The following is a 225,440-nucleotide window of genomic DNA, read 5'->3' on the forward strand; positions in this document are numbered from 1 at the left end:
AGTGTGACAGCAGTAATGCCTGTTTGCTTAGCCAACTCTACGACCGTACGGTTGATAGGTGCCGACATTTGCTGCAACGCCCAGGCTTTCTCCTCAGCGGTATAACGTCGTTGTTTCATGAGACAGTCCTACGCCCTCCATCTATTGAGACGGGCGACAACTATCCTGACATGGAGGGTCTTGGGCAAAAGTAGGCAAAAACCGCTGGCTCCTGCATCCGGCCCCTGCGCTGCGCTCCGGGGTTCCCTCGCTCCGGCATTACTCCCGGTGGGGCGCGGCGAAGGGCCATCCATGGCCCTACGCCGCTTGCCGGGCATCCATGCCCGGCACCCACCTCCGTAATGCCTATGCTCGGCCTCCTGACGTCGCGTTTGGCGGCGCCTGGGCTATCGTGTAGAAAAGAGCGGAAGCGGTGGCGGCGACAGCGGCGAAAAATCATGCTGATTGGTTGGCTGTTCTGGCCGAATCGCGGGGCAAGCCCGCTCTCATAGAACAACGCATAACTCATTGATTTGACAAGGCCTGTAGGAGCGGCGGTGCGGCGGTCCGCTTGGCCCGCGATTGGCCCGTGAGCCCGCGGCCAATCCCATTGAAAAAACAACGCCAGCCCAGGCGCCACCCGTAACTTGCGCCCCGTCAGGAGGCCGAGTGGAGGTATTGCGCAGGTGGGTGCCGGGCATGGATGCCCGGCAAGCGGCGCAGGGCCATGGATGGCCCTTCGCCGCGCCCCACCGGAGCGATGCCGGAACGAGGGAACCCCGGCGCACAGCGCCGGGGCCGGATGCAGGGGCGCGCGGCTTTGGTTACTTTGGCCAAGACCAAAGTAACCCGCCGTAAGGGCGGAAAGGTGACTCAGCGTCGATAAAGCAAATGGCTTTATCGCCAAACCGAAAACCAACCAATCAGCAATCAACCAGCAACCAGCAACCAGCAACCAGCAACCAGCAACCAGCAACCAGCAACCTACTGATGATTGCGCTCAAACGTCTCCCGCCCCATGGCCCTGATCTGCCCCTCGATCAATGCATCGAACGGCTTCAACACTTCATCGAAGCACAATGGCGACTCCAGAACATTCAACGCCTCCACCACAGCTTCGACCGTCGATAAAGCCCCCTCCCCCGGCGCCTTGCGCAACCGATAGCGCGATACCCGCACTTCCCCGAGCGTCACCCGCGGCAACGCCGCCAACGACGGATTCAGGTACAGCAGCTTGCGCGCCTTGCGCCAGGTACCATCAGGCACGATCAGCATCAAAGGCAGTTCGTCATCACCCGCGTAGGCCCGCAACACCCCAGCCTCGTCCCCCGGAAACAACACCACCGGCCGATATCCAGGCGTCGCCAGCAACCGCTCGAGGTCATCGAACACCTCACCCACCCGCAACTCCGCATTGACCAGCCCAAGGGCCGCCAAGCGCGCGGTGTTCAAGGCATGCGAAGTCTCGCTCGGATGCTGCAGCACGATCACCTGGGTACGGCTGTCGAGGCTGGGAATCAATGAGCAAAGGCAATGGTCAAGCGGACGCAGGCAGCGCTCGCAACGGGGTCTGGACATAGGCTTCTCCTTACCCTGCGCAGTGTGCCACAGCACACGGGCAAAGCCCCCACATCCTTGTGGGGTAGGCACAATGTCAGCGGTTGAAGCGCTCCGCCAGGCTGTGCAGGTACTCGGCCATGCGCTCCAGGTCCTGGCTGATCTCTGCGCCCTGCTTGGCCTGCCCCGCGCTCTCGTCGCACAGGTGCGCGATACGCACGATCTGCTGGTTGATGTCTTCGGCGACATGGCTCTGTTGCTCGGAAGCCGTCGCCATCTGCTGGCTCATCCCGGTGATGCGGCTGACCGCCTGGACGATGCCCGACAATGCCTGCTGCACCGCCTCGACACTCTGCACGCTGTCGCGGGAAATCTGCTCGCCACGGTTGGCCGTGCTCACCGCGCGCTCGGCTCCCGAGCGCAGCGAAGCGATGATTTGGTGAATCTCCTCGGTGGACGCGCGGGTACGCTGGGCCAGCGAACGCACCTCATCGGCCACCACCGCGAAGCCTCGCCCCTGCTCACCCGCCCGCGCCGCCTCGATCGCGGCGTTGAGCGCCAGCAGGTTGGTCTGCTCAGCGATGGAGGTGATCACATCCACCACGCTGCCGATTGACTGGGTCTGCTCGGCCAAGGCATTGACCGCCTGGCCGATATCGTTGACCGCATCGCTCATGCTGCCCATGGCCTTGAGGCTCTGCTGCGCCAGATCGCTGCCCTGCTGGGCCAGTTGGTCGGCGTCGCTGGCGGCATGGGCGGTGCTCTGCACATTGTGGGTGACTTGCTGGATGGTCGCGGCCATCTGCGCGATTGCCGTGGCCGACTGGTCGGTCTCGCTGCGCTGACGATCGAGCATCTGCGCCTGGGCGTCAGACAGGCCTGCCGATTGCGCCGCCCGGGACTTGACCCCCACCCCTGCATCCACCAATCGGGTCAAGGCGGTCTGCAAGCGCGCCTCCTCGCTGATGATGGCCAGGTCCAGTTGCCCCTGCAGGCCCGGGTTGTCGCTGTAGGTCAGTGCCACCAGCGGGCTGGTGAACGCCTTGGGGTGCTCGGCCAAAGTACGGCGGATGGCCTGGTTCTGCCGATGCTCGATCCAGTACCAGGCACCGAGCATGCTCGCCATCAGCACACCCAGCGCCGCATATTGCGGCAGCCAGAGATAGCCGGCGGCCGATACCAGGCCGGCACCGACCAAGGGCAGACCATGCTGCAGCCCATGCCCCAGGCGTGCGGCCAAGGGCACGGCAGAGCGATTACCGCGCAAGCGCGCATAGAGCGCCTCGGCGCGGCGGATCTGGTCGCGGCTGGGCACCGAACGCACCGACTCGTAGCCGCTGATACGGCCATTCTCGTAGATGGCCGTGACGTAGGCACTGACCCAATAGAAATCCCCATTCTTGGCGCGGTTCTTGACCACCCCCATCCAGGGCTTGCCCTGCTTGATGGTTTCCCACATATGACCGAACACCGAAGGCGGCATGTCTGGGTGACGAACCAGGTTGTGCGGCTGGCCCACCAGCTCCTCATAGGTGAAACCGCTGATCGCCACGAACGCATCATTGCAATAGGTGATGCGGCTGTTCAGGTCGGTGGTGGAGATCAGCCGCTGGTCGTCGGGGAAGGTTCTTTCGTGCTCGGTGACAGGCAAGTTCATGCGCATCGGGGCGATCCTTGCATCATGTAGATGATGAGAAATTTCATCAAAGCAAATAGATATTTAGCAGAGTGCCATCACTCCAGTCGCGTGCCTTGGACGAAAATTTACACAGCCTGACGCAATGTTCTGAAAGCGACCCTTCTCAGCTGACGTTGAGCTGCGACTTGAGCAGGTCGCGGAAGGTTTGGATCAACGGTTCCCGGCTCCTGCCACGGCGAATGATCATGGAGAACGGTGCCTGGTAGCCAAAGGTGGCAGGCGACAGCACCCGCAGGTCGCCCTTGTCGACCCAGGCCTGGGCATAGTGCTCGGGGAGATAGCCGATGTAGGCGCCGGAAAGAATCAGGATCAATTGCGCCTCCATGCTTTCCACCGTTGCGGCACTGTGCTTGAACCCATGCCGGGCCAGCTCTGCCTGGCTCCAGTAGCCCCGCCCGACCATGCGCTGTTGGGTGATCACCTCTTCAGGGACCCGACGCTCGCCAAACAGCGGATGCCGATTGCTGCAGTATAGCCAGTGCTGCTCACGGTAGAGCGGCTGGTACACCAGGCCGCTCATGCGCGAGGAGAAGGCGCCGATGGCCAGGTCCAGGCGATTGTCCTGCACGCCCAGTTGCAGCTCGTAGGGGCTGGACACCGACAGGTGCAGGTGCACCGCCGGATGCTCCTGGCTGTAGGCTCCGATGGCCTCGGCCAGCGGCAGGGCCCGGTCACCGACCGTGGAGTCGATCACCCCCAGGTTGAGGGTCCCGCGCAATTCGCCCTTGAGGGCCGCGGCATACTGTTCGAAACCATCGAGCTCGGCCAGCAGGCGCAGGGTCTCCTGGTGGAACAGCTCGCCCTTGCTGGTCAGGCTGAAGCCCCCCCGGCCACGGTGGCACAGGACGATACCCAGGGCACTTTCCAGCTGGCTCATGTAGGTGCTGATGGCCGACGTGGAGAGGTTCAGCTCACGCTGGGCATTGGCGAAGCCCTGGTGGCGGACCACGCTGACGAAGATACGCAACAGTTTCAGGTCGGGCAGTGAAGAGGCCATGGTGCAGCGGTTCCGCAGGGTGGAGATCGGCAGAGTCTAACCCGCTGCCGAGCATTAGTTTAGAAATTCCTGAAGTAAGTATTTGCGTGTAGCGATTCCTCCGGCCCACTACCTTGCGCAGACTTGGTCGCAATGTCCCTGCCCGCCGGCGCCACCCTGCCAGCCAGGCACGCGGCGGCACAGGTTCGAACAAACAGAACAATCGACCGACTGATGAGGCCCACCGTGGAAAAGATTCTCCACCAACCACTGGGCGGCAACGAAATGCCGCGTTTCGGCGGCATCGCCACCATGCTCCGTCTTCCCCACCTGCAAAGCGCCGAAGGCCTGGACGCCGCGTTCATCGGCGTACCGCTGGACATCGGTACCTCGCTGCGCTCGGGTACCCGCTTCGGTCCGCGGCAGATCCGTGCCGAGTCGGTGATGATCCGCCCGTACAACATGGCCACCGGTGCCGCGCCATTCGACTCGCTGTCAGTAGCCGACATCGGTGACGTGGCCATCAACACCTTCAACCTGCTCGACGCCGTGCGCATCATCGAAGAGGCCTACGATGAAATCCTCGAGCACAACATCATCCCCCTGACCCTCGGGGGCGACCACACCATCACCCTGCCGATCCTGCGCGCACTGCACAAGAAGCACGGCAAGATCGGCCTGGTGCATATCGACGCCCACGCCGACGTCAACGATCATATGTTCGGCGAGAAGATCGCCCACGGCACCACCTTCCGCCGTGCCGTGGAAGAAGGCCTGCTCGACTGCGACCGCGTAGTGCAGATCGGCCTGCGCGCCCAGGGCTATACCGCCGACGATTTCAACTGGAGCCGTCGCCAGGGCTTCCGTGTGGTACAGGCCGAGGAGTGCTGGCACAAGTCGCTGGAACCGCTGATGGCCGAAGTACGCGAGAAGGTCGGTGGCGGCCCGGTGTACCTGTCGTTCGATATCGACGGCATCGACCCGGCCTGGGCACCGGGCACCGGTACCCCCGAGATCGGCGGCCTGACCACTATCCAGGCGATGGAGATCATCCGTGGCTGCCACGGCCTGGACCTGATCGGCTGCGACCTGGTCGAGGTCTCGCCGCCCTACGACACCACCGGCAACACCTCGCTGCTGGGCGCCAACCTGCTGTTCGAGATGCTCTGCGTGCTGCCAGGCGTCGTGCGCCGCTGACCTGCAGGCGCGGCCTTGCGCCGCGCCTACGGCTAGCACGACACGAGCAACTGCTTGACCCCGGCAGGAGCCATGAGGGAGGGCCATAGAGGCCCGCCAACACAAGACAGGACCGCCGGGCGCCGTGAGTCGCCTGACTGGTCGATCTCGCCATAATAAAGATAATCGGGAGACCCCCAATGGCCTTGGACATCATCGTTGTACTGATCTATGCCGCCGGCATGCTCGGCCTCGGCTGGTATGGCATGCGGCGTGCGAAGACCCACGAAGACTACCTGGTAGCCGGGCGCAACCTCGGCCCGACCCTGTACATGGGCACCATGGCCACCACCGTACTGGGCGGTGCCTCCACCGTCGGTACCGTGCGCCTGGGCTATGTCCACGGGATTTCCGGCTTCTGGCTGTGCGCCGCACTGGGCCTGGGCATCATTGCGCTGAACCTGTTCCTCGCCAAGCCGCTGCTGCGCCTGAAGATCTTCACCGTCACCCAGGTACTGGAACGCCGCTACAACCCGATGGCACGCCAGGCCAGTGCGGCGATCATGCTCGCCTATGCGCTGATGATCGCGGTCACCTCGACCCTGGCCATGGGGACGGTGCTGCAGGTGTTGCTCGATGTGCCGTTCTGGATGGCCCTGCTGTTCGGCGGTGGCGTGGTGGTGGTGTACTCGACCATCGGCGGTATGTGGTCGCTGACCCTGACCGACATCGTCCAGTTCATCATCAAGACCGTGGGCCTGATGTTCATCCTGCTGCCGGTGTGCCTGTACAAGGCCGGTGGCTGGGACGCACTGGTGGCCAAGCTGCCGGCGGCCAGCTTCAGCTGGACCACCATCGGCTGGGATACCATCATCACCTACTTCCTGATCTACTTCTTCGGCATCCTGATCGGTCAGGACATCTGGCAGCGGGTGTTCACCGCCCGTGACGAGAAGGTCTGCCAGCGCGCCGGTACCACCGCAGGCATCTACTGCGTACTGTACGGCCTGGCCTGCGCCCTGATCGGCATGGCCGCCCATGTGCTGATGCCGGACCTGGCCAACCCGAACAACGCGTTCGCCGAGATGATCAAGGGCCAACTGCCCGAGGGCATCCGTGGCCTGCTGATGGCCGCAGCCCTGGCTGCGATGATGTCCACCGCCAGCGCCGGCCTGCTGGCTGCATCGACCACCCTGACCGAGGACCTGCTGCCCAAGCTGCGTGGCGGCAAGCAATCGAGCCTGGGCGTCAACCGCCTGTTCACCCTGCTGACTGGCTTGGTGGTGTTGGGCATCGCCCTGGCGGTGAACGATGTGATCAGCGCCCTGACCCTGGCCTACAACCTGCTGGTGGGCGGCATGCTGATCCCGCTGATCGGGGCGATCTTCTGGAAGCGCGCCACCACCGCCGGGGCGATCTCCAGCATGTCGCTGGGCTTTGCCACTGCACTGTTCTTCATGTTCAAGGACGGTCTGGATGCCAACACCCCGATCTACTACAGCCTGGCGGTCGGCCTGGTGAGCTTCGTGGTGGTCAGCCTGCTGTCGCGCCGCCCGGTGGGGGCCGTCAACCTGGCCTGAACCTTGGGCAGGCGTGAAAAGCCGCCATGACTGAAAAGGCCGCTGCATCGTCGGATGCGGCGGCCTTTTCGTTTCAGCGGCGGCGCGGTTGGCGCTTGCGCTGCTCTTCGTCGGTAGGGATCGGCACCGGCTGCAGCGGAGGTGGGAGCAAGCCCAGGGCGACGGCGAGGTCGTGGAGCCAGTTGTACATTCGATTATTCATAAATGCCCCCTTCACGGGTCAGCCTCACGGCGATTCATTCCTGCGATGCTTCATACAGATCATAGTCCCATGTCCTGTATTACGCATGCTTCTGTTCCTACAGATAAGGGCGAGTTTGACGCGGATCAAGCGCAAACGCCGCCTGCCGACGGTCGGTCAATTGTTTCCCCTTGTTGCACGTCGATCCAGGCCTGCAGATTGGCGCCGCACATGCCCTGGCGCCACATCAGCCAGGTGACCGCATGGTCGAAGGGTGCCTGCAGGCGGTGGGCACGAACCTGATCGCGCCCAGGCAGGCTGTCGAGCATGGACTGCGCCATCAGTGCCACCCCGGCCCCGGCGATCACACAGGCCAGCATGCTCTGGTACGACTCGACCTCCATGACCCGGCCCATGGGCGTATGGTCATGGGCATACCAGGCCTCCAGGCGCATGCGATAGGAGCAGCCCTGGCGGAAGGTGAACACCGCCTTGCCGGCAACATCCCGGGCGCTATGCACCGGGGTATGCTCGGGCCGCGTGATCAGCACCAGAACCTCCTCGCACAACGGCACGCCATCCAGCCCGGCCAGGCTCGGCGGGCCATCGACCAGGGCAGCGTCCAGGCGATGCGCCAGCAGCCCTTCGAGCAATTCACCGCTGGGCGCCGCCCGCACCTGCAGGTTCACCGCCGGGTAGGCCTGGTGATAGCGGGCGAGCAAGGTCGGCAAATGAATCGCCGCGGTGCTGTACATGGTGCCGAGGGTGAAATCGCCGGCCGGCTGGCCGCCCTGCACTGCGGCCATGGCCTCGTCACGCAGGGCGGACAGGCGATTGGCGTAGTCAAGCAGCACCTTGCCCGCCGGCGACAGCTGCAGGCGCTGGCGCTCACGCAGGAACAACTCCACACCCAACTGCTCCTCCAGCTGGCGCAAGCGGGTCGACAGGTTCGACGGCACCCGATGCAAGCGTTCGGCGGCCCGGGTCACCGACCCCTCTTGCGCGACGGCCTGGAAGATGCGCAGTTGGCTGAACTCCATTACCTTCTCCAAAACAGAACAACTTGCTCATAATTATTCAATTTTTTTGAAAGTTGATCCACCCTACCCTGCCCTCCATCGTTTCCACTGGTGCAGGAGTCGCCGCATGTCCCCCTTCATACAACTGTTAGCCAGCGCCGTGGCCTTGATGATGGCCATGGGTATCGGCCGCTTCGCCCTGACCCCACAGTTGCCGCGCCTGATCGCCGAGGGGCAGTTCGACCTGACTGCCGGCGGCCTGGTGGCGGCCGCCAACTACCTGGGCTACTTTCTCGGCGCAGTGGACGGCATGTTCGCCCGCCGCCCGGCCCAGGTCCGCCAGCGCCTGCACGCCGGCCTATGGCTGTGCGTGCTGCTGACCCTCGCCTCGTGGGCGGCGCAGGGCTTCTGGAGTCACCTGCTGCTGCGCTTCGGGACCGGCGTGGCCAGTGCCTGGGTACTGGTGATGATCACCAGCCTCAGCCAGCAATTGGCTGCCAGCCACGGTCGCCCTCGCCTGGGAGCGCTGGTGTTCGCCGGGCCCGGCATCGGCATCGCCATCACCGGCTTGCTCGCCCTGGTGGCCCATCTGATGGGCCTAGGGTCAGCGACGCTGTGGCTGATCTATGCGCTGGCCGCCTTGGTGATGCTGTTGGCTGTGCTGCCCTGGTTGCCGCGGATGCAACCGACCTCGGCGGTACCGGACGTACCCAACGACGGCGCCACCCAGCCGGGCATCGGGCGATTGGGGTTGGTCTATGGGCTATATGGCATCGGCTATATCCTGCCGGCGACCTTCCTGTCGCAGATGGCCAGTCAGCAGTTCCATGGCCAGTGGCAGGCCGACCTGTTCTGGCCAGCGTTCGGCCTGGCGGCTGCGTTGGGGGTCGTGCTGGTCAGCGTGCGACGCCCAGCCCGCACGTCCCATTGGCTGAGCGCGACGCTCTGGTTGCAGGGCCTGGGAGTCCTGGCCTGCCTGTTGGGCAACGGGTTCGGCCTGGCCCTGGGCGTGCTGTTGTGCGGCGCGCCGTTCCTGGCCTGCATGCAGTTGGTGATGCAGCGTTCACGGGAACTGGCACCCCATGCCACCCAGCGCAACGCCGGGCTGCTCACCGCCTGCTTCGCCCTCGGCCAGCTCAGCGGGCCGCTGCTGGCGGCCGTGAGCAACCATTACGGTGGGAGCCTGCAGCCCGCCTTGCTGCTTGCTGCGGGTGGGCTAGGGGTCGCAGGAGTGCTGGTGTTGGTTGGCCAGCGTCGGGAGCGGCTTCAGCCCGCCGGGCGTTGTGCTTCGGCTTGATGGCGCCGGGGCTGCGCTGCAGCCCTTTCGCGGCGCAAGGCCGCTCCTACAGGGCGGCGCGGCTGCGCCTGTTCAGCCGACCAGTTTGCGCAATTGCTGACGCACCCAGGGCTCGGCGCTGACGAGGATGACCCCGCACAACACCATCACCGCGCCCAGCACGAAGTTCAGGCTGAGCGGTTCACCCAGCAACACCACACCAAAGGTCACGCCGAACAGCGGCGTGATGAAGGAGAACACCGCAAGGTTCGATGCCAGGTACTTGCGCAGCAGCCAGAACCAGGTCAGGTAGCTGATGAACGACACCACGATGGCCTGGAACAGCACACTGCCCGCTGCCAAGGGTGTGAAGGCGACCATGCCCACCTGCCCACTGATCACGGCGATCAACAGCAACCCGACGAAGCCCACCAGCAACTGGTAGAACAAGGTCAGGTCGGCAGGCGCCTCCGACAACCGCGACCCGCGCACCACCACGGTGGTCGCGCCCCAGGCCAGGCCCGCCAGTACACCGAAGGCATCGCCGAGCAGTACCCGGCCATCGAGCTGGTCCCACGACAAGCCACCGGCAAAAGCCATGGCGATGCCGCCGAACGACAGCAAGATACCCAGCCACTGCAACAGCCGCAGCCGCTCGCTCGGCAACATGAAATGCAGCCCCAGGGCGGTGAACACCGGTGCGGTGTAGAGGAACACCGACATGTGCGCGGCGGACGTCAGCTTCAGGCCTTCGGCGATGAACAAGAATTCCAGGCCGAACAATACGCCCGACAGCAAGCCCGCCCGCCAGGTGCTGCCCACCATGCTCCAGCCGCCCCGCCAGCACACCAGGATCCCCACCAGTACCGCGGCGATCCCTGAACGCAGGGCCGCCTGCATCACCGGGGCGATATCGCTGGCCGCCCATTTGATCATCACCTGTTGGCTGCCCCAGATCAGGCACAGCACCAGCATCACCTGCAGGGCGAAGGCATCGGTGTTCTTGCGGGCCGCGCTCATGGGCGGCCCCCTTGGCGTATCGATGGCATGGGCACGGTCTCGACAATGGCAGACAAGCGCCGATTATCGGGTTTGCAGCCGTCCCCACGCCAGCCTCAAAACGACCTCAGGCGATCTGAGCTTTTGCCGCCACCTGTTCGAACGTCGTCTCGTCCAGGGCATCGTCCTGCTCGTCCAGCACTTGGCGAGGGTGCTCGAAGCCAGGGATGCTGCTGTCGATCAGGCTGAGCAGGCGCGAGCCTCGCTCGGTGAGGACGAAGTTCTCGCCGTTGCCGCCGTCCTCTTCCGGCCGGCTTTCGATGAAGCCACGCTCGAAGAGGATCTTCTCGTATTCGCAGGCGCGGGTCTTGAGATGGTCCAGGTCGCCCACCGGTTGACCGGTAGCGGCAAGCGCTGCCGCGTGCTGCTCGGCATAGGGCCGTGGCGTGAAGCTGTGGCCGGCGCTGTTCTGCACTTCATGCAACAGACGCTCGACCAGGTCCCAGTCGTAGGTGCTCATGGAGGTGGCCTCCTGCTGTGAACGGTTGGGGTACACAGCATGGGACCGGGAGGCAGTGCGGGGTGTTCCAAGTGAAAACCGACAACAGGCTGCCGGATGGTTATCGGTCTGAACTTCCAGACGACACACTTTTCAACCGCATATACCCCTGCTGGAGATCGAACGGATGAAACGGTTATTGCCCCTCGCCTGTGCCAGCGCACTGTTGTACGCCCTGCCCAGCTGGGCCTGCACACCAGAGGAAGCCACCCAGAAACGCGAGGAACTGGCCGGGCTGGTCACCCAGTTGACCGAACAGGATCCGCAGAAGGCCAAGCAGATCAACGAGGAACTGCAGGGCATGGACCTGGGCACAGCCAGCAAGGACCTGCCCGACAAATGCCAGTTGATCGACAAGCGGATCAAGGAATTGAAGGAGGCGGAAACCAAGGCGGACTAGGGAACTGCCTTCAGGGCTGCTTTGCAGCCCTGAAACCAGGCCGCCAGAACATCACTCGGCCTTCGGTGCCCGCTTCTTCAAAGGCGCCATGCCATCGGCGCTGGCCAGAGGCGCCTTGGCCTTGGGCTTGGCAGCCGGCTTGCGCTTGGCGGTAGCGCCCTTCTTCTCGGCGGCCTTCTTCTCGACCTTTTTCTTCTTGGTGCCAGCCGCCTTGCCCGAGGCCTTGACCTTCTTCGGCCCGTTGTAGGTGCCCTTGACCTCCTTGATGACCCGGCGCTCGAACTGCTGCTTGAGGTAGCGCTCGATGCTCGACATCAGGTTCCAGTCGTTGTGGCAGATCAGCGAGATCGCCAGGCCTTCGGCACCGGCACGACCGGTACGGCCGATACGGTGCACGTACTCGTCGCCACTGCGCGGCATGTCGAAGTTGATCACCAGGTCCAGACCGTCGATGTCCAGGCCACGGGCGGCCACGTCGGTGGCTACCAGCACCTTGGAGCCGCCCTGCTTGAAGCGATCGATGGCCAGCTTGCGGTCCTTCTGGTCCTTTTCGCCGTGCAGCACGAACGCCTTCACATCCTTGGCCACCAGGTGACCGTAGATGCGGTCGGCCAGGGCCCGGGTATTGGTGAAGATGATCGCCTTCTGGTAGGTCTCGTTGGCCAGCAGCCACTGGACGATCTGCTCTTTGTGCTGGTCATGGTCGGCAGTGATGATCTGCTGGCGGGTGCCTTCGGACAGCTGCGAGACGCTGTTGAGCATCAGGTGCTCAGGGTCCTTGAGCACCTTGCCGATGATGTCGCGCAGCGCCGCGCCACCGGTGGTGGCCGAGAACAGCAGGGTCTGTTCGCGGTTCTCGCACTCCTTGCACAGGCGCTCCATGTCTTCGGCGAAGCCCATGTCGAGCATGCGGTCGGCTTCGTCCAGCACCAGTACCTGGACGTGGGAGAGGTCCAGGTTACCGGCGTTCAGGTGTTCCAGCAGGCGGCCCGGGGTGCCGATCAGGATGTCCGGGACCTTGCGCAGCAGTGCGGCCTGCTCCTTGAAGTCCTCGCCGCCGGTGACCAACCCGGACTTCACGTAGGTGAACTGGGAAAAGCGCTGCACTTCCTTGAGGGTCTGCTGGGCCAGCTCGCGGGTCGGCAGCAGGATCAGCGCCCGGATCTCCACACGACGCTGGCGCAGGTCGACCAGGCGGTTGAGCAGTGGCAGCACGAAGGCGGCGGTCTTGCCGCTGCCGGTCTGCGCGGTCACCCGCAGGTCACGCCCTTGCAGGGCCAGGGGAATGGCCGCCGCCTGCACCGGGGTCGGCTCGACAAAGTTCAGCTCGGCCACGGCTTTGAGCAGGCGTTCGTGCAGGGCGAATTGGGAAAACACGGGTGTACCTCGGGCAGTCGCTGGAAATTCAAGTTGCATAGGGTAACGTTTTCCGTGACGGACGCCGAATTTCTTTTGGCACCTTGGCGCCAATCCGCGTTCTAATGGGCCTTCGTTTTCGCAATACAGACCCGTCTAACCCTCATGGATATCCAACGACTCTGGAAAGACGCCCTCGACCTCTGGGGCACCCTCGACCAACACCCCATGCTGCACGCCGCCCTGGCCCTGGTGGTCCTGCTGGTCATTTCCCTGCTCATCGGCCGCCTGGCCCGCTTCATGGTGCTGCATGCCAGCCGCCTGCTGGCCCGTCAGCAACCGCTCAAGTGGCTCGACGACCTGCGCCACAACAAGGTCTTCCACCGCCTGGCCCAGACCACGCCCTCACTGGTGATCCAGTTCGGCCTGAAGCTGGTGCCGGAGCTGGGCGAAACCGCCCAGCACTTCCTCGGCAACGTGGCCCTGGCCTTCACCCTGCTGTTCATGACCATGGCCCTGTCGTGCCTGCTCGATGCCCTGCTGGACATCTACGCCCGCACCGAACACGCCCGCACACGCTCGATCAAGGGCTACGTGCAGCTGGCCAAGATGATGCTATGGATCTTCGCCGCCATCGTCATCGTCGCCACCCTCATCGACCGCTCGCCGCTGCTGCTGCTTTCGGGTCTGGGTGCCATGTCGGCCGTGCTGCTGTTGGTCTACAAGGACACCTTGCTGTCGTTCGTCGCCAGCGTGCAGTTGACCAGCAACGACATGCTGCACGTCGGCGACTGGATCGAGATGCCCCAGGTCGGTGCCGACGGCGACGTGGTGGACATCACCCTGCACACGGTCAAGGTACAGAACTTCGACAAGACCATCGTTTCCATCCCCACCTGGCGCCTGATGAGCGAGTCGTTCCGTAACTGGCGCGGCATGCAGCAGTCCGGCGGGCGGCGCATCAAGCGCAGCCTGTTCATCGACGCCGCCGGCGTGCGCTTTCTCACCGCCGAAGAAGAACAGCGCTTGGGCCAGGTCCGCCTGCTGGGCGACTACCTGAAACAAAAGCGCCAGGAACTGAGCACCTGGAACGAATCCCTGGGGCCGGTGGCCGAACTTGCCGCCAACCGCCGCAAGCTGACCAACATCGGCACCTTCCGCGCCTTCGCCCTGGCCTACCTGAAGAACCACCCCGACGTGCAGCAAGGCATGACCTGCATGGTCCGCCAGATGCAGACCACCGCCGAGGGCGTGCCGCTGGAGATCTACTGCTTCACCACCACCACGGCATGGGCCGAGTACGAACGCATCCAGGGCGATATCTTCGATTACCTGCTGGCGGTGTTGCCCGAGTTCGGCTTGAGCCTGTACCAGCAACCCAGCGGCAATGACATGCGTATCGGGCTTGCCGCCAGGCCTCTGGCCACTCACGAGCCGCAACGGTTGAGCGAACTGAGCGAGGCTTGAAGACCAGCCATAGGGCCGCGCCACCCTATCGGCTGGCGTGCCTGCTGTGTAGGAGCGGGCTTGCCCCGCGATCAAGGGCGAAGCCCTTGCCATGTCTACACGACACCAAGCCCGCCCCTATCGAGGCGGGCCGGCATCGCGGAAAAGCCCGCTCATTCCCGACTCAGCGAGACATCGCCTGCGGCGTTGCCGGACGCTGCACACCCAACCGGCTCATCCACACCGAAGCCACGATGATCGCCCCGCCTACGAAGAGCCGCCCCAGCGGCTCGTCCTGGTTCCAGATCAGCAGGTTCAGCAGCAACCCCACCGGCACGTGCAGGTTGTTCATCACCGCCAACGTGGCCCCCGGGACCAGGCACGCGCCCTTGTTCCACCAGTACAGCCCCAACGCCGTCGGGACCAGCCCCAGGAACAACAGCACCAGCCATTGCGTGTCGGTCGCAGGCAGGTGCTGGGAGTTGCCGAACAACAGGAATGCCGGCAGCACCACGATCAGGGCGCCCAGGTAGAAGTAGCCAAAACGCCGGTAATGCGGCAGGTCGCTGGGGTGCCGGGCCACCAGGTGGCGATACATGACCTGGCCTGCCGCATAGGTGAAGTTGGCCAGTTGCAGCAACAGGAAGCCCATGAAGAAATCGCCGCTGATGCTGTCGAAGCGGATCACCGCAGCGCCCGCCACGGCCACCAGGGCGGCCAGCAGCGCCCAGAAGTTGAAGCGGCGGTTCAGGGCGTCTTCAATCAGGGTCACGTGCAAGGGCGTGAGAATGGTGAACAGCAGCACCTCCGGCACCGTCAGCACGCGGAAGCTCAGGTACAGGCACACGTAGGTGATGCCGTACTGCAATGCCCCGATCAGCAACATCGAGCGCATGAAGCGCGGCTCCACCTGGCGCCAGCGGGTCAGTGGCAGGAATACCAGCAAGGCCAGCACCACGCGCGCCAGCACTGCGAAGTAGCTATCGACGTTGCCAGCCAGGTAGATGCCGATCAGGTTGAAGGAGAACGCCTGGATCAGCGCGACGATTATCAGGTAGCCCATGGTTGCCTCTTGAATATCAAGGCGGCGACCTTAGCGGGTTGAGCCGAAGCAGTTCAACCATGCGCAGTGTAGGGGCAGTGCCAGCCCATTCGCGGTAAACCCGCTCCCACAGGTTGCGGGAGCGGCTTGCCCGTGAACAGGCCTGTCCTGCACGGCGAAAAAACGAACATAAAAAAGCCCGGCCATCAGGCCGGGCAGGTACACCCAAAGGAGCGACAGGTGTCAGGGGTTGGGAATGCGTTGCGCGTCAGGCCACCGCGGCCAGCCTGGCCTTGGCCTGGTTCAGGCCTTTCTCGTGGAATTCGCTGCTGATGTTCAGGCCTTCGGCGTGGATGAAGTCCACCTCATGGATGCCGATGAAGGCCATCACCTGACGCAGATAGGGTTCCTGGTGGTCGCTGGTGGCACCGGCGTGAATGCCGCCACGGGCAGTCAGGACGATGGCGCGCTTGCCGGTCAGCAGGCCTTGCGGGCCGGTCGGGGTGTACTTGAAGGTGATGCCGGCGCGCAGCACGTGGTCCAGCCAGGCCTTGAGAGTGCTGGGGATGGTGAAGTTGTACATCGGCGCCGCCATTACCAGCACATCGGCCGCGAGCAACTCCTCGGTCAGTTCGTTGGAGCGGGCCAGGGCATCCACTTCCGCCGCGCTGCGCTGCTCTTCAGGCTTGATCCAGCCGCCGAGCAGGTCGGCATCCAGGTGCGGCACAGGGTTGACGGCCAGGTCACGTACCTTGATCTCGTCGCCCGGGTGGGCCGCTTGCCACTGCTGGATGAAATCCTGGGTCAGCTGGCGGGAAACGGAATCCTGCTGGCGGGCGCTGCTTTCGATGATCAGTACGCGGGACATGGGAGCCTCCATCGGCGAACAAAGGGTTGCGATTCGATGGAGGTGAGATTAAAACTTGACCTATCGATAAAAAAGCGTAAATAGTGGGTGAAATCTATCGACTATTCCGTTCATTCGACTTTGCAGTTCACCGCGATGCGCAGCTTGATGATCTGCCGGTTGAACTTGGCGGTGACGTCCACGCTTTGGCCCGCCGGTACATTCACCCGGCGTACCCGCGGCGCCTCGGGGCCGTTGCGGAACGTCACCTTGCACGCCGCCGGGACCTGCCCGTAGTTATTCAAGGTGATGCTGCCGATGTCGTAGGCAGTGTCGTAGGTGGTGTAGTCCAGCTTGACCCCGGCCAGTTCCTTCTCCACCTCGATGGGGTAGGCCATGGCCCCCAGGGGCAGGCACAGCAGCAATGCCGCACAACATTTCTTCATTGGGCGCTCTCCTTGGAAGAGCGCAGCTTAGGACAACAGGAGCCGAAGATGAAAGCGCCACGTGTAACCCTGGATCAGTGGCGAACCCTCCAGGCGGTGGTCGACCACGGCGGGTTCGCCCAGGCCGCCGAAGCCCTGCACCGCTCGCAATCGTCGGTCAGCTACACCGTGGCGCGCATGCAGGAGCAGCTGGGCGTGCCGCTGCTGCGCATCGACGGGCGCAAGGCGGTGCTGACCGAAGCCGGCAATGTGCTGCTGCGCCGTTCACGCCACCTGGTCAAGCAGGCCAGCCAGCTCGAGGACCTGGCCCACCACATGGAGCAAGGTTGGGAGGCCGAGGTACGCGTGGTGGTCGATGCCGCCTACCCCAGCGCCCGCCTGGTCCGGGCGTTGAGCGCCTTCATGCCGCAAAGCCGCGGGTGCCGGGTACGCCTGCGCGAGGAGGTGTTGTCCGGCGTCGAGGAAGTGCTGCACGAAGGCATCGCCGACCTTGCCATCAGCAGCTACAACATCGGCGGCTACCTGGGCGCCGAACTGAGCTCAGTGGAATTCATCGCCGTCGCCCACCCCGAGCACAGCCTGCACCGCCTGGGCCGGGAAATCACCTTCCAGGACCTGGAAAGCCAGTTGCAGGTGGTGATCCGCGACTCCGGCCGTGCCCAGCCGCGGGATGTCGGCTGGCTCGGCGCCGAGCAGCGCTGGACAGTCGGCAGCCTGGGTACCGCCGCCACCTTCGTCAGCAGCGGCCTGGGCTTTGCCTGGCTGCCCCGGCACATGATCGAGCGCGAGCTGCGCGACGGCGTGCTCAAGCCGCTGCCGTTGGATCAAGGTGGCAGCCGTCACCCACTGTTCTACCTTTATTCGAACAAGGACAAGACCTTGGGTCCGGCCACGCAGATCCTCATCGAGCTGCTGCGCAATTTCGACACAGCGCCATTGGACGTGCCCTTCGCAGCCCCCCCACAAGCCTGAGAGGACCGCGCCCATGGCCTATTTCGAGCACGAAGGATGCACGCTGCACTACGAGGAATACGGCCAGGGCGAACCCCTGGTGCTGCTGCATGGCCTGGGCTCGAGCTGCCAGGACTGGGAACTGCAAGTCCCGGTGCTTAGCCGCCATTACCGGGTGATTCTGATGGATATTCGCGGTCATGGTCGCTCCGACAAACCTCGCGACGGCTACCAGATCGCGACCTTCAGTGCCGACCTGCTGGCCCTGCTGGAGCACCTGCAGACCGGCCCGGTGCACGTCGTCGGCCTGTCCATGGGTGGCATGGTGGGTTTTCAGTTCGCCGTCGACCACCCCGCCTGGCTACGCAGCCTGTGCATCGTCAACAGCGCCCCTGAGGTGCGACGCAACTCGATCGCTCACTGGATCTGGTGGATCAAACGCTGGAGCCTGGCGCGCATCCTCAGTGTCGAGACGATCGGCAAGGGCTTGGCCGAGCGGCTGTTCCCCAAGCCAGAACAAACCGAACTGCGTCACAAGATGGCCCAGCGCTGGGCGCGCAACGACAAGCGCGCCTACCTGCGCAGCTTCGATGCCATCGTCGATTGGGGTGTGCAGGCGCGCATCGGGCAGATCCGCTGCCCGACCCTGGTGATCGCCGCCGACCACGATTACACCCCGATACAACTCAAGGAGCGCTATGTCGCCCTGATGCCCCAGGCGACACTGGCGGTGATCGCCGATTCCCGGCACGCTACTCCCCTCGACCAACCCGAGGTCTTCAACCAGACCCTGCTGCACTTCCTCGCAGCAGCTTCCACTTCTCAAGGATCTTTGAGCCCATGCTGAAAAAACTCCTGCTCACCGCCTGCTCGGTCGCCTTCGCCACCAGCGTCATGGCTTCGGACAAGACCCCTCACGTCCTGCTGGACACCAGCTTCGGCCAGGTCGAGATCGAGCTGAACGCCGAAAAGGCGCCGATCAGCACGAAGAACTTCCTCGAATACGTCGACAGCGGCTTCTACAACAACACCATCTTCCACCGCGTGATCCCAGGCTTCATGGCCCAGGGCGGCGGCTTCACCGACCAGATGGTGCAAAAGCCGACCCGCGACCCGATCCGCAACGAGGCCAGCAACGGTCTGGCCAACACGCGCGGCACCCTGGCCATGGCGCGTACCTCCGACCCGAACTCGGCCACCAGCCAGTTCTTCATCAACGTGGCCGATAACGATTTCCTCAACCCGGGCCGCGACCGTGGCTACGCGGTGTTCGGCAAGGTGACCAAAGGCATGGAGGTGGTCGACCAGATCGTCAACTCGCCTACCACCACCAAGCAAGGCATGCGTGACGTACCAGCAGACCCGGTGTACATCAAGTCCGCCAAACGCATCGACTGATCGCCGGTCTCACAAGGATGTGAACCCGCCTTGAGGTCGGATGGAACAGGAGTGTGTCCACCATGTTGTACCGCCGCTTCGAACAGCTGATCGACATTTTCCGCGAGGCGCCCAGCGAGGCGCCGCCAAGCCAGGTATGGCCGTTCTACCTGTATTACCTGCGCCAGGTCTGGCCCAGCTTCATTGCGCTGCTGGTGGTCGGCCTGGTGGCCGCGCTGATCGAGGTGGCCATGTTCAGCTACCTGAGCCGGATCATCGACCTGGCCCAGGCCACGCCGGGCACCGAGTTCTTCAGCCGGCACAGCGGCGAGCTGGCCTGGATGCTGGTGGTCATCCTGGTGCTGCGGCCGGTGTTCTTCGGCCTGCACGACCTGCTGGTGCACCAGACCATCAGCCCGGGCATGACCAGCCTGATCCGTTGGCAGAACCACACCTACGTGCTCAAGCAGAGCCTGAACTTCTTCCAGAGCGACTTCGCCGGGCGCATCGCCCAGCGCATCATGCAGACCGGCAACTCCCTGCGCGACTCGGCGGTGCAAGCCGTGGACGCGCTCTGGCACGTACTCATCTACGCCATCAGCTCCCTGGTACTGTTCGCCGAAGCCGACTGGCGGCTGATGCTGCCATTGCTGGCCTGGATCGCCTGCTACATCGCCGCGCTCTACTACTTCGTACCCCGGGTCAAGGAACGCTCGGTGATTTCCTCCGACGCCCGCTCCAAGCTGATGGGGCGCATCGTCGATGGCTACACCAACATCGCCACCCTCAAGCTGTTCGCCCATACCGACTACGAACAGCAGTACGCCCGCGAAGCGATCAGCGAGCAGACCGAGAAGACCCAGCTGGCCTCGCGGGTGGTCACCAGCATGGACGTGGTCATCACCGGCCTCAACGGCCTGTTGGTAGTGGGCACCACGGGCCTGGCCCTGTGGCTGTGGAGCCAGTCGCTGATCACCGTTGGCGCCATCGCACTGGCCACGGGCCTGGTGATCCGCATCATCAACATGTCCGGCTGGATCATGTGGGTGGTCAATGGCATCTTCGAGAACATCGGCATGGTCCAGGACGGCCTGCAGACCATCGCCCAGCCGGTCAGCGTCATCGACAAGCCTGGCGCCCCGGCACTGCAGGTCAGCCGTGGCGCGGTGCGCTTCGACCATGTGGACTTTCATTACGGCAAGGGCAACAAGGTCATCGACGGGCTGGACCTGGACATCCGCCCCGGCGAGAAGATCGGCCTGATCGGCCCTTCCGGCGCCGGCAAGTCGACCCTGGTCAACCTGTTGCTGCGTCTGTACGACGTGGACAGCGGGCGCATCCTCATCGACGGCCAGGACATCGCCGAGGTCAACCAGGCCAGCCTGCGCGCGCAGATCGGCATGATCACCCAGGACACCTCGCTGCTGCATCGCTCGATCCGTGACAACCTGCTGTATGGCCGGCCGGATGCCAGCGAGGCGCAAGTCTGGGAGGCCGTGCGCCAGGCCCGGGCCGACGAATTCATCCCCCAGCTCTCCGACGCCCAGGGGCGCACCGGGTTCGATGCCCATGTGGGCGAGCGCGGTGTCAAGCTCTCCGGTGGCCAGCGCCAGCGCATCGCCATTGCCCGGGTGCTGCTCAAGAATGCGCCGATCCTGATCATGGACGAAGCCACCTCGGCGCTGGATTCGGAAGTCGAGGCGGCGATCCAGGAGAGCCTGGAGACCTTGATGCAAGGCAAGACGGTGATCGCCATCGCCCACCGCCTGTCCACCATCGCCCGTATGGACCGGCTGGTGGTGCTGGACAAAGGGCGCATCGTCGAAAGCGGTACCCATGCCGAGCTGCTGGCCGAGCGCGGGTTGTATGCGCGGTTGTGGCATCACCAGACCGGCGGGTTCGTCGGGGTGGATTGAATAGGGTCCGGGGCCGCCTTGCGGCCCTTCGCGGCACAAGGCCGCTCCTACACCTGCGATTGGGCCCGCTCAGGCCCTCCGGTAAGGCAACATCTCCCGCGCCTGCTCGGCATAGGCCCTCACCCCTGCCCGCTCCTGTTCGAGGAAATCCCCCACCGCCCGACGCAACCCCGGGTGCAGCAGGTAATGCCACGACCGGGTCAGCACCGGCTCGAAGCCCCGGATCAACTTGTGCTCGCCCTGGGCCCCGGCATCGAACCGCCGCAGCCCTTCTTCGATGGCGAACGTCATGCCCTGGTAGAAGCAGGTTTCGAAATGCAGCCGATCGAATTCGTCCAGGCACCCCCAATAACGCCCATACAGGCTGTCACCACCGACCAGGCTCAGGGCCATGGCCACCTCGCGCCCGTGCTGGCGGGCCACCACCACCCGCACTGCCTCGGGCATGCGCTCGGCCAGCAGGCTGAAGAATTCGCGGGTCAGATAGGGCGTACGGCGCCGCACCGCATAGGTGTTGGCGTAGCACAGGTAGACGAAGTCCCACTGCGCCTCGCTCAGTTCCTCGCCGCGCAACCAGCGGAAGTCGATCCCCTGCCCGGCCACCTGCTCGCGCTCCTTGCGCATCTGCTTGCGCTTGCGAGAGCTCAGGGTGTCGAGGAAGTCCTGGAAGTCGCGGTAGCCGCGGTTGTGCCAGTGAAATTGGCAACCCAGGCGCTCCATCCATCCCGGCAAGCCGGCGATGCGTTCGTCGAGGGCGCTGTCGGTGAAATTGATGTGCGCGCCAGAGAGCTCACCCTTGCCCAGGTACTCGGGAATGGCCTGCAGCATGAGCAACCCATCGGCCGGCTCGGCCGCCAGCAGGCGCGGACCGCTCACCGGGCTGAACGGTACCGCGCCGAGCAGCTTGGGGTAGTAGCGGATGCCCGCGCGTTCACAGGCATCGGCCCAGCCGTGATCGAACACGTACTCACCGAAGGAGTGCCACTTGCGATAGGCCGGCAGCACTGCACGCACCTGCCCATCGCGCTCCAGCACCAGATGCTCGGCCGCCCAGCCGGTCGCGGGCGCGACGCTGCCGCTGTCCTCCAGGGCGCCGAGGAAGGCATGGCGCAGGAAAGGTTGACCGGCGGGCACCAGGGCATCCCAGGTCGCCGCCGACAGGTCACGTAGATGGGCAAGGCTGTACAGGCTGGTCACGATGTCGACTCACAGGCCAGGAAGTGGCCAGTATCCCGAAGTGGGTCGCGACACTCAAATGGCGCGTTCACGGCCTGCTCACTTAACCGCAGTGCCATCAAATAGACATTATTCTGTCACGCCTCCCCGCAATACTGGCGCCTGTTTTTCGGAACCCCGGCAACCCCTCTAGCCAGGGCCTTTCCGAAGGCATGCCAACTAAGGGGCAGGCGCAAGAGCCTCCCCAACTTTTTCCAACAGGGAGAACCTTATGCGTCTTGTTTCTACACTTACCGGAGTAAGCCTCACCGGCATGATGCTGGCACTGAGCGCTCCGGCCAGTGCTGCAGTCGACGCCAAGCTGCTCGAGATGCTCCGCGCCAACGGCTCGATCAACCAGGCGCAGTACAACGAACTGCAGGCCGATCTGGCCAAGGAAACCAAGGAAAAGGCAGAGCAGAAAGCCCAGGCCGATCGCCTGAGCTCCTTCGAGCAGAAAGTGGCATGGGCCGCCAAGACCCAGATCAAGGGCGACGTGCGCCTGCGCTACGAAGACGTCAACGTCGACAACCCCAACAGCCGCAGCGGCAACCAGGACCGCGAGCGCGTCCGTGCCCGCGTCGGCTTCTACAGCCAGATCAACCCGCAGGTCGATGCCGGTATCCGCGTGGCCACCGGCAGCAGTTCCGATGCCCGCTCCACCAACCAGAGCCTGGACAACTACTTCGACAAGAAGTCGCTGTGGGTAGACCTGGCCTACCTCGACTGGCACCCGACCGCCGTGCCGAACCTGCACCTGATCGGCGGCAAGATGCCTCAGCCTTGGGTGAGCATGGGCGACATCATCTGGGACAGCGACATCAACCCCGAAGGCGTGGCCGTCACCTACAAGACCGACCTGGGCGGCGCCGAGCTGTTCGGCAGCGCCGGCCACTACAACCTCAAGGACAACGTGGACGGCGACGGCGTGCAGTTCAAGCACGATGCCCAGCTGTACCACGGCCAGTTGGGCGCACGCTTCGATGCGGCCGACACCGTCAAGGTCACCGTGGGTACCAGCATCTACGGCTATGACAATGACAAGGAATCGGCTGCCCTGCGCGCCTTCGGCAACACCACCAACGAGTTCAACCTGGTGGAAGGCTTCGGCCAAGTGGACTTCACCGGCTTCGCCATCCCGCTGTCGGCCTACGGCCAGTACGTGAAGAACACCGAAAGCACCGACGGCGAAGACAAGGCCTGGCTGGCCGGCCTGAAGACCAAGCTCGGCGCCTGGAGCCTGGATTACAACTACCGCGACGTGCAGCGCAACGCGGTGGTCAGCGCCTTCACCGACTCCGACTTCGGTGCCGGCTTCACCGGTTCGCGCGGTCACAAGTTCAAGGTTGGCTATGAGATCGACAAGAACTTCTCGCTGGGCGCAGCCTACCTGATGGCCAAGACCGACCTGTCTCAGCTGCCGAACAGCAATGCCGACGTCGACACCCTGCAGGTCGATCTGGAAGCCAAGTTCTAAGCGCAAGCTCCCCTGCGTCACTCAGGCGGGAAGTGCCGACCCCATCCGGCACTTCCCGCTTTTTTTTGCCTGTTGCACATGCGTCGGCCCCATCGCGGGACAAGCCCGCTCCTACAGGTACGACGTCAATGCTGCCATTGTGCGAGCTTGCCCCGCGACGGGGCCGGTACGGGGGATCAGCGCTTGCGCAGGATCACGCTACCGATCGAATACCCCGCACCGAACGAACTGAGCACGCCCAAGGCGCCCTTGGGCAGGTCATCCTGGTACAGGTGGAAAGCAATCACCGAGCCCGCCGAACTGGTGTTGGCATAACGGTCCAGAATCACCGGTGCATCGTCCTCGGCGACCTCGCGCCCCACCAGCTTCTTGACGATCAGGTGGTTCATGCTGAGGTTGGCCTGGTGCAGCCAGAAGCGATTGACGTCGCTCGGTTGCAGGTCGTTTTCCTCCAGGTGCTGGCCGATCAGCTCGGCGACCTTCGGGCAGACCTCCTTGAATACCTTGCGGCCTTCCTGCACGAACAGCTTGTCTGGCGCGTCGATCCCCTCCTCCGCTGCCCGGTTGAGGAAACCGAAGTTATTGCGGATGTTGTTGGAGAAGCCGGTCCACAGCTTGGTGCTGACGACCTCGAACTGGTGCGCCGAGGTGGCCTGGTCGGCGCGTTCGACCAGTACGGCGGTGGCGGCATCGCCGAAGATGAAGTGGCTGTCGCGGTCACGGAAGTTCAAGTGCCCGGTGCAAATCTCCGGGTTGACCATCAGTACCGCGCGGGCCTGGCCCAGTTGCACGCTGTTGGCGGCGGTCTGGATGCCGAAAGTGGCCGAGGAGCAGGCCACGTTCATGTCGAAGGCAAAGCCTTCTATGCCCAGCGCCTGTTGCACTTCGATGGAGATAGCCGGGTACGGGCGCTGCAGGTTGGAGCAGGCGACGATCACCCCGTCCACGTCGGCGGCAGTGCGGCCTGCACGCTCGAGGGCCTGGCGAGCGGCGGCCACGGCCATTTCACAGAGGATCGACGGCTCGTCATTGGAGCGCTCCGGCAGGCGCGGCTTCATGCGTTGCGGGTCGAGAATGCCGGCCTTGTCCATGACGAAGCGGCTCTTGATGCCGGAAGCCTTCTCGATGAAGGCCGCGTCGGACAGCGGTGCGGCCTCCAGCTCGCCGCGCTCGATGGCGGCGGCGTTGTCCTGGTTGTACTGCTGCGCCCAGGTGTTGAAGGACGCCACCAGTTCTTCGTTGGAAATGCTCTGGGCCGGGGTATACAGGCCGGTGCCGCTGATCACGACGTTATGCACGGTCGTTCCTCTGGTCAGAGGCCATCGCCACGCGGCGCTGGCCGGAAAGGGCAACATAATGGCACTTTAGTACCAATTTATACGCGAGGGCTGTGCCCTCGATCACAAGGCAAGCCCGCACTCTCAGGATAGGCGCTGTCCCTGTAGAAGCGGGCTTGCCCCGCGATGGGCCGCACAGCGGCCCAGATTCCCGCAAGTTTGCCACATTTCCCCAGCTTTAGGCTTCCACCTGACTCCACTGTTTGCCCAGACGTTTGTCGGAAACCGGCACCTTGGTACCCAACTGCTGGGCGAACAACGACACCCGATATTCCTCCAGCCACCAGCGGTACAGGGTAAGCTGTTCGTCCCGCTTGCCCTCCTGGGCATGCTTGTCGGCGCGAGCCTTGTACTGGGCCCATAGGTTGGCCAGCTCGCCGCTCCACACCCGGTCCTTCTGCACCTGAGAACCGAGCTTCTCCAGGCGCAGCTCCACCGCCTTGAGATAGCGCGGCAGTTCCTTGAACCAGGCCGCAGGCGTCTCGCGTACGAAGCCTGGATACACCAGGTTGGCGAGCTGCTGCTTGATGTCGTTCAGGGCGACCGCCTGGCTCAGGTCGATCTTGCCTTTGAAGCGCTTCTGCAAGCCATGCCACAGTTTGAGCACCTCCAGGGTCTGGCGCGCCAGACGCTCGGCATGCTCGGCCCAGCTGCCGCGCTTACGATCGGCCAGCCCAGCGAGCGCTGCACCGTCACGCGGCAACGGCGCCTCGCCTTCGAGGATGCAGCTGTCCAGGCTCGCCAGGAGGATATCCTCCACCAACGCCTCGACCCGGCCCAGCTCGCGATACAACAGGCCCAGCTCGGTCAGCCCCGGCAGCTTGCCGCGCAGGAACTTGGCGGGCTCGGCCAGCTGTTGCAACAACAACCGCTGCAGCGCACGGCGGTGCTGGAATTCGGCTTCGGCCTGGGTCGAGAAACGCCCTTCACGCACGGCCCCAGCCTCTTCCACCAGCGCCGGGTACACCGTCAGCGACAGGCCGGCGATCTTCTGCTGGGCGGTTTGCGCCACCTCGGCGAACGCCTTGGCCTGCACTGGCTGCTCGGCTTTTTCGTTGCGCGGCATGGCCAGCGCGGCCTGGCTCGCAGCGGCGAAACGCGCGGTCAGCTCGGCCAGGTCACGGCCTTCGCCAAGGAACTTGCCCTGGCCGTCGACCACCTCGATGTTCATGCGCAAGTGCCCTTCCACCAGCCCGGCCGCTTCGGCCCAGGCGTCGTCCGGCACCCGGGCGCCGGTCATGCGCAGCAGTTCCTGGCCCAGGGCCTGGGGCAAGGCACCCTGGCCGAAGGTCATGCGGGCCAGGGCCGCCTTGACGAAGTCGGGCACCGGCACGAAGTTCTTGCGCAGGGCCTTGGGCAGGTTGCGCACCAGAGCCACGCATTTGGCCTCCAGCAGGCCTGGGACCAGCCACTCCAGGCGCTCGCCCGGCAGGCTCGGCAGCAGCGGTGCCGGCACACGCACGGTAACGCCGTCACGGGGGTGGCCCGGCTCGAAGTGGTAGGTCAAGGGCAGGCGCAAATCGCCCACCTGCAGGCTGTCTGGGTATTGCGCGGCGGTCACCTCGCTGGCTTCGCGGGCCAGCACGTCCTCTTCGCGCATGATCAGCAGGTTCGGATCCTTCTGGCTGTTGACCCGGTACCAGCTGTCGAAGGTCGCACTCTGGTGGATCTCTGCCGGCAGGCGCGCCTCGTAGAAGGCGTACAGGGTTTCCTCGTCGGCCAGGATGTCCCGTCGCCGGGCCTTGGCTTCCAGTTCGTCGAGCTGTTCGAGCAAGCGCTTGTTGGCCGCCAGGCACTTGGCTCGCGATTGGATCTGGCCACCCACCAAGCCATCACGGATGAACAGCTCGCGGGACACCACCGGGTCGATCGGGCCGAAGTGCACCGGCCGGCGACCGACCAGGATCAGGCCATACAAGGTGATCTGTTCGTAGGCCACCGCCTGGCCGCGCTTCTTCTCCCAATGCGGCTCGAAATGGTTCTTCTTGACCAGGTGGCTGGCCAGCGGCTCGATCCAGTCCGGTTCGATCTTGGCCACCATACGTGCATAGAGCTTGGTGGTTTCCACAAGCTCCGCGGCCATCACCCATTGCGGACGCTTGCGGCCGATGCCCGAGGACGGGTGGATCCAGAAGCGCCGCTGGCGCGCGCCCTGGTAGTCGCCGTCTTCGGTCTTGTGGCCGATCTGGCTCAACAGGCCACTGAGGATGGCCTTGTGCACACGTGGGAAGTCCGCCGGCTCCTTGTTGACCGCCAATTGCAGGTCGCGACAGATCAGCGAGAGCTGGCGGTGGGCGTCGCGCCACTCACGCAGGCGCAAGTAGCTGAGAAAGTTTTTGCGGCACCAGTTGCGCAGCGGGTTGGCGGTCAGGGCCTGGCGCTGCTCCTCGAAACCCCGCCAGAGGTTGACCAGGGCGGCGAAATCGGAGTCGGTGTCCTTCCATTGGGCATGGGCCTGGTCAGCCGCCTGCTGGCGCTCCGGTGGGCGCTCGCGAGGGTCCTGCACCGACAGGGCACTGGCGACGATCAGCACTTCCTGCAGGCTGCCCTGGCGGGCGCCTTCGAGCAGCATGCGGCCCAGGCGTGGGTCGATCGGCAGGCGTGCCAGCTGACGGCCCAGCGGGGTCAGCTGGTTTTCGCGATTGACCGCCGAGAGCTCCTGCAACAGGTTGAAGCCGTCGCTGATGGCCTTGCCATCCGGTGGCTCGATGAACGGGAAGGCATCGATCGCGCCCAGGCGCAGGTGCAGCATCTGCAGGATCACCGCGGCCAGGTTGGTGCGCAGGATCTCAGGGTCGGTGAACGCCGGTCGGGCGTTGAAATCCTCTTCGCTGTACAGACGCACACAGATGCCCGGCTCGACCCGCCCGCAACGGCCCTTGCGCTGGTTGGCGCTGGCCTGCGACACCGCCTCGATGGGCAGGCGCTGGACCTTGGCCCGGTAGCTGTAGCGGCTGATGCGCGCGGTACCGGTGTCGATCACGTAGCGGATGCCCGGCACGGTCAGCGAAGTTTCGGCAACGTTGGTGGCCAGTACGACCCGGCGCCCGGTATGGGGCTGGAAGATCTTCTGCTGCTCGGCCGGCGTCAGGCGCGCATACAGCGGCAGGATCTCGGTGTGGCGCAACTGGGCCTTGCGCAGGATCTCAGCGGCATCACGAATCTCCCGCTCGCCCGGCAGGAACACCAGCACGTCACCGGGGCCCTTGCCCTCGCTGCGTTCGTGATGGGCCAGTTCGTCCAGGGTGGCGAGAATCGCCTGGTCGACAGTGAGGTCATCCTCGACGCGGTTGCCCTCCTCGTCCTGCTCGCTGGTCAACGGGCGGTACCAGGTCTCCACCGGGAAGGTGCGGCCCGACACCTCGATGATCGGCGCGCCGTCGAAATGCTTGGAGAAGCGCTCCAGGTCAATGGTCGCCGAGGTGATGATCAGCTTCAGGTCCGGGCGGCGGTGCAGCAGGGTCTTCAGGTAGCCGAGCAGGAAGTCGATGTTCAGGCTGCGTTCGTGGGCTTCGTCGACGATGATCGTGTCGTAGCGCTCGAGGAAGCGGTCGTGCTGGGTCTCGGCCAGCAGGATACCGTCGGTCATCAGCTTGACCAGGGTACCGGCATCGCTCTGATCCTCGAAGCGCACCTGGTAGCCGATCAGCCCGCCCAAGGGCGTGCCCAGTTCTTCGGCCACCCGCGCCGCCACGCTGCGCGCGGCGATCCGGCGCGGCTGGGTGTGGGCGATCAGGCCATGCCGACCGCGGCCCATCTCCAGGCAGATCTTCGGCAACTGGGTGGTCTTGCCCGAACCGGTCTCGCCAGCGATCACCAGCACCTGGTGCTCGGCCAGGGCCTTCTTGATTTCGTCGCGCTTGGCCGCGATGGGCAGGCTGTCGTCGTAGCGGATGCTCGGCACGCTCTGCTCGCGGGCCACGACCTGGGCGCAGGAAGCCTGGACCTTTTCCACCCACGACGCCTGTTTCGCCTCGTCGGGGCGCTTGCGCAGCTCGTGCAGTTGGCGCCGCAGCCGATGGCGGTCGGCGATCATGGCGTGGTCGAGGTTCTTCAGGAGTTGGTCGATGGAGTGGTCTGTCATGGGGCTTTTTGATGATGCAGGTGGGTCTGCTTTTTCATGATCGCATTCGAAAGATGGGCGATTGTCGCAGATTTCATCGCCGGCTGTACCGGCGCAATCGGGGGACAAGCCCGCTCCCACAACTACGGCGCAGATATTGGGAACGGCGCAGTATGTGTGTGGGCTTGTCCCGCGATTGCGCCGCGAAGGGCCTCAGGATGAAAGCCCATACAACGAGAATGTTTAACCATCCCAGGAGTGAACATCGCCAATCACTGCTTTAATCAACCTTACGCCCCATGTGAGTATCCAGGCATGACCTGCCCCCCAAGCAATGCGCACCCGGCCCTTCCCAAGGCCAAGGCGCGCGCCGGCGAAAACCCGCTGGTACACGTCATCCTCGCCTTCTGGGCCCTGTGGCACTGCCGCCACGCACGCCCGCCGGATACTTCGTTCGCGTCCCACTGACCCGTCCCGGCCACCTTCGGCCGGTTTCTTGGTACGACCCGCCGCCTGTACGCGGTGGTCCTGTGCGCCTGCGGGCGCGAGCGAACATCATGCATTTTGCCAACCCCGACCAGGCCAGGCGTTTCCTGGCCGACAACCCTGATATCGAGCTGTTCGAACTGTTCATCCTCGACGCCAACGGCGTGCCTCGTGGCAAGCTGCTGCACCGCGATGAGCTGCTGGCGGTGTACGAAAGCGGCCGTCCTCTGCCCAGTACCATCCTTGGCCTGACCCTCAATGGCGAGGACGTGGAAGACTCCGGCCTGGTCTGGGACGTAGGCGATATCGACTGCCGCGCCTACCCGCTCGAAGGCAGCCTGGTACGCCTGCCCTGGCGACGCGTGCCGACCGCCGCCGTGCAGGTGAGCATGCACCCCAGCGAGGGCCTGCCGGCCAGCGTGGCCGACCCGCGTCATGTATTGCTGCGCACCCTCGAAGCGCTCGAGGCCGACGGCTACCACCCGGTGATGGCCTGCGAGCTGGAGTTCTATCTGCTCGATCAGCAACGCGACGCGCAGGGGCGCCCGCAACCGGCACTGGACAGCGACGGTGGTCGCCCACACGCCACCCAGGTGTACGGGCTGCGTGAGCTCGAACAGATCGAACCCTTCCTCGCCGACCTCTATGCCGCCTGCAAGGCCCAGGGCATCCCCGCACGCACGGCGATCTCCGAATACGCGCCCGGCCAGGTGGAAATCACCCTGGAACACGGCCCTGCCCTGCAGGCCATGGACCAGGCCGTGCGCTACAAGCGCCTGGTCAAGGGCATCGCCAACGCGCATGGCATGCAGGCCTGCTTCATGGCCAAGCCCTTCGCCCACCTGGCCGGCACTGGCATGCACATGCACCTGAGCCTGGCCGATGCCGCGGGCAACAACCTGTTCGCCAGCGACGATCCAGCGGGTACCCCGCTGCTGCGCCAGGCGGTCGGCGGCATGCTGCGCCACCTGCGCGAATCGCTGCTGCTGTTCTGCCCCAACGCCAACTCCTACCGGCGCTTCCAGGCCAACAGCTACGCGCCCCTGGCGCCGACCTGGGGCGTCGACAACCGGACCGTGAGCCTGCGCGTGCCGGGTGGACCAGCCAACAGCCGGCACGTGGAGCATCGTATCTGCGGTGCCGACGCCAACCCGTACCTGGCCGCCGCGGCCATCCTCGCCGCCGCCCACCGGGGTGTACGCGAGCAGCTCGACCCTGGTGCGCCGGTGCAAGGCAACGGCTACGCCCAAGCCAAGGAGCACCTGCCCACCGAGTGGCTGACCGCCCTCGAGGCCCTGGAGCATTCGACGTGGGCCCGGGAGGCCCTGGGCGAGGCCTTCCTCGGGGTCTACCTGAAGGTCAAGCGCGCCGAGTACCGCCAGTTCATGGCCGAAGTCGGCGAGCAGGACTGGCGTTGGTACCTGCACCAGGCATGAGCCTCATCCGTTTGAAGGAATCGACATGAACGCAGCATCGAACGACCCGACGGCGCAACGAGCGCCGTCCTACTACAGCGCCACGCTCAACGACCCGACCGCCTACCCGACGCTCACCGGCACCGAGCAGGTCGACGTGGCCATTATCGGCGGCGGCTTCACCGGTGTGGCCACGGCGGTGGAGCTGGCCGAACGTGGCCTGAAGGTGGCCATCGTCGAAACCAACCGGATCGGCTGGGGCGCCAGCGGGCGCAACGGCGGCCAGGTCACCGGCAGCCTTTCGGGCGACGAGGCCATGCGCACGCAGATGCGCAAGCGCCTGGGCAGCGAGGTGGACGACTTCATCTGGCACCTGCGCTGGCGCGGGCACCAGATCATCGAACGACGCGTGGAACGTTACGGTATCGCCTGCGACCTCAAGCGCGGCCACCTGCATGCGGCCATGAAACCGTCGCACATGGACGAGCTGCAAGCCAGCTACGACGAAGCCCTGCGCCGCGGAATGGGCGGCCAGGTGCAATTGCTCGACCGCACCGAAGTCGGCCAGCATCTGCAAAGCCCGCTGTACCTGGGGGCCTTGAAGAACACCCGTAACCTGCACCTGCACCCACTCAACCTATGCATGGGCGAAGCCCGTGCCGCCCACTCCCTGGGCGCGCTGGTATTCGAGAACTCCGAAGTGCTGGACATCATCCATGGCCCACGCCCTGCAGTGGTCACAGCCCGGGGCCGCATCGAGGCACGTCAGGTGCTGCTGGCAGGCGATGTCTACCACAAGTTGGAAAAGCGCCAGCTCAAGGGCAAGATCTTCCCGGCCATGGGCGGCATCGTCACCACCGCGCCCTTGGGTGAACTGGCCGAGCAGATCAACCCCCAGGATCTTGCGGTATACGACTGCCGCTTCGTCCTCGACTACTACCGCCTGACAGCCGACAAACGCTTGTTGTTCGGCGGCGGCGCCAACTATTCAGGCAAGGATTCGCGGGACATCGAAGGCGAGCTGCGCCCCTGCATCGAGCGCACCTTCCCGGCGCTCAAGGGCGTGCCGATCGAGTTCAAGTGGAGCTGCGCCATGGGCATCGTGGTCAACCGTATCCCGCAGCTGGGCAAGCTTTCGGACAACGTCTGGTATTGCCAGGGCTATTCAGGGCATGGCATCGCCACCAGCCACATCATGGGCGAGATCATGGCCGAAGCCTTGACCGGGACGCTGGAGAAATTCGACACCTTCGCAGCGTGCAAGCACATCAAGGTGCCGATGGGGGATCTGCTGGGCAACCCGCTGCTGGCGGCGGGGATGTGGTACTACCAGATGCTCGAGAAACTGCGCTGACTCCGTGCCCTCTGTAGGAGCGGCCTTGTGCCGCGAAAGGGCCGCAAAGCGGCCCCGGGGCTCATCAGGGAGGCAGAAAAAGCGGGGGCTGCCTGGCAGCCCTTTCGCGGCACAAGGCCGCTCCTACAGGGATGCGCGTCGACAGTGGGTCAGGCGATTTTCTTCAGGCCCTGTTTCTTAAGTTCTTCATCGCGCAGCTCGCGACGCAGGATCTTGCCGACGTTGGTGGTCGGCAGCGCATCGCGGAATTCGATGTAGCGCGGCACCTTGTAGCCAGTGACGTTGGCGCGCATATGCTCCATCACCTGCTCTTTGGTCAGGGTCATGCCCGGCTTGACCACGATGAACATCTTGATCACCTCGCCCGACTTCTCGTCCGGTACACCGATCGCCGCGCACTGCAGCACGCCCGGCAAGCCAGCCAGCACATCTTCGAGCTCGTTGGGGTACACGTTGAAGCCGGACACCAGGATCATGTCCTTCTTGCGATCGACAATGCGCATGTAGCCGTCCGGCTGGATCACCGCGATGTCGCCGGTCTTCAGCCAACCGTCCTGGTCGAGGATCTCGGCGGTGGCGTCCTCGCGCTGCCAGTAGCCCTTCATGACTTGCGGGCCCTTGACGCACAGTTCGCCGACCTCACCCAGGCCCAGTTCGCGACCGCTGTCATCGATGACCTTGCACAGGGTGGAAGGCACCGGAATGCCGATGGTGCCGACCTGGTTGGCCTCGGCCGGGTTGACCGCCGCCACCGGGCTGGTCTCGGTCATGCCGTAGCCTTCGCAGATGGCGCAACCGGTCACCGCCTTCCAGCGCTCGGCCACGCTCAACTGCAAGGCCATGCCGCCGGAGAGGGTGATCTTCAACGCCGAGAAGTCCAGGGCACGGAAGGCGTCGTTGTTGCACAGGGCGACGAACAAGGTGTTGAGCCCGACGAAGCCGCTGAACTTCCACTTGCCCAGCTCCTTGACCATCGCCGACAAGTCACGCGGGTTGCTGATCAGCACGTTGTGGTTGCCGATCAGCATCATGGCCATGCAATGGAAGGTGAACGCATAGATGTGATACAGCGGCAGCGGGGTGATGAGGATCTCGCACCCCTCATGCAGGTTGGAGCCCATCAGCGCCCGGCATTGCAGCATATTGGCCACCAGGTTGCGGTGGGTCAGCATGGCGCCCTTGGCAACCCCCGTGGTACCGCCGGTATACTGCAGCACCGCGACGTCGTTGGGCTGAGGGTTGGCCTCGGTGACCGCGCCGCCCTTGCCCAGGGCCAGGGCATCGTTGAAGCGCACGGCGCCCGGCAGGTTGTAGGCCGGCACCATCTTCTTCACGTACTTGATCACACTGTTGATCAACAGGCGCTTGAGCGGCGGCAGCAGGTCGGCCACTTCGGTGACGATGACGTGCTTGACCTGGGTCTTGGGCACCACCTTCTCGGCGAGGTGGGCCATGTTGGCCAGGCATACCAGGGCTTTGGCGCCGGAGTCGTTGAACTGGTGCTCCATTTCCCGCGCGGTGTACAGCGGGTTGGTGTTGACCACGATCAGGCCGGCGCGCATGGCGCCGAACACGGCTACGGGGTATTGCAGGACATTGGGCAATTGCACGGCGATGCGGTCGCCGGGCTTGAGGTCGGTATGCTGTTGCAGCCAGGCGGCGAAAGCGCCCGAGAGCGTGTAGAGCTCACCGTAGGTCAGGGTCTTGCCCAGGTTGCTAAAGGCCGGTTTGTCGGCAAAGCGTTGGCAGGATTGCTTGAGTACCGCCTGGATATTGGGGAATTCGTCAGGATTGATTTGAGCCGTAATTCCGGCTGGGTACTTATCCTTCCAAAAATTTTCGATCATGGAAGCCCGCTCCTTCAGCAACAGCCAATTCGTCACGCATTGTGCGTTTATTATTGATATGAGATGACGGCTCATTGCAAACCGGATCATCCGAAAGCGCGCCGAGAGTAACAGCTTTGCCAAGGGTCGACTAGAGCCCGAATCGGCCCGATCGGTCACAAAAATGACTCAAAGAACTATATAGGTCATTTTTAGAGTATTTAACCAAAACGTCGCAATTCAGGCCGAAAAAGGCAGGCTAGAGCGGTTCATCCTAGTCTGCCTGTTCGGCAGCCCGCCAGAGATCAGGCGATATCGCGCAGCTCGCGGCGCAGGATCTTGCCCACCGGCGTCATGGGCAATGAATCGCGCAACACGATGTGCTTGGGCACCTTGTAGCCGGTGAAATTGGCTTTGCAGAATGCCTTGAGCTCTTCGACATCCAACCCACCCTCACGGGGCACCACGAACAGCTTGACCGCCTCCCCGGAGCGTTCGTCCGGCACGCCGATGGCAGCACAGTTGGCGACCTTCGGGTGTCCCATGACCACCTCCTCGATCTCGTTGGGGTACACGTTGAAGCCCGAGACGATGATCATGTCCTTCTTGCGATCGACGATACGGGTAAAACCGTCGGGGTCGATCACGGCGATATCCCCCGTCTTCAGCCACCCCTCGGCATCCAGGGTGGTGGCGGTGGCCTCGGGCTGCTGCCAGTAGCCCTTCATGACCTGTGGTCCTTTGATGCAGAGCTCGCCCCGCTCGCCCAGGGGGAGTTCGTTGCCTTGGTCGTCGATGACCTTGAACGCCGTGCCCGGCACCGGGATGCCCACGGTGCCCAGGCGTGCCAGCTCGCCATAGGGGTTGGTGCTGGCCACCGGAGAGGTTTCGGTCAGGCCATAGCCCTCGACGATGCGACAGCCCGTCAGTTGCTCCCAGCGTTCGGCGGTGGCCTTCACCAGCGCCGTGCCGCCTGAGTTGGTGACCTTGAGGGCGGAGAAATCCAGGGCCTTGAAACCGGGGTGGTCCATCAGAGCGACGAACAGCGTGTTCAAGCCCAGCAGCGCGGTGAACCGCCACTTGCCCAGCTCCTTGATGAAGCCCGGGATGTCGCGGGGGTTGGTGATCAGCACGTTATGGTTGCCGGTGACCATCATGCACATGCAGTTCGCCGTGAAGGCATAGATGTGGTACAGCGGCAGCGGCGCGATCATCACCTCCTCGCCGTCCTTGATCAGCCGCTGGCCGTCGGGGCCGTGCTGGGCGAAGCACGCCAGCACCTGCAACATATTCGCGACCAGGTTGCCGTGGGTGAGCATGGCACCCTTGGCAAGGCCGGTGGTACCGCCGGTGTACTGCAGCACGGCGATGTCGTCGAGCGCCAGCGCCACCGGCCTGGGCGACAGGCCGCGGCCCTGGCGCATCACCTGCTTGAACGACACGGCCTGGGGCAGGTTGTAGGCCGGGACCATCTTCTTCACTTTGTCGACCACCGTATTGACCAGCCAGCCCTTGGCGGTGGGCAGCAGGTCGCCCATCTTCGCCTCGATCAGGTACTGGATGTCGGTATCGCCGAGCACCTCCTGCACGCGCTGGCCGAACATGTTCAGGTACACCAGGGCGCGGGCGCCGGAGTCCTTGAACTGATGGCGCATCTCGCGCGCGGTATAGAGCGGGTTGGTGTTGACCACGATCAGGCCGGCACGCATCGCACCGAACACGGCGATAGGGTATTGCAGGACGTTGGGCATCTGCACGGCGATGCGGTCGCCTGGAACGAGATCGGTGTGCTGCTGCAACCAGGCCGCGAATGCCGCGCAATGGCGGTCGAGGTCGGCATAGCTGAGGGTCACGCCCAGGTTGCTGAAAGCCGGGCGGTCGGCGAAGCGCTTGCAGGAGCGTTCGAAGACATCGACCACGGATTGGTAGGCATTGATATCGAGGGTGGAAGGCACGCCCGCCGGGCGCTTGTCGTTCCAGAAGTCGGCTTGCATTTATAGTTGTTCCTCTGCCCGAAGCTGTCCCTACCTCTTTGCCCACACAGGCAAAAGGGTGTTGAACCGACGTTAGCAGGTAAGACGCAGGTGGCATACAAGCCAAGTGCCGCCATTAACATTGTGAATCTTATTTGTTGTCTTCCTGCAATCGACGCCATTGCGCATACACTGTCTCGAAGCCGTGCGCAAAGGACCTTCCATGCCCCATGACGCCTTCTGGCTGCCTGCCAGCGAGCATTGCAGCCTCTATGTCCACCAGTGGCTGCCGACCACCCCGGTCAAGGCCGTGGTGCTGCTGGCCCATGGCATGGCCGAGCATGCCGGTCGCTACCAACGCCTGGGCCACGCCCTGGCGGATGCCGGTTTCGCGCTGCTCGCCCCGGACCTGCGGGGTCATGGCCGTACTGCCGAGCTGGGCTGCTTGGGCCTGTTCGCCCGCCATCATGGCTGGACCACCGTGGTCAACGACCTGGGCCTGCTTGCCCAGCACATCGGCCAACAATTTCCAGGTACGCCGCTGTTCCTGTTCGGCCATAGCATGGGCAGCTACATCGCCCAGGCGTACCTGATGCACCACAGCGCCAGCCTGCATGGCGCCGTGCTCAGTGGCTCGAACTTCCACCCCCCGCTGCTGTACCGCGCCGCCTCCCTGGTGGCCCGTGCCGAAACCTGGCGCCAGGGCCCGCAGGGCAAGAGCGCGCTGCTCGACTGGCTGTCGTTCGGCTCGTTCAACAAGGCCTTCAAGCCCAACCGCACTGCCTTCGACTGGCTCAGCCGCGATGCTGACGAAGTCGACCAGTACATCGCCGACCCGCTGTGCGGTTTTCGCTGCTGCAACCAGCTGTGGGTCGACCTGCTCCAGGGCCTGGCGCAGATCAGCCAGCCGAAGAACCTGGCGCAGATCGACCCGAACCTGCCGATCCTGGTGATCGGCGGCGAATGTGATCCGGTCAGTGCCGGCAAGCGTCTGAAAGGTCTGGCCGCGGCCCTGCGCGCGACCGGCAACCGGCACGTGCAACTGCGCCTGTACCCCGAGGCCCGGCACGAACTGCTCAACGAAACCAACCGCGACGAGGTCACCGCCGATATCCTCGGCTGGCTGGAGCAGGCCCTGGCCCTTGGCCGCCCTGCGCGCAGTGAATGATGTACACTTCCCCGTCCGCCCTCCTAAGGAAGCCCCGATGACCCAGGTCACCAACACGCCCTACGAAGCCCTCGAAGTCGGGCAGAAAGCCAGCTATGAAAAGTCCGTGCAGGAGCGCGACATCCAGCTGTTCGCCGCGATGTCCGGTGACCACAACCCGGTGCACCTGGACGCCGAGTTCGCGGCCAAGAGCATGTTCCGCGAGCGCATCGCCCATGGCATGTTCAGTGGCGCCTTGATAAGCGCCGCGGTGGCCTGCACCCTGCCGGGCCCCGGGACTATCTACCTGGGCCAGCAGATGAGTTTCCAGAAGCCGGTGAAGATCGGCGACACCCTGACCGTGCGCCTTGAGATTCTCGAGAAACTGCCCAAGTTCAAGGTGCGTATCGCCACCAACGTGTACAACCAGAACGACGAACTGGTCGTCGAAGGCGTGGCCGAGATCCTCGCACCGCGCAAACAGCAGACCGTCGAACTGGTCACCCCGCCGAATTTCGTCGCCAGCTGATACGCCGCCCCTGTGGGAGCGGGTTTACCCGCAAAGCATGCCACACGGTATTCGCGGGTAAACCCGCTCCCACGGGCCTTGCGCTTGCTCAGCGCTTTCTCACCCCAACTCCCGCAGACACCGCTCGATATGCCGCCGCTCCGGCCCTTGCCGGGTGAGCGCCAGTGCCTGGCGCCAGGCGACCCGGGCCTGCTCATCCTGCCCCAACTGCCGATGCAGTTCGGCCCGCGCGGCATGGGCCAGGTGATAGTCGAGCAACTCGCCCCGCCCCAGGATCGCCTCGATCGCCTGCAACCCCGCCCTCGCCCCATCCCGCTTGGCCAGCGCCACCGCCCGGTTCAGCTCGACCACCGGTGACGGCCAGTGGCGCTGTAGCACATCATAAAGCCCGACGATTTCCTCCCAGTCGGTCTGCTCGGCGCTGGGCGCCTCGGCATGCACTGCTGCGATAGCTGCCTGTACGCTGTAGGCGCCGAACTGACGGCTGCGCAACGCCTGCTGCACCAATTGGCAGCCTTCGTCGATCTGCGCACGGTCCCACAAGCTGCGGTCCTGGCGGTCGAGCAGCACCAACTCTCCCGTCGCATCGGTGCGGGCGCGCAAGCGCGACGCCTGCAGCAGCATCAATGCCAACAGCCCGAGCACCTCGGCATCGGGCAGCAGTTGGGCGATCAAGCGCCCCAGGCGGATCGCCTCGTCGCACAGTTCGCGCTGCACCAAGTCTTCGCCAGAGGACGCGGAGTACCCTTCGTTGAACACCAGGTACACCACCCGCAGCACGTTTTCCAGGCGTTCGGGCAGCTCACCCAGGGCTGGGACCTGGTAGGGAATGCGCGCATCGCGGATCTTGGCCTTGGCGCGGACGATGCGCTGGGCGATGGTCGCCGGGCTTTGCAGGAACGCCCGGGCGATCTGCTCGGTGGTCAGGTCGCATACTTCACGCAGGGTCAACGGTACCTGGGCATCGGCTGCAAGGGCCGGGTGGCAACAGGTGAAGATCAGGCGCAGGCGGTCGTCCACCAGCAGTTCCTCCTCGCTGGGGTCCTGTCCCTCCCCTTCCAGAAGCATGATCAGGTCAGCCTGGGAGCGGTCGAAGCGAGCCCGCCTGCGCAAGGCATCGATGGCCTTGAAACGGCCTGCGGAGACCAGCCAGGCCCGGGGGTTGTCCGGGATGCCGTCCCGCTGCCAACGTTCGACGGCGATGAAGAAGGCGTCATGCATCGCCTCCTCGGCCAGGTCGAAATCGCCGAGCAGGCGGATCAAGGTGGCCAGGATACGCCGGGAGTCGCGGCGGTAGACCGCCTCGACCTCCCCGCGCACCTGTTCGGCATCAACCATCAGTCCGGCATCCGCTGGGTCACGACCTCCACCAGGCGGTCCAGGCTTTCGCCCCATCCCTGGTAGAACCCCATTTCTTCGTGGGCGCGGCAGTCGGCAGCACTCCAGTGCAAGGCCCGGGCGGTGTAGCGGGTCTTGCCCTGCTCTTCGTCGAAGGTCATCACCGCGGTCATGAAAGCCTTGCCCGACGGCACCCAGCCCGGGGCGAACGCATCGGTGAATACCAGCCGCCGCGGTGCGATGATTTCCAGGAAGACACCCTGGTTGGGGTACTCGGCGCCATCGGGCGCCCGCATCAACGTGCGGAACAGGCCACCGACCCACAGTTGCATCTCGCATTCAGGGGTGGTCATGCCATGGGGCCCCCACCATTGGCTCAGCCACTGGGGTTCGGTCCAGGCGCGGAACACCTTGGCCGGCGGTGCATCGATCAGGCGGCTGATGGCCAGCTCATGCTGTGCCTGGGCCAGGCCTGGTTGTGCAAGGCTCATGATGCTCGTTCTCCATTGTCAAGGTTGCAGCTCGCGCACCGGCCGCACTTCGACGCTGCCGACCCGCGCCGCCGGGATCCCCTTGGCGATGTTCAGCGCCTCGTTGAGGTCGCGGGCATCGACCAGGTAGAAGCCGGCCAACTGTTCCTTGGTCTCGGCGAACGGGCCATCGGTCAGGCTCATGCGCCCGCCCCGCACGCGTACCGTGGTGGCGGTCTGCACAGGCTTGAGCGCCTCGGCCGCGAGCATTCGCCCGGACCCCTGCAGCGATTCGGCGTAGGCCATGCATTCGGCGTCTTCGGGGCTGTCGGGCAAGCTGTGCAGCAGCCCTTCGTCACAATAGACCAGGCACAGGTATTTCATGGTCGTCTCCAATGCGGGGGTCGCGGGCAATTGCCGATGAGCGGTATCAGGGCTTGAGGTTGAACAGCGCCTTCTGGGTCTGCATGTCGAAAGGCGCCGACCAGTGTTCATGGATGACCTGCCACTGCCCGCCCCTACGACGATAGCCCACGGTGGCGCGCATGAAGCCGCATTGGCTTTCGTCGTCGGCCGGGCCGCAGCGGTTGAGCCAATGGGCCAGGGCCAGGTCACCGTCGGCATGCACGGTCAACTGGGCGAGTTCGAAGACCATCGGCCCGGTGCACATGCCCATGCACATCTCCCAATGCGCCCGGTAGGCCGCTTTGCCCTTGAATTGCAGCTCCTGGATGGCATCGAACGCCAGGATATCGTCGGCATAGGGCGCGGTGATCGCATCGAGGTCGCGGTCACGCACGGCTTGCATCCAACCTTCGATCAATTGGCGGATTTCGGTTTCGGCTGCGGTGTTCATCGGTGTTTCCTCCGATCGCTCATGAGTGGGTGGCACCGGGTGAAGCCGGTGCCTTCATGACTGGTCGAACTGGAATCGGGGAAATCGACACCGCGCTGAAAATCTTTTTTGTGGCATCCGCGACGGCCCGTACGGCAGTCCGACTGGTCCACGCTATGAACCAGGCTTATGGCGCCGGGCTGGCCAGAATGAACTCACGGTAACCGGAGAGAATCACGTACCCCGCGAAGTAGCAGAAAATCGCCGCCGACAATAGGTACGACCAAGTCAGCAAACGATCCCCCAGCAGACGCCCGCCGTGGCTGGCGATGCCACACAGGGCCAGGCACCAGACCACCCCAGCGGCGAAGAAGCCTCCGAGGAACAACCCGGCCTCCAGCAGCCCACCGGCACCGGAACGGGAGATCAGCACCCCACCCACCGCAGCGAACCAGAGGATGGCACTGGGCGAGGACATGGCCAGGAACATCCCTCGCAGGAATTCGCGCCAGGCCGGCTCGATCACCACCTGCCCACGGGCCTCCAGGTGCCCGCCACGCCAGGCCGCCAAGGCCATCTTCAGCGCAAACCACACCAACAGTGCCGAGCCGCCCAGCCACAAGGTCCAGCGCACCGCCTCGAACTGCAACAGCACGGTCATGCCCGCCAACGCCGCGACGGCATAGATCAGGTCACCGACGCACGTTCCCAAGCCCAGCCAGAGGCCTTGCATGAAACCGCGGCGCATCGCCAGGGTGATCATGGCGATGTTGGCCACGCCGATGTCCAGGCACAAAGACAGGCTCAGAAGGAATCCATTCGAAAAAGGCATGGGGCACTCTGTATTCGCTACGGCTCGAGAAGAGGCGCATTGTGCCTGGCTTGCAGCGTGGATGTCAGGCCCGCGCAGCTTGCTCGAAGATCTCGTCGGCCCATTGGTTGAGGCTCTTGCCCGCTGCTCGGGCCGCAATACTGGCCGCCGCATGTACCTCCGGCCGGATACGTAGCATGACCTTGCCGGAGGCGGGTTTTTCCGGTGACACGCCCCGCTCGACACAATCGGCCAGGTAATCTTCCAACGCCGCCCGGAAAGCCGCGTGCAACTCGGCTACGGAACAGGCGTGCAAGCTGATGATGTCGCGCATACCGAGCACATGGCCGACGAAAATGTCATCGCGCTCATCGTATTCAATGCGGGCAGCGAGGCCATGGTCGGCGTACTGAAAATCGTATGAAGGATATTGCGGTATCGAGTGTTCATCGAAAAATGCTATCAAAATGAGATTGCACTTTTTCCTCGATACCTATTCAGGATTTTTCAGCAGACACAGCCGCACCGCCCCCACAGGGATTTCGCAAGTCTTGAAAGCGGCGCAATCTCGGTGGGAGATCACCCAGCCCTTTGGGCTGCGCTGTCGCGCAGAGAACAAGTGGCGTATGGCAAGGGCTTCGCCCTTGATCGCGGGACAAGCCCGCTCCTACAGGCCTTGTCAAATCAATGAGTTATGCGTTGTTCTATGAGAGCTGGCGATAGCCTGCGATGGGCTGCAAAGCAGCCCCAAGCCCTCAAACGCGGGAACCCAGACTCAAGGGCCGCTTTGCGGCCCATCGCAGGCTCCGCCAGCTCCCACGAAGCAAGCGGAGCCTGGACCGTATTTGCATGGATTAAACCAACCGAAGGCAATTCGAGCGCGACAGCGCAGCCCGAAGGGTTGGGCTATCTCCCTCAAGGTCGAAGGCGGCGCCGGCGTTTCAGCCCTGGCTGCAACCTTCGCCCATGGCGCGGTACTGGATGGTGTGCACTTGGCCCTGGTGGTCTTCATAGGTCATGGTGGCGGGCACCACTTCGCAGACGTTGGGGATGGTCGAAAGGCTGATCACCCGCTTGATGTCCAGGTTCGTGGAATAGTCGTACTGCTCGACAACAGGCTGGGTGGAGGCGGTCTTGACCTCGTCTGCCAGGGCGAACGAGGACATACCGACCAATGCAAGAATCAGTAAGGGTTTCATGGTGTATGGCCTTAAAAGCAATCAAGCTGATCGATTGACTTCATATGCCGGAAATGGCGCGGAGAAGTTGTCATCGACTTCGAGATGACACGAAGTACCGATCCCGCTGCGTACGGGGGATGTAGAAAATTCTACTCCCCGCCGGTAATAGTTGAACCCCAAACCCGGACAATCACCCTTGCGTGGCCTGCAACAATTCATGACAGGCCTGCACCAGGGAGGCTGCAGGTCAGCCATTGTGATGTCACAATCGGCACATGACGACGATGCCTGTGCTTGACTGCCGCCCCCTCATCCGCCTCGAACGCAAGTTGCTCGACCACTTCTACCGCCAGCACGGCTCGCGCATGCGCGCGGCTGGCGATGGCGAATCATGGGTGGCGCGGGCCGATGGCATCGTCGGCGGCCTGAACCTGAGCCCCGTGGCCGATGGCCGTTGGCTCACCGGTCTGTTCGTGGCGCCGCAATGGCGTGGTCGGCAGGTCGCCACGCACTTGATCGAGGCAGCATTGGCCGCCAACGCGGCCCCTACCTGGCTGTTCTGCCATCCGGACTTGGAAGCGTTCTACCAGCGCGTTGGCTTTACCCTCACCGATGACCTGCCTGACGCCCTGAACGCACGCCTGACGCGCTACCAGCGCAGCAAGCGCCTGGTGGCGATGGTACGAGGTCAGTCGTCGCGGGCATTCAGCCCGGGGAACAGCACCTCGGTGTAGCCGAACCGGCTGAAATCCTGGATGCGCGAAGGGTACAGGCGACCGATCAGGTGGTCGCACTCGTGCTGCACCACCCGGGCATGGAAACCGTCGGCGAAGCGGTTGATCGGGTTGCCCTGTGGGTCGATGCCTTCGTAGCGGATATGCCGAAAGCGTGGCACCACGCCGCGTAGGCCGGGCACCGACAAGCAGCCTTCCCAGCCGTCCTCGACCTCCATCCCCACGGGCGTGATCACCGGGTTGAGCAGAATCGTCTGCGGTACCGGCTCGGCATCGGGGTAGCGCGCGCTGCGCTCGAAGCCGAAGATCACCAACTGCAGGTCGATGCCGACCTGTGGCGCGGCCAGGCCCACGCCCCCTACATGGCGCATGGTCTCGAACATGTCGTCGATCAACTGTTGCAGTTCGGCGCTGCCGAGCAGCGCCTGCGGTACTGGCGGGGCGATGCGCAGCAGGCGCTCGTCGCCCATCTTCAGGATGTCACGGATCATCGCGGGTTCGGCTCGCTGGGCTGGGGCTCGACCGGGTGCTCATGGCCGAGCACGGTCAGGGTCTGCTGGGTGGCATGACCAGCGGCTTCCTTCTCGCCTGGGTTCTTGCCTTCGCTCGACATGTGCTCGATGACCGCATTCATTTCCGCGCCCAACAGCAGTACCGCGGCGGAGATGTAGAAATACAGCAGCAGCACGATGATCGCACCGATGCTGCCATACATCGCGTTGTAATCGGCGAAGGTCTTCACATAGTACCCGAACGCCAGCGAGGCGATGATCCATACGACGACCGCCAGCACCGAGCCTGGGGTGATGAAGCGAAACTCCTGCTTCACATCCGGCATCACGTAATAGATCAATGCCACCGCCACCATCATCAGGATGATGATCGACGGCCAGCGCAGGATGGTCCACACCGTGACGATCACTTCCTGCATGCCGACCTGGGCGGCGATCCATTCCATCACCTGCGGCCCGAGCACCATCAGTGCCGCAGCCGCCAAGAGCATGCCGGCGATGCCGACGGTATAGATGATCGACAGCGGCAGGCGCTTCCACACCGGGCGCCCTTCGGGCACGTCGTAGGCGGCGTTCATCGCGCTCATCATCAGGCGTACGCCGGCTGAGGCGGTCCATAGGGCAATGACGATACCCACCGACAGCAGCCCGCCCTTGGACTGCTGCAACTGGTCGATCACCGGGTTGACCTGCTCCAAGGCCTGGGGCGGCAGCACCAGCTCCGACTGCAAGCGCAGCCAGGAGAAGAAGTCCGGCAGGTGCAGGAAGCCGATCAGGGCGATGAGGAACAGCAGGAAGGGGAACAGCGAAAACAGCATCTGGTAGGCCAGCGCGGAAGCATAGGTGGACATCTCGTCATCGAGAAATTCGCGAACGGTGCGCACCAGCACGCGGTGCAGGGGCAAACCGCGCAGGTCGGGGAAAATCATAGCGTCTCCTTTCGCCGCAAGATCGTGTCAGGCAAGGCCAACTGGCAGGCGGTAGGCCCTTTCAATGATGCAAGTCTAATAGACCACGCCAGGTGCGGTGCTGCTCAATCCCGGACACACCGAAGAAATGGCTACGCAATGGGCTATGCCGGGCACGCACTATGGGAGCAAGCCGGGCTTGTTCGCCAGCAGCGCCCAACGCACAATACCAGGCCTTTCTAGCGTCAACCCGCAGGAACCTGCATGAAACTCGACAAACCCACCGCCATCGCCCGCCGCAACGAAGTGCTGGAACGGCCGGTGCTCAACCGCGACAACACCTTGTTCGCGATCCTCGACCGCAAGCGCAACCTGTGGTGGTTCGATGTGCCGACGGCGCTGCTGCGCAAGGGCCAGCCCGACTGGGTCAACCTGCTGCTGCACACCCCCGAGACCGACACCCTGCAGCACCTGAAGGTGCCGACCAACTTCCTGCGTGCCCATCAGGAACAGATGGAAGTCCGCCACCCCGGCAAGCGTCGCTCGACCATCAGCCTGGCCCTGAGCGCCGACCGCGATTCGCTGCTACGCGACACCCGCCCCGGTGGCGAGCAGCTGGACTTCACGCCCTTCCTGCAGGCCTGATCAGGCTCGCTCGATACGATCGTCAAGGATGACGATACGGCCCTGCTTGTACAGCGCGCCAATCGCTTTCTTGAAATTGCCCTTGCTGACGTTGAACAGCCGGCTGATCACCTCCGGGTCGCTCTTGTCGCAGACCTCGAGCATACCGCCGGCGGCCTCCAGGCGCGCCATGATCTGCTCGGGCAGGCTGTCGGCCAGCACCTTGCCCACTGGCTGCAGGCTCAGGGCGATCTTGCCGTCGTGGCGCACTTCCTTGATGTAGCCCTTCTCGTGCATGCCCGAACGCAGGAACTTGAACACCTCGTTCTTGTGGATCAGGCCCCAGTGGCGGTTGTTGATGATCGCCTTGAAGCCCATCGGCGTCTGCCCGGCCACCAACAGCTCGACCGGCTGGCCGGCCTGGTAGTCGGCCGGGGTGCGATCCAGGTAGCGGTCCAGGCGAGCGGTGGCGGTGATGCGGCGGGTGCGTTTGTCCAGGTAGGCGTGCACCACACAATAATCGCCGATCTTCAGCGGCCGCGACTCTTCCGAGTACGGCATCAGCAGGTCCTTGGACAGGCCCCAGTCGAGGAAGATGCCGGCGCCGTTGATGTCCTTCACCTTGAGGCTGGCGAACTCGCCGACCTGCAGCTTGGGTTTCTCGGTGGTGGCGATCAGCTGGTCCTCGCTGTCGAGGTAGATGAACACGTTCAGCCAGTCGTCCACCTCGGTGGCGGTGTCCTTGGGGATGTAGCGCCTGGGCAGCAGGATCTCGCCGTCAGCCCCACCGTCGAGGTACAGGCCGAAGTCGGTGTGTTTCACGATTTGCAAACTGTTGTAGCGCCCAAGCAAAGCCATTTACGAAGATCCTCAAGACAAGGCGGCTATTCTACACCTGAACAGCCCCGGCCGCCTGTCCGTCCATGCCCAGGAACTGCAGTGGCCAGGTTGCGTCTACTGCCAAGCAAGCCCCAGCAAGGATCGGCCCATGCTCCTGACCCTGCGCCACGCGTTCCTCGCCCTCTGCTTCGCCCTGGCCGTGGTGGCCTGCAGCCGCATCGACCTGGCCTATCGCAACCTCGACGTGCTGGTGCCCTGGTCGCTGGGCGACTACCTGAACATGAACCGCCAGCAGAAGGTCTGGCTCGACCAGCGGCTCAAGCAACACCTGGCCTGGCATTGCCAGACCCAGCTGCCCAGTTACCTGGAATGGCTCGACCAGATCCGCCGAATGGTGGCCAACGATCAGGTCACCGACCAGGCCCTGCGCCAGCGCACCGACGAAGCGCGTCAGGCCATTGCCCGGGTCGCCGAGGCGATCACGCCGTCGGCCACCGAATTGTTGCGTGGCATGAGCGACGACCAGGTCAAGGAGATGAGCCGGGCCTTCCGCGACGATATCCACAAGCGCCAGACGCAATACGACAAGACGCCATTGCCTAAGCAGGTCAGCGAACGCGCCCAACGCATGGAAGAGCGCCTGGAGCCCTGGTTCGGCGAGCTCAACGCGCCCCAGCGCCTGCGCGTGCTGACCTGGTCCCAGGCGCTGGGGGACCAGGACGGCCAGCGCATTGCCAATCGAGCGCACTGGCAGCAGCAACTGGTGCAGGTCCTGGCCCAGCGCGATGCGCCGACCTTCGAGCCGCGCCTGGCGCAACTGCTGCAGCGCAAGGAAAGCCTATGGTCCCCGGAATACCGCATCGCCTTCCAGCGCTCCGAACAGCAAGCCCGCAGCCTATTGGTAGACCTGATCAGGCAGAGCAACCCAGGTCAGCGCCAGCACTTGCTGGAGCGACTGACCAAGGTGCGCAGCGACTTCACCGAGCTCAAGTGCATGAAGGGCTGACGGCCATTTGGGAGCGGGATTGGGCCGGTATGGGCTAGCGCCCTTTGCGCCGATACGGGAACACATCGATTACCCGGCCATCGTTGATCGCCGCCTGCAGTCCCTTCCAATAATCGGCGTCATACAACTCCCCGTGCAGCCGGCTGAACAATCGCCGCTGGCCGATATCGGCGAACAGGAACGGCGGAAACTCCTCGGGGAATACGTCGTGAGGCCCGATCGAATACCAGGGCTCGCCGGACATTTCATCTTCCGGGTAGCGCGGCGGCGGGATGTGCCGGAAATTCACCTCGGTAAGGAAGCTGATCTCGTCATAGTCATAGAACACCACTCGCCCATGCCGAGTGACCCCGAAGTTCTTCAGCAGCATGTCGCCCGGGAAGATATTCGCCGCCGCCAGCTGCTTGATCGCCAGGCCGTAATCCTCCAAGGCCTCCAGCACCTGGGCCTCGCTGGCCTGTTCGAGGTAGAGGTTGAGCGGGGTCATGCGCCGTTCCGTCCAGCAGTGGCGAATACGCACGGTATCGCCTTCGAGCACCACGGTCGAAGGCGCCACCTCCAACAGTTCGGCCAGGCACTGGGGGTCGAACTTGGCCTTGGGGAAGCGAAAGTCGGCGAACTCCTGGGTATCGGCCATGCGTCCGACCCGGTCGACGCTTTTCACCAGGCGGTACTTGTCGATCACCGTGGCCCGGTCGACGGTCTTGGACGGCGAAAAACGGTCCTTGATGATCTTGAACACCGTATTGAACCCGGTCAGGGTGAACACGCTCATCACCATGCCCCGTACCCCCGGCGCCATGATGAAGCAGTCCTCGGTGGTCGCCAGGTGATTGATCAAGGCACGGTAGAACTCCGACTTGCCATGCTTGTAGAAGCCGATGGAGGTGTACAGCTCGGCGATATGCTTGCCGGGCAGGATGCGCTTGAGGAAACCGACGAATTCGGCGGGCACCGGCACGTCGACCATGAAATACGAACGGGTGAAGGAAAAGATGATCGAGACTTCGGCTTCGTCGGTGATCAGCGCATCCGCCTCGATGCCATGGCCCTCGCGGTGCAGCAACGGGATCACCAGCGGCCATTGCTCGTCGGGGGTATACAGCCGCCCGACCAGGTAGGCGCCCTTGTTGCGGTACAGCACCGGCGAAAACAGCTCCACGGCCAATGCCGGGTCCTTGCACACCCAGTCCGGCAGGCAGTCGCGCAGTTGCCCCTCCAAGCGCGCCACGTCACCCTCCAGGTCAGCGTAGGGCACGTCGAACGGATAGTCGGCAAACACGGCCCACAGCAGGGTGCGCAAGCTGCCGTCCGGCCTGTAGGTACGAGTCTGCGCCGCGCGTTCGTGGCCACGCATCGAGGGCCGGGTGGTGTGGATGAACATGCAGCCATCGCTGATCAGGTCATGACTGAACAGGCTGCAGAAGATCGAGTTGTACCAGGTCTCCGACAGTTCGTCGTCAAGCCGCGCGTCGATCAGCCGGATGTAGGCACTCTTGACCAGCGGCCATTGCTCCACGTCCAGCAGCACCGCCTCGGCGAAGCCTTGGCGCAGCCAACCGTTGACTTCATTGACCTTGGCCTCGTAGAGGTGGATCCGCCTCGCGGCCGCCCGCTGGGTCTCCTGCCACTGAGCCTGTTCGAAACGCTCACGGGCACCGAGTGTGATGTGCCGGAAATGCTCCCGGTAGTCGTCGAAGCCATCGAGGATCATCCGGGCGATCTCGGCCGCCGGCCAGGGCTGGGACATGCGAAGGACCTCTGTGCTGGGGTTCAACACGTCAGCTTAGTTTCATCTCCCGCTCTTGGTATCGCCCTTCGCGGGTAACAGGGGCAGCACACCGTCCCACCGGTGGGGCTTGTCCCGCGATAGGGCCAGCGCGGATTCACACCGCAAGAAAGGACAAGAACCGCTCTCCCCCGCTAGCGTACACTCGCGCCCTTGCCGATCGCTGGAGACCACCGTGAGCCCCACCGCCCTTGCCCGCCTGCTGACCCTTGCCGCCGTCTGGGGAGCGAGCTTCCTGTTCATGCGTATCATCGCCCCGGAGCTTGGCACGGTGCCGACCGCGTTCTTCCGGGTATCGATCGCCTGCCTGGGGCTGATGGCCATCCTGGCGGCGGCACGGGTGCGCTGGGACTTCCAAGGCAAGCTGGGTGCCTGCCTGGTGCTGGGGATGATCAACTCAGGGATCCCGGCCACCTTCTATTCGGTGGCGGCGCAGGTGCTGCCCGCGGGCTATTCGGCGATCTTCAATGCCACCACACCGTTGATGGGCGTGCTCATCGGCGTGCTGTTCTTCCGTGAGCCGATGACCCTGGCCAAGCTGTGCGGGATCTTCCTCGGCCTGTTCGGTGTCGGCATCCTCAGCGGCGCAGGCCCCGTGGCCCTGGACCTGGCCCTGCTGCAAGGTGCCCTGGCCTGCCTGGCGGCGACCACCTGCTATGGCTTCGCCGGTTTTCTCGCCCGGCGTTGGCTGAGCGACCTGGACAGCCGGCTTTCCGCCCTGGGCAGCATGCTGGGCGCCACCTTGCTGCTGACCCCGCTGTTCGCCTGGAGCGCCCTGACCCAGCCTCCGGCCAGCTGGGGCGGCTGGCAGGTCTGGTCGTCGCTGCTGGGCCTGGGCCTGTTGTGCACGGCCTTCGCCTACATCCTGTACTTCCGCCTGCTGGCCGAGATCGGGCCGGTCAAGGCCAGCACCGTGACCTTCCTGATCCCGGTGTTCGGCGTGCTCTGGGGCGCCTGGCTGCTGGACGAGCCGCTGTCGATGGCGCACCTGTATGGCGGAGTGCTGATTGGCATGGCGCTGTGGCTGGTGCTGCGACCGGCCAGATAGCGATCGAGAGGCAAGGCCGCCCCTGCAGGAGCGGCCCCCGGGCCTCAAGCCTCAGCCGCCCGCAACCCAGGCTTGCGGAACACGAACAACAAGCCGACGACGATCAACCCCATTCCCAGCAGGCTGAGCGGTGCCAGCCGGTTGCCGAAGATCAGGAAGTCCATCACCGCCGTCACCGCCGGTACCAGGTAGAACAGGCTGGTGACATTGACCAGGTTGCCCCGGGCGATCAGCCGGTACAGCAGGAGGGTCGCCAGCAACGACACCACCAGGCCCATCCACAACAGCGCGCCGAAGAAGCTCGCATTCCATTGCACATGCAACGGTTGCAGCGGCGCGAATACCGCGCACAGGGCGAAACCGGCCAGATACTGCAGCGGCAAGGTGCCCATGGGGTTGTCGGTGATGCGCTTCTGCAGGATCGAGCCAAAGGTCATGCTGCCCAGCGCCAGCAGGGCGAACAGCATCCCGGCCAGGGATACCCCGCCCAGGTTGATGCCCTGGTACACCACCATCACCAGCCCGCCGAGCCCCAAGCCCAGGCCGAACAAGCGGCTCCAGGAACGCTGGCGCTCCATCAGCACCACGGTGAGGATAGGTTGCACGCCCATCACCGTAGCCATCACGCCGGGCGTGACGTGAGTATCGAGCGCCAGCAGGTAAAAGACCTGGTAGGCGCCCAGCAGTACGCAGCCAGTCCCCAGGGCACGCAGGATCGCACCCGGAGTACGCGGCCAACGCAGCCCCAGTAACGGGCCGATCAGCAGCAGGCCGGCCAGGGCCAGCGCCGAGCGCAGCAGGAGGAAGGCGAACGGGCTGGCCTGGGCCAGGCCGAGCTTGGAGACGATCGCCCCGCTGCTCCACAGCAGGACGAACAGGCTGGTCGTGGCCGCCGAGGCCACGGATGCTTTGGAAAAGACAGACATGTATTGCCACCTGTATTGGGCAAGAAAGCCAAACGGCAGGCTGTCGCGTTAGCGAGGTAGATAGCCGACCGTGTTCAGTAGGTTGCGCGTGCGGTGGGGTGCGGCCAGGGGCCGGTCAGCCCAGCACCACGACTGCGCAAGGAGGCGGAGCTACGCCGCCTACGACGCCACTGACAGGTGGTGGGTAGTGACTGATCATGACCGGCTGCTGGCTGCCACGCACGACCATGCCCGCGACAGGCGCGAGAGCGTAGGCAGTGGTGGAAGGGATGGCTGGCATGAACAGGTCTTCTGGAAGGACGTGAATGGATCCGACTATAGCGGCGTATTCGCGACCGGGCAAGACGCGTGATGATCAGGGCCCAATCGCCGGCTCGCGGCGATTGGGCCAAGGAGTCAGAACAACCAGCGGTACAGCAGGTAGGCCACCACCACCGCCAGCACCGGCCGCAGGATGCGGTAGGCCTTGGGGTTGGCGCGCTTGAACTGCTTCACCCGGGTGCTGATCCGGTTGCTGAAGCGCTTGCTCCAGGCATAGGCCTGGTTGATGCCGCCCACGCGCTCGTCATCGGTGTTCTGTGGCGCGGTGGCGCGCCCGAGGAAGGCACTGACCTTGCGGTTGATGCGGGTCATCAGCGGGCTGCTGAGCGGCCGTTCGATGTCACAGAACAGGATGACGCGGGTGACGTCGGTCTCGTTCTTGACCCAGTGCACGTAGGTTTCGTCGAACATCACGTCCTCGCCGTCGCGCCAGGCGTACGGCTGGCCATCGACATAGATGCGGCAGTTGTCCGAATTGGGCGTCGACAGGCCCAGGTGATAGCGCAGCGAGCCGGCGAAGGGGTCGCGGTGCGGGTTCAGGTGGCTGCCGCCCGGCAGCAGGGCGAACATGGCGCCCTTGACATTGGGGATGCGGCTGACCAGTTCGACGGTCCTGGGGCAGAGCATTTCAGCCGAAGGCAGCGGCTTGTCGTACCACTTCAGGTAGAAGCGCTTCCAGCCCTTCTTGAAGAACGAGCCGAAGCCGGCATCGTTGTCCTTCTCCGCCGCGCGGATGTAGCCCTCGTCGAACAGGCGCATGGCCTCTTCGCGGATCACCTCCCAGTTGTCCTTGAGCACGTCCAGTTCCGGGAAGCGCTGGCGGTCCAGGTAGGGCCTGGAAGGTACGCCGGAAAAGAGATACATCAGGCTGTTGTAAGGGGCGAACAACGCTGAATGGTTGACGAACTGGCGCAACACCGGCAAGCGCGCCTTGCCGCGCAAGTGCACGAACAGCACACTACCGAAGAACACCAGCAGGACACCTGCCTTGGCTGCAAAGGAAAAGGTCATGCAACAACTCCTTGGAGAGGAAACCAGGTCGTAGCCTGCTCCCACGCAAAATCATCCGGCCATCATAAACCCATCCGGCCCCGGTAAAAACAACCGGGGCCGGACTGCAGTGTTGAGAATTTTGCAACAAAGCGCGCCATCGACCATTGCGCCGGATCAGCGGTAATGCTGGACAAGCTCCCAGGCTCCGCTTGCTTCGTGGGAGCTGGCGGAGCCTGCGATGGGCCGCACAGCGGCCCCTTGAGTCTGGAGGGGCTCCACCGTTTGAGGGCTTGGGGCTGCTTTGCAGCCCATCGCAGGCTGTCGCCGGCTCTCATAGAACAACGCATAACTCATTGATTTGACAAGGCCTGTAGGAGCGGGCTTGTCCCGCGATCAAGGGCGAAGCCCTTGCCATACAGCCGCGGCGGCTGGGCCGGCCCAATCGCGGGACAAGCCCGCTCCTACAGAACAAGCGGCCAATGCAGCCCCTGTGGGAGCCGGCTTGCCGGCGATTGGGCTGCCCAGCCCCCAGCGCCTACTGCTGGTTTTCCTGCTCGGTGAACAGGTCGCTGAACAGCATGCTCGACAGGTAGCGCTCGCCGGAGTCCGGCAGGATCACCACGATGGTCTTGCCCTGCATCTCGGGCTTCTCGGCCAGGCGCACCGCCGCCGCCATCGCCGCCCCGCAGGAAATACCACAGAGGATGCCCTCTTCCTGCATCAGGCGCAGGGCCATGGCCTTGGCCTCCTCGTCGGTGACCGTCTCGACCTGGTCGACGATGGACAGGTCCAGGTTCTTCGGCACGAAGCCCGCGCCGATACCCTGGATCTTGTGCGGGCTGGGCTTGAGCTCCTCACCGGCCAGGGTCTGGCTGATCAGCGGCGAAGCCACAGGCTCAACCGCCACCGAAAGGATCGACTTGCCCTGGGTGTGCTTGATATAGCGCGAAACACCGGTAATGGTGCCGCCGGTACCGACGCCCGCCACCAGCACATCCACCGCACCGTCGGTGTCGTTCCAGATCTCGGGGCCGGTGGTCTTCTCGTGGATCGCCGGGTTGGCCGGGTTGTCGAACTGCCCCGGCAGGTAGTACTTGCCAGGCTCGGACGCAACGATCTCGTTGGCCTTCTCGATCGCGCCCTTCATGCCCTTGGCCGGGTCGGTGAGCACCAGTTCGGCGCCCAGGGCCTTGAGCACCTTGCGCCGCTCCAGGCTCATGGAAGCGGGCATGGTCAGGAGCAGCTTGTAGCCACGGGCGGCGGCAACGAACGCCAGACCGATGCCGGTGTTACCCGAGGTCGGCTCGACGATGGTCATGCCCGGCTTGAGCTTGCCACTGCTCTCGGCATCCCAGACCATGCTCGCGCCGATCCGGCACTTGACCGAATAACCTGGGTTACGCCCTTCGATCTTGGCCAGGACGGTCACCCCGCGCGGGGCGATGCGGTTGATCTGCACCAGCGGCGTGTTGCCGATGGAATGGGCGTTGTCTGCGTAGATGCGGCTCATGGCAGGGTCCTTAACCGTGCAGGGAAAGCCTCAAGGGTAAGCCCGCCCCACAGGCCAGTAAAGCCCGTTCGAACTCGGCCAAGCCCGGCACGGTCAACCGGACAACCCGCCCTCGGAGAGCCTTCGATGAAAGCGCGTTACCGCTGGCCGTTGCTCGGCGTCACCGGCCTGGTTGCCCTGTTGCTGGCCCTGCACCTGGCCCTGCCCTACCTGGTGCGCGACTACCTCAACGACAGGCTGGCCGACATGGGCGACTACCGCGGCCACATTACCGACGTCGACCTGGCCTGGTGGCGCGGCGCCTACCAGCTCAACGGCCTGGAGATCGTCAAGACCACCGGCAAGGTCCCGGTGCCGCTGCTCGATGCGCCGCTGGTCGACCTGTCGGTGAGCTGGCGCTCGCTGTGGTACGACCATGCAGTGGTGGCCGAAGTGGTGTTCGTGCACCCAGAGCTGAACTTCGTCGACGGTGGCAACAAGCGCAATTCCCAGACCGGCCAGGGCACCGACTGGCGCCAGCAGCTGGAGAAGCTGCTGCCCATCACCCTCAACGAAGTGCGCATCGACGACGGCACCCTGACCTTTCGCAACTTCACCTCCAAGCCGCCCGTGGACCTGAAGGCCACCCAACTGCAGGCCAGCATCCGCAACCTGACCAACGTGCGCGACGAGAAAGGCCGGCGCGACGCCAGCTTCGACGGCACGGCGCGCCTGCTGGGCGACGCCCGGGTGGAAAGCCGCGCCACCTTCGACCCGTTCAGCGATTTCGACGACTTCGAATTCCGCCTGCGCGCCACCGACATCCAGCTGCGCCGGCTCAACGATTTCGCCAGTGCCTATGGCAAGTTCGACTTCAACGCCGGGCACGGTGACCTGGTGATCGAAGCCCAGGCCGAAAAGGGCCGGCTCAATGGCTACATCAAGCCGCTGTTGCGCGATGTGGACGTGTTCAACTGGCAGCAGGACGTCGAAGACAAGGACAAGGGTTTCTTCCGCTCGATCTGGGAAGCGTTGGTCGGCGCCAGTGAAACGGTGCTGAAGAACCAGCCCAAGAACCAGTTCGCCACCCGCGTGGAGCTCAGCGGCAGCGTGCACCAGCGCGACATCAGTGGGTTCGAGGCGTTCTTGCAGATCCTGCGCAATGGTTTCATCCAGGCGTTCAATGCACGTTACGAGCAGCCGCCGCCCGATTCCGACTGAACCGGGGCGCGACGCACCATTCAGAGACTGAATACCCGGTCTGCGTTTGCAGGCGCCGGGCGCGGCGTTATAGTCGCTGACAAATCACAAACAGAGGTTGCCCGCACGGGCCCTGTCGCCGGCAAGCCGGCGACAGGGCCGATGCAGGCTCGCGCAGAGGATCGGTTCATGAAGTTCGAAGGCACCCGCGACTACGTCGCCACAGACGACCTGAAGCTGGCGGTCAACGCGGCCATCACCCTGGAGCGCCCGCTGCTGGTCAAGGGTGAGCCGGGTACCGGCAAGACCATGCTCGCCGAACAGCTCGCGGCCTCCTTCGGCGCCCGGTTGATCACCTGGCACATCAAGTCCACCACCAAGGCCCACCAGGGCCTGTACGAGTACGATGCGGTCAGCCGCCTGCGCGACTCGCAACTGGGCGTGGACAAAGTCCATGACGTGCGCAACTACCTGAAGAAGGGCAAGCTGTGGGAGGCCTTCGAAGCCGACGAGCGGGTGATCCTGCTGATCGACGAGATTGACAAGGCCGACATCGAGTTCCCCAACGACCTGTTGCAGGAACTCGACAAGATGGAGTTCTACGTCTACGAGATCGACGAGACCATCAAGGCCAAGCAGCGTCCGATCATCATCATCACCTCCAACAACGAAAAGGAGCTGCCGGACGCCTTCCTGCGCCGCTGCTTCTTCCATTACATCGCCTTCCCCGACCGCGACACCCTGCAGCGCATCGTCGACGTGCACTTCCCCGACATCAAGCAATCGCTGGTCAGCGAGGCGCTGGACGTGTTCTTCGACGTGCGCAAGGTACCAGGCCTGAAGAAGAAGCCCTCCACCTCCGAACTGGTCGACTGGCTCAAGCTGCTGATGGCCGACAACATCGGCGAAGCGGTGCTGCGCGAACGCGACCCGACCAAGGCCATCCCGCCGCTGGCCGGCGCCCTGGTCAAGAACGAGCAGGACGTGCAGCTGCTCGAACGCCTGGCCTTCATGAGCCGGCGCGGCAATCGCTGACAGGAGCCGGCCATGCTGCTCAACCTGTTCAATGAAATGCGCGCGGCCAAGGTGCCGGTGTCGGTGCGCGAACTGCTCGACCTGCTCAATGCCCTGCAACAGCGGGTGGTGTTCGCCGACATGGACGAATTCTACTACCTGGCCCGGGCCATCCTGGTGAAGGACGAGCGGCATTTCGACAAGTTCGACCGCGCCTTCTCGGCCTATTTCAAGGGCCTGGAAAACCTCGACCGGCACCTGGAGGCACTGATTCCCGAGGATTGGCTGCGCAAGGAATTCGAGCGCTCGTTGAGCGACGAGGAGCGTGCGCAGATCCAGTCCCTGGGCGGGCTGGACAAACTCATCGAGGCATTCAAGAAGCGCCTGGAGGAGCAGAAGGAACGCCATGCCGGCGGCAACAAGTGGATCGGCACTGGCGGCACCAGCCCGTTCGGCTCGGGCGGCTACAACCCCGAGGGCATCCGCGTGGGCGAGGCCGGCAAGCGCCAGGGCAAGGCGGTCAAGGTCTGGGACCAACGTGAGTACAAGAACCTCGACGACCAGGTCGAACTGGGCACACGCAACATCAAGCTGGCCTTGCGCCGGCTGCGCAAGTTCGCCCGCGAAGGCGCCGCCGAGGAACTGGACATCGATGGCACCATCGACCATACCGCCCGGGATGCCGGGCTTCTGAACATCCAGATGCGCCCCGAGCGACGCAACACGGTCAAGCTGCTGTTGCTGTTCGACATCGGCGGCTCGATGGACGCCCACGTCAAGGTCTGCGAAGAACTGTTCTCAGCCTGCAAGACCGAGTTCAAGCACCTGGAGTACTACTACTTCCACAATTTCGTCTACGAGTCGGTGTGGAAGAACAACCTGCGCCGCACCTCGGAGCGCTTCTCCACGTTCGACCTGCTGCACAAGTACGGCGACGACTACAAGGTGGTATTCGTCGGCGATGCGGCCATGGCGCCCTACGAAATCACCCAGCCCGGTGGCAGCGTGGAGCATTGGAACGAGGAAGCCGGGTATGTATGGATGCAGCGCTTCATGGAGAAATTCAGGAAGATCATCTGGATCAACCCCTATCCGAAGCAGGCCTGGGACTACACCGCCTCGACCCACCTGGTGCGCGACCTGATCGAAGACAAGATGTATCCGCTGACCTTGCAGGGGTTGGAGGAAGGGATGCGCTACCTGTCCAAGTGAACATGCCGCTCCTGCAGGCCGTGCACGATCCCCTGTAGGAGCGGCCTCGTGCCGCGAAAGGGCTGCAAAGCAGCCCCAATGGCCTCACCCCCACCGCACAAGGTAGGCCTGCTGCTCCTGCCACGCCAAATCCTGCACCACCGCCCGGAACCGCACTACCGCCCCCGGCAGGCATTGCGCCAGGCGCGCCAACGCCAGCGGCGTCAATGCACCCAGCCGCGGGTACCCGCCAATCGTCTGTCGGTCATTGAGCAGCACGATCGGCTGCCCATCCGGCGGCACCTGCACCGCCCCAAGCGGTATCCCTTCGGAAATCATCGGCGCCCCCTGGTAGAGCAGTTGCGGTCCTAGCAGGCGAATGCCCATGCGGTCGGCACGGCTGTCCAAGGTCCAGTCGCGGTTGAACGCCTCGAACAGGCTGGTGCCGCTGAACTGGCCAATCTGCGCGCCCATCACCAGGTCCAGCTCTGGCGTGCCCTGGTAGTCTGGCCGCAACGACTCCGGCACCTCCCGCAGCGCTGGCGAGCTGCCGGCAAACGCCAGCACCTGCCCCTTGGTAAGCGCCGCGCCGTGCCCGTTGAGGCCGCCCAGGCCCTCGCGCACCACTGTCGCGCAGCTGCCCAGCACCGCCTCGGCCTGGAACCCGCCGGGTGCCGCAAGGTAGGCGCGTGCGCCCTGCCGAGGCTGGTGCAGGCTCAGACGCTGGCCCTTGGCGAGCCGCACGCTGCGCCAGGGCCGGACCGGCTGGCCATCGACCTGTGCATCCAGGTCGGCGCCTGCCAGGGCAAGCGTACAATCCTGCTCGGCCACCACACCGAAGCCTCCCAGCGTCACCTCCACCACCGGCGCATCCAAGGTGTTGCCCAGCAGCCAATTGGCCCAGCGCAGGGCCACCCAATCCAATGCACCGCCCTGGGTGACGCCCAGGTGGCGCACGCCGAAACGTCCGGCATCCTGCACCTGGCACAGCGGCGTGCTGGTGTCGATCGTCAACTGGTTCATGCCAGGGTCTCCAACGGGGTGTCATCGCCGCCCAACGCCATGAACTCGGCATGGGACACCGCTACGAAGCGTACCCGGTCCCCCGGTTGCAGGAGGCTGTAGCCGTCGCGCTCGCGGTCGAACAGCTTCACCGGGGTACGCCCGATTAGGTTCCAGCCCCCTGGAGAGACAGCTGGGTAGGCGGCGGTCTGGCGCTCGGCGATCCCCACGCTACCGGCAGCCACGCGCTTGCGCGGGGTACTCAGGCGCGGGCTGGCCAGGCGTTCGTCCACCAGGCCCATGAAACCGAACCCCGGCGCGAAGCCCAGGGCAAACACGGGGTACTCGCGCTCACTGTGCAGCCGGATCACTTCGGCCTCGCTCAGGCCGCTGCGGGCGGCCAGCACCGGCAACTCCGGCCCGACGCTGGCGTGGTACCACACGGGCATCTCGTGCCGGCGCCCGGCATTGCCGGTGTCCGGCTGCAAGCCGTCCAAGGCCTTGTCGATCAGCGCCCTCGCCTCGCCCGGGGCCGACGCGAACTGCACCATCAGCGTGGTGTAGGACGGCACCAGGTCGATCAGATGCGCCCCGAAAGCCGCGCGCAGACGCTCGCTGGCGGCCAGTATCCAGGGCATGTTGGCCTCCTCGATGGTGTCGAACAGGCGCACCATCACGCTGTCGATGGCCACCACCTCGATACGTGGGCTGATCATGGTTGCACCAACGCATCCAGGGCCTGGCGGATCTGCCGCACCGCCGCCACGGAGCTGTCGTTGTCGCCATGTACGCACAGGGTGCTGGCATCCAGCTGCACGGCGCTGCCGTCATTGGCCACCAGTGCCTGGCCACGCGCCAGGCGCAAGGCTTGCTCGAGCACCTGCGCCGGGTCGTGGTGCACCGCGCCAGGCAAGCGCCGGGACACCAGGTGGCCACTGGCGGTATAGGCGCGGTCGGCGAAGGCTTCGAACCACAGCGGCACGCCCACCGCCGCGCCCAGGGCCCGGGCGGCGCTGTCGTCGGCAGTGGCCATGAGCATCAGCGGCAAGCTGGCGTCATAGGCGGCCACGGCCTCGAGTACGGCACGCAGCTTGAGCGGGTCGGCCATCATGTCGTTGTACAGCGCGCCATGGGGTTTTACATAGGCCACACGGCCGCCAAGTACCCTGCAGATGCCATCCAGGGCGCCGATCTGGTAGTGCAGCAGGTCGCGGATCTCCTCACTGCTGCAGGCCATGGAGCGGCGGCCGAAGCCGACCAGGTCCGGGTAAGCCGGGTGCGCGCCGATGGTCACGCCGTGCTCCAGCGCCAGGGCCACGGTGCGGCGCATGGTGCCCGGGTCGCCGGCATGGTAGCCGCAGGCGATGTTGGCGCAATCGATGTAGGGCATGACCTCGGCGTCCAAGCCCATGCGCCAGCTGCCGAAACTCTCGCCCATGTCGCAATTGAGTAGCAGGCGTTTCACCGGTGGGGTTCCCTTGTGACTGTTCATGTTGCCTACCTTACCGTGCCTTGAGTTGTTTGCCGCGTGTTTCCGGCAGGCTCAGGGCGGCAAGAATCACCACACCGTAGGACACCGCGGCGAAGCCACCAATACCCAGCCCCAGCGGCACCTTCTGGCTGAGCACGCCGATCAGCAGCGGGAAGAAAGCGGCGATGGCCCGCCCCACGTTGTAGCAGAAGCCCTGCCCCGAACCACGGATACGCGTGGGGAACAGTTCGGTGAGGAAGGCGCCCATTCCGCTGAAGATGCCCGAGGCGAAAAAGCCCAGGGGGAAGCCCAGCCACAGCATGACGCCATCGCTCACCGGCATCTGGGTATAGAGCAGCACGATGACGAACGAGCCGACGGCGAACAGGATGAAATTCTTCTTGCGACCGAGCAGGTCGGTCAGGTACGCGCTGACCACGTAGCCGACATAGGAGCCGATGATGACCATGGCCAGGTAGCCACCGGTGCCCAGCACGCTCAGGCCACGTTCGTTCTTGAGGAAGGTCGGCAGCCAGGAGGTAATGGCGTAGTAGCCTCCCAGGGCACCGGTGGTCAGCAGCGAGGCGCGCAAGGTGGTCCACAGCATGCCTGGGGCAAAGATCTCGTAGAAGCGCGACGGTGCCTCGGTCTTCTCCACCGCCTTGGCCTCGCGATAGACCTCCGGGTCCTTGACCAGGCGGCGAACGAAGATTACGAACACCGCCGGCACGATGCCCAGCAGGAACAGCGCGCGCCAGGCCTGCTCCGGAGGCAGGAAGGAGAACAGCAACGCATACAGGATGGCCGTCAGGCCCCAGCCAATGGCCCAGCCGGACTGCACCATGCCCACCGCCTTGCCACGGTCCTGGGCGCGGATCACCTCGCCGATCAGCACCGCGCCAGCGGTCCATTCACCACCGAAGCCGAAGCCCATCAGGGTACGTGCCACCAGCAACTGCTCGTAGCTCTGGGCGAAGCCGCAGAGGAAGGTGAAGAAGGCGAACCACAGCACCGTCAGCTGCAAGGTGCGCACACGGCCGATGCGGTCGGACAGGATGCCGGCGATCCAGCCGCCCAGGGCCGAGGCGATCAACGTGCTGGTGTGGATCAACCCGGCCTCGGCGGTGGTGATGCCCCACATGAGGATCAGGGTGGGGATGACGAAGCTCAGCATCTGGGTGTCCATGCCATCGAGACCGTAGCCGATCTTGCAGCTCCAGAAGGTGCGTCGCTGCTGGCGGTCGATATCGCGGTACCAGGCGAAGGGGCCGGTGGACGGGCGGGTGGGCGCCTGCTGCTGCACGCCGGTTGGGTTCATGGTTGCCTCGGCTTGTTGGTATTGTTTTATGGACGACGCCTGGCGTCGCGGCCTGGGTATCATTGTTCAAAGGCTGCGGGGGCAGCGTCCAACGATAAAAACCGCCGGTCTGGAACAAGAAAAACTGATCATGAATCTGCGCTTTCTCGAAACCTTCGTCTGGGTCGCCCGGCTCAAGAGCTTCAGGCTCACCGCCGAGAAGCTGTTCACCACCCAGGCGTCGGTGTCCAGCCGCATCGCCGCGCTGGAGGCGGACCTTGGGGTGAAACTGCTGCTGCGCGACTCCCGCGGCGTCAGCCTGACCCCGGAAGGCAGCAAGGTGCTGGAGTACGCCGAACGCATGCTCGATACCGCCAAGGCCATGAAGCAGTCACTGGACAGCGACAGGACCAAGGTCGGGCGGATCCGCATCGGCGTGATGGACACGGTGATCCATACCTGGATGAGCGCGCTGGTGGCCGAGCTCACCGAGCGCTACCCCCAGGTGGAGATCGAGCTGGTGGCCGATACCGCACTGAACCTGCGCGAACAGCTGCAAAAAGGCTTTCTCGATGTGATCCTGCAGACCGACCTGTTGCGCCAGGAGTCGATCCGCAGCACCGACCTGGCACGCTACCCCATGGGCTGGGTCGTTGCAGCGGGCTCCCTGCAACACCGCGACTACGCCTCGCTGGCGGAGCTGGCCCGGGAGCGTATCGTCACCTTCTCCAAGAATTCCCGCCCGCATCAGGAAGTGCTCAGCCTGCTGCAGGCCGCAGGTGCCCAGGCGCCACGGCTGAACTGCGTGAACTCGGTCGCCGCCATCACGCGTCTGCTGCGCGATGGCTTCGGCATCGGCGCCCTGCCGCCGGCACTGGTGGATGCCGAGCTGGCCCGCGGCGAGCTGGTGCTGCTGGGCGGGCTGCAGCCACCGCCGAGCCTGGAGCTGGTGGTGGCCTGGCAGACCGGCGTGGCGTTGGTGGATGAGGTGGTAGGGGTGTGCAAGCAGGTGCTGGAGCGTTATGCGCGGGATGTGGGGGGACAGCGGATCGTGCTGGTCTGACAGGCCCCTGGGGCCGCTACGCGCCCCTTTCGCGGCGCAAGGCCGCTCCTACAAATGGCGCAGGCCACGTACCTGGAGCGGCCGCGTGCCGCGAAAGGGCCGCAAAGCGGCCCCAGGCCTAGCGCCAACTCTCTTTGACAGCCTTGCGCCGACCGCCAAGCGCCACCCAGCCAAGCCCCACCAGCAGGCTCTCGACCACCAACGCCAGCACGAACCCCGCGCCAAGCCCCCAGCCAATCGCCTCGGGCACCAACAGCACCTGGTAGCTGTAGCCCGCGAGCGTCTCGTCCCGCAGCTGCGGATCGGCCTGCACCAGCACATGCCAGGTGCGGCTCGGCCAGGGCGCTTGCAATGCCTGCCATTCCCTTTCCAGCAGTTGGTTGCGAACCAGCAGGCTTTCGATGCTGTTGGCGTCACTGTTGAACACCGGATCCTCACTGGTGCGGTAATGGCGCACCAGTGCCTGGAGGTCACCGTTGAAGAAACGTTCGGCGGTCTGCCGGAAGCCATCGAGCGCCTCGCGCGACTCGAACAGGTGCGCTTCGACCCGTTGGCTGTAATCCTTGATCAGCCCCGGTACCTGGAGCCCGGCCAGCAGGCCGAAGGTGAACAGCAGCAACCGCAGGTAACCTCTGAACATGCAACTGGCTTCCTAGCTCTGCCCCTGGGCGATGCATTCGCCATGGCGCCACAGGGCCCATTGACCCGGCTCGTAGCGCTGCCAGGTCTCGTTGTCGGTCAGGGCCTCGGTGGCGATCACCGTGACCACGTCGTTGGGGGTTGTTTCGGACTGGAAGTCGACGTTGAGGTCGACATCCTTCAAACGCGCCGGGCCGAACGGCGCGCGCCGGGTGATGTGCACCAGCTTGGTCGAACAGAAGCAGAACAGCCAGTCTCCATCGCTGAGCAGGCAATTGAACACGCCCTTGCCGCGGTACCCAGCACAGGCTTCGACCAGCACCGGCAGCAGCTGTTCAATCTCGACAGGCTCAGGGAAGGCGGCGCGCACGCGGTTGAGCAGGTCGCAGAAGGCCGCCTCGCTGTCGGTGTCGCCTACCGGCCGGTAGAAGGTGACCTGGCCCTGGAACTCGCCAAGCTGGCCGTTGTGCGCGAAGCACCAGTTGCGCCCCCACAGCTCGCGCACGAACGGGTGGGTGTTGGAGAGGCAGACCTTGCCGACGTTGGCCTGGCGGATATGCCCGATGACCACTTCGCTCTTGATCGGGTAGCGCTGCACCAGGTTGGCCACCTCCGACTCGCTGCTCGCTGCCGGGTCCTGGAACACGCGCAGGCCACGCCCTTCGTAGAAGCCGATGCCCCAGCCGTCGCGGTGCGGGCCGGTACGGCCGCCACGCTGCATCAGGCCGGTGAAGCTGAAGACGATGTCGGTGGGAACGTTGGCGCTCATGCCCAGCAGTTCGCACATGCTCCAGGCCCTCCGCCTACAACCGTGGCTCGACCCGGCCGCGGCCGGTGGCCACCGGCTGCGGGTCGTCGCGGTAGCGGTCGTGGCGCCCGGCAGCCACCGAAGCGCGGGCCGTCACCTGCTCGTCCTCGACGGCCTGGCGCTGGGCGGCGGCATCAGCCTTGGCCCGACGTTCACGGGCGCGCTTTTCCAACGGCCAGCGCACCAGGACGAAAACGCCATACAGGATGAAGGCGATCAAGCCGTACATGGCCAGGTCCGAAGCGGCACGCCAGGCGTTGTTGCCGACCTTGAAGGCCAAATCCAGGGCGGTGATGGCGATGGCCGGGGCGAAGCTCTCCTTGACCGGGTCGACGATGGTCGGGGTCAGCAGCAGCACTGCCAGGACCACCCGCAGCGGTTCGCGCAGCCAGCGCCACATCCAACCGGTGAGCTTGAAGCCTACCCACAGGCAGCCAAGGGCGGCCAGGGCATACAGGCCCCAGGCGAGCGTATAGTCGTTCTCGGTCATGGTGTTCGTGCAAGCCAGGTAAAGAGATGCCTATGATAAACACTTTTCAGAGCGCACACAGCGTCTCCCTGTCCCGGCCCCAATCGCCGGCAAGCCGGCTCCCACAGATTCAGCGCTGCCCTCGAGGCTTATGCAGTACCTATGGGAGCTGGCTTGCCGGCGATAGCGCCAGGGCATGCCGCCCCCAGCCAAGAGATCCCCAATGCCCAACAAGCCCCAGCCGCCCGTCGCCCGTAGAGACAACGCCGCCGACCCCTACGCTTGGCTGCAGCAGCGAGACACGCCCGAGGTACTCGCCTACCTGCAGGCCGAGAACGCCTACCAGCAAGCCTGCCTGGCCGACCAGGCGCCCCTGCGCGAACAGCTGTTCGAGGAAATCAAGGCGCGCATCCTCGAAACCGACCTATCGTTGCCCTCCCCCTGGGGGCCATACCTGTACTACACCCGCACTACGGCCGGCGACGAATACCCGCGTCACTACCGCTGCCCACGCCCAGCCGATGACTCCAATACCGTCGACCAAAGCCAGGAACAACTGCTGCTCGACCCCAACGCCCTGGCCAATGGCGGCTTCCTGTCCCTGGGCGCCTTCAACGTCAGCCCCGACCACCGCCTGCTGGCCTACAGCCTCGACACCAGCGGCGACGAGGTCTACACCTTGTACGTGAAGGACCTGGCCAGCGGCACGGTCACCGCCCTGCCCTTCGACGACTGCGACGGCAGCCTGACCTGGGCCAACGACAGCCAGACGCTGTTCTTCGCCGAACTGGACGACACCCACCGCCCTTGGCGCCTGCGCCGCCATACCCTGGGCAGCCGCGAGGCCCAGACCGTGTTCGAAGAACCCGACGGGCGCTTCTTCCTGCATTGCTACCGGGCCAGCTCCGAGCGCCAACTGGTGCTGCTGCTCAACAGCAAGACCACCAGCGAAGCCTGGGTACTCGATGCCGCGACCCCGAATGCGGCTTTCACCTGCCTGGCACCACGGGTCGAGGGCCACGAGTACTTCCCTGACCACGGCCAGCTCGACGGCCAGTGGCGATGGTTCATCCGCAGCAACCAGGACGGCATCAACTTCGCCCTGTTCCAAGCCCCGGCCGAGCAAGTGCCCAGCCGCGAGCAATGGCAGGTGCTGGTACCGCACAGCGACCAGGTCATGCTCGAAGGCCTGAGCCTGAATGCCAGCGCCCTGACCCTGAGCCTGCGCGAAGGCGGCCTGCCGATCATCGAAGTGCGGCCCCAGGGCCTGGCGCCCTACCGTGTCGAACTGCCGGATGCCGCCTACAGCCTGTATGTGCAGGACAGCCTGGAGTTCGCCAGCACCCGTGTGCGGCTGCGCTATGAAGCGCTCAACCGACCGGCCCAGGTGCGCCAGTTGGACTTGGCCACCGGCGAGCAGGTTGTGCTCAAGCAGACCCCGGTACTGGGCGAGTTCGATGCCGACGACTACGTCAGCGAACGCCTATGGGCCGTGGCCAAGGACGGCACCCGCGTCCCCATCAGCCTGGTGCGTCGGCGCGACGACCTGGGCCAGTGCGTACCGCTGTACCTCTACGGTTATGGTGCCTACGGCGAGAGCCTCGACCCGTGGTTCTCCCACGCCCGCCTGAGCCTGTTGCAACGCGGCGTGGCCTTCGCCATCGCCCATGTGCGCGGTGGCGGCGAGCTGGGCGAAGCCTGGTACCGGGCGGGCAAGCAGGCGCACAAGCAGAACAGTTTCGACGACTTCATCGCCTGCGCCGAACACCTGATCGCCGAGGGCGTGACCACCCGCGAACGCCTGGCCATCAGCGGCGGCAGCGCTGGTGGCCTGCTGATGGGCGCGGTACTCAACCAGCGCCCGGAGCTGTTCCGCTGCGCCATCGCCGAGGTGCCGTTCGTCGATGTGCTCAATACCATGCTCGACCCGGACCTGCCGCTGACCATCACCGAGTACGACGAATGGGGCAACCCCGAGGAGCCGGAGGTCTACCAGCGGATCAAGGCCTACGCCCCCTACGAGAACGTCAAGGCCCAGGCCTACCCGGCCATGCTGGTGGTCGCCGGCTACAACGACAGCCGCGTGCAGTATTGGGAAGCGGCCAAATGGGTGGCGCGACTGCGTACCTGCAAGACCGATGACAACCTGCTGCTGCTCAAGACCGAGATGGGCGCCGGGCACGGCGGCATGAGCGGGCGATACCAGGGGCTACGCGATGTGGCGTTGGAATATGCGTTCGTGCTTGGGGAGCTGGGGGTGTGATGGCTATTGGGGTTCGCCGAGAGGTTTTCACCGGCGGTGAGATCGCGCGGCGCGATCTCACAAACGCCGACGAATCATCGGCGAACCCTACCGGCCCGATTCGCTCTTCTCGACCTTCGGCGGCTCCTGCAACCCCGGCAACGGCTGGTCCTTGGGCGGCCCAGGCACCGGCATCGGCGGCAGCAGCGGCGCGCCGGGCTGGTTGTCACCGGCCTTGGGCGGCGTGCTCGGGGTGATCTGTGGATAAGGGGTCGGTGTCGGCGTACCCGGTGCGCCGGGCACCGGCGTGAGGAGCCGTGGCTGCTGGCCAGCCGCGTCGGCCAGCGGCGCGACGGCGAGAATCAGCACGGCGAGGATCGCATGGACCATCGGCAACCTCCTGTCAGGGTATCCCTACAGGCTATGCCCAATCAGGCGTTTTCGCCTGTCCGACCAGGGTACAGGCGCGCTAGACTCAGTGACATAACCGTCATCTACCCGATTACAACAAAGGTAACACCATGAGTTCGGCCTCCACCTCCGCCGCCACCGCCCGTCTCGAGCGCATCCTTGCCGACGCCAAGCGCGACAAGGAAATGGGCTACCGCGACAAGGCCCTGAAGATGTACCCGCATGTCTGCGGTCGCTGTGCCCGCGAGTTCTCCGGCAAGCGCCTGTCGGAGCTGACCGTGCACCACCGCGACCACAACCACGACAACAACCCCCAGGACGGCTCGAACTGGGAACTGCTGTGCCTGTACTGCCACGACAACGAGCATTCGCGCTACACCGACCAGCAGTACTTCAGTGAAGGGTCCACCAGCACGCCGAGCATCGCCAAGGCCACCCACAACCCGTTTGCCGGGTTGGCGAGCCTGCTCAAGAAGGACTGACCCTCGAATCGCCCCCACTGCTGCCGGTGAGCCCGTATAATCGCGCTTTTTGCGAAGGGCCCCGGTACGTGGCAAACAAACGGTACAGCTGCATCGGCCTGTTCAACCCCAAGTCCGCCGAGAACGTAGGTTCGGTGATGCGTGCGGCGGGTTGCTATGGCGTCAACTCGGTGTTCTACACCGGCAAGCGCTATGAGCGCGCCCGCGACTTCGTCACCGACACCAAGCGCGTGCACTACGACATCCCGCTGATCGGCATCGACGACCTGCAGCGCATCATCCCCTTGGGGTGCACCCCGGTGGCCGTGGAGCTGGTCGAAGGTGCCCGCCCGCTTCCCGAATACACCCACCCTGACCGCGCCCTCTATATCTTCGGCCCCGAAGACGGCAGCCTCGACGCGAGCGTGCGCGCCTGGTGCGAAGAGACCATCTACATCCCCACCGAGGGCTGCATGAACCTGGCGGCGACCGTCAATGTGGTGCTGTACGACCGCATGGCCAAGGGGCTCAATACCCGTTCGGGGCCCAAATTCAAATAAAACCGCCCTGCATAGCCAGTACCGCCCTTCTCGCACCACCCGGCAATCGGACTGAACGGGCAGGTGGCGCAGCAGGTCAGCTGCATACACCTCAACTGGAGCGTTCGTCATGCGAGATACCCCTTTGCTTGTGCACACACGCAACGTCCACGGCTGGGAGCGCGCCAGCTCCCTGGCCGGTGGCGCCTTGATGATCAGCAAGGGCCTGCGCCACGGCGGCCTGGTCGGCCTGCTGCAGATCGTGGTGGGTGGCATGGCCCTGGCCCGGGGCGTCAGTGGGCACTGCTCGACCAAGGCCTGGTGGCAGCGACACCGGGCCGATTACCTGCGACTTCGCGGGGACATCGAACGCGGCGCTGCAGAGCTCAAGGCGCTCAAGGCCAGCGCCGAGGCGGCGACACAGGGCGTGACGGTGACCGGGGTCGAGACTAAGGCCAAGGGCTGAGGCGGCAGGGCCGTCCTGTCAATGCAGGACCTTGCTCTCCAGCACCTCGGACCGCCGCCCCAGCACGCTCTCGCTGAGCTGGATGAATTCCTCGGTGCTGACGCTGGGCAGGCGCATCAATGCCCGGGTGACATCGTCCAGCGAGCGCTTGTCGTGGGTGTGCAGGCGGATCTCGCGATCCAGCGCCTGTAGCAGCAGCACGCCTCGGGCAACCTGGCCGACATCGGCGTGTTCACCACGCAGCCGGGAAACCTTGGCGCCACGCTTGTGCAGGCGTGCCTGCCAGGCCTCATAGCGGTTGTCGCTGATGCCGCCGGCGCGGCGCAGCAATTCGGTGGCGTAGTAGTCGGCCAGGCTTTCGCCCAGCCAGTCGCTGCCGTCACGGTCGTTGACCTGGGCGAACAGCTGCACCAGCTCACGCAGCAGCGGGCTGGCGCCGCTCTCGCCGATCAGCGGGCGGGTGCTGTGCAGGTAGATGGAGTTATGCCCGGCCAGTGCGCCCCGCCACATCTCGTCGCGAGCGCCTACCAGCAATAGCTTGGGCGGGTTGCGCGGGAACACCGCCTGCAATTGTGGCCAGACGAAGGTCAGCAGGGTCAGGGTGTCCATCCGACGCATGCCCTGCCCCTGCGGCGCGGCCACGGTCACTTCGGTGTCGCCCAAGCGCGCGCGGCGGCTGCCCAGGTTGCCAGCCAGCATCCAGCCGGTGGGCCGGTCGAACAGCCGCGAGACATCGTCGATGCGAAACTTCTGCTTGCCGATGCGCGGCCAGGCGGTTTCGACGCTTTTCCAGCCGCCCGGCAGCTCGAACGTCAGGCGCGCCACCAGCTCGGTGCCATCCTGCTGGTCCAGGCGCGCCGGCGGTACCAACTGGTCACCGCGCAGCAGCGCCCAATCCGGGGTTATACGGCTCTCGTAGGCACCGCCGCGTGGTTTCTGGTCCAGCTGCACACGATAGCTGAGCCGGGGTTTGCCCGCGGCCGGGTGCCAGACGCCCCGCTCGCCCTGTACCTGCCATTGGCCATCGGCCTGGAAGTCGCTGTAGGCGCCCTGCTTGCCCAGGTCGAAATCCAGGCTGCGCACGGCGCTGCCATCGGCCAGGGTCAACCGCACCTCGGCCTGGCCGCTGGCCGGCAACAGGCGCACCTGGTAGTCCAGGTCGACCTTCTTGGCCCACGCCGGCGCACAGGCCACCAGGCCCAGGACCCACAACAGATGGCAACGCATGCAGAACTCCTTGTTCCAGAGGCGAAAGTAAAGGCAGGCGCGAGTCGCTCAGCTCGCGCGGAAGATCAGGTGATCCTCCCAGTCGTCTTCGTCGACATCATGCTCGCTGAGCATGCGCCCGGACTGGGAGATACGTTGTTCGTGCACCTGCGTGCGGTCGCCGCATACCAGGTGGTGCCAGGCTGGCAGGTCCTTGCCTTCGCTGACCAGGCGATAGCCGCAGGTGCTCGGCAGCCATTTGAACTGGTCGGCCTTGCCGGGGGTGAGCTGGATGCAGTCGGGCACCTGGGCGAAGCGGTTGGGGTAGTCGCTGCACTGGCAGGTGGTCAGGTCCAGCAGCTTGCAGGCGATACGCGTGTAGTAGACGCTGTTGTCGTCCTCGTCCTCGAGCTTCTGCAGACAGCACAGCCCGCAGCCATCGCAGAGCGACTCCCACTCCTGCAGGTCGAGCTGTTCAAGGGTCTTGCGCCGCCAGAAGGGCGCGTTGTCGGCGATCATCACACGTGTTCCTGCATTGAACTTCAATCCGCGGCGCGCGGCGGCGCCAGTCTAGAGCCTGTCCGGGGCCAATGCCAGACCGCTTGTCAGTGCCGGCTGGACGCAGTAGCGTGCGCGCTTTCCCCGTCCCTTTGCAGGAGCAGCCATGAGCGCCAACCCACGCATCGCCGACTATGCGATCAACGAGCAATTCATCAACCGCTGGTCGCCACGGGCCTTCACCGCCGAGGGCATCTGCGAGGAAACGCTGTTGAGCTTCCTCGAAGCCGCCCGCTGGGCGCCGTCGGCCTTCAACTCGCAACCCTGGCGGTTCCTCTACGCGCGCCGCGACACGGCGAACTGGGAGCGCTACCTGGGCATCCTCAACGAAGCCAACCGCAGCTGGGCGCAGCATGCCTCGGCCCTGGTACTGGTGATGTCCAAGACCACCTTCGCCGCCCCCGGTGCCAGCGAGGAAAGACCAGCGCTGTGGCACACCTTCGACACCGGCTCAGCCTGGGGGCACATGGCGTTGCAGGCCAGCATCAGCGGCTGGCACACCCATGGCATGGCCGGCTTCGACCAGGACCTGGCACGCCAGGAGTTGAAGATTCCCGAAGGCTACGTGCTGCATGCCATGGTCGCGATCGGCAAGCTGGGCGACAAGGCCAGCCTGGCCGAGGCCCTGCAGGCCCGCGAAATGCCAAGCCCACGCCGGCCGTTGAGCGAGTTGGCGGCCGAGGGTGATTTCAGCCTGTAAACCAGGGCTGGCCCTATCGCGGGACAAGCCCGCTCCCACAACTGCTGCGCCGCCTCTGCAGCGACTGTAAACCTGTGGGGCTTGTCCCGCGATAGAGCCGACTCAATATCCGCGCTGAAAGTCCACTTCCCCGCGCAACCCCTGCCCCGCCTGGTACGCCTGCACATTCTCGACGAACAACCGCACCATTGCCGCCGGCGAAGTGGGCGCCGAGCTATGCCCAGTCAGCAGCAAGCCCCAGGCGGTCCAGAACGGGTGCTGCCGGGGCAACGGCTCCTGGCGACAGACATCGATCACTGCCCCGGCCAGGTGGCCTTCCTTCAAGGCGTGCACCAGGTCGGCGTCGACCACCGCCACGCCGCGCCCGGCATTGATGAACAGTGCGCTGGGCTTGAAGCGCTTGAACAGCGCCGCATCGTACAGGTCGTGGGTGGCCGGGGTGTCCGGCAGCAGGTTGAGCACGTAGTCGGCCTGCTCCACCATGCGAGGCAGCTCTTCGAGCCCAGCCACCTCGACGAACGGCGCCTGTTCCCGCGCCTGGCTGGCGACACCGTGAAGGATCGCCCCGAACGGCACCAGGAACTCGGCGACCCGCTGGCCGATATCCCCCGTGCCGACCACCAGCACCCGACGCCCCTCCAGGCTACGCCCCGGACGGTCATCCCAGCGCCGCTCCACCTGGCTGACCAGGCGCGCCAGCACATCGCGCTCGTGAATCAGCATGTAGGTGAGCATGTATTCGGCCATTACCTGGCCGAAGATGCCCACGGCACGGGTCAGGCGATAGTCACGTGGCAGCCCTTCGGCCAGCAGCGGGGTGATGCCGGCCCAGGTGGACTGTATCCACTCGGGGCGATGGCCCTGGCGCAGGAGGCTGGCCAGCAGGTCCGGCTGGCCCAGCCACACCGGGCAACCGGCGGCCTGGCGCGCAAGCTCGGCGGAATCATTGCTGGTGACGATTTCCAGCGTCGGCGCCGCCTCGCCGAGCAGGCGGGCATAGTTGGCATGATCCTGTTCAGCGATCAGAACGCGCATGTACGAAACAACCTTGGCAAACAACGAAGACGGCCCGACAGGCGGGCCGCTTGACGAACGATGGGGACCAGGCCGGAATCAGGCCGGGTCGTTGCGGCGCAGCAGCTCTTCGGGCAAGTGCTCGATGTAGTCGTCCTCGGGCGGCGGCATCTGCAGGTGGTAGCCCTGGTTGTCGAGGTTCTCCAGCACCTTGGCGATATCCTCCCGGGCCAGCTTGCGCTCGGGGGTCAGCACCAGGTCGAAGGCATGCACGGGAGTGCCGAAGAACGGCAGCAGAGCTTCGGGAACGCGCGCCAGGCCCTCGGCCTTGAGCACGTAGAGGTACATTTCGTTCTTGCGGGGGCTCTTGTAGATCGAGCAGATACGTTTCATCAGGGTTCTCCGGCGCCTGCCAGGTTGTCCAGCAGGGCCTGGCCCATCCGCTCACGGCGCCAGCCGCGCAGCGAATCGGGCAGTTGGTAGGGGCCATTGGGGAAGCCGCTCTTGAGCAGGGCTTCGAGGGTTTTCTTGCGCAGCATCAGCTCCGGTGCGATGCCCAGGCGCTCGCCTTCGGCCTGGCCGACCGCGCGCAGGCGCTTGAGCATGCCCGAGGCTTCGATCGGCAACGGCTCGGGCAAGGCCTGCGGCCACTGCTCGGCCGGCAGGCTCGCGGCGCGCTTGATCAGGTCGAGGAGGAACTGGCCGTCCTGGCGGATAGTGCGCGGGTGCATGTCGTCGATCTTGGCCAGGGCCGAGAGGTTGTCCGGCTGGCTCTTGGCCATGGGCCACAACGAATGCTCGCGCAATACCCGATTGCGCGGCAGGTCGCGGCTGCGCGCCTCGCGCTCGCGCCAGGCGCACAGCTCGCGCAGCACCGCCAGTTGCTGTGGGTTCAGCTTCCAGGCGAGCTTGACTTCGCGGTACAGGGTCTCGGGTTCTACCTCGCGGCGCAGCTGGGCGACCAGCTCGGCGCCATCTTCCAGCACCCAGGCGTACTTGTCGTCGGACAGGCGCGGGCGCAGGGCACTGAACAACTCGGCCAGGTGTACGGCGTCTTCGGCGGCATAGCTGACCTGGGTATCCGACAGCGGGCGCTGCAGCCAGTCCGAACGGGTCTCGCCCTTGGGCAGCTCCAGGCCCAGCACGTCCTGCACCAGGCGCGAATAGCCCATGGAGAAACCGATGTTCAGGTAGCCGGCGGCCAGCTGGGTGTCGAACAGCGGTTGCGGCAGCTTGCCGGTCAGGCGCAGAAGCACTTCCAGGTCTTCGCTGCAGGCATGCAGCACCTTGACCACGCCCTGGTCGTCGAGCAGCTCGGCCAGCGGCTGCCAATCGCGGATCAGCAACGGGTCGATCAGGTACGCCCGGTTGCCTTCACCGACCTGGATCAGGCCGGCCTTGGGGTAGAAGGTGTCGACCCGCATGAATTCGGTGTCGAGCGCTACGAAGGGCAGTTCGCGCCAGCCCCGGCAGTGTTCGGCCAGGGTCTGGTCGTCACGTATCCAGTGTATTTCGATGGCCACGAGGCTCTCCCACAAATATTGGCGCGCAGTATATACGGCGCGGGCATTAGGGGTGAAACCTGCGCCATCCTTGGTTTGATCAACGGTCAGCGGTCATCCAGGGGCGACAGCTGGCGAACATGTCCATCGATTGCTGGTAGACCTCGGTGCGCACCTGCAACAGGCCGAGCATCGAATGGAACAGGTTGTCCTGGCTCAACGGTGCGTCGCGCAGGCGGCCCAGGCAGTCGCTGTCGAGCGAGAAGTCCTGCCGGTAGCTGTCGGAGAACCACATCAACAAGGGCACGTGACGCTGCTGTTCCGGGGCCAGCATATAGGGCGTGCCGTGCAGGTAGAGGTTGTATTCGCCCAGGGATTCGCCGTGGTCGGAAAGGTAGATCATCGCCGTGTCGACCTTGTCCTGGCGGCTGCGCAGCAGGTCGATCAGCGAAGCCAGCACCTGGTCGGTGTAAACCAAGGTATTGTCGTAACTGTTGACGATCGATTGCTCGTCGCACTGGTTCAGGGCATTGCTCTGGCATACCGGAGTGAAGCGCTGGGCGCTGGCCGGGTAGCGCTTGTAGTAGTCGGGGCCGTGGCTGCCCATCTGGTGCAGCACCAGCACGGTGTCGTGGTCGAGGTTGTCGAGCAACTCGCCCAGGCCCTGCAGGAGGATCTCGTCGCGACACTCGCCGTCAGCGCACAGTTTCGGGTCCTTGAGGTTGCTGACGTCGACGAACTGCACCCGGTCGCAGGTGCCTTTGCAGCCGGACTGGTTGTCGCGCCACTGCACGCTGAGGCCGGTACGCTGGAGGATGTCCAGAAGCCCCTCGCGGTTCTTGGCGATGCGGGCGTCGTAGTCCTTGCGCGGCATGCCGGAGAACATGCACGGCACCGACACGGCCGTCTCGGTGCCGCAGGAATACACATCGGAGAACGCCAGCAGGCCCTGCTCCTTGCCCAGGTTCGGGGTGGTGTCACGGCCGTAGCCCAGTACGCCGAAGTTCTGCGCCCGGGCGCTCTCGCCCACCACCAGCACGGTCAGCGACTTGCGCGCATGGCGTTGCCAGGCGGCGCTGTCGCGCTTGGCGTCCTCTCCGTAGTGCTGGAAGGGACGGGCGGCGCTGCCCAGGCGTTCACCGACATAGCCGAACGAGGCCCCGACGATGTTGCTCGGGGTGAGCATCAGGCGGATCTCGTGGTGGTTGCGAAACAGTGAAGCCAAGCCTTGGTAATTGACCAGTGCCACCGAGCCCAGGGCTGCGACGCACGCGCCGCTGACCACCAGCTTGCCGAACAGCTCGCGGTGCCAGGGGCGATAGGCGATGGGGGCCTTCCACACCAACAACGAAGGCAGTATGCCGAGCAGGATCACATACAGGGCGAACTTCAGGGAAAGCAGGTCACGTACTTCCGTGACATTGGTTTCGGCGATATTACGAAACATGCCGGTGTCGACCAGTACACCATATTGGTTCATGAAGTAGGCGACGCCTGCACCACTCATGAACAACAGGATCAGCACCGGCTTGAGTACGTACTTGAACGCCACCAAGGTGAGGATGAGATTGAACGCGAAAAATATCAGCACGGCGAATGCCAACAGCAGCCACAGCCCCACCATGCCGGGCGGAACCACGGCCTGAAGATGCTCCCAAAGCGCGGTGTTGAAACCGATCAACAGGTAAAGACTGGCCAGCAACGTGACCCATTCGGCCCGCAGGGTTTTGAAGTTCGGCATGATGTTCGCAGATGAGAGTTGTTATCGGCCGTCGCACCAGGCGGGGCACCGGGGAAGTTGGCCGAACTCTAGAAAGCGTGCCATCAATTTTTCGTGAAAAAGACGCCAACGAATAATGGACGGTGCGTTTTTTCCAGATGAAATGAATTTCATGTTTGCCGGTACCGCGTGCGGCCCCTTGGCGCACCCTCCCTCCGCAACCGGGCAAAGGCGACTATCCTCAAGGTTCAGGACTTTTTGCCAACCCCTGACCCGAGGTGAAGAAATGCCAGTCCCGCATGATCTGCTCGCTGACCTGCACATTTCCGCTGACGATTTCCAGGCGCTGATCGACAAGGACCAGACGCTCCATCAACTGCACAAGGAGTACAACGCCAAGGACAAGGAGGTGGTGGCCGCCGAAGGTAACGGCACTGCCGACGATGCGGTGAACCGCCTGCGCAAGGAGCGCTTGTTGCTCAAGGACAAGATCGAACGGATCGTTCATCCGGCAAGGTGATTGCACAGACCGATCCCCTTCGCGGGTGAACCCGCTCCCACAGATTCGTGCATGCTCTGTGGGAGATCACCCAGCCCTTTGGGCTGCGCTGTCGCGCAGAGAACAAGTGGCTAGCGCCGCCTTCTTCGTGTAGGAGCGGGCTTGTCCCGCGATTGGGCCGGCCCAGCCGCCGCGGCTGTATGGCAAGGGCTTCGCCCTTGATCGCGGGACAAGTCGGACCGCCGCACCGCCGCTCCTACAGGCTTTGTCAAATCAATGAGTTATGCGTTGTTCTATGAGAGCGGGTTCACCCGCGAATGCATCAGCTCTCGGCCGACGCCTTGAGCGCCGTGTCCAGATCCTCGATCAGGTCGCGGTAGTCCTCGATCCCGACCGACAGGCGCAGCAGGTTCTCGCTGATGCCCATCTGCCCCTTCTGCTCTGGGCTCAGGGAATTGTGCGACATGCTCCAGGAATGGTTGATCATGCTCTCCACCCCGCCCAGCGAGTCGGCCAGCACGAAGATCGACAACGCTTCCACCAGGCGGTTGACCGCGGCCCGGTCACCCTTGATCTTCATCGCCACCACCGCCCCGCCGGTGCGCATCTGGCGCTTGCACAGCGCATGCTGCGGGTGGCTTTCAAGTTCCGGGTAGTACACCTGCTCGACCTGCGGATGCCCCTCGAGGAAGCGCGCCACGTGCAGGGCATTGGCGCATTGGCGTTCCATACGCACGTCCAGGGTCTTGAGCCCGCGCAGGGCCAGGTAACAGTCGAACGGCCCCTGGATCGCACCAACGGCCATGCTGATCCGTCGCAGGCGCTTGAGCAGCTCGTCGTTGGCGGCGACCACCACGCCGCCGATCAGGTCGGAGTGGCCACCGATGTACTTGCTCGCCGAATGCATCACCAGGTCCACACCGAGGGTGATCGGCCGCTGGTTCCAGGGCGAGCAGAAGGTGTTGTCGATGCAGGTGAGGATGCCGCGCTCGCGGGCCAGCTTGCAGACCGCCTCGATGTCCACCAAGTGCAGCAATGGGTTGGTCGGCGACTCGATCCAGATCAGCTGGGTCTCGGGGCGGATGGCCGCAGCCACGGCATCCAGGTCATTGAGGTCGACATAGGTGGTACTCAAGCCCGAGGTACGGCTGCGGTAGTCTTCCATCAGGCGGAAGGTGCCGCCGTAGACCCCGTTCATCACCACCACATGGGCATCCTTGGACAACAGCTCGAGCACAGTGGCTGTGGCCCCCACGCCCGAGGCGGTGGCCACTGCACCTGCGCCTTCCTCGAGGGCGGCGACACAGGTTTCGTAGGCATGCCGGGTCGGGTTGCTGACCCGGCTGTAGGCGTATTCGGGGTTGTCGTCCAGGCCGCGCTTGATGAACGAGCTGGTGGTGACGATGGCCGGGAAGATGGCATTGTCGGCGACGCTGGACTGCTCGCCGGCGTGGATGGTGCGGGTGGCGAAATTGCGCGGCTTTTCGGACATGGTCGGGTCCATTGACTCTGCTGAGGTTGGAAAGCGCCACTATCGCATATCCGGTGGGGCGCCGCTGAACGGGAATGAACCTGCGCCACGCCCGTGCCGGCTATTCTTTTCGTACCCCGATCGCGCTAGTCTCGAGAAACTTTTTCTCCCACCGGCCGACCATCGCATATGGACAGTTTCGACCAACACATCCTCACCCTCCTCCAGCGTGACGCCTCGATGTCCCTCAAGGACCTGGCCGAGGCCGTCAATCTTTCCACCACGCCTTGCTGGAAGCGGGTCAAGCGTCTGGAGGACGAGGGTTACATCCGAGGCCGGGTCGCCCTGCTCGACCCCGAGCGCCTGGGCCTGGGGCTGACCGTGTTCGTCCAGCTCAAGACCCAGCGCCACGACAGCGCCTGGCTGGAGCAGTTCGCCCGGGTGGTGACGGGGTTCGAAGAGGTGATGGAGGTGTACCGCATGTCCGGCGACTGGGACTACATGCTGCGGGTGGTGGTGGGCGATATCGCGGCGTACGACCGGTTCTACAAGAAACTCATCACCAGCACCGACGGCCTGTCGAACATCACCTCGAGCTTTGCCATGGAGCAGATGAAGTACACCACGGCGTACCCAGTGCATCGATGAAGGCGGGGCCGTTGCGGCCCAATCGCCGGCAAGCCGGCTCCCACAGACGCTGTCCGGATGGGAGCCGGCGATTGGGCTGCGCAGCAGCCCCACTGGATCAGGCCACACTCGCCTCGATCCGGTTCCCGGCCCGCGCCTTCTCCAGCTTGATGGCCACGAACTTCGAGGTCGGCGTATAGGTGCCCTCGCCATAGCTTTCCAGCGGCACCAACGGGTTGGTCTCCGGATAGTAGGCCGCCGCCTGGCCTTCGGGCAGGTCATAGGGCACCAGGCGGAAGCCCGACACCCGACGCTCGCGGCCGTCCTCCCACAGCGACACCATGTCCACGTGCTCGCCCGGCTCGAAGCCCAGGCGGCGGATGTCCGCCTCGTTGACGAACACCACTTCGCGCAGGCCGAACACACCCCGGTAGCGGTCATCCAGGCCATACAACGTGGTGTTGTACTGGTCATGGGAGCGCAGGGTCTGCAGGATCAGGTCCGGGTTGTCGCCACGGGCCAGCACCTGGGCATTGACCAACTGCCGAGGCAACTCGCTGGCGGTGAAGCGCGCCTTGCCAGTCGCCGTGCGCCATTCGCGCTCGGATGCCGTGTTGCCCAGGTGGAAGCCGCCGGGGTGCTGCAGACGCTCGTTGAAACCGCTGAAGCCCGGAATCACCTCGGCGATCATGTTGCGGATGCGGCTGTAGTCGGCGACGGCGTATTCCCAGTCGATCGGCCGATCGCCCAGGGTGGCCTTGGCGATGCCCGCGATGATCGCCGGTTCCGAACGCAGGTGCGGCGAACGGGGTTTGAGCTGGCCGTGGGAGATATGCACCATGCTGAAGGTGTCCTCCACGGTCACGCCCTGGGGCCCTTCGGCTTGCAGGTCGATCTCGGTACGGCCCAGGCATGGCAGGATCAACGCATCGCCACCGGTGACCAGGTGCGAGCGGTTGAGCTTGGTAGAGATCTGCACGGTCAGCGCGCACTTGCGCATCGCCGCGTGGGTGCGCGGGGTGTCCGGCGTGGCTTGGGCGAAGTTGCCACCCAAGCCGATGAACACCTTGGCCCGACCTTCTTCCATGGCCTTGATCGCCAGCACCGCGTTATGCCCGTGCTCGCGCGGCACCTTGAACTGGAAGCGTTTTTCCAGGGCATCGAGCAGCTTGGCCGGGGGCTTCTCGTCGATGCCCATGGTGCGGTCGCCCTGCACGTTGCTGTGGCCGCGTACCGGCGACAGACCCGCACCAGGCTTGCCGACGTTGCCGCGCAACAGTTGCAGGTTGACGATCTCCTGCACCGTCGCCACCGAATGACGGTGCTGGGTCACGCCCATGGCCCAGCACATGATCACCCGTTCGGCCTTGCGGTACATGCGCGCGGCCAGTTCGATCTCGACCAGGGTCAGGCCCGACTGCTCGACGATATGCTCCCAGGAGGTGTCATCCACCGCAGCCAGGTAGGCCTCGAGGCCATCGGTGTGCTCGGCGATGAAGGCATGGTCGAACACTGCCGGCTCGCCCTTGGCCTGGGCTTCGCGCTCCCACAGCAACAGGAACTTGGCAATGCCGCGCATCGCCGCCATGTCGCCGCCCAGGGCCGGGCGGAAGTAGGCGGTATTGGTGGGTTCGGAGCCGTTGCTGAGCATCTCGAAGGGGTGCTGCGGGTGCTGGAAACGCTCCAGCCCACGCTCCTTGAGCGGGTTGAAGCACACCACCTGGGCACCCCGTTTGACCGCCTCGCGCAGCGGTTCGAGCATGCGCGGGTGGTTGGTGCCCGGGTTCTGGCCAATGACGAAGATCGCGTCGGCCAGTTCCAGATCATGGTAGACGACGGTGCCCTTCCCTACGCCCAAGGTATCGGCCATGCCCACGCCACTGGCTTCGTGGCACATGTTCGAGCAATCGGGGAAATTGTTGGTACCGTAGGCGCGCACGAACAGCTGGTAGAGGAACGCTGCTTCGTTGCTGGCCCGGCCGGAGGTGTAGAACTCGGCCTGGTCCGGGCTCTCCAGTGCGTTGAGGTGCCGGGCGATCAGAGCGAAGGCCTCGTCCCAGGTGGTTTCCACATAGTGGTCGGTGGCGGCGTCGTAGCGCATCGGGTGGGTCAGCCGGCCTTGGTATTCGAGCCAGTAGTCGGTCTGGGCGGCCAGGGCGCTGACGCTGTATTTGGAGAAGAACGCCGGGTCCACCGAGCGGCCGGTGGCCTCCCAGTTGACGGCCTTGGCGCCGTTCTCGCAGAACTTGACCATGTCGCTCTCGGGCGACTCGCCCCAGGCGCAGCCAGGGCAGTCGAAACCGCCGTTCTGGTTGGTCTTGAGCATGGCCCGCAGGTTCTTGAAGGCATTGTCGCTGCCCAGCCAGCTCTTGGTCACGCTCTTGAGTGCGCCCCAGCCGGCGGCCGGTCCCTTGTAGTCCCTGATATGTTCGTCTTGGCTCATGCGATGGATCCTCACGCTCTTGAAAAGGCACCGGCTGGTCAGGTCCGGTGTTTATCCAGCCTATGGACCCCGGCCTAGAGCCGTCCAATCGAAATACCTTAAAGCGTGATAAGCCCTCTCGATCATGACGTGCAGCCCTTGCAGGCCGCGGCCTGCAGCCGTGATAGACAGGGCTGATCGAACAGTCAGGGAAAGCAATTTGACGAGGGTGGCCGCAGGTTATAGCTTGGAGGTTGCCTGCGGCGACACGCCGCCTCACCCAATACCCAGAGCATGAACGTGGAAGAGAACACCCAGGCACTGATCGACGGCTTCAATCGGCGTATCGACTACCTGCGGATGTCGGTCACCGACCGCTGCGACTTCCGTTGTGTGTACTGCATGGCCGAAGACATGCAATTCCTGCCGCGCCAGCAAATCCTCAGCCTCGAGGAGCTGTACCAGGTGGCCGAGCGCTTCGTCGCCCTGGGTACCCGCAAGATCCGCCTGACCGGCGGCGAGCCGCTGGTACGCCAGGGCATCGTCGAGCTGTGCGGGCGTATCGCCGCCCTGCCCGGCCTACGCGAGCTATGCCTGACCAGCAACGGCTCGCAACTGGGTCGCCTGGCCCAGCCGCTGTTCGAGGCCGGCGTGTCGCGCCTGAACATCAGCCTCGACAGCCTCGATGCCGAACGTTTCCGCAGCCTGACCCGCACCGGCGACCTGCATCAGGTCATCGCCGGCATCGACGCCGCGCGCCGCGCAGGCTTCCGGCGCACCAAGCTCAATTGCGTGGTGCTCAAGGGCCGCAACGACCACGAGATCGTCGACCTGGTGCGCTTCGCCGTCGAGCGCGAGCTGGATATCTCCTTCATCGAAGAGATGCCGTTGGGGGTGATCAGCGAACATGAGCGCGGCGAGTCGTACTGCTCCAGCGACGAAGTGCGCGCGCGCATTGCCGAACACTTCACCCTGGTGGAGTCGGCCGAATCGTCCCAGGGGCCGGCGCGCTACTGGCGGGTCGCCGAGGCACCGCAAACCCGGGTCGGTTTCATCTCGCCGCACAGCCACAACTTCTGCGCCACCTGCAACCGCGTGCGCCTGACCGTCGAAGGCCGCCTGCTGCTGTGCCTTGGCAACGAGCATTCGATGGACCTGAAACAGGTCATGCGCGCCCACCCCGGCGACACCGAACGCCTGGAAAAAGCCATCCGCGACGCCATGCACCTCAAACCCTACCGCCACCACTTCGAGGTGGGCGGCGAGGTACAGATCCTGCGCTTCATGAACATGACCGGCGGCTGATCGCCCGCCTCTGGAACACCATGATCGTCCATCCCCGTCCCGATGTACTGCGTGTGCTCTTCACCCTGAAGGGCTCGATCGTCAAGCGCATCGCCCTGCGCTGCCTGATGGTCACCCTGTTGGCCGCCCTGATCGTGCTGATCGAGCACCACTACCCGGCCTTCTTCTACCCGGTCAGCGCTACGCCCTTCACCCTGCTGGGCCTGTCGCTGTCGATCTTCATGAGCTTTCGCAACAACGTCTGCTACGACCGCTGGTGGGAGGGTCGCAAGGCCTGGGGGCGGATGATCATCGAGATACGTTCGTTCATCCGCGAAAGCCAGGCGATCGCCGACGAGCGCCTGCGCGCCGAACTGCTGCGCGGCCTGTGCGGCTTCGCCCATGCGCTCAACGCTCGCCTGCGCAACGAGGATGAGCTGGCCGCCGCTCGGCCGTGGCTGGACCAGGGCGCCAGGATCAGCCCGCACAATACCTGCGACGGCATCCTGCGCCAGGTCGGCGAGCACTGCTCGCACCTGGCAGAGCGCCAGTCGATCAGCGAATGGCGCTACACCCTGCTCGAACAACGCCTGGTGGGGTTGTCGGAAGTCCAAGCCACTTGCGAACGGATCAAGGGCACGCCATTGCCCTTTCCCTACACGTTGCTGCTGCACCGCACCAGCTACATCTTCTGCGTGCTCCTGCCGTTCGCCCTGGCCGAGCCGCTGGGCTGGCTGGCGCCGATCTTCACCACCATCATCAGCTACACCTTCTTCGGCCTGGATGCCATCGGCAACGAGCTGGAAGACCCGTTCGGCCGTGACGAAAACGACCTGCCCACCGATGCCATGGTGCGAACCCTGGAGCGCGACGTGCTGTCGGCGCTGGGGCACGAACCGCTACCGCCGGCGCTGGTGCCGGTGGATCATGTGTTGAGCTGAGCCCTTTCGCGGCACAAGGCCGCTCCAGGATTGTGTAGGAGCGGCCTTGTGCCGCGAAAGGGGCGCAAAGCGCCCCCGTTTACCCGCGGCTCTCACACACCCCCACCGCCTTCAGGTGCGGCACGAAATTGCATGGCCGATGCCGCGCATCGAGCTGCTCCACCAGAATCCCCTCCCAGGCCGTACGACAGGCCCCGGTCGAGCCCGGCAGGCAGCAGACCAAGGTACCGTTGGCCAACCCGGCCAGGGCCCGGCTCTGCACCGTCGAGGTACCGATATCGAGGATCGACAACGCGCGGAACAGCTCGCCAAAGCCATCGATGCGCTTGTCCAGCAGGCAGCCCACCGCCTCGGGCGTGCTGTCACGCCCGGTGAACCCGGTGCCACCGGTGATCAGCACCACCTGCACCTGCTCATCGGCGATCCACTGGGCGACCTGGGCGCGGATCTTGTAGAGGTCATCCTTGAGCAGCGCCCGTGCCACCAGACGGTGGCCGACTTCCACCGAGCGCGTAGCCAGCAGCTCGCCCGAGGTGTCGTTGTCGAAGGTACGGGTATCGCTGACGGTCAGCACGGCGATGTTGAGCGGTACGAACACCGCGTCCGGTTTCACACTCACCTGGGGTTCCTCACGAAAGGGCATTGTCATGCCACGCTAGGGCCTAGGCCGGGCGACGTCCAATCGATATGGCGAACCGGGTTATCGAGGCTCTCTATCAATCCCAGCGCCCTGTCTGCTGCGATGCAGGTGGCCTGAGGGAATTAGCGGGTCCTGTGGGAGTTTCCATGGTGCTGGACAGGCTCAAATTGCCTTTTGGTTTAACACTTCTCAGCCGTGCCAATACGGCCCAGGCTCCGCTTGCTTCATGGGAGATCACCCAGCCCTTCGGGCTGCGCTGTCGCGCAGAGAACAAGCGGCCAATGTAGCCCGCTCCCACAGGGGTGCCGCAACTCAAATGGTCATGCGTTGTTCTATGAGAGCTGGCGGAGCCTGCAATTGGGCCGCCCCTGCCATCGCAGTGCCAAGGCAGCGTCTGCTCCACCTCGAGCATCACAGGGTCAAGACACCCGTAAATCCGCAGCATGGCTTGCAACACCCTGGCAGCCACACGCTAAACGATGCCCTTGCAGCACCACGGGAATCCCGTTCATCCGCCGCGTCGGGTGGCCTTCGATGAACGCGAACTCCCCCTTGTGCCTCGGGCAGGTGGCCTTGTCGCCCAGCACAGCCGGCGTCTTGCCCTTGATCGTATGGGACCCTGCCAGCTGGCACGCCACCACCCGGCCACCGCTGCTGGTAGGGTCACCCAGGCAAATAGGATGGCTCATTAGGGCAAACCGTAGCTGAAAGGATCAACACCGCGATTCTTGCGATTCTTCTCTTTGCGCGCCTCATCCGGCGGACGGACCATCTGCACCGTCAGGCTGCCGTCCGCACCGGCGTACACCACTGCACTTGTGCCGCCGTCCAGGTAACTGGCGATGGACGCCAGGTTGATCTGCACCAGGGCACTGCTGACACCGGTATTGCCCAGGCGGCGGCCGATGTCGTAGCCCTCTTCCACATTGCCGATGTCCAGCCCGTGGCCGTCGGTATTGAGCTCATGCAGGGCGTTGGTCAGGGCGATTTCAGCTTCGAGGTTGTCCGTGGTGTCGTAGAACACCCGCACCGGCTTGTGCCCCTTGGGCAAGGTGTCCAATGCCTCTAGCCAACCGGCTTGCAGGGCTTTGGCCTGGAGCGCGGGTTTCAGGCGCTTGCCGTTTTCATCCTGCATCGGGACTTTGATCGGGCGGTGCAGATAGCCCAGTACAGGCGAGGCGTCGAACTCATCGACCTGATGCTGGGCCCAGCGGATTGGTAGCCAGGGGGAGGGCTCGAAATGGCCGGGGCCCCGGTTGCTGATGGTTTTCCAGAGCTCGGGGAGTTTGGAGTGCCAGTAGGCGGTGGACATCGTGCCAGGGCCATAAGGATTCTCGATACCTTCAGCTCGCCTAGCATCCTCGTATACCTTCCTGAATTGAGGTGAGTACTTCCAATAGAAAGCCCAGAGTTTGCCGAGATCTGTTTTTTTATTTTGATTATTCTCAACTTGCTGACGTGCAAACGGACGTATATATCGACTCACACGATCCGAGCGGGCAACCAACAGCCCTGCCATATTCTGATATACGGTCGGCACAACCTGATCATTCTGCAAGCCCGGTGTGCCTGCCACACGCAAGCTATTCCGAGTGATATCGCCGTCTTCACTTACCATCAAAGCTTGAGGCACCATCGGATTATCATCAAAGAAACGAAATAACCTTTCAATCATACATTGAGCATGGGTTGTATTTTCAGCATCCTGCCAAAGAAACAGCGTCACCCCCAGTGTCGCAGCATTGCGCCCCATGAGAATACTAGAGGCAGCACCGGTATCAGCAGGTTGTTTCGGAGGGCCTATAGTGAATACTGGGATCGGCCAATAAGCGACCGATTCACCTGCTGATTTTTTAAATGCCAGGCGAGCATTTATCGAACGAGAGATCATCCTAGAGGATAAGGAAGCCTCGTAATCTTTGGGATCACTGGAATAGATAGATGAAAATCTATCATTCTTATCTCTAATAAACTTCCAGATTCGGCTCTGAGCATCTCGGTGAATCGCTACACCTGCACCACGAATTTCCAATGCAAACGTGTGTGGAGGCGCGGACTCCTGCTCCGCAAGCGCAGCCAGTATCTCGCGCTTATACGCAGCCTGGTTTTCCTTCTCGTCCGCCAACACCTTGAACCACAAATGAAAGCCAAAAATTAGAGCGATAACTCCGAGAACGGATGAAATACCCAAAGCCAATAAGGGCGCGAAACTACGATAAGCCACACCTAACTCCTACCCTTTCATGTACATCACCACCAAATTCGATCCAGCCGTACACCTCACCGCCCCGCATATAGCAGATGTTGTCAAGCACCAAGCCAATGGAATGAGTCATGAGGGCGAACCATAGCGGAAGGGATCAACACCGCGATTCTTGCGGTTCTTCTCTTTGCGCGCCTCATCCGGCGGGCGGACCATCTGCACCGTCAGGCTGCCGTCCGCACCGGCGTACACCACTGCACTCGTGCCGCCGTCCAGGTAGCTGGCAATGCATGCCAGGTTGATCTGCACCAGGGCGCTGCTGACACCGGTATTGCCCAGGCGGCGGCCGATGTCGTAGCCCTCTTCCACATTGCTAATGTCCAACCCGTGGCCGTCGGTATTGAGCTCATGCAGGGCGTTAGTCAGCGCGATTTCAGCTTCGAGGTTGTCCGTGCTGTCGTAGAACACCCGCACCGGCTTGTGCCCCTCGGGCAAGGTGTCCAATGCCTCTAGCCAACCGGCTTGCAGGGCCTTGGCCTGGAGCGCAGGTTTCAGGCGCTTGCCGTTTTCATCCTGCATCGGGACTTTGATCGGGCGGTGCAGGTAGCCCAGTACCGGTGAGGCGTCGAACTCATCGACCTGATGCTGGGCCCAGCGGACCGGTAGCCAGGGAGAAGGCTCGAAATGACCGGGGCCCCGGTTGCTGATGGTTTTCCAGAATTCGGGCAGCTTGGATTGCCAGTAGGCGGTGGACATAGTGCCGGGGCCATAAGGATTCTCGATACCTTCAGCTCGCCTAGCATCCTCGTACACCTTCCTGAATTGGGGTGAGTACTTCCAATAGAAGGCCCAGAGCTTGCCGAGATCTGTTTTTTTATTTTGATTATCCTCGGCGTCCTGAGGTGCAAATGGGCGGATATATCGACTTACACGGTCTGAGCGAGCAACCAATAGCCCTGTCATGTTCTCATATACGGTCGGCACGACTTTATCATTCTGTAATCCCGGTGTACCCGCCACCCGTAAACTATTTCTTGTAACGTCCCCATCCTCACCAACAATCAACGCTTGTGGCACCGTGGGATTCTCATCAAAGAATTGAAAGAGTCGCTCAATCATGGGCTGCGCAGGCGTGCCATTCTTGGCGTCTTGCCATAGAAAAAGTGTTACACCCAAGGTCGCGGCATTTCGCCCCCTCACGATATTAGCCGCAGCCCCAGTGTCAGATGGCTGTTTGGTAGGGCCTAGACTAAATACAGGAATAGGCCAATAAGCTACTGATTCACCTGCTGCGTGCTGAAAAGCAACCCGGGCATTTATAGATCTTGTAATTTGCCGACCACTGTAGGATGTGTCCAGGTCGTTGGGGTCCTGAGAATAAATAGAGATAAAATTATTGTTTTTCTTTTTTATCTCACGCCAGAGCGATGATTGATGCCAATCTTCAACTGCAAGCCCAACCCCTCGAATCTCTAGTGCATACATCTTTACGAAACTAGACGCATGCTCCGACAGCGCAGCTACAAGCTCAGTTTTATCCGCACCCTGTTTTCCCTTCTCGCTCGATAACTCATTAAACCACAAACGAAAGCCAAAAATCAGAGCGACAACTCCGAGAACGGATGAAATACCCAAAGCCAATAAGGGCGCGGAACTCCGATAAGTCACGTCTAACTTCCTACCCTTTCATTCGAATTTAGCAACCTTTGTCAACCACCCTGCAAATAAAATGGCTCATTAGGGCAAACCGTAGCTAAAAGGATCAACACCGCGATTCTTCCGGTTCTTCTCTTTGCGCGCCTCATCTGGCGGGCGGACCATCTGCACCGTCAGGCTGCCGTCCGCACCGGCGTACACCACTGCACTCGTGCCGCCGTCCAGGTAGCTGGCAATGCATGCCAGGTTGATCTGCACCAGGGCGCTGCTGACACCGGTATTGCCCAGGCGGCGGCCGATGTCGTAGCCCTCTTCCACATTGCCGATGTCCAGCCCGTGGCCGTCGGTATTGAGCTCATGCAGGGCGTTGGTCAGAGCGATTTCAGCTTCGAGGTTGTCCGTGCTGTCGTAGAACACCCGCACCGGCTTGTGCCCCTTGGGCAAGGTGTCCAATGCCTCTAGCCAACCGGCTTGCAGAGCCTTGGCCTGGAGCGCGGGTTTCAGGCGCTTGCCGTTTTCATCGTGCATCGGGACTTTGATCGGACGGTGCAGATAGCCCAGTACCGGTGAGGCGTCGAACTCATCGACCTGATGCTGGGCCCAGCGGACCGGTAGCCAGGGAGAAGGCTCGAAATGGCCGGGGCCTCGGTTGCTGATGGTTTTCCAGAGCTCAGGGAGTTTGGATTGCCAATAGGCGGTGGACATAGAGGGAGACATAGGATAGTCAACACCCTTAGCTCGTTCTTTCTCCCGATACCAATAAAAATGCGCTCTATTCTGCTCCCAATAGAAAGCCCAAAGCTTTCCCAAGTCCGTTCTCTTGTTTTGATTATTTTCAATTTCATTGACGGCATAGGGACGAATATAGCGACTGACTCGATCCGACCGAGCAACCAATAAACCCGTCATGCTCTCATATATCGTGGGAACGACCTGATCATTCTGCAAACCAGCAGTCCCTGGCTTGCGATATAAATCACGCACTACGTCACCATCCTCACTCACGATCAACGCTTGCGGAACAGTCGGATTCTCCTCAAAGAATGTAAAAAGCCGCTCAATCATAGTTTGAGCATGACTGGTATTCTCGTCGTCCTGCCAGAGAAAAAGGGTCACTCCCAACGTCGCAGCATTACGGCCAGCGCCAATCAGATTAGCGGCCTTATATCCATCTGGATATGGATTAGGCGGCCCTAGCGCAAAAACAGGAATGGGCCAATAGGCCACGGACTCGCCCGCGGAATGCTTGAATGCGAAGCGAACTTTTATTTCGCTAGAAATGCGCCTAGATGCCAAAGAATCCGTATACTCTTTAGGATCAACTGAATAAACCGAAGAGAAATTATCATTTTTATCTTTGATAAATCCCCATATCCTAGACTGAGCATCCCGATGGATTGCCACACCTACCCCACGCATTTCCAGTGCATATGTTTTTACGGAAACAGACTCCTGCTCCGATAGTGCTGCTATAAGCTCAGCTCTATTCGCAGCCTGTTTTTCCCTCTCCTTCGCTAGTGCATTGAGCCACCAATGAATGCTGAAAATCACCGCAACGACACCGACGATTGAGGAGATGCCCAAAGCTAACAAGGGTTTAACATCACGATGGGCCATACCTAACTCCTGCGCCTTCCCATACACCACTATCAAAAAACCAACCCACAACACACTCAACACACCAAACAAACAGAAATAAATCTTGAACCCTGGGCGCACGCGCTCCTTCACTTGACTCATCATCACGTCTCTACCGCTTGTCAAAATCAGAAACTAAAGAGGGCAGAACTAATGGCACAACCTCAGAAGGAAAAAATCCTTCCTCATAATAGCCATAGCTAGCCTCCACAAACTTCCGAGCCTCATCGCTAATACGGGACCAACCAGGCAACTGACGAATTCGGAAGTACGCTTTATCATTCATTTTCCAATCCGCAATCGCCACCAACACCTCCCGCAACTCCGGATCATCCAGGCAATGCGCCTGTCCAATCGCAATATCCATCGCCGTCACCCACCGATGATTTTCCGGACTACGCAACACGGCTGAGTGGTAACTATTTTTTTCCAGCACATCGAGCTCGACCCTCATCCGTGCTCGGATTTCGTTGGGTGTTTCCTCTCGCAGAATGTCGAAATAATCCGGTGTGCCCAGCTTCCAGTTACCGTATTTGCGCTCTTGCTTGAGGGCGCCGGTCTGGTCGCCAGCTTCCTTGCCTTTGTTCCAGGCAGCGCGGGCTTTTTCCAGGTCGATCCGTGCCGGCACCGAAGCGATCTTCCGCCACTGGAAACGGGCCACCGGATTACCCAGGGCATTGCTGATGCTCACGTCGTCCGGCCTGTCGAGTCCGGATTGTTCAGGTGAGCCGGGTTGCGCCTCACCTCCGAACATGTGCGGTGCATGGGGTGGATTCAGCGGCTCGCCATTGATCAGGCGCTCTTCGCCCACGGCCATGCCCCCCTGGGAGGCAAAGCCCACGAACAGGTTGTTTCCTGGATAGCGGTGCTCACCCTTGGCGCGCAGCTTGTCCGGCCCGGCGGCTTCCCCCACCCGTACCGGCTTGCCGTTGCGATGGCGCTTGGTCCACAGCCGCTGGTAGAAGCGCAACGGGTGCAATGCCTGCATCGCGGGCGTCCCGTCCGGCAGGGTGTCCGGCACGCCGTAGGTGCCGATGCCCTTTACGTCATCCAGGGCCACGGTGGTGTCTTCCGGGCAGAAATACAGGTACACCTTGCCGCGGTTGTCCCGCTCGGGGAAAACGGTGAGGTTGCCGACCTTGTCCTTGCGTGAACCTTGGGTCGGCGACCAACGGGGGCCGGTGCGGCCGCCGTAGGTCTGGGGATCGCGCAATGCAGGTAAGGGCGGTTCGGGGTGAGGCGTGGCGGTGACCGCCTTGACGATACGCAGCAAGGTGGACAGCGTGTCGTGGTGCTTGGGCGTCACGTTCGGCAGCACGCTGTACGGCGTATCCACCATGATCAACGTGTCCGCGCAGCGCTGGCCTTTGTCCACCAGCATGGCCTGGGCCAGCAGGGTGATCAGGGTCCCTTGGCTGTGCCCGATGATGGTGATGGTCTCGTCGGGCGATACACGCCGGATCTCGCTGACGAGCATGGCCAGACGGGTGGCAGCCAGCACGAAATAACGACGATGAGGGCCCCTGCCCATGAACAAGGTATTGGGCAAGGCAAGTTGCGCCCCTTGACGCTTGAAGGCATCGAACCCCTTGCCATACATTTCCAGCAGATTGTTGGTGGCGTTCGCGAAGAAACCGCCGCCCTTGGCGAAATGCCTGTCCAGCCGGTTTTCGAACACGTCCTGGTACTGATCACGCAGCTTGACGGGATTGTTCTCCTCGTCCCGTTTTATCTCCTCCGGTGCAGCGCGATATCCCCAGTAGAACGGGATCATCAGGCTACGGGTCTTGGGGTCGTCCGTGTCGCGCTTGTAGAGATACGTATCGGGATCGTCGAGCGCGGTCTTGTCATCGGTATCGCGCTCCTCGGGAGCGCGCTTCATGGCCTTTTGGTAAACGGTCCCATACCGCCCCGCCTTCAGATCCGGCCGATCCAGGCGCTCGTTGACCCCTTGGCACAATCCCTCCTCCACCGACTCGTACGAAGCCCCCGGGTCGTTCACCCCGTGCAAGAAGATCACCACCCCCGGCAGGTCGGCGGGCACCTCCAGGCTGCGATCGGTATTCGCGTTGGGGATCAGGCGTGTCTTGCACCCCGCTACGACACAGTGCTCGGCCCCCTTCATTGCGCGCCTCCTTTCGAGCCGTTGTCACGTAGCGCAGCCACCTGGGCCTGGTGCATCTGGTCGCGCTCGACGCGCTCGGTCCGGCCGCTGGCGTCGGTACGGCCCTGCACGGTGCTGCCGTCCTCCAGCGTGATCCGGTAGGCGTGGCTGGCTGCCAGGCGGACACTGTCCTCGGCATGCCCCGCGTAGTGGAACAGCAGGCGCTGGGCCGCCGGGTCGCGGCTGAAGACCGGGGCTTGGGCAGCATCGGTGCCGGGGCCGGTCCAGTCATGCTCGCTGGCCTTCACCGTGACCTTGCCCTGGGTACCGATCTCGATGCCGCCCCCGATCTTGATGTAGCTGCCGTCGTCCGCCACCAGGCGGATGGTGGGCGCGGTGACCACGACCTCGCCTTCAACGGCCGAGAAGCGCAGGTTCTTTTGTGCATCGAGGGCGATGTCGTCGTCCTGGGCCTGGACCTGCACCTTGCCGCGGTTGGCAATGGCGCTGATGCCGCCGTCCTGAGCGAAGGCGCTGATTCCCTGGCCGGCTTGCAGGCGCATGGCGCCGCCACTGGTGAGCTGCAGGTTGTCCTGGGCAGTGGTGTCATGGTTCCCGCCGGCGTAGTGCAGCTGCGAACGCGGGGTCGCGCTGGCGATCCCGGCCTCGCCAGCCAGCGCCAACAACGGATCGCCCGTCGCGTCGCTGTCCGCAGCCGGCCATTGCGCCAGGGCCTGGCGCACGGCATCGCTCCCTTGGCTGTCCACCGCCTCGCCACCGCGCGCCGCAGCAGTCTGGCCCAAGGCCCTGAACAGCTCGCCACATTCAGCCAGCAGTTGCAGCAGCTCCTGGCGGTCCAGTTGCGCCCCCGTGGCGTCGCGGCGCGCATAGGTGGTCAGCAGCATGCCTTGGGCGGCACGCAGGGCGATGGCGGCATCGGTGCGCAACTCGGCACCGCTGCCACGGGGCTGGGCACGCCCGTCGGTGCGCGGCGTGGTGAGCTTACCCAGGTTCAACGCGGTGGCCTGGTGGGTACTGGCCAGGCGGGTGCGCACTGCGCCCGACGTGTCATCGAAGAGCAACTCGTTGAAGCCGCGCCCCTTGTGCTCCTGAGTGCGGATACCCGACAACGCCCGGTTGCCCGGCAGGCCAACGGTCTTGCTGAAGCGCGGCGGAACCTGGTCGACGTTGTACAACGCCGCCGTGACCACTGGCCGATCGATGTCACCGGCCATGAACGAAACCAGCACCTCCTGGCCGATGCGTGGCACGAACTGGTGACCGAAACCACTGCCGGCGCTGGGCATCGCCACCCTCAGCCAGGTGGTACCCTCCGGCAGGCTGTCACCTCGCTGCCAGGGAAAGCGGACCTGGACCCGCGCCAGCTCATCGGTGAACACCTCTTCGCCCTCCGGGCCCACCACGATGGCGCTGAGCGGCCCGTTGATGGTGGGGCGCGGCACGCTGAGGGGGGGCCGGTAAGGGATTTTCTTGCGGATACAGACGAAATCGTTGTGGTAGTCGGCAGGCTGGTCCGTCAGGTAGTTGTTACAGCCGCGATGCACCACCGACAGCAGCAGGAACTCGCGCTCGGCCTGCGCCTCGCGGTCGTGGTCGAAATGCCCGGTCAACTCGAAGGTGTAGCCTGGGCGCATGGCCCGGCAGGTGCTGCTGCCGCGAAAGGTCTTGGCCTGGGCTTCGATGGCCTCCAGGCGGTTGCGCACCAGCAGGTTGCCTTCGTCCACGGTGCGGTGACTGCGGGCGCCCAGGAACTCATAGACCTCGTAACGCCCGCAGTTACCCTGCTCGTTCAAGGTGTCCATCTGGATAGGCAGCCGATTGCGAGGTTGCTTGTAGTCGAAGGTCTGCAGGGCCATCCTGCCCGGCTGCAGTTCCCGTTGGCTGTGCCATTGGGTGATCGAATCGGTGGGCTCGGTGACGCAGGCACTGTGGTAACGGACCTGCGGTTGCTCGGCCAGCGGCCCCAGCATCTGGGAGCAGTCGGTGATGATCAGGGTATGGCCGTCGGCGGTATGCTCGAAATAGAAGACCAACCCCTCCTGCTCCATCAAGCGCATCACGAAGGCAAGGTCCGTTTCACGGTATTGGGTGAGGTAGCTGTGGGGCTCGAGGGCGTGATACAGGCGGAACTCGAAGCGTGCCAAAGCCCCGTAGTGGGCCAGGACTGTGCCGATCACCGTTTCCACGGTTTGGCCCTGGAAGATGCGCGAGTCGATGCGCCGCGTCAGCATCCACAGCCAAGGCTGCAACTTCGCCTGGTAGTAGGCCAGCCCACCATCGCTGCCTTGCAGACTGAACGCAGTGATATGGCCATGGATATAACGGGTGCCGCCGCCGACCAGTTCTATTTCCAACTTCGCCGGCTGGCCGATCAGCGACTTGAGTTCGATGCAGGCGTCCTGACTGAGTAACCACAACTCGAAACCGGACAGCGTGCACAGCCCTTCGTTGCCGCTGAAACGCTCGAGCAGCAAGGCCTGCTCGCCATCGAGGGGCGTGGTCAGTTTGATCAGTCGGCGGTGTTGAGGCGAAAACACCCGTTCTAAGTCCATTTGCACTTTACTCTACTCGACCGTGAAAGAGGCAATGAAAACGCCCTCTATTTTTATCACGCGAATATCCAAGCGCAACCAACTTATATTTCATTTCAAAGTTTTAATAAAAGCAGGAAAGTTCCTACACAAGGAAACAATCAACAAACAAAAACAACCGGAAATTAAACAGCGAGAAAACTTTTGACAACAAATCAACGAAAAACAAACAATTGAATAGTTGACCTGTTCTACCAGGAAGTGCTGAGGCACGCTTGCCCCGAACGCATTAAGCATTGGCCAGCGCCGGAAGACTTGGTTAAGGTCAGCCCATCCCGCTTCCACCAGGCCGTACCATGGACATCAAGCAGCTCAAGTTCCTCATCGCCCTCGACCAGACCCGTCACTTCGGCCAGGCCGCAGCGCTGTGCCATATCACCCAGCCGACCCTGTCCATGCGCCTGCGCAACCTGGAGGACGAACTGGACCTGGTGCTGGTCAAGCGTGGCCAGCGCTTCGAAGGCTTCACCGAGGCCGGCGAGCGCATCCTGGCCTGGGCCCGCACCTTGCTCGCCGCCCACGATGGGTTGCAGGCCGAGGCCGCCAGCTGCCGCGGCCAGGTGGTCGGCAGCCTACGCCTGGGCACCGTGCCGCTGGCCAGCTTCAACCCTATGCAGCTTTTGCTGCCGCTGCGCGAGACGTTTCCGGAGCTGCACTTTCAACTCAGTTCGCTGAGCTCCGAGCAGATCATCGATGGGCTCAGCCGCAACCAGCTGGACCTTGGTATCTGCTACCTGGACCAAGTCAATGCCAGCTTCTTCGAAGTGATCGAGCTGGGCACCACCACCATGGGCCTGCTGCACGACACCCGCTATTTCAGCTTCGACACGCCCGAGCTGCGCTGGGAAGCCTTGGCCGACCTGCCCCTGGGCCTGCTGAGCAAAGGTATGCACTATCGCCAGTCGCTGGACCTGAGCCTGCGTAGCCGCGGCCTGGAGCCGGCTGCAGTGCTGGAGAGCGATTCCACCTTCCAGCTGATCCAGGCCGTCAATACCGGCATGTGCTGTACGGTCATGCCACTGGACTGCGGGCTGGAGGATTTGTCCGACCACATGCGCATCGTGCCGATCGTCGATGCCAGCATCCACAGCCCGGTCGGCCTGCTGCTGCGCCGCAGCGAGCCACGCTCGGCGATTGCCGAGCAATGTTTCGCCGAGGCCAAGGCGTTGCTCACCGCCACGGCCTGAGACTGGGTTCGGGGAGCGCTTCGCACTCCTTTCGCGGCACAAGGCCGCTCCTACCGAGCCAGCGCGAGACCTGTAGGAGCGGCCTTGTGCCGCGAAAGGGCTGCGCAGCAGCCCCATGGCCATCAATGCCGAGCCAGCACCGCGTCCTCGGCACATCCGATAGGCTCCTCGTCGATCTGCGCCATGCTCAGCCGCGACGTCTCGCGCAGCATCAACGAACACACCGCCACCAGCGCCAGCGCCCCTGCCCCATACAACGCCACGCCCAGCGGGTCATGGTCGGTGAGGATCAGAATCGCCGTGGCGATACTCGAGGCCGTACCACCGCCCAGCGCCGCACCGATCTGGTAGCTGGCAGAGATCCCTGAGTAACGCATGCTGCGCGGGAACTGCTCGCCGAGGAACGCCGGGATCGGTCCCTGGGTCGCCCCCATCAGCAGGCCGGTCAGGCTGTAGGCGAACAGGGCGATGGCAAAGCTCTGCATGCCGACCAGGGCGAAGAAGGCGAACAGCCCCAGGGCCATGACCAATGCACCGAACACCATCACCGTGCGCCGGCCCAAGCGATCGGACAGATAGCCGAACAAAGGCGCCGACAGCACGATGGCGATCGACAGGGTCAGGTCGAACATCAGTGCCTGGGTGCTGCCGTAGCCCACCTGGGTGGCGTAGGTCAGGAAGAATGTGCTGCCGATATAGGCGATGGTGCAGTAACCGAAGGCAATGCCGGTGCACAGCAGCAATTGCCGTGGCCGCTGGCGCAGCGCCTCGGCCAGAGGAGCACGTACCAGCTTGGCGGCAGGTGCCGCCAGTGGCGCTGGGGCCCTGAGGCGGGCATACAGGCCGATCAGCACCAGCGTGCCGCCGAGCCAGAACGGGATGCGCCAGGCAAAGGCCACCAGGTTGTCGTCGAAGGCCGCGCTGACGATCGCGAACACCGCAGCGCCGAGGATGCCGCCGACGCCGATGCCCATGCTCGTGAAGCTGCCCCATAACCCTCGCCTGCCTGGTGGTGCCGACTCGATGCCGAACAGCGCGGCACCACCCCACTCGCCGCCCGCGGCAAAACCCTGGACCAGGCGCAGCAGCACCAGCAGGACCGGCGCCATCACGCCGATGCTGGCGTGGCTGGGCAGGCAGCCGATGAGGAAGGTGCTCAGGCCCATGAGCAGCAAGGTTGCCACCAGCACCTTCTGGCGGCCGATGCGGTCACCGAAGTGGCCGAAGACCAGCCCACCCAGGGGGCGTGCGAAAAAGCCGGCACCGAAGGCGCTGAAGGCCACCAGGGTCGCGGTCAGGTGGTCCATCTGCGGGAAGAACACCTGGGGAAACACCAGCGCCGCCGCCGTGCCATAGATGATGAAGTCATAGAACTCCAGCGCAGTGCCCAGGCCGGAGACGCAGAAGGTCCGCAACGCAGACCGGGATGACGCAGGGTGGGAATGTTCCGCATGCATTGTTGTTGTTCTCGTTTTGCGGGTGCCGCCCCACGGCAGGCAGCGGCACCGGGTTGGCTCAGAAACGTTCGAAGCCGGCCTTGGCCAGTTGCAGCGGCGTACCCGCCACGTAGTCCAGGAAGCAGTGCTCGGTGTCGATACCGACGCTGAGCAGCGTTTCCCAGCGTTCGGTATCCGGCATGGCCATGTCCGGGTGGAAGCAGATCGGTGCGCTGTCGCCTTCGGCGCCGCACATGGCCTCGGCGCGGGCGCGCAGGTCGCTGCTGCCCATCTGGCCGATCACCTGTTCCAGGTGGCCCAGGCGGCATTGGGTGTCGGCGCGGTCGGCGACCTGCTCGCCCAGGCTCAGCTGCGGGTCGAGGAAATGGTTGGTGTGCAGCAGCCAGCCGTCCTCGCGTGGCAACACCAGCGCGGTGCGCTCAGGGCTCAGCTCGATGCTCACCGCACGTGGGCTGCAGTCCTCGCGGGAGAACACGGTCAGCACGGTCGAAGCGCTGACCCGCGCCGAACGCGCCAGCTCCACGGCTTCCTCGACGCTGCTCGCATCTTCCAGCAGGCGACGGGCGATGGCATGCACCGGCACCCCGCCGCTGTCGTTGTCGCTGGTGTGGTGCAGGATGTTGAAGTGCAGGCCCAGACCTGCGCTGTTCACGCCCAGCTTGGCCAACATGCCGAACTCGCAGAACAGCTTGACCTGCATGCCGCGCTCGGTGTGCAGGCCCAGCATCAGGCCATGGGGGCAGAGGCTGTCGTGCCAGTCCCAGGTCTGCAGGGTCTGCGGTGCACGCGGACCGCGAGGTGCGTGCACGGTGGTGGAACATTCGCTGTGGCGGGTGCGAGCGGCCAGTACCTCGGTGCGTGCGTTCAGGCTCGCCAGTTGCCACAGCGGCAGGTCCGTACCACTGGCCATGCCGATCACTTCCGCCGCCAGGTTCGGGCTCCAGGCTTCCAGGGCTGCCAGGCTGTTCTCGCCGATGCGCTGCGCCTCGCGCAGCGACACGCCGACCCGAGGGAAGAAGTCCAGGTACAGCTGGGTGGTCTGGCGGATCTGCTCGGCGAAACGTTCGCCGATCTGGCGACCGCGCTCGGCGGGGTTGCGGATGTCGGTGACGAGGGTGTGGATCTTCACTGCGGGGGAACTCCTGGTACAGCGGCCTCAAGGCATCGTTGCTGTTTGGGAAAGAGTGGAATGCCTGATCAGGCGACCTCCCTTAGCCTAGCGAGCCGCCTCCCGCCGATCATCGTCACACCCCGCACAACTTTTGTGCCCAGACGGAAAAACTCAGCCCCGCTCAGCCGCCTCCAGGCCCTGCCCCCGCAGGTGTTCGTGCAGCAAGGCGATGAAGGCCTGCACCTTGCGCGTATTGCGCCGGTGCGGCAGGTACAGCACATGCACCCAGGGCCCGAACGCGCTCAAGGCCCGCCAGTAGTCGGGCAGCACTTCCACCAGTTGGCCCTTGGCCAGGTAGGGGGCGGCGCACCAGGTGGGCACGAACTGCAGGCCCTGGCCATCGAGCAGGCAGGCCAGCAGGAAGTCGAAGTTGTCGCTGACCAGCTTGGGCGTGGGCTGGCGCACGCGCAGGGTCTGGCCGCCCTGCTCGATCCACCAGTAGCTGCGGTTGAGCAACGGGTGACGCAGCAGCAGCCAGTCATGCTGGGCGTAGTTCTCCAGGGTGATCGAGTCGCCGCGCCGGGCCAGGTAGTCGGGGCTGGCACAGAGGATCACGCGGTTCTCGATCAGCGGCTGGGCGATCAGTTCAGGCTGGTCGGTGGGGCCGTCGCGCAGCGACAGGTCGTAGCCGCCGTCGATCAGGTCTTCATTGGCATCGTTGAGGTTCACCTCCAGGCGCACCTGCGGGTGTTCGCGCATGAACCGGCAGCACACCTGGTTGAGAAACGCCGGGCCGAACGACGGCGGCGCGGTGATGCGCAAGGTGCCCCGCAGCTCGTGCTGCAGCTGTTCCACTTCCTCGGTCACCAGTTGCAGGTGCATCAATGCCTGGCGCGCGCCTTCCAGGTACAGGGTGCCGGCTTCGGTGAGCGCCATGCGCCGGGTGGTGCGCTCGAACAGGCGCACGCCCAGTTCGGTTTCCAGGTGGGCGACGGCCTTGGTGATGGCCGAGGGGGTCTTGCCCAACTGCTCGGCGGCACGGCTGAAGCTGCCGTGCTCGGCGGCGGCGACGAAAATGGTCAGGGCCGTCATTTTGTCCATGGTTTCTTCCTGTTCGGCACAAGCGAGGCAATGCGAAGGCGCGGCGAGTATCTGCGCCTTTTCATCAAACCGGCAAATGCCGCGCGATTTGAATAGGCACCGGCATGCCTGGGCTTTGCACCACGGCAATCATAGGCGACGGATTATTTCCCCAGCGCGAAAAAAGTTGTGCCTGCCGTCGCATTTAATCGCCCTTGCGCCTTGGCTAGGCTGCGGCCCCATCACAACAAGAACGAGGCATCGAATGAAGCAGCTCCTGAAGATGGCGATCAGCGCGGGCCTGGCCTGCACCGCCCTGCCGGGCTTCGCGGCGGTCGACGTGATCCTGCACAACGCCAAGGTCTATACCGCCGAACCCGGCCAGCCATTGCAGCAGGCCGTGGCGGTCGAGGGCGAGAAGATCGTCGCGGTGGGCTCCGATCAGGCCGTGCTGCGCCTGAAGGCCAACGGTACGCAGGTGATCGACCTGGGCGGCAAGGTGCTGATGCCGGGCATGCTCGACTCCCACTCCCACGCCATCAAGGGCGGCCTGCAGTTGGAACTGGCCAACCTGGCCGGCGAGCAGCTGCCCCTCGACGAGCTGGAGCAGCGCCTGCGCCAGTGGCGCCAGGATGGCAAGGCGGTACGTGGCGAATTCCTCTCCGTCGGTGGCGTGCCGGGCACCTACTGGGACGACATCCCGGCCCTGGAGCAACGCTTCAACCATGGCGAATGGGCCGGGCAGCCGATCCTCCTGGCGGCCAACGACATGCACACCGGCTGGGCCAACCAGGCCATGCTCGAGCGCGCCGGGATCGATGCCGAGACCCTCGCGGCGCTGCCCGCCGAGGCACGCAACACCATCGGCCAGCACCCGGACGGTACCCCGAACGGCTTTCTCGCCGACGCCAGCTACTACCCGGTGACCGACCTGCTGCCGCCGCTGAGCCATGACACCCTGATGACCGCCGGGCGCATGGCCCTGGACTACAACAAGCAGCTGGGCATCACCGGCTGGATGGACCCATTGGCCAACGAACTGCCAGGGGCCGACGTCAACAACGATTCGCTGGGCGTGCTGCCAGTCTACAAGGCCCTTTCCGAGCGCGGCAAGCTGACCGCCCACGTCGCCGCCCTGCTGATGGCCGACTCCAAGGCGCGCCCTGCCGACCTGGACGAGCTGGACAAGGTGCGCCAGCAGTTTCTTGGCGTAGAAAACCTCACCCTGCCGGGCATCAAGGTGTTCGCCGACGGCGTTGCCGAGGCCCCGGCACAGACCGCAGCCATGCTCGAACCTTACAAGAACTCCGGGCAGAACGGCGAACTGCTGCTGGACCCGAAACACTTCGGCGAGCTGGTCAGCGCCGCCGATGCCCGCGGCTGGCTGGTGCACGTGCACGCCATCGGCGACCGCGCCGTGCGCGAGGCGCTCAACGGTGTGGAGCAGGCTCGGCGCGAGCGCCACAGCGGCATCCCCCACTCCATCACCCATTTGCAGATGGTCAACCCGAAGGAATACGCCCGCTTCAAGGGCCTGGACGTGATCGCTTCGATGCAGCTGTACTGGGCCAGCGCCGACGAGAACAACCTCGACCTGGTCAAGCCGTATGTCGACGCCATGGCCTTCATGCATACCTTCCCGGCCCGGTCGCTGTTGAAGAACGGTGCGACCATCGCCGGGGCCAGCGATTGGCCGATCACCACGCCGGAGCCGTGGAAGGCGATCTACCAGGCGATCAGCCGCAAGGGCCCCAAGGGTGTGCTCAACGCCGAAGAGGCCATCGACCGCGAAACCATGTTCCAGGCCTACACCCTCAATGCCGCGCGGGCCATGCGCCTGGAACAGCAGGTCGGCTCGCTCAAGGTCGGCAAGCAGGCGGACATGATCGTCCTCGACCGCGACGTGCTCACCGTCGAGCCTGAAGCACTGCGTGACACCCAGGTGCTGCAGACCTGGTTCGCCGGCAAGCAGATCTACGCGCGCTGATCGCTTCGCGGCCCCTGTGGGAGCGGGCTTGTCCCGCGATCAAGGGCGAAGCCCTTGCCAGGCGGGATACCGGGCCCGGCCTAATCGCGGGACAAGCCCGCTCCCACAAAGGGCCTGCAAACCCAAATAGTTATGCGTTGCTCTATGAGAGCGGGCTTGTCCCACGATAGCGCCCGCCCTGCCATATCCCACACAAAAACAATAACGGAAACCCTCGAATGCGCCCACGCACCCTCATCGCAGGCGGCCTGCTGGCCTGTGCCCCGCTCGCCCACGCCATCGACCTCGACGACGACTTCAGCCTCGAAGCCAAGGTCGGGATCTTCAGCGACTACCGTACCCGCGGCATCTCCCAGACCCAGAACGACCCGGCCCTGCAAGGCTCGCTGACCCTGGCCCACAGCAGCGGCCTGTACGCCGGGATCTGGAGCTCCAACGTCGACTTCGGCTTCGGCAGCCGCACCCGCCAGGAACTGGACTACTACGCCGGCTACTTCTGGCAGATCAGCGACGATGTCACCCTCGACACCTCGTACATCAAGTACGTCTACCCGCGCCAGGGCAACTTCAACTACGGCGAATACCATGCCGAACTGCGTGCCTGGGGTGTGCTGCTGGGCGGCAACTACTCGGACGACTTCAATGGCGACCAGTCGATGCTCTACAGCTATGTCGGCTATGGCACCCTGCTGCCCCATGACATCGGCCTTCAGGTGCGCTATGGGCGCAACGACTACAAGGACCCGAGCTGGTTCGCCAACGACGGCAGCAGCCGCAACGCCTACCACGAATGGGAAGTGGAACTGAGCCGCACGATGCTGTCGCTGGACTGGTCACTCAGCTACATCGACACCGACCTGTCCCAGGCAGAATGTGCCAGCTACCTCGGCTTCAAGGACGTCTGCTCGGCCACGGTGGTGGCCGCGGTCAGCAAAGCGTTCTGATTGGCCGCTGCGCGGCACAAGGCCGCTCCTATCGGCTTTGTAGGAGATTCTATGGTTGTGGGCAAGCATTTTTAGCTGTTCTGGTGACGTATTCGCCCTGACTCTTCAATAGGGCGAATGCGACTCTGGCGAGCTTCCTGGCCAAGATCACCAGGGCCTCGGTAGTAGCCTTACCTTTGCTCCTGTGGTGTGCATACACCTCTTTCCAGGCCACTGATCGACTAGCCGACATTGCCGCATTGTGCAGAAGGCGTCGTATCTCAGAGCAGCCCCGCTTGGTGAGCCGCCGACGGCCGGTTTTTTGCCCGGAGTCAGAGATTTGCAAGTCCATGCCCAAGAAAGCGATGAATGAATCACCATTCTTGAAGTCCCCCCGGATAAACGCTGTCACCAACCCCACAGCGGTCAAAAATCCGATGCCTTCTATCTTTTGGCAGCGGGCGACCTGCTCGCTTAATCCGGCTTCGCGCACCAACTCCTTGAGCTTTTTCTGAAGCAGTACATCGAGTTTCTCCATGTTCTTGGCAAAGGATTTGAACACGGTCTCAAGGCTTCTTTCATTGGACCAGCTTTGCATCAAGGCGGTGCGTGCCGAGACCAGCGAGGCGCGGCGACGCAGAAGGCTCTGGAGCTTGCCGTAGACGGCTGGAGGTGGGCTCCAGGGACGTAGTCCACTGCCTTCGCGGGAAAGATAGCGAGAGAGTAGATAAGCGTCAGAGGCGTCCGTCTTCACCCGACCACCGACGCTCTTTCGATAGTTACTGAGCTGGAAGCCATCGACCACGTAGACTGCAAAGCCTTTTTCATAAGCCATCTCCACCAGGTCGAGATGGTAGGTATTCGTTGCTTCGACGCAGATAGCGGTATTGGCGGGTTGTTGTCCCAGCCATTTTTTGATTTCGGGTTTGGTATTTTTCAGCGAGGACTGTTCATCACGGTCTTCGAAATGGACAACCAATTCGACTTTGGCCACATCCACACCAATGATGAATTGGCTTACCTGCATTGCCATTGGCCACACTCCCACGTATGGTTTTTCTGCTTGGAGGGGTTTTCACCAAGAGGCGCTGGCTTGCTTCTATCGTCGCTTGCAAACGATGCATTCTTTATCGGCGCTTTGGTGAAGGGGTGGGGCGATGTCTCCCACGGTCTGTACTGCGGCTAACAGTCAGAATCGGCTTTTTCGTCCCACCACCCCTTCAAGTATCACCATACAAGCGGCCTTGTGCCGCGAAAGGGCTGCACAGCAGCCCCTCATATGAGTTGCGGCTCACCTGGCGCCTTGAGCGAAAACCGGCATACCGCCCCACCACGCAACATGCACTCCTGGTGCACCGCCTCCCCCCCGCCCAACGCTCCGATCAACGCCAGGTCCAGCTCGCAGACCACCGGGTGGGCCTTGGCCAGGTGATGGAACACGCAGTTGTGGGCCACGATCTCAGGCTCGCCGGACGACCGAAAGAATACCTGCGCCTCGTAGCCGGCATTGTTCATGTGCTCGACGATGCGCGCCTCGTCGACCACCTTCTGCTCCATGTCCTCGGCCAACTTGCGCCCAAGGTTGCGCATCAGCGCCAACAGCGCGTCCTGGCCGATCAGCCCGGCGACTTGGTCGATCAGCAGGTTCGCCAATAGCGGATACTGCCGTGGAAACAGCTCCCGGGCGCGGTCGGTGAGCTGGTGCAGCTGCTCCGGGCGCCGCCCGGTAGGCCGGGTGGCGCCGCGTTGGACCAGGCCGTCACGCTCCAGCGCCGCCAGGTGCTGGCGCACCGCGGTGCGGGTGACCGCCAGGGCCTGCGACAGCTCGTCGATGCTCATGCCTCCAGGCTGGTAGAGCAACGCGTTGAGCAGGTCCTGCTGAGTACGGCCCAAGCCTTCGAGCATCGGGTTGCCTCCTTGTTCAGAACTTGTCCGGGAACTGCTTGACCAGCGCGCCGGCCAAGGCATCGGCCAAGGCCTGCATATGCTGGCGCATCATCTGCCAGGTCTGCGCCTCGCCGGCATAGTCACCGGCGGCGAACTGGTCGATCTGCGACAGGTGATGCCCGCCGTGGGCGGTGAGCATCGACAGCAGGGTCTGCTCCGGCAGGTAGGGGTTGGCCTTGGCCAGGAAGGCAGACAACGCCTTGGCATTGCTCGACAGCTCGTTGACGGCCGTTTGCTTGCCGGCCTTGTCCTTGGCCACGGTCGCGTCGCTGTAGTGTTTCACGGCGCCCCAGTGCCCGGCCAGCAGCTTGAGCAACTGGTCGGCGGCGGGCTGGCCGTACAGCGGGGCGATGCTGTTGGCGATGGTGGTGGCATTGCCCACCACCTGCTTGGCGGCGACCTCGGCTTGCTTGTGGTTACCCGCCTGGTTGGCCATGGCGTAGTTCCTGACCCAGAACACATGCTCGACCCAGAGGTCGCGCAGGGCCAGGCGCGTGGTCAGCGCCGCGGAGTCGGTGGTGGGAGAAGCAGCGGGGGCAGAAGTTTGGCTCCAGGCTGGCTGGGCGCACAGGGCCAGTAGCAGCAAGGCGGCGATCTTGAGATTCATGGCAGCACCCTCGGGTGGGATTGGACTGACAAGAATAATTTAAGCATCAAAATATGTTTTTATTAGTGGCTGCCTGAGATTCCGATCAATGGTCTTACCGACCTGCGCGCTTTCCCCTGTAGGAGCGGGCTTGCCCCGCGATCGGCTGCGCAGCAGCCGCGAACCAGGCAGCGTTGTGTCTGCCTGGTCTATCGACGTGGCAGGTTTTACGGCTGCTGCGCAGCCGATCGCGGGACAAGCCCGCTCCTACAGAAACAGTCGTGTGCTCTTTTAGATCCTGAAGCTGCCCACCAGCTGCTTCAAGCGCCCCGCCTGCTGGCTCAGGGCATCGCAATGGCGCAGGGTTTCGTTGAGGTTCTCCACCCCTTGCTGGTTGAGGCTGTTGATCTGGGTGATGTCCAGGTTCAGGCTCTCGACCACCGCGCTCTGCTCCTCGGTGGCGGTGGCCACCGACTGGTTCATGCCGTCGATCTCGCCGATGCGTTGGGTCACGCTGGCCAGCCGCTCGCCGGCCTGATTGGCCACCTGCACGGTCTGCTCGCTGGACACCTGGCTTTCGTTCATGGTGTACACCGCCTCGCGCGAACCCACCTGCAGGCTGGTGATCATACGGTGGATCTCCTCGGCCGACTCCTGGGTACGGTGGGCCAGGTTGCGCACCTCGTCGGCCACCACCGCGAACCCACGCCCGGCCTCGCCGGCACGGGCCGCCTCGATGGCGGCGTTGAGCGCCAGCAGGTTGGTCTGCTGGGAGATGCCCTTGATCACGTCGAGGATCTTGCCGATCTCGTCGGTGCTGGCGTTGAGCGCCTCGATCTGCTCGCACGACTCGCTGATCTTCTGCGACAGCGCGGTCATGGCGTTGATCGCATCGTCCACCACCTGGCGACCGTCGTTGGCCTGGTCGCTGGCGCCGCTGGCATGCTGCGAGGCGTCGGCGGCGTTGCGGGCGATTTCCTGGGTGGCGGCGCCCAGCTGGTTGATCGCCGCGGCGACGCTGTTGGTGCGCATGCTCTGTTCCTCGGAGCCGATGATCGAGGCGTTGGAGGCGTGGACCACCTTCTCCGACAGGTCATGCACCAGGCGGGTGGCCGAGGACACCTCGCTGATCGAGGCGTGAATACGCTCGACGAAGCGGTTGAACGAGGTGGCCAGTTCGCCGAACTCGTCCTTGTGCTGCACCGCCAGGCGGCGGGTCAGGTCGCCTTCGCCTTCGGCGATGTCCTGCATGGCGCGGCCCATGGTGGTCAGCGGGCGCATCAGCACCGGGATCAGCAGGCCCAGCAGGCCGGCGATGGCGGCCACGGCGATGAGCATGGCGATGATCGCCGAGGTGCGGAACTGGCTCAGGCCCGCGTAGGCTTTGTCCTTGTCGATGGACAGGCCGATGTACCACTGGGCCGAGGGCAGGCCCTGCACGGGGGCGAAGGAAATGATGCGCTCCTGCCCGTTCAAGGTGACGTCCTGCATGCCGGGCTCGACCTTCAAGGCGGCATCGGGGTAGATGTCCTTGAGGTTCTTCATCACCTGGTCCTGGTCAGGGCTGACGATCACCTGGCCGTTGCGGTCGGCGAGGAAGGCGTGGCCGATGCCGCCGAAGTCCACCGAGTTGATCAACCGCACCAGGGTATCCAGGCTCAGGTCAGCGCCTGCCACGCCCAGCAGCTCACCGCTGGCCTTGGCCTTGACCGGCGTGACGATGCTCATCATCAAGCCACCGACGGTGCCCTGGTAAGGCGGGGTCAATACCGTGCCGCCGGCATTGGCGGCTTCGCCGTACCAGGGCCGCTTGCGTGGGTCGAAACCTTCGGGCAACTCCACGAACGGCCGCTGGGTGAATACCCCGTCAGCCTGGCCGAGGTAGGTGAAGAGGAAGTTCTGCGTATAGGACGGTTGCTCGACCAGCCCGGCGACATGTTCGCCGACGCCCTGCTGGGCGATGTCCTGGGCGAGGTTCTCGAGCATCAGGATGCGCCCGCTCATCCAGTTCTGCACGCTGCTGGCGGTCAAGGCGCCAGCCTGCTGCACGGAAGACTCGATGTTCTGGCGGATGGTGTTGCGCTGCAGGTAGTCGTTGTAGAGGGTGAACAAGGCAAACGCCAATACCACGACGCCGCAGGCACTGAGCAGTACCTTGTGGCGGAATTTCAGGTTCATGTTCCGGACCTTGGATGGATTGTTCTTTTTATCGCGCGCCCATGACTCGATGGCGGGACTCTCGCTTGCGCTATCGGCTGCCCATGTATGGATCTTGAGCGCTGCGGCGATTTTTCCCACAAAGTTCCACAACCTTTCTTATTGAATTAAGCGGCAATGGGGCCGCTACGCGCCCCATCGCGGGACAAGCCCGCTCCTACAGGGACCTCGTCATTGGAGGGTTTGCGTGATCCTGTAGGAGCGGGCTTGTCCCGCGATGGGCTGCATAGCAGCCCCAATGAATATCCAAAACCGGCACTAGCCTGTATGGCGTAATTCACGGCAATCTGTAACTAACACCCGCCTGGTGGCTGCTCTAGCATCGAGCCCACTGATGGAGGGCATGCCATGAACGAAGTCCCCGGCAATATCGACTGCGCGGGCCTGACGGCCCGCCGCCTCGGCCTCGACGACCTGGAAGTGATCTGCCGCCACCGCGAGCGGATGTTTCTGGAGGCCGGCGGCGATCCTGAACAACTTCGCCAGATGACCGAACACTTCCGCCCCTGGCTGTCGCAGCGTCTGGGCGATGGCCGCTACTACGGCTTCGCCTTGGTAGAGGGCGAGCAGGTCGCCGCCGCCATCGGCCTGATGAGCATCGACTGGCCACCGCACCCGGCCCATCCGACCCGCGATCAACGTGGCTATGTGCTGAACGTGTTCGTCGAACCCGACTACCGGCGCCGGGGCCTGGCGTCAACGTTGATGAAGCTGGCCGAGGCCGAGTTCGCCCGGCGCGACATCGCGTTCGCCGTGCTGCATGCCACCGAGGCCGGCAGGCCGGTGTATCTGGCGCAGGGGTGGAACGCTACCGCTGAAATGGCCAAGCACTTGGGTTGAAAGCGTGCAAGCCGGTATGGCGCTATCTCTAAAAATAGCGCAGGACAGGTGGGAGCCGGCTTGCCGGCGATAGGGCCGGAGCAGGTAAAAAAAACCCCAGCCATAGGATGACTGGGGTTTTTGATCACGCCGAAAACGGCGCGTTCCAGAATTACTGCTGCTGCGGCAGCTTGTCGATCGGGCCGCAACCGCCAATAACTTTGGAAATGGAAACCGAAGGGTGGAACAGGTAGTCGTACGAGCAGTTCTTCTGCTGGTTGAAGACTTGGCCGGTGCAACCGGAGAGCAGTGCCACGCCGGAAACGACAGCGACAGCAACAGTGGCCTTGATCAGCTTTTTCATTACTAAATCCTTTAATTTATAATTCACCACCGTACTGATGGCGCCGCGATATTAGCAAACGCGTTCAAAAAAAAGAATTGCCAATGTGCACAGGCTTAGTTGAACGGTTACAACGGCTTGTTTATCAATCCAAACCCTTGATTTCCTTTAGTATTTCCACTCAATTGAATGCCTGCTCACCATACAAAAGTGCCGCTCGGAAGTGTGACTTGCATCACGAAAGGCAACTTGCGAAGTTCAACTAGTTGGCCTGTTTCTCTTCACGTTTTGGCCGCCTCAAAGCAATTGACGCACCTCCTCGACCACCTGCCGATTGACCCAAACCCCTTGCGCCTGCGATCGCTCGCGGGCACTGAAACGACGCTGGGAAGGCAGGCGTGCACCCTGTTCGGTGATCGCGGCGAACAGGTGTTCCGCCCGCTGCATCCCGGCTTCGACATCGTCCCCCAGGAAGGCCTTGGGGTCTAAGGCCAGCAAAAGCTCGCCATGGCACGGCGTGGCACCGGCGCCGGCATCGAACGCCATGGATTCGAGGCTGGTCATGTCACCGATCAGCGCGCCGGCGAGCAATTCGATCATCGCCGCCAGGGCCGAGCCCTTGTGGCCGCCGAAGGTTTGCATCGCACCCGCCAGCGCCGCGCTCGCATCGTTGGTCGGCTGGCCATCGCTGTCCAGCGCCCAGCCATCGGGGATCGGCTTGCCCTGGCGGGCGTGCAGTTCGATGTCGCCACGGGCGATGGCGCTGGTGGCGAAGTCGAACACGAACGGCTCGTTGCCCGGGCGCGGCCAGGCGAACGCCAGGGGGTTGGTGCCGAACACGCCGCGCTTGCCACCGGCCGGCGCTACCCAGCTGTGGCTGGGGGTCATTGCCAGGCCGACCAACCCGTGGGCGGCGATGGCCTCGACTTCCGGCCACAGGGCCGAGAAGTGGAAACAGTTGCGGATGACCAGCGCTGCGATCCCTTGCTGCCGTGCCTTCTCCACCAACACCGGCAGGCCGGTCTGGAAGGCCAGGAGCGAATAGCCCTGGTGCGCATCCACCTTGACGATGGATGGGCCCTGGTCGTGGACCGTCGGCAACACTGCCGGGTCGACTTTGCCGGAGCGCAGCGAACGCACGCACACCAATACCCGGTACAGGCCATGGGAATGACACTCGTCGCGCTGGCCCTGGGTGATCACCTCGGCGATGGCCTGGGCGTGGGCCATGGACATGCCATTGGCGAGCAGGGCATTGACCGCCAGGTCATGGACCTCCTCGAGGCTCAGGTGGATCGAATCAGTCTGGTTCATGTGTTTTCTCCTTGAAGCAACGCTCTCCCTGCGGAAACGGCTGTGCCATCACGGCGCCGTGACCAGGGCTTTCGCCCTGGATCACGGGGCATCGGATCAGCTGGCGTGTGCAGTGCTCAACCCCTTCACGGCAGGTTGCGCGTGGGGCTCGTCTTCTTCATCGGCCTCCAGGCGCACCAAGTGGGCCGGCACGCCGGTGCAGGCGCCCCAGTAGTAGATGCCCAGCGAGCACAGGGCGACGATGACGTTGTCCAGCGGATGAGCCAGCACGCCCAGGCCACCGAAGCTGCCGAGCTTGGACAGCACGATGATCATCGCGTAGAAGCCCACCAGCCAGAGCGAGGAACGCACCTGTTGTTTGAGCGACAGGTGCTCGGTGGGCACGAAACGCCCGGCCAGCAGGTACACCAGGAACATCAGGATCTGCAGGCTGAGCAGCCAGGACACGGTGTTCCAGCCCGACCAGTAGACGATCAGCGAGGCGATGATGAACGACACCGGACCCAGCACGCCCAAGGCCTTGACCCGGAACGGGCGGACCAGGTCCGGGGCGCTGCGGCGCAAGGCGGCGACCGAGACCGGCGCCACCGCGTAGCTCAATACCAACGCGGCAGACACCACGTTGATCAGCGCTTCCCAGGACGGGAACGGCAGGGTCCAGAAGATCGACATGGCGAAGGTCAGCCACAGCGCCGGACGGGGGATGCCGGACGCCTCGTCGATGCGGGTGAACACCTTGAAGAAGGTGCCGGTACGCGCCCAGCCGTAGATGACCCGCGGCGTGGCGTTCATGTAGATATTGCCGCAGCCGCTCGGCGAGATCACCGCATCGGCGATCACCAGATAGGCCAGCCAGCCGACGCCCAGGGTGATGGCGATGTCACGGTATGGCAGCGAGAATTCCTTGCTGATCTGGCCCCAGCCGTTGGCGAGCATTTCGGTCGGCACACTGCCGAGGAACGCCACTTGCAACAGCACATAGATGGCCGTGGACAGCAGCACCGAGAGAATCAACGCGATCGGGATGGTGCGTTGCGGATTGCGCACCTCGCTGGCCACCGAGATGATCGGCGTCAGGCCCAGATAAGCGAAGATGATGCCGCCACCGGACACGGCCATCTCGATGCCGGACATGCCGAACGGCGCGAAGCCCTGGACTTCCAAGTTTTCCGGGCTGAAGAAGCTGTAGAGCACGACGATGACCAGCAACGGCACGATGAACTTGAAGGTGCTGATCAGGTTATTGGTCTTGGCGAAGGTCTTGACGCTGCGGTAGTTGACCATGAAGAACAGGCACAACAGGGCGAACTGCACCAGCCAGCCGGCCAGGGTCGCGTCGTTGGTGCCCGGTTTGGTCAGTTGCGGGAACCAGGCCGCGGCGTACTGGCGCGAAGCGACCACTTCGATCGCCACCAGGCTCGAGAACGCGATGATGGTGATGAAGCCCATCAGGTAGCCCAGCAACGGGCCATGGGAAAACACTGGGTAGCGCACCACGCCGCCGGCGCGTGGCAAGGCGGCGCCCAGTTCGCAGTAGACGATGCCCAGCAGCAGCACGGCGAAGCCGCCGATCAGCCAGGAGATGATGCCCGCCGGGCCGGCGATGGCCGAGACGTGGCTGGCAGCGAACAGCCAGCCGGAGCCGAAGATTGCGCCCAGGCCGATGAACGTCAAGTCCATCAGCGACAGTTGTTTCTTGAATTTACCTTGGCCTGACATAGCTAAGCCCTTTTTTGTGGATTATTGAAATAGGCAGAAACTGTGTTGGAGATCGTGGTCGTTCGTAGGTGAAGCAAAGGCCTCTGGGTTCGAGGAGTGACGCTTGTCGCGATGGCGCAAGCAGCGCTTCCTGTTTCAGCGATGGGTTGCAAAAGCCCGTTCCAGACAGGCGGATGGTCTATGGCCGCCGGGCAGGAGTCAGGGGCGAGGAGGTGCCAGGCACGCTCGTTCTTTTCTAGGTTGAACTGATCGCGGCCAGGATTGCTTGATGGTTTTCATCAACCCTGATGACGAATTCGGCACAATTTGCATCCGCTGCTTGACGCCGGGCCGCCATGTGCAGGCATCCTGAAAAAAACAATCCGCCCGTGCCACACGGCCCGGGGACAGGCTCCCGAACTGCAGGACCGCCACCATGCCCGAGTCGCATTTCGCCGCCATCAGCGAAGGCCTCAGCGCCCATCGCCCGAAGAACATGAAGGAGCTCATGGGCTGCATCTCGCTGATGCAACCCATGCTCGATGCCATCCCCAACGCCGTGATCTTCGTCAAGGATGCGCAAGCCAGGTACCTGATGGCCAACCGCACGCTGGTGGAGCGCTGCGGCTTGAAGTCCCTCGCCCCGCTGCTGGGGCGCACCAGCGCGCAGGTTTTTCCGGCACAGCTCGGGCCGGGCTACACCGAGCAGGACCGGCGCGTGCTCGAAGGCGCCCTGGTGTTGCAGGACCAGTTGGAAGTGCACCTGTACGGGACACAGCAACCGGGCTGGTGCCTGACCCACAAGCGCCCGATCCTCAACCGCCAGGGCGAGGTCATGGGCCTGATCGGAATTTCCGTCGACCTGCAGTCCGCCGCCCAGGCACACCCGGCCTACCAGCGGTTGTCGGCGGTGGATGCCTACATCCGCGAGCACTACCACCGCCCGATCACCCTCGATGACCTCACCGCGGTCGCCGGCCTGTCCGTGGCGCAGCTGGAGCGTTACTGCAAGCGGATCTTCCACCTCACGCCGCGGCAGATGATCCACAAGGCCCGGCTGGAGCAGGCGCACCTGTTGCTGCATTCCGAGCTGCCGATCACCGAGGTGGCGCTGCGCTGCGGCTACTCCGACCACAGCGCCTTCTCCCGGCAGTTCAAGACCATGACCGGTTTCACACCGCGCCAGTATCGCCAGGCGACCCGCGGCTGATTGACTTGGGCCTGCTCAGCGCCCCCCTGTAGGAGCGGGCTTGTCCCGCGATGGGCCGTCCCTCTCACCACGGCGGTATGGCAAGGGCTTCGCCCTTGATCGCGGGACAAGCCCGCTCCTACAGGGGGCGTCGGCTTACTGGCGATAAAAACGAGTCAGAGGCTTGATTGTATAAAATCTACATTGTATAAAATCTGCAATCCGCCCCACCCCAGCCCTCCGGCTGATGCTTGCAGAGGATCCATAATTTCAATGAAAAGCATCCATGTCATCGACTCCCACACCGGCGGCGAACCCACCCGCCTGGTCATGAGCGGCTTCCCTGCCCTCGCCGGCCAGACCATGAGCCAGCAGCGCGATCACCTGCGCAACGAGCACGATCAATGGCGCCGGGCAACCCTGCTCGAGCCCCGCGGCAACGATGTACTGGTCGGCGCCCTGTACTGCGAGCCCGTTTCGCCGGACGCTACCTGCGGCGTGATCTTCTTCAACAACACCGGCTACCTGGGCATGTGCGGCCACGGCACCATCGGCCTGGTCGCCTCGCTGCATCACCTGGGCATCATCGAACCGGGCGAGCACAAGATCGACACCCCCGTCGGCCCGGTGGAAGCCACCCTGCACAGCGATGGTTCGGTGACCGTGCGCAACGTGCCGGCCTACCGCTACCGCCACGATGTACCGGTGCAAGTGCCCGGCTACGGCGAAGTGCGCGGCGATATCGCCTGGGGCGGCAATTGGTTCTTCCTGGTCTCCGAACATGGCCAGACCCTGGAGCAGGGCAATGTCGAGGCGCTGACCGCCTACACCTGGGCCATCCTGCAAGCGCTGGAGGCCAACGGCATCTACGGCGAGGACGGCGGCGTGATCGACCACGTCGAGCTGTTTGCCGCTGACCCGCAGGCCGACAGCCGCAATTTCGTGATGTGCCCGGGCAAGGCCTATGACCGTTCGCCGTGTGGCACCGGTACCAGCGCCAAGCTCGCCTGCCTGGCCGCCGACGGCAAGCTCGCACCGGGCCAGGCCTGGGTCCAAGCCAGCATCACCGGCAGCCGCTTCGAAGGCCGCTACGAACAGGAAGGCGAACGTATCCGCCCCTCCATCACCGGCCGTGCCCATGTCACGGCAGACAGCCAACTGCTGATCGACGAGCAGGACCCCTTCGCCTGGGGCATCTGCCAGTAACCCGAGCACGTCGCCTTACGACGCGACACCCCTGACCACCGACCTGAATGAATGCTTCAAGGAGCCCACAATGACTGACAATATCTTCACCGGCTGCATTCCTGCCCTGATGACCCCCTGCACCCCGGAGCGCAAGCCCGACTTCGACGCGCTGGTGAAAAAGGGCCGTGAGCTGATCGATATCGGCATGAGCGCGGTGGTGTACTGCGGCTCCATGGGCGACTGGCCGCTGCTGACCGAAGCCGAGCGCCAGGAAGGCGTGGCGCGCCTGGTCGCCGCCGGCATCCCGACCATCGTCGGCACCGGCGCGGTCAACTCCCGCGAAGCGGTTTCCCACGCAGCCCATGCCGCCAAGGTCGGTGCCCATGGCCTGATGGTCATCCCGCGCGTGCTGTCCCGCGGCTCGTCGATCCCGGCCCAGAAGGCGCACTTCAAAGCCATCCTCGAGGCAGCGCCGAACCTGCCGGCAGTGATCTACAACAGCCCCCACTACGGTTTCGCCACCCGTGCCGACCTGTTCTTCGAACTGCGCAGCGAGCACCCGAACCTGATCGGCTTCAAGGAGTTCGGTGGCGCGGCAGCCATGAGCTATGCGGCCGAGTTCATCACCTCCAAGGACAACGAAGTGACGCTGATGGCTGGCGTGGATACCCAGGTGTTCCATGGCTTCGTCAAGTGCAACGCCACCGGCGCCATCACCGGCATCGGCAACGCCCTGCCGCGTGAAGTGCTGCAACTGATCGCCCTGTGCAAGCAGGCCGCCGCCGGCGACGCTAAGGCCCGTCGCCTGGCGCTGGAGCTCGAAGGCGCCCTGGCCATCCTGTCCTCGTTCGACGAAGGCGTCGACCTGGTGCTGTACTACAAGCACCTGATGGTGCTCAACGGCGACAAGGAATACACCCTGCACTTCAACGAGACCGACGTGCTGAGCGAATCCCAGCGCCGCTACGCGGAAAACCAGTACGCGCAGTTCCGCCAGTGGTACGCCAGCTGGGTAGCTGAAAACAACCTGGCCTGATCCCACGCCGGCTTCATCTCCCTGAGGCGGCACGCCTGCCGGCGTGCCGTCTTCCTCCCCTGCCCCTATCTGGCGCGGGAATTTCCGTCTTCTCGACCTCAGGAGAGCCCTATGAGTCTTTCAGGTAACCTGCTGATCGGCCAACGCGCCGTTGCCGGCACGCAAGCACCGGTCCATGCCATCAACCCTGCCACCAATGAGCGGCTCGAACCGGCCTACCTCGGTGGCAGCCGCGAGCATGTCGAGCTCGCCTGCAGCCTCGCCTGGGACGCGTTCGACCGCTATCGCGAGACGTCGCTGGAAGCCCGCGCGGTCTTCCTCGAACGCATCGCCCAGCACATCGAGGCCCTTGGCGACACGCTGGTCCAGCGCGCCGTGGCCGAGTCCGGCCTGCCGCAAGCCCGCATCCAGGGCGAGATCGGCCGCACCTGCTTCCAGCTGCGCACCTTCGCCCGCACCGTGCGTGCCGGCGAGTGGCTGGACGTGCGCGTGGACCAAGCCCTGCCGGAACGCCAACCCCTGCCACGCCCCGACCTGCGCCAGCGCCATATCCCCTTGGGCCCGGTGGCTGTGTTCGGCGCCAGCAACTTCCCCCTGGCCTTCTCCGTGGCCGGCGGCGACACCGCTTCGGCCTTGGCGGCGGGCTGCCCGGTGATCGTCAAGGCCCATAGCGCCCACCCCGGCACCAGCGAACTGGTCGGCCGTGCCATCCAGCAGGCGGTGCGCGAGTGCGACCTGCCCGAAGGCGTGTTCTCGCTGCTGTACGGCTCGGGCACCGAAATCGGTATCGGTCTGGTCAACGATCCACGTATCAAGGCCGTGGGCTTCACTGGCTCGCGCAGCGGTGGCATAGCCCTGACCCAGGCCGCCCAGGCACGCCCGGAGCCGATCCCGGTGTATGCCGAGATGAGCTCGATCAACCCGGTGTTCCTGTTCGAGTCGGCCCTGCGCAACCGTGGCGCCGCGCTGGCCGAAGGCTTCGTCGCCTCGCTCAACCAAGGCGCGGGCCAGTTCTGCACCAACCCTGGGCTGGTCATCGCTATAAAAGGTGAAGCCCTGGACGCCTTCATCACCACCGCCGCTGACGCCATCATCAGAAGCCCGGCCCAGACCATGCTCACCCCGGGAATCTACAACGCCTACAACAACGGCGTCCAGGCCCTGGCCAGCAATGCCAATGCCCACCTGCAGGCCAAAGGTGTCGCAGGCGACGGCCACAACCAGTGCCAGTCTCACCTGTTCGTCAGCAGCGCCAGCGACTTCATGCGCGACCACACCCTACAGGCCGAAGTGTTCGGCTCCGCCTCGCTGGTCGTCCAGTGCGATGACCTGGCCCAGGCCAGGCAGGTGGCCGAGCAGCTCGAAGGCCAGCTCACCGCCACCGTGCATATGGACGCTGCCGACAGCGAAGCAGTCGCCACCCTGCTGCCGACGCTGGAGCGCAAGGCCGGGCGAATCCTGGTCAATGGCTGGCCGACCGGCGTGGAAGTGTGCGATGCCATGGTCCATGGCGGCCCGTTCCCGGCCACCTCCGATGCCCGCAGCACCTCGGTGGGCACTGCGGCGATCCTGCGTTTCCTGCGCCCGGTGTGCTACCAGAACGTCCCGGACGACTTGCTGCCGCCAGCGATCAAGCAGGGCAACCCGCTGAACCTCCGCCGCCTGGTGAATGGCCAGCGAGAGCACTGACCGGCCATTGGCAGACCTCCACCGACAGCCCCGCGCCACGTCGGTGGATGCTGCCAGGCCCTTTTGCATACAATATGCAAATTCCAACCGGGTCCCTGAACAGTAACTATGGCTAGCTTCAAGACACGTGCCCAGCACGTTGCGGACGATCTTCGCAAACGGATACTCAGCGGCGAGTTCAAAGGCGCCACCCAGCTGCGCCAGGACGCGCTCGCGCGCGACTACGACGTCAGCCGCATTCCGGTGCGCGAGGCACTGTTGACCCTGGAGGCCGAAGGCCTGGTGGAGTTCCACCCCCACCGGGGCGCGTTCACCACCGAACTCTCCACGGCCACCATCCGCGAACTGTTCGACCTGCGCGTGCTGCTCGAATGCAGGGCACTGGCGCAGGCCATTCCGAAGCTGACCCCAAGCGAACTGGACCGCGCCGAGCGCCTGCTGGACCAATACGACGCCGCACTGGACTCGGGCAGCGATATCGACAACTGGAGCGAGCTGAACTTCGCCTTCCACACTGCGCTCTACTCGCCCGCCCAATTGCCGGAAACCCTGGCGATGATCACGCACCTGAACACCAAGTGCGACCGCTACATCCGCATGCAACTGCTTTATACGCGGGAGATCCAGAAAGCCGAGAAGGAACACCGCGAGCTGCTGGAGTTCGCCCGCGACAAGAACATCGAGGCGGCCTGCCGCCTGCTGGACCGCCATATCCGCGAAGCCTGCGAGGGCATCGTCGCGGTCCTGGAAAACAGCTTGAACCACTGACCCCGCGCCCTGGGCATTTTTCCGGGGCGTGGTTCGGACAAACCAATTGTATAAAATCTACGATCACGAGGTAGCGGATGCATTCTGACGAACTTCACCGTGCCGCCAGCAACGACGCCTATGACATCGCCGTGGTGGGCGCAGGGGTCGTAGGCGTCGCCTGTGCCCTCGCTCTATCCCGCCAAGGGCACCGCGTGCTGGTGCTGGATCGGGACGAACCGGGCAAAGGTGCATCGTTCGGCAACGCCGGCCATTTGGCCACCGAGCAGGTATTTCCCATTGCCGACGTGTCCATCCTCAAGCGCCTGCCGGCCATGCTGCTGGACCCGATGGGGCCGCTGCGCCTGGACTGGCGTTACCTGCCCAGGGCCCTGCCCTGGTTCACCCGACTGTTGCTGAATCTGCGCCAGCGCCCCTACCAGAACAGCGTCGCGGCCCTGCGGGCCTTGAACGAAGCCAGCCTGGATGCCTGGCGGCGCCTGCTGGCGTCGGTGGGTCACACGCAGCTGCTGAAGGAAGACGGCTCCCTGCTGGTGTTCGAGCGCCCCGAGTCCCGGGCTGCGATCGCGGCGGTCAAACAGAAGATGCAGGCCCAGGGCGTGCCCGTCGAGTTCTGGGATGCCGCCGCCGTCCAACGCACCGCGCCGCAGTTGGCCGAGTCGATCCAGGGCGGGCTGTTCTTCCCCGCGACCGGGCATTTCATCGATCCGCACCTGGTAGTGACGACGCTGGTTCAGGCCGCCCGGAAAAACGGCGTACGCTTTGCCCAGGAACACGTCGACAGCGGCCAATTGGTAGCGGACGGCGTGGCGCTACGCACCGGCAGCGGCGAGGTTCGAGCCCGCAAGGTGCTGATCGCCTGCGGCGCCCATTCGGCCAAGCTCACCCGACAACTCACCGGCAAGACAGTCCCACTGGACACCGAGCGCGGCTACCACCTGATGCTGCCCCACGAGCACGACCGCCTACCCCTGGCCGTGACCTTCATGGAGCGGCGCTTCATCATGACGCCTATGCAAGGCGGTCTGCGCCTGGCAGGCACGGTGGAGTTCGCCGGGCTGGAGCGCGCGCCCAACATGCAACGTGCCTGGCAGCTTCATCGCCTGAGCCAGGGCCTGTTCAAGAATGAATTGAATATCGAAGCCGCGAGCACCTGGATGGGCTTTCGCCCTTCCCTGCCCGACTCATTGCCGGTGATCGACCAGGCCTGCGACGGCCGCGTGCTGCTCGCCTTCGGCCACCAGCACCTGGGGCTGACCCAGGCGGCGACCACTGCGGAAATGGTGGCGTCCATGGCCGGGGCCGTGTCCATCGAGGGCAAACCGCTACCAGCGTTCGCGCCCTACCGGCTGGATAGGTTCTAGCCTGTACGGATAGGTGCAGGCTGAACAGGGTTCCACGTTTCATGGTTGAGCCAAGCCCCTAAGGGTTCGGCTCAACCAGACACCGCTTAGGTGAGATCTTTCACCGTTTTTGAAACACCATTGTTTTGCACCGACACGATGCCCGCATCTCGGGACTGCGACGTGGTGTACATCTGGCTCGTACCAATGATCTGATGGTTGGCGGCCTTCAGATTGAAATAAAACTTGCCATTGGAAGACTCCCGCTTTTCGTAACGCTCGGCCGACGGGCTGTTCGTCTGGACCGAGGCAATTCCATTTTCGGCTGACTTCTTCGCCTCATACAGCTCGCTGGTGAGGATGACCTCCCCGTTCCCTGCCTTCAATACGAATCTCACTTGATCGTTGCTGCTTTTGCTCAGTTCGAACCAGCCGGCCATAGGCGCTCCTTGGTGTGATGCGACAGTGTTGACGACATCGAATACCTTTCATGCCTTTCGAGTATGCACAACCCGTTGGACATTTCCATTAACAGCGCAACGGCGCAAGCATTGGCTATTTGGTCACCTCAAGCACACGCTCTGCGTACCGATCGAAGAATCCATATCACCCCTGTAGTAAGCCAGTGGGCCCCACCGAGGGGCGCACTGGCAATCGTCACTTTGCATACTTGGCCTGCACCGAGGTGCAGCAATCAGCGCTCCGGGCGTATCAGAAAATACTCCACGGGTACTCGACGATAAGACGAACCTGATCAGCCGATGCATCGGACGCGCCATTGCCAATGCGATGTGTGGCCTGCCGCACGCGTACCGACAGTCCCTTGGCCGATCCCTCTTGAACGACATACTTCACTTCGAGGTCACGCTCCCAATGGTCTTCGCTACGCTCGGACCCGTAGAAGTTATACGGACTATCGGCATCCATCCTGCTACCGTCTACATCGCGCCCTACGATGTAGCGCGCCCCGAAACTCAACCCAGGAACGCCATAAGCCGCCATGTCCAGATTATAGAACGCGCCCCAGGATTTCTCGTTGGGCCCGTTGAAGTCCACCAACTGGGACGAGTTAGCCAAATAGATGGAGTCATGGAATGTCCCAGGCCCCATGCCCAAATAGTCGAACGGCTGGTCGCCATGAATTTTCTGATACGTCAATTTGAACGTATGGGCCCCCCAGGTATAGGCGGCGGCTAGCGAATACGCTGTCGTGTCGATATCCCCCGCCCGCGAACTCCCCTCGTCAACGGTACGGTAAAGATTCGCGTCGAAATTCAGGCTCTGGTTGTCGCTCAGGGGATATGTGTAGTTGGCGTTGCCATAGTACTGACGCCATATATCCTTATACTCCGCCCCGTACAGGCTAACGCTGAGTTGGTCCGTGACCGAATAGCTGGCCCCCAGAAAGTCGACGGTATCGGAGGCTACCCCCGCATACGCCGCAAAGAAGTCATCCGAGAGATTGGTGCTGTTGAAATCTTTCGCGGCGGTCAAATGGGCCGCTTCAGCGACCAGCCCCTTCAACTCATTACTGACCACCCAGAAGCCGGTAGCCGTGGCCGGCGTCAAGCGCGCATCCGCAGGTGCGAAAACAGGATTATAAGGACGAAGGTTGTTCCCATACTTCAGTTCCGTCTCGGACACCCGTACCTTGAGGTTCGCACCGGCTGAAGAGGCTTCGTGCGCAGTACTGTTGCCTTCCGGCACAAGTACCCCGGCCTGGCCAGAATGCCCCGCCCCACCGTCGAGCTTGATGACCGTATAACCGCTCAGATCGACCCCGAAACCTACGAGGCCTTGCGTGAACCCCGAGCTGAAATCCAGACGGAACGTCTGCCCCCACTCGCGACGGTCTCGATCTGCTGTGCGTTGTGCATTGTTATGCCCGCTGTGGTAGTCATGATTCCAATAAAGATTGCGCGTCATGAAATCAAGATGACTGTCCTCGATAAAGCCTTTGCTTTCAGCCTGCCCGGCCATTGCGCCGTGCCCCGCCATGGAAGCGATGGATAACACCAGTACATGCTTACTGCTTAGACGCATTTCTTGACTCCCCATATTGTTGGTTTTAAAGGGCAGTGAAATGGAGCGTTGTCTCCCTCTTCTTTTATCCGTAAGGAACGGTACGGAGGGAGTCTGCGGAGCGATCACACCTGGCACTCAATATGTGGCCAAATGCCACCCCAGCCTACGGTGTCCAGTCACTCACCGAGAACCGGTATGCGACCGCCAGGCAGTCAAACCCGACATTTGCCAGGCCTCCCTGGTCATCGCCGCTCGGGATTCGATGTACGCGGAGAAAATCATGCTGGCCTTGGGCTGCGGGATACCCACATGATTGGATTTTTTCATCAATGGGGGGTCGTCGTGTTCTCATCCGAGCGGTTGAAAGGGATCGACGTCTTCGTCGCTGTGGCCGATGTTGGAAGCTTCACCGCTGCTGCCGAACGGCTGAATTTGACGAGTTCTGCCGTCAGTAAAAGCGTTGCACGGCTGGAGGCTCGCCTCGGGGCCAGGCTGTTCAACCGAACGACCCGAACGCTGTCTCTCACCGAGGCAGGCTCAGTGTTCTACACAACATGCACATCCGTTCTGTCCGATCTGGAAGAGGCGGAACATGCCATCCTGGCCAAGGGCAATGAGCCACACGGCAAGGTTCGTATAGACCTCCCTGCTTCCTATGGACGGTTGCATGTCCTGCCCTTGATCATGGATTTCTTGCACCTGCACCCGATGCTTGAGCCTCACATTTCATTTACGGACCGTTTCATCGACCCGGTGTACGAGGGAATCGACATCGTGGTCCGTATCGGCGGACCGGATGCCTGGCCAGCGAACCTGGGTCATCAGTATTTCGGCGCCCAGCGCCTGATCTTCTGCGCCGCTCCCGAATACCTCGAGCATCACGGCACTCCAAAGAGTGAGCGTGATCTGGAAAACCACAGGTGTGTAGGTTATGGGCACCGAGATGGCATGATCAGCCCTTGGTTCTTCAAAGGTCGCCAGCCAGGGGAGATGGAGCGTCGAACCGTACAGGCACGTATCGCCATCGGCGATGGAGAGGGGGAAGTAGCCGCGGTGCTCGCCGGACATGGTATAGGCCAATTGCCTACTTGGCTGACGCAACGGCACATCGAGCAAGGCTCCCTGGTCGAGGTCCTGCCGGACCTGGCGACCGATGGCTTGCCAATGAACCTGGTTTGGCTGAAGAGCCGTGAGGGCCTGCCCAAAGTCAGGGTATTGTTGGATTACCTGCGCCCCAGGTTGACCGCGCATGGTACAAGGCGAATTGACCCGTAGCGTGCCGAGCCATAGCGGAGCAGCGTCGCAGCTGCGCTATGGCTCGGCCTGAAGACTACCGAGGGCTACCGGGCACTCTTGCGCTACCACACCTGCTCACGAGGGGAGTGAGTGCCAAGGCGAGTACCGCCGCGGTTGCCGCAACATACCCCAGGTATTCGATGCCAAGGCTTGGAATCGTCATGCCCCCAATGATCGCACCTGCGCCAATGCCTGCATTTGCTGCCGATACGTTGGTAGTGCCTGCAAGCGCATGAGCATGGGAAACCGAACGCATGACCCGCACCTGGCTGATGGGATAAAGGGCGGTATTCGCCACGCCCCACACCCCCAACGCCATGCAGAAAAACAAGCCGGCCCCTGCTAAAGGCACGATGGCAGCCATGCCAATGGCGAGCAGGACCAGGAAGAACACAGTGGCTCTCAGGGGGGATCTGTCAACGGCCTTGCCACCGATCCAGTTGCCTAGCAAACCAATGGCACCAAACCCCATGAGCCACCAGCCTATCTGTTCATGCGCAACGCCACCAACGCGCTCGAGTATATCGGCCAAGTAGGTGTAAGCGATGAACATGGCGGTGAAGACCACGATGGACAGGCACACATTGGAGAGGAAGTACGCCTCCTTGAAGATCCGAGCCTGCTTCAGAAAGTCCACTTTGGCGGTACGCGTGACAGTAGGCATGAACGCTGACATCGCGATCGCCATAGCCAAAGCGCTACCGGCCAGCAGCCAGAACGCCCCTCTCCAGCCAATCGCATTCGAAACGACGGTGCCTAGCGGAATGCCCAGCAACATGGCCGCCGAAATGCCCAGGTATACCTTGGAGATCGCTTGGCCAGCCCGTTGCGGGCCAGCAAGCTGCCCAGCCGTTTCGCTCGCGGTCCCCCAGAAGACCGGCAGTGCCAATGCCGGCACTATCCGCGCAACGGCAAGCACCCAGAAACTGTTCGCAACAGCAGCGAGCGCGTTCGCCGCGGCGAAGACCAACAAGATCGCAATGAACAGCTTCTTGCGGTCGAGGTGCGAGAGCGCTGCGGTCAAGGGCGGGCCGAAGACCATCACGGTAAAGGCGAACAAGGTGACCAGTTGCCCGGCGACGGAAATCGAAATATCCAATTCCCTGGCAAGGCTCGGTAGCAGCCCAACGATGAGGAATTCGGTCGTGACGATGAGAAAGGCCGAGAAGGCCAAAATCGTGATGCTGAGGCCGATGCTTTTCGTGGGTGATGCAGTCGGCAAGGGTGGTGACTCATAGGCAGACATTAAGGAAGCTCCAGCGAGGTCTGCCGAGTAGTTTATTAGGTAATAGTTTTCTTATTATTGGTCAATATTCTGAATACTAATGAATTGGTTTCATCAACTGGGTGAGACTAGGGCTGCGTACAGTTAAAAAACGAAAAAGCCCCGCAGATGTTAACCTGCGGGGCTTTCCGATGTATGGCGGAGAGATAGGGATTTGAACCCTAGGTACTGTTGCCAGTACAACGGATTTCGAATCCGTCCCGTTCGACCACTCCGGCATCTCTCCAGTGGCGCGCATGATACCAGCGATTTCCTGAAAGGCAAACCTTTCTTTGAAAAAAATTCGCGTGGTATCAGGCGCTTGCGTGAGCGAGGCGCTTAGAGCGGCACGCCCAGGCGCTTGGCCACTTCCTCGTAGGCTTCGATGACATCACCCAAGCCCTGGCGGAAGCGGTCCTTGTCCATCTTCTTGCGGGTTTCCTTGTCCCACAGACGGCAGCCGTCCGGGCTGAACTCGTCGCCCAGGACGATCTGGCCGTGGAACACGCCGAACTCCAGCTTGAAATCGACCAGCAGCAGGCCGGCGTCGTCGAACAGCTTGCTCAGCACTTCGTTGACCTTCAGCGACAGCTGCTTCATGGTCGCCAGCTGCTCGGCGGTACCCCAGCCGAAGGCCACGACGTGGGATTCGTTGATGAAGGGGTCGCCCTTCTCGTCGTTCTTCAGGAACAGCTCGAAGGTGGACGGCTCCAGCTTGATGCCCTCCTCCACGCCCAGGCGCTTGACCAGGCTGCCGGCGGCGTAATTGCGCACCACGCACTCGACCGGGATCATGTCCAGCTTCTTGACCAGGCATTCGTTGTCGCCCAGCAGCTTGTCGAACTGGGTCGGGATGCCGGCTTCTTCGAGCTTCTGCATGATGAAGGCATTGAACTTGTTGTTCACCATGCCCTTGCGGTCCAGCTGTTCGATGCGCTTGCCGTCGAACGCCGAGGTGTCGTTACGGAACAGCAGGATCAAGCGGTCGGCGTCGTCGGTCTTGTAAACCGATTTGGCCTTGCCGCGGTAGAGTTCTTCGCGTTTTTCCATGATGGGCTCCGCTTGCTTGAGTAGGTGGGCTAGGCGATTTCGCGCCAGTCGAGCCCGTGTTCCTGGTTCGCCACCTGGAGCCAGTCCGGGTCGCACCCCAAGGTGTCGACGAAGCACTGGCGGGCCAGTTGTGGCCGGTTGTTCTTGCTGCTGAGGTGGGCCAGCACCAGATGCTGCAGGTGTTGCCAACCCAGCTCGGCCACCAGGCTCGCGGCCTGGTGGTTGTTCAAATGCCCCTGGTTGCCGCCGACCCTGAGTTTCAGGAAGTGCGGGTAATGCCCCCGGGCCAGCATGTCACGACAATGGTTGGCCTCGATCAGCAGGGCGTCCAGGCCTTGGTAACGATCCAGCAGGTACCTGTCGTAGGAGCCCAGGTCGGTGAGCATGCCGAAACGTCGGCGGCCATCGCTGAACACGTACTGCAGCGGCTCGAACGCATCATGCTCGACCCGGTTCGCACTGACCTCCAGCGCGCCGATGCGCAGGCTGTCGCCACAACGCAGGAAACCCATCGCCTCCACCGGCTTGCGCATGCCGCGCAGGGTGCCTTGGCTGAGATAGACCGGTACATTGTAGCGCCGCGCCAGCAGCCCCACCCCATGCACGTGGTCGGCATGTTCGTGGGTGACCAGCACCGCGCTCAGCTGTGCCGCGGACACACCGAGCAGCGCCAGGCGCCGCTCGGTCTCGCGCAGGGAAAAACCGCAATCGACCAGGACGAAGGTATCGTCATGGGCGATCAGCGTGCCGTTCCCCTGGCTGCCGCTTCCAAGTACCGCGAAACGCACTTAGCCCAGGTGGTCCTGAATCATGCTCAGCACGCGGCGGGCCACATCGGCTGGCGCCACGGTGTTGATGTTCTTCTCGACGGTGACCTGAACGTTCTCGCCCACCTTGCTCAGGCGAACCTGGTAGCGCTCGGCACGGGCTTCACGCTCTTCCTTGGACGGCTCGCTGCCGAACATGCGGCCGAAGAAGCCTGGCTGGTCCTGCTTGTCGTCGGGTTTCTCGGACAGGTTGATGTAGTACAGGCCCAGGCTGCGGTTGATGTCCTCGACCCGCCACTCACCCTGCTCCAGGGCGCGGCCCACGCTGGACCAGGCGCGGTCCAGGTCGGCGCCCAGGTACAGCACCGGGTTGCCGCTGCCGTCTTCGCTCAGGCTGACGCGGCTTGGCGCGTCGAAGTCGCGGGCGGCGAGCAGGGACACCGAACCGCCTTTCTCGGCGCTGCGGTTCATGCTGGCCAGCATCTCGTCGACCAGCAGGGCGTCGGCGGCCGTGTTGGCGGAGCTGGACGGGAACTCAGGCTCGGCAGTGCTGCCGGCCGGGCGCTCGACGCTGACGATGTACACCTCGGAGGTGTTGCGCTGCACGCCAGGCTCCATGCGAACGCGCACGCGCACTTCGCTGTCTGGGCTGCTGGAGGCGCTGGCCAGGCGTTGGCCAAGGGATGCGGACAGCTCGTCGAAACGCTGCCAGGTGGTGTTGAATTCACCGGTCTGCGGGCGTTCTTCGGCGATGCGGAAGCCGTTGTCCTCGAAGAACTGGCGAGCCACCGGCCAGACTTCGGCCGGCGCACGCTGGGCCAGCACCCAACGGCTGCTGCCGCTGCGCTGCAGGGTGAAATCGCTTGCTTCGGCCGCTGCGGTCAGCGGCTGCGGGCGGGGCACCTCGAACTCGCCGGTGGCGTGATCGTCGGCGACGTTGCGCGGGATCGGCAGCAGCGGGTCCAGGCGCTTGACGTTGCTGGCGTCCGGCGGCAGCTGCATCGGCGCAGTGGGGTGCGCCTGCAAGTAGTCGCTGCCGCGGTCGCGGAAATAGCCATCCTCGCCCCACAGCCAGCCGCAACCGCTGGTGCTGGAAATGATCAGGGCAAGGGTGGAGAGACCAGCCAGTCGCTTCATGCGGTGTACTTCCTCGATTAAACCAGTACGCCGGACTGGCGCAGGGCCGCACGGACTTTTTCGTGGCAGCCTTCGCTCAGCCAGGTCAGCGGCAGGCGGATACCCTTCTGCATCAGGCCCATCTCCACCAACGCCCACTTCACAGGGATCGGGTTGGCTTCGCAGAACAGGTCTTTGTGCAGCGGCATGAGTTTTTCGTTGATTGCGCGGGCCTTCTCGGCATTGCCCTCAAGGGCGGCCTCGCACAGGTCGGCCATTTCGCGCGGGGCGACGTTGGCGGTGACCGAGATGTTGCCTTTGCCGCCCATCAGGATCAGCTCGACGGCAGTCGGGTCGTCGCCGGACAGGACGATGAAGTCCTTGTCGACGCCGTCGAGGATGGCCTTGGCGCGCACCAGGTCGCCGGTGGCTTCCTTGATGCCGATGATGTTCTTGACCTTCGACAGGCGGATCACGGTCTCGGCCTGCATGTCGCAGGAGGTGCGGCCGGGCACGTTGTACAGGATCTGCGGGATGTCGACGGCTTCGGCGATGTGCTTGAAGTGCTGGTACAGGCCTTCCTGGGTCGGCTTGTTGTAGTACGGCACCACCAGCAGGCAGGCGTCGGCACCGGCATTCTTGGCGTTCTGGGTCAGATGGACGGCTTCGGCAGTGGAGTTCGCACCGGTACCGGCGATGACCGGGACGCGATGGTTGCTGCGCTTGACGCGCTCGACCACGTGCTTGATGACCAGGATGTGTTCTTCGACATCCAGGGTGGCGGACTCGCCAGTGGTGCCGACCGCGACGATCGCGTGGGTGCCTTTTTCCAGGTGGAAGTCTACAAGCTTGTCGAGGCTGTCCCAATCAAGACGCCCTTGTGCATCCATGGGTGTGACCAATGCCACCATACTGCCCGCAATCATGTAACTGCTCCTGCCGGAAAAAGAGAGCGGTAATGGTACTGGCGCCATCGGCCTTGCACAAGCGACGCAGGTGGGCGGAGCATTCCCCTCGGCGCTGCTTTTCGCTACCCTTCTCCCTTTGATCGGCGCAGCGTGGCCCGCCGGGCCGTCGACAATGCTCCGCGCCAGCGTCCACGACCTCGATTGCGAGCCCGGGGCCCTGCCGACAGGAGGCTTTCGCCTGTCCTGTGCCGACCGCTCATCGCTTTAGGAATGCTGCATGTCCACCCCCACCGTCCGCGAACAGTTCCTCGTCATCAGTGCCCTGGGGCCCAACCCCATGGAGCTGGCCAATGTCCTCAGCCGTGCCGCCTTCGACAATCGCTGCGCGGTGATCACCTCGCGCCTGACCCGCCACGGCGAGACCAGCGCCGTGGTGCTGCAGGTCGGCGGCAGCTGGGATGCCCTGGCCCGCCTGGAGGCCGTCCTGCCGGGCCTGGCCAAGAAGCACGGCCTGACCCTCGACGTGGTGCGCAGTGCCGATCAGGAAGTGCGCCCGCAAGCCCTGCCCTACGTGGCCTATGTGAGCGCCGCCTATCGCCCGGACATCGTCAGCGAACTGTGCCAGTTCTTCCTCGACCACCGCGTCGAGCTGGAAAGCATGACCTGCGACACCTACCTGGCGCCCCAGACCGGCAGCAGCATGCTCAATGCCCAGTTCACCGTGATTTTGCCGGCCGGCACCCAGATCAGCTGGCTGCGCGACCAGTTCCTGGACTTCGCCGACGCCCTGAACCTGGACGCGCTGATCGAACCCTGGCGCCCACAGAACCCCATGTAAGGAAGCTCCCATGGCCGTAGCACTCGACCAACCCGTCGCCGATTTCCAGGCCCAGGCCACCAGCGGCCAGGCCATCAGCCTTGCCGGGCTCAAGGGCAAGCAGGTGGTGCTGTACTTCTACCCCAAGGACAGCACCCCGGGCTGCACCACCGAAGGCCAGGGCTTCCGTGACCAGCACGACGCCTTCCAGGCCGCCAACACCGTGGTGTTCGGCGTGTCCCGCGATGGCCTCAAGTCCCATGAGAACTTCAAGGCCAAGCAGGGCTTCCCGTTCGAGCTGATCAGCGACAAGGACGAGGCCCTGTGCCAGCTGTTCGACGTGATCAAGCTCAAGAAGCTGTATGGCAAGGAATACATGGGCGTGGACCGCAGCACCTTCCTGATCGACAAGAATGGTGTGCTGCGCCAGGAATGGCGTGGGGTGAAGGTGCCCGGCCATGTGGATGCGGTGTTGGCCGCAGCACAGGCGCTGGATAAGGCTTGAGATCGATTGGGGCTGCCTTGCAGCCCTTTCGCGGCACAAGGCCGCTCCTACGGGGGATTGCGCTTCTGTAGGAGCGGCCTTGTGCCGCGAAAGGGCCGCAAAGCGGCCCCAGCCACTTCAAAGCATCGGTGAAACGCTAGGCTCCTGCCTCGGCCACGCATCCAGCACCGCCTTGAACAGCGTCGCCAGCGGAATGGCGAAGAAGATCCCCCAGAACCCCCACAGGCCGCCGAACAGCAGTACCGCACAGATGATCGCCACCGGGTGCAGGCTGACCGCCTCGGAGAACAGCAACGGCACCAGCACATTGCCATCGAGCGCCTGGATGATCGCGTACACGGCCATCAGGTAGATGAACTGGTCGCCCCAGCCCCATTGGAACAGCGCGATCAAGGTCACCGGCACGGTCACCACCACCGCCCCGACATAGGGCACCACCACCGACAACCCCACCAACAAGGCCAACAGCGCCGCATAGTTGAGCCCCAGGCTGATGAAGGCGATGTAGGTGGCGATGCCGCAGATCAGGATCTCGATGCCCTTGCCGCGGATGTAGTTGGCGATCTGCCGGTTCATCTCGTCGCCCACCCGGTTCAGCAGGGTGCGCTGGCGCGGCAGGTAACCGCTGACCCAACGGGCGATGAGCTCACGGTCCTTGAGGAAGAAGAACACCAGGATCGGCACCAGCACCAGGTAGATCATGGCGTTGACCAGCAGTGGCAGGCTCGACAGGGAGAAGGTCAGCGCCCATTGGCCGAACTTGCCGATCTCGCCGCGCACCGACTCGATGGCGCGTAGCACCTGCTCGTCCGATACCAGGTGCGGGTAGCGCTCGGGCAACAACAGCAACAGCGACTGCCACTTGCCCAGCATGCCCGGCAGCTCGTTGAACAACGTGATCAACTGGTGCCAGAGCAGCGGCACCAGCACCAGCATGAACACCGCCAGGGCGCCCATGAACAGCGCGAACACCACCCACACGGCCAGCCGGGTCGGCACGTGCAGGCGCTCCAGCGCATTGACCAGACCCTGCATGAGGAAGGCCAGGACCATGCCGGCCAATACCGGCGCGAGCATCCCGCCCAAGGTCAGCACCACGGTGAAGGCCAGGAACAGCAGGACCGCCAGCACCACCGCCTCCTCATCTGAGAAGTAGCGCTGCATCCAGTCGCGAAGCACTTTGAACATTGACGATCCTTGGGGTGGGGCTCAGGCCTTGCGCAGCCAGTAGGTATAAACGCCGGCCTCAGCGGTTTCACGAAGCAGTGTATGACCGGCGAGCTGGGCAAACGTGCGGAAGTCGCGCTGGGAACCGGCATCGGTGGCGATCACCTTGAGCACCGCGCCGCTGGCCAGGCGGTTGAGTTCCATCTTCGCCTTGAGCAGCGGCAACGGGCAGTTCAGCCCACTGGCGTCCAGCTCGGCGTCGCAGGTCGGGGTGTCAATCATCCGGTAATCTCCTGGCGGGGCAATCTAGCATTGCAGACAAGTTCGGTAGGATAACGCCACTGGTCGCCAACGTGTGAGCCGGCTACAGTAGGCTTTTTGACCGACGCGAGCTTCATGCATGAATCTACTGCGCCCTACCCTGTTGACGCTGGCCTGCCTGATGGCCCTACCCGGCCACGCCGACGACCTGCCGTCATTGGGTGACGCCAGTTCGGCGATCGTCTCGCCCCAGCAGGAGCACCAACTGGGCCGGGCTTGGCTGAGCCTGCTGCGCGGTCAGGTCAACCAGCTCAACGACCCGCAGCTCAAGGACTACGTCGAGACCAGCGTGTACAAGCTGGCCGAGACCAGCCAGCTGCAGGACCGGCGCCTGGAATTCATCCTGATCGACAGCCGCGAGCTCAACGCCTTCGCGGCGCCAGGCGGGATCGTCGGGGTCAACGGCGGCCTGTTCCTCAACGCCCAGACCGAAGGCGAATACGCCTCGGTGCTGGCCCACGAACTGGCGCACTTGTCCCAGCGCCACTTCGCCCGCGGCGTCGAGGCCCAGCAGCGCATGCAATTGCCGATGATGGCAGCGCTGCTGGCCGGTATCGTGCTGGCGGCAGGCGGCGGTGGCGATGCCGGCATCGGCGTGATCGCCGGCACCCAGGCCGCGGCCATCCAGGAGCAGCGTCGCTTCTCCCGGCAGAACGAACAGGAAGCCGACCGCATCGGCATCCAGAACCTGGAAAAGGCCGGCTACGACCCGCGCAACATGCCCACCATGTTCGAGCGCCTGGCCCGCCAGTACCGCTACGACGCCAAGCCTCCGGAATTCCTGCTCACTCACCCGGTGACCGAGTCGCGTATCGCCGACACTCGCAACCGTGCCGAGCAGGCCCCCAAGGGCGGCGTGGAGGACAGTGCACGCTACCAGCTGATCCGCGCCCGTGTCGCGTTGATCTATGAAGGCACGCCAGGCCTTGCCGCCAAGCGCTTCCGCGCCCAGCTCGACGAAGACCCGAAACTCGACGCCGCGCGCTATGGCCTGGCCATCGCGCAGATCAAGGGCGGCCAGCTCAACGAAGCGCGGGCCAACCTGCAGCCGTTGCTGGCCAAGGCGCCGAACGACATCACCTACAACCTGGCCCAGGTCGACCTGGACATCACCAACAACCGCCTGGCCGATGCCCAGCAGCGGGTCGAACGCCTGCGTGCGCTGTACCCGAGCAACTACCCGCTGCAACAGGTCCGCGCCGACCTGCTGATCAAGCAGAACCGCCCAGCCGAAGCGGAGAAGGTACTGGACGACCTGATCAAGCGCCGCCCCTACGACCCGGACGTGTGGTACGACGTGGCCGAAGTGCGCGGGTTGTCGGGCAACACCATCGGCCTGCACCGGGCCCGCGCCGAGTATTTCACCCTGGTGGGCGATTTCGACCAGGCCATCCAGCAGCTGGACTACGCCAAGCGCCGTGCGGGCAGCAATTTCCCGCTGGCATCGCAGATCGACCAGCGCCAGCGGGAGATCCTGGAGCAACAGCGGATGGTCAAGGAGATGATGGGGCGCTAGATCTGCGCTCAAAGGGGCCGCTGCACGGCCCATCGCGGCACAAGGCCGCTCCTACAAGGGTTAACGTCCCCCCTGTAGGAGCGGCCTTGTGCCGCGAAAGGGCTGCAAAGCAGCCCCGCTGGTTATCAGTTCAGGCGTTACCGGACAGCTTCAACCGCGCAGCCTGGGTGAAATCGAGCATGCGGTTGAGCGGCTTGATCGCCTTGGGCACCAGCGCCGGGTCGACGAAGATCTCGTTGCTGCCCTTGCGCAGGCAGTCGAGGGTGCGCTCGAGGGTGTTCATCGCCATCCACGGGCAGTGCGCACAGCTGCGGCACGCCGCACCATTGCCGGCGGTGGGCGCTTCGACGAACTCCTTGTCCGGGCACAGCTGCTGCATCTTGTAGAAGATGCCCCGGTCGGTGGCGACGATGAAGGTCTTGTTCGGCAGTGCCTGGGCGGCCTTGATCAACTGGCTGGTGGAACCCACCGCATCGGCCAGCTCGATCACCGACTCCGGCGACTCCGGATGGACCAGGACGGCCGCATCGGGGTACAGCGCCTTCATATCGGCCAGCTGGCGCGACTTGAACTCCTCGTGGACGATGCAGGCACCATCCCACAGCAGCATGTCGGCACCGGTCTGCTTCTGGATATAGCGGCCCAGGTGCTGGTCCGGGCCCCAGATGATGGTCTCGCCGTTGTCCATCAGGCTTTCGACGATTTCCAGGGCGCAGCTAGAGGTGACGACCCAGTCGGCCCGCGCCTTCACTGCCGCCGAAGTATTGGCGTAGACCACCACGGTGCGCTCGGGGTGCTGGTCGCAGAACGCCGAAAATTCCTCCACCGGGCACCCCAGGTCGAGGGAACAGGTGGCTTCCAGGGTCGGCATCAGCACGCGCTTTTCCGGCGTGAGGATCTTCGCCGTCTCGCCCATGAAGCGCACACCGGCCACCACCACCGTACTGGCGGGGTGGTTCTTGCCGAAGCGGGCCATTTCCAGGGAGTCGGATACGCAGCCACCGGTCTCCTCGGCCAGCGCCTGGATCACCGGGTCGCAGTAGTAGTGGGCGACCAGAACGGCGTTCTGGGCCTTGAGCTCGGCCGCGATGGCCGCACGGTATTCGGCCTCCTGCTGCGGCGTCAGCGGGTTGGGCTGCTTGGCATCAAGATGGGCTTGAACCAACAGGCGTTCGGAAATCTGGGTCATGATCACGGGACCTGCGGGCGCATATGCGCGTCACTCGAGTGTATCACCCGGCCCTGGCAGGTCGGCTAAAGGTGCCGGATGGCCGGCCTGGCCATCGCGGCCCACCTGCGGGCACGGCGTATTATCGGAGGCCGAAGGCTACAGACAATCGAGGCAATGCAAAAGGGCTTTTTGTGGCTTCGGAGTTGAGGCCGCAGCCCGGCGGCAGTCTGCCCCGACTCTATCGCGGGGCAAGCCCTTGTACGCAGGGCTTCAGCCTTGTGGCGACAGTGCCGCCAGGTGGGCGCTCAGGAGCATGGCGAATTCTTCGACGGTCATCTTGCGGCCATTGAAGTCGACCATGCCATCGGCGTAGTCCAGACGAGTGACCACGTTGTCACCCTCCACCGTGGCCATGCCGCTCTGCAGCGCCATCATGCCGACCATTTCCCCGGCCTGGCTGGACTGCTGGGCAATGGCCTGGGCGTCGGTCTGCCCATCGAGCAGCGCCTGCAATGTCGCCAGGTCCCCGACCATCGGCTTGGACACCGACAGCTTGCCCTCCAGGCGGGTGACGATCTGCTTGCCCAGCTGGTCGGCCGGCAGATCGAAGGATGCCGGGCTGGCCAGGTCGACCGCCAGGTTGAAGCGGCTCTCGCCATTGGCGGTCTTGAACGACAGGTTCTCCAGGGCCAGTTGCGGCTTGGCCGCGAGCATCTTCTGCACATCGGCCTGGACCTTGGCCTGCTCCTCGGGGCTCAGGTCGAGCGAAGGCAGCTGTTCACCTTGCGCGGCTGCCTGCTGGATGTCTGGCATGCGGGTCTGGTACCAGGCAATCAGCGCCTGCATGGCCGGGATGTCCAGGGATTTCATGCTCCAGACCATTTCCCCGCTGCCCACCGCACGACCGGCATAGGTGATGTCGGCGACCTTGTACTCCAGGCGACCGGACAGCTTGTCCTCGCCCTCGGCATCGTAGCGGTTGTTCTGTTCCAGGCCCTTGAGCACCAGAACATCCTGGCTGTTGCCCAGGGTGACCTGGGTCTCGGCCAACGCCATGTCGAAGTTGCCGACGTACACCAGGTCATGGCCGGTGCCCTTGAGGTCGCCGGTGACCTTGAAGCCATTGAGCAGGAACTTGACCGGCGCCTGGTCGGCACCGACCAGGTTCATTTCCAGGCGCTCGGCCTTGCCATCGATGCGCACTGCTTTGCCCTCGCGGTCGCCCCGCAGCAGCACACGCATGCCGGAGAAGTCCAGGCTGCTACCGTCATCCTCGCTGAGCTTGAGGGGCGCCAGGCGGATGTCGCTGGACAGGCTGCCGTCGTAGCCCAGGCTCACCTGGCCGGTCACCGGCGACTGATCGCCCGCGGCGGCGAACCAGGAGGCGGTGAAATCATCCTTGTCCAGCTGGCTGTTGCTGGTGGCCATGACCGGCGCCAGGTTCAGGCGCTTGACCCGCGACCAAGGGAACGGGCCATGCTCGATCTGGTCGGTCACCCCCAGGTCGAAGTTCAGCGGCTCGCCTTCGCCGAGCCAGACATTCTGGGCCTTGAGCCGGTAGTGGGCGGTACTGGTGAAGAAGTGCTGCTCCAGCGAGACCAGTTCGACGGTCATGCTGCCGCCAGTGCCGGCCATGGCCTTTTTCAATTCCTCGTTGCCTTGGGCGACGGAACGCTCGAGCTCAACGGGCAGCTGCTTGCCGGTGTACCAGGCGCCGGCGGTGGTGGCGAGGGCGATGGCAATGGCCAGGCCGGAAAGAATGCCTACTGATTTCTTCATGAATAGAACCGATTGCTGTCCATAAGGGCGAATGCGCAGCGGGCGACGCCACGCGGGAGGCGAAGATTATCACTGCTGGCAATCTGATGCCCGACCCGTGACACACGAAACGCCTGATCGTAAATTTTTACGAACACAGAAATCGACCTAAACCTTGAAACCCCCTAAAAAAAGACAGGCAACTCTTAAAAACAACGATAAATCTTCACTAAAGTTACATCTTGTCACGTTTCACTTGACACAAACTCGCCCTTCGTTTTTTATTTTTCACACCCACCCAGCGCCTACAAACGAAGAAGAACCGCGCCGACGATCATGACCCCCGTCCGCCCCAGCCCCCACGCGCCGCCTTCGACGTCCAGGCCCTGCCAGCCCTGACACAGGCGCTCGTCGCGCCCCGATCCGCTCCTACAACAAAAGGTGAACAACATGGAGCCCACCCGCTCGCCCTTGCCGTGCCTGCCGTACGCCGTGCCTGTCGTCCAGCCCGAGGAGCACCGTCCGCATGCAGCCTGACCACAACGCCAACGGCACCGTCCAGTTCCGCAAGTCCCTGCGCTTGTGGCAGGTGGTCATCATCGGCCTTGCCTACCTGACCCCGATGACCGTGTTCGACACCTTCGGCATCGTCTCCGGCATCACCGCCGGTCACGTGCCCAGCGCCTATATCCTGGCGCTGCTGGGCATCCTCTTCACTGCGGTGAGCTATGGAACGCTGGTACGCCGTTTCCCACAGTCCGGCTCGGCCTACACCTACACCCAGCGCGCCATGAACCCGCACATGGGCTTTCTGGTGGGCTGGGCCTCGTTGCTGGACTACCTGCTGCTGCCGATGATCAACGCCCTGCTGGCCAAGCTGTACCTCTCGGCCATGTTCCCGGAAGTGCCGCAATGGGTCTGGGTAGCGGGCTTCGTCACCCTGATCAGCCTGATCAACATGCGCAGCATCAACCTGGTGGCAAGCTTCAATGGCCTGTTCGTCGCCGTACAGGTGGTGATCATGGCAGTGTTCGCCTACCTGTGCATTCGCGGCCTGAACCAAGGTGAAGGCCTGGGCACCAGCTGGACACTGGTGCCGTTCGCCAACGACCAGACCCAGCTCAACACCCTGATCGCCGGCGCCACCGTGCTGTGCTTCTCGTTCCTGGGCTTCGACGCGGTCACCACGCTTTCAGAAGAAACCCGCCAGCCGGAAAAGGTCATCCCCCGCGCGATCTTCCTGGTCGCCTTGATCGGCGGCGCGATGTTCATCTTCATCTCGTTCTACATCCAGGCCTATTTCCCGACCATGGCACGCTTCCACGACCAGGAAGCCGCCCTACCGGAAATCGCCCTGTATGTCGGCGGCAAGCTGTTCCAGTCGATCTTCCTGGTGTGCACCGTGATCAACACCATTGCCTCGGGCCTGGCGTCGCAGACCAGCGTCTCGCGCCTGCTGTACGTGATGGGCCGCGACAATGTGATCCCCCAAGGCCTGTTCGCTCGCCTGCACCCCCGCTACAAGACGCCGGTGCTGAACATCGCCGTGGTCGGCCTGATCGCGCTGTCGGCGATCTTCTTCGACCTGGTGACTGCCACTTCGATCATCAACTTCGGTGCACTGGTGGCCTTCAGCTTCGTCAACCTCTCGGTGATCACCCATTGCTACTTGCGAGAAGGCCTGAACCAAGGCCTGGCGAACAAGCTCAAGTACCTGGTACTGCCCACCATCGGCTTTTGCATCATCGCCAGGCTCTGGCTGAATCTGGACGTACACTCGTTGCTGTTCGGCGGCGTCTGGGCGCTGGCCGGCGTGCTATACCTTGCCTGGTTGACCAAGGCATTCCGGGTATCGCCACCGAGCTACATGGCCGAATGAGACTGCCTGCCGACAACGCCCGCGCCTGACGCGGGCGTTGTTCTTGACGAGAAGGAAAGCTCCCATGCCCCTGCGCCGCCTCTCCATCCAGTGGAAAATCACCCTGCTCGCCGGCCTGTGCCTGCTGGCGATCGTCGCGTTGCTGGTCGCCACTTCCCTGACCCAGGCCCGACGCAGCGCGACCGAGGTTTTCCAGGCCAATACCGAGCTGCTGGACCACAGCGCCCGCCTGCGCCTGCAAGCCCATGCCGAAACCCAGGCCCTGCGTATCCAGCGCTATTTCATGGACGCCTACCAGTACGGCAACGGTTTCGCCCGCCTGGTGCAGGTGCTCAGGGCCCGCGGCGGCGACGACCTGCGCGCCGAACTGAGCGCCCAGGCCCGCGCGGCCCTGGCCGGCAACCGCGACCTGATCGGCCTGTACCTGGTGTTCCAGCCCAACGCACTGGACCAGCAGGACGCTCGCTTCATCGGCCAGGATGCCCAGGGCAGCAACGACAGCGGGCGCTATTCGCTGTACTGGTCGCAGCCCAGCCCCGGGACGCTGGAGTCGGAAACCATGCCCGAATCGATGTTGGCCGACACCAGCACCGCGGCCAATGGCTCCCCCTACAACCGCTGGCTGACCTGCCCGCTGGAAACCGCCAAGCCCTGCGTGCTCGACCCGTATTTCGACGAAGTCAACGGCCGCCAGGTGCTGATGACCAGCATCGCCCTGCCGCTGCTGGACAACGACCAGGTGGTCGGGGTGGTCGGCCTGGACATTGGCCTGGACAACCTGCAGCAACTGAGCCTGGCGGGCCGCCAGGAGTTGTTCGACGGCCAGGGCCAGGTCAGCATCGTCAGCCCCGCAGGCCTTCTGGCTGGCCACAGCCAGGACAATGCACAACTGAGCAAGGCGGTGACCCAGGCCTACGGCGAACAGGCGCGTGAACTGGCGACCGCGATGGCCGCCGGCCAGCCGGTGGAACAGCTCGAGAACGGCCTGATGCGCGTCTCCCGCCCGTTTCCCCCGATTCCCGAGGCAACGCCCTGGCAAGTACTGCTGGAGCTGCCGGAGGCCGTGCTGCAGGCCCCTGCGGTAGCCCTCAACCAACGCCTGGACGCACGCAACCAGGCCGCCAACCTCACCAGCCTGTTGGTCGGCCTTGCGGCAGCCGTGCTCGGCCTGCTGCTGGTGTGGCTGACCGCCCGCGGCGTGACCCGGCCGATTCTCGCCGTGGCCGAACGCCTGCGTGACATCGCCAGCGGCGAAGGCGACCTGACCCGACGCCTGGACTACACCCGCGAGGACGAGCTGGGCCAGTTGAGCGGCTGGTTCAACCGCTTCCTTGACAAGCTCCAGCCGGTGATCGCCCAGGTCAAGGGCTCGCTCCAGCAGGCCCGCGGCACGGCCGACCAATCCGCGGCCATCGCCAGCCAGACCAGCGGCGGCATGCAGCAACAGCAACGGGAAATCGAACAGGTGGCCACCGCCGCCAACGAGATGAGCGCCACCGCCCAGGACGTTGCCCGCAATGCCTCCCAGGCGGCCCAGGCTGCACGCGGCGCCGATCAAGCCACCCATGAAGGCCTGGAGCTGGTGGCCGTGACCCGACAAGCCATCGATCGGTTGGTGGCAGACATGGACAGCGCCATGGACCAGGCACGCGCCCTGGCAGGGCGCAGCGAGCAGATCGGCACGGTGCTCGAGGTGATTCGCGCCATCGCCGAGCAGACCAACCTGCTGGCGCTGAACGCGGCCATCGAAGCCGCCCGCGCGGGCGAGGCCGGTCGTGGCTTCGCTGTGGTCGCCGACGAGGTGCGCGGCCTGGCCCAGCGCACGCAGGTTTCGGTGGAGGAAATCCGCCAGGTGATCGAAGGCCTGCAGCAGGGCACCCATGATGTGGTCGGCGCCATGCACGAAGGCCAGCGTCAGGCCCGTGACAGCGCCACGCGCATGGAACAGGCCCTGCCAGCCCTGCAGCGGATCGGCGAAGCGGTGGCCGTGATCAGCGACATGAACCTGCAGATCGCCTCGGCGGCCGAGGAGCAGAGCGCAGTGGCCGAGGAGGTCAACCGCAACGTCGCCGGTATCCGCGATGTGACCGAGTCGCTGTCGGGCCAGGCCGACGAGTCGGCGCGGATCAGCCAGGCCCTGAACCAACTTGCCAACCAGCAGCAGGCCTTGATGGAACAGTTCAAGGTATAGCCACTGTTTTCCCTGTAGGAGCGGGCTTGCCCCGCGATTGGGCCGAGCCTGCATTCGCGGTCAATCGCGGGCAAGCCCGCTCCTACGGGGGACGGTGAAATTGGATAGATGATGGAGCCCATGATGGGAAAACCGTTTTTCGACCTGGCGAGCGAACAGGGCGTGCTGCGCACGTCCATCGCCGTCACTTTGTTCATCGCCGTGATCGGCATCGCCTTCGGCCTGGCGTCAGGCTCGTTCTCGATCGTCTTCGATGGTGTCTATTCGCTGGTGGACGCCAGCATGAGCGGGTTGTCGCTGGTGGTGGTCAAGCTGATCACCTCCCACGCCCGTGCCGAGCGCATGTCGCGCAAGCTGCGCGAGCGCTTCACCATGGGCTTCTGGCACCTGGAGCCGATGGTCCTGGCGCTCAACGGCATCCTGCTGACCGGCGTGGCGGCCTACGCCCTGATCAACGCCATCAGCAGCCTGCTCGAAGGCGGCCGCGACCTGGAATTCGGTGTCGCCCTGATCTATGCCGCAGTCACCGTCGTCGCCTGCCTGGCCATCGCCATCGCCGAGGCCCGCGCCAACCGCACGCTGGGCTCGGACTTCGTGCGCATGGACGTCAAAGGCTGGGTGATGTCTGCCAGCATCACCGCCGCCCTGCTGGTCGCCTTCTGCTTCGGCTACCTGGTGCAGGGCACCGAGTGGGCCTGGCTTTCGCCTTACATCGACCCGGCCGTGCTGGCCCTGGTGTGCCTGGTGATCATCCCGCTGCCGATGTCGGTGGTGCGCCAGGCGCTTGCGGACATGTTCCTGGTCACCCCGAGCGACCTCAAGCAGCACGTCGATGACGTGGCCCAAGCCTTCGTCGGGCGTCACGGCCTGCAGTCATACCGCGCCTATGTGGCCAAGGTCGGTCGCTCGCGGGAGATCGAGCTGTACTTCATCGTGCCGACGACCATGGCCGCCCGCACCATCGCCGAGTGGGACGCCCTGCGCGACGAGATCGGCGAAGCCATCGGCGGCGAAGGGCCGGACCGTTGGCTCACGGTGGTATTCACCGGCGATCCGGAATGGGCCGAATAGGTGCCAGACCACCGCTTTTTCCATGAACGGTTGACGTTATTTTCACAGCCGCTCCATTAGCGTCGCAGCCTTTCCGGCAGCCGGCACGCCCGGCTGTCATCAAGGTTCGACGAGGCGCACGTGGCAAGCACTACCCCAACAACGCGAAAAGGCATCGACTGGGCCGGCCTGGGCTGGCTCCTGCTGTTCTTCTGGTATTTCTCTGGTGTCACCCAGGCGCTGCTGATGCTCAGCGGCACCACCGGGTTTTCCGGCTTCCGAGACTCGCTTTTCCTCAGCACCCTGTGGTTCGCCCCGGTATTGCTGCTGCCGCGCCACACCCGCACCTTGAGCGCGGTGATCGGCATTGTGCTCTGGGCCGCCTCGCTGGTGGGCCTGAGCTACTTCGGCATCTACCGCCAGGAGTTCTCGCAGAGCGTGATCTTCGTGATGTTCGAGTCGAACACCGCCGAAGCCGGTGAATATTTCAGCCAGTACTTCAGTGTCGGGCTGTGCCTGGCGCTACTGCTCTATACCGTAGTGGCGGTGCTGCTGTGGAAGCGCGTGCGCCCGGTCACCCTGCCCCTGCGCAGCCGTGCGCCGCTGGTGATCTTGCTGCTGGCGGCGAACCTGGTCTACCCCTTCTATAAACAAATGGTGACCCAGGAGCGCAACTTCACCGACGCACTGGAAAAGGTCCAGCTACGCATGGAGCCCGCGGTGCCCTGGCAATTGCTGGTCGGCTACCAGCAATACCGCCAGCAGCTGGACAACATGCAGAAGCTGCTCGAGCAGAACGCTTCGCTGCCCCCCCTGCAGGGCCTGAAGGACAGCAGCGGCGACGCGCCGCGCACCTTGGTGCTGGTGCTGGGCGAATCGACCACCCGTGAACACATGCACCTGTACGGCTACGGCCGGCCGACCACACCCAACCTCGACGCCCTGGCCGGCAAGGACAAGCAACTGACGGTGTTCCGCAACGTGGTGTCGCCACGGCCCTATACCATCGAAGTGATGCAGCAGATCCTGACCTTCGGCGACCAGAAGAACCCGGATCGCTTCCTGACCGACCCTTCGCTGATCAACCTGATGAAACAGGCGGGCTACAAAACCTTCTGGATCACCAACCAACAGACGATGACCAAGCGCAACACCATGCTGACCACCTTCTCCCAGCAGACGGATGTGCCGGTATACCTGAACAACCAGCGTAACCAGAACGCCAGCCAGTATGACGAAGTGGTGCTCGCGCCGTTCGAAAAGGCACTGCAGGACCCGGCGCAGAAGAAGTTCATCATTGTCCACCTGTTGGGCACTCACATGGACTACCGTTACCGTTACCCGGATAGCTACGAACGCTTCAAGGACAGCCAAGGCGTGCCTGCTGGCTTGTCCCCCAGCCAGGTGGAAACCTACAACTTCTACGACAATGCCGTGCTGTACAACGACCACGTGGTCTCCAGCCTGATCCAGCGCTACTCGGCGTCGACGCCCAATGGGTTCCTGCTGTACCTCTCCGACCATGGTGAAGACGTCTACAGCTCCGGCGACCACGATCGCCTGGGCCGCAACGAGAACGCGCCGACCCGGCCGATGTACACCATCCCGTTCCTGCTATGGACCTCGCCAAGCTGGCAAACCGAGCACCCTCGCGACCTGCAGGCGATGACCGATCGGCCCTACAGCAGCTCGCACCTGATCCATACCCTGTCCGACCTCGCCGGGCTCAGCTATGACCGTTTCGAGCCGGCCAAGAGCCTGGTGAGCCCGCAGTTCCTGGTGGCGCCGCGCTGGATCGGCGACCCGTACCGCAAGGACGGCCTGCGCGAGTTCGACCAGCTGCCGCAGGACAAGCCCGCGCACGAGCAGAAAGCCGCCATCACCAGCCGCGCCCAGCCCCACGAAGGCTGATCTTCCCCGGGGCCGCGTCGCGGTCCCCGCCCTTCCTGTAGGAGCGGGCCTTGTCCCACGATCGGGCTGCAACGCAGCCCGTTTGCCCCTCCGCACCCCACCAATTTGTATTCATCGCTACCGAGAATTGTTTACAACACAGGCTCAAAGTGATCACAAATACTCATGCATTCCATTGTTGCGGATTGTCCGACAAGGTACATTTACGCCCGTGATGTCAGTATGACATGGCGCATTTCCATGCTGCCCTTTTCGGAAGGGAAGAGTTTGATACGTGCGTCAATGAGCATTGAGTTCGCTTCACGACTTATGGCCAAACGACGTCCCAGTCGTAGACCGCACTTATGGCGTATCCCGTAATAGTTCTTGAGGTTTTTGTAGATGGACTCTGTTGTGAAGTTGCTTACCGATATGAGTGTACGGTCGAAGTTGATTCTGGGGTTTGCCCTGGTGTTGCTGATGACTTTTGTAATGGCCGGGGTAGGACTGCGCGCCCTGAGCGGTCTGAGTGAGCGAAGCGCCAAACTCAGCAGTATAGCCAGCATCAACGAAGAAACTCGTGACGTGCAGATCGCACGAATGAACTACACCGCATCACCGGGTACTGCACAGGCTGCGCTCATGGTCAAGGCGATGGATGAGCTCAATCTCCGTGTTGAGGCGCTCACCACGTGGTTCAAGGATCCAACCGATTTGCGCTGGATACGACAAGCCGAGAACGCGATAAAAGCTTACCGTTCTCACTTCCAAAGTTACGCTCTTGCGATCGAATCGCATAGAGATGCTGAAGCCACTGAGGCTCTGACAGCGCTCGGCAGTGATCTCAAAAATTTGCTCGAAGCCGCTGGACAGTTATCAGCAATCCAGACGCAAAAGCGTGACAATGAAGTACAGTCGTCCAAGCAACTATTGATATTCGCCGCGGTGCTGGCGCTGGTGTTCGGTGTGCTGGCGGCGTGGCTGATCACGCGTCTGATCGTGCTGCCGTTGAAAGACGCGCTGCAAAGTGCCGAGCGGGTGGCCAATGGTGACCTGAGCCAGGACATCGCGGTGTCCCGACGTGATGAACTGGGCGAACTGCAGGCCAGCATGCAGCGCATGACGGTGAACCTGCGTGACCTGATCGGCGGGCTGCGCGACGGCGTAGTGCAGATCGCCAGCGCTGCGGAAGAACTTTCGGCGGTCACCGAGCAGACCAGCGCGGGCGTGAGCAGCCAGAAGGTCGAAACGGATCAGGTCGCAGCCGCCATGAACCAGATGGCTTCAACCGTGCAGGACGTCGCGCGCAGTGCCGAGGAGGCTTCCAATGCAGCAGTCAATGCAAGCCATGAAGCACGGGAAAGCGACACGGTAGTGAATCAGGCCATTGAGCAGATCACCCATCTGGATGTCGAGGTGGGACTTTCGACAGAAGCGATGGACGGGCTCAAACGAGAAAGCGACAAGATCGGCACGGTGCTGGACGTGATCAAGTCGGTCGCTCAGCAGACCAACCTGTTGGCCTTGAACGCTGCCATCGAAGCGGCGCGGGCGGGGGAGGCCGGTCGTGGCTTTGCAGTGGTAGCCGATGAAGTGCGCAGCCTGGCACAGCGCACACAGAGCTCGACCGAAGAAATCGAAGAGTTGATCACTAGCTTGCACCGCGGCACGCAGCAGGTCGCAGATACCCTCGAGCGCAGTCGCGCACTGACCAGCAATAGTGTCGAGCTGACCCGCCGTGCCGGCTCTTCGTTGCTGAACATCAGCCGCTCAGTAGCCACCATCGAGACGATGAACCTACAGATCGCAACAGCCTCGGAGCAACAGAGCGCCGTAGCCGAGGAGATCAATCGCAGCGTCCTTAATGTGCGTGAAGTGTCCGAGCAGACTGCGGCGGCCAGCGAAGAAACGGCCGCTTCGAGCATCAAGCTGGCTCAGCTGGGTGCTGATCTTCAATTGCTAATGGGTAAATTTAAACTTTGATCCCCACACACGGAGAAGCTAAGTGAACGAAGCCCTTCGATGAATATCTCTCGAGGGGCTTTAGCTGTTGAGTTTGATACCAGTGATTTGAATTCCGTCCTTTATTTTTTGATTTGTGTTTCATACGTCTAGGCGTCTGTTACGGTAGGCTCTGTATGAAAACCTTTGAAACGCCATCAGAGCCGCTGAAAGCCTGATTTTCCGTAGAGTTCTCGCCTTTTAGGCGAAGGATTCTGCCATGCCCAAGCGATACGAACTTTCTGACGCAGACTGGGAAATAGTTGCCGATCTTATTACTGTCCATCGGCGTAGCTCGTGAATTTCTCGTTACCGTCGCGAAGGGGAAATGGATGGACCAGAACCCTAGAGCCCAATAAAAGCCCGTCAGCGAGACGGGCTTTTTATTTTATGCGACCCAGGACTCAACCGTGGCAGCACCGTACTGAGCTTTCCACTCTTTGAGACGCTTGTGGTTACCGCCTTTGGTTTCGATTACTTCGTCAGTATGAGGATTCTTATAAACTTTCACTGCACGTGGCTTACGCTTGGCAGGCACTTGGCCAACAGCTTGGACTGCGCTATGCGGATCCAGAATTTCGATCACCTGACGTAGGTTAACCCCATACGCTTCTAGAAGAGCTCGGAGCTTTTGCTCAAATTCAATCTCTCGCGTTAGACCAGCATCGCCTTTCAATGACTCTAGCTCAGCCAATTGAGCTGCGAGTTGCTGCTCCAGTTTACGAAACTCAATGAGACGTGACATATATACTCCTTAACACTACACCCCAAACCAATCATACACCATAAAACCATACAGAAAAAACCAACGCATCAAAACCACACAAATAAGCAGTGATACTGAGTTCGCTAGCGAGACGGAATCCCCCGTCTCGCTAGCGAAAATCCTAAGCCTTTCCCATCTCGAAGACCTTACGCCCCTTCCCGCTTTTGTGCTGCACATTGCACATGCCGCTTAATGGTCCGCGGATGAACATTATAATGAGCAGCAACTTGGGCAAGTGGTATTTTTTGGGTGCACAGCATATGTGCAGCCTCTGCCTTCTGAAGTTCCGTTAGCAGTGGCCTTCTACCAATAATTTTCCCCTTGGATTTGGCCGCACTCATTCCAGCTTTCGTACGCTCACTTATCAAACCTTTTTCAAATTCGGCGAGCGCAGCCATAATATGAAAAACAAGCCTACCACTGCTGGTTTGAGTATCGATATTCTCATTCAGCGAAAGGAAAGATATTCTTCTGCGTTGCAACCCCTCGAGAAAATCTATAAGTTTAGATATGGACCTGCCAAGTCGATCCAGCCTCCAAACGACTAAACAACATCCCTCTCCCATTGAATCTATAGCGCCTTGAAGACCAGGCCTTTGGAATTCTCCGCCCGAAATTCCCTTATCGGTAAAAATTTTCGCGCAACCGGCTTTTTTTAATGACTGAATCTGCAGGGCGAGGTTTTGCTCATCGGTTGAGACCCTAGCATAGCCAATTTTCATACTGCCTCCGGTTTGAGTTTCTTAACACGAGACATGCTCTTCCTATGGGTATGGACAAAAAGGGTCCTTTAAGTCTCTGGGCAGGATAGGCCATCAAACCGACGAAAGATGGCGCTTTGCTATTCCCTAGAAAGGCTAGCACAAAAGGACCCGTTTAGTCCGTACCACAAGATAACATGACGAGGTGGTCAAGAATGAAATTATTGAGCCAAGGAAATAAGGCAAAAAGCCATCACCCAGATGTCGCTTTATTTTACTATTTTTCCATCCTAAATATTCGCCACATCAAAGTCGCGTACGGCCTAAATGAAGGCTTAGCGCTGTTGCCCGCACTTCTATCAAGGCTGCAATCCTACGGCATCCAAAACAAAGCTCTTAGTTACGCATCCAAAGATACCATTCTCGTGTCGCTGAAAGACGACCATAAGCTTAACCCAACACTTATCCTGGCAGACCTCCACAAAACCCCCTTGGTAATTAAAGAAACCGAAATAATACCGACCCTCGCCTGCGGACTTGTCACACAAGATGACCTGGAGCTACTTTCCACACCGGAAATAGGTGAATTTTCCGCATCACACAAAATAGTTAAGAATGTAATACGGAGAGGGAAGTGGAGAGAGCGCTACATAAAAGACATGGAGAGAGCCGTAGGCCTTTTCAAATCAATCGACAAGCTTCAATTACGTTACCAACCGGTCTACCCAACAAAAAACCTAGCACAGGGAAACGAGTTGTACTGGGAGTCATTAAGCACTCATAAAGACCAGGGTGGAATACAAAAAACCCTATCATCCTTGGAGCGACTCTGCCTAACAAACTATTTCGACCATCACAACTTACTCAAAACCATCGCCACCCTCAACAACGATCCAACCATCAGATTAGGCTGCAACATTTCCCCTAGTAGTCTTTGCGATGATCTGTGGTGGCAATCAATATACTCAGAACTGGAGGACTCTCCATCAGTTAGCAGCAGATTGGTAATTGAGGTAACCGAAGAATATGAGATCAGTTCTGCCGACTACCCGATCGCAACAGAAATAATAAAAAAACTGAAATCTCTAGGCTGCATTATCGCCCTCGATGACTTTGGAAAGTCAAGTTCAGGATTTCGAAATCTTGCTGCACTAGATCCTGAAATAATAAAAATCGATATGTCATACTTGCATGGGGCACGACACAGCCTTGAATCAATAGGAAAACTTAAAGCCCTTATAGATTTTTGCAAGTCGAGCAATATGCTTTGTGTTTTAGAAGGCGTAGAGACCGAGGCAGATCTAAGTGTAGCCCGTGAATTTCAAGCAGACCTAGTACAAGGTTACTACTTCCACAAACTTCCGATTAACGGGTCAACCAAAAGACCCTTCCAGCAAAGATACGATCCCCCCATATCTGATTAACGCAATTTACAGCTCAGCCCCTTACCCTGACAGATCATGTTTTGCTCATATGCTCACTCTGGGAGGCGAGGGGTTCGTTTAAGTTCTGCCCGGGCCTCTTTCACGGTAAGAGATCCATCATCCCCACATTTCAAGCGCCCAACTGATGCCCGATGCTGCCTTCCCGATTTCTCTCTGGAGCCAGCCCGTCATGATGCGACCCGACGCCAAAGTCGAAAAGGTCTACCTCTACCCCAAACCTGTGGACTTCCGAAAATCCATCGACGGCCTCGCCGCCCTGGTCGAACTGGACATCAAGGTCGCGGTGTTCGACTCTGTGCTCTTCGTTTTTCTGAATCGCCACCGCAATAGAGTCAAGATTCTCTATTGGGAGCGCAACGGCTTCTGCCTTTGGCTCAAACGCCTCGAAGCCGAGCGTTTCAAAACCTCCCCCGAGGCTGGTGACGAAGCTATTGTTCTCACCGTTCAGGAGCTGACCTGGCTGCTCGACGGTTTCGACCTCTGGCGTAACCGCCCCCATCAGGTTTTGACGCCGCGTTTCGTGGCCTGACCCGGTATAATCCAGGGCATGATTTCCGTGCCCGATATCCTTCCTGATGACCCGATATTGCTCAAGCAGTTGCTCAGCCAATTGCAGACCAAGGTCGTTCATCTCGAAGAACAGAATGCGCTGCTGTGCCAGCGCCTGTTCAGTCGCAAGTCCGAGCAATCTGTCGATGCCCTGACGCCGCAACTGGTTTTATTCAACGAAGCCGAGGTAGAGGTAGCGCTCGTGGTTACCGAAAGACCCGGAAGAAGAGTGCGTGGCGTCAACCAAGCGGCGTGGCAAACGCAAGCCGCTGGCCGCCGAACTGCCGCGCATCGAAGTCATCCACGAACTCCCCGAGCATGAGCAGGCCTGTGCGTGCGGATGCCGCAAGCACGTCATGGCGAAGAAACCAGCGAACAGCTGGAGATCGTGCCGATGCAGATCCGAGTGATTAAACACATCCGCAAGGTCTATGGCTGCCGTGGTTGCTAGGCGGCACCGGTCACTGCCGACAAGCCCGCTCAACTGATCGAGAAAAGCCTGGCCTCGCCAAGTGTGCTGGCCATGCTGCTGACCACCAAGTATGTCGATGGCTTGCCCCTGCATCGCTTCGAGAAAGTTCTGGCTCGCCACGGGGTCGAGATCTCCCGACAGACGTTGGCCCGCTGGGTGATTCAATGTGCCGAGCATGTGCAGCCGCTGCTGAACCTAATGCGCGATACCCTATTGGAGGGACGTGTCGTGCACTGCGACGAGACCCGCGTGCAAGTGCTCAAGGAGGAAGGTCGGGAACCCGGCAGCCAGTCCTGGATGTGGGTACAGACCGGTGGGCCACCTGAACACCCCGTGGTGCTGTTCGACTACACCTCCAGTCGCGGACAGGAGGTGCCCGTGCGCCTGCTCGAAGGCTATCGTGGCCATGTCATGACCGACGATTACGCAGGTTATAACGCCATTGCCCTGCATGAGGGGATTGAGCGCATTGGTTGCTGGGCCCATGCCCGGCGCAAGTTCGTCGACGCCCAGAAAGTCCAACCTTAGGGCAAGACGGGCGTGCTGATGTCGCGCTGAACCTTATCAGCAAATTGTACGGGATCGAACGTGACGTCAAGGCGGTGACCGAGTCTGAACGCCTGGCAGCTCGCCAGCAACGTTTCTGCTTATCCGCTGTGCACGCAATACCATCGCCGCCATCGCACAGCCGAGCAGTGCCAGGCAAGACACATAAAACGCATCGCTATAGGCCATCAGATACGCTTCGCGCCTGATGGTGGCGGCCAGCCCCTCGAGCATCTGCTGCTGTTGAGGCAACCACGTCTCCATGGCCTGGTTGATACGCTCCTGCAATCCAGGGGAAAACACTGTTACATGTTCGTGGATACGCTCGCTGTGATAGCGCTCTCGGGTTGCCACGATCTGCGTCAACCCGGCGGTACCGATTGCACCGCCGAGGTTGCGCAACATGGAAAATACGGCCGAGGCCGATCCAGCTTCACGCTTGTCCAGCCCAGCTACCGCCAGTACCGACAGCGCCACCATGATGAAAGGCTGGCCAATGCCACGAACCACAGTAGATGGGATAATGATGTTGTCGGCGCTGTCTGCCGTCAGACTCGCCCCCAGCCAGCAGCCGAGGGCCATAATCAGAAAACCGCTGGCAACCATGAATTTCGCGCTGGTCCACCCCATAAGCCGCGGCATCAAAGGAGCCAGCAAGAGTTGCACGACGCCATAGGCGATCAGGGCCACGCCAACGTCCCGGGCGCTGAATCCTTGTATCTGGGAGAGATAGTTCGGCACTAGAAATACCAAGCCGAAGGTCGCGCCACCGAAGATGAACATTGCAATGCTGGCGACACCAAAGTTGTAGTGCCCAAGCAATCGCAGGGTGATGAATGCCCGCTTGCCATGCAGCTGCGTGACGACGAACACGACCAGGGCGATACTGGCGAGAATGGACATACCCAGGATGAAGCGCGAACCGAACCAATCCAGTCGCCCCCCCTCCTCCAGTACGATCTGCAGGCCTCCGAGGCCAACCACCATGGCTATGATCCCGAGCCAGTCCCCCTGGCGCAGCAGCTCCAGCTTCATTGGTTTGGCTTCGATAGACCAGGCAATGGCGGCCAGCAAGGCAATGCCCGGGAACAACTGAAGGTAGAAGATCCAGCGCCAGGAGTAGGCGTCTGTCAACCAGCCCCCTATGGAGGGGCCGGCAGCCTGTGCAACGCTGTTGGCCAGACTGAACAGCGCCATGCCCATGGCCATTTTGCTGGCCGGCAGCTCGGTGATGATCAACTGGAAGGACAGCGGAATCAGCACCGCGCCAGCCGCCCCCTGGACGACCCTGATAATAATCATGGCTTCAAGATTGGGCGCCCACGAACAGGCAATCGACGCCAGTAGGAAGATGAACGAGCCAGTCCACATGACGCGACGCATCGAGAACACGTCCACCAACCAGGCCGTCAGCGGGATCATGACGATTTCCGCGACCAGGTAAGCAGTCGAGATCCACGACCCCTCCTCGAAGCTGGCACCCAACGAGCCTCTGATCTCCGGCAGTGCTGCGCTGGTAACATGCACGTTCATACCGGCCATGAAGCAGCCGAACAGACCACCGATCACCGCCACCCAGGCCCGCAGCGATACCAGTTGCTCACTGCTCATGGCCAGGCTCCGCGGGGCGCGTGTCGACGGTGGTCACCACAGACATGCCTGGCAAGATCTGCATGCCTTGCACAGGCGGGTCGAGCAGGATGCGCACAGGGAACCGCTGGACGATCTTGGTGAAATTGCCGGTTGCGTTGTCCGAAGGCAGCAGGGCGCTGCTAATGTTCAGCGGCACCACCGGGTTTTCCGGCTTCCGAGACTCGCTTTTCCTCAGCACCCTGTGGTTCGCCCCAGTATTGCTGCTGCCGCGCCACACCCGCACCTTGAGCGCGGTGATCGGCATTGTGCTCTGGGCCGCCTCGCTGGTGGGCCTGAGCTACTTCGGCATCTACCGCCAGGAGTTCTCGCAGAGCGTGATCTTCGTGATGTTCGAGTCGAACACCGTCGAAGCCGGCGAGTATTTCAGCCAGTACTTCAGTGTCGGGCTGTGCCTGGCGCTACTGCTCTATACCGTAGTGGCGGTGCTGCTGTGGAAGCGCGTGCGCCCGGTCACCCTGCCCCTGCGCAGCCGTGCGCCGCTGGTGATCTTGCTGCTGGCGGCGAACCTGGTCTACCCCTTCTATAAACAGATGGTGACCCAGGAGCGCAACTTCGCCGACGCACTGGAAAAGGTCCAGCTACGCATGGAGCCCGCGGTGCCCTGGCAATTGCTGGTCGGCTACCAGCAATACCGCCAGCAGCTGGACAACATGCAAAAGCTGCTCGAGCAGAACGCTTCGCTGCCCCCCCCCTGCAGGGCCTGAAGGACAGCAGCGGCGACGCGCCGCGCACCTTGGTGCTGGTGCTGGGCGAATCGACCACCCGTGAACACATGCACCTGTACGGCTACGGCCGGCCGACCACACCCAACCTCGACGCCCTGGCCGGCAAGGACAAGCAACTGACGGTGTTCCGCAACGTGGTGTCGCCACGGCCCTATACCATCGAAGTGATGCAGCAGATCCTGACCTTCGGCGACCAGAAGAACCCGGATCGCTTCCTGACCGACCCTTCGCTGATCAACCTGATGAAACAGGCGGGCTACAAAACCTTCTGGATCACCAACCAACAGACGATGACCAAGCGCAACACCATGCTGACCACCTTTTCCCAGCAGACGGATGTGCCGGTCTACCTGAACAACCAGCGTAACCAGAACGCCAGCCAGTATGACGAAGTGGTGCTCGCGCCGTTCGAAAAGGCACTGCAGGACCCGGCGCAGAAGAAGTTCATCATCGTCCACCTGTTGGGCACTCACATGGACTACCGTTACCGCTATCCGGATAGCTACGAACGCTTCAAGGACAGCCAAGGCGTGCCTGCTGGCTTGTCCCCCAGCCAGGTGGAAACCTACAACTTCTACGACAATGCCGTGCTGTACAACGACCACGTGGTCTCCAGCCTGATCCAGCGCTACTCGGCGTCGACGCCCAATGGGTTCCTGCTGTACCTCTCCGACCATGGTGAAGACGTCTACAGCTCCGGCGACCACGATCGCCTGGGCCGCAACGAGAACGCGCCGACCCGGCCGATGTACACCATCCCGTTCCTGCTATGGACCTCGCCAAGCTGGCAAACCGAGCACCCTCGCGACCTGCAGGCGATGACCGATCGGCCCTACAGCAGCTCGCACCTGATCCATACCCTGTCCGACCTCGCCGGGCTCAGCTATGACCGTTTCGAGCCGGCCAAGAGCTTGGTGAGCCCGCAGTTCCTGGTGGCGCCGCGCTGGATCGGCGACCCGTACCGCAAGGACGGCCTGCGCGAGTTCGACCAGCTGCCGCAGGACAAGCCCGCGCACGAGCAGAAAGCCGCCATCACCAGCCGCGCCCAGCCCCACGAAGGCTGATCTCCCCGGGGCCGCGTCGCGGTCCTATCGCTGTGGCAAATCCTAGGCAGGCGGTGCCTGAGAGATCGAGCGCCGCCCGCGCGGCGCTCGATCTTCCAGGCCACCGAAGCTACCGAGACGATCGCTTTAAAAACCCACACCTACAGCCCTAATAAACTGAATTTTTTTCCTGTCATTTTGATAGATCCGATCGTCAAAACGCTCAAAGCGACATAAGCACGTTACATTCTGACGCAACACATCCCCGCACAAGCCCTCTAAACCGGCATTTCGCCATATGACCAATCAGTCATCATAAAACCCACCAAAACCCTACTTCATTCCAAAACAGAATGACCTAGTGCCTAAAGGTCGTTTGTTGGGCAGCACTTCGCACGCAGATACTGACCCCGGTCAATGAATTCGCCCGCCATTGGTGGCGAGCGAATTCTTGAACCTTGGGCCGTACAGCCTGGCCCGCGCGAAGCACGACGCGCCAGCCAGGGCAGAACAAGAACAAAAAACTCAAACTGAACGAGGTCAAATAGGTTGCCCATGACCCAATCCAATGAACACGCACGTTCGACCGCCGCGAACACGCCCGCGGGCCATCTGAAACGCACCCTCAACAGCCGCCACCTGAACATGATCGCCATCGGCGGTTCGATCGGCACCGGCCTGTTCGTCTCTTCCGGCGCCACCATCGCCCAGTCGGGGCCCGGCGGCGCCCTGCTCGCCTTCGCGATCGTCGGCCTGATGGTGTATTTCCTGATGACCAGCCTGGGGGAACTGGCCGCCTGCATGCCGGTCAGCGGCTCGTTCGCCACCTACGCCTCACGGTACGTGGACGAAAGCTTCGGCTTCGCCCTGGGCTGGAACTACTGGTATTCCTGGGCGGTGACCATCGCCGTGGACCTGGTCGCCGTACAGATCATCATGACCTACTGGTTCCCGGACACCCCCGGGGTGATCTGGAGTGCCGTGTTCCTGGGCCTGCTGTTCGCCCTGAACGTCGCCTCGGTGCGCTTCTTCGGCGAGACGGAGTTCTGGTTCGCGCTGATCAAGGTCATCACCATCATCGCCTTCATCGTCATGGGCGTGCTGATGCTGATGGGCATCGTCGAAGGTGGCCAGGATGGCGGCGCACACCTGTGGCAGATCGGCGACGCACCGATCGCCGGTGGCCTGCCTGCGCTGATCGGCGTGGCCATGATCGTCGGCTTCTCGTTCCAGGGCACCGAGTTCGTCGGCATCGCCGCTGGGGAGACGGAAAACCCCGGGCGCAACATTCCCAAGGCGGTGCGCCAGATCTTCTGGCGCATCCTGCTGTTCTACGTCTGCACCATCATCGTGATCGGCCTGCTGATTCCCTATACCGACCCGCGCCTGCTCAAGGACGGGCTTTCGGACATCACCATCAGCCCCTTCACCCTGATCTTCGAGAAAGCCGACATGCTGGCCGCTGCGGCCATCATGAATGCCGTGATCCTCACCTCGGTGCTCTCGGCCGGCAACTCCGGCATGTACGCCTCCTCGCGCATGCTCTACAGCCTGGCCGTGGAGCGCAAGGCGCCCGCGCTGTTCGCCAAGCTCACCCGCTCGGGCACACCCGTGTGGGCCTTGCTGGCCACCTCGGTGGTGGCCGGCCTGTGCCTGCTGAGCTTCCTGTTCAGCCCCGGCAAGCTCTACCTGTGGCTGCTCAATACCTCCGGCATGCTGGGCTTCATCGCCTGGCTGGGCATCGCCATCAGCCATTACCGCTTCCGTCGCGGCTACAAACTGCAGGGCCATAGCCTGGAGAAGTTGCCCTATGTCTCGAAGTTCTTCCCGTTCGGGCCGTTCTTCGCCTTCGCCCTGTGCATGGTGGTGATGCTGGGCCAGAACTACCAGGCGTTCATCGGCGACCGCATCGACTGGATGGGCGCCACCGCGACCTATATCGGCCTGGTGCTGTTCGCGGTGATGTGGCTTGGCCACAAGTTGATCACCCGTTCGCGCATCGTCCGCTACCGGGATATGGACTTCAGCGTGATCGAGGTTCGCCGGCGGCAGGCGCGCCACAGCGCCGAAAGCGACGCCAGCGGCCTGACGATCACCAGCCCCCAGACTACCGCCTGATACCCTTTGGCACGGCGTCGGCAGCTTTCTGCCCGGCGCCATTACCGCATGGACCCTGCGATGAGCACCGATTTCCTTCAATCCTTCTACGAAGCCTCCGTCGATCGGGTTTCCTACCCGGCCCACACCGGCCGCACCGACACCCGCGTGTGCATCCTGGGGGGCGGCCTGGCAGGCCTGTCGACCGCCCTGGGCCTCGCCGAACGTGGCGTCACCGACGTGGTGGTGCTGGAGTCGCACCGGGTGGGGCATGGCGCATCCGGGCGCAACGGCGGTTTCGTCTTCGGCGGCTACAGCCTGGGCAACGGTGCCCTGCTCGATACCCTGGGTGCACAAGAGGCGCGGCGCCTGTACCAACTGACGCTCGACGCGGTCGAGCTGATCCGCAACCGTGCCCGCCACTACAGCATCGATTGCGACCTGGTGGACAAAGGGGTAATCCTGGCCAACTGGTTCAATGACCCGTCGCGCCTGGAAAAGCCCCGCCAACTGATGAAAGAAGCCTACGGGGTCGAGTGGGAACACATCGCGCCTGGCGAGCTGAAGGAAATGCTCAAGACCGACCGCTATTACGGCGGGCTGCTCGAGCGCAATGCCTTCCACTTCCATCCACTCAAATACGTCTGCGGCGTGGCGCGCGCCGTTACCGACCTCGGCACGCGCCTGTTCGAACAGTCGCCCGTGCTGGCCATCGAACGACGCGCCGGCAAATATGTCGTGCGAACCGAGGGCGGCGAGGTACATGCCGAAGAAGTGGTGTTCTCCGGCGGCGGCTACGCCCGTGGCGTCTATCGCCCAGTGGAGCGCGCGGTGTTGCCCATCGCCACCTACGTGGTCGCCACCCAGCCATTGGGCGAAAGGCTGAAGGACGCGATCGCCTGCGAGTCGGCGATCTACGACACCCGCTTCGCCTTCGACTACTACCGCCCGCTCAAGGACAGCCGCATCCTGTGGGGCGGGCGTATTTCCATCCTCGATCGCGGCCCCGAAGCCATCGCCAAGCTGCTCAAGGCCGACCTGGTCACGGTCTACCCTCAGCTCGAGGACGTGGACATCGACTATTCATGGGGTGGCCTGATGAGCTACGGACGCCATCAGATGGCCCAGATCGGCCAGGACGACAACGGCATCTGGCATGCGGTAGGCTTCGGCGGCCACGGCATGGCGCCCACCACCGTGGCGGGCGAGGTGCTTGCCGACGCCATCGCCCGCAGGTTACCCGTACCGGCAGGGTTCGGGCAGTTTGGCTTGACCCGTACCTTTGGTGTTGCCGGTTTGCTGGCGGCGCAGGCGACCTATACCGCGTACCAAACGATCGATGCCTTCGATGCACGCCGGCTGAACAGGGTTGGAGAAGGTTGAGCCTGCGCATCCAGAAGGATATGCCCTCGCGATCGAGGGCCAGGCCCTCGCCTACAGCCGCAACAGCAGGAGCTGCCGGATCTATCTGAATGACACGCAAAAGAAAAAGCCCGCCTTGAAAGGCGGGCTCTTCATATATGGTGGGTCGTGTAGGATTCGAACCTACGACCAATTGGTTAAAAGCCAACTGCTCTACCAACTGAGCTAACGACCCGTTGGATGGCGCGTATAATACTGATTTCTAACGGGAAATCAACACCCCATCGCAACTTTTTTTAAAAATATCGAGTCGGGTCCGCGACACCCGCCGCTTTGAAGCCCTCGGCACGCAGGCGGCAGCTGTCGCACTTGCCGCAGGCGCGGCCGTCGTCGTCTGCCTGGTAGCACGACACCGTGAGACTGTAGTCCACGCCACGGGCGATGCCGGCCTGGACGATCTGCGCCTTGCTCAGGTTCTGCAAGGGGGCCTGGATACGGAAGCCCTGCCCTTCCACGCCCGCCTTGGTGGCCAGGTTGGCCATGCGCTCGAACGCCTCGACGAACTCGGGGCGGCAATCCGGGTAGCCCGAGTAGTCCACGGCGTTCACGCCGATGAAGATATCGCGGGCCTGAAGCACTTCCGCCCAGCCCAGGGCGAGGGACAGGAAGACGGTGTTTCGGGCGGGCACGTAGGTGACCGGAATGCCCTCGCCAGGCGCCTCAGGTACGTCAATGCTGGTATCGGTCAGGGCCGAGCCGCCGATGCCGTCCAGGTTCAGGCCGATCACCTTGTGCTCGACCACACCCAGGTCTCGGGCAACTCGCGCTGCAGCATTCAGCTCGGCGCGGTGGCGCTGGCCGTAATCGAAGCTCATGGTGTAGCAGCTGTAGCCTTCGGCCTTGGCCATGGCAACCACGGTGGCCGAGTCCAGACCACCGGACAGCAGGATTACCGCACGTTTCTCAGTCATGTTCATACTCCTTTCATCAGCGGCCAGGCTCGTCGTTCCACAGCAGTTTGTGCAACTGCAGCTGGAAGCGCACGGGCAGGTTGTCGGCGACGATCCAATCGGCCAGGTCGGTGGCATTGACCTGGTGGTGGCTGGGCGAAAACAGCACTTCGCCTGCGCGCTCGGCCAGGTTGTACTGGATCAGTTTCGAGACCGCCCAGTCGTAGTCCTCACGGGAACAGATCACGAACTTGACCTGGTCGTTACGGGTCAGCAGTTCGATGTTCTCGTAACGGTTACGGTGCGACTCCTCCGAGCCCGGGGTCTTGAGGTCCACCACGCGGCTGACGCGGGTATCGACGCGGGCGATATCCAGGGCACCGCTGGTTTCCAGGGACACCTCGTAGCCGGCATCGCACAGGCGCTGCAGCAACGGCAGTACATTGGGCTGAGCCAAGGGTTCGCCCCCGGTCACACAGACATAGCGCGGCCGGAAGCCCGCCACCTGCTCCAGGATATCGTCAAGGGTACGAAGGGTACCGCCGCTGAAGGCGTAGGCACTGTCACAGTACTGGCAGCGCAAGGGGCAGCCGGTGAGACGCACGAATACGGTAGGCAGCCCCGCCGTTCGTGTTTCACCCTGCAACGAGTAAAAGACTTCGGTGATGCGTAATGTGTCTTGCATGGTCGCCACGGGCGTGACAGCTAAACAGGCTGTCCGCCTCCGTCAGGCACTGGTACGGACTCGACATAGCGTTATCCGCAACAGCGTGTTTACGAAAAAAGGGCCAAGATTCTAACGAAAAAACCCGCGACAAGCGCGGGTTTCTTTCGTCAGGCGATATTCAGAGCTTTTGCAAGTCGCGCTGGGCCAGTTGCGCGGCGGAGGTGCCGGGGTACTGGGTGATGACCTGCTGCAGGATGCCCTTGACCTTGTCGGTGTGGCCCATGCGGCGCTCGACGTCCGCCAGCTTGTACAGCGAGTCAGGCACCTTGCTGTGCTTGGGGTACAGCTGGCCGACCTTGGCGAAGGCCTGGCTGGCACCTTGCAGGTCGCCCTTGGCCAGGTTCACCTCGCCAAGCCAGTACTGGGCATTGCCGGCGTACTGGCTGTTGGGGTACTTGCGCAGGAAGGCGGCGAAGGCCTGGCTGGCCTTGTCGAAGTCCTTCTGCTTGATCAGGTCGAAAGCGGCGTCGTAATAGAGCTTCTCTTTCGCCGGATCACCGGGTTCGCTGCTGGCGGCCGGCTGTTGGGCAGCGGCGCCAGCGGCAGCACCGGCGGCGGCACCACCGGTGGAAGAATTCTCGGGAGCCTGGGCAGGCGCGGCACCACTGTTGATGCGGCTGTCCAGATCCTTGTAACGCTCCAGGCTTTCCTGCTTCATGCGGGCCACATCGTTCTGCAGCTCTTCGATGATGCCCTGCTGGCGGGAAATCTGGTCCTGCATCTGCTGCAGCTGCATGAACAGCTGGCCCTGTGCAGAGGCAGGGGTCGAAGCCCCTGCCCCGGCATAGGCGCCGCTCGTGCCATAACCCGCAGGCGGATAGCCGCTCGCGTTGTCATCTACTACGGGAACCTCAGCCCAGGCCGCAAGCGGCAGGCTGAGTGCGAGGACGGTTACAGCACGACGGCACATACGCATAGGAACTTACTTACGCAGTTCTACGCGACGGTTCTGAGCCCAGGACTGCTCGTCGCCACCAGTGGCAACCGGACGCTCTTCGCCGTAGGAAACCAGTTCCAGCTGAGCAGGGGAAACGCCCTGCAGAACCAGGTAGCGCTGAACGGCCTTGGCACGACGCTCGCCCAGAGCCATGTTGTACTCGCGAGTACCGCGCTCGTCGGTGTGGCCTTCCAGGACAACACGGTTGCCGTTGGCTTTCAGGTCCTTGGCGTGAACGTCCAGGGCGCGCATGGCTTCTGGCTTCAGGTCCGAGCTGTCGTATTCGAAGTAGAAGGTGGTGATTGCGCGCAGGGCGGCTTCTTCGCTCAGGCTGCCGTCGACAGCGCCAGTGTTGGCACCGTAGCCAGCGTTCGGATCGACAGCGGCGCCTTCGCCAGCGTTGTCACCGCCCTTGGAGGAGCAACCTACAGCTACGGCCATGGCCAGAGCCAGCGCAGCGAATTTACCAAACTTCAGCATTTCCATCGTGAAACTCCTAATGAAACCCCAGTGTGTTAAGCAAATAGTGTTACGCCGCAATCAGTTCAGGTAAGGGGACCAGGACGGTTCTCTGACTTCGCCTTGCGCGGTAGGAAGCGGGAGCCTCACGCGTCCGTTGAGAGAGACGAGCATCAAGACTCCCCGGCCCTGCTGGCGGGTGGCGTAGATTAGCATGGTGCCGTTTGGCGCAACAGTGGGAGACTCATCAAGACTGGTGTCCGAAAGAATCTTTACACTTCCACGCTCCAGGTCCTGGGCGGCCACCTTGAAGTTGGTGAAACCCTGCTGGCGATGGATCATCACCAGGGTCTTCTCGTCGGCCGACAGTTTCGGGTTGGCGTTGTAGTTGCCCACGAAGGTCACGCGCTCGGCGCCACCACCACCGATGGAGGTCTTGTAGACCTGCGGCTTGCCGCCACGGTCGGAGGTGAAGTACAGGGTGTTGCCATCCTTGCCCCAGAACGGCTCGGTGTTGATGCCAGGGCCGGCGGTGACGCGGGTGAGCTGGCGCGAGCCCATGTTCATCACGTAGATGTCCGGGTTACCGTCCTTGGACAACACGAAGGCCAGGCGCGAGCCATCCGGCGACCAGGCCGGAGCACCGTTGAGGCCTTCGAAGTTGGTGACCTGCTCACGGCGACCGGTGTCGATGTGCTGGACGAAGATGCGCGGACGCTTCTGCTCGAACGAGACATAGGCGATGCGCTTGCCGTCCGGCGCGAAGCGCGGCGACAGGATCGGCTCGCGGGACTGCAGCAGGGTCACGGCGCGGGCACCGTCGTAGTCCGAGCGCTGCAGGGTGTAGCGGGTGTTGTTGGCAGAGAAGCGCTCGGCGGTCACGTACAGCATGCGGGTGGAGAACGCGCCCTTGATGCCGGTGAGCTTCTCGAACGACTGGTCGGCGATGTAGTGCGCCATGTCGCGCAGCTGGTCGACGCCGCCGGCAACGCTGCCGGTCAGCACTTGCTGCTCGGTGGCGACGTTGAACAGCGCGTACTGCACCTGCAGGCGACCGCCGGCCGGCACGATGCTACCGACCATCACGTACTGGGCGCCCAAGGCCTTCCAGTCACGGAAGATCACTTCGCTGGCCTGGCTCGGCTGGCTGATCATGTTCTGCCGTGGAATGGGCGAGTAGTAACCGGAGTTGCGCAGGTCATTGCCGATGATCTCGGCCATGTCTTCCGGCAGCACGCTGCCACCCTGCAGACCGAACGGCACCACCGCGATCGGGGTCGCCCGGTCGCTGCCGCTGGTGACCAGGATGTTCTTTTCCTCTGCCACGGCCATACCTGCCACGCAGCAGAGCATGACCAGCAGTCCTTTCAGACGTTTAATCACAACGCAAGATCCTCAGGTGTAAATGTCATCTTGAATGAACGATACGGATTGAACTCGTTCGGCTTCAAGCCCTGCATTTCGGTCAAACGACCAATGTTCTTCACTGCTGCCACTGCCGAGGCGTCGAACGGGCCGTCGCCACTGGAGCGCGCCACGCTGACATTGGTGATGGTGCCATCGGGCAGCATGTTGATCTGCAGGACTACCGTCATGCCTCTGCGTGCGGACGGCGGACGTGCCCAACCTTCGGCTGCCCGCATGCGAATCAGGTCGTCGAAATCGCCGGCCACTTCATCGCCACGCTCATCGGCCAGGGCCTGCTGCCGCTCGGTGGTGTCGGACAACAGCTCGGCCAGGGCCTGGGCTTTCTTGTCCTCCGCTGCCTTGCGGGCCGCTTCCTGGGCCTTTTTCTTCTGGGCATCTGCCGCCGCCTTCTTCTTGGCGTCTTCAGCTGCCTTTTTCTTGGCCTGCTCGGCCGCCGCTTTCTTCTTGGCGTCCTCGGCTGCTTTCTTCTTGGCCTCCTCGGCGGCTTTTTTCTTCGCCTCCTCGGCGGCCTTCTTCTTGGCTTCTTCCTCGGCCTGCTTCTTCGCCTCTTGCTCAGCCTTCTTCTTGGCGATGTCGGCCTGCTGCTTCTCGGCGGCCTTCTTCGCCTCTTCGGCTTTCTTGGCCTCGGCGGCCTTCTTGGCTTCGGCGGCCTTGGCAGCCTCTTCAGCCTTCTTCGCCTCGGCGGCCTCTCGGGCCTCCTCGGCCTTTTGAGCGGCGTCAGCTTTCTTTTGTTCCGCGGCCTTGATGGCTTCCTGCTCGACCTTCTTCTGTTCCAGCTGCTCGACCTCGGTCTGGCGCGAAGCGGTTTTCTTCGCTTCCCCGGCGATCTTCTGGTTGGTCTGGGTGGTCGCCTGGCTCTTGGACTTGAGCTGGTAGAGCGTGGCCTGGACGATAGGCTTGGACGGCGGCAGTTCCGGCGTCATGGCGAAGCTGACGAACAGCATCGCGAACACCAGCACATGCAGGCCGATGGCCCAGACACTGGGCCAGAAGTAGCTTTCCGAGGCGGATGGCTCTCGCTGTTGCATCAGGGCGCCTCGGTAATCAGGCCAACGTTACCGACACCGGCCTTCTGCAACCCACCCATGGCGCCCATGACCGCGCCGTAGTCGACGGCCTTGTCGCCACGGATGAAGACCTGGGTCTGCTTGCCCTGGTCGCGACCGGCGGCAATGATCTTGGTCACCGCGTCGGTCATTTCCGGCAAGGTCATGGCCTTGTCCATCTGCTTGTCGGTGTCGACCTCGCTGCCGAGGTTCCAGTAGTAGGTCTTGTCGGCCTTGATCGAGATGGTCAGGATCTGAACGTTGTTGTCCTGGGGCAAGGCTTCGCTGGAAACCTTGGGCAGGTCGACCTTCACGCCCTGGTTGAGCATGGGAGCGGTCACCATGAAGATGACCAGCAGCACCAGCATCACGTCGATGTAGGGCACCACGTTCATCTCGGCGACCGGCTTGCGTTTGTGGCGAACTCGGGCCATGGGCTTCTACCTGATCACTCTTCGCTGGTGTGTACTTTGCGGTGCAGGATCGCCTGGAACTCGTCGGCGAACGTGTAGTAACGGCCGATCAGCACTTCGCTGCGGGCCGAGAAACGGTTGTAGGCGATAACTGCCGGGATCGCGGCGAACAGGCCGATCGCAGTGGCGATCAGTGCCTCGGCGATACCCGGGGCCACGGTGGCCAGGGTCGCCTGCTGGGCAGAGGCCAGGCCGCGGAAGGAGTTCATGATGCCCCAGACGGTACCGAACAGGCCGATGTACGGGCTGGTGGAACCGACGGTGGCCAGGAACGGCAGGCTCTGCTCGAGCTTCTCTTCCTCGCGCGAGATGGCTACGCGCATGGCACGGCCAACGCCTTCCATGACCGCGTCCGGGTCGACACCTGGCTGCTGGCGCAGGCGCGAGAATTCCTTGAAACCGGCGCGGAACACCTGCTCGACACCGGAATCCGGGTCTGGGTTGCTGCCTGCCTGGCGGTACAGCTTGGACAGGTCGATGCCCGACCAGAAGCGCTCTTCGAAGGCATCCAGCGCACGACGACCGGCGCGCAGCATGGTGCTGCGCTGGAAGATCATGATCCATGAGGTGACCGAGGCTGCCACCAGGGTCAGCATCACCAGCTGCACCACGATGCTGGCATTGCTGACCAGACTCCACATGGAGGTATGGTCGACGACGTTAGCTTCCACGCTTATTCTCCTGCGTTCGATTGAGTACCCGTGCCGTCCGCCAGGAAGGCGTCGCGCAGCTCTTGGGGTATGGCCCGGGGTTTGAAAGTGTCGGCGCGCACGGCGGCCACCAGGAACTGCCCCTCGCAGAGCAGCGTTTCATCCTTTTCCCGCCAGACCTGCTGCACGAAGCGCAGGCTGGCGCGATTCAATTCAAGTACTTGCGCGGTCACCCGCAACGCGTCGTCCAGCCGCGCCGGCGCGTGGTAGCGCGCTTCGCTGGAATGGACCACGAACAGCAGGTTTTGGCCTGCCAGCTCGGCCTGGGAAAACCCCAGGTGCCGCAGCCGCTCGGTGCGTGCACGCTCCATGAATTTCAGGTAATTGACGTAATACACCACGCCACCTGCGTCGGTGTCCTCGTAATAGACGCGACAGCGGTGGGCGAACGGTTCCAGGCCTTTTTGCGCGCGCATACTCTAGTGCTTACTCCTCAGCTTGCCAATCCGCCCCGGCAACTGTTTTTGCATCGATAATGTCTTATTGCCAGCGCCGCAAGGGCGTGCCAGCGGTAGGACCACGAAAACCCCGATTCGATCTGTCATTCATCGTCGGGATCGGAAAATTCGCCACCTTCGGCAAAGCGGCCGGGAATGTTCAGGCCGAAATGCAGGTAGGCGTGACGGGTGACCACACGCCCGCGTGGCGTACGCATGATATAGCCCTGCTGGATCAGGTAGGGCTCGAGCACGTCCTCGATGGTATGGCGCTCCTCGCTGATGGCTGCCGCCAGGTTGTCGACCCCCACCGGGCCACCGTCGAACTTTTCGATCATGGTCAACAGCAGGCGGCGGTCGGAATGATCGAAGCCACGCTCGTCGACATCCAGCAGGTTCAGCGCCATGTCCGCCACCGCCTTGGTGATCTCGCCCTTGCCACGCACCTCGGCGTAGTCGCGCACGCGGCGCAGCAGACGGTTGGCGATCCGCGGGGTGCCGCGGGCACGGCGGGCGATCTCGTAGGCGCCTTCGTCCTCGATCGTCAGGCCCAGGATATTGGCCGAACGGCTGACGATGGTCGCCAGGTCCCTGTTGCTGTAGAACTCCAGGCGCTGGACGATGCCGAAGCGATCGCGCAGCGGGTTGGTCAGCATGCCGGCACGGGTGGTGGCACCGACCAGGGTGAAAGGTGGCAGGTCCAGCTTGATCGAGCGGGCCGCCGGCCCCTCGCCGATCATGATGTCCAGCTGGAAATCTTCCATCGCCGGGTAGAGCACTTCCTCGACCACCGGGGACAAGCGGTGGATCTCGTCGATGAACAACACATCGTGGGGCTCGAGGTTGGTCAGCATGGCCGCCAGGTCGCCCGGGCGCTCCAGGATCGGGCCCGAGGTGCTCTTGACCGACACGCCCATTTCCTGGGCGATGATGTTGGCCAGGGTGGTCTTGCCAAGGCCGGGCGGGCCGAAGATCAAGGTGTGGTCCAGGGACTCGTTGCGCCCACGGGCTGCCTGGATGAACAGTGCCATCTGCTCGCGCACCACCGGCTGGCCGATGTATTCCTCCAGGCGCAGTGGGCGGATCGCACGGTCCTGGATGTCTTCGCGGTCGCGCCCGCTGGCGGCGATCAGTCGGTCGGCTTCGATCACTTGGCAATCATCCCTTTGAGGCTACGGCGAATCAGCTCCTCGCTGCTCAGGCCAGCCTTGTCCTTGATCGCCGATACCGCCTTGCTCGCCTCCTGGGGCTTGTAGCCCAGGGAGACCAGGGCGCTGACCGCATCGGCTTCGGCCGTGGAGGCACTGCTGACCGGCAGCGGGCCATCGGATACCAGGGTGAACATGGCAGGCGAGGTTTCCCAGGCCTTGAAGCGGTCCTTGAGCTCGACCAGCAGGCGCTCGGCGGTCTTCTTGCCGACGCCCGGCACACGCACCAGGGCCGAGGTGTCCTGGGCCTGCACGCAGCGCACCAGCTCGTCCACTTCCAGCCCGGACATCAGCGCCAACGCCAGCTTCGGCCCAACCCCGTTCAGCCGAATCAGCTCGCGAAACAGCTCGCGCTCGCGCTTTTCGGCGAAACCATAGAGCAGGTGCGCGTCTTCACGCACCACCAGATGGGTGTGCACGGTCACCGGTTCGCCGACCTTGGGCAGGCGATACAAGGTGGTCATCGGCACTTCCAGCTCATAGCCTACGCCGTTGACGTCGATAATCAGGTGCGGCGGCTGTTTTTCCGCCAGGGTGCCGCGCAAACGTCCAATCACGTTCCGATCCTTTCTCTCGGGGAGCCGGTCGAAGACCGCTCAACCCTATCAGCAAATGCAACGGGTGAACGTTTCACCCGGACAAAATTTGTATCTGCGCATGAAGCGCTCAAAGACGCAAGCGCCCGCCTCTTCGCCGCGCCGTGGCCAGGCCGTGGGGCACCAGGCTGGAGCGGGTATGGGCATGGCACAGGGCGATGGCCAGGGCGTCGGAGGCGTCGACCTGCGGTTTTTGCGTCAGTTTCAACAGGTGCATGACCATCAGCATCACCTGCTCCTTGTTGGCGCCACCGGTGCCGGCCACGGCCTGCTTGACCTGGCTGGCGCTGTACTCGGCGATCTCAAGGCCCGCTTCGGCGGCGGCGACGATAGCCGCGCCCCGCGCCTGGCCGAGCTTGAGGGCCGAGTCGGCATTGCGCGCCATGAACACCCGCTCGATGCCCATGGTCACGGGCCCGTGCTGACGAATGATTTCGCTGACACCACGAAACACGATCTGCAGGCGCTCATGCAGCTCGCCGCTGCCGGTGCGGATACAGCCAGACGCCACGTACTCGCAGCCACGGGCAGTCTGGCGCACCACACCGAAGCCGGTGATGCGCGAGCCGGGGTCGATACCAAGAATCAGAGTCATAACGCCTGCAATAGATAAAGAATACGACGCGCGTGGCCCCTGGGGCTGCTTTGCAGCCCATTCGCGGCACAAGGCCGCTCCTACAGACATTGCGCCGACCTGAGGAACGTCGCTGTACCTGTAGGAGCGGCCTTGTGCCGCGAATGGGCCGTAGGGCTCAACGAGCCATGCCAGGATAAACCAGATACCTTAACCGAGTTTCTCCATGATCTCGTCGGAGATCTCGGCATTGGAGTAGACGTTCTGCACGTCATCCAGGTCCTCGAGCATGTCGATCAGCTTGAGTACCTTCTCGGCGCCCTCCTGGTCCAGCTCGGCACTGGTGGTCGGCTGCATCACGATCTCAGCGTCCGAAGCCTTGAAACCGGCCTCCTCCAAGGCGTTGCGCACCGCATAGAAACTGTTGAACGAGGTGAAGACGTCGAACGAGCCGTCGTCATTGGCCACCACGTCATCGGCATCGGCTTCCATGGCCGCTTCCATCAAGGCCTCTTCGTCCACGCCCAGGTCGGCGGCGAAGCTGATCTGCCCCTTGCGCTCGAACAGGTAGGCCACCGAGCCGTCGGTGCCGAGGTTGCCGCCGCATTTGGTAAAGGCATGACGCACGGCTGCCGCGGTACGGTTGCGGTTGTCGGTCATGGCCTCGACCATGATCGCCACGCCACCGGGGCCGTAGCCTTCGTAGCTGAGCTCCTCGACGTTGTCGCTTTCATTGGTCCCGGCACCACGGGCGACGGCGCGGTCGATGATGTCGCGGCTCATGTTGGCGCCCAGGGCCTTGTCCAATGCCAGGCGCAGGCGTGGGTTGGAGGCCGGGTCGGGCCCGCCCTGCTTGGCGGCGACGGTCAGCTCGCGGATCCACTTGGTGAAGATCTTGCCTCTCTTGGCATCCTGGCGTTCTTTGCGGTGCTTGATGTTTGCCCACTTCGAATGACCAGCCATAACGTCTCCAAATCCTTCAAACAGAAACAGGTTCCGCCCCGAAGGGCGGAACGCGAGAAAACGGCGCCGAAGCGCGTGGGCGCCTCCATCGGGAAGCGCCCGGGCCGATTACTCGACCTTGGTCTGCTCGCGCAGACGGATGTGCAGCTCGCGCAGGGCCTTGGCATCCACCAGGCCAGGGGCCTGGGTCATGACGCACGCGGCGCTCTGGGTTTTCGGGAAGGCGATCACTTCACGAATCGACTGGGCGCCGGTCATCAGCATCACCAGACGGTCCAGGCCGAAGGCCAGGCCACCGTGGGGCGGCGCGCCGAACTTCAGGGCGTCGAGCAGGAAGCCGAACTTCTCCTGCTGCTCTTCTGCACCGATACCCAGGAGGCGGAACACGGCCTGTTGCATTTCCTTGCGGTGGATACGGATCGAACCACCACCGAGCTCGGTGCCGTTGAGGACCATGTCGTAGGCACGGGACAGAGCGCCAGCCGGGTTGGCCTCGAGCTCCTGCGGGGTGCACTTGGGCGCGGTGAACGGGTGGTGCAGCGCGCTGAAGCTGCCGTCGTCGTTCTCTTCGAACATCGGGAAGTCGACGACCCACATCGGCGCCCACTCGCAGGTCAGCAGCTCGAAGTCATGGCCCAGGCGGATACGCAGCGCGCCCAGGGCTTCGCTGACGATCTTGGCCTTGTCGGCGCCGAAGAACACGATGTCGCCATCGACTGCACCCACGCGATCGAGGATCACGTTGAGGTTGGCCTCGGGGATGTTCTTGACGATCGGCGACTGCAGGCCTTCGACGCCCTTGGCACGTTCGTTGACCTTGATGTACGCCAGGCCCTTGGCACCGTAGATGCCGACGAACTTGGTGTATTCGTCGATACGGCTGCGCGGCATGCTGGCGCCGCCTGGCAGACGCAGGGCGGTGACGCGGCACTTCGGATCGTTGGCCGGGCCTGCGAAGACCTTGAAGTCGACATCCTTGAGCTGGTCGGCAACGTCGACCAGTTCCAGCGGGATACGCAGGTCAGGCTTGTCGGAGCCGTAGCGGCGCATGGCCTCTTCGTAGGTCATGTGCGGGAATTCGCCGAACTCCAGGTCCAGGACTTCCTTGAACAGCTTGCGGATCATGCCTTCGGTCAGGCCCATGATCTCGGATTCGTCGAGGAAGCTGGTCTCGATGTCGATCTGGGTGAATTCCGGCTGACGGTCGGCACGCAGGTCTTCGTCGCGGAAGCACTTGGCGATCTGGTAGTAGCGGTCGAAGCCGGCCACCATCAGCAGCTGCTTGAACAGCTGTGGCGATTGCGGCAAGGCGAAGAAGCTGCCGGCGTGGGTGCGGCTCGGCACCAGGTAGTCACGGGCACCTTCCGGGGTGGCACGGGTCAGGATCGGTGTCTCGACGTCGAGGAAGCCGTTCTCGTCCAGGTAGCGGCGGATGCTGCTGGTGATGCGCGAGCGCAGGCGCAGCTTGTCGGCCATCTCCGGGCGACGCAGGTCGATGAAGCGGTAGCGCAGGCGGATTTCCTCGCCCACGTCGGAATATTCGTTGAGCGGGAACGGCGGGGTCTCGGCCTCGTTGAGGACGGTCAGCTCGTAGCCCAGCACTTCGATGGCGCCAGAGGCCATGTTCGGGTTGACCGCGCCTTCCGGACGCAGGCGCACCTTGCCGGTGATCTGCACGACGTACTCGCTGCGCACGCGGTCAGCGTTGGCGAAAGTCTCGGCGCGATCCGGGTCGAAGACGACCTGGGCCATGCCTTCGCGGTCACGGATGTCGAGGAAGATCACCCCGCCGTGGTCGCGGCGACGATGGACCCAGCCGCAAAGGGTGACTTCCTGGCCGTCCAGGCGCTCGTTCAGTTGGCCGCAATAATGGCTGCGCATCATGATGGTGGTTTCGCTTCTCGTGATTCGTGTATTCGGTGGAGGTCTGGCCGCCCTGAGGGGCTAATACTGCAAGACCCGGTCACTGCAATTCAACTCAGTCGGCCTTGTCGCCGCCTGCCAGATTCTTTTTCGCCCCGGTCTTGAAATCGGTCTCGTACCAGCCGTTGCCGCTCAGGCGGAAACCGGGTACCGACAACAGCTTCTTCAGCGCCGGCGCCTGGCACGCCGGGCAATCGGTCAGCGGCGCGGCGCTGATCTTCTGCAACACCTCCATACGATGGTCGCAGGATGCACATTGATAGTCATAAAGGGGCATGGGTGTCTCTCGTCAACCACAACGCTGACTGCCGGGGGCAGTGAAAAGCGGGATTATATATGGTTAAGGACAGCCGTGCAGCCCGCCTGGCGATCAGCGCATGCTGGGCGGATCGAGCAACCAGGCCACGCAGATGACCCGAACCAGGCCACTGAAGTTGCGCACCCCACCATGACGCAGGTGCACTTCCCGGTCCACGTAGGACAGCACTGCGCTTACCGTGCACTGGTTGGCCTCGGCGATCCGCTCCAGGATCCGCCAGTACACCACCTCCAGACGCAGGCAGGTAGCAAAGCCATTGAGCCGGACCGAGCGCGAAACCGGCCTGATCTGCACCATGTCGAAATCCGTCCTGAACGGGTCGATGCATTGCTTGCCCGGCCATTTTCCCTGGCAAGCGCCGCGCTTGCCTTGTTGCGTCCTTATATCCACAGCTCCACTCCATCGCCTGGAAAACACCCAAGTGCTGTGCACGAGGGGCAGGCTCAATAAAGCGCCGCGCACGCTTGGAGAGCAGTGGTAAAACCTTCCTCAAGGAAATGAAAAAGCCTGGCCCCGACACCGGAACCAGGCCCTGGCGCACCATTGCGCCAGACGATCAATTACTATCGAGCAACACCCGCAACATCCAGGCGGTTTTCTCATGCACCTGCATGCGCTGGGTCAGCAGGTCGGCCGTGGGCTCGTCGCTGACCTTGTCGACCACCGGGAAGATGCTGCGCGCAGTACGCACCACCGCCTCCTGGCCCTGGACCAACTGGCGGATCATCTCGTCCGCCGGCGGCACGCCCTCTTCTTCCTTGATCGAGGAATGGCGCGCATAGAAGGCATACGAACCCGGGGCCGGGAAGCCCAGGGCGCGGATCCGCTCGGCGATCGAATCGACCGCCAGGGCCAGCTCGTTGTACTGCTCCTCAAACATCAAGTGCAGGGTACGGAATGACGGGCCGGTGACGTTCCAATGGAAGTTGTGGGTTTTCAGATACAGCACGTAGGTATCCGACAAGAGACGGGAAAGCCCGTCGACGATGGACTTGCGGTCTTCTTCGCTGATACCGATATCGATTGCCATGGATCTCTCCTTTTCACAAGGCTTGGTCATCAAGCGGGCATCACAAACTGTATCAGACCTACCCGTTCCTGCCTGTGACCCAGGGCAATCCATCCCTCGCGGTTTGAGAACCCCCGGCCTTTGCTGTTAAATAGGCACCGTGCCACCCGTGCGGACTGTCATTGCCGGGTGCATAGGCTGCCAACCGTGTGATCGCGCCTTACACCTGCGCACCACCCTGGCAGCTCTTCCTGTGATCGGCCTTATCAATGTGAGCCAACCCAAATGTTCAAGATCGTCCATCTGGTGACGGGCGTGGCAGCTTTGCTGCTATCGCTCATACCCAGCCTCAAAACCGAAGCTACGCCTTTCCTCCAGCAACCCGAAGCCGTCTACCTGGCCTTGCTCGGCCTGCTCAACCTGCTCCTGGCCCCCGCCCTGCCGCACTACTACAAAGGCCTGCGCCAGCAACTGCAATACCTGGCCTGCGCCCTGCTGGTGCTGGCCGTGGTCCTGCAGACCGTGACCCTGCTGGCCCGCCCGGAGCTGGGCGACCTCCCTGCCCTGCTCTGCGCCGTCGTCGCCGTCGCCCTGCACCTGGGCGCAGGTTTCGCCCGCAGCATCGGCAAGCCCCGCGCCAGCCAGGGCGTCACCCAGGATGGCGGCAAGCGCGATACCGGCACGGTCAAGTGGTTCAACACTTCCAAAGGTTTCGGCTTCATTTCCCGCGACTCGGGTGACGATATCTTCGTGCACTTTCGCGCCATCCGTGGCGAAGGGCATCGCGTGCTGGTCGAAGGCCAGCGCGTGGAGTTCTCGGTGATGCACCGTGACAAAGGCCTGCAGGCCGAAGACGTGGTCGCGGTCTCCCGCCGCTGACCCTGGGCGGTCGTGGCGTAGCGGCTTGCCCGCCACGCCATTGGCCGCACTTCAATAATGAGGCGGTGGCGCCTCCTCCCCCTCGCTGCCGTACTGCCCCACCATTTCCTCGTAGCGCTTGATCAACTCGGCCATCTGCAACTGCAGGCGCTCGATCACGCGGGCCTGCTCGACCACCACGTCATTGAGCGCCTGGATGGTGTCATCCTGAAACGCCTGACGGCTTTCAAGCTCGACGACTCTCGACTCCAGCGACATGGCGTCAGGCCTCCTTGAAGTCTTCATTCAGTACCGCGCGCAAGCGTTGACGGATCGCCTCGACCTGCTCCGGCGTGTAGTCGACCGCAGGATGGCGCCCCCACACCGGCGCCGGCCAGGCGGCATCGTCACGGCGGCGCACGATGACATGCATGTGCAGCTGGCTGACCACATTGCCCAGGGTGGCCACATTCATCTTGTCGGCCGCGAAGCACCCCTTGAGGGTTTCAGCCAAGTAGGTGGTTTCCTTCCACAACTGTTGCTGGTCGGCCTCGCTCAGCTGGAACAACTCGCTGACCTCGGCACGCCGCGGCACCAGGATGAACCAGGGGTAGTTGGCATCCTTGCTCAGCAGCAGCTGGCACAACGGCAAATTTCCCAGCACCAGGGAATCCTGTTGCAGACGCGAATCCAGGACAAACACGGCAAACCTCCTCAAGACGAAACAGCCCAGCGGGCACTGCGGGCCAATGACGCAAGGATACCCTGCTTCAGCATCCAGGCAGGAGCACTGTTGTGCTCGTTGCGGTAACACTGCGCTACTTTTCGCACCAAAAGGAGGCCCGCCCGCGCGATACACCCCACTGCTTTCTACTCGGATTAACAAGTGGCGGTAACACATTGACTTCAATGGCAGGTTTTATCGCGGGCGCTTCATGCCACTCCTGGCACACCATCAGACATGCCTCGCCCCGTGTTTGCGGAGGTTTTCTCGCCTCGCCCGCGGCGGATGTGAAAATTTCATGAAGAGCTCGTGATTTTGAGCACGCTTGTTGCATTCCTTGTCACTCAAGTCGGCACGATGCCTGCAATCGACAGGTACGCGACAAATAACAACAGCGGCATGGATTTCCAGGGAGTTTCGCTCGCTTACTTATGTTTGTTACACATTTGTTACGAGAGTGATAACGGCGCTGGCGTTGTACGACCCTGAAAAGGGCGTGATTTGCGACACGGATCTAACTAAAAGCGACATTGTAAAAAAGTTATCAAAAGGTTGTTTTTTCTTTGTCGCCAAGCACAGTCAGCGTGATATACATTTTCGCCGACATAAAAAGAAAGAGCTGCCCCTATAACTAAAAAACCTGGGCGCAGCGGTACTCTTCCTAAAACCAAAGGAGCAAATCACGATGCGCGTGATGAAGTGGAGCATGATCGCCCTGGCCGTCGCGGCAGGGACCTCGCAGCTGGCCCTGGCCTCTTCGCAGGATGAATCCAAGGGTTTCATCGAAGACAGCACGGCTGGCGTAAAGCTGCGCAACCTGTACTTCAGCCGTGACTTCCGCAACAACGATCGCGACCCCGATACCGGTGAGCGCCAGAGCCGTGTGGAAGAATGGGGCCAAGGCTTCATTGGCACCTTCGAGTCTGGCTTCACCCAAGGTACCGTGGGTGTAGGTGTCGATGCCATCGGCCTGCTGGGCATCAAGCTCGACAGCGGCCGCGGCCGCGCTGGCACGGGCCTCTTCCCCGTAGGCGCAGACGGTCGTGCGGAAGATGACTACTCCGAAGCCCATGGCGCCGTCAAAGTGCGCATCTCCGACACTGTTCTGAAATATGGCGGCCAGTTCACCGCCATGCCGGTCTTCGCAACCGACGACAGCCGCCTGCTGCCAGAAGTCGCAGAAGGTTTCTTGCTGACCAGCAATGAAATCGAAGGCCTTGAGCTGAATGCCGGCCATTTCACCCGCCTCAACGCCCAAGCCCAAAGCTACAAAGACAGCATCAACGGCCGCGACGGCGACACTGGCATCAAGAACCCAGGCCTGACCGAAGCCAACATCGTCGGCGGCACCTATGCCTTCACCGACAATCTGAGCACCAGCCTCTACTACTCCAAGGTCGAAGACTACTGGCGCAAGTACTACGCCAACGTCAACTGGGCGCTGCCAATCTCCGACAAGCAAGGCTTGGTGTTCGACTTCAACATCTATGACACCAAGAGCGATGGCGACCGTGCTCGCGCCTTCGATGGCGACAAACTCGACAACCGTGCCTTCAGCCTGTCGGGCGCTTACAACATTGGCGCGCACACCTTCACCCTGGCCTACCAGAAAGTCACCGGTGACGGCGACTACGCTTATGGCGTCGATGGCGGCGGTAGTATCTTCCTGGCCAACTCCGTGGCCCGTTCCGACTTCAACGCCGAAGACGAGAAGTCCTGGCAGGCTCGCTACGACCTGAACTTCGCCGAATACGGCATCCCAGGCCTGACCTTCATGACCCGCTACGTGCGCGGTACCGACGCCAACGTCGCCGGCACCAGCAACGGCAAGGAATGGGAACGCGACATCGACATCAAGTACGTACTGCAGGAAGGCCCGGCCAAAGACCTGAGCTTCCGCGTGCGCCAGGCCACCTACCGCTCCTCCGATGGCGTCTACTACGGTTCCCCATCGCTGGACGAACTGCGCCTGATCGTCGAGTACCCGCTGAGCATCCTGTAAGCCCCTGGCTTGCATTTGCCCCGCACTGGAAAAGCCCGGCGATCCCGCCGGGCTTTTTCTTGGCTGACAAGCGCCCCGCCCTGGGGCATCCTGTACGCCTTCGCTTCGCCCCCGTACAATGCGGGGTCATTTCAACGTCTTAGGCAATCGACACGGCTCACCATGCGCACCAGTCAATATTTGCTCGCCACCCAGAAAGAAACCCCTGCCGACGCAGTGGTCATCAGCCATCAGCTCATGCTGCGCGCCGGCATGATCCGCAAGCTGGCCTCCGGCCTGTACACCTGGCTGCCGATGGGCCTGCGGGTGATGCGCAAGGTCGAAGCGGTGGTCCGTGAGGAAATGAACGCTGCCGGCGCCCTGGAAGTGCTGATGCCGAGCATCCAGCCCGCCGAGCTGTGGCAGGAATCCGGCCGCTGGGAACAGTACGGCCCGGAGCTGCTGCGCCTGAAGGACCGCCACGACCGCGAGTTCTGCGTTGGCCCGACCCACGAGGAGGTCATCACCGACCTCGCGCGCAACGAGCTGTCCAGCTATAAACAGCTGCCGCTGAACATGTACCAGATCCAGACCAAGTTCCGTGACGAGATCCGTCCGCGCTTCGGCCTGATGCGCGGCCGCGAATTCATCATGAAGGACGCCTATTCCTTCCATGCCGACCAGGCTTCCCTGCAGGAAACCTACGACCGCATGCACCAGGCGTACACCAATATCTTCACCCGCCTGGGCCTGGACTTCCGTCCGGTGCAGGCCGACACCGGCTCCATCGGGGGCAGCTACTCCCATGAATTCCACGTCCTGGCCGAGTCCGGCGAAGACGACGTGATCTTCAGCGACAGCTCCGACTACGCCGCCAACATCGAGAAGGCCGAAGCCATCCCGCGTGAAACCGTGCGCCCTGCCCCCACCGAGGAGCTGCGCCTGGTCGACACGCCCGATGCCAAGACCATCGCGCAACTGGTCGAAAACTACGGCCTGCCGATCGAGAAGACCGTCAAGACCCTCATCGTGCGTGGCGCCGAAGAAGGCAAACTGGTCGCCCTGGTGGTGCGTGGCGACCATGAGCTGAACGAGATCAAGGCTGCCAAGCTCGAGCAGGTCGCCGACCCGCTGGTCATGGCCACCGACGCCGACCTGCGCGCCGCCATTGGCGCCGGTGCCGGCTCCCTGGGCCCGATGAACCTGCCGCTGGAATGCATCATCGACCGCTCCGTGGCCCTGATGAGCGACTTCTGCATCGGCGCCAACATCGACGACAAGCACTATTTCAGCGTCAACTGGGAACGCGACCTGCCGGTCCCACAGGTCGCCGACCTGCGCAACGTGGTCGAAGGCGACCCGAGCCCGGACGGCCAAGGTACGCTGGTGATCAAGCGTGGCATCGAGGTTGGCCATATCTTCCAGCTCGGCACCAAGTACAGCGAGGCGCTCAAGTGCCAGGTACTGGGCGAGAACGGCAAGCCGGTGACCCTGGCCATGGGTTGCTACGGCATCGGCGTGTCCCGCGTGGTCGCCGCCGCCATCGAGCAGAGCTATGACGACAAAGGCATCATCTGGAACGACGCCCTGGCTCCCTTCCAGATCGCCCTGGTACCGCTGCGCTACGAGACCGACGCCGTGCGCGAGGCCACCGACAAGCTGTACGCCGAACTGACCGCCGCCGGCTACGAAGTACTGCTGGACGACCGCGACAAGAAGACCAGCCCTGGCATCAAGTTCGCCGACATGGAGCTGATCGGCATTCCGCACCGCATCGTGGTCAGCGACCGCGGCCTGGCCGAAGGCAACCTGGAATACAAGCACCGCACCGAGCAGGAGGCCCAGACCTTGCCGCTCAACGAGGTACTGACCTTCCTGCAAGCCCGCATTCGCCGCTGATACGAGTAGCCATGTCCAAGCGAAGTACCTTTGCCCTGGGGGGCGCCGCACTGTGCGGCGCCCTGCTCGTCAGCGGCTGCGCCAACCAGATGTCCCAGCGCAGCGAGCATGAGGAGCGCGCCGAGCGCAAGCTGCTCGAACATACCCTGCAGATCGACGTCGGCGAGCCCAAGGTCATGGAGCTTCCACAACGACGCGTGCGGATCCATGAACAGAAGCGCTTCGAAGTCACCGAGTTCGAAGTCACTCGCCGGTATGACCGCTACACGCCCTACCAACCCTGGCGGGAGATCTACGAGATCCCCCTGGGTGCGGTGGCGGTGGTCGCTGGCATCGGCGCCAACGTGGTCAATGTGTTCGCCCTGGGCAACCTGCCGCAAAGCGTTACCCGTGACTGGCTCGGCTACGGCCTGGCCGGGCTCAACCCGTTCATGAACGTGCAGTCCAACGGCCGCGCGCAGCAGAACCTGGCGGGTATCAGCGAGGTGCAGAAGGACAAGCGCGAGGAATACACCAGCCTGCCCTGGAACGAACGGCTGGTCGAGGTCAAGGCCGGCAAGCTGACCCACGAGCTCACTACCGACCACAACGGTGTGTTGCGCCTGAACCTGCTGGACAGCCCGTTCTCCGAACAGAACCTCAACCACGTCGGCACCCTGCACCTGCACGTGGCCGACGAGGACAACGGGGCTCGGGCCGATGCCAGCCTGCTGGTCAGCAGCGCCCTGCGGGGCAAGCTGCAGGAAGCCCACGAGCTGATCTTCGACGACCTCGAGGATGACGAGGTGGGACAATGGGTCCACCGGGTCAAGCGCTTGTCTGAACTGGGCTTGGAAGAGGAAGCCAGCGAACTGGAGCAGAGCCTGATCGAGCTGACCCGCAACGATCCGGAGCTGCAACAGGAATTCCTGCATGCCTTGACCAAGGATGCCGGGCGACTGGTGGCTGATCCAGGCGTTCAGTAGCTGAGATCGATGGGGCCGCTTTGCGGCCCTTTCGCGACGCAAGGTCGCTCCTATTACCTCTTACGCGCTTGCCGTTCTATTGCGGTGGAAAAAGCTCCAACTGCTCATGGGCCCCGCGCAAATCCCGCAAACGTACTCCCACCCCCAGTAGCCGCACCGGCTTGCCGCCCCTGGCAAAGGCCTGGCTCAGCAACTGCCGATAGCTCTCCAGGTCTCGCCCTGCGCCCGCCTGCTCCAACGTGGTCTGGCTGAAGTCATGGAACTTGACCTTGACGAACGGCTTGTCGGGCCGATAGCTGCTGTCCATCCGCGCGATACGCTCGCTCAAGCTGCGCAGCAGTTCAGGCAGTTTGTCCAGGCAGCTTGCCAGGTCCGGCAAGTCGGTGTCGTAGGTGTTTTCCACGCTGACCGACTGGCGCCGGCTGTCATTGTGCACACTGCGCTCATCGATACCCCGCGCCAGGCCCCACAGCCGCTCGCCAAAACTGCCGAACTCACGCACCAGCGCCAGCCGTGACCAGTCGCGCAGCTCCAGGCAGGTATCGATACCCAGGCGCGCCAGTTTGTCGGCCGTGACCTTGCCCACTCCATGCAGCCTGGCGACGGGCAACGCGGCCACGAAGGCCTCGACTTCAGGTGGAGTGATGACGAACAGGCCATTGGGCTTGCGCCAGTCGCTGGCGATCTTGGCCAGGAACTTGTTCGGCGCCACACCGGCAGACACCGTGATGTGCAAGGTCTTGGCGACCCGCCTGCGTATATCCTCGGCAATGCGCGTGGCACTGCCGGCGTACCACTGGCTGTCACTGACATCCAGGTAGGCCTCGTCCAGCGACAGCGGCTCGATCAGGTCGGTGTAGTCGCGAAAGATCGCATGGATCTCCCGGGAGGCTTCGCGGTAGGCCTCGAAACGCGGCTTGACGATCAACAGGTCCGGGCACAACTTCAAGGCATGCCGTGACGACATGGCCGAGCGCACCCCATAGGCACGCGCCTCATAATTGCAGGTAGCGATGACCCCGCGCTGCTCCGGCGCCCCACCCACCGCCATGGGGCGACCGGCCAGCCGTGGGTCGTCGCGCATCTCGATCGCGGCATAGAAACAATCGCAGTCGATATGGATGATCTTGCGCAGGGACATGGATGACCGTCAGCACTGTAAATTCATACAGATACTACTCCATGGGACGAAACGGCGTCAGCAGCCTTCCAGTAAAACCGCCAAATTCCTTGCAAGCCCCGCCATGACTGAGCTGCAGCCACGCCATCGACGCTAAGGGATTGAACAAAAAAGGATTTTTCAAAATAAGCCTTGACATGGGGCGGGATTTCCGTAGAATTCGATCTCACAGGCGCGGGATGGAGCAGCCTGGTAGCTCGTCGGGCTCATAACCCGAAGGTCGTCGGTTCAAATCCGGCTCCCGCAACCAGATTCAGAAAAAGGCCACTGTCTACACAGTGGCCTTTTTTCTTGCCCTGAAAAAATCGACGGAAAATCAAAGGGTAATGCTTGACAGCCACTCAGAAATCCGTAGAATGCGCCCCACTGACGCGGGATGGAGCAGCCTGGTAGCTCGTCGGGCTCATAACCCGAAGGTCGTCGGTTCAAATCCGGCTCCCGCAACCATATTCGTCAGAACAAACCCCGCACTGTGAAAGCAGTGCGGGGTTTGTTGTTTCCACCCCCGAAAAACACGTCCCCCTGTAGGACCGCCGCACCGCCGCTCCTACAGGAGGGCATGGCAGCGTGCCGCAAAGCCACACCTTCGGATGAACTATCTTTAACCCTGCCAGTGCGCTGAAAGCGTGCCGGCCAGGAGTAATATCTGGATACGTTTTCCGAAGAGACTTTCACTTGGCCGCACCTCTGCCCAACCTCGCGCAGCCTGCCCGGGGTTACCTATGAATGCGCATGACGCCCAGAACCCGGTGCCTCTTGCCGGCACACTGCCCAACGCCGCCCGCCGCCTACCTTGGCTGGAACGGCTGAGCCGATACCGCCAGCCCCTTGGCCTGGCCTTGACCCTGCTGCTGTTCAGCCTGGCCCTGGTCGCCTGTCGCCACTTGCTGAGCGAACTGGACATCCATGCCCTGCATGACGCCATGCTCAGCGTGCCGGGCCCATCCCTGGCTGGGGCACTGCTGGCCACCGCGCTGGGTTTCACGGCCCTGCTCGGCTATGAGTGGTCGGCCAGCCGCTACGCCGCGGTGCCCCTCCCCGCGCGCACCCTCGCCCTGGGAGGGTTCAGTGCCTTCGCCATTGGCAATGCCGTCGGCCTGTCGATCCTCTCTGGCGGCTCGGTGCGTTATCGCCTGTATGCACGCCACGGCCTGGGCGCGGCGGAAATCGCTCGCATGACCGTATTCGCCAGCTTGTCGCTGGGCTGTGCCCTGCCTCCCCTGGCGGCACTGGCAACGCTCGGTGACCTGCCGGCCGCCGCCACCGCGCTACGCCTACCCGCCCCCGTGCTGGCCGGTATCGCCGTGGCGGTGCTGGCGATGACCGCTGTACTGGTGGCCAGCCTCTATCGTCGGCGCCTGCCCGAACAACCCCTGGCCGATAACGTGCTGGTGCGGTTCGGGCGACGGACCTTGCGCCTGCCAGGCCTACGCCTGGCAGCCTTGCAATTGCTGGTCACGGGCCTGGATGTCATCGCCGCAGCCACGGTACTTTACCTACTGCTGCCCGACGCCCCGCCGTTCGGCGCCTTTGTCCTGGTCTACCTGCTGGCCCTGGCAGCAGGCGTGCTCAGCCACGTACCGGGCGGCGTCGGGGTGTTCGAGGCCGTGCTGCTTGCAGCGTTCGCCGAGCAACTGGGCGCCGCACCGCTGGCCGCCGCCTTGCTACTGTACCGCCTCATCTATGTGGTGCTGCCCCTGCTGGTGGCCTGCGTATTGCTGCTGGCCAGCGAAGCGCGCCGCCTGCTGTTCGCCCGCCAGGCGATCAATGCCGCGGCCGGGCTGGCCGCGCCGGTGCTGGCGATCCTGGTGTTCCTCTCAGGCGTGGTGCTGCTGTTTTCCGGCGCCACGCCCGAGATCGACACACGCCTGGAACACATGGGCTTTCTTATCCCCCATCGCCTGATCGACGCCTCGCACTTCGGCGCCAGCCTGGTCGGCGTGCTCTGTCTGCTCCTGGCCCAGGGCCTGAGACGACGGCTGTCAGCGGCCTGGCTGCTGACCACCGTGCTGTTGCTGGTGGGCGCCGTGTTGTCGCTGCTCAAAGGCTTCGACTGGGAGGAAGCCTGCATACTGAGTGTCACCGCAGCACTGCTGGCCCTGTTCCGCCGTTCCTTCTACCGGCCCAGCCGACTGCTGGAGCTGCCTCTCTCACCGGTCTACTTGGTGGCCAGCGTCTGCGTGCTCGGTGCCTCATTGTGGTTGCTGTTGTTCGCCTACCAAGATGTGCCCTACAGCCACGAACTGTGGTGGCAGTTCACCCTGGATGCCGACGCGCCCCGCGGCCTGCGCGCCGCTATGGGCAGTGCCGTACTGTTGGTGATCGTCGCCCTCACCTGGCTGCTGCGTACCGCGCGGCCGGTCATCCACCTGCCCACCGAAGAAGAACTGCAACGGGCCAAGCGCATTCTGCTGGACTCCGACCAACCCGATGGCGGCCTGGCCCTGACCGGCGACAAGGCGCTGCTTTTCCACCCCAACGATGAAGCCTTTCTCATGTACGCCCGCCGAGGCCGTAGCCTGGTCGCCCTGTACGACCCGATCGGCCCCGCCGAGGCGCGGGCCGAGATGATCTGGCAGTTCCGCGACCTGTGCGACCTGCACCATGCCCGCCCGGTGTTCTACCAGGTGCGTGCGCAGAACCTGCCGTACTACATGGACATCGGCCTGACTGCGCTCAAGCTCGGCGAGGAAGCCCAGGTCGACCTGCAGCGCTTCGATCTGCAGGCCCAAGGCAAGGAAATGAAAGACCTGCGCTACACCTGGAACCGAGGCGGGCGCGATGGCCTGGCCCTGGAGATCCATGAACCCGGCCAGGCACCGCTGGCGGCACTCAAGGAGATTTCTGACGCCTGGCTCGGCGGCAAGAACGTACGCGAGAAAGGTTTTTCCCTGGGCCGCTTCAGCCAAGACTACCTGCGCCATTTTCGCATCGCCCTGATCCGCTTCCAGGGGCGCCCGGTGGCCTTCGCCAACCTCCTTGAAACCCATGGCAACGAGCTGGCCAGCCTGGACCTGATGCGTGCCCACCCCGAGGCGCCCAAGCTGACCATGGAATTCTTGATGATCGGCCTGATCCAGCACTACAAAAGCCAGGGCTACGCCCACTTCAGCCTGGGCATGGTACCGCTTTCCGGCCTGCAGCCAAGGCGTGGCGCGCCCCTGACCCAACGCCTGGGCTCGATGGTGTTCCAGCGCGGCGAGCAGCTCTACAACTTCCAGGGGCTGCGACGCTTCAAGGACAAGTTCCAACCGGACTGGGAACCCCGCTACATGGCCGTGCCGGCCGGGCTCGACCCGCTGGTGGCGCTGGCCGATACCGCCGCCCTGATCGCAGGCGGCCTGACTGGTTTGGTGAAACGTTGATGACCCGACGCTATTGGTTGTACGTATGCAGCGCATTTTTCCTGGCCTTGCTGGCAGGCGCCGCGACCTTCTGGCTATGGACCCGCCCCGCTCCCGAGGCCCACTTGGAACACCTGACCCTGGCCGACGGCAGCCCCCTGCTGCGTGCCACACCCGGCGTGCATGCCCGCAGCCATGTCGCCATCGCCGTCCCTGCAGGGCAGGCGTTGAGCGACAGGCAGCTGCTTGACCTGAGCCAGGCGGGCGAGGCACAACTGGTGCAGGTCGTCTTGCCGCCAAGCGATTGCACCCGGCAGCAACAGGTACTGGACGAAGCCATGAAGGCCTTGTCCGCACCTTCGAACCTGGTCGCCGGTATCGGCCCTGGTGCCGCCCAGGCCTGGCGTTGGCTCGCTGCCCAAGACGATGACAAGGCCCGCGCCATCTCGGTAGGTTTCACCCTGGAGCAACCCGGCTGCCAGCCCTTGCCCCAAGCGGCCGCCCACGGGCACTGGAACGTGGCCTGGAACGACAACCCCGACGATGCCAGCGCAGCCTTCGTGCGCAACCAGGCCAACGCCGAAACCAGCATCAGCGACTATGACATCCACCTGCCGCAGGTACTCAAGGCGCAACTGACCCAGGCCCTGGTGGGCAACAATGGCAATGCCCTGAGCATTCCGGTGGTCGAGGTCCCGGCCGGGCAGACCACCGACACGGTAACCCTGTTCCTCTCCGGCGATGGCGGTTGGCGTGACCTGGACCGCGACGTGGCCGGGGAAATGGCCAAGCTCGGCTACCCGGTGGTCGGTATCGATACCCTGCGCTACTACTGGCAGCACAAGAGCCCGGAACAGAGCGCCGCGGACCTTTCGGAACTGATGCAGCACTACCGCCAGAAGTGGGGGACCAAACGCTTCGTGCTCACCGGCTATTCCTTCGGTGCCGATGTCCTCCCGGCGATCTACAACCGCTTGCCGGACGAAGACAAGCGACGGGTCGATGCGGTGATCCTGCTGGCGTTCGCCCGTAGTGGCAGTTTCGAGATCGAGGTCGAGGGCTGGCTGGGCAAGGAAGGCCAGGAAGCGCCAACCGGGCCGGAGATGGCCAGGCTGCCGGCTTCCAAGGTGGTGTGTGTGTATGGCGTCGAGGAAGCCGACGAGAGTGGTTGCACGGACAAGACCGCTGTCGGCGAACATTTGAAACTTCCAGGCGGCCACCACTTCGACGAGAACTACCCGGCCCTGGCCAAGCGCCTCATCGGCGAGATCGAGACCCGCCAGGGCAAGGCCAGCGTGGCGGAGCAGAACTGAAACGCAGGAATGGCCTTGCGGGGGGCTGCTTGGCAGCCCTTTCGCGGCGCAAGGCCGCTCCTACACGACCGCGTCGAGCGCTCTATCGAGGTAGGCTTTGTGCCGCGATTGGGCCGCACAGCGGCCCCCGATAATCGGCCGCGCAAGGCTACTGCTCAAGACAACGGTTCAGATCTCCACCTGCGTCCCCAGCTCGATCACCCGATTCAACGGCAGGTTGAAGAATCGCAGGTTGCCGTTGGCATTCTTGAGCAGGAAGGCGAACAGGTTGCCACGCCAACGCGCCATGCCTTCGAGCCGTGAAGCGATCACCGTCTCGCGGCTGAGGAAGTAGGTGGTGCGCATCGGGCTGAAATCCAGTGCGTCCAGATGGCACAAACGCAATGCCGCCGGCACGTCAGGCTCATCCATGAAGCCGAAGTGCAGCAGCACCCGGAAGAACCCGTCGCCATAGGCCTCCACCTCGAAGCGTTCATGCTCCGGCACCCGCGGGCGGTCTTCACTGACCACTGTCAGCAGCACGACCTGGCTGTGCAGCACCTGGTTGTGCAACAGGTTGTGCAATAGTGCATGGGGCACGGCATCCGAGCGTGCGGTCAGAAATACCGCGGTGCCCTCCACTCGGTGCGGCGGCTGCGCGCGGATGCTGCTGATGAACAGCGGCAGCGGCAGCGCCGCGTCATCGATGCGCTCCACGAGGATCTGCTTGCCACGCTTCCAGGTGCTCATCAGCACGAACAGCACGATCGCCGCCAGAACCGGGAACGCGCCACCCTGCACGACTTTGGGCAGGTTGGCCGCGAAGAACAGCCCGTCAACCAGCAAGAAGCCCAGCAGCACCGGCACCGCCAGCACGGGTGGCCACTTCCATAGCAGCAACATCACCACCGACACCAGCACCGTGGTCATCAGCATGGTACCGGTCACTGCCACGCCATAGGCTGCGGCCAATGCGCTGGAAGACTCGAAACCGATTACCAGCAACACCACGCCGACCATCAAGGCCCAGTTCACCGCACCGATGTAGATCTGCCCCTGCTCGTCGCTGGAGGTGTGCTGGATCTGCATGCGCGGCACATAGCCCAGCTGGATGGCCTGTCGGGTCAAGGAGAAAGCGCCGGAAATCACTGCCTGGGACGCGATCACCGTGGCCAGCGTGGCCAGGCCCACCAAAGGCAACAAGGCCCAGCTTGGCGCCAGCAGGTAGAATGGGTTGCGTGCCGCAGCCGGGTCCTGCAGCAGCATGGCGCCCTGGCCGAAGTAGTTGAGTACCAGCGCTGGCAGCACCAGGGCGAACCAGGCCCGGGCAATGGGCTTGCGGCCGAAGTGGCCCATGTCCGCATACAGCGCCTCGGCCCCGGTCAGCGCCAATACCACCGCCCCCAGGATCGCCACCCCCACGCCTGGGTGGACGATGAAGAAACGCACCGCCCACGCCGGGTTGAGTGCCTTGAGCACCTCGGGGCTCTGCAGGATGCCATGCACGCCCAACGCCGCCAGCACCAGGAACCAGGCGACCATGACCGGCCCGAACAGGATTCCGATCTTCGCCGTGCCATGCTTTTGCACCAGGAACAAGGCCACCAGGATCACCACGGCAATGGGCACGACCCAGTGGTCGATGCCGTCGAAGGCCAGCCCCATGCCTTCCACTGCGGACAATACCGACACCGCCGGGGTGATCATGCTGTCGCCATAGAACAACGAGGCACCGATCAACCCGCAGCCGACCATGACCATGCGCAGCCTCGGATAAGGCGCCACGGCGCGCCGGGCCAGAGCGGTCAGTGCCATGGTGCCGCCCTCGCCCTGGTTGTCGGCACGCAGGATGAAGATCACGTACTTGACCGACACCACCCACACCAACGACCAGAAGATCAGCGCCAGGATCCCCAGCACGCCATCATGGTTGACCGTGACGCCATAGCCGCCGGTGAACACTTCCTTGAGGGTATACAACGGGCTGGTGCCGATGTCGCCATACACCACCCCTACCGCTGCCACCAGCAGGCTCAGCGGCCGGGCCGCTCCCTGCCCACTTGCGGCGTGACTGCTTGCCTGAACCATCGACCACTCCCGCAGACGGCCTTGCAGGCCGATAGAATTCACACCCGCGCCAAGGCGTCACGCCTGCCACGTCACAATGGCGCGAAGCATAGCTCAGCGTTCGTCGCTTTTCTGCTGGTCAAGCGTCCTTGCGCTCGCTAGAATTGCGCACTTTTTGATCAGAGGCGCCAAAAGCGTCCGTCAGGATCGCCCCCTTCAATTCCGGCCGGGCGAGCCGTATTCAATACCGAGGTTAGTCATGTCCACCACTCCCGCCACGCCGAAGGTCGGCTTTGTTTCCCTGGGCTGCCCCTGTGATACTCAAGCTAAACCCTGATTTCAACCCCTCCCCTCGCTGTGCCTCAACCGTTAAACTCCTGTCCTATGTCACAGTGCCACTGTGTTGAGGTGCCTCATTTTTGAGGAATGCACCGGTTCTGATAAAAATATACAATCACCCATCTGTCTCTTTTAAGGTACATTTTGTATGTACGAAGTGGAACACGTACTGTCTTCCAATGGGGTGGACATCTACCAAGCTTGGCTCGATACCGTGCGAGACAAGCGCTCAAAAGCCAAGATCACCACCCGGGTGGACCGTGCCTCACTAGGCCACTTTGGGGACGTAGAACCGGTGGGTGATGGCGTCTTCGAAATGAAGATCAATTTTGGGCCTGGCTTCCGCGTCTACTACGCGATCCAGGATCGTAAGATCATTTTCCTGCTGGGCGGCGGCTCGAAAGACAAGCAGCAAAAGGATATCGATCAGGCCAAGGCCCTCTGGAAATCTCACAAGGTGAACTGAAATGACAGCTCGTACTCGTTCTCATGAAGACAGCGTGCTCGGTATGCTGCGGGATGACGAGGACTTTGCCATCGAGTATCTCGCTACCGCGCTTGAGGAAATTGATGAGCCTGGTGGAGAAGATACCTTCCTCCTCGCAATTCGCCGCATCGCTGAGGCAAGAGGTGGAATGAGTAACCTCTCACAGAGCACAGGCCTAGCACGCCCCAGCCTGTACCGCTCGATCGCGGCAGGAGGTGACCCGAAACTCTCCACCGTTCTGAAGGTGCTTCAAGCTCTGGGCATCGGTATGTCGAAGGTCGTATCACACAGAGCAGAAGAAGCTTGCGACTGACCCTTTCAGCCGACGATGACATGCCCCAGCCTATCCGGGGCATTTCTTTTTGCACTCCTCCTCCACACGTGCTGGCTGACGCCTGCAATGCTGTGCAAAGCGCGATCCTCAATGAAAAAGCGAAAAGCCGCGTGATTCCTGGCCTCCAGCGCTAGACCCAGATCTGGGCTATGACGACCTGGTGCGCATCACCAGGAGTGGTGCGGATTTTGAAAATCGCCCCTTTCGCCGGTTTTCCACTTTTTCACCCAGGCGGGCCGGGGGGTTGCGGAAATCCCCCGCTACCCTGCCCTCTGTCATGCCGTGCAAGCACATGACACTTCTTTGCAAATCCTTGCACATCGTGCAATGCCCTCACAGCTGCTAGGACCCGCAGCGGGCCTGGGCTGGGGGCCCAATTGCACCACACCAGGCGTTTGCACTTTTTTGCGACGAAAAGCCCGTCGGCGGGAGGGGGATAAGTGATTTTGGTCCACGGATTTTTTTCCAACCCGAGATTTTCATAGATTTGACGAGCGGTGGTTGGGAAAGCCTCCGGCCGCCCTCATGTCCCCCTTCCAAGTCATTGGCTTGGTTGGGTATTTCCACTGGGGGCAGGTATGGATCAAGACGAGATTTACAAGGCAACACGGGAGCGGGCCACTATCGAGCTGAAGGAGTGGGCCGAGCAGAGGTTTCAACGGATGGCAGAAGCGCCAGGCTCAGGCTGGGATCCCGAGGAACAGGAATGGTTGGGGGATCATGAAGAGATCGACATGGAGAAGAAACTCCTGGCGAAATTCCGCGGCAAGTACCCCAAGGACATTATCGTAGCGATTGCTGGCGAGTTGAACTTTGACGGTGATTGGACCCGTAGGTAGTTCCTAGGGCAAAGAAAAACCGCCGGATTCGGCGGTTTTTCTTTGCCCTAGGGCTACATCGTAATGGGCTTGAGTTGCACGCCCAAGGCCTTGGTGGTTGTGCCGGCGGCGGTGAATGCCCCAGCGTTGTTGGGTGCCGGGCTGGGCCCATGGACGTGCACGGCCAACTGGGTGTTCATCTGTTCCACCACGTCCAGCAGATCACACAGCACTTGCAGCACATTGACCCCTTCCGACCCCAACCAGGTCTTGGGCGCCTGCAGGCGCTGACTGACTTTGGCCACGCTCCGGCGTAAGCCTTGGACCTGCTCCTGCATGTCACCGCCTACCGTGGCGTTGTGCTTCTGCCCCACCACCAGGTTCAGGTCGCGACCAGTGGCCTGGTGCAGGTCATCGACCGAGGCCAGGCTGGCAGAGCCGCCTGACAGCAGCTTGAGTGCCCCCAGGGCCTCGATCTTCTTGACCCCGCCCACCGACTCGGTGGAATGGTCATCTACCTCCCTGGTATGGCTCTGGTACCGCTCGGTGTTGGTCATCGACTCCACTTCCCGCTCGATCGCCTTGTCCAGGATCTTGCCATCCGTCTGGCGCAGCCAGTTGCCGTCCGCGTCGACGCGCTGCTGGCAGGCCTCGCTGTGCTGCCAGACCTGGTCGCCTTTCGGTACCCGGGGCAGGCTCAGGCCATGCGGCAGGATCTGCGTGATGAAGGGCTTGTGCGGCAGGCCATAGGCGAACGAAACCACCACAGTGGTGCCCTCCTCGGGGAAGCCGAACATACCGGCCTCCTGACCGCCCATAGGGGCTGGCAAAGGCAGGCTGTTGAGGATCGGGAGGGCGGGGTCGGGTTCACCGTCAGGCAGCAGGATCTGCACGTCCACGCCGAAGCGTGGGCGGAAGTCATCGCACAGGCCTTGCGCCTGGGGCGCGTCCGGTACCGCGACGACACGCCCAAAGCGCGGCAAGTGGTAGCCGCCGGTGATTTCAGGGAATTGGCGCTCTACTGCGCGGCGGATTGCGTCTTCCATCGGATGGCCATCTGGTTATCGGCGAGCGCGACGTGGGTCACCCGCTCGCCCTGGTTGATCGATGCACCTGGTCGTAGCCCGGGCAGGGCCGCGATCATGGCGCTCTGGTTGCCCTGGTAGCCATCGAACAGCTCGATCGGCAACTGCAGGGCCGGGCGCACGCCGAAATAGCTGTCGGCCCAGCTGCCCACGAACACCTCGCCATCGCCCTGTTGTTGCCAGATGAAGTCTGGGATGGTGAACACCTGGGCCAGGCTTTCCATGGCCTGGTAACCGGTGGCCAGGCTGTAGAAGTACGGCGCCCGGGTTGTGGCGTAGGTCCGGTCGGGCACGCGGAAGCGCAGGCCTGTCTGACGGCTCACCTCCTCGAGCACAGCGCGCAGATCCACATGGCGCAGATTCATTGGCAGCGGCTTGGCTAGGATCGCGGCGAGCTCGCGGCAGAACAGCACCTGGTGCTTCGTGTTTGCGGCGGTGCTGCGCTCCACGTAGCCGATGAAATGGCGCTGCAGCGGCTTGTCGTTGTAGCCGATGTCGAATGTCACCAGCCCCTTGAGCGGCGCGCTGGCCTGCACGGTGAATGTAGCCCGCCCCGGGTTGCGCAGCTCAAGGCGCACGTCGGCCTTCACCAGGTCCAGGACCTGGCCACCGACGGAAATCACCTGGTGCAGCTTCACGACGCGCTCCCCAGCCAGTCATCCACTTTCTTCAAGGTGGCTTCGAAGCCTGTCAGCTCCTGACCCTTGCCCGCTTCACCGCCGGTACCGGCGGTACCGCCCACGCCCGAGCCGGTCCCGGACTGGGACTGGACCGCGTTCGGGGCTCGGCGCTTCTCGACCTTCTCGGGGTTCGACTTCTTCTCGGCCAGGCTGAACTGCACCCGCCAGCAGTTGAGGATGTCGTCTTCCCGGGCGCTAACACCGTCCGAAAACTGCACTTGGCGCATGCCGAAGGCGGCAGCCGTGTCGTTCACGATGCGGTACATCTTGAGCTGGCCACCGCCCTCGGTGGCCTCGGCCAGGCGCATCAGATTGCGTAGCCATTGGTGGTCGACGTAAGGGATGGTCAGCGTCACGGTGAGGGTCTTGGGCTTAAAGCCCTTGTGCGCTGTCTCGGTGTTGCTGGTCTGCCCTGAAAGGTCGTCGGCCTCGATGCGCAGGTTCGCGGTGATCTTGAGCGTCTTGCCCCGGACTTGCTCGCCGTCTAGGAGTAACTGAGTCATAGGCCTACCAACTCCTGTACGAAGCTCAGGCCTTTCTGGGAGCCGACCAGGAGCACGCCGGCACAGATCACCCATTCATGCCCTGGGTTATCCCCTTCCAGCAGAGCCCGGCGCAGGTCGCTCACGGTGCCTGGGCCGACCAGACGTGCGCGAATGCTGGTGTCCTCGGCACTGTCCTCGAGGAGCTTGCGCAGGTCGGCCAGCATCTGGTCACGGTCGCGCTGCTGGGTAGCTTTGCGTGTGGCCAATGCGGCCAGGTCTGCCATGGGCGAGCTGTCAGCGGCATAGCCCTCCAGGACGGCCACCTGGCCGGCCATGGATTGCTGGGAGGCTTTGACGACCGTGCAGCGCTCCAAGGGCAGCGGCTGCCACCGTGGCAGCGGTCCAGCTTGGGGTATGTCCCACTTTTCGGTTTCCAGCTTCGCTAGGTGGCCTGCTCGACGCTCAGTACGGACCAACTCAGGCACCGGCATCAGCCCATTGAAGCGGGCCAGGCTCGCCGCGAGGCGGTCATAGCGAGTGGCCAGGAACAGTACACAGAGCGCGTAACGCTCGCCCTGGGGGCGCCCGGCGTCGGTGGCATCGGTCAATTTGCGGGCTAGCTCCTGGAGCAGGTTCGGCGCTGACAGGAAACGCTGGTACCCGCGCCCCTGACCAATCCCGCTCTGGAACGGTGTCACCACCAGGCACGCCGGCGGATCGTTCAATTGCTCGGCCAGGGCTTTCCGTCCAGCCTCGATCGCGCCTTGGGCAGCGGCGCCGACAGGTCCAGGGCTCGTGCTCGCGATGCCCTGCAGGCCAGCTACCCGTGCGCCGGTGCTGATCAACTCGCTGCCCGCCAGTTGCTTGGCCGAATCGAGCTGGCCCATCCATTGCGTGGCCTGTGATGGCCAACGCATTTTCACGTTCGACCAGGTCATACTCGCATGCCCTGATCAATGTTCCACTTCAGGGATTCGGCCTGCAGCCACTCCGGCATCACCGGCCGCCCGGCGGCAGTAGGGAACTGGGCAAGTTCTGGCCAGTCACGGAGTGCACGGCGATAAAACTGCAGTTCCTGGTACTGCTCTTCTGTCAGCGTGGTAGCACCTTGTTCAATCTCGTCACGATGTCGAGAAACGAGCGCGTCAGTTGCTGTAAGTTGAGCATCACGCCAAGCACGCTCAATGATGATGATGACTTCAGGAGCAAGCGGTGGCGCATCTTTGGTAATAGGCTTACCATCGTAGTCAGCACTAAGTACACGCCCCAGCTCTTGCTCAGCCAGTAACTTGATATGTTGTTCAGCTGAAATATAGACGCCATCCTCCGGCCATCCCTCGGCGCTCTGTGCGTAGACGCTCCGTAACACTACGGGATAAAAAGACAAGCGGCTTGGAGAAAATACATAAGCACTCATAAATGTCTCCTATCGACCAATGGCTCTGATAAAAACTAGAGACGAAGGGCTGCCGCCACTCCAGTTCAAGCCGAGACGAACCTGTGAGTTGTTGATGAAACTTGCCGAAACGCTTAAAGAACCAGTTGTTCCCGGAGCAGAACTTGGTCCGACCGGTGTGGCCTGGACGTTAAGTGCTTGATTGGGGAACGCAATGGGCAGGTTGACCACGACTTCGGTATTGTCAGCGCCAGATGCCTGAATCCACTGTTCGATAAAGCCGGTGTCCTCATCCCGCCACCAACCCGACGTGCTGAGAGAGGCGGTCGCAGGTACACCCGCGCCGATGGTCGATCGAGCTCCTGCAGGCGTATTCGCTCCAAGCCCGCCGCGAGAAAGTGGCAGGATGCCCGCTTGGACCTTTGAAGCATCCACCGTCAACGGGATAGTGATGTTTGCGCTGCCGTCGAAATTCGCAGCTCCTGAGCCCGCTCCTGAAATTGAGATGGTGCGAGGTGTGGCGAGCTTCAGTGCCGTCGGGGCCTGGCCGGCCCCGTTGCCCGTGCCTCCTCGTGCAATGGGTAGAATGCCGGTTGTCAGCTTGGATGTATCCAAAGCGGGAATATCTGCTGCAACTAGCGCAGCCCCGCCAGTGACTAGGCCCTTAGCATTGACGGTAACTTTAGGGTAACTACCTGCAGCAACACCGCTATTGGCAAGAGTGATAGTCGCAGAGACATTGCTAGTACCATCGAACGCAACGGCCCAGCTAGCATCACCAGAAGCGCTCAAGGTGCGCTGTGCGGCAAGCTTGGTTGCTGCGGCTGCCGTGCCATTGACGTTGATGTTGTAGGTTCCAACAAGACGTGCAATAGGAACGGTACCCTCGCCCAGATAGTTGGCGTTGAGCTCTACCAAACCGGAACCGTTACCAATGAGCCGGGTGGCGTACAGTTCTCCCGTTTCCATCTTGAAAACGAACGGGTTGGAAATCCAAGAGCCGTCTAGCCGACTGTAGCGACCAATACGTAGCTCGTTGCCACCCTCTAGACCGCCCGCATGGAGCATCACTCGATCGCCATAGCCACCTTGCAATGCGATTGAGGACCACCAATCAGTAGAAATAACGACGTTGCCAGTAAGCGTCCCGCCTGCAGTTGAAAACTTGCCATCTAGCGCCGCCTGCAACCCAGCAGTTTGCGCAATAGTATGGCCATGCTTGGTAGGGTCCACTACAACCGGAATAGCCAGATCTGCGGCCCCATCGAAGACGCCGCTACCGGTCGCACCACCGGTCAAGCTGATGGTCCGGGCCGTGGCTAGCCTGGCCGCCTTGCCGACGATCGACACACCCGAAATGATGTTGTTGATGGCGGCCTGCAGAAGGTTGCGCACGGCCTGGACCATGTTGGTGGTGGCCAGGACGGCGGTGCTGTTGTTGGCAGGGTCGTTGCTGATGGCGTTCGGGATCTGGTCCAGCCCCACGTCGCCCTTGGTCGTTGCCTGGGCGCGCAATTGCGGGTAGGTGCCGATCTTGGCCGCGAAGTGCTTCACCACCGGCCCGGTGATCGCTTCGACCGGGCGTCGATCGCTGATTACCGCGGCTGTCAGATCGGCTAGGGGGATGCAGTAGTGCTGCACGCCCAGGGCGTCTTTGTAGTCGGGTTTCGCGGCGGCACAGACCAGGCTCCAGCGGGCCACCACGTCATTCAACTGCCGCTCCAGGACAACATCGAGCCAGACTGTTGTCGGCAGGGCCGCAGCGGGTACGGCCAGCCCGGCAGGGACATTCACCCGAACGCCTTCGACGTAGGCCAGGCCGGGCTTGATCTGGTACGCGGTACCGACCTTTTCCACCTGCAGGCCGGTGTCGAAGAAACAGGCGCGCCCGAACATGTCGCGGTTGCTCAGACGCTCGCGCTCATCGATGCCGGCCAGGCGCACGGTGAAATCGTGCTGCCAAGTCTTGGCATCGATGCTGATACCGGTGGTTTCCTGGGCACCGTCGTATTCGACCAGGACGTTTCGTGTGACGTTGTTGCCGAGCTGCAGCGGCGGGATGTTCTTGCGCTTCTGCTGCAGCGGCATGTAAGCCACGGCGAACAGCACGCCTTCGGCGGTTTCCAGGCCCATCCAGTTCCAGTCGAAGTCCCCGATGTCGCTGCCCAGCTGGGCGCTATACACGACCTGGTTGGGGTTCACATAACCGCTGTTTTCCGCCGGAATCACGTAGGTGTAGACGATCTGGTTGGCTGGCGGCTTGCCTGCAGCCCGGTCGATCGGCGTGTTGGGGTCCAACCCGGGCACGTTCGCGAAGATGAACTTCGACACCACCAGGGCTTGCTTGGCGCCCTGTTTCTGGGCAATGAGGCTTTCGCCGGCGAGGGTAATTCTTGCCACAGATGGCTCCTACAGGCTGGCGACGACGGTTTGCTGGTCGTCGTTGAAGTCGGCAATGAGGGTGTGCATGGTCACGGGCGTGACCGTCACGAAGTCGTAGCGGCGGCAGGTGCGGCCGTACTGCTGGATGAGCACGCGCAGCAGCTCGGGGTTCTCGGAAAGCTGGGAGTCGGAAAGGGTCAGCAAGACCACGTCCCAATCGCGATCCGGCATCCGCTCCTCGATCTCGACGTAACCCACCCCGAGACGGCGCAGGATGCGTTTCAGGCCTGCCGTGCTGCCGGCGTCCACAGCGTTGACGAAGGCGTACTTCACGCGCAAGCGATACAGGCGCTCGGGTTCACCGTCGAAACGGGTAATGTCACGCTGCCAGGCCAGCAGATCCAGGATGGTCAGGTGGCAGGTTTCAGCGTCGGCCTGCAGGAGCGGCCATTGCATCCATTCCTCGACCTTTGCCCACCAGACCTGCGCCGAGGCCTTCAACTTGGTCAGTTCCGGGCCGCTGAGCCAGAACGGCAATTTCAGCTGGATCATGCCGGCACCACCGTCAGCGACTTGAGGCGCGGAATGTTCAACTGCGACACGATGTCCGCGTTATCGAAGCGCAGGGACTGGATGTCCGGGAACTGCTGGTGCAGCTCCTCGCCCAGGCGGCTGAAGGAGAAGCGCGATTGTGGGAGCGTCAGCGTCGGCTGATAGTCGCTCTGTGTGCTTTCCCGCAACGCGGCGCGGACGAACTGCTCAATGTTGGCCTGCAGGGCTTCGCGCCGGTCGGCGGTCAAGTTCGGTACCGGCCAATAGGTCATACGCACGTCATGCAGTGTTTCCGGCATGACAAAGACGACCAGGTCATCACCATGGCCATGGTTTCCGCCGTCCCGGATATGGGCGTTTATCTGCTCCAGGTAGGTGGCCGCCGGCACGTTAGCGTCGAACAGCACATAGGCGTTCGCGCTGCCTGGCCCGCGTGGCGCACCATGCTCGAAGTAGACGCCGTCGGGGCGCACACCAGGGAAGGCGGCGATCATGGCGCGGTATACCGCATCGGTGTGCCACTGGTTGACCGCGCTGAACTGGTTGCGCACGCGCAGGCGCAGTTGATCGTCAGGCTCAGGGTCGGCCCCGGGCTCGGTCATCCAGTCATCAGCGTTCACGACCTGGGCGATGCCCGGGATCGGCTCGACCAGAATGGCGTAGTAGCCCGGGGCGAGGTTGTAACCGCTGCCCACTTCCATTGCCTGCGCAGGGACTGGCTGTTGCAGCTGGCCATCGGCGAACACAGCGGGTTCAGTGGTCACCAGCCGGTAGACGTGGCCATTGATCGCGGCAGACTGGACCACCACGCCGGCGGGTATCTCCAGCTCGCCGGCGGTGTTCTCGCGGGTGAACAGCAGCACGCCCTGGGCCTTGGTCGCCCCTTTGCGCTCGACGTTGACCGCCCAGGCCAGCATGTCCAGCCATTTACCGCCGGCGGTCTTGACGAAGAAGTTGGGCAACACGGTGTCGCTGACGAAGCCAATCAGCCAAAGCACAGGCTTGGTCACCAGGGCGGTGACCAGGCGCCAGAACGGCGAATAGGCACTGGTATTGCTGAGCTTGCTGCCCTGCGCGGCTACCTCGGCCTCCCAGGCCTGGCGCAGGTCCGCATCGGTCGTGGGGATGCCGGCGTCCTTCAACGCCTGGCGAAAATCTACGTTCACAGGTGTACCTCGATATCACCGAATTTCAGGGTTTTCGCAGTGACCAGGTACACGCCTGGCCTGTCCTCGAGGATCCGCGCAGTGCCCGGCACCAAGCGTTCGTCGTCCTCCACCAGCAGCTCCAGTTGCAGAATGCAGTCGGCCTGGCGCTGCCGGCTGCGCTCGCCCATGAGGGTCACCAGCAGACCACTCTCGCGGATCATGTGAGCGATGTCCTGGGCGATGCTCGCCCGATCCTCGATCAGCAGCGGCTGACGGGACGGGTCAAGCACCAGGTCATTGCCTTGGATGAGCAGGTCGATGTATTCGCCCATCAACCCACCGCCATGCTGAGCATGCTTTCCAGCTCCAGCGGGGTCATGGCCTTGCTGGTGTTGATCTCCACCTTCTCTACATGGAACCTGCGATCCTGGTTCTGGGTGGTGTTCTGGATCTGCTTGAGCAGACCGCCCTGGGGCACGGCAGTCGGACGGATGGGCGCTACGCTAGGAGCTGCCTGGGCGAGGCGTTCGCGGCTGCGCTCGACCTGGTCGACCGACTCGGTGTGTATCTGGACCTTGGGCTGCTGCTCCAGGACCTTGAGGACTGGGGTGAGGCTGTCGGGCTGTGCGGGGGAGCGCTCTTGCAGCTTGGCCACCGGCTCCGGTACCGGCGGTACCAGCTTCAAGGCAGGGACAGCAGGCGCGCTGGGTACCGGTACCACCGGCTGCGCCGGCAGGACCGCCACGGAAGGTGGTACCAGCTGCAGGTGTGGCTTGGGCTGCTGCTCGAGGACATTGGCCACCGGTGCCGGCGGAACAGCCGCGGCTGGGAGTGGCGTGACCAGGGGGGTAGCCGACTGGACCTGCATCAGGGCCTCGGCCGAGGGCAGAGGCAGCAGCGGTTCGACCACTGGTGTGACGCCGATCGGTACGGTTTGCCCCGGGATCTCGGGCACCTTGGGAGCCGCCGGCAGGTCACCGAAACCGGCCTCGATGTTCACACCCGGGATCTTGTTCAGCATGTCGACCAGGCTGCCGATCGCCTTCTGGAAGATCGCGACGATTCCATCCCACGCGGCTTGTGCCAGGCCAGACCAGCCGCCCATGGAGCCGAACCAGGCGTCGAGCTTCTGCAACTGCTGGTCGACCCACTGGAACGCGGCGGTGTTCATGATCGCCGCCGACAGCTCGTCCCAGTAGACGATGGCAGCGACGACTGCCGCGACCAGGGCCACGATGCCGGCGACGACCAGCAGCGCGGGGTTTGCCATCATCGCGGCGTTCACCAGCCAGATCGCGCCCTGCCACAGCAGCATGGCACCCTTGGCCAGGCCCATGACGGCGATCATTGCAAGTACCCGGGCGACCAGCAATACGCACTGGATGGAATGGGCAACGAACATGGCGATGCTCTTCCAACCTGTCCAGGTGAGGACTTTCCAGATGGCGACAAGGCCCGTCCAAGTCATCTTGCTCATGCCGACAATGACGGTCATGGTGCTCAGTGCTGCAGTGATGCCCAGGACGGCCAATGTCGCAATGCCCATCACGCGGGTGAGGTTTGGGAACAGCTGGGTCCAGCGGGTCAGGGTCTTGCCGATGTCCACTAGGCGGGTCATCAGGGGTTGGAGCATAGGGATCAGGGCCTGACCAAAAGCGATGCGCAGCGCCTGGACTGCAGCGCCGAACTGTTGCCACGGATCAACCATGGTTTGGGCCATCTTCTCGGCCTGCTCGAGGCCGCGCACCTTGCCCAGCTGATCCATGCCGTTCTTGAAGCGTTCGGTGTCCTGGGCGAGAGCACCGATCACCTGGGCGCCTTCACCGCCAAAGGCCTCGACCAGCTTGGCATTCGCGGCGGCGTTGCGCAGATCCCCGAACCTGCCCTGCAGCTTGGCCAGGATGTCCAGCATCGGCAGGACCTTGCCGTTGGTGTCGGTGAACTTGATCCCCAGCTTGTCCGAGGCGTTGCCGATGTTCTCGAAGAACGCCTTGTAGCGCCCGCCGGCGTCGCCGCCTTCCATGGTGCTGGACAGGCTGCCGATCACGGCCATTTGCTCGGCCAGGTCGATGCCGGACGCCGAGGCGATCGCCCCGGCTTCCTTGAAGCCTTCCTTCATCTGCTCGCCACTGGTGCGGAACAGTTGCACAGCCAGGGCGGTCTGGCCGCCCAGTATCTCGACCCATTGGCTCTTGCCCATGGCGTCGGCCTGCTGCTTCTGCAGGTTGTAGAGCGTGCCGACGTATTCGCCCATCACGTCCTGGTCGGTCTTGGTGGCCTTGGCCAGCACGCTGCTGGTGTTGGTAAAGGTGGCCAGCTGCTCGCCGGCCAGGCCTTTGATCGCACCTTGGATCTTGTAGGCCGACGCCACGAAGGAGTCGGCGTTTTCGCCATAGGAGACGGAAAAGTCCAGGGCCTTGGCGTTGAGCGCGTCCAGGGCATCCTCGGCCACACCCAGCGAGCGAACGTCGCCCAGGGCCCGGTTCACCTGCAGGGCTGGCTCCAGCGAGGCCTCGATGCCGGTCAGCGACCCCCACAGACCGGCCACACCGGTGCCGATCTGCTTGATGTTGGCTTCGCTTTTCTCGGCCAGGTCGTTGAAACCGGCAGTCACCTTGGCCAGCGGCGCGGTGACCTTGTCGGTCAAAGCCAGGATGAAGTCCAGGCGGCTGGATGCGTTGTTCGCGCTCATGGGGTGGTCAGCTACCGTTGAATGCCTTTGCTATGCCGTTGGCGATCGCGATTTCCATTCGCCGCCAATGCTCGTCCTCCAGCCACTTGGCGGTGCCCATGACTTCAGCCGTGGGCGGTGTGCCAGGTAGCCAGTGTTCGGCCAGGGCCAGTAATTGGCCCAGGCCGTCTTCCTTCAGGCGGTCAGCGTGCTCGAGCGCTTTTTTACGGTGACTTCAACCTTTGGCGAGAACTCCTCAACCAGGGCACCGGCGATTTCCAGGGTGGTGGTCGGGTGGGTCAGCAGGGGCTTGAGCTTGGCCTTTTGCTCCTGAACCACGGCGTTCATCAGCAGGTTGTGGGCAGGGCTGACCTTGTTGGCCTGGGTCAGACCGTTGATGTACTTGGTGACCAGGGCGGTATCCATGACGAAGTCGAAGTCTTCGCCACCGATTTCCAGGGTGATTTCAGCGCGGTCGGTCATTGTGTTGCTCCAGTAGTGATGGGTTGGGTGGGGCAAAGGCTGCTGATGTGGTCCTGCAGCCCGAGAATCATTCGCTCGCTGAGGGCGAGCTGATCGAGGAGGGTGAAATAATCCGGTCGAGCGTCTGGCGAGAGTTCGGCGGGGCCTGCATGAGCCAGGCTGCCGGTGCCGGTGCCGGCGCGCACGTCGGTACCGGGGCAGGTGGCCTTAACGTGCAGCCGCTGATCGCCGCTACGGACAGAATCGCGAAAGTCTTGGTTACGCTTGAGCGCATTCGAAAGTTCCTGGGTGTGCTTGGTGTCGTTGGCGGCAGCGATGGCCAGGCGCTCGCCGGTGATCCGGGCGGCTTCACGCAGGCCTGTTACCTCGGCCTGGGCGCTGTCACGCTCCGATCGGGCGGCATTGCGTTGGTCCAGGACCTGGTCGAAGGCGAACCAGGTCGCGAGGCCGGCAACCAGCACGACCAGGAGCACGCGGATCGGGGAAAAGGTCATGAGGCGCACAGCCTCGCCTCGTCGAGCTGGCGGTTGTGCAGTCCCTGGACGAACACCTTGTTGCCCTGCGCATCGGTGACATAGGCCCACACTGGCCGACCATCGGCGCCCCAGGCCAACGCCCGGCAACCCTCCTCGATGCGGTCCTGGTTGATGAGCATCAGGGCACGGCTCGCGCAGGTGGCCGAGGTGCCGAAGTGGTGCCCGTGGCTGCTCAGGGCGTCGAAAGTGTTCTGGCTGACGTTCTCATTGGTCAGGCAATCCGCCAGGTCCAGTTGGCCCCTCTCGACCACCAGTTGCTCCACCTCGGCGCAGCGGGCATCCGACCAGTAGTCACCTACAATCACGGGATAAGGGCTGGTGTAGCGGGTAATGCCCTTGCATACGGTCGGCAGGCCCCGGGCCAGCTTGTCGGCGTAGACGACGTTCTGCCCCTCGCCCTCCCACTTGCCCAGGTGGGCCATCAGTGTGCTGCTGCCCAGGACCAGGGCGACCGCCCCCGTCAGGATCTTGTTGCGCAGGCTCATCGTTTGCCCGACCATTCGCGAAGCATCTGGCGGTACTTGGGGACCAGCAGAACGATCTGCAGGACCATGTAGAAGGCGGTCAGCATGTAGGCGACTGCCGACCAATCGACGGTGCCGGTGACACCGGTAGCGGCCACGCCAATCGCGGGCGCCGCCTTTGCCACAGCAATTGCAGTGTCCTGGGCGGCTTGATTCGCGCTCATCGCTGAACACCTTTCTCGAAAATGGACTGGCAGGGGACGCAACGAGTGATGCCGCCAAAGGCGCGGCGTGCCTCGGGGATCTCGTCGTCGCAGTCTTCGCAGTGGGTGAGGCTCGGCCCAGTCGATCGCGCCCGGGCCTGAGCCAAGGCGGCGTCGATCGCCTGGTCACGCTGTCGCTGTTCCAGGGCCTGGGCGCGGTCGAACGGGCAAACCATCAGCGCAGGCCCTCGATCTCTTCCGCATCGAGGTACGGCACGCCGTTGATGTGGATGAAGTCCGGACTGGTGACATCGAAGGGCACCTTGTGCTTCGACTTCTCGCCGCCCTTGGGGTCGATGTTGAGCAGGCTGGAAATCTTGGGCTTGCAGCCGAAGGCCTCCACGCGGATCTCATCGGTCGGGGTCTTGGCGTAGAACAGCGAATCGAAAGGCTCCAGGCGACGGAAGCTGCCCGCCTTGCGAGCGGCCTCGATCAGCAAATTGAAGTTGGCGGTGTCCAGTTCCAGCTCACCGCTGGCAGACACATCGCCATCGACCCAGCCGTCAGGCACGCCACCGGTCTGGACGGCAGCGCTGTTGTCGGTGATATCGAGAGTGGCGGTTTCAACGTGAATCATGATGTCGCCCACGTTGATGTCGAAGTTCATACCGCTGATTCGGGACATAGACGGTTACTCCTGGTCGTCTTGGGAAAGGTCCAACGCGATGTTCGCGGTGATGTCTTTCGGGCAGTTGAGGGGGCGGACCTTGATGTACACCTCGACCTGTTTGCGGCTTTTCCAGACGATGACCAGGGCGTCATCCTTCGGCGGCTCGATCTCGCCTGGGAACACCTCGCCAGCAAACTCCACCGACTTGGCCATCTTGCGCAGGGGGGCCATCAAGGCCTTCTTGTTCACCGCCATGCTGACGGCGCTGTTATTCAGGCGGCGGTCACCGATACGGCGGATCAGCAGCGGGCGGATCTGGCGGGCGGCCTTGTCGACCACTCGCAGGTTTTCGAGTACCTGATAGTCACTGCCGGCGGTGTCGAGCAGGTTGGCATCACCCCAGTACACGCCCTCGTAGTCGGGGTAGGTCTGGGAAACGGAGAAGCGGGCCTTGTCCAGCTCGGCCCGTACCGCCGAGGGCAGCGGTACACCTTCGCTATCCGAGGGAACACTGCCCAGGCCGACCAGGGGACCGCTGACAACACGCATCGGGGTGTCGGCGATGCTCCAGGCAGCATTGGCGAGACGACCGGCTAGGACGCCTAGGTCGTTGCCATGGAGCTGCGGGACTACGACGACACGCGGCGCAGCGATACCGATAGTGATTTCCTTTTGCGCCAGCAGATACTCGGACCAGAGCACGCCTGGCAGGATGCCGGAGGACGCAGCCATGACGAACATGCGACGACCATACTGGGCGCCCAGCTGCTCTACTGCAGCGTGCATCGCCAGCAGTTCCTCGCCGGTGGTCACCGGCTGGGTGATAACAATCGCTTCGACCGAAAAGCCCTGTTGCTGAGTGGCTTCCAACGCAGTGGCCCATTCACCTTCAGGGCCGATCGGCGCAGCCAGGCAGGCCCAGCGGTCGCCGCCGTTCGCCCGGGCAGCGATGATCTGGGTCTTGAGATCGCTGTCCGCCACGCCCAAGTCGTTATCCAGGTCGCTATCCGTGTTCAACGGAAGTATCTTGCCGACGTTCTTGCCGGCAGGGCCGATGAAAAGGAAGTAGCGCTCGATCTCGGCCACTTCACCCTGGCCGAGGTTGAGGTTGTTGACGCTGACTTTTCCGAGTGCCATGTGTGCCTCGTTAACGGGGTGAATTGATGATTTGCTGCAGGACCTGGTTCACCAGGAGGCTGGTTTCTCGGGCATGGTTGACGCCCAAAAACTGGCGTTTGGGCAGCGTGATGTCCCAACTGTCTGCGCCGGTGGATTCGCCGCGCTCATCGTCCAGGACGCGGATCAGGACACCAGCTTGCATGTAGCTGACGTGCTCCAGGATCCAGGCCACAGAGGGCCGGGTGAGCCCCTTCTTGCCAGCCTGACGCACGCGAAAGCCCAGCCGACGCAGTCGTTTGGCCTGTTTCGGTGTGGATACAGCCCCTTCGGGGACGCGGTTCCAGCGACGCATCTGCTGGGCTGTCCGGCGCTCGGCGGCACCGTTGTGTTGCTGCGCGGCGATCCACCGAGTGAGGCCGTTTTTCCATCCCAGAGTCGCCTGGTCAGGGGTCAGGCTGGTGACCTGCAGGAGCTTGCCCAGGCCGGCCTCCATCTTCTTCTGGCTTGGCTCGGTCTTCTTGCGGGGAGCGAACGGGGTACCGTCCAGATTCTGCTGGCTGCGGATCCGCTGACGGCTCATGGTGCGCACGCGCTTGGATACGTTGTTGAGCAGGCGCTTGCGCAACTGCGGGGGCAGTTGCAGCAATGCCAGTTGCTCACGGACGCCGAGCATGCCTCGGGCATCCAGCTCGAACAGGCTACGCCCCATGACTGACCACCTCGCCTTGCTCAGCTACCCACAGATCGAAAGGAGCCAGGGCCCAGGTGGTACCGAACGCTTGGAATTCGCCGTCAGGGTCCTCGACCAGGTACTGCGGCTCGACGAACTCCAGTACCAGGTCCACGTCGAATAGCTCCTGGCCCGCCCCCAGATCCAGAGGTTCAATGGCGAATTCCGGCGCCGGCAGCTCGAACAGGTGGCGATCGGGGTCGTGGGTTTCCAGCCAGCTGCCGACCAGGGCCATCAGGCGCCCGGGATGGTCGTTGAAGCGCTCCAGGCTGAACACGGCGCGGTAGCGCATGTTGCCCATCTGCAGGCCCTTCTCGGTCTCCTTCCAGACCAGTTCCAGATTGACCTGCTCGGTCCAGGCGTCCAGTTGCTCAGCGGCAACCAACTGCCGATCGAGCAGGTACGCGGTCAGCGCTTTGAGCTGGATCACAGCAGCACCGCCGTGATACGGCTACGGCCCTGCAGGGCGCGCACGGCCTGTTGGCTGAATGCCAAGTAGGTGTCGGCGCGCTCGGGCGCCTCCTTGCCGGTGTTTTCGGCCACTTCGCGGCGAGTGACCGTGGCAAAGTCGGTCAGGGCGGTGGCCTTGGCGCGGCAATACACGGCGCGCTTGTACAGCTTCACCTTGTAGGCGCGCTCCTCGAGGAGCAGCGGATCGGCGGTGGCCACCTCGGTGATACCGATGCTTTTCCAGCTGGCCATGAGTTTCTTGAGGTCGGCATTGACCTCGCCCATGGCGAGTTCAAGTTGAGTGACCAGCACTTCGCTCAGGTACTCGCCCGGCAGGCGGTAAGCCTTCTGGTATTCAGCCAGCGAGAGGTCCGGCCAGAAGCCGTTGTTCTCGATGGTCTGTTCTACGACCGTGGTGGGTTTGCCTGAAAAGCTCATTGCTGGTCACTCGAAAAGGGCGGGAGACACCGTTGCCACGGGGCGGGCCAAATGGCCGACTCGTTTCACGGGTTCCCGCTGGGGGGGTAGCCTGGGTTTACTGACCTGGTGGGGCCGGCACGGAGGCCGCTCCGACCTTCACCGAGGCCTTGAAGCACTTCAGCAATTGGGCGACGTAGACCGGCTGGCTCGGCACCTGCTGCAGGTGGGCTTGGGCGGCGGCTTCGGCCTCCTCCTGGGTGGCGTACAGCTCGTCTTCCTGGAAGTACGGCTTCAGCACGACGTAGGTCATGGTTGTGGCTCCTGTGCGGCTGGGCCGCTGGTTGCGGCCTGCTTGCGCAGGGCCTTACGGGCGTTCTCGATGCGGGTGTCCACACCAACCTTCGGATACAGCGCGGTCGCACGCTCCAGGTGCTCGACCGCCTTGGCCCACTCCTTGGCCTCCAGGGCACGGATTCCGACCAACTTGTGGTACTTGGCCGGGATCTGCTCCGGTAGCTTCCACTCACCATCCACGCGGGGCAGCAGGTCGGACAGGTAAGGCTCCGGGCTGCGCTTCGCCTTGTATTCGTCGTAGGCCCATTCGCAGACGGCATCGGCGACAAAGGTCGGGATGTCGCGCTTGAAACGCTCCGGCATCTGCTGGCCTTGCGCGATGGCGATGTCCGCCAGTTCCAGGGCATCGTCGAACTGCGCGGTGTCGAACAGCCAGACCATGACCTGGACTAGGACGCGGTTCTGGTACACCAGGCCGGATGCCAAGTAGCGCTGGACGTAGTCCTGGTACTTGGGCAGCAGCTCGTTGCGCTTGAGATCCTGGCGAGTAGCCATCCCCTTGATCGCACTCAGGCGGGCCAGATCCTCGTCCAGGCCGGCCTCCATCAGCGCCAAGTGCTTGCGGGCGTTCGCTGGGCTGTTCAGGGCTTCCGCTGGCGAATACGGCAGCGCGGCGGCTTCTGCAGCGGCGGTCACCGCTGCAACGCCCTGGGACAGGATCCGGCGCTTATGCTGCAGCGCGTAACTCACGGCAGCACCTCGACGTTCTCGGTCAGGCCGATCTTCTCCAACTGCTCGATGACGTAGCCTTCGTTACGGCTGTTGTAGTCCTCGACGCGGGAGCGCTTCGGGTTGTCCACGCTCTGCTTACGCCAGGAGCTGTCCTGGTAGTAGATCGACAGGTTGTCGAAGCTGGTGACCAGCACCGCATTCACCGGGAAGTAGGGCACGCTGTACGCCGGCAGGCCGCCATAGGTAGCGATCACCTGGGAAAGCTCGATGCGCTCTTTCTCGGTTGGGGTGTCGCCCTGCTTGCTGTACAACTTGGCCTTGTCGGAGGCCAGCAGGTCGGTACCGATGATCGCGACCAGGTCGCCACCTTCGCGCAGGCGTTCATCCACCAGTTGCTTGGTGTCGTGCACCAGGGCGTCGAGGTTGGCATAGTCGCCACCAGCACCCAGGGTCACCTTGCCGGAAGCTGGGACGATCTCCTTGAGCACCTGCTGCGGCGCCTGCTCGCGCAGTTGCTGCAGCCAGCCCTTGTTCACGTCCTGGAGCAGCGGGTACTGGGTGATGTCGGTTTGGACAGCCACGTGGGTACCGTGGAAACCGATCATGATGCGGTCCAGAGCGATTTGCTTCTGAACGGCGGCAGTGTAGCGCTGATGGAAGTCTGGGAATTTGGCCCAGGCGTCGATCTTGGCGTACGGCAGACCCACGTCGGACTGGGTGTCGTACAGCTCGTACATGTTGTGATCGAGGGCCGAAGCGTCCTTGGCTTCGCGATCGGTGGTCTTGGTGTTGGTGCGGCCAGTGACCGGTCCATTGGTGCCGATGAAGACTTTTTCGCCCTTAATCTCGGACACCGGAACGACGTTGATTCGCTCCAAGAAGTCAGCCTTGGCGGTAATCGCGTCGTTCAGCTCCTGGGCAATCGACGGTTCAACACTGAACTGCTTGGTGACCAGCTCAACACCATAGCTTTCGGCCAGGGCAAGCTGTAGCTCGGCGAACATTTCCGCGCCGTAGGCGCTCAGGTTACGGGCCATATCAGAGCACCCGCTTTTTCGGCTGCTGCACCGGCGCGGAAGTGCGTGGCAACTGCCGACCTGCAGGTGCGTCGGTCAGGGCCTTGAAGTCCTTACGGACCTGCTTCAGTTCATGCAGCAACTGCTGATTGAAGTTGCTCTGCTTGCGGGATTTGCGGCGGGAACGGTTGTACTCGCGTTCTTCTTCCGCTGTGGTGACGATCTCGTCGACGGCGTCCTGTACGTCATCGATCAGTTCTTGGTCCGGCTCAGGCGCGTCAGCTGCGGCGCCTTCAACAACGGCGTTCAGGCCAGCAACTACGACCAGCATTTGGTCGCGCAGAGCCTTCAGCGCTGTAGCGGTAGCTTCATCCATTGGGGGCTTGCTCTCGGTGGTGGGGGTGGGGGTATCGGCGGACGGCTTGTCGTCGGCGAACCGCTTGAAAAGGCTGCTGATCATGTCGAGCAGCTTGGCCATCTCGCCCTTGGGCTCGTCATTGGAGAAGGAGCCAAGCGCCTGGGAGGCGGCAAAATAGGTGTGCTTGCTTGCCCTGGCAGAGAAATACAGCTCCTGGGTACCAACGCTCGCGGGCTCATCAGTAACGGCGATGCCACGCAGGTAAGCCTTCCCACGGCCTCGAAAATTCGGGTCAATCTCAATGCTGCTGAACAGCTTTTCGCCCATGTCATTAAGGCGCAGCAATTTGTCGTTGGGCTTGAGCTGGGCTTCCAGCGCTACGGCGCCTTCCTCCAAGTCATCCGCTTTCTCAACGAGGCGGACGGCATACACAGTCCCGAACGCACCATGGATGCGTTCGTGTTCGTACCAGATCACTGCGGTGTAAAGGGCGGGGTCGTAGCTTTCCGCGATCTCTCGCAGCTCCTGCGGCAAGATCTCGCGCCCATCGACGGTAGGGCCGCTGGTAGCAACACGTTTCCAGTAGGAGACAAGGGAACGGGGCATGGTCAGTGAAGCGCTCGATGGGGGTATTGAGCGCCACGATAGGCAGCCGATCGGCATCGGCCAAACGCTTTGCTTGCGCACTCCTCCTATTTTCAAAATCTAGGAGAAACGCGGAATTTTTCCTGAAGTTCAAGCACTTATCGCCGCATAGACTGCGGCCCATGATCTATCCAAGAGAAGTCAAAGAGGCTGCCAAACGCCTCTACCTGCGCCGCTGCTCGGTAAAGGAAATCCAGGCGCATCTCAAGCTCCCCAACGTGCGGATCATTTATCACTGGATCCGCCAGGGCGAGTGGGACGAGATGCTGACCGATGAGGAACCGGTGACTGCTGTCAGCCGGCGGATCACGCTCATCCTGGAAAAGCAGGACACGTTGACCGAGGGCGAACTGAAGGAGCTGGAACGCCTGACATCAATTCGTGAGCGGCTGATCAAGCAATCGAGCCGCCCGGCTGCAACGCCAGCGACCGACGTAGGAGCGGATCCCGACCAGGACGAGCCGCGTGGCCAGCGCCGTGAGCGTCGAGATCGAGGCGACAAGGGCGAGCGCGGCGGCAAGCGCAAAGAGAAGAAGGCCAAGAACGATATCAGCGGCCTGACCGAGGTGGACTTCCTGGATAAGTTCATCTCCAAAATGTACGGCTACCAGAAAGAGCTGTTCGCCGCCAAACAGAACCCCCTCACCTGCAGAATTCGCAACATCCTGAAGAGCCGGCAGGTTGGCCTTACCTACTACTTCGCCGGCGAGGCCTTCATGGATGCTGTGCTCACCGGTGACAACCAGGTGTTCCTGTCGGCCAGCCGCGCCCAGTCGGAGATCTTCCGCAGCTACATCGTGTCGTTCGCCCAGGAGTGGTTCGGCATAGAGCTGACTGGCAACCCTATCGTCCTGAGCAACGGCGCCGAACTGCGCTTCCTGTCCACCAACAGCAGCACGGCCCAGGGCTACCATGGCCATGTGTACGTGGACGAATATTTCTGGATCCGCGACTTCGAGAAGCTGAGCAAGGTGGCCAGCGCCATGGGTACGCACAAGAAGTGGCGCAAGACCTACTTCTCGACGCCCAGCGCCGTATCGCACCAGGCCTACCCGTTCTGGACGGGCGAGGCCTTCCGCAACAGCAAGCGCGGCAAGCCGACGGCCAACGAATGGCCAGGCGAGGCCGCGTACACCCAGGGCGCGCTCTGCCCAGACGGTCAGTGGCGCAAGACCATTACCCTGGACGATGCGATCGCCGGCGGGTGCGATCTGTTCGACCTCGAGCAGCTGCAGCTGGAGTACGACGAAGATAGCTTCCAGCAGCTGTTCTACTGCAAGTTCATCGACAGCACGCAGAGCGCCTTTGGCCTGAAAGACCTGGAGAAGTGCTACTCCGACTTCACTCTGTGGGCGGACTTCAATCCAGACGCGGCCCGCCCCTTCGGCAATGCCCCTGTCTGGCTGGGCTACGACCCGAGCCGTACCCGGGACGATGCGACGTGCGTGGTCGTCGCGCCACCTGCAGAATCCGGCGGCAACTTCAGGATCCTGGAAAAGCACAGCTGGCGGGGACAGTCGTTCACCCACCAGGCCGCTCAGGTCAAGAAGATCACCGAACGCTACAACGTCCAACACATCGGCATCGATACCACCGGTGTCGGCATCGGCGTGTACGACCTGGTGCGCGACTTCTTCCCAAAAGCCAAGTCGATTCACTACAGCCTGGAGACAAAAACCACCCTGGTGCTCAAGGCCCAGGATGTCATCCAGGCGGGCCGCATCGAGTGGGACGCCGGCTGGACCGAGATTGCCCAGGCCTTCCTGACCATCAAGCGCGGTACCACCAATGGAGGGCAGATCACGTTCAGCGCCTCGAGGACGGACGCCACCGGCCACGCCGACATCGCCTGGGCGGTGATGCACGCATTGCACAACGAACCCCTGAACACCAACAAGCGGCGCCGCAGCCGCTACCTCATGAGCGGAGCCCATGTCCAACAAACGCAGAAAGCAGACCACCCAAGCGCCGGAACGACAGCGCGCGCGCATGTTCACATTCGGGGAGCCCGAGCAGGTGTTGTCCAAGAACATCGCCGAGCACCTGGGCGTGTTCCCCAGCGACGACGGCGAGATCTTCAAGCCGCCGGTGTCCCGCGTTGGGCTGGCCAAGCTACTGCGCGCCAACGCACACCACGGCGCCATTCCGAAGTTCAAGCGCAACCTGCTGCTGCGTGAGTTCATCCCCTCGATCGGCTGCAGTGCCAAGACCATGGGCCAGGCCGGCCTAGACTACATGGTGTTCGGGGAGGCGTACTTCTACCGACGACCCAATGCGTTCGGCCAGATCCTGGAGCTGGAACACATGCCCGCGATCAACATGCGCGTGAAGGTGGATGGCGGGTACCGGCAACTGCTGCCAGATAACAAGTTCATCGACTACGACCAGGACGAGATCGAGCACGTCCTGGACTACGACGTAGAACAGGACATTTACGGTGTACCAGACTACCTGGGCGGCCTGCAGGCATTGTTGCTCAACGAAGCCGCCACCCTGTTCCGCCGGCGCTACTACAGCAACGGCGCGCATGCGGGCTACATCTTCTACACCAACGACCCGGACCTCACCCAGGAAGACGAGGACGAGCTGCGCGCCCAGATCAGCGCGAGCAAGGGCGTGGGCAACTTCCGATCGATGTTCGTCAACATTCCCAACGGCGGCGAAAACGCCATCAAGATCATCCCTGTAGGCGATTTCCAGGCCAAGGACGAGCTGGAAAAGGTCAAGAACATCACCCGCAACGACATCATCGCGGCTTGGCGCATGAATCCCGCGTTGGCGGGGATCATCCCGGAGAACACCGGCGGTTTCGGTGACATCGAGAAGATCGATCGCGTGTACACCAGCAATGAAATCCGCCCTATCTGCCAACTATTCGACCAGGTCAACAACACTCTACGGGAGGACCGCCGAATCCGATGGGTAGAGCCGGCAAACCTCGGCAAAAATACTGATTAAAAACACAGTAATTTGATGATCGTCGCCTAAATTGACGGCATAATGATGGCCATGGAAATCCCTGGGGAGGGACATATGAGGATCCACTGTACTGCCTGCGACCATAAGGGCCGTATCAGCTCGCGGGAAGAGACCACCCGAGCTTATGTGAAACTGTACTGCCAATGCCTGAACGCCGAGTGCGGGCACACCTGGGTGTCGGAACTGACCTTCAAGCATACCCTGCGCGCACCGGCCCAGCGCCAGACCACTTTGCTAGTTGACCACATTCGCAGCCTGCCTGCCGATCGGCAACAGGAGCTGTTCCAGCAGCTCGGTATCGCGCAAGGGGCCTGACCCCCTCCTCTCCTCGATCGCCTCGCCTTCAAGTGCCCCACGCGGGCACTTTCCGTAACGCCCAATGTCCATTCAACACCGGATGCCTGCAGCGCAGGCATGACAGCCGCCTGCACGATCTTCACTGATGGCCACTGTCTCGGCGCGGCGATACCCGCGCAGCGGCCGATCCCTCGACAAACGCCAAGCCCAAAGATGTCCGCCGCCCCGCCAAGGCCGGCCCGCGAGCACGCCCGACCACGCAACATCGCGACCGGACGCGCCTGATTACCCGCTTTTACCGCCGTGCTGAATCGCCGGCACATTGTGCAGGCGAGGCAGCATGGGTGCAGGGCACTGCCCTGCCGGGGTGCGGGCGAGTAGCCCGCGAAGGTAAAGAATCGAGCGCAGCGAGCTGAGCCCCTGGGCGAAGGCATCATCATGTTCCCTTGCTGCGATAGGCCAAACACCTCGCAAGCCTCTTACTTTTCACGCTTCGCGGTTACTGGTTGGGGTTTAAAATTCCATTTATTTCAAAAGCCTGCCGGCGCCCCGATGGGGCTGCCGGCGGCACGGGTGAACCTGGGGGGAAAATGGGCGCGCACGACAACGCCGGCCAGCCTGTGGCCGTTGTACGCGGGGAAAATGCGGGGGGATGGGGATCGCCTGGCACGGCCAGGCCTCGCAGAGGGTGCGATAAAGGGGGTTACGTGGTCTTCTTGGCAGCAACCTTGCTGAGCAAGCGATCCATGGCGCTGGTGACAGCCGTGGGGCCCGTAGGAGGCCGCTGCTGAGGTTTATCGCTTGTTGGTGGCCCTACCCCACTGGGTAGCGTTCCGGAGGCGTCCTGAAGCGCGGCTTTACGCTCCTCGCTCTTCTGCCACTGATGGCGCTTCTGCTGCCGCTGGAATGCTTCTAGCGAAGCTTTTTCTAGCCTCGCGGCACGGAACATGCTAATCTGGCGAAGCTCTTTTTCTCGGCTTTTAATGGCCGATTTCTTAGCTTTGATCCACTCGTAGCGCAGTCCAAGTTCCGCCCAGAATTTCTCGGTGAAGCGCACCAGGACACGGGTGCGCACTAGATTCAGTCCCGCCTCATCCTTCTCGTCCAGCCGCACCTTCTCGATACGCCGGTACACGTAGTCGGCTTTCTCCATGCTATGCAGCAGCCGATTCAGCACAGACGGAGATATCCCGCTGTCCTCGGCGATGCTGCACTGGGTGTTGAGGAAGAACTGCCCTTGTTCGATATCGAGCCAGCCCAGCACGCCCGTCGCCAGATCGAGGCGCACTAGGATCTGTTCAGGGATCCGCGACAAGGCCGCGAACTTCTCGGAGCGCGTACGGCGCCCGCCATGGATCGTGTCGAGGGTACGCAGGTATCGACCGCGCAACTGGCCGATCCGGCTCAGCCGCCAGAACGCTTTGCGGATCAGCGGCTTTTTCAGTTGCTCGGCAGAGAGCTTGCGCGGGGCCGCGTATCGCAGCGGTCGAATAGGGGCTCGCAAGCCCGCGTGTGGCTTCTTCTTGTCCACACCACGGGTAGCAGTAGGCCGCTCGTTCCTGGAGCGGCCTGCGGCTTGCTTCGCGACTGTATCGGGCGATGAACTCACGGGGCCGAATTCACCTGGTCACTGACAGCCTTCAACCGCGGCTGATCGCGGAGCACTTCTTCAGCCCGGGTGCGCAGTTCACTGCAGCGCGCTTCAGCTGATCGCAGACGCTCCACAAAATCTGGCAACTTGGCTCGGTCATGGTCATCGATCCGACCGTCCGCCAAGATCTCGCTCCCAAGCGCTACCGTGCTGCCCAGGCGGGCCACCAACTGGCCGAACACGCCAACGGGATTAGCGTCACCCCGCAATGCGCGAGCGCCGGTCAGGCCGTGCCGGCTTGCCAGTTCGTTCAGGCAGTGCTCCTGGTAGTCGCCCTCGAGCGCCTGCACCCAGGCCTCCTCGATCCAGCTGGGCAGGTCGACCTCGCCGCTCAACCAGCGTCCGACGCGGCGCAACCAAGCGCCTGATGCTTTCAGGAAAGCGTCGGTGTCGTTGCCCTGGGCGAGAGCATGAAAGTCAGGCACGTCCTTGGCGATCGCCTTGGCCGGCACCAGGTCGTGCAGATGGCTGCTGAGTGCCTGGGCAAAATGATCCTGACTGAACCCCGTGCGAGCGATCATGTCGGCGGCATGCGCCACCAGCACCTGGTCGCGGGATACCAGCAGGTGTCGAGGATTGGACATGTTCATGTAGGACTCAGCGTCTTAGCCTGCCCTTCAATGTCCTGGATTGGTCGGGAGCTTTCTTGACAGGGGAACGGCCGGGTTTCCTGAGCAGTGCAAGAACCGTCGTCAGCGATTGAGACTGTGATGTTCCGACGGGTTTTGAGAGCCTTTGCAATGGATGCTGGCTTTACATGGAGAGCCCGCGCAACGCGAGCCTGCCCAATTTTCTGGACAAATTCACCAAGGGGAATCGTTTCCATATCCGCACACCTCTGACTGATGAGTTGCACGAAATGTTACCCGGCGGCATATTTTTTATCAATGTCGCTAGCTAACCAAAACTGTTAGCTAGCGGCTTATGATTTCCGAATGACCAAGAAGAAACCTATTGCCCCCCATCTGCTTGCCGAGTGCAAAGCAGCCCATGATCTTTTCCTTTCGAAAAAGAATGGACTCAAACTCACACAACGAAAAATCGCAGACGCAGCAGGGATCACCCCAGTATCTGTGAACCATTACCTAAAGGGCATCAACCCACTGAATGCCAAGTTTGCGGCTGTGTTGGCCAAAATGCTTGGGGAGCCCATAGAAAGTTTCAGCCCGCGCCTTGCAGCTGAAATCGCTGATATGGCCGCTGCCAGCCATGGCAACGTTTCTCCAATGCTGCAGCCACATCGCGAAGCTAGGGAGTACCCTTTACTCACTTGGGTGGTCGCAGGTGAGGCGATCGAGTCCTCGGTTTCCCACCCCACCGGAGTCGCCGAAGAATGGCTGTCGTCGACTGAGAATGCCGGCCCCAACGGCTATTGGCTGGAAGTGAAGGGGAAATCGATGACCTCCGACACCCCACCCAGCTTTCCGCCTGGCACTCCCATACTAATCCGTCCCGAAGGTTTCGATCTGGTCAGCGGAAAGTTCTATGTCGCGCTGCACATACCCACTGGCGAACACACCTTCAAGCAGTACGTCCTGGACGCCGGCGTTGCCTATCTGGTCCCCCTCAATCCCGAGTACCAGACGGTTGTTTTGGACGAGAACTGGCAGATCGTAGGCCGGGCGATTGATGCCAAGATCACCGGCATGTAACTAATGGACTTATGATGCTACTTCCAAGACCAAGCAACCCAGATTCAACTCACGTTATCGACTTCTGCAGAAGTGTGGCCCAGGACCAAACACCCCTTATCGTTCCGTACAAACCGCTGCATGGAAAGCCAATGGGAGAATGCTTCAGTATTGTTCCAGAGCAGGTCATCGCGCACGGTGGAGAACAGCTGGTAGGCTGGGCCATCTGGGAGACTCCTGGCATGCTCATTGAGGCCGAGTTTCACGCTATCTGGCAAGACCCACACGGAAACTTGGTCGATCTTTCCCCCCGCCCCGTTCACTACCAGAGCACCCTCTTCCTCCCGGATCCGAGCAGAGAATATCGCGGACGACAGGTCGATAACATCCGACGCGCACTGGTGGACGACACTGACGTAATCCGCTTTATCCACCTCGCAAGCAAACGATTCGCGATACTCAACAAGGGCGACTTGGCCGACCAACATGGTGCCATTAACCTGCCTCCCCGAGCCGAGCGGGAGTATCGGAATGTTGAAAAGGAGATGATGCAACTTCAACATCGACTCACTCGACGCTATGAGTAGGGACGGACCTATGCTTCTGGATTTGCATATGACTGTTTTCATGATTCCCCGCTAACTACTTACTCGTGAAAATTTAAACTTGCTAGTGCAGCAGGATGCGCGAAATGGTCTATTTCGCCGGGGCCAGCGACCCGCCAGTGGGTCACCCCGCTGATGTTCACGGCCATGCCCTCATGCCACCACCCCAGGTCGGTGAATTGACAGCGCAGCAAATCACCACCAAAGCTCGGGCTGTAGACCATGTAGCGTAACTGCCCATAGCGATCATCATGGGGTAACCAATCGCAGCACTCCACCCAGGACTGGGCAGCTTTGACGATTGACTGCAGATGGGGCAACTGCGACGGCGGTACCGTCAAATACTCTTTGCCCTGCATCCAATGGCGCAACTGCTCTTGCGGGGCCATTTGCTGGAAGGCCACGACCGCTTGCCATTCCTCATCCGCGTCGACCAGCACCGACTTCGAAGAACAAGCGGTCATCGTGCAGTCTCTCCGATCGAGCGCAAGAAGCCATGCCAAGCAACCAGACAACACTCTTGCTTGAAGTAGGCCTTCACTTTCTCTCGGTTCACTGGATCTACCGCCTCGCGCAGGCTCATCCTACGAACTGTGGTATAGTCACGTTCGGACATGATTGATTCCCTAAAAGTTGGTCAGTCCTGCCAGGACATCGGTGGCCGCCGCTGTCCTGGCGCCTCTCAATCAGGTTGATGCCTGAGCAACAGCATCCCACCTTCTTGTATGGGTTTGGCCTGGTCGGCCATTCGGTCGCGCCCTACATCAACGCGGATATCTAACGCCATCCCGGCGTACCACAATTGGCTGCCCTGAATCCGCACCGCATGCTTCCGCAACCAGCGATAGCGATCGGCGTCACGACGTAGTGCCTCCAGCTCATCCGCATTGATCATTCGTCCGCCCTGATCCAACCTCGCTGGAAATGAGGGCATAGACCTTGGTGCCCACGGTGATTTTCATGAACAAGACATTGCAATAGGGGCACTGCGACAGGGTGTCCCACTGCTCGCCTCGGGGGGCTGGACGCGTCTCTAAGGTCTGGCGACAGCCAGGGCATGCAAACTCAATGAATGTGATGCCCTGGGACTTGAGTCGGTTGTTGTACTCGGTATACCGCTCCAATAAGGTCGGCGTAGCGCTCATTGGGCAGCTCTCCCCTTACGCGGTATTTCCTGCGCCGCAGCTCCTGGCGGTGCGCTGTGCACCACGATATGGCCCTGCCCGATCATGAACTTCTTGATGACCGTGACGCAGACGTTCCAGGTTTCCTGGGCGACGGTTTCGCCCGCCTCCACCACGTTGCCCTGGTCGTCGATGATCGCCAGGCGCGCCGGGCGACCATCTGCGGTGGTGAAGCGATAGCCCGTGGTCACGTTGGCACTGATGCAGCTGTGCTCGAGGGCGCCGGTCTTGGGAATCCCGATCATGCTGGCACCCCTTCCCCAATGAAGATGGGAGTGCAGTTGTTGATGATTGCTGCGATGGTGTGAGCCTGCAGGTCACGACTACCTTGCAACGTGTGGATGGTCCCCCAGGCTTCGGACTGGATAGCGAACTCTAGGTCATCGATCGCTTTCCGGTAGAGGGCAAGGGCGGTTTCGAGCTGCGCCTGGGCTTTGCTGGGCAGGGCGATTTGGATAGTCATATCGCCCCCTCAAGCCGCAATGCGGTAATTGGCCACGAACTCTTGGACGCAGCCGCTAAGCAACGCGTAAGCCAGTTCGCGATCGTTCGGCAGCAGCACCGGCAAAGTGAGGCACACCCCGTCTAACTCGAAGCGGAACGCTACACGCTTCGGATCAAACGCACTCTGACGGAGCAACAACGCCAGGCTTTCGACACCTTCAACCGGCAGGTAGTAAGAGCCTCGACGTTCCCGCACAGCATCGCGCAGCATCGCCTCCAGATCGCTGGCAAGCTGGGTCTCGCCCTCTTCCAGAGTACCGATCGGCACCGCGACATCGTTCGCCAACGATTCGATGAAAACGGCCAGCCGTGTGCCGTTGTCCTCGCGTTGGGCCAGGGTGATGGTATTGACGGATTCACCCAGCTCAACCCGAGCAGTTACGCCATCGCAGCACTGCTCAATTACAACGCGAGCAGTAGCCCGGATCTCGGTCGTAACGGCGTCGTGCAGATCATGGTGGTAGGTGCCATTCACGCCGACTTGGCGGGCCAGCGCATGACGGCTGGCCAAGGAAAGGCGAAGCGGAAGGTTTTGCATGCGACTCATCTCCAAAGCGATCACAGCAGGGTGGCCTGCTGTGAACCGATGGCAATAAGTTAGCCCCAGGCTAATTGCAAGTCAAACACCAGCGACATATTTTCCTCGGATAAATTAACCGCAGACACTCTTTCATCGATGCTGGTTTGTCCAGGACAATTGGATTGCCCCGCCATCCAAACGTGTCAACCGCACGCTTTCCTCGACCTCCAGTTGGTCGAGCAGCTTATCCCAATCATCCACTCGCTCCCCCGGTAAGCGTCTGATTACCGTTCGTCGCCTATCTTGAGCTGCTGAGCTATTCACCTGCCGGTGGATTCGTCGCGTGAGTTGTTCGAAACGAGTCGCGGAAGGAGGAGGGAAGATGGTTGGGACGGTAAACATAAGCTGATCCATAAGCACTGTACACACATACAGTATAAATTCTCTCCAATCGAAGGCAATACGCCACCAGCTATGTCCAGTCCTCACTCGCCAGCCAAGCTCCCGTCCTCCGGTTGATCTGAATCAGACGGTGCTGCCCAGTGCGGGAGAACAGCTGCACATCGATGGTGCGGCTGGTTCGATCCGTTGCACCTATCCCCCGCATGTAGATGACGATCCGTTCGAAGGTATCCATAACCAACTGCCGAACCTGCTCGCGGGCGCTGTAGTCACCTGCCTCGACCTGGCTCGCCAACTCCCTCCAACGTCCAGCATGTACGGGTCGCTCTACGCTGGAGAATGCCGATACCTGGTGCTCCAGATCCTTCACCTTTCGCTCTGCAGCCTCTTGCAGCTGCTCGAGCTCACGGGCCTTACGGACAAACGCCAACGGCGCCGCACCACTGTCATCGGCAAGCAAGGCATCGGTCACCTTCGCAAGCTGACTCGAAAATTTGTCGACCTCTGCGCGAGCAGCAGCCAGTTGATGTTGCAACCCACGTCCATCGTCTCCGTCTTGGAGCAAGCGCTGCAGGTTGAACTGATCAGAGCAGAAGTTGAGCAGCGCCCGCTCGATCGGCACCACGCTGCAACTGCCGCCTGCTGAACAACCGCCGTTTTTGCTGTAGGAGGTACATTGCAGTCGACGATGGCCGTCCGCCAAACTGCCGTCTGCACGTCGTCGATTCATGATGTTCTGAGCCACCAAAGCTGTACCGCAGTAACCACAGTACGCCAGGCCCACTCCGGTCACGATCCCCGGGATTTCTCCATGACCTCGGCGACGAAGACGCTGGCCAGCTAGGTGCTGGAGCTCCCCCCACTCCGCCTCCGACAGTATCCGAGGGTAATAGTCCTCCAGCTCATGCTCCTCACCATCAAGCGTCAGCCGCTTCACCCCGCGTAGGGCTGGCAACTTAATCAGCCGATAGATCTGCAGTCCAGATATACCCCAATCGGTCAGTTCGTAGCCTTCCTGGTGCATCAATTTGGCAGCCCGGCCTGCCCCCATACCTTGGCGGTAAAGGGCCAGAGCTCGCTGGACTGCCGCTACTCTTTCCGGGATCAGCTCCCAGGAATCCCCAGTCCAGCGCACCCACTGCGGATCCTTGCCATTGCGTATCAACCCGCGATAGGTACCGGCCTTCCACCCCTCGCACTGGCGCCGAATCGCCGCCTTCACACGTTTACTCTTGGTGTCCGACTCCTCATGCGCACGGATCATGACGAGTAGCGAATAGACCAAGTCCATTGGTTGAGCCTTCAGCCCGGCGCGGTTGTATTCCCTACCATCGCTGGCTGTGACCACTGTGATACCGGCGTTGATGATCTGTGCCAGCTGAGCTTGGGCCTGGATCGGCTCAGCACGACTCAGACGGTCCAAGCCCTCCACGACAAGAACAGAACCGTGAGCGATGCGCCCGTTTTCGATCGCTTCCAAGAACACACCCAGCGCGCCCTGCTTGACGTGTCGTTCATGGTAGGCAGATAAACCCTCATCTCTCAGCGACAACGTGTCGTCCAAGATCAGGCCCTTGCCCGCAGCCCAGTTCTGGGCGTACTGCAGCTGACGGTCGGCACTGCTGCCGGTCGCTTGCCGTGGATCGGAAAACCGCAAATAGCTGTATACTCTCGCGCCGTTTTTTGCCATTACGAAAATTCACCCTGATGAGGATCATCCTATGATGACAGAGAAACCCCCACGTATAGGAATGATATCGTTAGGGTGCCCGAAAGCTCTGGTCGATTCCGAGCGCATCCTGACCCAGCTGCGCATGGAAGGCTACGAAGTCGTGCCCACCTACGAGGACGCCGACGTGGTGGTGGTCAACACTTGCGGCTTCATCGACAGCGCCAAGGCCGAGTCGCTGGAAGTGATCGGCGAGGCGATCAAGGAAAACGGCAAGGTCATCGTCACCGGTTGCATGGGCGTCGAGGAAGGCAACATCCGCGACGTGCACCCGAGCGTGCTGTCGGTCAGCGGCCCGCAGCAGTACGAGCAGGTGGTCAACGCCGTGCATGAGGTGGTGCCTCCACGCCAGGACCACAACCCACTGATCGACCTGGTACCGCCCCAGGGCGTCAAGCTGACCCCGCGCCACTACGCCTACCTGAAGATTTCCGAAGGCTGCAACCACAGCTGCAGCTTCTGCATCATCCCGTCCATGCGCGGCAAGCTGGTCAGCCGCCCGGTGGGCGAGGTACTGAGCGAGGCCGAGCGCCTGGTCAAGGCCGGGGTCAAGGAAATCCTGGTGATCTCCCAGGACACCAGCGCCTACGGCGTGGACGTCAAGTACAAGACCGACTTCTGGAACGGCCGCCCGGTCAAGACCCGCATGCTCGAGTTGTGCGAAGCCCTGAGCAGCCTGGGCGCCTGGGTGCGTCTGCACTACGTCTACCCGTACCCGAACGTCGACGACGTAATCCCGCTGATGGCTGCCGGCAAGATCCTGCCGTACCTGGACATCCCCTTCCAGCACGCCAGCCCCAAGGTCCTCAAGGCCATGAAGCGCCCGGCCTTCGAAGACCGTACCCTGGCCCGCATCAAGCGCTGGCGCGAGCAGTGCCCGGAACTGGTCATCCGCTCCACCTTCATCGTCGGCTTCCCGGGCGAGACCGAAGAAGACTTCCAGTACCTGCTCGACTGGCTGACCGAAGCCCAGCTCGACCGTGTCGGCTGCTTCCAGTATTCGCCTGTCGAAGGCGCCCCAGCCAACGACCTGGGCCTGGACGAGGTACCGGACGACGTCAAGCAGTCGCGCTGGGACCGCTTCATGGCGCACCAGCAGGCGATCAGCGCCGCACGCCTGCAGCTACGTATCGGCAAGGAAATCGACGTGCTGATCGACGAAGTCGAGGAACAGGGCTCGGTCGGTCGCAGCTTCTTCGACGCGCCGGAAATCGACGGTAGCGTGTTCATCGACGGCGACCACGGCTTCAAACCGGGCGACAAGGTACGCTGCCGCATCGTCGATGCCGACGAGTACGACATGTGGGCCGAGCCTGTCTGAGGCTTTCTACCAGCCACTTAAGATCGTCGGGGCCGGCCTTGCGGCCCTTTCGCGGCACAAGGCCGCTCAGGGTTTGCGCGAACCTGTAGGAGCGGCCTTGTGCCGCGATGGGCTGCGCAGCAGCCCCAGGCAGGCGAAAGCGCTCTCACTGGCAGGGTATTTTTTAGCATCTATGTTTTCCTCTATGCCCCACGAGGAAAGCCCAATGTCATCGCCCCTGACGCTACAGACCCCACACGTGAGCGACTACCCGGAGCTGGTCCGGATCTGGGAAGCGTCGGTGCGTGCCACCCATGATTTCCTGCCAGACGCCTATATCGTGCTGCTGCGCGAATACGTGCTGCGCCGGTACCTCGACGCCGTCATGCTGGTCTGCTGCAAAGACACCGCCAAGCGCATCCGTGGCTTCGCGGGCGTGGCCAACGGGCGACTGGACATGCTGTTCGTGGATCCGGATTTCATCGGCCAGGGTATCGGCAAACGCCTGCTGCGCTATGCCGTCGACGAACTGAACGCCGAGTGCCTGGACGTCAACGAACAAAACCCCAAGGCCCTAGGCTTCTACCTGCATGAGGGCTTCGAAGTCAGTGGCCGCTCGGAAACCGACGGCCTGGGCCAACCCTATCCCCTGCTGCACATGCGGCGTATTCGTACAAAACCTTGAGATTGGGGTGAAGGACGCCGTAAACCTCCCCTGAAATGGCGTAAATGGCGTAGATTCCCAGCCCCAATGCCGCCTGGGCAGGTACAATGTCGGCTTCCCCTGCCCTTATGCGAATCGCTTTCATGTCTGAACCCGTGCGCCTGTCCAAACGCCTCATCGAGCAACTCGGCTGCTCGCGCCGGGAGGCCGAGCTGTATATCGAGGGCGGCTGGGTCACGGTGGACGGCGTGGTGGTCGAACAACCCCAGTACAAGGTCTCCGCCGAACAGGTCGCCCTGCTGCCCGGTGCCCGTGCCGAGCAATTGCCGCCGGTCACCCTGCTGCTCAACCATCTGGCCGGCCAGGACGCCGAGACGGGCCGGGCCAGCATGACCATGGCCACCCTCAGCGAAACCCACCCGCCAGCGGTACGCCCGCTGCACGGGCATTTCGCCCGGCTGACCTGCGTCGCCCCCCTGGAGCCAGGCGCCAGCGGGCTGCAGCTCTATACCCAGGATTGGCGGGTAACGCGCAAGGTCGAGGCGGACCTGCATCGCCTGGAGCAGGAATACATCGTCCAGGTCGAAGGCCAGGCGCCTGCAGAAGCCTTGCAACGCTTGGCCCGGGGTATCACCCGTAGCGGCCAGGAGCTGCCCAAGGCCAAGGCCAGTTGGCAGAACGAAAACCACCTGCGCCTGGCCCTGAAGAACCCACGCCCCGGGCAGATCGGCGCCCTGTGCGCCAGCCTCGGCCTGAAGGTGCTGGGCATGCGTCGTATCCGCCTGGGCGGCGTGTCCATGGGCAAGCTGCCTACCGGCCAATGGCGCTACCTGGCTGTCAACGAACGCTTCTAGCATTACCGCCACGCCATGGTCTGCGTGGCGCTTGAACAGGATCTGTCACATGAACCACAACGATGTCCTGCGTAGCCTGCGCTACATGCTCAAGGTGAACGACGCCAAAATGGCCGAGATCATCGGGCTGTCCGGCCTCGAGGTACACCCGCTGGTACTGGCCACCTACCTGAAGAAAGAGGACGAAGCCGGCTTCGTGCGCTGCCCTGAACGGGTCATGGCGCACTTTCTCGACGGCCTGGTGATCCATCGCCGCGGCCGCGACGACAGCCGCGCACCACAACCGATCGAAGTGCCGGTGAGCAACAACACCATCCTGAAGAAACTGCGCGTAGCCTTCGAGCTCAAGGAAGAAGACCTGCACGAGATTCTCAAGTCGGTGAACTTCCCGGTGTCCAAGCCAGAGCTGAGCGCCCTGTTCCGTAAGGTCGGGCACGACAACTACCGCCCTTGCGGCGACCAGTTGCTGCGCAACTTCCTCAAGGGCCTGACCCTGCGCGTGCGTGGCTGAGTGAGCATGCAGCATACGGTTTCACCGGTCGGTATCGTCCGCTCCTGCTTCAAGGAGAAATTCGCCATCCCGCGCCAACCGCAGTTGGCGCCAGCGGCGCGTGGCGTGCTGGAACTGTTGCCGCCATTCGACCAGGGCGATGCGGTGGCCGGGCTCGAGCAGGTCAGCCATGTCTGGCTGCTGTTCCTGTTCCACCAGGCCCTGGAAGACAAGCCGCGCCTTAAGGTCCGCCCGCCCCGCCTGGGCGGCAACAAGAGCATGGGCGTGTTCGCCACCCGTGCGACCCATAGGCCCAATGGCATTGGCCAGTCGGTGGTGCGCCTGGAAGGCGTGGAACCGGGGCGCCTGCTGCTGTCGGGCATCGACCTGCTCGATGGCACGCCGGTGCTGGATATCAAGCCCTATGTGCCGTACGCCGACCGTATCGACGGCGCCGTCAACCAGATGGCCAGCGATGCACCTGAGGCGATTGCCGTAGGCTGGAGTGAAAGCGCCCTGCCCCAGGCCCATGCCCATGCCGTGCGCCTGGGGGAGCCGTTGGTGGAGCTGATCGAGCAATGCCTGGCGCAGAACCCGCGACCGGCGTACCAGGTGCCGCCGGCCGAGCGGGTGTATGGGGTGAAGTTCTGGGACGTGCAGGTACGCTGGCACTACCCGCAGCCTGATGAGATTCGCGTATTGGAAGTAGTGCAAGACCTTTGATTTGCAGCGCTACCAATGGCCGATCGCGGGGCAAGCCCTATAGAACAACTCATAACTATTTGATATTACGAGCTCTTTGTGGGAGCGGGCTTGTCCCGCGATTAGGCTCGACCCGATATCACCGCCCCTGGCAAGGGCCTCGCCCTTGATCGCGGGACAAGCCCGCTCCTACAGGGGGCAGCACTGATCAATAGTTCTCTGTATTCCACAGGCAATAAAAAACGCAAGCCGAGGCCTGCGTTTTCTTATGCAGCGTGCCGCTTACTTCTCGACGAAGGCACGCTCGATCAGGTAATCGCCCGGCTCGCGCATGCGCGGGGAGATCTTCAGGCCGAAGCTGTCCAGGACCTCGGCGGTCTCGTCGAGCATGCTCGGGCTGCCGCAGATCATGGCGCGGTCGTCCTGCGGGTTGATCGGCGGCAGGCCGATGTCGCTGAACAGCTTGCCGCTGCGCATCAGGTCGGTCAGACGGCCCTGGTTCTCGAACGGCTCACGGGTCACGGTCGGATAGTAGATCAGTTTTTCACGTACCGCATCGCCGAAGAACTCGTTCTGCGGCAGGTGCTCGGTGATGAATTCGCGGTAGGCCACTTCGTTGACGTAGCGTACACCGTGAACCAGGATCACCTTCTCGAAGCGCTCGTAGGTTTCCGGATCCTGGATGACGCTCATGAACGGCGCCAGGCCAGTGCCGGTGCTGAGCAGGTACAGGTGCTTGCCCGGGTTCAGGTCGTCGAGGACCAGCGTACCGGTAGGCTTCTTGCTGATGATGATCTCATCGCCTTCCTTCAGGTGCTGCAGCTGGGAGGTCAGCGGACCATCCGGCACCTTGATGCTGAAGAACTCCAGGTGCTCTTCCCAGTTCGGCGAGGCGATGGAGTAGGCGCGCATGAGCGGGCGACCATTGTCCTGCTGCAGGCCGATCATCACGAACTGACCGTTCTCGAAGCGCAGGCCCGGGTCACGGGTGCACTTGAAGCTGAACAGAGTGTCGTTCCAGTGGTGCACACTGAGGACACGTTCGTGGTTCATGTTGCTCATCTATGGGGCTCCTGAAGAAAGACGCAGCGCGGACCAAGCGCACTATTGCGCGATATTTTAGGGGCAGCGACAATATCTGTTAAATGGATTATCAAGATATGTCTTATCGGTTATATAGATATGCGATTCACGCTTCGTCAGCTACAAGTCTTTGTCGCCGTCGCCCAGCACCAGAGCGTGTCACGGGCGGCGAGCGTCCTGGCGTTGTCGCAATCGGCTGCCAGTACCTCGATCACTGAACTGGAGCGTCAATCCAGCTGCCAGCTGTTCGACCGCGCCGGCAAGCGGTTGAGCCTCAATGCCCTAGGCCACCAGTTGTTGCCCCAGGCCGTGGCCCTGCTCGACCAGGCCAAGGAAATCGAAGACCTGCTCAATGGCAAGACCGGTTTCGGCTCATTGGCGGTCGGTGCCACCCTGACCATCGGCAACTATCTGGCCACCTTGCTCATCGGCAGCTTCATGCAGGGCCACCCCGAGAGCCAGGTCAAGCTCCATGTGCAGAACACCGTACATATCGTGCAGCAGGTGGCCCACTATGAAATTGACCTGGGTCTAATCGAAGGTGACTGCAGCCACCCGGACATCGAGGTGCAGCCATGGGTGGAAGATGAACTGGTCGTGTTCTGTGCGCCGCAGCACCCTTTGGCCAAGGCCGGCTGGGCAGACGTGGAGACACTGTCCCACGAAGCCTGGATCCTGCGCGAACAAGGCTCCGGCACCCGCCTGACCTTCGACCAGGCCATGCGCCACCATCGTGCCAACCTGAACATCCGCCTGGAGCTGGAACACACCGAGGCGATCAAGCGCGCCGTGGAGTCGGGCCTGGGCATCGGCTGCATCTCGCGCCTGGCCCTGCGCGATGCGTTCCGCCGTGGCAGCCTGGTGCCGGTGGAAACCCCGCAACTGGACCTGTCGCGGCAGTTCTATTTCATCTGGCACAAGCAGAAGTACCAGACCTCTGCCATGCGAGAATTCCTCGAACTGTGCCGCAGCTTCACCGCCGGCGTCAGCCGCAGCGACGAGATCGTCCTGCCGCCGATCGCCTGATCAGAGCAGGATCACGCCCCACACCAGCGCCACCATGGTCATGGCGACCAGTTGGGCGGCGCTGCCCATGTCCTTGGCGTTCTTCGACAAGGGGTGACGCTCCAGGGAGATGCGGTCGATGGCTGCCTCCACCGCCGAGTTGAGCAGTTCGACGATCAACCCCAGCAGGCAGACGGCGATGAGGATCGCCCGCTCCACACGGGTGACCGGCAGCCAGAACGCCAGGGGAATCAGCACCAGGTTGGCGATCACCAGTTGACGGAACGCGGCCTCGCCCTTGAAGGCGGCACGCAGGCCGTCCAGCGAATAGCCGGCGGCGTTGAAGATACGTTTGAGGCCGGTCTGGCCCTTGAATGGCGACATGGGAGTCACTTCACCGGTAAAGGGCCGGCAGATTAGTCCAACCCGAGTCAAAAAAGCGTGAACGGACGGGGACTTAGCTGCTCGCAACCGATTCCAGTTGTTGCAGCAGCAAGGCCGCCTGGGTGCGGGTACGCACGCCGAGCTTGCGGAAGATCGCCGTCACGTGGGCCTTGATGGTCGCCTCCGAGACATTCAGCTCATAGGCGATCTGTTTGTTCAGCAAACCTTCGCAGACCATCGTCAACACCCGGAACTGCTGCGGCGTGAGGCTCGCCAGACCTTCGCTGGCGGCCTTGGCTTCGGCCGAGACATCAACCTTCTCGAACGCCTGGGGCGGCCACCAGACTTCGCCGTCGAGCACTTTCTGCACGGCCTCCTGGATAACGTCCAGGTTGCTGGATTTAGGAATGAAGCCACTGGCGCCGAACTCGCGGGACTTGACCACCACGGCCGCTTCTTCCTGGGCCGACACCATCACCACCGGGATCTGCGGGTACTGCCCACGCAGCAGGACCAGGCCGGAGAAACCATAGGCACCGGGCATGTTCAGGTCCAGTAGGACCAAGTCCCAATCGGCCTTCTCGGTCAGGCGGGTTTCCAGTTCGGCGATGCTCGCCACCTCGACCAGGCGCACGTCGGGCCCCAGGCCGAGGGTAACGGCCTGGCGCAGGGCGCTGCGGAACAGTGGGTGGTCATCGGCAATCAGGATTTCGTATGTGGCCATCGATCTATGGATCCTGTTCTGTGCCAGGCGCTAGAGGGGTGGAGGAAGCACCAGGCAGGCAACTCAAGGCGCGAACGGCAGGGCCGCCGGCCGGTAAGGCACGGCGAAGTCCGGGGTAACAGCATCTTCGTCGTGCCCGAATCGGCGCCAAGAATGCCGAGCACGCTCCGGGTGGTCAAGCCAATCGCCCGGTCGTCCTCGCCTTCCTGGCTGCCAGCCCGGACATTATGAACCAATCCGGCGCACCTGCCCCTTGGACTATAGGAAGGTATGCAAGCGCTGGTGGGTATCGTCCTGCAAGTCCAGCGGCAAATGCCGCTTGGCACTGAGGTAATGCAGGCTGAAGACGTCCAGGTAGGCATCCAAGGCCCGGGCGGCCTGCTGATCGCCGGCCAGCTCCAGGCACATGGCGGCAACCTCGGCCGTGCAGAAATGGTCGTCACGCTTGGAACGACGCAGGCGATAGCGCGACATCTGCTCGGCCTGCAGGCTCAGCACCGGGAAGCGGTCAAGGTACGGGCTCTTGCGGAACATCTTGCGGGCTTCGGTCCAGGTCGCATCGAGCAGGATGAACAGCGGCCGCTTGCCAGGCTCACGCACCACGTCGCTGACCACCCGCTCCGGCGCCACGAACTCGCCCGGGAAAACGATATAGGGCTGCCACTGGGGGTCATCGAGCAAGGCCAAAAGGCGCGGGTCGACCTCGGTGCGCTGCCAGCCAAACGCTGCGGTATCTTCGACCAGGTCGGCAATCAGCCAGCCGGTGTTGGTCGGCTTCAACGGCTCGGTATCGTGCATCACCAGGCACACCCCGGCGTCGGCTTGCACCTTGGGCTTGAGGGCGCATAGACAATGGCTGGCGATCACCCGGCAATCCGGACAGCGCAGGGCGCGCGAGCCACGGGCAATGAAAGGTTTGTTGCTGCGGGCCAGGCGCTCGGCGCGCAGGCGCGCTACCGCGTGGCTCATGGCTGCAAGCCTCTGGGGAGATAAGGAACGGACACTGCGACAACTCGGCGAGAAACGAGCTGCCAGTCTACCAGAGGCGGCGTCATTTGCCGTGCAGGCGGCCGGACGCCTCCTTTATAATCACGCTTTTGCGACCTGGGATCCCCATCGATGCGGGGGCCACGGAACGCCGCTCGCCGGCGCAGGTCAAAGTGCCAGTCATCGAACCAGGAGAGATTCATGCTGCGTTTTACCATCCCGGCCTTGAGCCTGTTGCTCGCCCTGCCCCTGGCGGCCCAGGCAGCCTCCAAGCAGGAATACGAGCTCAACCAGATGCTGGAGAAGGTCGCCAAGGAAAGCAGCGTCGGCACGCCCCGCGCCATCAACGAAGATATTCTCGACCAGGGCTACACAGTCGAGAAAGGCAAGGCACTGGTCAACCACCTGAGCGTGCGCGAGAGCCATGCCGAGCGAATGCGCGCCAACCCGGAGCAAGTGCGCAGCCAGCTGGGTGACAGCGTTTGCCGTAACAACGGCTACCGTCAGCTGATGTCCAAGGGCGCCGTACTGGTCTACCGATTCACCGTGTACAAGACCAACCAGCCGATCATGGATCAGGCGTTCGATAACGCCAGTTGCGTAGCAGGCAACAAGAAGAAGTAATCAGGCCACCCGGCCGTTGTCATTGGCGCGCCGCTGCTCTTCGTCGGCGCGCAGCTCTGCCAGCAGGGCCTGAAGGTAGCGCGACCGCCGCTCGCCGTCGCCCAACCTGCGCAGGCACTCCGCTTCAAGGCTCAGGTGGTTGGCCTGAGCTGCCCGCTTCAGCAGCAGGTACAGCTGCCTATCCACCTCGATCACCAGCCGATGCATATCGCAACCTCCTGCATCGAGACGCCGCGCCTTCAGTTAACCAGAGCTTCGCAAGGCTTGGATCCGATCCGACGAGTGGAGATTGTTCGTTCTGTTTTGCCTGTTTGCGTGACCTTCGCCTGGCCTGGGTCACCCGAGGCAGCACGTTCGCGCGCCAGGGTCTAGATTGATAGCAACCCCCATATATTTCCGGCAAACCGAGGAGAATGCCGAGGGCACGGTATTTGCGGTCCAAAATAAAACGACAACGTGATGGATTTGCCACTGCACCACGGCCTTGAAGGCCTACTGCAATGCTCGGTGTGCACACTCGAGCTAGAGCAGCCAGCGACACACGCAGTGTCGCGGCCGGGATACGCCATCGACCCGGTCAGAGGTTCTGCTGCAGAAGGAGACGTTGAATGCCTTACCAACCGAACGAACTCTTGTTCAATCACTTCAGGGACAACGGTATCGACCTGAGCAAGATTGAAGAACAGCTGCAACTGGTCGCCCCCGGCAGCCCCAACCTACCGCTGTACCGCGACATGATGTTGACCATCCTGCGTATGGCCCACGACGACAGCAACCGCTGGAATGCCAAGATCACCTTGCAGGCCCTGCGCGAACTCGACCATTCCTTCCGCACCCTGGAACGCTACAAGGGGCGGCGCAAGGTCACGGTGTTCGGCTCGGCACGTACGCCGCTGGAGCACCCCATGTATGCCCTGGCCCGAGAGCTGGGAGCGACCCTGGCCCGCTCGGACCTGATGGTCATCACCGGGGCCGGCGGCGGCATCATGGCTGCCGCCCATGAAGGCGCTGGCACCGAGCACAGCCTGGGTTTCAATATCACGCTGCCTTTCGAGCAGCATGCCAACGCCACGGTGGACGGCACGGAGAAGCTGCTGTCGTTCCACTTCTTCTTCATCCGCAAGCTGTTCTTCGTCAAGGAAGCCGACGCGCTGGTCCTGTGCCCGGGCGGCTTCGGTACCCTCGATGAAGCACTGGAAGTGCTCACCTTGATCCAGACCGGCAAGAGCCCGCTGGTGCCAGTGGTGCTGCTGGACTCGCCTGGTGGTAGCTTCTGGCGCGACGCCCTGGCGTTCATCAGCCGGCAACTGGAAGAAAACCGCTACATCCTGCCCAGCGATCTGAAACTGCTACGCCTGGTGCATAGCGCCGACGAAGCCGTCGAGGAGATCAACCAGTTCTACAGCAACTACCACTCCAGCCGCTGGCTGAAAAACCAGTTCGTCATCCGCATGCACCACCCGTTGAGCGACGCGGCGCTCTATGACATCCAGGAGGGGTTCGCGGACCTGCGCCTGAGCGGCAAATACCACCAACAGCCTGATAGCGGACTTGAACACGAGGTTGGCAATTTCAGCCATCTCACGCGGCTGACCTTCGCCTTCAACGGTCGAGACCAAGGCCGCCTGCGCGAGCTGGTGGACTTCATCAACCTGCCGGAAAACTGGGCCAAGCCGCAGCCGATGCATACCACCCAACGGGCGCGGGAGGCGCTGAAGGTCGATTGAAGGAGCAATAATGCTCAGTCGTCCAGATCCCGACCGCTGAGCAGGCGGCCGATGAGTTCCATGGGGAAGCCACGGTAAGCCAGGAATCGGGTCTGCTGGGCACGGCTACGAGGGTCATGAGGGCGCTGCCCGGCGAACTTGCGTTGCCAGACATCCTGCAACCGGGCCGCCCAGTCCACCCCGCTGTCACGCAGGGCCTGGTCGATATCAGCACGGTTCAGGCCACGCTGGCCAAGCTCTTCGCGAATACGCGCGGGGCCATAGCCGGCATTGGAGCGGTAGGAGATGAAACTTTCGAGATAGCGGGCCTCACTGAGCAGCCCTTCTTCGGCAAGCCGATCGAGCGCAGGCTCGATCAGCTCATCCGGCGCGCCGCGCTGACGCAGTTTTCGCGTCAGCTCGACACGACCATGCTCGCGACGTGCGAGCAGGTCCATGGCTGTCCGTCGAACGGCGACGGGGGTGTCGAGTACGACGGACATGGAGCCACTCAATAACCAGCGTCGGCGTCAGCCATGTCGTCGGCATCGGCCTCGGCGGCAGCAGCCTTGCCTGCAGCAGCGACGGCACCCGCGTTGAGCAGCTTCTCGCGGATCTGCTTCTCGATCTCGGCGCCCACGGCTGGGTTCTCTTGCAGGAACTTGGCGGCGTTCGCCTTGCCCTGGCCGATCTTGTTGCCTTGGTAGCTGTACCAGGCACCGGACTTCTCCACCAGGCCTTGGGCCACGCCCAGGTCGATGATTTCGCCGTTGCGATAGATACCCTTGCCGTAGAGGATCTGGAACTCGGCCTGGCGGAACGGTGGCGAAACCTTGTTCTTGACGATCTTGACGCGAGTTTCGCTGCCCACGACTTCGTCGCCTTCCTTGACCGCGCCAGTACGACGGATGTCCAGGCGCACAGAGGCGTAGAACTTCAGGGCGTTACCACCGGTGGTGGTTTCCGGGCTGCCGAACATCACGCCGATCTTCATACGGATCTGGTTAATGAAGATGACCAGGCAGTTGGCGTTCTTGATGTTACCGGTGATCTTGCGCAGCGCCTGGGACATCAGGCGAGCCTGCAGGCCCACGTGCATGTCGCCCATCTCGCCTTCGATCTCGGCCTTGGGTACCAGAGCCGCCACGGAGTCGACGATGATCACGTCGACGGCGTTGGAGCGCACCAGCATGTCGGTGATTTCCAGGGCCTGTTCACCGGTATCCGGCTGGGAAACCAGCAGGTCGTCGACATTGACACCCAGCTTGCCGGCATATTCCGGGTCGAGGGCGTGTTCGGCGTCGACGAAGGCGCAGGTGGCGCCATTCTTCTGGGCTTCGGCAATGACCGACAGGGTCAGCGTGGTCTTACCCGAGGATTCCGGGCCATAGATCTCGACGATACGGCCTTTTGGCAGGCCGCCGATGCCCAAGGCGATGTCCAGGCCCAGGGAGCCGGTGGAGATGGCTGGAATGGCCTGACGCTCGTGATCGCCCATGCGCATGACTGCGCCCTTGCCGAACTGGCGTTCGATTTGACCCAGGGCCGCAGCCAAGGCGCGCTTCTTGTTGTCGTCCATTGAAATCCTCACGTGATCGACTGGCGGCCCTGGGGCCGGGAATACCTGTATAAGTAGCCAGTATTATTCCACAGGGATACGATTCCGCAAACCCCCGCCAGCGATTTACTCCGCTCCAAGCTGTAACAAGCCGTCTAACGCGGCGATCACCGTCTGTCGGCGCACCGCTTCGCGGTCACCGTCGAAGTGCCGGCGCTCACTGGTCACATGGGCGCCGTCGGCCCAGGCCAGCCATACGGTACCCACCGGTTTGGCCGGTGAACCGCCGTCCGGCCCGGCCACGCCACTGACCGCCACGGCAAAGCGCGCCCCGCTGGCAGCCTGGGCCCCGCGGACCATGGCCTCGACCACTTCCTGGCTGACGGCGCCCACGTCGGCGAACAGCGCTTCAGGCACCCCCAGCTGACGGGTCTTCTGGCGATTGGAGTAGGTCACGTAGCCGGCCTCGAACCAGGCCGAGCTCCCGGGGATGCGGGTGATGGCCTCGGCGATGCCCCCACCGGTGCAGGATTCAGCAGTGGTCACCTGGGCTTTGAAGCGCCGCAGGTGCTCGCCCAAGCGGGTGGAGAGAACGGTGATCGGGTCCATGGTGTACTCCTTGAAGACTGCTCGTCACCCTAGCACAGACGCCGCGAACGGAGAGCGGCCATGCATCAATGCGGCTCCTGCAAGCTCCTACACACAATAGGAATAAATTCAGTTAAATCAAGATCGCCCCAAAAGCACCCGGCGATGTTTCCACGCAATCAAGAGTGCAACAAAAATAAACCCCATGGCGGCGAGGGTACAAAGCACCACTGCCTGCCAAATCGATTCGTTATTCCAAGCCACGACCTGT

General features: G+C 62.8%; 220 protein-coding genes, 4 tRNA genes and 8 pseudogenes (2 of these 232 running past the window's edge). 81 read left to right on the forward strand and 151 right to left on the reverse strand.

The features are described 5' to 3' along the window. The 5 genes and pseudogenes from K8374_RS16850 to K8374_RS16865 form a co-directional block, all read right to left on the reverse strand. Positions 1-68 (reverse strand): IS3 family transposase gene (locus K8374_RS16850; protein WP_411969648.1); it reaches 1,410 nt to the left of the window's first position. Within the gene, positions 1-68 belong to an annotated coding region that runs on past the window's edge; the region does not span the whole gene. 895 nt (positions 69-963) lie between these two features. Then, positions 964-1,557: a tRNA-uridine aminocarboxypropyltransferase gene (locus K8374_RS16855; protein WP_224456467.1), complete on the reverse strand. Its 594-nt coding sequence runs from the start codon at positions 1,555-1,557 to the stop codon at positions 964-966. Between the two features lie 76 nt (positions 1,558-1,633). After that, a pseudogene (locus tag K8374_RS26495) lies at positions 1,634-2,614 on the reverse strand (methyl-accepting chemotaxis protein); the annotation flags it as partial. Between the two features lie 303 nt (positions 2,615-2,917). Next, a pseudogene (locus K8374_RS26500) lies at positions 2,918-3,199 on the reverse strand (PAS domain-containing protein); the annotation flags it as partial. A gap of 139 nt (positions 3,200-3,338) precedes the next feature. Then, positions 3,339-4,232 (reverse strand): LysR family transcriptional regulator, encoded by an 894-nt coding sequence (locus tag K8374_RS16865; protein WP_224456469.1) that lies wholly within the window; start codon positions 4,230-4,232, stop codon positions 3,339-3,341. Positions 4,233-4,457: 225 nt separating this feature from the next. On the opposite strand from K8374_RS16865, the gene speB reads away from it, so the two are divergent. Next, the gene (speB, locus tag K8374_RS16870) at positions 4,458-5,408 is read left to right on the forward strand and encodes an agmatinase (protein ID WP_043209365.1); all 951 of its coding nucleotides are present in this window, start codon (positions 4,458-4,460) and stop codon (positions 5,406-5,408) included. Positions 5,409-5,587: 179 nt separating this feature from the next. After that, positions 5,588-6,967: a sodium:solute symporter gene (locus tag K8374_RS16875; protein WP_224456470.1), complete on the forward strand. Its 1,380-nt coding sequence runs from the start codon at positions 5,588-5,590 to the stop codon at positions 6,965-6,967. Between the two features lie 73 nt (positions 6,968-7,040). Here the strand turns inward: K8374_RS16875 and K8374_RS26250 are convergent, their stop codons facing one another. Both K8374_RS26250 and ptrR read right to left on the reverse strand, forming a co-directional pair. Then, a complete protein-coding gene (locus K8374_RS26250; protein WP_256543834.1) occupies positions 7,041-7,169 on the reverse strand; it encodes a PA1414 family protein in 129 nt (42 codons plus the stop codon). A gap of 125 nt (positions 7,170-7,294) precedes the next feature. Then, on the reverse strand, positions 7,295-8,188 hold the full coding sequence (gene ptrR / locus K8374_RS16880; protein WP_224456471.1) for a putrescine utilization regulator PtrR: 894 nt from the start codon (positions 8,186-8,188) through the stop codon (positions 7,295-7,297). Positions 8,189-8,294: 106 nt separating this feature from the next. Between ptrR and K8374_RS16885 the strand changes: the two genes are divergently transcribed. Beyond that, positions 8,295-9,464, forward strand: coding sequence for an MFS transporter (locus tag K8374_RS16885; protein WP_224456472.1), 1,170 nt, complete (start codon positions 8,295-8,297; stop codon positions 9,462-9,464). A gap of 72 nt (positions 9,465-9,536) precedes the next feature. Here K8374_RS16885 and K8374_RS16890 read toward each other — a convergent pair whose 3' ends face one another. Both K8374_RS16890 and K8374_RS16895 read right to left on the reverse strand, forming a co-directional pair. After that, positions 9,537-10,463: a DMT family transporter gene (locus tag K8374_RS16890; protein WP_084858439.1), complete on the reverse strand. Its 927-nt coding sequence runs from the start codon at positions 10,461-10,463 to the stop codon at positions 9,537-9,539. Positions 10,464-10,569: 106 nt separating this feature from the next. Then, positions 10,570-10,962, reverse strand: a complete 393-nt coding sequence (locus K8374_RS16895) for a transcriptional regulator (protein WP_196145585.1) — start codon at positions 10,960-10,962, stop codon at positions 10,570-10,572. A gap of 166 nt (positions 10,963-11,128) precedes the next feature. On the opposite strand from K8374_RS16895, the gene K8374_RS16900 reads away from it, so the two are divergent. Then, on the forward strand, positions 11,129-11,401 hold the full coding sequence (locus K8374_RS16900) for a hypothetical protein (RefSeq protein ID WP_224456473.1): 273 nt from the start codon (positions 11,129-11,131) through the stop codon (positions 11,399-11,401). Between the two features lie 51 nt (positions 11,402-11,452). Here the strand turns inward: K8374_RS16900 and K8374_RS16905 are convergent, their stop codons facing one another. Next, positions 11,453-12,817 carry a DEAD/DEAH box helicase gene (locus K8374_RS16905; protein ID WP_411969540.1) on the reverse strand — a complete coding sequence of 455 codons (1,365 nt, stop codon included), beginning with the start codon at positions 12,815-12,817 and terminating at the stop codon, positions 11,453-11,455. 105 nt (positions 12,818-12,922) lie between these two features. On the opposite strand from K8374_RS16905, the gene K8374_RS16910 reads away from it, so the two are divergent. Continuing rightward, positions 12,923-14,224: a mechanosensitive ion channel family protein gene (locus K8374_RS16910; RefSeq protein WP_224456475.1), complete on the forward strand. Its 1,302-nt coding sequence runs from the start codon at positions 12,923-12,925 to the stop codon at positions 14,222-14,224. A 163-nt stretch (positions 14,225-14,387) separates the two neighbouring features. Here K8374_RS16910 and K8374_RS16915 read toward each other — a convergent pair whose 3' ends face one another. From K8374_RS16915 to K8374_RS16925, 3 genes are all read right to left on the reverse strand, one after another. Further along, a complete protein-coding gene (locus tag K8374_RS16915; RefSeq protein ID WP_224456476.1) occupies positions 14,388-15,266 on the reverse strand; it encodes a carboxylate/amino acid/amine transporter in 879 nt (292 codons plus the stop codon). 247 nt (positions 15,267-15,513) lie between these two features. Next, complete coding sequence (locus tag K8374_RS16920; protein WP_224456477.1) at positions 15,514-16,113, reverse strand: FMN-dependent NADH-azoreductase; 600 nt, start codon at positions 16,111-16,113, stop codon at positions 15,514-15,516. Between the two features lie 110 nt (positions 16,114-16,223). Further along, positions 16,224-16,538 (reverse strand): 3-phosphoglycerate kinase, encoded by a 315-nt coding sequence (locus K8374_RS16925; protein WP_224456478.1) that lies wholly within the window; start codon positions 16,536-16,538, stop codon positions 16,224-16,226. Positions 16,539-16,586: 48 nt separating this feature from the next. Here K8374_RS16925 and K8374_RS16930 point away from each other — a divergent pair, with 48 nt between their 5' ends. The 4 genes from K8374_RS16930 (at position 16,587) to K8374_RS16945 (ending at position 20,782) form a co-directional block, all read left to right on the forward strand. Beyond that, complete coding sequence (locus K8374_RS16930) at positions 16,587-17,510, forward strand: LysR family transcriptional regulator (RefSeq protein ID WP_224456479.1); 924 nt, start codon at positions 16,587-16,589, stop codon at positions 17,508-17,510. Between the two features lie 13 nt (positions 17,511-17,523). Then, positions 17,524-18,336: an alpha/beta fold hydrolase gene (locus tag K8374_RS16935; protein ID WP_084858425.1), complete on the forward strand. Its 813-nt coding sequence runs from the start codon at positions 17,524-17,526 to the stop codon at positions 18,334-18,336. Beyond that, on the forward strand, positions 18,330-18,887 hold the full coding sequence (locus K8374_RS16940) for a peptidylprolyl isomerase (protein WP_224456480.1): 558 nt from the start codon (positions 18,330-18,332) through the stop codon (positions 18,885-18,887). The genes K8374_RS16935 and K8374_RS16940 overlap by 7 nt, the downstream gene beginning before the upstream one ends. 62 nt (positions 18,888-18,949) lie before the next feature. Then, the gene (locus K8374_RS16945; protein ID WP_224459343.1) at positions 18,950-20,782 is read left to right on the forward strand and encodes an ABC transporter ATP-binding protein; all 1,833 of its coding nucleotides are present in this window, start codon (positions 18,950-18,952) and stop codon (positions 20,780-20,782) included. A gap of 69 nt (positions 20,783-20,851) precedes the next feature. On the opposite strand, the gene K8374_RS16950 is transcribed toward K8374_RS16945, so the two are convergent. Continuing rightward, the gene (locus K8374_RS16950; RefSeq protein ID WP_224456481.1) at positions 20,852-21,979 is read right to left on the reverse strand and encodes a GNAT family N-acetyltransferase; all 1,128 of its coding nucleotides are present in this window, start codon (positions 21,977-21,979) and stop codon (positions 20,852-20,854) included. Positions 21,980-22,229: 250 nt separating this feature from the next. Between K8374_RS16950 and K8374_RS16955 the strand changes: the two genes are divergently transcribed. Beyond that, complete coding sequence (locus K8374_RS16955; protein WP_084858421.1) at positions 22,230-23,474, forward strand: putative porin; 1,245 nt, start codon at positions 22,230-22,232, stop codon at positions 23,472-23,474. Positions 23,475-23,650: 176 nt separating this feature from the next. Here K8374_RS16955 and K8374_RS16960 read toward each other — a convergent pair whose 3' ends face one another. Next, positions 23,651-24,772 (reverse strand): beta-ketoacyl-ACP synthase III, encoded by a 1,122-nt coding sequence (locus K8374_RS16960; protein ID WP_224456482.1) that lies wholly within the window; start codon positions 24,770-24,772, stop codon positions 23,651-23,653. A 217-nt stretch (positions 24,773-24,989) separates the two neighbouring features. Next, positions 24,990-28,895, reverse strand: coding sequence for an ATP-dependent RNA helicase HrpA (hrpA, locus tag K8374_RS16965; protein WP_224456483.1), 3,906 nt, complete (start codon positions 28,893-28,895; stop codon positions 24,990-24,992). A gap of 294 nt (positions 28,896-29,189) precedes the next feature. On the opposite strand from hrpA, the gene K8374_RS16970 reads away from it, so the two are divergent. The 3 genes from K8374_RS16970 to K8374_RS16980 all read left to right on the forward strand — a co-directional run bounded on the left by K8374_RS16970 (position 29,190) and on the right by K8374_RS16980 (position 32,129). Continuing rightward, positions 29,190-29,342, forward strand: a complete 153-nt coding sequence (locus tag K8374_RS16970; protein WP_224456484.1) for a hypothetical protein — start codon at positions 29,190-29,192, stop codon at positions 29,340-29,342. An 89-nt stretch (positions 29,343-29,431) separates the two neighbouring features. Further along, a complete protein-coding gene (locus K8374_RS16975) occupies positions 29,432-30,796 on the forward strand; it encodes a glutamine synthetase family protein (protein WP_224456485.1) in 1,365 nt (454 codons plus the stop codon). 25 nt (positions 30,797-30,821) lie between these two features. Then, positions 30,822-32,129 (forward strand): NAD(P)/FAD-dependent oxidoreductase, encoded by a 1,308-nt coding sequence (locus tag K8374_RS16980; protein WP_224456486.1) that lies wholly within the window; start codon positions 30,822-30,824, stop codon positions 32,127-32,129. Between the two features lie 149 nt (positions 32,130-32,278). Here the strand turns inward: K8374_RS16980 and fadD1 are convergent, their stop codons facing one another. Both fadD1 and fadD2 read right to left on the reverse strand, forming a co-directional pair. Further along, entirely contained in the window at positions 32,279-33,976 is a 1,698-nt protein-coding gene (fadD1, locus tag K8374_RS16985) for a long-chain-fatty-acid--CoA ligase FadD1 (RefSeq protein WP_084858416.1), read from the reverse strand. A 284-nt stretch (positions 33,977-34,260) separates the two neighbouring features. Then, entirely contained in the window at positions 34,261-35,949 is a 1,689-nt protein-coding gene (fadD2, locus tag K8374_RS16990) for a long-chain-fatty-acid--CoA ligase FadD2 (protein WP_224456487.1), read from the reverse strand. A 202-nt stretch (positions 35,950-36,151) separates the two neighbouring features. Here fadD2 and K8374_RS16995 point away from each other — a divergent pair, with 202 nt between their 5' ends. Then, on the forward strand, positions 36,152-37,096 hold the full coding sequence (locus K8374_RS16995; RefSeq protein ID WP_224456488.1) for an alpha/beta hydrolase: 945 nt from the start codon (positions 36,152-36,154) through the stop codon (positions 37,094-37,096). A gap of 37 nt (positions 37,097-37,133) precedes the next feature. Continuing rightward, positions 37,134-37,604: a MaoC family dehydratase gene (locus tag K8374_RS17000; protein ID WP_196146519.1), complete on the forward strand. Its 471-nt coding sequence runs from the start codon at positions 37,134-37,136 to the stop codon at positions 37,602-37,604. 99 nt (positions 37,605-37,703) lie between these two features. On the opposite strand, the gene K8374_RS17005 is transcribed toward K8374_RS17000, so the two are convergent. The 7 genes from K8374_RS17005 to K8374_RS17035 all read right to left on the reverse strand — a co-directional run bounded on the left by K8374_RS17005 (position 37,704) and on the right by K8374_RS17035 (position 42,257). Further along, complete coding sequence (locus K8374_RS17005) at positions 37,704-38,942, reverse strand: RNA polymerase sigma factor (RefSeq protein ID WP_224456489.1); 1,239 nt, start codon at positions 38,940-38,942, stop codon at positions 37,704-37,706. After that, entirely contained in the window at positions 38,942-39,433 is a 492-nt protein-coding gene (locus K8374_RS17010; protein WP_084858411.1) for an SRPBCC family protein, read from the reverse strand. The genes K8374_RS17005 and K8374_RS17010 overlap by 1 nt, the downstream gene beginning before the upstream one ends. A gap of 18 nt (positions 39,434-39,451) precedes the next feature. Beyond that, positions 39,452-39,796 carry a YciI family protein gene (locus K8374_RS17015; RefSeq protein WP_084858410.1) on the reverse strand — a complete coding sequence of 115 codons (345 nt, stop codon included), beginning with the start codon at positions 39,794-39,796 and terminating at the stop codon, positions 39,452-39,454. 46 nt (positions 39,797-39,842) lie between these two features. Beyond that, the gene (locus K8374_RS17020; protein WP_224456490.1) at positions 39,843-40,268 is read right to left on the reverse strand and encodes a YybH family protein; all 426 of its coding nucleotides are present in this window, start codon (positions 40,266-40,268) and stop codon (positions 39,843-39,845) included. A gap of 166 nt (positions 40,269-40,434) precedes the next feature. Then, positions 40,435-41,079: a LysE family translocator gene (locus K8374_RS17025; protein ID WP_224456491.1), complete on the reverse strand. Its 645-nt coding sequence runs from the start codon at positions 41,077-41,079 to the stop codon at positions 40,435-40,437. A 64-nt stretch (positions 41,080-41,143) separates the two neighbouring features. Continuing rightward, positions 41,144-41,497: a type II toxin-antitoxin system HicB family antitoxin gene (locus K8374_RS17030; protein ID WP_224459344.1), complete on the reverse strand. Its 354-nt coding sequence runs from the start codon at positions 41,495-41,497 to the stop codon at positions 41,144-41,146. Positions 41,498-41,999: 502 nt separating this feature from the next. After that, entirely contained in the window at positions 42,000-42,257 is a 258-nt protein-coding gene (locus tag K8374_RS17035; RefSeq protein ID WP_224456492.1) for a DUF2790 domain-containing protein, read from the reverse strand. Between the two features lie 266 nt (positions 42,258-42,523). On the opposite strand from K8374_RS17035, the gene K8374_RS17040 reads away from it, so the two are divergent. Further along, positions 42,524-42,973, forward strand: a complete 450-nt coding sequence (locus K8374_RS17040; protein WP_411969649.1) for a GNAT family N-acetyltransferase — start codon at positions 42,524-42,526, stop codon at positions 42,971-42,973. On the opposite strand, the gene def is transcribed toward K8374_RS17040, so the two are convergent. Further along, positions 42,928-43,464, reverse strand: a complete 537-nt coding sequence (gene def / locus K8374_RS17045) for a peptide deformylase (RefSeq protein ID WP_224456493.1) — start codon at positions 43,462-43,464, stop codon at positions 42,928-42,930. The genes K8374_RS17040 and def overlap by 46 nt on opposite strands. Then, entirely contained in the window at positions 43,461-44,414 is a 954-nt protein-coding gene (locus K8374_RS17050; protein WP_196146328.1) for a YihY/virulence factor BrkB family protein, read from the reverse strand. The genes def and K8374_RS17050 overlap by 4 nt, the downstream gene beginning before the upstream one ends. A 243-nt stretch (positions 44,415-44,657) precedes the next feature. On the opposite strand from K8374_RS17050, the gene K8374_RS17055 reads away from it, so the two are divergent. After that, positions 44,658-45,038: a hypothetical protein gene (locus K8374_RS17055; RefSeq protein WP_084858403.1), complete on the forward strand. Its 381-nt coding sequence runs from the start codon at positions 44,658-44,660 to the stop codon at positions 45,036-45,038. Here K8374_RS17055 and K8374_RS17060 read toward each other — a convergent pair whose 3' ends face one another. Then, positions 45,039-45,875, reverse strand: a complete 837-nt coding sequence (locus tag K8374_RS17060; RefSeq protein ID WP_084858402.1) for a S1 RNA-binding domain-containing protein — start codon at positions 45,873-45,875, stop codon at positions 45,039-45,041. It abuts the gene before it with no gap. 130 nt (positions 45,876-46,005) lie between these two features. Here K8374_RS17060 and K8374_RS17065 point away from each other — a divergent pair, with 130 nt between their 5' ends. Further along, positions 46,006-46,863 (forward strand): DUF6279 family lipoprotein, encoded by an 858-nt coding sequence (locus K8374_RS17065; RefSeq protein WP_224456494.1) that lies wholly within the window; start codon positions 46,006-46,008, stop codon positions 46,861-46,863. 34 nt (positions 46,864-46,897) lie between these two features. On the opposite strand, the gene aceK is transcribed toward K8374_RS17065, so the two are convergent. After that, a complete protein-coding gene (gene aceK, locus K8374_RS17070) occupies positions 46,898-48,613 on the reverse strand; it encodes a bifunctional isocitrate dehydrogenase kinase/phosphatase (protein WP_224456495.1) in 1,716 nt (571 codons plus the stop codon). A gap of 214 nt (positions 48,614-48,827) precedes the next feature. Here aceK and K8374_RS17075 point away from each other — a divergent pair, with 214 nt between their 5' ends. After that, positions 48,828-49,700, forward strand: a complete 873-nt coding sequence (locus K8374_RS17075; RefSeq protein ID WP_224456496.1) for a DMT family transporter — start codon at positions 48,828-48,830, stop codon at positions 49,698-49,700. A gap of 44 nt (positions 49,701-49,744) precedes the next feature. Here the strand turns inward: K8374_RS17075 and K8374_RS17080 are convergent, their stop codons facing one another. From K8374_RS17080 to cysK, 4 genes are all read right to left on the reverse strand, one after another. After that, positions 49,745-50,626, reverse strand: a complete 882-nt coding sequence (locus K8374_RS17080) for a DMT family transporter (protein WP_224456497.1) — start codon at positions 50,624-50,626, stop codon at positions 49,745-49,747. Between the two features lie 115 nt (positions 50,627-50,741). Beyond that, on the reverse strand, positions 50,742-50,906 hold the full coding sequence (locus K8374_RS17085; protein WP_224456498.1) for a hypothetical protein: 165 nt from the start codon (positions 50,904-50,906) through the stop codon (positions 50,742-50,744). A 116-nt stretch (positions 50,907-51,022) separates the two neighbouring features. Next, positions 51,023-51,958 (reverse strand): aspartyl/asparaginyl beta-hydroxylase domain-containing protein, encoded by a 936-nt coding sequence (locus K8374_RS17090; protein WP_224456499.1) that lies wholly within the window; start codon positions 51,956-51,958, stop codon positions 51,023-51,025. Between the two features lie 517 nt (positions 51,959-52,475). Beyond that, positions 52,476-53,450 carry a cysteine synthase A gene (gene cysK, locus K8374_RS17095; RefSeq protein ID WP_224456500.1) on the reverse strand — a complete coding sequence of 325 codons (975 nt, stop codon included), beginning with the start codon at positions 53,448-53,450 and terminating at the stop codon, positions 52,476-52,478. 126 nt (positions 53,451-53,576) lie between these two features. On the opposite strand from cysK, the gene K8374_RS17100 reads away from it, so the two are divergent. The 3 genes from K8374_RS17100 to K8374_RS17110 all read left to right on the forward strand — a co-directional run bounded on the left by K8374_RS17100 (position 53,577) and on the right by K8374_RS17110 (position 56,855). After that, positions 53,577-54,650 (forward strand): DUF748 domain-containing protein, encoded by a 1,074-nt coding sequence (locus tag K8374_RS17100; RefSeq protein ID WP_224456501.1) that lies wholly within the window; start codon positions 53,577-53,579, stop codon positions 54,648-54,650. 168 nt (positions 54,651-54,818) lie between these two features. Continuing rightward, entirely contained in the window at positions 54,819-55,664 is an 846-nt protein-coding gene (locus K8374_RS17105) for an AAA family ATPase (RefSeq protein ID WP_224456502.1), read from the forward strand. Positions 55,665-55,676: 12 nt separating this feature from the next. Further along, positions 55,677-56,855: a vWA domain-containing protein gene (locus K8374_RS17110; protein WP_224456503.1), complete on the forward strand. Its 1,179-nt coding sequence runs from the start codon at positions 55,677-55,679 to the stop codon at positions 56,853-56,855. 84 nt (positions 56,856-56,939) lie between these two features. Here the strand turns inward: K8374_RS17110 and K8374_RS17115 are convergent, their stop codons facing one another. Genes K8374_RS17115 through K8374_RS17130 form a run of 4 tightly spaced genes read right to left on the reverse strand, consistent with a single transcriptional unit; the run spans position 56,940 to position 60,625 of the window. After that, complete coding sequence (locus K8374_RS17115) at positions 56,940-57,857, reverse strand: biotin-dependent carboxyltransferase family protein (RefSeq protein WP_224456504.1); 918 nt, start codon at positions 57,855-57,857, stop codon at positions 56,940-56,942. Further along, entirely contained in the window at positions 57,854-58,549 is a 696-nt protein-coding gene (pxpB, locus tag K8374_RS17120; RefSeq protein ID WP_224459346.1) for a 5-oxoprolinase subunit PxpB, read from the reverse strand. The genes K8374_RS17115 and pxpB overlap by 4 nt, the downstream gene beginning before the upstream one ends. Continuing rightward, positions 58,549-59,301, reverse strand: a complete 753-nt coding sequence (locus K8374_RS17125) for a 5-oxoprolinase subunit PxpA (RefSeq protein ID WP_411969650.1) — start codon at positions 59,299-59,301, stop codon at positions 58,549-58,551. The genes pxpB and K8374_RS17125 overlap by 1 nt, the downstream gene beginning before the upstream one ends. A gap of 37 nt (positions 59,302-59,338) precedes the next feature. After that, a complete protein-coding gene (locus K8374_RS17130; protein ID WP_224456506.1) occupies positions 59,339-60,625 on the reverse strand; it encodes an MFS transporter in 1,287 nt (428 codons plus the stop codon). Between the two features lie 130 nt (positions 60,626-60,755). Here K8374_RS17130 and K8374_RS17135 point away from each other — a divergent pair, with 130 nt between their 5' ends. Continuing rightward, on the forward strand, positions 60,756-61,667 hold the full coding sequence (locus tag K8374_RS17135) for a LysR family transcriptional regulator (protein ID WP_224456507.1): 912 nt from the start codon (positions 60,756-60,758) through the stop codon (positions 61,665-61,667). 118 nt (positions 61,668-61,785) lie between these two features. Here the strand turns inward: K8374_RS17135 and K8374_RS17140 are convergent, their stop codons facing one another. Genes K8374_RS17140 through K8374_RS17150 form a run of 3 tightly spaced genes read right to left on the reverse strand, consistent with a single transcriptional unit; the run spans position 61,786 to position 63,604 of the window. Beyond that, positions 61,786-62,307: a DUF2937 family protein gene (locus K8374_RS17140; RefSeq protein ID WP_224456508.1), complete on the reverse strand. Its 522-nt coding sequence runs from the start codon at positions 62,305-62,307 to the stop codon at positions 61,786-61,788. A 12-nt stretch (positions 62,308-62,319) separates the two neighbouring features. Further along, positions 62,320-63,093 carry a class II glutamine amidotransferase gene (locus K8374_RS17145; RefSeq protein WP_224456509.1) on the reverse strand — a complete coding sequence of 258 codons (774 nt, stop codon included), beginning with the start codon at positions 63,091-63,093 and terminating at the stop codon, positions 62,320-62,322. Between the two features lie 16 nt (positions 63,094-63,109). Continuing rightward, positions 63,110-63,604 (reverse strand): MFS transporter, encoded by a 495-nt coding sequence (locus K8374_RS17150; RefSeq protein WP_084858384.1) that lies wholly within the window; start codon positions 63,602-63,604, stop codon positions 63,110-63,112. 202 nt (positions 63,605-63,806) lie between these two features. Here K8374_RS17150 and K8374_RS17155 point away from each other — a divergent pair, with 202 nt between their 5' ends. Next, a complete protein-coding gene (locus K8374_RS17155; protein ID WP_224456510.1) occupies positions 63,807-65,846 on the forward strand; it encodes a S9 family peptidase in 2,040 nt (679 codons plus the stop codon). An 87-nt stretch (positions 65,847-65,933) separates the two neighbouring features. Here K8374_RS17155 and K8374_RS17160 read toward each other — a convergent pair whose 3' ends face one another. Next, positions 65,934-66,215, reverse strand: a complete 282-nt coding sequence (locus K8374_RS17160) for a hypothetical protein (protein WP_224456511.1) — start codon at positions 66,213-66,215, stop codon at positions 65,934-65,936. A gap of 131 nt (positions 66,216-66,346) precedes the next feature. On the opposite strand from K8374_RS17160, the gene K8374_RS17165 reads away from it, so the two are divergent. From K8374_RS17165 to K8374_RS17175, 3 genes are all read left to right on the forward strand, one after another. Continuing rightward, positions 66,347-66,718, forward strand: a complete 372-nt coding sequence (locus K8374_RS17165; RefSeq protein WP_084858381.1) for a YajD family HNH nuclease — start codon at positions 66,347-66,349, stop codon at positions 66,716-66,718. Positions 66,719-66,786: 68 nt separating this feature from the next. Continuing rightward, entirely contained in the window at positions 66,787-67,257 is a 471-nt protein-coding gene (locus K8374_RS17170; RefSeq protein WP_224456512.1) for an RNA methyltransferase, read from the forward strand. Between the two features lie 109 nt (positions 67,258-67,366). Further along, positions 67,367-67,702: a DUF2892 domain-containing protein gene (locus K8374_RS17175; protein ID WP_084858379.1), complete on the forward strand. Its 336-nt coding sequence runs from the start codon at positions 67,367-67,369 to the stop codon at positions 67,700-67,702. An 18-nt stretch (positions 67,703-67,720) separates the two neighbouring features. Here K8374_RS17175 and K8374_RS17180 read toward each other — a convergent pair whose 3' ends face one another. Continuing rightward, positions 67,721-68,929 (reverse strand): hypothetical protein, encoded by a 1,209-nt coding sequence (locus K8374_RS17180; RefSeq protein ID WP_224456513.1) that lies wholly within the window; start codon positions 68,927-68,929, stop codon positions 67,721-67,723. A 48-nt stretch (positions 68,930-68,977) separates the two neighbouring features. Next, positions 68,978-69,427, reverse strand: a complete 450-nt coding sequence (locus K8374_RS17185) for a YcgN family cysteine cluster protein (RefSeq protein ID WP_224456514.1) — start codon at positions 69,425-69,427, stop codon at positions 68,978-68,980. A gap of 145 nt (positions 69,428-69,572) precedes the next feature. Between K8374_RS17185 and K8374_RS17190 the strand changes: the two genes are divergently transcribed. After that, the gene (locus K8374_RS17190; protein WP_224456515.1) at positions 69,573-70,166 is read left to right on the forward strand and encodes a nitroreductase family protein; all 594 of its coding nucleotides are present in this window, start codon (positions 69,573-69,575) and stop codon (positions 70,164-70,166) included. Positions 70,167-70,268: 102 nt separating this feature from the next. On the opposite strand, the gene K8374_RS17195 is transcribed toward K8374_RS17190, so the two are convergent. The 4 genes from K8374_RS17195 to K8374_RS17210 all read right to left on the reverse strand — a co-directional run bounded on the left by K8374_RS17195 (position 70,269) and on the right by K8374_RS17210 (position 74,423). Next, entirely contained in the window at positions 70,269-71,201 is a 933-nt protein-coding gene (locus K8374_RS17195) for a D-2-hydroxyacid dehydrogenase (RefSeq protein WP_224456516.1), read from the reverse strand. Between the two features lie 78 nt (positions 71,202-71,279). Then, complete coding sequence (locus K8374_RS17200; protein ID WP_043215465.1) at positions 71,280-71,573, reverse strand: YcgL domain-containing protein; 294 nt, start codon at positions 71,571-71,573, stop codon at positions 71,280-71,282. After that, on the reverse strand, positions 71,573-72,703 hold the full coding sequence (gene rnd / locus K8374_RS17205) for a ribonuclease D (RefSeq protein ID WP_224456517.1): 1,131 nt from the start codon (positions 72,701-72,703) through the stop codon (positions 71,573-71,575). The genes K8374_RS17200 and rnd overlap by 1 nt, the downstream gene beginning before the upstream one ends. A gap of 79 nt (positions 72,704-72,782) precedes the next feature. Then, entirely contained in the window at positions 72,783-74,423 is a 1,641-nt protein-coding gene (locus K8374_RS17210; RefSeq protein ID WP_224456518.1) for a phosphoethanolamine transferase, read from the reverse strand. Positions 74,424-74,688: 265 nt separating this feature from the next. Between K8374_RS17210 and K8374_RS17215 the strand changes: the two genes are divergently transcribed. Next, entirely contained in the window at positions 74,689-74,922 is a 234-nt protein-coding gene (locus K8374_RS17215) for a YdcH family protein (protein WP_084858373.1), read from the forward strand. A 301-nt stretch (positions 74,923-75,223) separates the two neighbouring features. Here the strand turns inward: K8374_RS17215 and K8374_RS17220 are convergent, their stop codons facing one another. Then, complete coding sequence (locus K8374_RS17220) at positions 75,224-76,405, reverse strand: trans-sulfuration enzyme family protein (RefSeq protein WP_084858372.1); 1,182 nt, start codon at positions 76,403-76,405, stop codon at positions 75,224-75,226. A gap of 156 nt (positions 76,406-76,561) precedes the next feature. On the opposite strand from K8374_RS17220, the gene K8374_RS17225 reads away from it, so the two are divergent. Next, positions 76,562-77,020: an Lrp/AsnC family transcriptional regulator gene (locus K8374_RS17225; protein ID WP_224456519.1), complete on the forward strand. Its 459-nt coding sequence runs from the start codon at positions 76,562-76,564 to the stop codon at positions 77,018-77,020. Positions 77,021-77,117: 97 nt separating this feature from the next. Here the strand turns inward: K8374_RS17225 and K8374_RS17230 are convergent, their stop codons facing one another. Next, positions 77,118-79,442: an FdhF/YdeP family oxidoreductase gene (locus tag K8374_RS17230; RefSeq protein ID WP_224456520.1), complete on the reverse strand. Its 2,325-nt coding sequence runs from the start codon at positions 79,440-79,442 to the stop codon at positions 77,118-77,120. A 279-nt stretch (positions 79,443-79,721) separates the two neighbouring features. On the opposite strand from K8374_RS17230, the gene moaA reads away from it, so the two are divergent. Further along, entirely contained in the window at positions 79,722-80,726 is a 1,005-nt protein-coding gene (gene moaA / locus K8374_RS17235; RefSeq protein ID WP_224459347.1) for a GTP 3',8-cyclase MoaA, read from the forward strand. 20 nt (positions 80,727-80,746) lie between these two features. Then, positions 80,747-81,646 carry a bestrophin family protein gene (locus tag K8374_RS17240; protein ID WP_224456521.1) on the forward strand — a complete coding sequence of 300 codons (900 nt, stop codon included), beginning with the start codon at positions 80,747-80,749 and terminating at the stop codon, positions 81,644-81,646. 79 nt (positions 81,647-81,725) lie between these two features. Here K8374_RS17240 and moaB read toward each other — a convergent pair whose 3' ends face one another. The 7 genes from moaB to K8374_RS17275 all read right to left on the reverse strand — a co-directional run bounded on the left by moaB (position 81,726) and on the right by K8374_RS17275 (position 92,460). Continuing rightward, positions 81,726-82,265: a molybdenum cofactor biosynthesis protein B gene (gene moaB, locus K8374_RS17245; protein ID WP_224456522.1), complete on the reverse strand. Its 540-nt coding sequence runs from the start codon at positions 82,263-82,265 to the stop codon at positions 81,726-81,728. Positions 82,266-82,705: 440 nt separating this feature from the next. Beyond that, positions 82,706-82,975, reverse strand: coding sequence for a PAAR domain-containing protein (locus K8374_RS17250; protein ID WP_224456523.1), 270 nt, complete (start codon positions 82,973-82,975; stop codon positions 82,706-82,708). After that, a complete protein-coding gene (locus K8374_RS17255; RefSeq protein WP_224456524.1) occupies positions 82,975-84,510 on the reverse strand; it encodes a DUF2875 family protein in 1,536 nt (511 codons plus the stop codon). The genes K8374_RS17250 and K8374_RS17255 overlap by 1 nt, the downstream gene beginning before the upstream one ends. 108 nt (positions 84,511-84,618) lie before the next feature. Then, complete coding sequence (locus K8374_RS17260) at positions 84,619-86,157, reverse strand: DUF2875 family protein (RefSeq protein WP_224456525.1); 1,539 nt, start codon at positions 86,155-86,157, stop codon at positions 84,619-84,621. A gap of 69 nt (positions 86,158-86,226) precedes the next feature. Further along, positions 86,227-87,888 (reverse strand): DUF2875 family protein, encoded by a 1,662-nt coding sequence (locus K8374_RS17265; protein WP_411969546.1) that lies wholly within the window; start codon positions 87,886-87,888, stop codon positions 86,227-86,229. Between the two features lie 7 nt (positions 87,889-87,895). Continuing rightward, entirely contained in the window at positions 87,896-89,908 is a 2,013-nt protein-coding gene (locus K8374_RS17270) for a DUF3274 domain-containing protein (RefSeq protein ID WP_224456526.1), read from the reverse strand. Further along, positions 89,905-92,460, reverse strand: coding sequence for a type VI secretion system Vgr family protein (locus K8374_RS17275; protein ID WP_411969547.1), 2,556 nt, complete (start codon positions 92,458-92,460; stop codon positions 89,905-89,907). The genes K8374_RS17270 and K8374_RS17275 overlap by 4 nt, the downstream gene beginning before the upstream one ends. A gap of 335 nt (positions 92,461-92,795) precedes the next feature. Here K8374_RS17275 and K8374_RS17280 point away from each other — a divergent pair, with 335 nt between their 5' ends. Beyond that, positions 92,796-93,686 carry a LysR family transcriptional regulator gene (locus tag K8374_RS17280; protein WP_224456528.1) on the forward strand — a complete coding sequence of 297 codons (891 nt, stop codon included), beginning with the start codon at positions 92,796-92,798 and terminating at the stop codon, positions 93,684-93,686. A 122-nt stretch (positions 93,687-93,808) separates the two neighbouring features. On the opposite strand, the gene K8374_RS17285 is transcribed toward K8374_RS17280, so the two are convergent. From K8374_RS17285 to K8374_RS17295, 3 genes are all read right to left on the reverse strand, one after another. After that, positions 93,809-95,143 (reverse strand): MFS transporter, encoded by a 1,335-nt coding sequence (locus tag K8374_RS17285; protein WP_224456529.1) that lies wholly within the window; start codon positions 95,141-95,143, stop codon positions 93,809-93,811. 58 nt (positions 95,144-95,201) lie between these two features. After that, positions 95,202-96,272, reverse strand: a complete 1,071-nt coding sequence (locus K8374_RS17290) for a C45 family autoproteolytic acyltransferase/hydolase (RefSeq protein ID WP_224456530.1) — start codon at positions 96,270-96,272, stop codon at positions 95,202-95,204. Positions 96,273-96,425: 153 nt separating this feature from the next. Further along, on the reverse strand, positions 96,426-97,355 hold the full coding sequence (locus K8374_RS17295) for a LysR family transcriptional regulator (protein WP_224456531.1): 930 nt from the start codon (positions 97,353-97,355) through the stop codon (positions 96,426-96,428). A gap of 244 nt (positions 97,356-97,599) precedes the next feature. Between K8374_RS17295 and K8374_RS17300 the strand changes: the two genes are divergently transcribed. Further along, complete coding sequence (locus K8374_RS17300) at positions 97,600-99,321, forward strand: amidohydrolase (protein WP_224456532.1); 1,722 nt, start codon at positions 97,600-97,602, stop codon at positions 99,319-99,321. A gap of 218 nt (positions 99,322-99,539) precedes the next feature. Further along, positions 99,540-100,265 carry a TorF family putative porin gene (locus K8374_RS17305; RefSeq protein ID WP_224456533.1) on the forward strand — a complete coding sequence of 242 codons (726 nt, stop codon included), beginning with the start codon at positions 99,540-99,542 and terminating at the stop codon, positions 100,263-100,265. Positions 100,266-100,314: 49 nt separating this feature from the next. Here the strand turns inward: K8374_RS17305 and K8374_RS17310 are convergent, their stop codons facing one another. From K8374_RS17310 to K8374_RS26510, 5 genes and pseudogenes are all read right to left on the reverse strand, one after another. Continuing rightward, entirely contained in the window at positions 100,315-101,277 is a 963-nt protein-coding gene (locus K8374_RS17310) for an IS110 family transposase (protein WP_224455813.1), read from the reverse strand. A 242-nt stretch (positions 101,278-101,519) separates the two neighbouring features. Beyond that, positions 101,520-102,149, reverse strand: a complete 630-nt coding sequence (locus K8374_RS17315) for a helix-turn-helix transcriptional regulator (RefSeq protein ID WP_224456534.1) — start codon at positions 102,147-102,149, stop codon at positions 101,520-101,522. A gap of 16 nt (positions 102,150-102,165) precedes the next feature. Beyond that, on the reverse strand, positions 102,166-102,798 hold the full coding sequence (locus tag K8374_RS17320) for a hypothetical protein (RefSeq protein WP_224456535.1): 633 nt from the start codon (positions 102,796-102,798) through the stop codon (positions 102,166-102,168). A 270-nt stretch (positions 102,799-103,068) separates the two neighbouring features. Further along, a complete protein-coding gene (locus K8374_RS26505) occupies positions 103,069-103,809 on the reverse strand; it encodes a methyl-accepting chemotaxis protein (protein WP_411969651.1) in 741 nt (246 codons plus the stop codon). Positions 103,810-103,971: 162 nt separating this feature from the next. Continuing rightward, positions 103,972-104,955, reverse strand: a pseudogene (locus tag K8374_RS26510) (cache domain-containing protein); the annotation flags it as partial. A 387-nt stretch (positions 104,956-105,342) separates the two neighbouring features. Here K8374_RS26510 and K8374_RS17330 point away from each other — a divergent pair. Beyond that, positions 105,343-105,834, forward strand: coding sequence for a GNAT family N-acetyltransferase (locus K8374_RS17330; protein WP_224456537.1), 492 nt, complete (start codon positions 105,343-105,345; stop codon positions 105,832-105,834). Positions 105,835-105,985: 151 nt separating this feature from the next. Here K8374_RS17330 and K8374_RS17335 read toward each other — a convergent pair whose 3' ends face one another. The 3 genes from K8374_RS17335 to K8374_RS17345 form a co-directional block, all read right to left on the reverse strand. Beyond that, positions 105,986-106,177, reverse strand: a complete 192-nt coding sequence (locus K8374_RS17335) for a DUF4223 family protein (RefSeq protein ID WP_084858005.1) — start codon at positions 106,175-106,177, stop codon at positions 105,986-105,988. A 276-nt stretch (positions 106,178-106,453) separates the two neighbouring features. Continuing rightward, complete coding sequence (locus K8374_RS17340; RefSeq protein ID WP_224456538.1) at positions 106,454-107,470, reverse strand: Ldh family oxidoreductase; 1,017 nt, start codon at positions 107,468-107,470, stop codon at positions 106,454-106,456. 96 nt (positions 107,471-107,566) lie between these two features. Beyond that, on the reverse strand, positions 107,567-109,189 hold the full coding sequence (locus K8374_RS17345) for an APC family permease (protein ID WP_224456539.1): 1,623 nt from the start codon (positions 109,187-109,189) through the stop codon (positions 107,567-107,569). Positions 109,190-109,664: 475 nt separating this feature from the next. Here K8374_RS17345 and K8374_RS17350 point away from each other — a divergent pair, with 475 nt between their 5' ends. From K8374_RS17350 to K8374_RS17375, 6 genes are all read left to right on the forward strand, one after another. Then, positions 109,665-110,378, forward strand: a complete 714-nt coding sequence (locus K8374_RS17350) for a helix-turn-helix domain-containing protein (RefSeq protein ID WP_411969652.1) — start codon at positions 109,665-109,667, stop codon at positions 110,376-110,378. A 252-nt stretch (positions 110,379-110,630) separates the two neighbouring features. Beyond that, positions 110,631-111,563: a 4-hydroxyproline epimerase gene (locus tag K8374_RS17355; RefSeq protein ID WP_224456540.1), complete on the forward strand. Its 933-nt coding sequence runs from the start codon at positions 110,631-110,633 to the stop codon at positions 111,561-111,563. A gap of 70 nt (positions 111,564-111,633) precedes the next feature. Then, positions 111,634-112,581, forward strand: coding sequence for a dihydrodipicolinate synthase family protein (locus K8374_RS17360; protein WP_084858010.1), 948 nt, complete (start codon positions 111,634-111,636; stop codon positions 112,579-112,581). A 111-nt stretch (positions 112,582-112,692) separates the two neighbouring features. Continuing rightward, complete coding sequence (locus K8374_RS17365) at positions 112,693-114,270, forward strand: aldehyde dehydrogenase (NADP(+)) (RefSeq protein WP_224456541.1); 1,578 nt, start codon at positions 112,693-112,695, stop codon at positions 114,268-114,270. A 108-nt stretch (positions 114,271-114,378) separates the two neighbouring features. Further along, positions 114,379-115,038 (forward strand): GntR family transcriptional regulator, encoded by a 660-nt coding sequence (locus K8374_RS17370; RefSeq protein ID WP_084858012.1) that lies wholly within the window; start codon positions 114,379-114,381, stop codon positions 115,036-115,038. A gap of 77 nt (positions 115,039-115,115) precedes the next feature. Beyond that, the gene (locus K8374_RS17375; RefSeq protein WP_224456542.1) at positions 115,116-116,402 is read left to right on the forward strand and encodes an NAD(P)/FAD-dependent oxidoreductase; all 1,287 of its coding nucleotides are present in this window, start codon (positions 115,116-115,118) and stop codon (positions 116,400-116,402) included. A gap of 86 nt (positions 116,403-116,488) precedes the next feature. Here the strand turns inward: K8374_RS17375 and K8374_RS17380 are convergent, their stop codons facing one another. Together K8374_RS17380 and K8374_RS17385 are read right to left on the reverse strand one after the other, a co-directional pair. Then, positions 116,489-116,821 (reverse strand): YegP family protein, encoded by a 333-nt coding sequence (locus tag K8374_RS17380; protein WP_224456543.1) that lies wholly within the window; start codon positions 116,819-116,821, stop codon positions 116,489-116,491. Between the two features lie 271 nt (positions 116,822-117,092). Continuing rightward, positions 117,093-118,424 carry an OprD family porin gene (locus K8374_RS17385; RefSeq protein ID WP_224456544.1) on the reverse strand — a complete coding sequence of 444 codons (1,332 nt, stop codon included), beginning with the start codon at positions 118,422-118,424 and terminating at the stop codon, positions 117,093-117,095. Between the two features lie 324 nt (positions 118,425-118,748). On the opposite strand from K8374_RS17385, the gene K8374_RS17390 reads away from it, so the two are divergent. Then, complete coding sequence (locus tag K8374_RS17390) at positions 118,749-119,681, forward strand: LysR substrate-binding domain-containing protein (RefSeq protein WP_224459349.1); 933 nt, start codon at positions 118,749-118,751, stop codon at positions 119,679-119,681. 55 nt (positions 119,682-119,736) lie between these two features. On the opposite strand, the gene K8374_RS17395 is transcribed toward K8374_RS17390, so the two are convergent. The 6 genes from K8374_RS17395 to dapA all read right to left on the reverse strand — a co-directional run bounded on the left by K8374_RS17395 (position 119,737) and on the right by dapA (position 124,825). Beyond that, entirely contained in the window at positions 119,737-120,948 is a 1,212-nt protein-coding gene (locus tag K8374_RS17395) for an MFS transporter (protein ID WP_224456545.1), read from the reverse strand. A 175-nt stretch (positions 120,949-121,123) separates the two neighbouring features. Continuing rightward, positions 121,124-121,213: transfer RNA gene (locus K8374_RS17400), tRNA-Ser, on the reverse strand. Positions 121,214-121,305: 92 nt separating this feature from the next. Beyond that, positions 121,306-122,016, reverse strand: a complete 711-nt coding sequence (gene purC / locus K8374_RS17405; protein WP_043213139.1) for a phosphoribosylaminoimidazolesuccinocarboxamide synthase — start codon at positions 122,014-122,016, stop codon at positions 121,306-121,308. Positions 122,017-122,045: 29 nt separating this feature from the next. After that, positions 122,046-122,804, reverse strand: coding sequence for an MBL fold metallo-hydrolase (locus tag K8374_RS17410; protein WP_224456546.1), 759 nt, complete (start codon positions 122,802-122,804; stop codon positions 122,046-122,048). Continuing rightward, positions 122,805-123,920, reverse strand: a complete 1,116-nt coding sequence (gene bamC, locus K8374_RS17415) for an outer membrane protein assembly factor BamC (protein WP_224456547.1) — start codon at positions 123,918-123,920, stop codon at positions 122,805-122,807. It abuts the gene before it with no gap. A 17-nt stretch (positions 123,921-123,937) separates the two neighbouring features. Continuing rightward, positions 123,938-124,825, reverse strand: coding sequence for a 4-hydroxy-tetrahydrodipicolinate synthase (gene dapA / locus K8374_RS17420; protein WP_084854506.1), 888 nt, complete (start codon positions 124,823-124,825; stop codon positions 123,938-123,940). Positions 124,826-125,084: 259 nt separating this feature from the next. Here dapA and K8374_RS17425 point away from each other — a divergent pair, with 259 nt between their 5' ends. Next, complete coding sequence (locus tag K8374_RS17425) at positions 125,085-125,645, forward strand: glycine cleavage system protein R (RefSeq protein ID WP_196144914.1); 561 nt, start codon at positions 125,085-125,087, stop codon at positions 125,643-125,645. 10 nt (positions 125,646-125,655) lie between these two features. Then, entirely contained in the window at positions 125,656-126,129 is a 474-nt protein-coding gene (locus tag K8374_RS17430; RefSeq protein WP_224456548.1) for a peroxiredoxin, read from the forward strand. Between the two features lie 117 nt (positions 126,130-126,246). Here K8374_RS17430 and K8374_RS17435 read toward each other — a convergent pair whose 3' ends face one another. Both K8374_RS17435 and K8374_RS17440 read right to left on the reverse strand, forming a co-directional pair. Further along, complete coding sequence (locus K8374_RS17435; protein WP_084854503.1) at positions 126,247-127,317, reverse strand: AI-2E family transporter; 1,071 nt, start codon at positions 127,315-127,317, stop codon at positions 126,247-126,249. Positions 127,318-127,338: 21 nt separating this feature from the next. Further along, a complete protein-coding gene (locus K8374_RS17440) occupies positions 127,339-127,578 on the reverse strand; it encodes a sulfurtransferase TusA family protein (RefSeq protein ID WP_043213126.1) in 240 nt (79 codons plus the stop codon). A 118-nt stretch (positions 127,579-127,696) separates the two neighbouring features. On the opposite strand from K8374_RS17440, the gene K8374_RS17445 reads away from it, so the two are divergent. After that, positions 127,697-129,133, forward strand: coding sequence for a M48 family metalloprotease (locus K8374_RS17445; RefSeq protein ID WP_084854501.1), 1,437 nt, complete (start codon positions 127,697-127,699; stop codon positions 129,131-129,133). 130 nt (positions 129,134-129,263) lie between these two features. Here the strand turns inward: K8374_RS17445 and nadA are convergent, their stop codons facing one another. Next, positions 129,264-130,322 (reverse strand): quinolinate synthase NadA, encoded by a 1,059-nt coding sequence (gene nadA / locus K8374_RS17450; protein WP_224456549.1) that lies wholly within the window; start codon positions 130,320-130,322, stop codon positions 129,264-129,266. Positions 130,323-130,574: 252 nt separating this feature from the next. Further along, positions 130,575-132,083, reverse strand: coding sequence for a YdgA family protein (locus tag K8374_RS17455; RefSeq protein ID WP_224456550.1), 1,509 nt, complete (start codon positions 132,081-132,083; stop codon positions 130,575-130,577). Between the two features lie 505 nt (positions 132,084-132,588). Here K8374_RS17455 and K8374_RS17460 point away from each other — a divergent pair. The 6 genes and pseudogenes from K8374_RS17460 (at position 132,589) to K8374_RS17480 (ending at position 141,055) form a co-directional block, all read left to right on the forward strand. Beyond that, positions 132,589-133,941 carry an APC family permease gene (locus K8374_RS17460; RefSeq protein WP_224456551.1) on the forward strand — a complete coding sequence of 451 codons (1,353 nt, stop codon included), beginning with the start codon at positions 132,589-132,591 and terminating at the stop codon, positions 133,939-133,941. Positions 133,942-134,224: 283 nt separating this feature from the next. Continuing rightward, positions 134,225-135,226, forward strand: a pseudogene (locus K8374_RS26515) (chemotaxis protein); the annotation flags it as partial. Between the two features lie 393 nt (positions 135,227-135,619). After that, positions 135,620-136,132 (forward strand): annotated as a pseudogene (locus tag K8374_RS26520) (methyl-accepting chemotaxis protein); the annotation flags it as partial. A gap of 123 nt (positions 136,133-136,255) precedes the next feature. Next, positions 136,256-137,203 carry a cation diffusion facilitator family transporter gene (locus K8374_RS17470; RefSeq protein WP_224456553.1) on the forward strand — a complete coding sequence of 316 codons (948 nt, stop codon included), beginning with the start codon at positions 136,256-136,258 and terminating at the stop codon, positions 137,201-137,203. 120 nt (positions 137,204-137,323) lie between these two features. Further along, the gene (locus K8374_RS17475) at positions 137,324-139,093 is read left to right on the forward strand and encodes a phosphoethanolamine transferase CptA (RefSeq protein WP_224456554.1); all 1,770 of its coding nucleotides are present in this window, start codon (positions 137,324-137,326) and stop codon (positions 139,091-139,093) included. Positions 139,094-139,504: 411 nt separating this feature from the next. Beyond that, positions 139,505-141,055 (forward strand): methyl-accepting chemotaxis protein, encoded by a 1,551-nt coding sequence (locus K8374_RS17480; protein ID WP_411969653.1) that lies wholly within the window; start codon positions 139,505-139,507, stop codon positions 141,053-141,055. A 406-nt stretch (positions 141,056-141,461) separates the two neighbouring features. Here K8374_RS17480 and K8374_RS17485 read toward each other — a convergent pair whose 3' ends face one another. Together K8374_RS17485 and K8374_RS17490 are read right to left on the reverse strand one after the other, a co-directional pair. After that, the gene (locus K8374_RS17485; protein ID WP_224456556.1) at positions 141,462-141,818 is read right to left on the reverse strand and encodes a histone-like nucleoid-structuring protein, MvaT/MvaU family; all 357 of its coding nucleotides are present in this window, start codon (positions 141,816-141,818) and stop codon (positions 141,462-141,464) included. 167 nt (positions 141,819-141,985) lie between these two features. Further along, positions 141,986-142,561 (reverse strand): recombinase family protein, encoded by a 576-nt coding sequence (locus K8374_RS17490; protein WP_224456557.1) that lies wholly within the window; start codon positions 142,559-142,561, stop codon positions 141,986-141,988. A gap of 194 nt (positions 142,562-142,755) precedes the next feature. On the opposite strand from K8374_RS17490, the gene K8374_RS17495 reads away from it, so the two are divergent. From K8374_RS17495 to tnpC, 3 genes and pseudogenes are all read left to right on the forward strand, one after another. Then, the gene (locus K8374_RS17495) at positions 142,756-143,964 is read left to right on the forward strand and encodes an EAL domain-containing protein (protein WP_224456558.1); all 1,209 of its coding nucleotides are present in this window, start codon (positions 142,756-142,758) and stop codon (positions 143,962-143,964) included. 190 nt (positions 143,965-144,154) lie between these two features. Further along, positions 144,155-144,514 carry an IS66 family insertion sequence element accessory protein TnpB gene (gene tnpB / locus K8374_RS17500; RefSeq protein ID WP_224456559.1) on the forward strand — a complete coding sequence of 120 codons (360 nt, stop codon included), beginning with the start codon at positions 144,155-144,157 and terminating at the stop codon, positions 144,512-144,514. Positions 144,515-144,532: 18 nt separating this feature from the next. Further along, positions 144,533-145,647 (forward strand): annotated as a pseudogene (tnpC, locus tag K8374_RS17505) (IS66 family transposase); the annotation flags it as partial. Here the strand turns inward: tnpC and K8374_RS17510 are convergent. Together K8374_RS17510 and K8374_RS17515 are read right to left on the reverse strand one after the other, a co-directional pair. Next, the gene (locus tag K8374_RS17510) at positions 145,601-147,163 is read right to left on the reverse strand and encodes a DHA2 family efflux MFS transporter permease subunit (protein WP_224456560.1); all 1,563 of its coding nucleotides are present in this window, start codon (positions 147,161-147,163) and stop codon (positions 145,601-145,603) included. The pseudogene tnpC and the gene K8374_RS17510 sit on opposite strands and share 47 nt — an antisense overlap. Further along, a pseudogene (locus K8374_RS17515) lies at positions 147,153-147,320 on the reverse strand (HlyD family secretion protein); the annotation flags it as partial. The gene K8374_RS17510 and the pseudogene K8374_RS17515, both read right to left, overlap by 11 nt. Here K8374_RS17515 and K8374_RS17520 point away from each other — a divergent pair. From K8374_RS17520 to K8374_RS17530, 3 genes and pseudogenes are all read left to right on the forward strand, one after another. After that, positions 147,313-148,994 (forward strand): annotated as a pseudogene (locus K8374_RS17520) (phosphoethanolamine transferase CptA); the annotation flags it as partial. The pseudogenes K8374_RS17515 and K8374_RS17520 sit on opposite strands and share 8 nt — an antisense overlap. A 534-nt stretch (positions 148,995-149,528) precedes the next feature. Further along, the gene (locus tag K8374_RS17525; RefSeq protein ID WP_224456561.1) at positions 149,529-151,091 is read left to right on the forward strand and encodes an amino acid permease; all 1,563 of its coding nucleotides are present in this window, start codon (positions 149,529-149,531) and stop codon (positions 151,089-151,091) included. A gap of 60 nt (positions 151,092-151,151) precedes the next feature. Beyond that, positions 151,152-152,453, forward strand: a complete 1,302-nt coding sequence (locus tag K8374_RS17530) for an NAD(P)/FAD-dependent oxidoreductase (RefSeq protein WP_224456562.1) — start codon at positions 151,152-151,154, stop codon at positions 152,451-152,453. 138 nt (positions 152,454-152,591) lie between these two features. On the opposite strand, the gene K8374_RS17535 is transcribed toward K8374_RS17530, so the two are convergent. From K8374_RS17535 to K8374_RS17620, 18 genes are all read right to left on the reverse strand, one after another. Further along, positions 152,592-152,667, reverse strand: a tRNA-Lys gene (locus K8374_RS17535). Positions 152,668-152,728: 61 nt separating this feature from the next. Further along, positions 152,729-153,403 carry a 7-cyano-7-deazaguanine synthase QueC gene (gene queC / locus K8374_RS17540; protein ID WP_084854491.1) on the reverse strand — a complete coding sequence of 225 codons (675 nt, stop codon included), beginning with the start codon at positions 153,401-153,403 and terminating at the stop codon, positions 152,729-152,731. A gap of 16 nt (positions 153,404-153,419) precedes the next feature. Next, entirely contained in the window at positions 153,420-154,067 is a 648-nt protein-coding gene (queE, locus tag K8374_RS17545; RefSeq protein WP_196144902.1) for a 7-carboxy-7-deazaguanine synthase QueE, read from the reverse strand. Positions 154,068-154,227: 160 nt separating this feature from the next. Next, a complete protein-coding gene (gene ybgF / locus K8374_RS17550) occupies positions 154,228-155,025 on the reverse strand; it encodes a tol-pal system protein YbgF (protein ID WP_084854490.1) in 798 nt (265 codons plus the stop codon). Positions 155,026-155,031: 6 nt separating this feature from the next. Next, on the reverse strand, positions 155,032-155,532 hold the full coding sequence (pal, locus tag K8374_RS17555) for a peptidoglycan-associated lipoprotein Pal (protein WP_084854489.1): 501 nt from the start codon (positions 155,530-155,532) through the stop codon (positions 155,032-155,034). A gap of 54 nt (positions 155,533-155,586) precedes the next feature. Continuing rightward, a complete protein-coding gene (gene tolB, locus K8374_RS17560; protein ID WP_224459350.1) occupies positions 155,587-156,858 on the reverse strand; it encodes a Tol-Pal system beta propeller repeat protein TolB in 1,272 nt (423 codons plus the stop codon). 26 nt (positions 156,859-156,884) lie between these two features. Continuing rightward, positions 156,885-157,961, reverse strand: a complete 1,077-nt coding sequence (gene tolA / locus K8374_RS17565; RefSeq protein WP_224456563.1) for a cell envelope integrity protein TolA — start codon at positions 157,959-157,961, stop codon at positions 156,885-156,887. Next, positions 157,961-158,413, reverse strand: a complete 453-nt coding sequence (tolR, locus tag K8374_RS17570) for a protein TolR (RefSeq protein ID WP_084854486.1) — start codon at positions 158,411-158,413, stop codon at positions 157,961-157,963. The genes tolA and tolR overlap by 1 nt, the downstream gene beginning before the upstream one ends. A gap of 14 nt (positions 158,414-158,427) precedes the next feature. After that, on the reverse strand, positions 158,428-159,123 hold the full coding sequence (tolQ, locus tag K8374_RS17575; protein ID WP_084854485.1) for a protein TolQ: 696 nt from the start codon (positions 159,121-159,123) through the stop codon (positions 158,428-158,430). A 2-nt stretch (positions 159,124-159,125) separates the two neighbouring features. Continuing rightward, a complete protein-coding gene (ybgC, locus tag K8374_RS17580; RefSeq protein ID WP_084854484.1) occupies positions 159,126-159,578 on the reverse strand; it encodes a tol-pal system-associated acyl-CoA thioesterase in 453 nt (150 codons plus the stop codon). A 125-nt stretch (positions 159,579-159,703) separates the two neighbouring features. Continuing rightward, positions 159,704-160,750: a Holliday junction branch migration DNA helicase RuvB gene (gene ruvB, locus K8374_RS17585; RefSeq protein ID WP_224456564.1), complete on the reverse strand. Its 1,047-nt coding sequence runs from the start codon at positions 160,748-160,750 to the stop codon at positions 159,704-159,706. Beyond that, entirely contained in the window at positions 160,747-161,364 is a 618-nt protein-coding gene (ruvA, locus tag K8374_RS17590) for a Holliday junction branch migration protein RuvA (RefSeq protein ID WP_224456565.1), read from the reverse strand. The genes ruvB and ruvA overlap by 4 nt, the downstream gene beginning before the upstream one ends. A 109-nt stretch (positions 161,365-161,473) precedes the next feature. After that, positions 161,474-161,998 (reverse strand): crossover junction endodeoxyribonuclease RuvC, encoded by a 525-nt coding sequence (gene ruvC / locus K8374_RS17595; RefSeq protein WP_084854481.1) that lies wholly within the window; start codon positions 161,996-161,998, stop codon positions 161,474-161,476. 189 nt (positions 161,999-162,187) lie between these two features. Then, complete coding sequence (locus tag K8374_RS17600; RefSeq protein ID WP_224456566.1) at positions 162,188-162,940, reverse strand: YebC/PmpR family DNA-binding transcriptional regulator; 753 nt, start codon at positions 162,938-162,940, stop codon at positions 162,188-162,190. A 108-nt stretch (positions 162,941-163,048) separates the two neighbouring features. Continuing rightward, positions 163,049-164,824, reverse strand: coding sequence for an aspartate--tRNA ligase (gene aspS, locus K8374_RS17605; RefSeq protein ID WP_224456567.1), 1,776 nt, complete (start codon positions 164,822-164,824; stop codon positions 163,049-163,051). A 94-nt stretch (positions 164,825-164,918) separates the two neighbouring features. Further along, positions 164,919-165,140, reverse strand: coding sequence for an FmdB family zinc ribbon protein (locus K8374_RS17610; RefSeq protein ID WP_043209521.1), 222 nt, complete (start codon positions 165,138-165,140; stop codon positions 164,919-164,921). A gap of 93 nt (positions 165,141-165,233) precedes the next feature. Next, entirely contained in the window at positions 165,234-165,566 is a 333-nt protein-coding gene (locus tag K8374_RS17615; RefSeq protein WP_224459351.1) for a ribbon-helix-helix domain-containing protein, read from the reverse strand. 172 nt (positions 165,567-165,738) lie between these two features. After that, positions 165,739-166,212 (reverse strand): Dps family protein, encoded by a 474-nt coding sequence (locus K8374_RS17620; protein ID WP_224456568.1) that lies wholly within the window; start codon positions 166,210-166,212, stop codon positions 165,739-165,741. A gap of 264 nt (positions 166,213-166,476) precedes the next feature. Here K8374_RS17620 and K8374_RS26335 point away from each other — a divergent pair, with 264 nt between their 5' ends. After that, complete coding sequence (locus K8374_RS26335; RefSeq protein ID WP_318010853.1) at positions 166,477-167,070, forward strand: cold shock domain-containing protein; 594 nt, start codon at positions 166,477-166,479, stop codon at positions 167,068-167,070. 51 nt (positions 167,071-167,121) lie between these two features. Here the strand turns inward: K8374_RS26335 and K8374_RS17630 are convergent, their stop codons facing one another. Together K8374_RS17630 and K8374_RS17635 are read right to left on the reverse strand one after the other, a co-directional pair. Then, complete coding sequence (locus K8374_RS17630; protein WP_084854475.1) at positions 167,122-167,328, reverse strand: SlyX family protein; 207 nt, start codon at positions 167,326-167,328, stop codon at positions 167,122-167,124. 4 nt (positions 167,329-167,332) lie between these two features. Further along, on the reverse strand, positions 167,333-167,752 hold the full coding sequence (locus K8374_RS17635) for an HIT family protein (RefSeq protein WP_224456569.1): 420 nt from the start codon (positions 167,750-167,752) through the stop codon (positions 167,333-167,335). Positions 167,753-168,458: 706 nt separating this feature from the next. Here K8374_RS17635 and K8374_RS17640 point away from each other — a divergent pair. The 3 genes from K8374_RS17640 to K8374_RS17650 all read left to right on the forward strand — a co-directional run bounded on the left by K8374_RS17640 (position 168,459) and on the right by K8374_RS17650 (position 172,618). Next, positions 168,459-169,775, forward strand: a complete 1,317-nt coding sequence (locus K8374_RS17640; protein WP_224456570.1) for an OprD family porin — start codon at positions 168,459-168,461, stop codon at positions 169,773-169,775. A gap of 162 nt (positions 169,776-169,937) precedes the next feature. Beyond that, on the forward strand, positions 169,938-171,653 hold the full coding sequence (locus tag K8374_RS17645) for a proline--tRNA ligase (RefSeq protein WP_224456571.1): 1,716 nt from the start codon (positions 169,938-169,940) through the stop codon (positions 171,651-171,653). A gap of 11 nt (positions 171,654-171,664) precedes the next feature. Next, positions 171,665-172,618, forward strand: coding sequence for a hypothetical protein (locus K8374_RS17650; RefSeq protein WP_224456572.1), 954 nt, complete (start codon positions 171,665-171,667; stop codon positions 172,616-172,618). A 76-nt stretch (positions 172,619-172,694) separates the two neighbouring features. Here the strand turns inward: K8374_RS17650 and dinB are convergent, their stop codons facing one another. Then, positions 172,695-173,753 (reverse strand): DNA polymerase IV, encoded by a 1,059-nt coding sequence (gene dinB, locus K8374_RS17655; protein ID WP_224459353.1) that lies wholly within the window; start codon positions 173,751-173,753, stop codon positions 172,695-172,697. A 218-nt stretch (positions 173,754-173,971) separates the two neighbouring features. Between dinB and K8374_RS17660 the strand changes: the two genes are divergently transcribed. From K8374_RS17660 to K8374_RS17675, 4 genes are all read left to right on the forward strand, one after another. Next, positions 173,972-174,048 (forward strand) — tRNA-Met (locus tag K8374_RS17660). A gap of 120 nt (positions 174,049-174,168) precedes the next feature. Further along, positions 174,169-174,245: transfer RNA gene (locus K8374_RS17665), tRNA-Met, on the forward strand. A gap of 275 nt (positions 174,246-174,520) precedes the next feature. Continuing rightward, positions 174,521-177,163, forward strand: a complete 2,643-nt coding sequence (gene mprF, locus K8374_RS17670; RefSeq protein WP_224456573.1) for a bifunctional lysylphosphatidylglycerol flippase/synthetase MprF — start codon at positions 174,521-174,523, stop codon at positions 177,161-177,163. Then, positions 177,163-178,455 (forward strand): virulence factor family protein, encoded by a 1,293-nt coding sequence (locus tag K8374_RS17675; RefSeq protein ID WP_224456574.1) that lies wholly within the window; start codon positions 177,163-177,165, stop codon positions 178,453-178,455. Before mprF ends, K8374_RS17675 begins: the two co-directional genes overlap by 1 nt. 168 nt (positions 178,456-178,623) lie before the next feature. Here the strand turns inward: K8374_RS17675 and K8374_RS17680 are convergent, their stop codons facing one another. Then, positions 178,624-180,522 (reverse strand): potassium transporter Kup, encoded by a 1,899-nt coding sequence (locus tag K8374_RS17680; protein WP_224456575.1) that lies wholly within the window; start codon positions 180,520-180,522, stop codon positions 178,624-178,626. Positions 180,523-180,988: 466 nt separating this feature from the next. Between K8374_RS17680 and K8374_RS17685 the strand changes: the two genes are divergently transcribed. The 3 genes from K8374_RS17685 (at position 180,989) to K8374_RS17695 (ending at position 182,500) form a co-directional block, all read left to right on the forward strand. Beyond that, on the forward strand, positions 180,989-181,306 hold the full coding sequence (locus K8374_RS17685) for a type II toxin-antitoxin system RelE/ParE family toxin (protein WP_224456576.1): 318 nt from the start codon (positions 180,989-180,991) through the stop codon (positions 181,304-181,306). A 1-nt stretch (position 181,307) separates the two neighbouring features. After that, on the forward strand, positions 181,308-181,640 hold the full coding sequence (locus K8374_RS17690; protein ID WP_224456577.1) for an addiction module antidote protein: 333 nt from the start codon (positions 181,308-181,310) through the stop codon (positions 181,638-181,640). A gap of 599 nt (positions 181,641-182,239) precedes the next feature. After that, complete coding sequence (locus K8374_RS17695) at positions 182,240-182,500, forward strand: hypothetical protein (protein WP_224456578.1); 261 nt, start codon at positions 182,240-182,242, stop codon at positions 182,498-182,500. Positions 182,501-182,553: 53 nt separating this feature from the next. Here K8374_RS17695 and K8374_RS17700 read toward each other — a convergent pair whose 3' ends face one another. The 25 genes from K8374_RS17700 to K8374_RS17815 form a co-directional block, all read right to left on the reverse strand. Next, on the reverse strand, positions 182,554-183,525 hold the full coding sequence (locus tag K8374_RS17700; protein WP_224456579.1) for a phage baseplate assembly protein V: 972 nt from the start codon (positions 183,523-183,525) through the stop codon (positions 182,554-182,556). Then, positions 183,498-184,202: a hypothetical protein gene (locus K8374_RS17705; protein ID WP_224456580.1), complete on the reverse strand. Its 705-nt coding sequence runs from the start codon at positions 184,200-184,202 to the stop codon at positions 183,498-183,500. The genes K8374_RS17700 and K8374_RS17705 overlap by 28 nt, the downstream gene beginning before the upstream one ends. Further along, positions 184,199-184,747 (reverse strand): DNA-binding protein, encoded by a 549-nt coding sequence (locus K8374_RS17710; protein ID WP_224456581.1) that lies wholly within the window; start codon positions 184,745-184,747, stop codon positions 184,199-184,201. Before K8374_RS17710 ends, K8374_RS17705 begins: the two co-directional genes overlap by 4 nt. Further along, positions 184,744-185,667: a hypothetical protein gene (locus tag K8374_RS17715; RefSeq protein WP_224456582.1), complete on the reverse strand. Its 924-nt coding sequence runs from the start codon at positions 185,665-185,667 to the stop codon at positions 184,744-184,746. Before K8374_RS17715 ends, K8374_RS17710 begins: the two co-directional genes overlap by 4 nt. Then, complete coding sequence (locus tag K8374_RS17720; protein ID WP_224456583.1) at positions 185,664-186,146, reverse strand: phage tail assembly chaperone; 483 nt, start codon at positions 186,144-186,146, stop codon at positions 185,664-185,666. The genes K8374_RS17715 and K8374_RS17720 overlap by 4 nt, the downstream gene beginning before the upstream one ends. A gap of 9 nt (positions 186,147-186,155) precedes the next feature. Further along, entirely contained in the window at positions 186,156-188,525 is a 2,370-nt protein-coding gene (locus tag K8374_RS17725; RefSeq protein WP_224456584.1) for a phage tail protein, read from the reverse strand. A 9-nt stretch (positions 188,526-188,534) separates the two neighbouring features. Then, a complete protein-coding gene (locus K8374_RS17730; protein WP_224456585.1) occupies positions 188,535-189,059 on the reverse strand; it encodes a phage tail protein in 525 nt (174 codons plus the stop codon). Beyond that, positions 189,056-190,225, reverse strand: a complete 1,170-nt coding sequence (locus tag K8374_RS17735) for a baseplate J/gp47 family protein (protein WP_224456586.1) — start codon at positions 190,223-190,225, stop codon at positions 189,056-189,058. The genes K8374_RS17730 and K8374_RS17735 overlap by 4 nt, the downstream gene beginning before the upstream one ends. After that, positions 190,222-190,539, reverse strand: a complete 318-nt coding sequence (locus K8374_RS17740; protein ID WP_224456587.1) for a DUF2590 family protein — start codon at positions 190,537-190,539, stop codon at positions 190,222-190,224. Before K8374_RS17740 ends, K8374_RS17735 begins: the two co-directional genes overlap by 4 nt. Further along, positions 190,539-192,899: a phage tail tape measure protein gene (locus K8374_RS17745; protein ID WP_224456588.1), complete on the reverse strand. Its 2,361-nt coding sequence runs from the start codon at positions 192,897-192,899 to the stop codon at positions 190,539-190,541. Before K8374_RS17745 ends, K8374_RS17740 begins: the two co-directional genes overlap by 1 nt. Positions 192,900-192,906: 7 nt before the next feature. Continuing rightward, the gene (locus tag K8374_RS26525) at positions 192,907-193,050 is read right to left on the reverse strand and encodes a DUF6890 family protein (protein WP_411969654.1); all 144 of its coding nucleotides are present in this window, start codon (positions 193,048-193,050) and stop codon (positions 192,907-192,909) included. A 23-nt stretch (positions 193,051-193,073) separates the two neighbouring features. Beyond that, positions 193,074-193,361: a putative phage tail assembly chaperone gene (locus K8374_RS17750; protein ID WP_224456589.1), complete on the reverse strand. Its 288-nt coding sequence runs from the start codon at positions 193,359-193,361 to the stop codon at positions 193,074-193,076. Next, the gene (locus K8374_RS17755; RefSeq protein ID WP_224456590.1) at positions 193,358-193,855 is read right to left on the reverse strand and encodes a lysis system i-spanin subunit Rz; all 498 of its coding nucleotides are present in this window, start codon (positions 193,853-193,855) and stop codon (positions 193,358-193,360) included. The genes K8374_RS17750 and K8374_RS17755 overlap by 4 nt, the downstream gene beginning before the upstream one ends. After that, complete coding sequence (locus K8374_RS17760; RefSeq protein WP_224456591.1) at positions 193,852-194,382, reverse strand: lysozyme; 531 nt, start codon at positions 194,380-194,382, stop codon at positions 193,852-193,854. The genes K8374_RS17755 and K8374_RS17760 overlap by 4 nt, the downstream gene beginning before the upstream one ends. Further along, positions 194,379-194,585, reverse strand: coding sequence for a hypothetical protein (locus K8374_RS17765; RefSeq protein ID WP_224456592.1), 207 nt, complete (start codon positions 194,583-194,585; stop codon positions 194,379-194,381). Before K8374_RS17765 ends, K8374_RS17760 begins: the two co-directional genes overlap by 4 nt. Continuing rightward, a complete protein-coding gene (locus K8374_RS17770) occupies positions 194,582-194,800 on the reverse strand; it encodes a TraR/DksA C4-type zinc finger protein (protein ID WP_224456593.1) in 219 nt (72 codons plus the stop codon). Before K8374_RS17770 ends, K8374_RS17765 begins: the two co-directional genes overlap by 4 nt. After that, positions 194,800-195,249, reverse strand: coding sequence for a phage protein (locus tag K8374_RS17775; RefSeq protein ID WP_224456594.1), 450 nt, complete (start codon positions 195,247-195,249; stop codon positions 194,800-194,802). The genes K8374_RS17770 and K8374_RS17775 overlap by 1 nt, the downstream gene beginning before the upstream one ends. Positions 195,250-195,255: 6 nt before the next feature. Continuing rightward, entirely contained in the window at positions 195,256-196,371 is a 1,116-nt protein-coding gene (locus K8374_RS17780) for a DUF2586 domain-containing protein (protein WP_224456595.1), read from the reverse strand. Between the two features lie 10 nt (positions 196,372-196,381). Further along, positions 196,382-197,062, reverse strand: a complete 681-nt coding sequence (locus K8374_RS17785) for a phage virion morphogenesis protein (RefSeq protein WP_224456596.1) — start codon at positions 197,060-197,062, stop codon at positions 196,382-196,384. Further along, positions 197,052-197,513 (reverse strand): phage tail protein, encoded by a 462-nt coding sequence (locus K8374_RS17790; RefSeq protein WP_224456597.1) that lies wholly within the window; start codon positions 197,511-197,513, stop codon positions 197,052-197,054. Before K8374_RS17790 ends, K8374_RS17785 begins: the two co-directional genes overlap by 11 nt. Continuing rightward, positions 197,510-197,971, reverse strand: coding sequence for a head completion/stabilization protein (locus tag K8374_RS17795; RefSeq protein ID WP_084856453.1), 462 nt, complete (start codon positions 197,969-197,971; stop codon positions 197,510-197,512). Before K8374_RS17795 ends, K8374_RS17790 begins: the two co-directional genes overlap by 4 nt. Before the next feature lie 97 nt (positions 197,972-198,068). After that, positions 198,069-198,263 (reverse strand): hypothetical protein, encoded by a 195-nt coding sequence (locus K8374_RS17800; RefSeq protein WP_224456598.1) that lies wholly within the window; start codon positions 198,261-198,263, stop codon positions 198,069-198,071. Then, a complete protein-coding gene (gene gpM, locus K8374_RS17805; protein WP_224456599.1) occupies positions 198,260-198,997 on the reverse strand; it encodes a phage terminase small subunit in 738 nt (245 codons plus the stop codon). Before gpM ends, K8374_RS17800 begins: the two co-directional genes overlap by 4 nt. After that, on the reverse strand, positions 198,994-200,016 hold the full coding sequence (locus tag K8374_RS17810) for a phage major capsid protein, P2 family (protein ID WP_224456600.1): 1,023 nt from the start codon (positions 200,014-200,016) through the stop codon (positions 198,994-198,996). Before K8374_RS17810 ends, gpM begins: the two co-directional genes overlap by 4 nt. 1 nt (position 200,017) lies before the next feature. Beyond that, a complete protein-coding gene (locus K8374_RS17815; RefSeq protein WP_224456601.1) occupies positions 200,018-200,959 on the reverse strand; it encodes a GPO family capsid scaffolding protein in 942 nt (313 codons plus the stop codon). A 161-nt stretch (positions 200,960-201,120) separates the two neighbouring features. Between K8374_RS17815 and K8374_RS17820 the strand changes: the two genes are divergently transcribed. The 3 genes from K8374_RS17820 (at position 201,121) to K8374_RS17830 (ending at position 204,292) form a co-directional block, all read left to right on the forward strand. Then, entirely contained in the window at positions 201,121-203,175 is a 2,055-nt protein-coding gene (locus tag K8374_RS17820) for a terminase large subunit domain-containing protein (protein ID WP_224456602.1), read from the forward strand. Beyond that, the gene (locus K8374_RS17825; RefSeq protein ID WP_224459354.1) at positions 203,087-203,956 is read left to right on the forward strand and encodes a phage portal protein; all 870 of its coding nucleotides are present in this window, start codon (positions 203,087-203,089) and stop codon (positions 203,954-203,956) included. Before K8374_RS17820 ends, K8374_RS17825 begins: the two co-directional genes overlap by 89 nt. 75 nt (positions 203,957-204,031) lie before the next feature. Further along, complete coding sequence (locus K8374_RS17830) at positions 204,032-204,292, forward strand: ogr/Delta-like zinc finger family protein (protein ID WP_224456603.1); 261 nt, start codon at positions 204,032-204,034, stop codon at positions 204,290-204,292. Between the two features lie 685 nt (positions 204,293-204,977). On the opposite strand, the gene K8374_RS17835 is transcribed toward K8374_RS17830, so the two are convergent. From K8374_RS17835 to K8374_RS17845, 3 genes are all read right to left on the reverse strand, one after another. After that, positions 204,978-205,805 carry a hypothetical protein gene (locus tag K8374_RS17835; RefSeq protein ID WP_224456604.1) on the reverse strand — a complete coding sequence of 276 codons (828 nt, stop codon included), beginning with the start codon at positions 205,803-205,805 and terminating at the stop codon, positions 204,978-204,980. Positions 205,806-205,879: 74 nt separating this feature from the next. Then, positions 205,880-206,515, reverse strand: a complete 636-nt coding sequence (locus tag K8374_RS17840; protein ID WP_224456605.1) for a hypothetical protein — start codon at positions 206,513-206,515, stop codon at positions 205,880-205,882. Beyond that, positions 206,512-206,751 (reverse strand): Cro/CI family transcriptional regulator, encoded by a 240-nt coding sequence (locus K8374_RS17845; RefSeq protein ID WP_224456606.1) that lies wholly within the window; start codon positions 206,749-206,751, stop codon positions 206,512-206,514. Before K8374_RS17845 ends, K8374_RS17840 begins: the two co-directional genes overlap by 4 nt. A gap of 109 nt (positions 206,752-206,860) precedes the next feature. Here K8374_RS17845 and K8374_RS17850 point away from each other — a divergent pair, with 109 nt between their 5' ends. Continuing rightward, the gene (locus K8374_RS17850; RefSeq protein ID WP_224456607.1) at positions 206,861-207,577 is read left to right on the forward strand and encodes a LexA family protein; all 717 of its coding nucleotides are present in this window, start codon (positions 206,861-206,863) and stop codon (positions 207,575-207,577) included. 44 nt (positions 207,578-207,621) lie between these two features. Here K8374_RS17850 and K8374_RS17855 read toward each other — a convergent pair whose 3' ends face one another. The 9 genes from K8374_RS17855 to K8374_RS17895 form a co-directional block, all read right to left on the reverse strand. Next, positions 207,622-208,119 (reverse strand): hypothetical protein, encoded by a 498-nt coding sequence (locus tag K8374_RS17855; RefSeq protein ID WP_224456608.1) that lies wholly within the window; start codon positions 208,117-208,119, stop codon positions 207,622-207,624. 83 nt (positions 208,120-208,202) lie between these two features. Then, positions 208,203-208,625, reverse strand: coding sequence for a hypothetical protein (locus tag K8374_RS17860; RefSeq protein WP_224456609.1), 423 nt, complete (start codon positions 208,623-208,625; stop codon positions 208,203-208,205). Further along, positions 208,622-208,777, reverse strand: coding sequence for a hypothetical protein (locus tag K8374_RS17865; RefSeq protein ID WP_224456610.1), 156 nt, complete (start codon positions 208,775-208,777; stop codon positions 208,622-208,624). Before K8374_RS17865 ends, K8374_RS17860 begins: the two co-directional genes overlap by 4 nt. Positions 208,778-208,843: 66 nt before the next feature. Next, positions 208,844-209,056: a hypothetical protein gene (locus K8374_RS17870; protein ID WP_224456611.1), complete on the reverse strand. Its 213-nt coding sequence runs from the start codon at positions 209,054-209,056 to the stop codon at positions 208,844-208,846. Between the two features lie 246 nt (positions 209,057-209,302). Then, positions 209,303-209,590 (reverse strand): hypothetical protein, encoded by a 288-nt coding sequence (locus K8374_RS17875; protein WP_224456612.1) that lies wholly within the window; start codon positions 209,588-209,590, stop codon positions 209,303-209,305. Then, positions 209,587-209,808, reverse strand: a complete 222-nt coding sequence (locus K8374_RS17880; RefSeq protein ID WP_224456613.1) for a hypothetical protein — start codon at positions 209,806-209,808, stop codon at positions 209,587-209,589. The genes K8374_RS17875 and K8374_RS17880 overlap by 4 nt, the downstream gene beginning before the upstream one ends. Before the next feature lie 9 nt (positions 209,809-209,817). Further along, positions 209,818-210,387 (reverse strand): hypothetical protein, encoded by a 570-nt coding sequence (locus K8374_RS17885; RefSeq protein ID WP_224456614.1) that lies wholly within the window; start codon positions 210,385-210,387, stop codon positions 209,818-209,820. A 132-nt stretch (positions 210,388-210,519) separates the two neighbouring features. Beyond that, on the reverse strand, positions 210,520-210,783 hold the full coding sequence (locus tag K8374_RS26530; RefSeq protein WP_411969548.1) for a DUF1654 domain-containing protein: 264 nt from the start codon (positions 210,781-210,783) through the stop codon (positions 210,520-210,522). A 58-nt stretch (positions 210,784-210,841) separates the two neighbouring features. Further along, positions 210,842-212,461 carry a recombinase family protein gene (locus K8374_RS17895; protein ID WP_224456616.1) on the reverse strand — a complete coding sequence of 540 codons (1,620 nt, stop codon included), beginning with the start codon at positions 212,459-212,461 and terminating at the stop codon, positions 210,842-210,844. A 34-nt stretch (positions 212,462-212,495) separates the two neighbouring features. Here K8374_RS17895 and rimO point away from each other — a divergent pair, with 34 nt between their 5' ends. The 5 genes from rimO (at position 212,496) to tsaA (ending at position 216,531) form a co-directional block, all read left to right on the forward strand. Then, positions 212,496-213,821 (forward strand): 30S ribosomal protein S12 methylthiotransferase RimO, encoded by a 1,326-nt coding sequence (gene rimO, locus K8374_RS17900; protein ID WP_224456617.1) that lies wholly within the window; start codon positions 212,496-212,498, stop codon positions 213,819-213,821. Between the two features lie 205 nt (positions 213,822-214,026). Continuing rightward, positions 214,027-214,485 carry a GNAT family N-acetyltransferase gene (locus K8374_RS17905; RefSeq protein ID WP_224456618.1) on the forward strand — a complete coding sequence of 153 codons (459 nt, stop codon included), beginning with the start codon at positions 214,027-214,029 and terminating at the stop codon, positions 214,483-214,485. A gap of 122 nt (positions 214,486-214,607) precedes the next feature. Next, entirely contained in the window at positions 214,608-215,318 is a 711-nt protein-coding gene (locus K8374_RS17910; RefSeq protein ID WP_224456619.1) for an rRNA pseudouridine synthase, read from the forward strand. 49 nt (positions 215,319-215,367) lie between these two features. Further along, on the forward strand, positions 215,368-215,829 hold the full coding sequence (locus K8374_RS17915) for a DUF1456 family protein (RefSeq protein ID WP_224456620.1): 462 nt from the start codon (positions 215,368-215,370) through the stop codon (positions 215,827-215,829). A gap of 6 nt (positions 215,830-215,835) precedes the next feature. Next, complete coding sequence (gene tsaA, locus K8374_RS17920; RefSeq protein ID WP_224456621.1) at positions 215,836-216,531, forward strand: tRNA (N6-threonylcarbamoyladenosine(37)-N6)-methyltransferase TrmO; 696 nt, start codon at positions 215,836-215,838, stop codon at positions 216,529-216,531. Between the two features lie 261 nt (positions 216,532-216,792). On the opposite strand, the gene fpr is transcribed toward tsaA, so the two are convergent. Further along, positions 216,793-217,572, reverse strand: a complete 780-nt coding sequence (gene fpr, locus K8374_RS17925) for a ferredoxin--NADP reductase (RefSeq protein ID WP_196144878.1) — start codon at positions 217,570-217,572, stop codon at positions 216,793-216,795. Between the two features lie 120 nt (positions 217,573-217,692). Here fpr and K8374_RS17930 point away from each other — a divergent pair, with 120 nt between their 5' ends. Beyond that, on the forward strand, positions 217,693-218,619 hold the full coding sequence (locus tag K8374_RS17930; protein WP_084854461.1) for a LysR family transcriptional regulator: 927 nt from the start codon (positions 217,693-217,695) through the stop codon (positions 218,617-218,619). Here K8374_RS17930 and K8374_RS17935 read toward each other — a convergent pair whose 3' ends face one another. From K8374_RS17935 to K8374_RS17945, 3 genes are all read right to left on the reverse strand, one after another. Beyond that, positions 218,620-218,982 (reverse strand): diacylglycerol kinase, encoded by a 363-nt coding sequence (locus K8374_RS17935; protein WP_084854460.1) that lies wholly within the window; start codon positions 218,980-218,982, stop codon positions 218,620-218,622. 73 nt (positions 218,983-219,055) lie between these two features. After that, positions 219,056-219,706 carry a response regulator transcription factor ErdR gene (gene erdR, locus K8374_RS17940; RefSeq protein ID WP_224456622.1) on the reverse strand — a complete coding sequence of 217 codons (651 nt, stop codon included), beginning with the start codon at positions 219,704-219,706 and terminating at the stop codon, positions 219,056-219,058. A gap of 258 nt (positions 219,707-219,964) precedes the next feature. Further along, a complete protein-coding gene (locus K8374_RS17945; protein WP_224456623.1) occupies positions 219,965-220,675 on the reverse strand; it encodes a tRNA-uridine aminocarboxypropyltransferase in 711 nt (236 codons plus the stop codon). Positions 220,676-220,894: 219 nt separating this feature from the next. Between K8374_RS17945 and K8374_RS17950 the strand changes: the two genes are divergently transcribed. Next, positions 220,895-221,317: a quorum-sensing-regulated virulence factor family protein gene (locus K8374_RS17950; protein ID WP_084854457.1), complete on the forward strand. Its 423-nt coding sequence runs from the start codon at positions 220,895-220,897 to the stop codon at positions 221,315-221,317. On the opposite strand, the gene K8374_RS17955 is transcribed toward K8374_RS17950, so the two are convergent. Further along, a complete protein-coding gene (locus K8374_RS17955) occupies positions 221,318-221,524 on the reverse strand; it encodes a hypothetical protein (RefSeq protein WP_224456624.1) in 207 nt (68 codons plus the stop codon). A 401-nt stretch (positions 221,525-221,925) separates the two neighbouring features. On the opposite strand from K8374_RS17955, the gene K8374_RS17960 reads away from it, so the two are divergent. Then, the gene (locus K8374_RS17960) at positions 221,926-223,044 is read left to right on the forward strand and encodes an LOG family protein (protein WP_224456625.1); all 1,119 of its coding nucleotides are present in this window, start codon (positions 221,926-221,928) and stop codon (positions 223,042-223,044) included. A gap of 14 nt (positions 223,045-223,058) precedes the next feature. Here K8374_RS17960 and recX read toward each other — a convergent pair whose 3' ends face one another. The 4 genes from recX to K8374_RS17980 all read right to left on the reverse strand — a co-directional run. Beyond that, on the reverse strand, positions 223,059-223,526 hold the full coding sequence (recX, locus tag K8374_RS17965; RefSeq protein ID WP_224456626.1) for a recombination regulator RecX: 468 nt from the start codon (positions 223,524-223,526) through the stop codon (positions 223,059-223,061). 8 nt (positions 223,527-223,534) lie between these two features. Then, positions 223,535-224,602, reverse strand: a complete 1,068-nt coding sequence (gene recA / locus K8374_RS17970) for a recombinase RecA (RefSeq protein ID WP_084854453.1) — start codon at positions 224,600-224,602, stop codon at positions 223,535-223,537. 105 nt (positions 224,603-224,707) lie between these two features. Beyond that, positions 224,708-225,190 carry a CinA family protein gene (locus K8374_RS17975; RefSeq protein WP_224456627.1) on the reverse strand — a complete coding sequence of 161 codons (483 nt, stop codon included), beginning with the start codon at positions 225,188-225,190 and terminating at the stop codon, positions 224,708-224,710. A gap of 117 nt (positions 225,191-225,307) precedes the next feature. Further along, positions 225,308-225,440: the 3' portion of a hypothetical protein gene (locus K8374_RS17980; protein ID WP_224456628.1), read on the reverse strand. Its footprint extends 416 nt past the window's final position; 133 of the gene's 549 nt are visible here — the last part of the coding sequence; its start codon lies beyond the right edge, outside the window; it ends in the stop codon at positions 225,308-225,310.

The organism is Pseudomonas sp. p1(2021b) (genome assembly GCF_020151015.1).
In the GTDB taxonomy this organism is placed as follows: domain Bacteria; phylum Pseudomonadota; class Gammaproteobacteria; order Pseudomonadales; family Pseudomonadaceae; genus Aquipseudomonas; species Aquipseudomonas putida_K.

Excerpts from the sequence above, each read along its gene's own strand:
- K8374_RS17305 (WP_224456533.1), top strand. The coding sequence starts at position 99,540 with ATGCGCCCACGCACCCTCATCGCAGGCGGCCTGCTGGCCTGTGCCCCG.
- K8374_RS26505 (WP_411969651.1), bottom strand. The coding sequence starts at position 103,809 with ATGCGCACCAACAGCGTCGCCGCGGCGATCAACCAGCTGGGCGCCGCC.
- K8374_RS17445 (WP_084854501.1), top strand. The coding sequence starts at position 127,697 with ATGAATCTACTGCGCCCTACCCTGTTGACGCTGGCCTGCCTGATGGCC.
- K8374_RS16980 (WP_224456486.1), top strand. The coding sequence starts at position 30,822 with ATGAACGCAGCATCGAACGACCCGACGGCGCAACGAGCGCCGTCCTAC.
- K8374_RS17055 (WP_084858403.1), top strand. The coding sequence starts at position 44,658 with ATGAAACTCGACAAACCCACCGCCATCGCCCGCCGCAACGAAGTGCTG.
- K8374_RS16935 (WP_084858425.1), top strand. The coding sequence starts at position 17,524 with ATGGCCTATTTCGAGCACGAAGGATGCACGCTGCACTACGAGGAATAC.
- K8374_RS16895 (WP_196145585.1), bottom strand. The coding sequence starts at position 10,962 with ATGAGCACCTACGACTGGGACCTGGTCGAGCGTCTGTTGCATGAAGTG.
- K8374_RS17060 (WP_084858402.1), bottom strand. The coding sequence starts at position 45,875 with ATGGCTTTGCTTGGGCGCTACAACAGTTTGCAAATCGTGAAACACACC.
- K8374_RS17020 (WP_224456490.1), bottom strand. The coding sequence starts at position 40,268 with ATGAACACCGCAGCCGAAACCGAAATCCGCCAATTGATCGAAGGTTGG.
- K8374_RS17015 (WP_084858410.1), bottom strand. The coding sequence starts at position 39,796 with ATGAAATACCTGTGCCTGGTCTATTGTGACGAAGGGCTGCTGCACAGC.
- K8374_RS17780 (WP_224456595.1), bottom strand. The coding sequence starts at position 196,371 with ATGGCACTCGGAAAAGTCAGCGTCAACAACCTCAACCTCGGCCAGGGT.
- K8374_RS17770 (WP_224456593.1), bottom strand. The coding sequence starts at position 194,800 with ATGGTTTGCCCGTTCGACCGCGCCCAGGCCCTGGAACAGCGACAGCGT.
- K8374_RS17690 (WP_224456577.1), top strand. The coding sequence starts at position 181,308 with ATGACAGCTCGTACTCGTTCTCATGAAGACAGCGTGCTCGGTATGCTG.
- K8374_RS17720 (WP_224456583.1), bottom strand. The coding sequence starts at position 186,146 with ATGAGTGCTTATGTATTTTCTCCAAGCCGCTTGTCTTTTTATCCCGTA.
- K8374_RS16890 (WP_084858439.1), bottom strand. The coding sequence starts at position 10,463 with ATGAGCGCGGCCCGCAAGAACACCGATGCCTTCGCCCTGCAGGTGATG.
- K8374_RS17485 (WP_224456556.1), bottom strand. The coding sequence starts at position 141,818 with ATGTCACGTCTCATTGAGTTTCGTAAACTGGAGCAGCAACTCGCAGCT.
- K8374_RS17935 (WP_084854460.1), bottom strand. The coding sequence starts at position 218,982 with ATGTCGCCATTCAAGGGCCAGACCGGCCTCAAACGTATCTTCAACGCC.
- K8374_RS17355 (WP_224456540.1), top strand. The coding sequence starts at position 110,631 with ATGAAAAGCATCCATGTCATCGACTCCCACACCGGCGGCGAACCCACC.
- K8374_RS17820 (WP_224456602.1), top strand. The coding sequence starts at position 201,121 with ATGATCTATCCAAGAGAAGTCAAAGAGGCTGCCAAACGCCTCTACCTG.
- K8374_RS17715 (WP_224456582.1), bottom strand. The coding sequence starts at position 185,667 with ATGACCTGGTCGAACGTGAAAATGCGTTGGCCATCACAGGCCACGCAA.
- K8374_RS17165 (WP_084858381.1), top strand. The coding sequence starts at position 66,347 with ATGAGTTCGGCCTCCACCTCCGCCGCCACCGCCCGTCTCGAGCGCATC.
- K8374_RS17895 (WP_224456616.1), bottom strand. The coding sequence starts at position 212,461 with ATGGCAAAAAACGGCGCGAGAGTATACAGCTATTTGCGGTTTTCCGAT.
- K8374_RS17840 (WP_224456605.1), bottom strand. The coding sequence starts at position 206,515 with ATGAACATGTCCAATCCTCGACACCTGCTGGTATCCCGCGACCAGGTG.
- K8374_RS17190 (WP_224456515.1), top strand. The coding sequence starts at position 69,573 with ATGAGCGCCAACCCACGCATCGCCGACTATGCGATCAACGAGCAATTC.
- K8374_RS17175 (WP_084858379.1), top strand. The coding sequence starts at position 67,367 with ATGCGAGATACCCCTTTGCTTGTGCACACACGCAACGTCCACGGCTGG.
- K8374_RS17905 (WP_224456618.1), top strand. The coding sequence starts at position 214,027 with ATGTCATCGCCCCTGACGCTACAGACCCCACACGTGAGCGACTACCCG.
- K8374_RS17110 (WP_224456503.1), top strand. The coding sequence starts at position 55,677 with ATGCTGCTCAACCTGTTCAATGAAATGCGCGCGGCCAAGGTGCCGGTG.
- K8374_RS16930 (WP_224456479.1), top strand. The coding sequence starts at position 16,587 with ATGAAAGCGCCACGTGTAACCCTGGATCAGTGGCGAACCCTCCAGGCG.
- K8374_RS17510 (WP_224456560.1), bottom strand. The coding sequence starts at position 147,163 with ATGAGCAGTGAGCAACTGGTATCGCTGCGGGCCTGGGTGGCGGTGATC.
- K8374_RS17870 (WP_224456611.1), bottom strand. The coding sequence starts at position 209,056 with ATGATCAATGCGGATGAGCTGGAGGCACTACGTCGTGACGCCGATCGC.
- K8374_RS17315 (WP_224456534.1), bottom strand. The coding sequence starts at position 102,149 with ATGCTCGAAGGCTTGGGCCGTACTCAGCAGGACCTGCTCAACGCGTTG.
- K8374_RS17530 (WP_224456562.1), top strand. The coding sequence starts at position 151,152 with ATGAGCACCGATTTCCTTCAATCCTTCTACGAAGCCTCCGTCGATCGG.
- K8374_RS17275 (WP_411969547.1), bottom strand. The coding sequence starts at position 92,460 with ATGGACTTAGAACGGGTGTTTTCGCCTCAACACCGCCGACTGATCAAA.
- ptrR (WP_224456471.1), bottom strand. The coding sequence starts at position 8,188 with ATGGAGTTCAGCCAACTGCGCATCTTCCAGGCCGTCGCGCAAGAGGGG.
- K8374_RS17080 (WP_224456497.1), bottom strand. The coding sequence starts at position 50,626 with ATGTCTGTCTTTTCCAAAGCATCCGTGGCCTCGGCGGCCACGACCAGC.
- tolA (WP_224456563.1), bottom strand. The coding sequence starts at position 157,961 with ATGCAACAGCGAGAGCCATCCGCCTCGGAAAGCTACTTCTGGCCCAGT.
- K8374_RS17295 (WP_224456531.1), bottom strand. The coding sequence starts at position 97,355 with ATGGACAAAATGACGGCCCTGACCATTTTCGTCGCCGCCGCCGAGCAC.
- K8374_RS26335 (WP_318010853.1), top strand. The coding sequence starts at position 166,477 with ATGTTCAAGATCGTCCATCTGGTGACGGGCGTGGCAGCTTTGCTGCTA.
- K8374_RS17310 (WP_224455813.1), bottom strand. The coding sequence starts at position 101,277 with ATGGCAATGCAGGTAAGCCAATTCATCATTGGTGTGGATGTGGCCAAA.
- K8374_RS17740 (WP_224456587.1), bottom strand. The coding sequence starts at position 190,539 with ATGGGCGAATACATCGACCTGCTCATCCAAGGCAATGACCTGGTGCTT.
- K8374_RS16945 (WP_224459343.1), top strand. The coding sequence starts at position 18,950 with ATGTTGTACCGCCGCTTCGAACAGCTGATCGACATTTTCCGCGAGGCG.
- K8374_RS17875 (WP_224456612.1), bottom strand. The coding sequence starts at position 209,590 with ATGATCGGGATTCCCAAGACCGGCGCCCTCGAGCACAGCTGCATCAGT.
- K8374_RS16915 (WP_224456476.1), bottom strand. The coding sequence starts at position 15,266 with ATGGGCTACCTGATAATCGTCGCGCTGATCCAGGCGTTCTCCTTCAAC.
- rimO (WP_224456617.1), top strand. The coding sequence starts at position 212,496 with ATGACAGAGAAACCCCCACGTATAGGAATGATATCGTTAGGGTGCCCG.
- K8374_RS17525 (WP_224456561.1), top strand. The coding sequence starts at position 149,529 with ATGACCCAATCCAATGAACACGCACGTTCGACCGCCGCGAACACGCCC.
- K8374_RS16900 (WP_224456473.1), top strand. The coding sequence starts at position 11,129 with ATGAAACGGTTATTGCCCCTCGCCTGTGCCAGCGCACTGTTGTACGCC.
- K8374_RS17085 (WP_224456498.1), bottom strand. The coding sequence starts at position 50,906 with ATGCCAGCCATCCCTTCCACCACTGCCTACGCTCTCGCGCCTGTCGCG.
- fadD2 (WP_224456487.1), bottom strand. The coding sequence starts at position 35,949 with ATGCAAGCCGACTTCTGGAACGACAAGCGCCCGGCGGGCGTGCCTTCC.
- K8374_RS17265 (WP_411969546.1), bottom strand. The coding sequence starts at position 87,888 with ATGATGAGTCAAGTGAAGGAGCGCGTGCGCCCAGGGTTCAAGATTTAT.
- aceK (WP_224456495.1), bottom strand. The coding sequence starts at position 48,613 with ATGTCCCAGCCCTGGCCGGCGGCCGAGATCGCCCGGATGATCCTCGAT.
- K8374_RS17480 (WP_411969653.1), top strand. The coding sequence starts at position 139,505 with ATGAGTGTACGGTCGAAGTTGATTCTGGGGTTTGCCCTGGTGTTGCTG.
- K8374_RS17050 (WP_196146328.1), bottom strand. The coding sequence starts at position 44,414 with ATGATTTTCCCCGACCTGCGCGGTTTGCCCCTGCACCGCGTGCTGGTG.
- K8374_RS17640 (WP_224456570.1), top strand. The coding sequence starts at position 168,459 with ATGCGCGTGATGAAGTGGAGCATGATCGCCCTGGCCGTCGCGGCAGGG.
- K8374_RS17105 (WP_224456502.1), top strand. The coding sequence starts at position 54,819 with ATGAAGTTCGAAGGCACCCGCGACTACGTCGCCACAGACGACCTGAAG.
- K8374_RS17680 (WP_224456575.1), bottom strand. The coding sequence starts at position 180,522 with ATGGTTCAGGCAAGCAGTCACGCCGCAAGTGGGCAGGGAGCGGCCCGG.
- tnpB (WP_224456559.1), top strand. The coding sequence starts at position 144,155 with ATGATGCGACCCGACGCCAAAGTCGAAAAGGTCTACCTCTACCCCAAA.
- K8374_RS17385 (WP_224456544.1), bottom strand. The coding sequence starts at position 118,424 with ATGCGTCTAAGCAGTAAGCATGTACTGGTGTTATCCATCGCTTCCATG.
- K8374_RS16905 (WP_411969540.1), bottom strand. The coding sequence starts at position 12,817 with ATGCAACTTGAATTTCCAGCGACTGCCCGAGGTACACCCGTGTTTTCC.
- K8374_RS17340 (WP_224456538.1), bottom strand. The coding sequence starts at position 107,470 with ATGAACCAGACTGATTCGATCCACCTGAGCCTCGAGGAGGTCCATGAC.
- pal (WP_084854489.1), bottom strand. The coding sequence starts at position 155,532 with ATGGAAATGCTGAAGTTTGGTAAATTCGCTGCGCTGGCTCTGGCCATG.
- nadA (WP_224456549.1), bottom strand. The coding sequence starts at position 130,322 with ATGACCCAGATTTCCGAACGCCTGTTGGTTCAAGCCCATCTTGATGCC.
- K8374_RS26530 (WP_411969548.1), bottom strand. The coding sequence starts at position 210,783 with ATGGATCAGCTTATGTTTACCGTCCCAACCATCTTCCCTCCTCCTTCC.
- K8374_RS17865 (WP_224456610.1), bottom strand. The coding sequence starts at position 208,777 with ATGTCCGAACGTGACTATACCACAGTTCGTAGGATGAGCCTGCGCGAG.
- K8374_RS17425 (WP_196144914.1), top strand. The coding sequence starts at position 125,085 with ATGTCCACCCCCACCGTCCGCGAACAGTTCCTCGTCATCAGTGCCCTG.
- K8374_RS17140 (WP_224456508.1), bottom strand. The coding sequence starts at position 62,307 with ATGTTCAGAGGTTACCTGCGGTTGCTGCTGTTCACCTTCGGCCTGCTG.
- purC (WP_043213139.1), bottom strand. The coding sequence starts at position 122,016 with ATGGAAAAACGCGAAGAACTCTACCGCGGCAAGGCCAAATCGGTTTAC.
- K8374_RS17685 (WP_224456576.1), top strand. The coding sequence starts at position 180,989 with ATGTACGAAGTGGAACACGTACTGTCTTCCAATGGGGTGGACATCTAC.
- K8374_RS16910 (WP_224456475.1), top strand. The coding sequence starts at position 12,923 with ATGGATATCCAACGACTCTGGAAAGACGCCCTCGACCTCTGGGGCACC.
- ybgC (WP_084854484.1), bottom strand. The coding sequence starts at position 159,578 with ATGCGCGCGCAAAAAGGCCTGGAACCGTTCGCCCACCGCTGTCGCGTC.
- K8374_RS17430 (WP_224456548.1), top strand. The coding sequence starts at position 125,656 with ATGGCCGTAGCACTCGACCAACCCGTCGCCGATTTCCAGGCCCAGGCC.
- K8374_RS17185 (WP_224456514.1), bottom strand. The coding sequence starts at position 69,427 with ATGATCGCCGACAACGCGCCCTTCTGGCGGCGCAAGACCCTTGAACAG.
- K8374_RS16970 (WP_224456484.1), top strand. The coding sequence starts at position 29,190 with ATGACCTGCCCCCCAAGCAATGCGCACCCGGCCCTTCCCAAGGCCAAG.
- K8374_RS17035 (WP_224456492.1), bottom strand. The coding sequence starts at position 42,257 with ATGAAACCCTTACTGATTCTTGCATTGGTCGGTATGTCCTCGTTCGCC.
- K8374_RS17335 (WP_084858005.1), bottom strand. The coding sequence starts at position 106,177 with ATGAAAAAGCTGATCAAGGCCACTGTTGCTGTCGCTGTCGTTTCCGGC.
- K8374_RS17785 (WP_224456596.1), bottom strand. The coding sequence starts at position 197,062 with ATGGGGCGTAGCCTGTTCGAGCTGGATGCCCGAGGCATGCTCGGCGTC.
- K8374_RS17610 (WP_043209521.1), bottom strand. The coding sequence starts at position 165,140 with ATGCCCCTTTATGACTATCAATGTGCATCCTGCGACCATCGTATGGAG.
- K8374_RS17115 (WP_224456504.1), bottom strand. The coding sequence starts at position 57,857 with ATGAACCAGTTGACGATCGACACCAGCACGCCGCTGTGCCAGGTGCAG.
- erdR (WP_224456622.1), bottom strand. The coding sequence starts at position 219,706 with ATGGCCACATACGAAATCCTGATTGCCGATGACCACCCACTGTTCCGC.
- K8374_RS17100 (WP_224456501.1), top strand. The coding sequence starts at position 53,577 with ATGAAAGCGCGTTACCGCTGGCCGTTGCTCGGCGTCACCGGCCTGGTT.
- K8374_RS17945 (WP_224456623.1), bottom strand. The coding sequence starts at position 220,675 with ATGAGCCACGCGGTAGCGCGCCTGCGCGCCGAGCGCCTGGCCCGCAGC.
- K8374_RS17370 (WP_084858012.1), top strand. The coding sequence starts at position 114,379 with ATGGCTAGCTTCAAGACACGTGCCCAGCACGTTGCGGACGATCTTCGC.
- K8374_RS17040 (WP_411969649.1), top strand. The coding sequence starts at position 42,524 with ATGCCTGTGCTTGACTGCCGCCCCCTCATCCGCCTCGAACGCAAGTTG.
- K8374_RS17775 (WP_224456594.1), bottom strand. The coding sequence starts at position 195,249 with ATGTCCCGAATCAGCGGTATGAACTTCGACATCAACGTGGGCGACATC.
- K8374_RS17210 (WP_224456518.1), bottom strand. The coding sequence starts at position 74,423 with ATGCCGAACTTCAAAACCCTGCGGGCCGAATGGGTCACGTTGCTGGCC.
- K8374_RS17025 (WP_224456491.1), bottom strand. The coding sequence starts at position 41,079 with ATGCCTTTTTCGAATGGATTCCTTCTGAGCCTGTCTTTGTGCCTGGAC.
- K8374_RS17810 (WP_224456600.1), bottom strand. The coding sequence starts at position 200,016 with ATGGCCCGTAACCTGAGCGCCTACGGCGCGGAAATGTTCGCCGAGCTA.
- K8374_RS17160 (WP_224456511.1), bottom strand. The coding sequence starts at position 66,215 with ATGGTCCATGCGATCCTCGCCGTGCTGATTCTCGCCGTCGCGCCGCTG.
- K8374_RS17395 (WP_224456545.1), bottom strand. The coding sequence starts at position 120,948 with ATGTCTGCCTATGAGTCACCACCCTTGCCGACTGCATCACCCACGAAA.
- K8374_RS17240 (WP_224456521.1), top strand. The coding sequence starts at position 80,747 with ATGATCGTCCATCCCCGTCCCGATGTACTGCGTGTGCTCTTCACCCTG.
- ybgF (WP_084854490.1), bottom strand. The coding sequence starts at position 155,025 with ATGCGTATGTGCCGTCGTGCTGTAACCGTCCTCGCACTCAGCCTGCCG.
- K8374_RS17320 (WP_224456535.1), bottom strand. The coding sequence starts at position 102,798 with ATGAATCTCAAGATCGCCGCCTTGCTGCTACTGGCCCTGTGCGCCCAG.
- K8374_RS17150 (WP_084858384.1), bottom strand. The coding sequence starts at position 63,604 with ATGACCGAGAACGACTATACGCTCGCCTGGGGCCTGTATGCCCTGGCC.
- K8374_RS17620 (WP_224456568.1), bottom strand. The coding sequence starts at position 166,212 with ATGGCAATCGATATCGGTATCAGCGAAGAAGACCGCAAGTCCATCGTC.
- K8374_RS17300 (WP_224456532.1), top strand. The coding sequence starts at position 97,600 with ATGAAGCAGCTCCTGAAGATGGCGATCAGCGCGGGCCTGGCCTGCACC.
- K8374_RS17010 (WP_084858411.1), bottom strand. The coding sequence starts at position 39,433 with ATGAGCCTTGCACAACCAGGCCTGGCCCAGGCACAGCATGAGCTGGCC.
- K8374_RS16920 (WP_224456477.1), bottom strand. The coding sequence starts at position 16,113 with ATGTCCCGCGTACTGATCATCGAAAGCAGCGCCCGCCAGCAGGATTCC.
- K8374_RS17195 (WP_224456516.1), bottom strand. The coding sequence starts at position 71,201 with ATGCGCGTTCTGATCGCTGAACAGGATCATGCCAACTATGCCCGCCTG.
- K8374_RS17955 (WP_224456624.1), bottom strand. The coding sequence starts at position 221,524 with ATGCATCGGCTGGTGATCGAGGTGGATAGGCAGCTGTACCTGCTGCTG.
- K8374_RS17700 (WP_224456579.1), bottom strand. The coding sequence starts at position 183,525 with ATGGAAGACGCAATCCGCCGCGCAGTAGAGCGCCAATTCCCTGAAATC.
- K8374_RS17460 (WP_224456551.1), top strand. The coding sequence starts at position 132,589 with ATGCAGCCTGACCACAACGCCAACGGCACCGTCCAGTTCCGCAAGTCC.
- K8374_RS17455 (WP_224456550.1), bottom strand. The coding sequence starts at position 132,083 with ATGAAGAAATCAGTAGGCATTCTTTCCGGCCTGGCCATTGCCATCGCC.
- K8374_RS17960 (WP_224456625.1), top strand. The coding sequence starts at position 221,926 with ATGCCTTACCAACCGAACGAACTCTTGTTCAATCACTTCAGGGACAAC.
- K8374_RS17365 (WP_224456541.1), top strand. The coding sequence starts at position 112,693 with ATGAGTCTTTCAGGTAACCTGCTGATCGGCCAACGCGCCGTTGCCGGC.
- K8374_RS17005 (WP_224456489.1), bottom strand. The coding sequence starts at position 38,942 with ATGGTTGATGCCGAACAGGTGCGCGGGGAGGTCGAGGCGGTCTACCGC.
- K8374_RS17800 (WP_224456598.1), bottom strand. The coding sequence starts at position 198,263 with ATGACCTACGTCGTGCTGAAGCCGTACTTCCAGGAAGACGAGCTGTAC.
- K8374_RS16975 (WP_224456485.1), top strand. The coding sequence starts at position 29,432 with ATGCATTTTGCCAACCCCGACCAGGCCAGGCGTTTCCTGGCCGACAAC.
- queC (WP_084854491.1), bottom strand. The coding sequence starts at position 153,403 with ATGACTGAGAAACGTGCGGTAATCCTGCTGTCCGGTGGTCTGGACTCG.
- K8374_RS17915 (WP_224456620.1), top strand. The coding sequence starts at position 215,368 with ATGAACCACAACGATGTCCTGCGTAGCCTGCGCTACATGCTCAAGGTG.
- K8374_RS17975 (WP_224456627.1), bottom strand. The coding sequence starts at position 225,190 with ATGGACCCGATCACCGTTCTCTCCACCCGCTTGGGCGAGCACCTGCGG.
- queE (WP_196144902.1), bottom strand. The coding sequence starts at position 154,067 with ATGCAAGACACATTACGCATCACCGAAGTCTTTTACTCGTTGCAGGGT.
- fadD1 (WP_084858416.1), bottom strand. The coding sequence starts at position 33,976 with ATGATCGAAAATTTTTGGAAGGATAAGTACCCAGCCGGAATTACGGCT.
- K8374_RS17645 (WP_224456571.1), top strand. The coding sequence starts at position 169,938 with ATGCGCACCAGTCAATATTTGCTCGCCACCCAGAAAGAAACCCCTGCC.
- K8374_RS17090 (WP_224456499.1), bottom strand. The coding sequence starts at position 51,958 with ATGACCTTTTCCTTTGCAGCCAAGGCAGGTGTCCTGCTGGTGTTCTTC.
- ruvC (WP_084854481.1), bottom strand. The coding sequence starts at position 161,998 with ATGACTCTGATTCTTGGTATCGACCCCGGCTCGCGCATCACCGGCTTC.
- K8374_RS17860 (WP_224456609.1), bottom strand. The coding sequence starts at position 208,625 with ATGACCGCTTGTTCTTCGAAGTCGGTGCTGGTCGACGCGGATGAGGAA.
- K8374_RS17280 (WP_224456528.1), top strand. The coding sequence starts at position 92,796 with ATGGACATCAAGCAGCTCAAGTTCCTCATCGCCCTCGACCAGACCCGT.
- K8374_RS17225 (WP_224456519.1), top strand. The coding sequence starts at position 76,562 with ATGGACAGTTTCGACCAACACATCCTCACCCTCCTCCAGCGTGACGCC.
- K8374_RS17815 (WP_224456601.1), bottom strand. The coding sequence starts at position 200,959 with ATGCCCCGTTCCCTTGTCTCCTACTGGAAACGTGTTGCTACCAGCGGC.
- K8374_RS17380 (WP_224456543.1), bottom strand. The coding sequence starts at position 116,821 with ATGGCCGGCTGGTTCGAACTGAGCAAAAGCAGCAACGATCAAGTGAGA.
- K8374_RS26250 (WP_256543834.1), bottom strand. The coding sequence starts at position 7,169 with ATGAATAATCGAATGTACAACTGGCTCCACGACCTCGCCGTCGCCCTG.
- bamC (WP_224456547.1), bottom strand. The coding sequence starts at position 123,920 with ATGAAGCGACTGGCTGGTCTCTCCACCCTTGCCCTGATCATTTCCAGC.
- K8374_RS17650 (WP_224456572.1), top strand. The coding sequence starts at position 171,665 with ATGTCCAAGCGAAGTACCTTTGCCCTGGGGGGCGCCGCACTGTGCGGC.
- K8374_RS17750 (WP_224456589.1), bottom strand. The coding sequence starts at position 193,361 with ATGACCGACCGCGCTGAAATCACCCTGGAAATCGGTGGCGAAGACTTC.
- cysK (WP_224456500.1), bottom strand. The coding sequence starts at position 53,450 with ATGAGCCGCATCTACGCAGACAACGCCCATTCCATCGGCAACACGCCG.
- K8374_RS17470 (WP_224456553.1), top strand. The coding sequence starts at position 136,256 with ATGGGAAAACCGTTTTTCGACCTGGCGAGCGAACAGGGCGTGCTGCGC.
- aspS (WP_224456567.1), bottom strand. The coding sequence starts at position 164,824 with ATGATGCGCAGCCATTATTGCGGCCAACTGAACGAGCGCCTGGACGGC.
- K8374_RS17375 (WP_224456542.1), top strand. The coding sequence starts at position 115,116 with ATGCATTCTGACGAACTTCACCGTGCCGCCAGCAACGACGCCTATGAC.
- K8374_RS17065 (WP_224456494.1), top strand. The coding sequence starts at position 46,006 with ATGCTCCTGACCCTGCGCCACGCGTTCCTCGCCCTCTGCTTCGCCCTG.
- hrpA (WP_224456483.1), bottom strand. The coding sequence starts at position 28,895 with ATGACAGACCACTCCATCGACCAACTCCTGAAGAACCTCGACCACGCC.
- K8374_RS17350 (WP_411969652.1), top strand. The coding sequence starts at position 109,665 with ATGAAGGAGCTCATGGGCTGCATCTCGCTGATGCAACCCATGCTCGAT.
- def (WP_224456493.1), bottom strand. The coding sequence starts at position 43,464 with ATGATCCGTGACATCCTGAAGATGGGCGACGAGCGCCTGCTGCGCATC.
- K8374_RS17495 (WP_224456558.1), top strand. The coding sequence starts at position 142,756 with ATGAAATTATTGAGCCAAGGAAATAAGGCAAAAAGCCATCACCCAGAT.
- K8374_RS17930 (WP_084854461.1), top strand. The coding sequence starts at position 217,693 with ATGCGATTCACGCTTCGTCAGCTACAAGTCTTTGTCGCCGTCGCCCAG.
- K8374_RS17215 (WP_084858373.1), top strand. The coding sequence starts at position 74,689 with ATGCCAGTCCCGCATGATCTGCTCGCTGACCTGCACATTTCCGCTGAC.
- mprF (WP_224456573.1), top strand. The coding sequence starts at position 174,521 with ATGAATGCGCATGACGCCCAGAACCCGGTGCCTCTTGCCGGCACACTG.
- fpr (WP_196144878.1), bottom strand. The coding sequence starts at position 217,572 with ATGAGCAACATGAACCACGAACGTGTCCTCAGTGTGCACCACTGGAAC.
- K8374_RS17180 (WP_224456513.1), bottom strand. The coding sequence starts at position 68,929 with ATGCGTTGCCATCTGTTGTGGGTCCTGGGCCTGGTGGCCTGTGCGCCG.
- K8374_RS17285 (WP_224456529.1), bottom strand. The coding sequence starts at position 95,143 with ATGCATGCGGAACATTCCCACCCTGCGTCATCCCGGTCTGCGTTGCGG.
- dapA (WP_084854506.1), bottom strand. The coding sequence starts at position 124,825 with ATGATTGCGGGCAGTATGGTGGCATTGGTCACACCCATGGATGCACAA.
- K8374_RS17880 (WP_224456613.1), bottom strand. The coding sequence starts at position 209,808 with ATGACTATCCAAATCGCCCTGCCCAGCAAAGCCCAGGCGCAGCTCGAA.
- recA (WP_084854453.1), bottom strand. The coding sequence starts at position 224,602 with ATGGACGACAACAAGAAGCGCGCCTTGGCTGCGGCCCTGGGTCAAATC.
- K8374_RS17910 (WP_224456619.1), top strand. The coding sequence starts at position 214,608 with ATGTCTGAACCCGTGCGCCTGTCCAAACGCCTCATCGAGCAACTCGGC.
- tolB (WP_224459350.1), bottom strand. The coding sequence starts at position 156,858 with ATGCTCTGCTGCGTGGCAGGTATGGCCGTGGCAGAGGAAAAGAACATC.
- K8374_RS17360 (WP_084858010.1), top strand. The coding sequence starts at position 111,634 with ATGACTGACAATATCTTCACCGGCTGCATTCCTGCCCTGATGACCCCC.
- K8374_RS16925 (WP_224456478.1), bottom strand. The coding sequence starts at position 16,538 with ATGAAGAAATGTTGTGCGGCATTGCTGCTGTGCCTGCCCCTGGGGGCC.
- K8374_RS17230 (WP_224456520.1), bottom strand. The coding sequence starts at position 79,442 with ATGAGCCAAGACGAACATATCAGGGACTACAAGGGACCGGCCGCCGGC.
- K8374_RS17760 (WP_224456591.1), bottom strand. The coding sequence starts at position 194,382 with ATGAGCCTGCGCAACAAGATCCTGACGGGGGCGGTCGCCCTGGTCCTG.
- tolR (WP_084854486.1), bottom strand. The coding sequence starts at position 158,413 with ATGGCCCGAGTTCGCCACAAACGCAAGCCGGTCGCCGAGATGAACGTG.
- K8374_RS17850 (WP_224456607.1), top strand. The coding sequence starts at position 206,861 with ATGACCAAGAAGAAACCTATTGCCCCCCATCTGCTTGCCGAGTGCAAA.
- K8374_RS16885 (WP_224456472.1), top strand. The coding sequence starts at position 8,295 with ATGTCCCCCTTCATACAACTGTTAGCCAGCGCCGTGGCCTTGATGATG.
- K8374_RS17845 (WP_224456606.1), bottom strand. The coding sequence starts at position 206,751 with ATGGAAACGATTCCCCTTGGTGAATTTGTCCAGAAAATTGGGCAGGCT.
- K8374_RS17345 (WP_224456539.1), bottom strand. The coding sequence starts at position 109,189 with ATGTCAGGCCAAGGTAAATTCAAGAAACAACTGTCGCTGATGGACTTG.
- K8374_RS17745 (WP_224456588.1), bottom strand. The coding sequence starts at position 192,899 with ATGAGCGCGAACAACGCATCCAGCCGCCTGGACTTCATCCTGGCTTTG.
- K8374_RS17155 (WP_224456510.1), top strand. The coding sequence starts at position 63,807 with ATGCCCAACAAGCCCCAGCCGCCCGTCGCCCGTAGAGACAACGCCGCC.
- K8374_RS17330 (WP_224456537.1), top strand. The coding sequence starts at position 105,343 with ATGAACGAAGTCCCCGGCAATATCGACTGCGCGGGCCTGACGGCCCGC.
- K8374_RS17950 (WP_084854457.1), top strand. The coding sequence starts at position 220,895 with ATGCTGCGTTTTACCATCCCGGCCTTGAGCCTGTTGCTCGCCCTGCCC.
- K8374_RS17830 (WP_224456603.1), top strand. The coding sequence starts at position 204,032 with ATGAGGATCCACTGTACTGCCTGCGACCATAAGGGCCGTATCAGCTCG.
- K8374_RS16940 (WP_224456480.1), top strand. The coding sequence starts at position 18,330 with ATGCTGAAAAAACTCCTGCTCACCGCCTGCTCGGTCGCCTTCGCCACC.
- recX (WP_224456626.1), bottom strand. The coding sequence starts at position 223,526 with ATGTCCGTCGTACTCGACACCCCCGTCGCCGTTCGACGGACAGCCATG.
- K8374_RS17145 (WP_224456509.1), bottom strand. The coding sequence starts at position 63,093 with ATGTGCGAACTGCTGGGCATGAGCGCCAACGTTCCCACCGACATCGTC.
- K8374_RS17250 (WP_224456523.1), bottom strand. The coding sequence starts at position 82,975 with ATGAGCCATCCTATTTGCCTGGGTGACCCTACCAGCAGCGGTGGCCGG.
- K8374_RS17130 (WP_224456506.1), bottom strand. The coding sequence starts at position 60,625 with ATGAACCCAACCGGCGTGCAGCAGCAGGCGCCCACCCGCCCGTCCACC.
- K8374_RS17630 (WP_084854475.1), bottom strand. The coding sequence starts at position 167,328 with ATGTCGCTGGAGTCGAGAGTCGTCGAGCTTGAAAGCCGTCAGGCGTTT.
- K8374_RS17270 (WP_224456526.1), bottom strand. The coding sequence starts at position 89,908 with ATGAAGGGGGCCGAGCACTGTGTCGTAGCGGGGTGCAAGACACGCCTG.
- K8374_RS17855 (WP_224456608.1), bottom strand. The coding sequence starts at position 208,119 with ATGTTGAAGTTGCATCATCTCCTTTTCAACATTCCGATACTCCCGCTC.
- K8374_RS17765 (WP_224456592.1), bottom strand. The coding sequence starts at position 194,585 with ATGAGCGCGAATCAAGCCGCCCAGGACACTGCAATTGCTGTGGCAAAG.
- tsaA (WP_224456621.1), top strand. The coding sequence starts at position 215,836 with ATGCAGCATACGGTTTCACCGGTCGGTATCGTCCGCTCCTGCTTCAAG.
- K8374_RS17220 (WP_084858372.1), bottom strand. The coding sequence starts at position 76,405 with ATGGACCCGACCATGTCCGAAAAGCCGCGCAATTTCGCCACCCGCACC.
- K8374_RS17135 (WP_224456507.1), top strand. The coding sequence starts at position 60,756 with ATGAATCTGCGCTTTCTCGAAACCTTCGTCTGGGTCGCCCGGCTCAAG.
- K8374_RS17710 (WP_224456581.1), bottom strand. The coding sequence starts at position 184,747 with ATGACTCAGTTACTCCTAGACGGCGAGCAAGTCCGGGGCAAGACGCTC.
- K8374_RS17675 (WP_224456574.1), top strand. The coding sequence starts at position 177,163 with ATGACCCGACGCTATTGGTTGTACGTATGCAGCGCATTTTTCCTGGCC.
- K8374_RS17200 (WP_043215465.1), bottom strand. The coding sequence starts at position 71,573 with ATGAAACGTATCTGCTCGATCTACAAGAGCCCCCGCAAGAACGAAATG.
- K8374_RS17000 (WP_196146519.1), top strand. The coding sequence starts at position 37,134 with ATGACCCAGGTCACCAACACGCCCTACGAAGCCCTCGAAGTCGGGCAG.
- K8374_RS17695 (WP_224456578.1), top strand. The coding sequence starts at position 182,240 with ATGGATCAAGACGAGATTTACAAGGCAACACGGGAGCGGGCCACTATC.
- K8374_RS17795 (WP_084856453.1), bottom strand. The coding sequence starts at position 197,971 with ATGAGCTTTTCAGGCAAACCCACCACGGTCGTAGAACAGACCATCGAG.
- K8374_RS16865 (WP_224456469.1), bottom strand. The coding sequence starts at position 4,232 with ATGGCCTCTTCACTGCCCGACCTGAAACTGTTGCGTATCTTCGTCAGC.
- K8374_RS17490 (WP_224456557.1), bottom strand. The coding sequence starts at position 142,561 with ATGAAAATTGGCTATGCTAGGGTCTCAACCGATGAGCAAAACCTCGCC.
- K8374_RS17600 (WP_224456566.1), bottom strand. The coding sequence starts at position 162,940 with ATGGCTGGTCATTCGAAGTGGGCAAACATCAAGCACCGCAAAGAACGC.
- K8374_RS16855 (WP_224456467.1), bottom strand. The coding sequence starts at position 1,557 with ATGTCCAGACCCCGTTGCGAGCGCTGCCTGCGTCCGCTTGACCATTGC.
- K8374_RS16875 (WP_224456470.1), top strand. The coding sequence starts at position 5,588 with ATGGCCTTGGACATCATCGTTGTACTGATCTATGCCGCCGGCATGCTC.
- K8374_RS17755 (WP_224456590.1), bottom strand. The coding sequence starts at position 193,855 with ATGACCTTTTCCCCGATCCGCGTGCTCCTGGTCGTGCTGGTTGCCGGC.
- K8374_RS17435 (WP_084854503.1), bottom strand. The coding sequence starts at position 127,317 with ATGTTCAAAGTGCTTCGCGACTGGATGCAGCGCTACTTCTCAGATGAG.
- K8374_RS17885 (WP_224456614.1), bottom strand. The coding sequence starts at position 210,387 with ATGCAAAACCTTCCGCTTCGCCTTTCCTTGGCCAGCCGTCATGCGCTG.
- K8374_RS16955 (WP_084858421.1), top strand. The coding sequence starts at position 22,230 with ATGCGTCTTGTTTCTACACTTACCGGAGTAAGCCTCACCGGCATGATG.
- K8374_RS17440 (WP_043213126.1), bottom strand. The coding sequence starts at position 127,578 with ATGATTGACACCCCGACCTGCGACGCCGAGCTGGACGCCAGTGGGCTG.
- K8374_RS17730 (WP_224456585.1), bottom strand. The coding sequence starts at position 189,059 with ATGATCCAGCTGAAATTGCCGTTCTGGCTCAGCGGCCCGGAACTGACC.
- K8374_RS16995 (WP_224456488.1), top strand. The coding sequence starts at position 36,152 with ATGCCCCATGACGCCTTCTGGCTGCCTGCCAGCGAGCATTGCAGCCTC.